Origin of the sequence: Falsiroseomonas tokyonensis, from assembly GCF_019024325.1 — a bacterium.
GTDB classification, from domain to species: Bacteria; Pseudomonadota; Alphaproteobacteria; order Acetobacterales; family Acetobacteraceae; genus Falsiroseomonas; species Falsiroseomonas tokyonensis.
The window spans coordinates 220,484-444,439 of sequence record NZ_JAFNJS010000001.1 but is presented as its reverse complement, the minus strand read 5'-3'; the positions used below and the strand labels follow the sequence as shown (position 1 = coordinate 444,439).

203 protein-coding genes, 2 tRNA genes, 1 other RNA gene, 1 pseudogene and 1 riboswitch (1 of these 208 running past the window's edge) are annotated in these 223,956 nt (G+C 71.0%); of the genes and pseudogenes, 122 read left to right on the top strand and 85 right to left on the bottom strand.

The window, feature by feature from the left end; translation table 11 throughout:
- Window positions 1-42 precede the first annotated feature (42 nt).
- Both J3S20_RS02105 and J3S20_RS02100 read right to left on the bottom strand, forming a co-directional pair.
- Window positions 43-450, bottom strand: a complete 408-nt coding sequence (locus tag J3S20_RS02105; protein WP_216834161.1) for a hypothetical protein — start codon at window positions 448-450, stop codon at window positions 43-45.
- A gap of 129 nt (window positions 451-579) precedes the next feature.
- Window positions 580-1,536 carry a PRC-barrel domain-containing protein gene (locus J3S20_RS02100; RefSeq protein WP_216834159.1) on the bottom strand — a complete coding sequence of 319 codons (957 nt, stop codon included), beginning with the start codon at window positions 1,534-1,536 and terminating at the stop codon, window positions 580-582.
- A 351-nt stretch (window positions 1,537-1,887) separates the two neighbouring features.
- Between J3S20_RS02100 and J3S20_RS31040 the strand changes: the two genes are divergently transcribed.
- The 11 genes from J3S20_RS31040 (at window position 1,888) to J3S20_RS02045 (ending at window position 11,670) form a co-directional block, all read left to right on the top strand.
- Window positions 1,888-4,080, top strand: coding sequence for a sensor histidine kinase (locus J3S20_RS31040; RefSeq protein ID WP_216834157.1), 2,193 nt, complete (start codon window positions 1,888-1,890; stop codon window positions 4,078-4,080).
- Window positions 4,059-4,685 carry a response regulator transcription factor gene (locus tag J3S20_RS02090; RefSeq protein WP_216834155.1) on the top strand — a complete coding sequence of 209 codons (627 nt, stop codon included), beginning with the start codon at window positions 4,059-4,061 and terminating at the stop codon, window positions 4,683-4,685. Before J3S20_RS31040 ends, J3S20_RS02090 begins: the two co-directional genes overlap by 22 nt.
- Before the next feature lie 96 nt (window positions 4,686-4,781).
- Entirely contained in the window at window positions 4,782-5,246 is a 465-nt protein-coding gene (locus tag J3S20_RS02085) for a hypothetical protein (RefSeq protein WP_216834153.1), read from the top strand.
- A gap of 103 nt (window positions 5,247-5,349) precedes the next feature.
- The gene (locus J3S20_RS02080; RefSeq protein ID WP_216834151.1) at window positions 5,350-6,036 is read left to right on the top strand and encodes a hypothetical protein; all 687 of its coding nucleotides are present in this window, start codon (window positions 5,350-5,352) and stop codon (window positions 6,034-6,036) included.
- A 110-nt stretch (window positions 6,037-6,146) separates the two neighbouring features.
- A complete protein-coding gene (locus tag J3S20_RS02075; RefSeq protein ID WP_216834149.1) occupies window positions 6,147-6,896 on the top strand; it encodes a hypothetical protein in 750 nt (249 codons plus the stop codon).
- 94 nt (window positions 6,897-6,990) lie between these two features.
- A complete protein-coding gene (locus tag J3S20_RS02070) occupies window positions 6,991-7,869 on the top strand; it encodes a hypothetical protein (protein WP_216834147.1) in 879 nt (292 codons plus the stop codon).
- 169 nt (window positions 7,870-8,038) lie between these two features.
- On the top strand, window positions 8,039-8,419 hold the full coding sequence (locus J3S20_RS02065; RefSeq protein WP_216834145.1) for a PRC-barrel domain-containing protein: 381 nt from the start codon (window positions 8,039-8,041) through the stop codon (window positions 8,417-8,419).
- Window positions 8,420-8,865: 446 nt separating this feature from the next.
- Complete coding sequence (locus tag J3S20_RS02060; protein ID WP_216834143.1) at window positions 8,866-9,468, top strand: cation:proton antiporter domain-containing protein; 603 nt, start codon at window positions 8,866-8,868, stop codon at window positions 9,466-9,468.
- A gap of 24 nt (window positions 9,469-9,492) precedes the next feature.
- Window positions 9,493-9,972, top strand: a complete 480-nt coding sequence (locus tag J3S20_RS02055; RefSeq protein WP_216835389.1) for a cation:proton antiporter domain-containing protein — start codon at window positions 9,493-9,495, stop codon at window positions 9,970-9,972.
- A gap of 124 nt (window positions 9,973-10,096) precedes the next feature.
- Window positions 10,097-10,618 carry a DUF421 domain-containing protein gene (locus tag J3S20_RS02050; protein ID WP_216834141.1) on the top strand — a complete coding sequence of 174 codons (522 nt, stop codon included), beginning with the start codon at window positions 10,097-10,099 and terminating at the stop codon, window positions 10,616-10,618.
- Between the two features lie 89 nt (window positions 10,619-10,707).
- Window positions 10,708-11,670 (top strand): mechanosensitive ion channel family protein, encoded by a 963-nt coding sequence (locus J3S20_RS02045; RefSeq protein ID WP_216834139.1) that lies wholly within the window; start codon window positions 10,708-10,710, stop codon window positions 11,668-11,670.
- A 111-nt stretch (window positions 11,671-11,781) separates the two neighbouring features.
- Here J3S20_RS02045 and J3S20_RS02040 read toward each other — a convergent pair whose 3' ends face one another.
- Together J3S20_RS02040 and J3S20_RS02035 are read right to left on the bottom strand one after the other, a co-directional pair.
- Window positions 11,782-12,861, bottom strand: coding sequence for a sensor histidine kinase (locus J3S20_RS02040; protein WP_216834138.1), 1,080 nt, complete (start codon window positions 12,859-12,861; stop codon window positions 11,782-11,784).
- Window positions 12,862-13,281: 420 nt separating this feature from the next.
- On the bottom strand, window positions 13,282-13,725 hold the full coding sequence (locus J3S20_RS02035) for a hypothetical protein (protein ID WP_216834135.1): 444 nt from the start codon (window positions 13,723-13,725) through the stop codon (window positions 13,282-13,284).
- Between the two features lie 252 nt (window positions 13,726-13,977).
- Here J3S20_RS02035 and J3S20_RS02030 point away from each other — a divergent pair, with 252 nt between their 5' ends.
- Window positions 13,978-14,133, top strand: a complete 156-nt coding sequence (locus J3S20_RS02030) for a hypothetical protein (protein ID WP_216834133.1) — start codon at window positions 13,978-13,980, stop codon at window positions 14,131-14,133.
- A gap of 1 nt (window position 14,134) precedes the next feature.
- Here the strand turns inward: J3S20_RS02030 and J3S20_RS02025 are convergent, their stop codons facing one another.
- Entirely contained in the window at window positions 14,135-14,851 is a 717-nt protein-coding gene (locus tag J3S20_RS02025; RefSeq protein ID WP_216834132.1) for a hypothetical protein, read from the bottom strand.
- 926 nt (window positions 14,852-15,777) lie between these two features.
- Window positions 15,778-16,788 (bottom strand): Bug family tripartite tricarboxylate transporter substrate binding protein, encoded by a 1,011-nt coding sequence (locus J3S20_RS02020; RefSeq protein WP_216834130.1) that lies wholly within the window; start codon window positions 16,786-16,788, stop codon window positions 15,778-15,780.
- A 950-nt stretch (window positions 16,789-17,738) separates the two neighbouring features.
- Here J3S20_RS02020 and J3S20_RS02015 point away from each other — a divergent pair.
- The 12 genes and pseudogenes from J3S20_RS02015 to J3S20_RS01960 form a co-directional block, all read left to right on the top strand.
- Window positions 17,739-18,767: a cytochrome c oxidase assembly protein gene (locus J3S20_RS02015; RefSeq protein WP_216834127.1), complete on the top strand. Its 1,029-nt coding sequence runs from the start codon at window positions 17,739-17,741 to the stop codon at window positions 18,765-18,767.
- Entirely contained in the window at window positions 18,764-19,498 is a 735-nt protein-coding gene (locus J3S20_RS02010) for a gluconate 2-dehydrogenase subunit 3 family protein (protein WP_216834124.1), read from the top strand. Before J3S20_RS02015 ends, J3S20_RS02010 begins: the two co-directional genes overlap by 4 nt.
- A gap of 12 nt (window positions 19,499-19,510) precedes the next feature.
- On the top strand, window positions 19,511-21,277 hold the full coding sequence (locus J3S20_RS02005; RefSeq protein WP_216834123.1) for a GMC family oxidoreductase: 1,767 nt from the start codon (window positions 19,511-19,513) through the stop codon (window positions 21,275-21,277).
- Window positions 21,274-21,981: a c-type cytochrome gene (locus J3S20_RS02000; RefSeq protein WP_216834121.1), complete on the top strand. Its 708-nt coding sequence runs from the start codon at window positions 21,274-21,276 to the stop codon at window positions 21,979-21,981. Before J3S20_RS02005 ends, J3S20_RS02000 begins: the two co-directional genes overlap by 4 nt.
- Window positions 21,978-22,703, top strand: coding sequence for a c-type cytochrome (locus J3S20_RS01995; RefSeq protein ID WP_216834119.1), 726 nt, complete (start codon window positions 21,978-21,980; stop codon window positions 22,701-22,703). Before J3S20_RS02000 ends, J3S20_RS01995 begins: the two co-directional genes overlap by 4 nt.
- Window positions 22,700-23,068, top strand: a complete 369-nt coding sequence (locus J3S20_RS01990; RefSeq protein ID WP_216834117.1) for a c-type cytochrome — start codon at window positions 22,700-22,702, stop codon at window positions 23,066-23,068. Before J3S20_RS01995 ends, J3S20_RS01990 begins: the two co-directional genes overlap by 4 nt.
- Entirely contained in the window at window positions 23,065-24,006 is a 942-nt protein-coding gene (locus J3S20_RS01985) for a cytochrome c oxidase subunit II (protein ID WP_216834115.1), read from the top strand. The genes J3S20_RS01990 and J3S20_RS01985 overlap by 4 nt, the downstream gene beginning before the upstream one ends.
- The gene (locus tag J3S20_RS01980; RefSeq protein WP_216834113.1) at window positions 24,003-26,570 is read left to right on the top strand and encodes a cbb3-type cytochrome c oxidase subunit I; all 2,568 of its coding nucleotides are present in this window, start codon (window positions 24,003-24,005) and stop codon (window positions 26,568-26,570) included. The genes J3S20_RS01985 and J3S20_RS01980 overlap by 4 nt, the downstream gene beginning before the upstream one ends.
- Window positions 26,570-26,932 carry a hypothetical protein gene (locus J3S20_RS01975; protein ID WP_216834111.1) on the top strand — a complete coding sequence of 121 codons (363 nt, stop codon included), beginning with the start codon at window positions 26,570-26,572 and terminating at the stop codon, window positions 26,930-26,932. The genes J3S20_RS01980 and J3S20_RS01975 overlap by 1 nt, the downstream gene beginning before the upstream one ends.
- Complete coding sequence (locus J3S20_RS01970; protein WP_216834109.1) at window positions 26,929-27,171, top strand: hypothetical protein; 243 nt, start codon at window positions 26,929-26,931, stop codon at window positions 27,169-27,171. Before J3S20_RS01975 ends, J3S20_RS01970 begins: the two co-directional genes overlap by 4 nt.
- A 97-nt stretch (window positions 27,172-27,268) precedes the next feature.
- The gene (locus J3S20_RS01965) at window positions 27,269-27,589 is read left to right on the top strand and encodes a hypothetical protein (RefSeq protein ID WP_216834107.1); all 321 of its coding nucleotides are present in this window, start codon (window positions 27,269-27,271) and stop codon (window positions 27,587-27,589) included.
- Between the two features lie 24 nt (window positions 27,590-27,613).
- Window positions 27,614-27,922: pseudogene (locus J3S20_RS01960) on the top strand (hypothetical protein); the annotation flags it as partial.
- A 258-nt stretch (window positions 27,923-28,180) separates the two neighbouring features.
- Here the strand turns inward: J3S20_RS01960 and J3S20_RS01955 are convergent.
- Together J3S20_RS01955 and J3S20_RS01950 are read right to left on the bottom strand one after the other, a co-directional pair.
- Complete coding sequence (locus tag J3S20_RS01955; RefSeq protein WP_216834105.1) at window positions 28,181-28,612, bottom strand: EF-hand domain-containing protein; 432 nt, start codon at window positions 28,610-28,612, stop codon at window positions 28,181-28,183.
- Window positions 28,593-28,835, bottom strand: a complete 243-nt coding sequence (locus tag J3S20_RS01950; protein WP_216834102.1) for a hypothetical protein — start codon at window positions 28,833-28,835, stop codon at window positions 28,593-28,595. The genes J3S20_RS01955 and J3S20_RS01950 overlap by 20 nt, the downstream gene beginning before the upstream one ends.
- A gap of 397 nt (window positions 28,836-29,232) precedes the next feature.
- Here J3S20_RS01950 and J3S20_RS01945 point away from each other — a divergent pair, with 397 nt between their 5' ends.
- Window positions 29,233-29,559 (top strand): hypothetical protein, encoded by a 327-nt coding sequence (locus J3S20_RS01945; RefSeq protein WP_216834101.1) that lies wholly within the window; start codon window positions 29,233-29,235, stop codon window positions 29,557-29,559.
- 195 nt (window positions 29,560-29,754) lie between these two features.
- Here J3S20_RS01945 and J3S20_RS01940 read toward each other — a convergent pair whose 3' ends face one another.
- From J3S20_RS01940 to J3S20_RS01910, 7 genes are all read right to left on the bottom strand, one after another.
- Window positions 29,755-30,165, bottom strand: a complete 411-nt coding sequence (locus tag J3S20_RS01940; RefSeq protein WP_216834099.1) for a hypothetical protein — start codon at window positions 30,163-30,165, stop codon at window positions 29,755-29,757.
- Window positions 30,166-30,240: 75 nt separating this feature from the next.
- Entirely contained in the window at window positions 30,241-30,810 is a 570-nt protein-coding gene (locus tag J3S20_RS01935; RefSeq protein WP_216834097.1) for a hypothetical protein, read from the bottom strand.
- 27 nt (window positions 30,811-30,837) lie between these two features.
- Complete coding sequence (locus tag J3S20_RS01930) at window positions 30,838-31,647, bottom strand: PRC-barrel domain containing protein (RefSeq protein WP_216834094.1); 810 nt, start codon at window positions 31,645-31,647, stop codon at window positions 30,838-30,840.
- Between the two features lie 50 nt (window positions 31,648-31,697).
- Window positions 31,698-32,024 carry a hypothetical protein gene (locus J3S20_RS01925; RefSeq protein WP_216834091.1) on the bottom strand — a complete coding sequence of 109 codons (327 nt, stop codon included), beginning with the start codon at window positions 32,022-32,024 and terminating at the stop codon, window positions 31,698-31,700.
- An 83-nt stretch (window positions 32,025-32,107) separates the two neighbouring features.
- The gene (locus J3S20_RS01920; protein ID WP_246602328.1) at window positions 32,108-33,040 is read right to left on the bottom strand and encodes a PRC-barrel domain-containing protein; all 933 of its coding nucleotides are present in this window, start codon (window positions 33,038-33,040) and stop codon (window positions 32,108-32,110) included.
- A gap of 65 nt (window positions 33,041-33,105) precedes the next feature.
- Window positions 33,106-33,444 (bottom strand): Rap1a/Tai family immunity protein, encoded by a 339-nt coding sequence (locus J3S20_RS01915; RefSeq protein ID WP_216834087.1) that lies wholly within the window; start codon window positions 33,442-33,444, stop codon window positions 33,106-33,108.
- A 403-nt stretch (window positions 33,445-33,847) separates the two neighbouring features.
- Window positions 33,848-34,645, bottom strand: a complete 798-nt coding sequence (locus tag J3S20_RS01910; protein WP_216835385.1) for an IS5 family transposase — start codon at window positions 34,643-34,645, stop codon at window positions 33,848-33,850.
- Window positions 34,646-34,666: 21 nt separating this feature from the next.
- Here J3S20_RS01910 and J3S20_RS30020 point away from each other — a divergent pair, with 21 nt between their 5' ends.
- From J3S20_RS30020 to J3S20_RS01870, 10 genes are all read left to right on the top strand, one after another.
- Window positions 34,667-34,837 (top strand): ATPase, T2SS/T4P/T4SS family, encoded by a 171-nt coding sequence (locus tag J3S20_RS30020; RefSeq protein ID WP_343215173.1) that lies wholly within the window; start codon window positions 34,667-34,669, stop codon window positions 34,835-34,837.
- Window positions 34,807-35,367 (top strand): hypothetical protein, encoded by a 561-nt coding sequence (locus J3S20_RS01900; protein ID WP_216834085.1) that lies wholly within the window; start codon window positions 34,807-34,809, stop codon window positions 35,365-35,367. The genes J3S20_RS30020 and J3S20_RS01900 overlap by 31 nt, the downstream gene beginning before the upstream one ends.
- Window positions 35,368-35,444: 77 nt before the next feature.
- The gene (locus J3S20_RS01895) at window positions 35,445-35,945 is read left to right on the top strand and encodes an HK97 family phage prohead protease (RefSeq protein WP_216834083.1); all 501 of its coding nucleotides are present in this window, start codon (window positions 35,445-35,447) and stop codon (window positions 35,943-35,945) included.
- A 245-nt stretch (window positions 35,946-36,190) separates the two neighbouring features.
- Complete coding sequence (locus tag J3S20_RS01890) at window positions 36,191-36,658, top strand: hypothetical protein (RefSeq protein ID WP_216834081.1); 468 nt, start codon at window positions 36,191-36,193, stop codon at window positions 36,656-36,658.
- A complete protein-coding gene (locus tag J3S20_RS30695; RefSeq protein ID WP_281419398.1) occupies window positions 36,616-36,741 on the top strand; it encodes a hypothetical protein in 126 nt (41 codons plus the stop codon). Before J3S20_RS01890 ends, J3S20_RS30695 begins: the two co-directional genes overlap by 43 nt.
- Window positions 36,742-36,855: 114 nt before the next feature.
- Window positions 36,856-37,545: a calcium-binding protein gene (locus J3S20_RS01885; RefSeq protein ID WP_216834078.1), complete on the top strand. Its 690-nt coding sequence runs from the start codon at window positions 36,856-36,858 to the stop codon at window positions 37,543-37,545.
- Window positions 37,546-37,817: 272 nt separating this feature from the next.
- Complete coding sequence (locus J3S20_RS30690; RefSeq protein ID WP_281419397.1) at window positions 37,818-37,949, top strand: hypothetical protein; 132 nt, start codon at window positions 37,818-37,820, stop codon at window positions 37,947-37,949.
- A 35-nt stretch (window positions 37,950-37,984) separates the two neighbouring features.
- Window positions 37,985-38,653 carry a calcium-binding protein gene (locus J3S20_RS01880; RefSeq protein ID WP_216834076.1) on the top strand — a complete coding sequence of 223 codons (669 nt, stop codon included), beginning with the start codon at window positions 37,985-37,987 and terminating at the stop codon, window positions 38,651-38,653.
- Window positions 38,654-38,721: 68 nt separating this feature from the next.
- Window positions 38,722-39,078, top strand: a complete 357-nt coding sequence (locus J3S20_RS01875) for a hypothetical protein (RefSeq protein ID WP_216834074.1) — start codon at window positions 38,722-38,724, stop codon at window positions 39,076-39,078.
- 21 nt (window positions 39,079-39,099) lie between these two features.
- A complete protein-coding gene (locus J3S20_RS01870; protein WP_216834072.1) occupies window positions 39,100-39,288 on the top strand; it encodes a DUF3489 domain-containing protein in 189 nt (62 codons plus the stop codon).
- A gap of 250 nt (window positions 39,289-39,538) precedes the next feature.
- Here J3S20_RS01870 and J3S20_RS01865 read toward each other — a convergent pair.
- From J3S20_RS01865 to J3S20_RS01855, 3 genes are all read right to left on the bottom strand, one after another.
- Window positions 39,539-39,615: transfer RNA gene (locus J3S20_RS01865), tRNA-Arg, on the bottom strand.
- Between the two features lie 13 nt (window positions 39,616-39,628).
- Window positions 39,629-41,059, bottom strand: coding sequence for a dihydroorotase (locus J3S20_RS31035; RefSeq protein ID WP_216834070.1), 1,431 nt, complete (start codon window positions 41,057-41,059; stop codon window positions 39,629-39,631).
- Window positions 41,056-41,733, bottom strand: a complete 678-nt coding sequence (locus tag J3S20_RS01855; protein WP_216834068.1) for an isochorismatase family protein — start codon at window positions 41,731-41,733, stop codon at window positions 41,056-41,058. Before J3S20_RS01855 ends, J3S20_RS31035 begins: the two co-directional genes overlap by 4 nt.
- 124 nt (window positions 41,734-41,857) lie before the next feature.
- On the opposite strand from J3S20_RS01855, the gene J3S20_RS01850 reads away from it, so the two are divergent.
- From J3S20_RS01850 to J3S20_RS01830, 5 genes are all read left to right on the top strand, one after another.
- Entirely contained in the window at window positions 41,858-43,042 is a 1,185-nt protein-coding gene (locus J3S20_RS01850) for an amidohydrolase (RefSeq protein WP_216834066.1), read from the top strand.
- Between the two features lie 80 nt (window positions 43,043-43,122).
- A complete protein-coding gene (locus tag J3S20_RS01845; protein WP_216834064.1) occupies window positions 43,123-44,169 on the top strand; it encodes a questin oxidase family protein in 1,047 nt (348 codons plus the stop codon).
- Window positions 44,170-44,284: 115 nt separating this feature from the next.
- Window positions 44,285-45,256 (top strand): Bug family tripartite tricarboxylate transporter substrate binding protein, encoded by a 972-nt coding sequence (locus J3S20_RS01840; protein WP_216834062.1) that lies wholly within the window; start codon window positions 44,285-44,287, stop codon window positions 45,254-45,256.
- Between the two features lie 14 nt (window positions 45,257-45,270).
- Window positions 45,271-46,065: a class II aldolase/adducin family protein gene (locus tag J3S20_RS01835; RefSeq protein ID WP_216834060.1), complete on the top strand. Its 795-nt coding sequence runs from the start codon at window positions 45,271-45,273 to the stop codon at window positions 46,063-46,065.
- Window positions 46,058-46,912 (top strand): substrate-binding domain-containing protein, encoded by an 855-nt coding sequence (locus tag J3S20_RS01830; RefSeq protein ID WP_216834058.1) that lies wholly within the window; start codon window positions 46,058-46,060, stop codon window positions 46,910-46,912. Before J3S20_RS01835 ends, J3S20_RS01830 begins: the two co-directional genes overlap by 8 nt.
- Before the next feature lie 55 nt (window positions 46,913-46,967).
- Here J3S20_RS01830 and J3S20_RS01825 read toward each other — a convergent pair whose 3' ends face one another.
- Window positions 46,968-47,348 carry a c-type cytochrome gene (locus J3S20_RS01825; RefSeq protein ID WP_216834056.1) on the bottom strand — a complete coding sequence of 127 codons (381 nt, stop codon included), beginning with the start codon at window positions 47,346-47,348 and terminating at the stop codon, window positions 46,968-46,970.
- A 184-nt stretch (window positions 47,349-47,532) separates the two neighbouring features.
- On the opposite strand from J3S20_RS01825, the gene J3S20_RS01820 reads away from it, so the two are divergent.
- On the top strand, window positions 47,533-47,799 hold the full coding sequence (locus tag J3S20_RS01820; protein ID WP_216834055.1) for a hypothetical protein: 267 nt from the start codon (window positions 47,533-47,535) through the stop codon (window positions 47,797-47,799).
- Between the two features lie 2 nt (window positions 47,800-47,801).
- Here J3S20_RS01820 and J3S20_RS01815 read toward each other — a convergent pair whose 3' ends face one another.
- Both J3S20_RS01815 and J3S20_RS01810 read right to left on the bottom strand, forming a co-directional pair.
- Window positions 47,802-48,740, bottom strand: a complete 939-nt coding sequence (locus J3S20_RS01815) for a carotenoid 1,2-hydratase (RefSeq protein ID WP_216834053.1) — start codon at window positions 48,738-48,740, stop codon at window positions 47,802-47,804.
- A complete protein-coding gene (locus tag J3S20_RS01810) occupies window positions 48,737-50,203 on the bottom strand; it encodes a phytoene desaturase family protein (RefSeq protein WP_216834050.1) in 1,467 nt (488 codons plus the stop codon). The genes J3S20_RS01815 and J3S20_RS01810 overlap by 4 nt, the downstream gene beginning before the upstream one ends.
- Window positions 50,204-50,451: 248 nt before the next feature.
- Between J3S20_RS01810 and ppsR the strand changes: the two genes are divergently transcribed.
- Genes ppsR through J3S20_RS01785 form a run of 5 tightly spaced genes read left to right on the top strand, consistent with a single transcriptional unit; the run spans window position 50,452 to window position 57,417 of the window.
- Window positions 50,452-51,810, top strand: a complete 1,359-nt coding sequence (ppsR, locus tag J3S20_RS01805; protein ID WP_216834048.1) for a transcriptional regulator PpsR — start codon at window positions 50,452-50,454, stop codon at window positions 51,808-51,810.
- Window positions 51,807-54,035: a GAF domain-containing protein gene (locus J3S20_RS01800; RefSeq protein WP_216834046.1), complete on the top strand. Its 2,229-nt coding sequence runs from the start codon at window positions 51,807-51,809 to the stop codon at window positions 54,033-54,035. The genes ppsR and J3S20_RS01800 overlap by 4 nt, the downstream gene beginning before the upstream one ends.
- Window positions 54,036-54,039: 4 nt before the next feature.
- Window positions 54,040-54,618 carry a biliverdin-producing heme oxygenase gene (locus J3S20_RS01795; RefSeq protein ID WP_216834044.1) on the top strand — a complete coding sequence of 193 codons (579 nt, stop codon included), beginning with the start codon at window positions 54,040-54,042 and terminating at the stop codon, window positions 54,616-54,618.
- Between the two features lie 52 nt (window positions 54,619-54,670).
- A complete protein-coding gene (locus J3S20_RS01790; RefSeq protein ID WP_216834042.1) occupies window positions 54,671-55,564 on the top strand; it encodes a substrate-binding domain-containing protein in 894 nt (297 codons plus the stop codon).
- Complete coding sequence (locus J3S20_RS01785; protein WP_216834040.1) at window positions 55,561-57,417, top strand: putative bifunctional diguanylate cyclase/phosphodiesterase; 1,857 nt, start codon at window positions 55,561-55,563, stop codon at window positions 57,415-57,417. Before J3S20_RS01790 ends, J3S20_RS01785 begins: the two co-directional genes overlap by 4 nt.
- 3 nt (window positions 57,418-57,420) lie before the next feature.
- On the opposite strand, the gene J3S20_RS01780 is transcribed toward J3S20_RS01785, so the two are convergent.
- From J3S20_RS01780 to J3S20_RS01755, 6 genes are all read right to left on the bottom strand, one after another.
- Complete coding sequence (locus J3S20_RS01780; protein ID WP_216834038.1) at window positions 57,421-58,143, bottom strand: class II aldolase/adducin family protein; 723 nt, start codon at window positions 58,141-58,143, stop codon at window positions 57,421-57,423.
- Entirely contained in the window at window positions 58,140-59,324 is a 1,185-nt protein-coding gene (locus J3S20_RS01775) for a 3-hydroxybenzoate 6-monooxygenase (protein ID WP_216834036.1), read from the bottom strand. Before J3S20_RS01775 ends, J3S20_RS01780 begins: the two co-directional genes overlap by 4 nt.
- Window positions 59,321-60,283, bottom strand: a complete 963-nt coding sequence (locus J3S20_RS01770; protein ID WP_216834034.1) for a Bug family tripartite tricarboxylate transporter substrate binding protein — start codon at window positions 60,281-60,283, stop codon at window positions 59,321-59,323. Before J3S20_RS01770 ends, J3S20_RS01775 begins: the two co-directional genes overlap by 4 nt.
- A 50-nt stretch (window positions 60,284-60,333) precedes the next feature.
- Complete coding sequence (locus J3S20_RS01765; protein WP_216834032.1) at window positions 60,334-60,630, bottom strand: hypothetical protein; 297 nt, start codon at window positions 60,628-60,630, stop codon at window positions 60,334-60,336.
- 33 nt (window positions 60,631-60,663) lie between these two features.
- Window positions 60,664-60,773: riboswitch (SAM-I-IV-variant riboswitch) on the bottom strand.
- A 117-nt stretch (window positions 60,774-60,890) separates the two neighbouring features.
- Window positions 60,891-61,223, bottom strand: a complete 333-nt coding sequence (locus tag J3S20_RS01760) for an FKBP-type peptidyl-prolyl cis-trans isomerase (protein ID WP_246602231.1) — start codon at window positions 61,221-61,223, stop codon at window positions 60,891-60,893.
- Between the two features lie 16 nt (window positions 61,224-61,239).
- Window positions 61,240-61,653 (bottom strand): DUF3830 family protein, encoded by a 414-nt coding sequence (locus J3S20_RS01755; RefSeq protein WP_216834028.1) that lies wholly within the window; start codon window positions 61,651-61,653, stop codon window positions 61,240-61,242.
- 125 nt (window positions 61,654-61,778) lie between these two features.
- Between J3S20_RS01755 and J3S20_RS01750 the strand changes: the two genes are divergently transcribed.
- Window positions 61,779-62,699, top strand: coding sequence for a YihY/virulence factor BrkB family protein (locus J3S20_RS01750; protein WP_246602230.1), 921 nt, complete (start codon window positions 61,779-61,781; stop codon window positions 62,697-62,699).
- 61 nt (window positions 62,700-62,760) lie between these two features.
- On the opposite strand, the gene recR is transcribed toward J3S20_RS01750, so the two are convergent.
- The 4 genes from recR to ffs all read right to left on the bottom strand — a co-directional run bounded on the left by recR (window position 62,761) and on the right by ffs (window position 65,951).
- The gene (recR, locus tag J3S20_RS01745) at window positions 62,761-63,357 is read right to left on the bottom strand and encodes a recombination mediator RecR (RefSeq protein ID WP_216834026.1); all 597 of its coding nucleotides are present in this window, start codon (window positions 63,355-63,357) and stop codon (window positions 62,761-62,763) included.
- A 176-nt stretch (window positions 63,358-63,533) separates the two neighbouring features.
- Window positions 63,534-63,875 (bottom strand): YbaB/EbfC family nucleoid-associated protein, encoded by a 342-nt coding sequence (locus J3S20_RS01740; RefSeq protein ID WP_216834024.1) that lies wholly within the window; start codon window positions 63,873-63,875, stop codon window positions 63,534-63,536.
- A gap of 6 nt (window positions 63,876-63,881) precedes the next feature.
- On the bottom strand, window positions 63,882-65,804 hold the full coding sequence (locus tag J3S20_RS01735; RefSeq protein ID WP_216834022.1) for a DNA polymerase III subunit gamma/tau: 1,923 nt from the start codon (window positions 65,802-65,804) through the stop codon (window positions 63,882-63,884).
- A 50-nt stretch (window positions 65,805-65,854) separates the two neighbouring features.
- An RNA gene (ffs, locus tag J3S20_RS01730) (signal recognition particle sRNA small type) lies at window positions 65,855-65,951 on the bottom strand.
- Between the two features lie 101 nt (window positions 65,952-66,052).
- On the opposite strand from ffs, the gene nudC reads away from it, so the two are divergent.
- From nudC to J3S20_RS01705, 5 genes are all read left to right on the top strand, one after another.
- Entirely contained in the window at window positions 66,053-66,982 is a 930-nt protein-coding gene (gene nudC, locus J3S20_RS01725) for an NAD(+) diphosphatase (RefSeq protein ID WP_216834020.1), read from the top strand.
- Window positions 66,979-67,281, top strand: a complete 303-nt coding sequence (locus J3S20_RS01720; protein WP_216834019.1) for a phosphoribosylamine--glycine ligase — start codon at window positions 66,979-66,981, stop codon at window positions 67,279-67,281. The genes nudC and J3S20_RS01720 overlap by 4 nt, the downstream gene beginning before the upstream one ends.
- Window positions 67,282-67,353: 72 nt before the next feature.
- Entirely contained in the window at window positions 67,354-68,703 is a 1,350-nt protein-coding gene (locus J3S20_RS01715; RefSeq protein ID WP_216834017.1) for a hypothetical protein, read from the top strand.
- A 479-nt stretch (window positions 68,704-69,182) separates the two neighbouring features.
- On the top strand, window positions 69,183-70,721 hold the full coding sequence (locus J3S20_RS01710) for an MBOAT family O-acyltransferase (RefSeq protein WP_246602229.1): 1,539 nt from the start codon (window positions 69,183-69,185) through the stop codon (window positions 70,719-70,721).
- 9 nt (window positions 70,722-70,730) lie between these two features.
- A complete protein-coding gene (locus tag J3S20_RS01705) occupies window positions 70,731-71,864 on the top strand; it encodes an alginate O-acetyltransferase AlgX-related protein (RefSeq protein WP_216834015.1) in 1,134 nt (377 codons plus the stop codon).
- 8 nt (window positions 71,865-71,872) lie between these two features.
- On the opposite strand, the gene J3S20_RS01700 is transcribed toward J3S20_RS01705, so the two are convergent.
- From J3S20_RS01700 to J3S20_RS01685, 4 genes are all read right to left on the bottom strand, one after another.
- Window positions 71,873-72,616, bottom strand: a complete 744-nt coding sequence (locus J3S20_RS01700) for a GDSL-type esterase/lipase family protein (protein WP_343215133.1) — start codon at window positions 72,614-72,616, stop codon at window positions 71,873-71,875.
- Window positions 72,613-73,287, bottom strand: coding sequence for an ABC transporter permease (locus J3S20_RS01695; protein ID WP_216834013.1), 675 nt, complete (start codon window positions 73,285-73,287; stop codon window positions 72,613-72,615). The genes J3S20_RS01700 and J3S20_RS01695 overlap by 4 nt, the downstream gene beginning before the upstream one ends.
- 4 nt (window positions 73,288-73,291) lie before the next feature.
- Window positions 73,292-73,948 (bottom strand): SGNH/GDSL hydrolase family protein, encoded by a 657-nt coding sequence (locus J3S20_RS01690; protein ID WP_216834011.1) that lies wholly within the window; start codon window positions 73,946-73,948, stop codon window positions 73,292-73,294.
- Window positions 73,949-74,108: 160 nt separating this feature from the next.
- A complete protein-coding gene (locus tag J3S20_RS01685; protein WP_216834009.1) occupies window positions 74,109-75,782 on the bottom strand; it encodes a stimulus-sensing domain-containing protein in 1,674 nt (557 codons plus the stop codon).
- 128 nt (window positions 75,783-75,910) lie between these two features.
- Here J3S20_RS01685 and J3S20_RS01680 point away from each other — a divergent pair, with 128 nt between their 5' ends.
- From J3S20_RS01680 to J3S20_RS01670, 3 genes are read left to right on the top strand one after another with little or no spacing between them, the layout of a single operon-like run.
- Window positions 75,911-77,527, top strand: coding sequence for a long-chain-fatty-acid--CoA ligase (locus J3S20_RS01680; RefSeq protein WP_216834007.1), 1,617 nt, complete (start codon window positions 75,911-75,913; stop codon window positions 77,525-77,527).
- A gap of 44 nt (window positions 77,528-77,571) precedes the next feature.
- Window positions 77,572-78,300: an SDR family oxidoreductase gene (locus tag J3S20_RS01675; RefSeq protein ID WP_216834006.1), complete on the top strand. Its 729-nt coding sequence runs from the start codon at window positions 77,572-77,574 to the stop codon at window positions 78,298-78,300.
- 1 nt (window position 78,301) lies between these two features.
- The gene (locus J3S20_RS01670) at window positions 78,302-79,207 is read left to right on the top strand and encodes a patatin-like phospholipase family protein (protein WP_216834004.1); all 906 of its coding nucleotides are present in this window, start codon (window positions 78,302-78,304) and stop codon (window positions 79,205-79,207) included.
- Window positions 79,208-79,210: 3 nt separating this feature from the next.
- Here the strand turns inward: J3S20_RS01670 and J3S20_RS01665 are convergent, their stop codons facing one another.
- Window positions 79,211-79,912: a response regulator transcription factor gene (locus J3S20_RS01665; protein WP_216834002.1), complete on the bottom strand. Its 702-nt coding sequence runs from the start codon at window positions 79,910-79,912 to the stop codon at window positions 79,211-79,213.
- 107 nt (window positions 79,913-80,019) lie between these two features.
- On the opposite strand from J3S20_RS01665, the gene J3S20_RS01660 reads away from it, so the two are divergent.
- The 4 genes from J3S20_RS01660 to J3S20_RS01645 all read left to right on the top strand — a co-directional run bounded on the left by J3S20_RS01660 (window position 80,020) and on the right by J3S20_RS01645 (window position 83,752).
- A complete protein-coding gene (locus J3S20_RS01660; protein ID WP_216834000.1) occupies window positions 80,020-80,745 on the top strand; it encodes a HugZ family pyridoxamine 5'-phosphate oxidase in 726 nt (241 codons plus the stop codon).
- A gap of 131 nt (window positions 80,746-80,876) precedes the next feature.
- On the top strand, window positions 80,877-82,472 hold the full coding sequence (locus J3S20_RS01655) for a phosphoenolpyruvate carboxykinase (protein WP_216833998.1): 1,596 nt from the start codon (window positions 80,877-80,879) through the stop codon (window positions 82,470-82,472).
- A gap of 55 nt (window positions 82,473-82,527) precedes the next feature.
- Entirely contained in the window at window positions 82,528-82,944 is a 417-nt protein-coding gene (locus J3S20_RS01650) for a DUF2237 family protein (protein WP_216833996.1), read from the top strand.
- Window positions 82,945-82,984: 40 nt separating this feature from the next.
- Window positions 82,985-83,752, top strand: coding sequence for an SDR family oxidoreductase (locus tag J3S20_RS01645; RefSeq protein ID WP_216833994.1), 768 nt, complete (start codon window positions 82,985-82,987; stop codon window positions 83,750-83,752).
- A 1-nt stretch (window position 83,753) separates the two neighbouring features.
- On the opposite strand, the gene J3S20_RS01640 is transcribed toward J3S20_RS01645, so the two are convergent.
- Window positions 83,754-84,185 carry an Rrf2 family transcriptional regulator gene (locus tag J3S20_RS01640; RefSeq protein ID WP_216833992.1) on the bottom strand — a complete coding sequence of 144 codons (432 nt, stop codon included), beginning with the start codon at window positions 84,183-84,185 and terminating at the stop codon, window positions 83,754-83,756.
- A gap of 82 nt (window positions 84,186-84,267) precedes the next feature.
- Here J3S20_RS01640 and J3S20_RS01635 point away from each other — a divergent pair, with 82 nt between their 5' ends.
- From J3S20_RS01635 to J3S20_RS01625, 3 genes are read left to right on the top strand one after another with little or no spacing between them, the layout of a single operon-like run.
- Window positions 84,268-84,420 (top strand): hypothetical protein, encoded by a 153-nt coding sequence (locus J3S20_RS01635; RefSeq protein ID WP_216833990.1) that lies wholly within the window; start codon window positions 84,268-84,270, stop codon window positions 84,418-84,420.
- Entirely contained in the window at window positions 84,420-84,797 is a 378-nt protein-coding gene (locus J3S20_RS01630; protein ID WP_216833987.1) for a group III truncated hemoglobin, read from the top strand. The genes J3S20_RS01635 and J3S20_RS01630 overlap by 1 nt, the downstream gene beginning before the upstream one ends.
- Window positions 84,798-84,850: 53 nt before the next feature.
- The gene (locus J3S20_RS01625) at window positions 84,851-85,213 is read left to right on the top strand and encodes a DUF3140 domain-containing protein (RefSeq protein WP_216833985.1); all 363 of its coding nucleotides are present in this window, start codon (window positions 84,851-84,853) and stop codon (window positions 85,211-85,213) included.
- A 6-nt stretch (window positions 85,214-85,219) separates the two neighbouring features.
- On the opposite strand, the gene J3S20_RS01620 is transcribed toward J3S20_RS01625, so the two are convergent.
- The 4 genes from J3S20_RS01620 to J3S20_RS01605 form a co-directional block, all read right to left on the bottom strand.
- Window positions 85,220-86,425: an MFS transporter gene (locus J3S20_RS01620; protein WP_216833983.1), complete on the bottom strand. Its 1,206-nt coding sequence runs from the start codon at window positions 86,423-86,425 to the stop codon at window positions 85,220-85,222.
- Window positions 86,426-86,559: 134 nt separating this feature from the next.
- Complete coding sequence (locus J3S20_RS01615) at window positions 86,560-87,744, bottom strand: SGNH/GDSL hydrolase family protein (RefSeq protein WP_216833982.1); 1,185 nt, start codon at window positions 87,742-87,744, stop codon at window positions 86,560-86,562.
- Window positions 87,741-90,575 (bottom strand): DNA polymerase I, encoded by a 2,835-nt coding sequence (gene polA / locus J3S20_RS01610; RefSeq protein WP_216833980.1) that lies wholly within the window; start codon window positions 90,573-90,575, stop codon window positions 87,741-87,743. The genes J3S20_RS01615 and polA overlap by 4 nt, the downstream gene beginning before the upstream one ends.
- A gap of 4 nt (window positions 90,576-90,579) precedes the next feature.
- Window positions 90,580-90,804, bottom strand: coding sequence for a zinc-finger domain-containing protein (locus J3S20_RS01605; RefSeq protein ID WP_216833978.1), 225 nt, complete (start codon window positions 90,802-90,804; stop codon window positions 90,580-90,582).
- Between the two features lie 90 nt (window positions 90,805-90,894).
- Between J3S20_RS01605 and J3S20_RS01600 the strand changes: the two genes are divergently transcribed.
- The gene (locus tag J3S20_RS01600) at window positions 90,895-91,893 is read left to right on the top strand and encodes an alpha/beta hydrolase (protein ID WP_246602228.1); all 999 of its coding nucleotides are present in this window, start codon (window positions 90,895-90,897) and stop codon (window positions 91,891-91,893) included.
- Window positions 91,894-92,060: 167 nt separating this feature from the next.
- On the opposite strand, the gene J3S20_RS01595 is transcribed toward J3S20_RS01600, so the two are convergent.
- Both J3S20_RS01595 and J3S20_RS01590 read right to left on the bottom strand, forming a co-directional pair.
- Window positions 92,061-93,200 carry a 2-methylaconitate cis-trans isomerase PrpF family protein gene (locus tag J3S20_RS01595; protein WP_216833974.1) on the bottom strand — a complete coding sequence of 380 codons (1,140 nt, stop codon included), beginning with the start codon at window positions 93,198-93,200 and terminating at the stop codon, window positions 92,061-92,063.
- Window positions 93,200-94,378, bottom strand: a complete 1,179-nt coding sequence (locus tag J3S20_RS01590) for an enolase C-terminal domain-like protein (RefSeq protein WP_216833972.1) — start codon at window positions 94,376-94,378, stop codon at window positions 93,200-93,202. The genes J3S20_RS01595 and J3S20_RS01590 overlap by 1 nt, the downstream gene beginning before the upstream one ends.
- 82 nt (window positions 94,379-94,460) lie before the next feature.
- Between J3S20_RS01590 and J3S20_RS01585 the strand changes: the two genes are divergently transcribed.
- Complete coding sequence (locus J3S20_RS01585; protein ID WP_216833971.1) at window positions 94,461-95,237, top strand: enoyl-CoA hydratase/isomerase family protein; 777 nt, start codon at window positions 94,461-94,463, stop codon at window positions 95,235-95,237.
- Between the two features lie 43 nt (window positions 95,238-95,280).
- Window positions 95,281-96,270 carry a Bug family tripartite tricarboxylate transporter substrate binding protein gene (locus tag J3S20_RS01580; protein WP_216833969.1) on the top strand — a complete coding sequence of 330 codons (990 nt, stop codon included), beginning with the start codon at window positions 95,281-95,283 and terminating at the stop codon, window positions 96,268-96,270.
- Between the two features lie 56 nt (window positions 96,271-96,326).
- On the opposite strand, the gene J3S20_RS01575 is transcribed toward J3S20_RS01580, so the two are convergent.
- The 4 genes from J3S20_RS01575 to J3S20_RS01560 form a co-directional block, all read right to left on the bottom strand.
- Window positions 96,327-98,000, bottom strand: coding sequence for a gamma-glutamyltransferase family protein (locus J3S20_RS01575; RefSeq protein ID WP_216833967.1), 1,674 nt, complete (start codon window positions 97,998-98,000; stop codon window positions 96,327-96,329).
- 126 nt (window positions 98,001-98,126) lie between these two features.
- Window positions 98,127-99,107 (bottom strand): NAD(P)-dependent oxidoreductase, encoded by a 981-nt coding sequence (locus J3S20_RS01570; RefSeq protein ID WP_216833965.1) that lies wholly within the window; start codon window positions 99,105-99,107, stop codon window positions 98,127-98,129.
- Window positions 99,108-99,117: 10 nt separating this feature from the next.
- Window positions 99,118-99,711: a thiamine pyrophosphate-dependent enzyme gene (locus J3S20_RS01565; protein ID WP_216833963.1), complete on the bottom strand. Its 594-nt coding sequence runs from the start codon at window positions 99,709-99,711 to the stop codon at window positions 99,118-99,120.
- Between the two features lie 3 nt (window positions 99,712-99,714).
- Window positions 99,715-100,266: a thiamine pyrophosphate-binding protein gene (locus J3S20_RS01560; RefSeq protein WP_246602227.1), complete on the bottom strand. Its 552-nt coding sequence runs from the start codon at window positions 100,264-100,266 to the stop codon at window positions 99,715-99,717.
- A 73-nt stretch (window positions 100,267-100,339) separates the two neighbouring features.
- Between J3S20_RS01560 and J3S20_RS01555 the strand changes: the two genes are divergently transcribed.
- Both J3S20_RS01555 and eutC read left to right on the top strand, forming a co-directional pair.
- Complete coding sequence (locus J3S20_RS01555; RefSeq protein WP_216833962.1) at window positions 100,340-101,695, top strand: ethanolamine ammonia-lyase subunit EutB; 1,356 nt, start codon at window positions 100,340-100,342, stop codon at window positions 101,693-101,695.
- On the top strand, window positions 101,692-102,429 hold the full coding sequence (gene eutC, locus J3S20_RS01550) for an ethanolamine ammonia-lyase subunit EutC (protein ID WP_343215132.1): 738 nt from the start codon (window positions 101,692-101,694) through the stop codon (window positions 102,427-102,429). Before J3S20_RS01555 ends, eutC begins: the two co-directional genes overlap by 4 nt.
- Here eutC and J3S20_RS01545 read toward each other — a convergent pair.
- The 3 genes from J3S20_RS01545 to J3S20_RS01535 all read right to left on the bottom strand — a co-directional run bounded on the left by J3S20_RS01545 (window position 102,411) and on the right by J3S20_RS01535 (window position 104,317).
- Window positions 102,411-102,740: a cupin domain-containing protein gene (locus tag J3S20_RS01545; protein ID WP_216833959.1), complete on the bottom strand. Its 330-nt coding sequence runs from the start codon at window positions 102,738-102,740 to the stop codon at window positions 102,411-102,413. The two genes, eutC and J3S20_RS01545, sit on opposite strands and share 19 nt — an antisense overlap.
- The gene (locus J3S20_RS01540; protein ID WP_216833957.1) at window positions 102,737-104,098 is read right to left on the bottom strand and encodes an amidase; all 1,362 of its coding nucleotides are present in this window, start codon (window positions 104,096-104,098) and stop codon (window positions 102,737-102,739) included. Before J3S20_RS01540 ends, J3S20_RS01545 begins: the two co-directional genes overlap by 4 nt.
- A 63-nt stretch (window positions 104,099-104,161) precedes the next feature.
- The gene (locus J3S20_RS01535; protein ID WP_216833956.1) at window positions 104,162-104,317 is read right to left on the bottom strand and encodes a hypothetical protein; all 156 of its coding nucleotides are present in this window, start codon (window positions 104,315-104,317) and stop codon (window positions 104,162-104,164) included.
- A gap of 159 nt (window positions 104,318-104,476) precedes the next feature.
- Here J3S20_RS01535 and J3S20_RS01530 point away from each other — a divergent pair, with 159 nt between their 5' ends.
- From J3S20_RS01530 to J3S20_RS01450, 17 genes are all read left to right on the top strand, one after another.
- A complete protein-coding gene (locus tag J3S20_RS01530; protein WP_246602226.1) occupies window positions 104,477-105,484 on the top strand; it encodes a TRAP transporter substrate-binding protein in 1,008 nt (335 codons plus the stop codon).
- A gap of 85 nt (window positions 105,485-105,569) precedes the next feature.
- Window positions 105,570-106,085, top strand: coding sequence for a TRAP transporter small permease (locus J3S20_RS01525; protein WP_216833954.1), 516 nt, complete (start codon window positions 105,570-105,572; stop codon window positions 106,083-106,085).
- Between the two features lie 6 nt (window positions 106,086-106,091).
- Window positions 106,092-107,390: a TRAP transporter large permease gene (locus J3S20_RS01520; RefSeq protein WP_216833952.1), complete on the top strand. Its 1,299-nt coding sequence runs from the start codon at window positions 106,092-106,094 to the stop codon at window positions 107,388-107,390.
- A gap of 5 nt (window positions 107,391-107,395) precedes the next feature.
- Complete coding sequence (locus tag J3S20_RS01515) at window positions 107,396-108,265, top strand: SMP-30/gluconolactonase/LRE family protein (RefSeq protein ID WP_216833951.1); 870 nt, start codon at window positions 107,396-107,398, stop codon at window positions 108,263-108,265.
- Window positions 108,266-108,276: 11 nt separating this feature from the next.
- Window positions 108,277-109,113: an NAD-dependent epimerase/dehydratase family protein gene (locus J3S20_RS01510; protein WP_216833949.1), complete on the top strand. Its 837-nt coding sequence runs from the start codon at window positions 108,277-108,279 to the stop codon at window positions 109,111-109,113.
- 65 nt (window positions 109,114-109,178) lie between these two features.
- Window positions 109,179-110,021 (top strand): aldose epimerase family protein, encoded by an 843-nt coding sequence (locus J3S20_RS01505; protein WP_216833947.1) that lies wholly within the window; start codon window positions 109,179-109,181, stop codon window positions 110,019-110,021.
- Window positions 110,022-110,069: 48 nt separating this feature from the next.
- Entirely contained in the window at window positions 110,070-111,221 is a 1,152-nt protein-coding gene (locus J3S20_RS01500; protein WP_216833945.1) for an FAD-dependent oxidoreductase, read from the top strand.
- The gene (locus J3S20_RS01495) at window positions 111,218-112,840 is read left to right on the top strand and encodes an acyl-CoA dehydrogenase (RefSeq protein ID WP_216833944.1); all 1,623 of its coding nucleotides are present in this window, start codon (window positions 111,218-111,220) and stop codon (window positions 112,838-112,840) included. Before J3S20_RS01500 ends, J3S20_RS01495 begins: the two co-directional genes overlap by 4 nt.
- A 57-nt stretch (window positions 112,841-112,897) precedes the next feature.
- Window positions 112,898-114,496 (top strand): phytoene desaturase family protein, encoded by a 1,599-nt coding sequence (gene crtI / locus J3S20_RS01490; protein WP_216833942.1) that lies wholly within the window; start codon window positions 112,898-112,900, stop codon window positions 114,494-114,496.
- Between the two features lie 287 nt (window positions 114,497-114,783).
- Window positions 114,784-116,370, top strand: a complete 1,587-nt coding sequence (locus J3S20_RS01485) for a phytoene desaturase family protein (protein ID WP_216833941.1) — start codon at window positions 114,784-114,786, stop codon at window positions 116,368-116,370.
- An 80-nt stretch (window positions 116,371-116,450) separates the two neighbouring features.
- Window positions 116,451-117,218: a lysophospholipid acyltransferase family protein gene (locus J3S20_RS01480; protein WP_246602225.1), complete on the top strand. Its 768-nt coding sequence runs from the start codon at window positions 116,451-116,453 to the stop codon at window positions 117,216-117,218.
- Window positions 117,219-117,220: 2 nt separating this feature from the next.
- Entirely contained in the window at window positions 117,221-118,321 is a 1,101-nt protein-coding gene (locus J3S20_RS01475) for a glycosyltransferase (RefSeq protein ID WP_216833937.1), read from the top strand.
- Between the two features lie 168 nt (window positions 118,322-118,489).
- Window positions 118,490-120,112: a squalene/phytoene synthase family protein gene (locus J3S20_RS01470; RefSeq protein ID WP_216833936.1), complete on the top strand. Its 1,623-nt coding sequence runs from the start codon at window positions 118,490-118,492 to the stop codon at window positions 120,110-120,112.
- Window positions 120,109-121,368 (top strand): hydroxysqualene dehydroxylase, encoded by a 1,260-nt coding sequence (locus J3S20_RS01465; RefSeq protein WP_216833934.1) that lies wholly within the window; start codon window positions 120,109-120,111, stop codon window positions 121,366-121,368. The genes J3S20_RS01470 and J3S20_RS01465 overlap by 4 nt, the downstream gene beginning before the upstream one ends.
- Window positions 121,365-122,711 carry an aldehyde dehydrogenase family protein gene (locus tag J3S20_RS01460; RefSeq protein ID WP_216833932.1) on the top strand — a complete coding sequence of 449 codons (1,347 nt, stop codon included), beginning with the start codon at window positions 121,365-121,367 and terminating at the stop codon, window positions 122,709-122,711. The genes J3S20_RS01465 and J3S20_RS01460 overlap by 4 nt, the downstream gene beginning before the upstream one ends.
- 18 nt (window positions 122,712-122,729) lie before the next feature.
- Window positions 122,730-123,329: a GNAT family N-acetyltransferase gene (locus J3S20_RS01455; protein WP_216833930.1), complete on the top strand. Its 600-nt coding sequence runs from the start codon at window positions 122,730-122,732 to the stop codon at window positions 123,327-123,329.
- 64 nt (window positions 123,330-123,393) lie between these two features.
- Window positions 123,394-123,475: transfer RNA gene (locus tag J3S20_RS01450), tRNA-Leu, on the top strand.
- 104 nt (window positions 123,476-123,579) lie between these two features.
- On the opposite strand, the gene J3S20_RS01445 is transcribed toward J3S20_RS01450, so the two are convergent.
- From J3S20_RS01445 to J3S20_RS01425, 5 genes are all read right to left on the bottom strand, one after another.
- Window positions 123,580-124,497, bottom strand: a complete 918-nt coding sequence (locus tag J3S20_RS01445) for an SAM-dependent methyltransferase (protein ID WP_216833928.1) — start codon at window positions 124,495-124,497, stop codon at window positions 123,580-123,582.
- Window positions 124,494-124,856, bottom strand: coding sequence for a DUF423 domain-containing protein (locus tag J3S20_RS01440; RefSeq protein WP_216833927.1), 363 nt, complete (start codon window positions 124,854-124,856; stop codon window positions 124,494-124,496). Before J3S20_RS01440 ends, J3S20_RS01445 begins: the two co-directional genes overlap by 4 nt.
- A 9-nt stretch (window positions 124,857-124,865) precedes the next feature.
- Window positions 124,866-125,546 (bottom strand): endonuclease V, encoded by a 681-nt coding sequence (locus tag J3S20_RS01435; RefSeq protein WP_216833926.1) that lies wholly within the window; start codon window positions 125,544-125,546, stop codon window positions 124,866-124,868.
- 169 nt (window positions 125,547-125,715) lie between these two features.
- Entirely contained in the window at window positions 125,716-126,897 is a 1,182-nt protein-coding gene (locus J3S20_RS01430; RefSeq protein ID WP_216833924.1) for a hypothetical protein, read from the bottom strand.
- A 35-nt stretch (window positions 126,898-126,932) separates the two neighbouring features.
- A complete protein-coding gene (locus tag J3S20_RS01425; protein WP_216833922.1) occupies window positions 126,933-127,883 on the bottom strand; it encodes a metal ABC transporter solute-binding protein, Zn/Mn family in 951 nt (316 codons plus the stop codon).
- 173 nt (window positions 127,884-128,056) lie between these two features.
- Here J3S20_RS01425 and J3S20_RS01420 point away from each other — a divergent pair, with 173 nt between their 5' ends.
- Window positions 128,057-128,521, top strand: a complete 465-nt coding sequence (locus tag J3S20_RS01420; RefSeq protein ID WP_216833921.1) for a hypothetical protein — start codon at window positions 128,057-128,059, stop codon at window positions 128,519-128,521.
- Between the two features lie 10 nt (window positions 128,522-128,531).
- Here J3S20_RS01420 and J3S20_RS01415 read toward each other — a convergent pair whose 3' ends face one another.
- Window positions 128,532-129,284, bottom strand: coding sequence for a hypothetical protein (locus J3S20_RS01415; RefSeq protein WP_216833919.1), 753 nt, complete (start codon window positions 129,282-129,284; stop codon window positions 128,532-128,534).
- A 117-nt stretch (window positions 129,285-129,401) separates the two neighbouring features.
- Here J3S20_RS01415 and pip point away from each other — a divergent pair, with 117 nt between their 5' ends.
- Window positions 129,402-130,352: a prolyl aminopeptidase gene (pip, locus tag J3S20_RS01410; protein WP_216833917.1), complete on the top strand. Its 951-nt coding sequence runs from the start codon at window positions 129,402-129,404 to the stop codon at window positions 130,350-130,352.
- Here pip and J3S20_RS01405 read toward each other — a convergent pair.
- The gene (locus J3S20_RS01405) at window positions 130,318-130,992 is read right to left on the bottom strand and encodes an HAD-IA family hydrolase (protein WP_216833915.1); all 675 of its coding nucleotides are present in this window, start codon (window positions 130,990-130,992) and stop codon (window positions 130,318-130,320) included. The genes pip and J3S20_RS01405 overlap by 35 nt on opposite strands.
- A complete protein-coding gene (locus J3S20_RS01400; RefSeq protein ID WP_216833913.1) occupies window positions 130,989-132,665 on the bottom strand; it encodes a glycosyltransferase in 1,677 nt (558 codons plus the stop codon). Before J3S20_RS01400 ends, J3S20_RS01405 begins: the two co-directional genes overlap by 4 nt.
- 119 nt (window positions 132,666-132,784) lie before the next feature.
- Here J3S20_RS01400 and zapE point away from each other — a divergent pair, with 119 nt between their 5' ends.
- The 9 genes from zapE (at window position 132,785) to J3S20_RS01355 (ending at window position 143,278) form a co-directional block, all read left to right on the top strand.
- Window positions 132,785-133,942 carry a cell division protein ZapE gene (gene zapE / locus J3S20_RS01395; protein ID WP_216833911.1) on the top strand — a complete coding sequence of 386 codons (1,158 nt, stop codon included), beginning with the start codon at window positions 132,785-132,787 and terminating at the stop codon, window positions 133,940-133,942.
- 127 nt (window positions 133,943-134,069) lie between these two features.
- The gene (locus J3S20_RS01390) at window positions 134,070-134,648 is read left to right on the top strand and encodes a hypothetical protein (RefSeq protein WP_216833909.1); all 579 of its coding nucleotides are present in this window, start codon (window positions 134,070-134,072) and stop codon (window positions 134,646-134,648) included.
- A 235-nt stretch (window positions 134,649-134,883) separates the two neighbouring features.
- Window positions 134,884-135,210, top strand: coding sequence for a hypothetical protein (locus J3S20_RS01385; RefSeq protein ID WP_216833907.1), 327 nt, complete (start codon window positions 134,884-134,886; stop codon window positions 135,208-135,210).
- A gap of 168 nt (window positions 135,211-135,378) precedes the next feature.
- Window positions 135,379-136,332, top strand: coding sequence for a malate dehydrogenase (gene mdh / locus J3S20_RS01380; RefSeq protein ID WP_216833906.1), 954 nt, complete (start codon window positions 135,379-135,381; stop codon window positions 136,330-136,332).
- A 49-nt stretch (window positions 136,333-136,381) separates the two neighbouring features.
- Window positions 136,382-137,605: an ADP-forming succinate--CoA ligase subunit beta gene (gene sucC / locus J3S20_RS01375; RefSeq protein ID WP_343215172.1), complete on the top strand. Its 1,224-nt coding sequence runs from the start codon at window positions 136,382-136,384 to the stop codon at window positions 137,603-137,605.
- 3 nt (window positions 137,606-137,608) lie between these two features.
- Window positions 137,609-138,505: a succinate--CoA ligase subunit alpha gene (sucD, locus tag J3S20_RS01370; RefSeq protein ID WP_216833903.1), complete on the top strand. Its 897-nt coding sequence runs from the start codon at window positions 137,609-137,611 to the stop codon at window positions 138,503-138,505.
- 120 nt (window positions 138,506-138,625) lie between these two features.
- Window positions 138,626-141,526: a 2-oxoglutarate dehydrogenase E1 component gene (locus tag J3S20_RS01365; protein WP_216833901.1), complete on the top strand. Its 2,901-nt coding sequence runs from the start codon at window positions 138,626-138,628 to the stop codon at window positions 141,524-141,526.
- Between the two features lie 30 nt (window positions 141,527-141,556).
- Complete coding sequence (odhB, locus tag J3S20_RS01360) at window positions 141,557-142,795, top strand: 2-oxoglutarate dehydrogenase complex dihydrolipoyllysine-residue succinyltransferase (RefSeq protein WP_216833900.1); 1,239 nt, start codon at window positions 141,557-141,559, stop codon at window positions 142,793-142,795.
- A 165-nt stretch (window positions 142,796-142,960) separates the two neighbouring features.
- Window positions 142,961-143,278: a hypothetical protein gene (locus J3S20_RS01355; RefSeq protein ID WP_216833898.1), complete on the top strand. Its 318-nt coding sequence runs from the start codon at window positions 142,961-142,963 to the stop codon at window positions 143,276-143,278.
- Between the two features lie 61 nt (window positions 143,279-143,339).
- On the opposite strand, the gene J3S20_RS01350 is transcribed toward J3S20_RS01355, so the two are convergent.
- Entirely contained in the window at window positions 143,340-144,320 is a 981-nt protein-coding gene (locus J3S20_RS01350) for a Bug family tripartite tricarboxylate transporter substrate binding protein (protein ID WP_216833897.1), read from the bottom strand.
- Window positions 144,321-144,379: 59 nt separating this feature from the next.
- On the opposite strand from J3S20_RS01350, the gene J3S20_RS01345 reads away from it, so the two are divergent.
- A complete protein-coding gene (locus J3S20_RS01345; protein WP_216833895.1) occupies window positions 144,380-144,841 on the top strand; it encodes a DUF3237 domain-containing protein in 462 nt (153 codons plus the stop codon).
- A gap of 3 nt (window positions 144,842-144,844) precedes the next feature.
- Here J3S20_RS01345 and J3S20_RS01340 read toward each other — a convergent pair whose 3' ends face one another.
- The 8 genes from J3S20_RS01340 to J3S20_RS01305 form a co-directional block, all read right to left on the bottom strand.
- On the bottom strand, window positions 144,845-145,162 hold the full coding sequence (locus tag J3S20_RS01340; RefSeq protein WP_281419426.1) for an ATP-binding protein: 318 nt from the start codon (window positions 145,160-145,162) through the stop codon (window positions 144,845-144,847).
- 21 nt (window positions 145,163-145,183) lie between these two features.
- Window positions 145,184-145,918, bottom strand: a complete 735-nt coding sequence (locus J3S20_RS01335) for a histidine kinase dimerization/phospho-acceptor domain-containing protein (protein WP_216833892.1) — start codon at window positions 145,916-145,918, stop codon at window positions 145,184-145,186.
- 49 nt (window positions 145,919-145,967) lie between these two features.
- A complete protein-coding gene (locus J3S20_RS01330) occupies window positions 145,968-147,533 on the bottom strand; it encodes a D-aminopeptidase (RefSeq protein ID WP_216833890.1) in 1,566 nt (521 codons plus the stop codon).
- Complete coding sequence (locus tag J3S20_RS01325) at window positions 147,533-148,444, bottom strand: EamA family transporter (protein ID WP_216833888.1); 912 nt, start codon at window positions 148,442-148,444, stop codon at window positions 147,533-147,535. The genes J3S20_RS01330 and J3S20_RS01325 overlap by 1 nt, the downstream gene beginning before the upstream one ends.
- A gap of 10 nt (window positions 148,445-148,454) precedes the next feature.
- A complete protein-coding gene (locus tag J3S20_RS01320) occupies window positions 148,455-149,600 on the bottom strand; it encodes a mandelate racemase/muconate lactonizing enzyme family protein (protein WP_216833886.1) in 1,146 nt (381 codons plus the stop codon).
- Window positions 149,597-150,574 carry a Bug family tripartite tricarboxylate transporter substrate binding protein gene (locus tag J3S20_RS01315; RefSeq protein ID WP_216833884.1) on the bottom strand — a complete coding sequence of 326 codons (978 nt, stop codon included), beginning with the start codon at window positions 150,572-150,574 and terminating at the stop codon, window positions 149,597-149,599. The genes J3S20_RS01320 and J3S20_RS01315 overlap by 4 nt, the downstream gene beginning before the upstream one ends.
- A gap of 215 nt (window positions 150,575-150,789) precedes the next feature.
- Entirely contained in the window at window positions 150,790-152,205 is a 1,416-nt protein-coding gene (locus tag J3S20_RS01310; RefSeq protein ID WP_216833882.1) for an amidohydrolase family protein, read from the bottom strand.
- Window positions 152,206-152,292: 87 nt separating this feature from the next.
- Window positions 152,293-153,861: an ABC transporter substrate-binding protein gene (locus J3S20_RS01305; protein ID WP_216833880.1), complete on the bottom strand. Its 1,569-nt coding sequence runs from the start codon at window positions 153,859-153,861 to the stop codon at window positions 152,293-152,295.
- A gap of 130 nt (window positions 153,862-153,991) precedes the next feature.
- Here J3S20_RS01305 and J3S20_RS01300 point away from each other — a divergent pair, with 130 nt between their 5' ends.
- The 3 genes from J3S20_RS01300 (at window position 153,992) to J3S20_RS01290 (ending at window position 156,172) form a co-directional block, all read left to right on the top strand.
- Window positions 153,992-154,687, top strand: coding sequence for an SIMPL domain-containing protein (locus tag J3S20_RS01300; protein WP_216833878.1), 696 nt, complete (start codon window positions 153,992-153,994; stop codon window positions 154,685-154,687).
- 196 nt (window positions 154,688-154,883) lie between these two features.
- A complete protein-coding gene (locus J3S20_RS01295) occupies window positions 154,884-155,279 on the top strand; it encodes a hypothetical protein (protein ID WP_216833876.1) in 396 nt (131 codons plus the stop codon).
- A 92-nt stretch (window positions 155,280-155,371) separates the two neighbouring features.
- Window positions 155,372-156,172 (top strand): GntR family transcriptional regulator, encoded by an 801-nt coding sequence (locus J3S20_RS01290; RefSeq protein ID WP_216833874.1) that lies wholly within the window; start codon window positions 155,372-155,374, stop codon window positions 156,170-156,172.
- Between the two features lie 249 nt (window positions 156,173-156,421).
- On the opposite strand, the gene J3S20_RS01285 is transcribed toward J3S20_RS01290, so the two are convergent.
- The 3 genes from J3S20_RS01285 to J3S20_RS01275 are packed head-to-tail and all read right to left on the bottom strand — an operon-like array spanning window position 156,422 to window position 158,972.
- A complete protein-coding gene (locus J3S20_RS01285) occupies window positions 156,422-157,408 on the bottom strand; it encodes an enoyl-CoA hydratase/isomerase family protein (RefSeq protein WP_343215131.1) in 987 nt (328 codons plus the stop codon).
- A gap of 32 nt (window positions 157,409-157,440) precedes the next feature.
- Entirely contained in the window at window positions 157,441-158,106 is a 666-nt protein-coding gene (locus J3S20_RS01280; protein ID WP_216833871.1) for an MlaC/ttg2D family ABC transporter substrate-binding protein, read from the bottom strand.
- 29 nt (window positions 158,107-158,135) lie between these two features.
- Window positions 158,136-158,972: an MlaA family lipoprotein gene (locus J3S20_RS01275; RefSeq protein ID WP_246602223.1), complete on the bottom strand. Its 837-nt coding sequence runs from the start codon at window positions 158,970-158,972 to the stop codon at window positions 158,136-158,138.
- Between the two features lie 206 nt (window positions 158,973-159,178).
- Here J3S20_RS01275 and metF point away from each other — a divergent pair, with 206 nt between their 5' ends.
- Window positions 159,179-160,114, top strand: coding sequence for a methylenetetrahydrofolate reductase [NAD(P)H] (metF, locus tag J3S20_RS01270; RefSeq protein ID WP_216833868.1), 936 nt, complete (start codon window positions 159,179-159,181; stop codon window positions 160,112-160,114).
- A 231-nt stretch (window positions 160,115-160,345) separates the two neighbouring features.
- Window positions 160,346-161,332 carry a tripartite tricarboxylate transporter substrate binding protein gene (locus J3S20_RS01265; RefSeq protein WP_216833867.1) on the top strand — a complete coding sequence of 329 codons (987 nt, stop codon included), beginning with the start codon at window positions 160,346-160,348 and terminating at the stop codon, window positions 161,330-161,332.
- A gap of 103 nt (window positions 161,333-161,435) precedes the next feature.
- Here the strand turns inward: J3S20_RS01265 and J3S20_RS01260 are convergent, their stop codons facing one another.
- Both J3S20_RS01260 and J3S20_RS01255 read right to left on the bottom strand, forming a co-directional pair.
- Window positions 161,436-161,858 (bottom strand): hypothetical protein, encoded by a 423-nt coding sequence (locus J3S20_RS01260; RefSeq protein ID WP_216833866.1) that lies wholly within the window; start codon window positions 161,856-161,858, stop codon window positions 161,436-161,438.
- A 67-nt stretch (window positions 161,859-161,925) separates the two neighbouring features.
- Entirely contained in the window at window positions 161,926-162,864 is a 939-nt protein-coding gene (locus J3S20_RS01255; protein WP_216833865.1) for a hypothetical protein, read from the bottom strand.
- An 82-nt stretch (window positions 162,865-162,946) separates the two neighbouring features.
- On the opposite strand from J3S20_RS01255, the gene J3S20_RS01250 reads away from it, so the two are divergent.
- The 3 genes from J3S20_RS01250 (at window position 162,947) to J3S20_RS01240 (ending at window position 166,957) form a co-directional block, all read left to right on the top strand.
- Window positions 162,947-163,480 (top strand): pentapeptide repeat-containing protein, encoded by a 534-nt coding sequence (locus J3S20_RS01250; RefSeq protein WP_343215130.1) that lies wholly within the window; start codon window positions 162,947-162,949, stop codon window positions 163,478-163,480.
- 10 nt (window positions 163,481-163,490) lie between these two features.
- Window positions 163,491-165,725: an ATP-dependent helicase gene (locus J3S20_RS01245; RefSeq protein ID WP_216833863.1), complete on the top strand. Its 2,235-nt coding sequence runs from the start codon at window positions 163,491-163,493 to the stop codon at window positions 165,723-165,725.
- Window positions 165,726-166,033: 308 nt separating this feature from the next.
- Window positions 166,034-166,957, top strand: coding sequence for a 50S ribosomal protein L11 methyltransferase (locus J3S20_RS01240; protein ID WP_216833862.1), 924 nt, complete (start codon window positions 166,034-166,036; stop codon window positions 166,955-166,957).
- A gap of 187 nt (window positions 166,958-167,144) precedes the next feature.
- Here J3S20_RS01240 and J3S20_RS01235 read toward each other — a convergent pair whose 3' ends face one another.
- Complete coding sequence (locus J3S20_RS01235) at window positions 167,145-167,555, bottom strand: DUF1127 domain-containing protein (protein ID WP_216833861.1); 411 nt, start codon at window positions 167,553-167,555, stop codon at window positions 167,145-167,147.
- Between the two features lie 186 nt (window positions 167,556-167,741).
- On the opposite strand from J3S20_RS01235, the gene J3S20_RS01230 reads away from it, so the two are divergent.
- The 7 genes from J3S20_RS01230 (at window position 167,742) to bcsD (ending at window position 182,364) form a co-directional block, all read left to right on the top strand.
- Window positions 167,742-169,544, top strand: a complete 1,803-nt coding sequence (locus J3S20_RS01230) for an aminopeptidase P family protein (RefSeq protein WP_216833860.1) — start codon at window positions 167,742-167,744, stop codon at window positions 169,542-169,544.
- 184 nt (window positions 169,545-169,728) lie between these two features.
- Window positions 169,729-170,832: a glycosyl hydrolase family 8 gene (locus J3S20_RS01225; RefSeq protein ID WP_216833859.1), complete on the top strand. Its 1,104-nt coding sequence runs from the start codon at window positions 169,729-169,731 to the stop codon at window positions 170,830-170,832.
- 81 nt (window positions 170,833-170,913) lie between these two features.
- On the top strand, window positions 170,914-172,098 hold the full coding sequence (locus tag J3S20_RS01220) for a hypothetical protein (RefSeq protein WP_216833858.1): 1,185 nt from the start codon (window positions 170,914-170,916) through the stop codon (window positions 172,096-172,098).
- Window positions 172,099-172,129: 31 nt separating this feature from the next.
- The gene (gene bcsQ, locus J3S20_RS01215) at window positions 172,130-172,930 is read left to right on the top strand and encodes a cellulose biosynthesis protein BcsQ (protein ID WP_216833857.1); all 801 of its coding nucleotides are present in this window, start codon (window positions 172,130-172,132) and stop codon (window positions 172,928-172,930) included.
- The gene (gene bcsA / locus J3S20_RS01210; RefSeq protein WP_343215129.1) at window positions 172,915-177,903 is read left to right on the top strand and encodes a UDP-forming cellulose synthase catalytic subunit; all 4,989 of its coding nucleotides are present in this window, start codon (window positions 172,915-172,917) and stop codon (window positions 177,901-177,903) included. The genes bcsQ and bcsA overlap by 16 nt, the downstream gene beginning before the upstream one ends.
- Window positions 177,900-181,853, top strand: a complete 3,954-nt coding sequence (locus J3S20_RS01205) for a cellulose biosynthesis protein BcsC (protein ID WP_216833855.1) — start codon at window positions 177,900-177,902, stop codon at window positions 181,851-181,853. Before bcsA ends, J3S20_RS01205 begins: the two co-directional genes overlap by 4 nt.
- A gap of 13 nt (window positions 181,854-181,866) precedes the next feature.
- Window positions 181,867-182,364 (top strand): cellulose biosynthesis protein BcsD, encoded by a 498-nt coding sequence (gene bcsD / locus J3S20_RS01200; RefSeq protein ID WP_216833854.1) that lies wholly within the window; start codon window positions 181,867-181,869, stop codon window positions 182,362-182,364.
- On the opposite strand, the gene J3S20_RS01195 is transcribed toward bcsD, so the two are convergent.
- Window positions 182,361-184,415, bottom strand: a complete 2,055-nt coding sequence (locus J3S20_RS01195; protein WP_216833853.1) for a hydantoinase/oxoprolinase family protein — start codon at window positions 184,413-184,415, stop codon at window positions 182,361-182,363. The two genes, bcsD and J3S20_RS01195, sit on opposite strands and share 4 nt — an antisense overlap.
- Window positions 184,415-186,211, bottom strand: coding sequence for a hydantoinase B/oxoprolinase family protein (locus J3S20_RS01190; RefSeq protein WP_246602222.1), 1,797 nt, complete (start codon window positions 186,209-186,211; stop codon window positions 184,415-184,417). The genes J3S20_RS01195 and J3S20_RS01190 overlap by 1 nt, the downstream gene beginning before the upstream one ends.
- Window positions 186,212-186,219: 8 nt before the next feature.
- On the opposite strand from J3S20_RS01190, the gene J3S20_RS01185 reads away from it, so the two are divergent.
- Together J3S20_RS01185 and J3S20_RS01180 are read left to right on the top strand one after the other, a co-directional pair.
- Complete coding sequence (locus J3S20_RS01185) at window positions 186,220-187,704, top strand: AMP-binding protein (RefSeq protein ID WP_216833852.1); 1,485 nt, start codon at window positions 186,220-186,222, stop codon at window positions 187,702-187,704.
- Window positions 187,705-187,721: 17 nt separating this feature from the next.
- On the top strand, window positions 187,722-189,107 hold the full coding sequence (locus tag J3S20_RS01180; RefSeq protein WP_281419394.1) for an MDR family MFS transporter: 1,386 nt from the start codon (window positions 187,722-187,724) through the stop codon (window positions 189,105-189,107).
- Window positions 189,108-189,134: 27 nt separating this feature from the next.
- Here J3S20_RS01180 and J3S20_RS01175 read toward each other — a convergent pair whose 3' ends face one another.
- Window positions 189,135-195,788, bottom strand: a complete 6,654-nt coding sequence (locus J3S20_RS01175; protein WP_216835506.1) for a beta strand repeat-containing protein — start codon at window positions 195,786-195,788, stop codon at window positions 189,135-189,137.
- 245 nt (window positions 195,789-196,033) lie between these two features.
- On the opposite strand from J3S20_RS01175, the gene J3S20_RS01170 reads away from it, so the two are divergent.
- Window positions 196,034-197,995 carry an O-linked N-acetylglucosamine transferase, SPINDLY family protein gene (locus J3S20_RS01170; RefSeq protein WP_246602221.1) on the top strand — a complete coding sequence of 654 codons (1,962 nt, stop codon included), beginning with the start codon at window positions 196,034-196,036 and terminating at the stop codon, window positions 197,993-197,995.
- Window positions 197,992-199,845: an O-linked N-acetylglucosamine transferase, SPINDLY family protein gene (locus tag J3S20_RS01165; RefSeq protein ID WP_216833851.1), complete on the top strand. Its 1,854-nt coding sequence runs from the start codon at window positions 197,992-197,994 to the stop codon at window positions 199,843-199,845. Before J3S20_RS01170 ends, J3S20_RS01165 begins: the two co-directional genes overlap by 4 nt.
- Before the next feature lie 19 nt (window positions 199,846-199,864).
- On the opposite strand, the gene J3S20_RS01160 is transcribed toward J3S20_RS01165, so the two are convergent.
- Entirely contained in the window at window positions 199,865-200,488 is a 624-nt protein-coding gene (locus J3S20_RS01160) for a class I SAM-dependent methyltransferase (protein ID WP_216833850.1), read from the bottom strand.
- Window positions 200,489-200,622: 134 nt separating this feature from the next.
- Between J3S20_RS01160 and J3S20_RS01155 the strand changes: the two genes are divergently transcribed.
- The 3 genes from J3S20_RS01155 (at window position 200,623) to J3S20_RS30685 (ending at window position 204,231) form a co-directional block, all read left to right on the top strand.
- Window positions 200,623-201,351, top strand: coding sequence for a class I SAM-dependent methyltransferase (locus J3S20_RS01155; RefSeq protein ID WP_216833849.1), 729 nt, complete (start codon window positions 200,623-200,625; stop codon window positions 201,349-201,351).
- A gap of 139 nt (window positions 201,352-201,490) precedes the next feature.
- Window positions 201,491-202,132: a glutathione S-transferase family protein gene (locus tag J3S20_RS01150; protein ID WP_216833848.1), complete on the top strand. Its 642-nt coding sequence runs from the start codon at window positions 201,491-201,493 to the stop codon at window positions 202,130-202,132.
- Window positions 202,132-204,231, top strand: a complete 2,100-nt coding sequence (locus tag J3S20_RS30685) for a putative bifunctional diguanylate cyclase/phosphodiesterase (RefSeq protein WP_216833847.1) — start codon at window positions 202,132-202,134, stop codon at window positions 204,229-204,231. Before J3S20_RS01150 ends, J3S20_RS30685 begins: the two co-directional genes overlap by 1 nt.
- Before the next feature lie 3 nt (window positions 204,232-204,234).
- On the opposite strand, the gene J3S20_RS01140 is transcribed toward J3S20_RS30685, so the two are convergent.
- From J3S20_RS01140 to J3S20_RS01130, 3 genes are read right to left on the bottom strand one after another with little or no spacing between them, the layout of a single operon-like run.
- The gene (locus J3S20_RS01140; RefSeq protein ID WP_216833846.1) at window positions 204,235-205,596 is read right to left on the bottom strand and encodes an HlyD family type I secretion periplasmic adaptor subunit; all 1,362 of its coding nucleotides are present in this window, start codon (window positions 205,594-205,596) and stop codon (window positions 204,235-204,237) included.
- Window positions 205,593-207,749 carry a peptidase domain-containing ABC transporter gene (locus J3S20_RS01135; protein ID WP_216833845.1) on the bottom strand — a complete coding sequence of 719 codons (2,157 nt, stop codon included), beginning with the start codon at window positions 207,747-207,749 and terminating at the stop codon, window positions 205,593-205,595. The genes J3S20_RS01140 and J3S20_RS01135 overlap by 4 nt, the downstream gene beginning before the upstream one ends.
- A gap of 41 nt (window positions 207,750-207,790) precedes the next feature.
- Window positions 207,791-208,783, bottom strand: a complete 993-nt coding sequence (locus J3S20_RS01130; protein ID WP_216833844.1) for a UDP-glucuronic acid decarboxylase family protein — start codon at window positions 208,781-208,783, stop codon at window positions 207,791-207,793.
- A 190-nt stretch (window positions 208,784-208,973) separates the two neighbouring features.
- Here J3S20_RS01130 and J3S20_RS01125 point away from each other — a divergent pair, with 190 nt between their 5' ends.
- Together J3S20_RS01125 and pbpC are read left to right on the top strand one after the other, a co-directional pair.
- On the top strand, window positions 208,974-214,082 hold the full coding sequence (locus tag J3S20_RS01125; RefSeq protein WP_216833843.1) for an alpha-2-macroglobulin family protein: 5,109 nt from the start codon (window positions 208,974-208,976) through the stop codon (window positions 214,080-214,082).
- A 131-nt stretch (window positions 214,083-214,213) separates the two neighbouring features.
- Window positions 214,214-216,190 (top strand): penicillin-binding protein 1C, encoded by a 1,977-nt coding sequence (gene pbpC / locus J3S20_RS01120; protein WP_343215128.1) that lies wholly within the window; start codon window positions 214,214-214,216, stop codon window positions 216,188-216,190.
- A 147-nt stretch (window positions 216,191-216,337) separates the two neighbouring features.
- On the opposite strand, the gene J3S20_RS01115 is transcribed toward pbpC, so the two are convergent.
- Window positions 216,338-217,057, bottom strand: coding sequence for an RluA family pseudouridine synthase (locus tag J3S20_RS01115; RefSeq protein WP_216833841.1), 720 nt, complete (start codon window positions 217,055-217,057; stop codon window positions 216,338-216,340).
- Here J3S20_RS01115 and J3S20_RS01110 point away from each other — a divergent pair.
- Window positions 217,056-217,961: a PfkB family carbohydrate kinase gene (locus tag J3S20_RS01110; RefSeq protein WP_216833840.1), complete on the top strand. Its 906-nt coding sequence runs from the start codon at window positions 217,056-217,058 to the stop codon at window positions 217,959-217,961. The two genes, J3S20_RS01115 and J3S20_RS01110, sit on opposite strands and share 2 nt — an antisense overlap.
- Before the next feature lie 204 nt (window positions 217,962-218,165).
- Here J3S20_RS01110 and J3S20_RS01105 read toward each other — a convergent pair whose 3' ends face one another.
- The 4 genes from J3S20_RS01105 to J3S20_RS01090 all read right to left on the bottom strand — a co-directional run bounded on the left by J3S20_RS01105 (window position 218,166) and on the right by J3S20_RS01090 (window position 223,242).
- Window positions 218,166-218,801: a hypothetical protein gene (locus J3S20_RS01105; protein ID WP_216833839.1), complete on the bottom strand. Its 636-nt coding sequence runs from the start codon at window positions 218,799-218,801 to the stop codon at window positions 218,166-218,168.
- 109 nt (window positions 218,802-218,910) lie between these two features.
- Window positions 218,911-219,849 (bottom strand): hypothetical protein, encoded by a 939-nt coding sequence (locus J3S20_RS01100; protein WP_216833838.1) that lies wholly within the window; start codon window positions 219,847-219,849, stop codon window positions 218,911-218,913.
- Between the two features lie 41 nt (window positions 219,850-219,890).
- On the bottom strand, window positions 219,891-222,146 hold the full coding sequence (locus tag J3S20_RS01095) for a glycosyltransferase (protein WP_216833837.1): 2,256 nt from the start codon (window positions 222,144-222,146) through the stop codon (window positions 219,891-219,893).
- A 49-nt stretch (window positions 222,147-222,195) separates the two neighbouring features.
- A complete protein-coding gene (locus tag J3S20_RS01090; RefSeq protein ID WP_216833836.1) occupies window positions 222,196-223,242 on the bottom strand; it encodes a hypothetical protein in 1,047 nt (348 codons plus the stop codon).
- Between the two features lie 330 nt (window positions 223,243-223,572).
- On the opposite strand from J3S20_RS01090, the gene J3S20_RS01085 reads away from it, so the two are divergent.
- Window positions 223,573-223,956 carry the beginning of a hypothetical protein gene (locus tag J3S20_RS01085; RefSeq protein WP_216833835.1) on the top strand. The gene runs 423 nt beyond the window's last position, so 384 of the gene's 807 nt are visible here — the first part of the coding sequence; it begins with the start codon at window positions 223,573-223,575; the stop codon falls past the right edge of the window.

Here is a 223,956-nt window from a genome sequence, read left to right as displayed (position 1 = left end):
AACAGGGGGCGGCTCGCGCCGCCCCCTTCCTGACCACCTGCTTCAGTTGCGGGAGCCGCTGCTGCTGCTTCCGCCGCTGGAAGACGGGCTGCTGCCGCCGCTGGAGCCGCTGCTGCTGGCGCCGCTGCCAGGCTGCGTGGCGCTGGCGGAGGGCATCGAGGCGGGCGGGTTGATCATCAGGAAAACCGAGTTGCCGTCCTGCGTCTTGGCCTCGACAAGGTAGGCGGCGTCGATGATCCGCACATCCTGGAATCCCGCCTGCGTCAGCTGCTGGCGAAGCCGCTGCTGGCTCACCGCCTGCTGCTGGCTCTGCGCCGAGCCGGAGGAACCCTGACTGGAGGAGGCCCCGCTGCCCGAACGGTTCTGCGGGTTCTGGCTCTGGCCCTGGGCAAAGGCGGGCGCGCTCAGCGCGAGGCCGATCAAGGCGGTGGCGAGGATCCTGGCGTTCATGAGGTCTCTCCTGATGTTGTCGCCGGCGCGGGCGCACCGGCGTGTTGCGTCCGCACGTCCTGGCCGCGCCGGCCGAGCCCGCGCGTGGTCGGGCAGCGGCGCCGTGCCGCCGCCCGCCGCATGGCCGGTTCAACGTGCCATGCGGATCCCCTCGCCCCAGCCGCGCTCGCGGCCATAGGCGGCGATATTGGCTTCGTCGTAGCGCGGCAGCGCCTCCAGCTCCTCGCGCGTCATGTTCAGGCGGGCCGGCTGGCTGCCCAGTTCGATGCGCTCCATCGGCACCATCGCACGGCGCGTGCCGATGCCGAGGAAGCCGCCCCATTCGACCAGCGCGGCGCGGACATTGCCCTGGCGGTCGAGCAGCAGGTTCTCCACCTCGCCGGACTCACGCCCGTTGGCGCCGACGACATTGGTGCCGATCAGGTTCGAGACCCGCTGCAACGGCACGCCGGCCGCTGGCGATACGGCGGCGCTCCGGGCACCACCCGACTGCGCTGGCGCGGGGGTGGCCGTGGTCGCGCCGGTCCGCTGGTCGCGCTGCGCCGTCTCGCTCCGCGCCTGGTCCGGGCGCTGCCCATTCACCTGCGGCTGCGCCTGCTGCACGGCGGTCTGCCTGCGGCCGGAGTTGGAGGTCCCCCCCTGCGACCCCGAACTCTCAGCGGAGGTCAGGCGGCCGTGCAGCGCGGCCATCGCATCGGCCGCCTCGCGCAGCTGCATCGCCGCACGCTGGCGATCGGGGCTGCTGCCCTGGAGCGCAACCCGTGCATCGGAAAGGCGGGTCCGCGCGGCGTCGAAGGCATCCTGCCCCTGCAGCTCCGACGGGGTGCGGCCGAGCGCTTCCTGGCCGGCGCTGACCGCACGACGCGCCTGTTCCCAGTTCGGCTGCGGCGCATCGGCGCCCTGCTGCGAAAGCTGCTGCTGGGACTGGCGCAGCGAACGCTCCACCGCCTGCAGCTGCGGCGCGAGGGGGTTCCCCGATGGCGTCTGGATATTGCCCTGCTGGGCCTGGTTTTGCTGCGCCTGCTGCTGCTGCGCCACGGCGGTGCCGGAGATGCCGAGCGCCACGACGGCAGCGGTGGTGAGCAAGGATGCACGAAGCGCCGGGTGCTGTGCTGTGTGCGTCGGATGCTCTTGCATGATGATGTGTCCTTCCTTCCTCGTGGAAGCGGCGCGGCAGGCTGGTTCGATGCACCATGGTGACATCAGGGTTGCGGCCTCGTATCCGGGCCAGGACCTGGCGTGCCAAACCAAGCGTGGCGGCCGGCGTCGCTCCTCGTTCGGCAATTTGGCCTTCGTTTGCGCGCCCGCATCTAAGGGCCGCTACCTAGGGGCTTCCCGCATGAAGCCCGGGAACCGCACTCCCGCTCGCCGGTTCTGTCCGCTGCGCGCTACAGGAAACGACAAGCAGCCATGGAACCTGCCGGAACGAACCGGGCCGTGGAAGCCGGTCCCGCCGGGCGACCGCTGGCCTGGCACCTCGGCCTGCTGTGCGCCGCGCTGCTGCTGCCAATGCTGGCGCTGGAGGTCTATCTGCTGGTCCGCGTCGCGGAAACGGAGCGGGCGCGCCATCGGGACGCGGCGCGCGACGCAGCGCACCACATCGCGGTCTCGCTGGACCGCGGCCTCACCACCTTGCAGGCGATGGTCGAGGTGCTGGCCACCTCGGACCACCTGATCTCCGGCGACGTCGAGGCCTTCCGGGAGCGCGTCCGGCAATTGCCGCGGGCGCGGGACGCCGTCCTGGTGCTGCAGGAAGGCGAGACGCATCAGTTGCTGACGCTCGGCTCGGCCGCCCTCGGCGCCCATGATGCGATTGCCGAGCGTGCGGCGCTGGAAACGCTGCGGCCCCAGGTCAGCGGCCTTCTCGGGCTGGACGCGGGGGCACCCGGATTCGCGGTGATGGCGCCGGTTCCGGGACCGCCGACCGACCGGCCCAGGCTGCTCAGCCTGCGCGTCCCGGTCAGCGAGCTCGACGCCATCCTGCGCGATGCGCGACTGCCGGCGGGCGTGATCGCCACCATCACCGATCGCGACGGGACCGTGTTGGCGCGGAGCGAAGGCGCGTCACGCCTCGTCGGCCTGCGCCGCGTCGGCGCGGAGGAGGGGCCGCCCATCGGCGAGGGCTGGCGGCGCGCGCAGGACGCCTTCGGCGTGCCCGTGGTGGTGGCGCATGCCGAGGCCCGGGTCTCCGGCTGGACCGCCTGGGTCTTCATGCCGGAGACGGCCTTCGCCGCACCGCTGCGGCGCCAGTTGTGGATCGCCGCCGGCAGTGCCCTGGTCTTTGCCGCGCTTGCCGCGGCCCTGGCGCTGGTCTTCACCCGGCGCATCGCCCGGCCGATCCAGGCGCTGGCCGCGGCCTCCCAGCTGCCGCCCTCGGATGCCGGCGCCACGCCGCATTCCGCGGTGCGCGAGGTGAATGAGGTGGGCCGCGCGCTGTTGCTGGCGCGGCACGAGGCAGCGGAAAGGCTGCGCGAGCGGGAGGAGGTTCTGGCCGCGCTCGACCTGGCGCAGGTAAAGGTGGTGGGACCGGATGGACGCATCCTGGTCTGGACGACGGGCATGCAGCGGCTGCTCGGCTGGAGCGCGGAGGAGGCCATTGGCCAGGTGGCGAACGACCTGCTGCGCAGCGAGTTCCCGGAGCCGCTGGCTGCGATCCGCGAGTGCCTGCGGCGGGACGGCGCCTGGCAGGGCGAGATCCGCCAATGGCGCCGCGACGGCACGCCCATCCTGGTTGCCAGCCACTGGTCGCCGCGCCTGGGCCCGGATGGCCGCCTGCTCGCGATGGTGAAGGCCTGCACCGATGTCACCGCGCTGCGCCAGGCGGAGGCACGGCTGCGTGATACCCAGGCCGAGCTTCGGCACATGGCGCGGCTGAACGACATGGGCGCCCTGGCCGCGGCGCTGGCACATGAGCTCAGCCAGCCGCTGACCGCCGTGGCCAACTTCACCGAGGCGGCGCTGAACATGCTGGAGCGGCGCGAGCCCGGTCCAAGCCGCTCCGCCATGGCGCGCGATGCGATGCGGGAGGCGGCGGACCAGGCCGTGCATGCCGGCACGATCGTGCGGCGGCTGCGCGACTTCATCGGTGGCGCCGATGGCGAGCGCGGAATCGTCGACCTGAACGGATTGGTGCAGGACGGGGTCGGCCTGGCGCTCAGTGGCGCACGGCAGCGCGGCGTGACCCTGAGCCTGGAGGTTTCGCCGCGGGCCCTTCCGGTACTGGCCGACCCCGTGCAGATCCGCCAGGTGGTGGTCAACCTGGTGCGCAACGCGATCGAGGCCATGGAGGACAGCCCGCGCCGGGATCTTCGGGTCGAGGTACGGCGCGAGGATGCGGGCTTCTGCGCCGTCGCCATCGCCGACACCGGCGGCGGTCTGCCGGAGGAGGTGGGGCGCCGCCTGTTCGAGCCCTTCGTCACCACCAAGCGCGAGGGCATGGGCGTCGGTCTGTCCATCTGCCGTGCCATCGTCGAGGAGCACGGAGGACGTCTCGCCTGGGCACCGAACCCGCAGGGCGGAGCCGTGTTCACCTTCTCCCTGCCCGCACTCTCCCTGCTCGAACCGGACGGTGCTGCCTCGGCAGCGCCTGCTCCGGAGGAGGCCAAGCCATGCCCCCCGATATCGCCATAGGCTATATTGTCGACGACGAGGCGGCAGTGCGGCGTTCGCTGGCGCTGCTGCTGGGATCCGCCGGATATGCGGTGGAGACCTTCGAGGGCGGCGAGGACTTCCTCCGCCAGGCGACGACAGACCTGCCCTTCGGCTGCGTGCTGCTCGATGTCCGCATGCCCGGCATCGACGGCGTGGCGGTGCAGCGGGAGATGCTGGCGCGCGGCCTGCCGCACCCGATCGTGGTCATCACCGCGCATGGCGACGTGCCGCTGGCAGTGCGGATGATGAAGGCGGGTGCCTGCGACATGCTGCAGAAGCCCTTCACCGGTGAAGCCGTGCTGGCCGCCGCCGCCGCCGCGCTGACGCGGCGCGATGAGGCGACGGCGGCATTGCATGCCCAGAAGCGTATCGCGGCGCTGACGCCGCGGGAGGCGGAGGTGCTGCAGGGCATGGTGGCGGGCCGGCAGAACAAGGTCATCGCGCTCGAACTCGGCATCAGCCCGCGCACCGTGGAAATCCACCGCGCCAACCTGATGGCCAAGCTGCAGGTGCGCAGCCTGCCGGAGGCGGTGCGCATGGCGCTGGCGGCCGGCAGCGGCGCCGAGGCCGCCGAACCTACGTAGCCACCCGGAGTCCCCTCAGGCGTTCCGCCGCCCCACCTCCTCCATGCCTGCTGCTTCGACGCCAGCAGGCACGGCGCAACAGGCGGGATGTGGGACATGAAGCTTCTCTATCCGACAAGAAAAGCCGCAGCCCTGGCACTCGCGGCCGGCGCCATGTTCGGCGCGGCGGGCGCTGTGGCCCAAGGTGGCCCAGCCAGTGGCCATGCCGGTGGTGATGCCGGCCGCGTTTCCGAAACGCCCTTCGTCGCGGGCTTCCGCGCGGGTGTGGCCGATGAGCGGCGCTTCGGTCCGCAGTGGAACGACGCCTCGCAGCGCGAATCCATGGAACGGCTGGATCGGGCCCGCATCCTCCTGCGGGAAGTCCTGGTGATGCTCCGGCAGTTGCCCGCCGGTGAGCGGCGCGACAGCGCGCTGGAGCAGGCACGCCAGGCGCTGATCCGCACCCAGAACGCCATGACCTGGTTGCCGCGTGGTGGCGAGGGCGAGGAGCGCCGGGCCCAGCGCGGCATCCCGCTCGAGCACGGATGGGGCGAGCGAGCCTCCGGCGGCCCCCGGGGCTGAGTTCCGGGGCTGAGTTCCGGGGCTGAAGCCCGGGCTGACCGGTTGCCCAACGCCCCTTCCGGACCCGGCTGGGGGCGAAATTCACAGTCAAAGGAAACCCAGGATGAAAAAGAACCTGATCTTCCCGGCCCTGCTCGCGATGGGTTTTGCCGGTGGCGCGCTACCGGCCTCCGCTCTCGCGCAGAGCCAGTCACAGAACGGGTCCGACGCCGGCCCCGGCAATGCGGGCAACCAGAACTCGGGCAGCGCCTATGACCGCTATCTCCGCCAACTGCACGATGCCTTGATGCGCGACCACGCCTCGCGCCAGGACGGCGGTGGCGGGAGCCAGTCTCAGTCTCAGTCTCATTCCCAGCAGTCGGATCGGGAGCAGTTCCTGCGGGGCTACCGCGCCGGGCGGGAGGAGGAGCGTCGTCGGCGCGAGGCCCGGTCCAGCCAGGGCGGCCAGGACCAGGGCAGCCAGAACCAGTCCAGCCAGAACCAGTCCCGGCGGTCCTCGCAGGGATCGGGCCAGGGATCGGGCCAGGCATCGGGCCAGGGTGGCGAACGCATGTACGTCATCCCGAACGTCTATCCGGACAGCGCCCCGTTCCAGCAGTTCGCCGTGGTGCCGGACTACTCCCGCTCCATGGATCATCTGCTGGTCGCCGCCCAAAGCCTGCGCGAGGCGATCCAGGACCTGGCCCGGCAGCCCGCCGGCGACCGCCGCGACCGGGCGATCTCGGAGATGCAGGACGCGCTGCTTGAGACGCAGCAGGCGATGATGCGCATCCCGCCCGCCATGCGCTGAGTCAGGACCAGACTCTCAGCCGAACCCCATGCACCGCAGGGCGCATGCCAACCGCGCATGCGCCGCAGGGGCGCATGCCGATCACACGCAAGACATTCAGGAGAAGACCCATGGGAAACACACGCAACGCGGCCATCAGCCTGACCTTCGCCGCAGCCCTGCTGGGCGGTGGCGCCTTGGCGCCCTCCCCCGCCTCGGCACAGGGCGTCAACCGGGACGAGCGCAGCCGTTGGGTGACCACGCCGGACGGCGAGGTCTTCTATCGTCGCGGCGAGGATGAGCGGCTGACGCAGCCCTGGGCTGGGCGCGGCCGCGACCCGATGTCGGGCAACGAGACCCGCCGCGGCTCTTCGGACTGGAACCTGTTCGGCAGCGACCAGTCCAGCCAGGACCGGACCATGCAGGGCGCGCGCGACGCCTATGACTACGGCTATCGCGCTGGGCGCGAGGATGAACGCAACGCCGGGCAGCTTTCCTCCGGCATGGCTTCCAACCGCGAACTGCGGGCCGCGATGGAGTTCCTCGACAATGCCCGCATGCAGATCAACCGCGGCAATCTGCGCGAGGCTTGGGTGGCGCTGGGCCAGGCGGAAACCCGGCTGCTGACGCGCAGCCTGCCCGAGGGAAGCTCCGGCGAGGCCGCCACCGGCGCCGCCATCGGCGCGATCCGGGAGGCGCGCCAGGCGCTGCGGGAGCGTGAGGTCGATCGCGCCCGGTCGCGCACCGCCCGGGCGATGGAACTGGCATCGAGCGGCCAGATCGTCGGTCGCAACACCGCGGGCTGGCGGCTTGAGGGCGCCGGCCAGCGCGGCGAGGGCCAGCCCCTGCGGCCGCGCGACTGGAACACCGGAAGCAACTGAGACCCGGAGCAACTGAGACCGGTAAGGGCCGGGGCCGACCCGATGATGGTCGGTCCCGGCCAGCGGCCAACGAGGCAGATGACGGGAGAGAGACATGCAACTGAAACGGACCTTGACGATGTCGGCCAGCATGGCGGCAGCCATGCCGGTGCTGGGGCTGGCGGTGGCGATGGGCGCCGCGGCACCGGCCGCCGCGCAGGGCAGCAACCAGTGGACGCAGGGCCGGGAGCGTTCGCCCGGCCCGATCCTCGACCGCTACGACCCTTATGAGGCCGGCTATCGCATGGGCCGGGAGGAGGAACGTCGGCGTGACCCGTCCTCAAGCCGGATGGGCGGCGACCGGATGGGCAGCGGCGCGCAGGCGTCCAGCCGCGGCACGGAGGGCGATACCCGCCTGCTGATCCTGCTGGTGGAGCGGGAGCGGATGCAGCAGGCGATGCGCGACGTGCGCGAGCCGCTGCGGGAGGCGCGGCGCGCCCTGCAGCAGGGCGATACCGCGGCGGCGCAGCAGGCGCTGGAGCAGGCCGACCAAGCGATGCGCCAGGACAACGCCATGCGCAGCCGCCAGCAGGTCGAGATGTCGATCGAGCAGGCCGAGGAGGCGCTGAACCAGGGCGATCGCCGCGGTGCACGGCAGGCCCTGCAGCAGGCCCGGCAGGCGCTTCGCGGCGACGGCAGCAGCGGGTCCTCGTCGGGCAGCCAGGGCTCGGGCGGCAACTCCGGGGGCAACTCGGGGAGCAATTCTGGCGGCACCGCCGGCGACGAGCGTGGCGGATCGGGCAACGCCTCGGCCGGCGGGTCGGCCAGCGGTTCGACCAGCGCCTCGACGAGCGGGTCCTCGACCGGATCGCCGAGCAGTAACACCTCGGGTTCCGGCGGTGGATCGGGCGCGGCCGGGAACACGCCCTCCGGCAATTCGTCGGGCACCTCCTCGGGCAGCGGCACCACCGGCTCCGGCGCCTCCACCCGTTAGGGGACAATCCGGTCGAAGGGACGTCGCTCCCGGATGGCGCGGGCGTCGATCGGCTCGGCACCCGCCGCACAGCTGGAGGCGCCCAGTGGCACCGGATCCTGCCCCGATACGCGCCGAAGGACTCCCGGCGCTCAGCTTCCGCAGGACAGACCAGGATCAGGAGGACAGAATGACGTCAGGACGATTCATTGCCGCCGCGCTGGTGGCGCTTCTGGCCGGTGCCGCCGCACCGCTGCCCGCGGCCGCGGTGGAGCTGGAATACGGGCAAGCCGAAGCAGGGCGGATGGTGCCGGACCTCGGCCTCCGGGCCGGACAGATTGCCGGCGCCATGCTGTACACCGACACGGGCGATGCGATCGGCGAGATCGAGGCGGTGCTGGTGACGCAGGATGGGCTGCTGGCCGGCCTCGGCGTGGAGGTTGGTGGATTCCTCGGCATCGGCGATCGCGACGTTCTGCTGCGCTTCAGCCAGGTGCATCGGGTGGGCGACCGGATCGTCACCCTACTGAGCCGGGCTCAGCTGGAAGCGCAGCCGGAATGGGATGACTGAGGCGCGCCCACTCAGCGCTTGGCTTCCGCTGTTACCCCCGCGCATTCTGCCAGCGTGGCCGCAATTGCCATGCGCGAGTACCGGACCTGGAACTGCGCTGCGCGTCGCGCGCTGCGACCCAGTGCCAGATCGTACGATAGATCCACCCGTTGAACTTCTGCGGGAGACTGAGACCGACAAGGACGTGAGTCCACTCGCGCGGCCGATCGCACCCGTCGCCAGACCCGCGATAAACGCGGCGCTGCTCGCGCGAGCAGGGATGCTGCCCCGCTTGACCGTTCCCTGGTGCGGCGACGGCGGCGGCCGCTTGGCATCTTGCCCGCACAACGCGACGCCGATGACCTATGAAAACACGGACGGCCGGCCTGCGGTCGTGGTCGTAGCGGGAGACCCGGCTCGTCGGACACCAAAGCTAATGACAGGGTCATCGCCTATGAGCTGCGGCGATGACGGCGGGCGTGCTATCGTTTCTCGACATCGTGGCGCTGCTGCTGGTGCTTTCGGCGGGCTTCGGCTGGCTGAACCAGCGCTTTCTTGGTCTGCCGGGCTCAATTGGGCTGCTGTCGATGGGTCTCGTCTCTTCGCTGCTGCTGGTTGTGGTCGACATGTTGGAGACGGATGAACCACTGAACCGCAGCCTGATCGCGGCTGTTGGCGCGATCGATTTCCAGAGTGCCGTGCTCGACGGGCTGCTCGCCTTCCTGCTCTTCGCCGGCGCGCTGCACCTCGATATCAGCCGGCTGCGCGGTCGCGCCTGGCCGGTTGCGCTGATGGCGACCGGCGGCACACTCCTGTCCACCTTCGTGATCGGCCTAGGGCTCGGGATGGCTTCGGCGCCGCTTGGCTATCCGTTGCCGCTGCCCTGGGCGCTGGTCTTCGGTGGGCTGATCAGCCGAACCGATCCCGTCGCGGTGCTCGGCACGCTGAAGGTGGTGCAGGTGCCGGCTTCCATTGAGACCGACATGTCTGGTGAGTCGCTCTTCAACGATGGCGTCGGGGTCGTGCTGTTTGCGCTCCTCGTCATTCTTGCCGCGGGCGGCGAGGCTTGACCCGCCGAGGCCGCCGAGCTCTTCCTGCGGGAAGCGGTCGTCGTCGCCGGCATTCTGCTCGGTAACCGCAGGGCGCGGCGCGGCATGAGCGAAAGAACGCGACGCTACGTCTTTGGCTTCTGGGACGTGGTGGACCAGGGGCTGAACGCGGTGCTGTTCCTTCTCATCGGCCTCGAGGTGCTGCTGCTACGTTTCGACTCAGCCTTCGCCGCTCTCGCCATGGCGGCAGTGCCGCTGGCGCTGGCGGGGCGCTTCGCCGCGGTCGGGGGCGCGGTTGCGCTGCTCAGCCGCTTCGTGCCCTTCGCGCCTGGCACCGTCGCCATCCTGACCTGGGGCGGGCTGCGCGGCGGGATCTCGGTGGCGCTCGCGCTCTCGCTGCCCGACATCCCGGAAAAGCCTGCGCTGCTGGCCGCGACCTACGCGGTGGCGGTGTTCAGCATTCTGGTACAGGGCTCGACGCTCGCCGGCGTCGTGCGGCGTATGAAGGCTGGCGCCGACGATTGAGCGCAAGCACGACATGCTGCTGGACATCTGCATGGTCATGGCCGGCGCGATCCTGGCGAGGCTACATGACGTCTAGGTTCACGAGGTCATCGGGCCCAACACAACTGCACGGAAAGCCTTGACGATGTTCTTCGACAGCTGGTTCGGCCTACTTCGAGTCTTGATGGTCGGCACAATTGCCTATGCCGCCCTAGTGCTGCTGCTGCGCGTCTCGGGCAAGCGGACGCTTGCGAAGCTGAACGCCTTCGACCTTATCGTCACGGTGGCGCTCGGCTCCACGCTGGCCACCGTGCTGCTGAGCAAGTCGGTGGCCCTAGTCGAGGGCCTGGCCGCTTTCGCCCTGCTGGCTGGGCTGCAATACGTCGTCGCCTGGCTATCCGTTCGATCGACCCGCTTCAGCGATCTCGTGAAGTCGGAGCCAACGCTCCTACTCCACCATGGCCGCTTCCTCGAAAGCGCCATGCGCGCGCAGCGCGTGACCCGCGCCGAGGTCCTCGCCGCGTTACGAAGTTCTGGCGCGGCGACGCCAGAGCAGGTTGCGGCCGTGGTGTTGGAGACCGACGGAAGCCTCAGCGTGATCCAGAACGCCAACCCGGTCGGGGCTGCCGGTACTTTGGATGACGTCGACGATGCCAAATGTCACTGATGACGCTAACATACTCCGACTGTTAAGATCGCCGGGGCAGTCGACGTTTTGGGCCCAGGCGCGTTTGACCTCGGCATGGACGAGGCCCGATGATGTTCGATGAAGCGCTGGACAGGCTGCAGGCTCTCGGCAGCTCAGCTGCCAACATTTTGCCTGGCCTGCTGCTGGGCGTCCTGGTCTTCGGGCTCGGGCTTATCCTCGTTCGTGGCGTCCGCGCCGCGGTGACGCGCGCGGCGTCGTTGCGCGAAGCCTCCGCCAGCTCGGCGATGGTGCTGGGGCGGATCGCAGGCGGCCTTGTAACGGTTGTTGTGTTCCTGGTTGCCGCTGCAGTCGCGTTTCCCTCCGTGTCCGCGGCAGACCTGTTTAACCTCCTTGGCATCGGCGGTGTCGCCATCGGCTTCGCATTTCGGGACGTGCTGCAGAATCTGCTTGCCGGCGTCCTGATCTTGCTCACACGCCCATTCCGCATCGGTGATCAAATCCGACACGGGGAACAGGAGGGCACGGTCGAGGACATCTGGGTGCGGGCCACCGTGCTGAGGACCTACGACAATCGCCGCATCCTGATCCCCAACGCCTCCCTCTTCACAGACAAGATCGAGGTGATCACCGCCTACCAGCAGCGCCGGCTGCAATTCGCGCTGACCATCGGCAACGGCGACGACATCTCCCTTGCGCGCGACGTCGTCGTGCGGGCCCTCCGCGCCAATCCCGGCGTACTGGCCGACCCGGCGCCGGAAGCGCTGGTGACGGGCCTGGGCACTGCCGGCGTGGACATGGTGGCCCGCTTCTGGATCAACCCGCCGCGTCGGCGCGATGCGGTGGATGCGCTCGACGGCGCTATCGAGGCAGTCAAGGATGCGCTGACCGCGGCCGGCCTCGACCTTCCCTTCCCGACCACGCAGGTGCTATTCCACGACCAGACCGAGGAGACGGATGGCGACCGGTCCCGGCAGCGCGAAGGATGGCCTGCTGCGGGCCGCGACGTGCCGCGGCCGCGCTGGCAGGTGACCCGGAAGGCGGAACGGGACCCGGCCGGGGACCGGCCATGAACAGCGTCGGGGGTCGGCCGTGACAAGCCGTCTGCGGGAGTGGCTGGAGGAGCTCAGGGACATCTTCTGGATCCGTCCGGCCCAGCTTGTGCTCGGCGGGATCCTGCCCGGTCAGCCGTCAGCTTTGTCCTGCAGGCGCGCTACTGGAAAGGCGAGAACTGCGACCGTGCCTCGCTCGCCTCCCGATCGGACGTCGAGCCGCCCCCCAAGCTGGCGCGCCAGGGCGCCGGCCAACATGCGCCCGCGGCCACTGCCTTGCTCCCCAGCGATTTTCTCCTGGGTGGCTGCGACGAGAGCGACCCCGTCGTCCGCGACCTCAAGCACGTACCGATCTGCATCGAGGCGGAAGCCGATCCGGATCTGGCCTTTGCCTGCCGGAAAAGCGTGCTTGAGCGCGTTCGTCACAAGCTCGTTCGCTATCAGGCCGACGCTGGCCGCGACAGGCAAGGGCAATGTGTGGCTTTCCGTCTCCGCAAGCAGCGTGACGCTGGCGAGCGCACCGCCGCAACTCGACCGGAGGTCGTCGGCCAGCGCACCCAGTAAGTTGCGCGTATCCACGCTACCCTCGCCGTCCCTGCGCGACAGGCGGTCATGGAGCCGACCAAGCACACGCACCCGAGCAGCCGCGGCGCGAAGCTCGCATGCGCTGGCGTGGTTTGGGGCAGTCGAAGCCTGGACCAGCAAGACCGCCGCGACGCGCTGCAGGTCATTCTTGATGCGATGGCCGAGCTCCACGAGCAGAATCTCCTTCTCGCGCTCGCCAGCCTCCGCACGGCTGCGCGCCTGGGCCAGCGCGCGAAAGACCTGGCGGGCCGTCTCAACCGCTGCGATGGCGGCAGCACAGATCGCGAGGAAGGCCACTGCAGCCAATGCGACTGTCGCTTCGGATCCGTCAGGCTCGGCAGTCTTGCGCCATGAAACGATCAGACAGCCGAGCACCGCGGCCAGCGCTGCAGGCCCGCGGCCGATCATCACTGCGCTCAGCAGCGTCGCGACGAAGAAGAGCAGGTAGGGGTGTGCCGGACCGCCCCCGAAGAGAACCTCCTGCAGCGCGGCCGCGACACCGATCGCGGCAAAGGCGCATGGGTAGCGCAGGGCTGCCGGCGCGGCCTCTGCGCGGAGCAGGGCTTCGACCAGTGGGGTCTTGCCAGTGCTTGTCGCAGCGGAGCGGGTTCGGTCGGTCGCAGACACGGCAGCTCCCCCCTGGCCGCGGCCGCGAGCGGCGGCTTTGTTCCGTCTGGACGGTCAGACCCCCGCTGGAAGGGGCCCAATTCGCGAGGTTGACGGGCATGACTGCTGCGGCTCCTTCCAGATGGGGGGAAGCCGCCAATCGATCTCACTCCGCACATGCGCGATCGCCCGGCTCCGCTTCATTTGCTGCCTGGCACTCCGCGATGTCGGCTCCAGGGCGGCGCAGCCGGCCCCATGCGACGCATGGAGCGCCGATAGTTCTAGCCTCGCTGGCAAGGCTTCAGAGTTGAATCCGCGACACGCCTTCCGAGCCGTATCAGCGAGGCAGCCGGGTTGTTCAAGTCAGTTGGCGAAGCGCGCCCGCCCCCACTGAGTGCGAAGGCAGGCACGATGGCGAGCCGCACGATTAACGGCGCATCGTCATGCAGGAACCGTGGCGATCCTGCCGTGATCCGCGTGGGTTCGGCGCTCGCGTGCCACATCGTCGTTCACCGTTTCCGAACCTCTCAGCGCCTCAGCCCGCAGGGGCCGCTCCGCGACCCAGATCAGGAGGGCACCGCAGATCATCGCGCAGAACGCCGCCAAGGCGCTGGCGGCCGGGAAGAGGGCGACGGGACGGGGCAGCACATCGGGATCGCCGCCGACGATTGGCTGGATGTCCGGGATCGTGGTCAGTGTCGAGCATGCGAGGAACACCACGCCGAGCGCCGCAGCAGCGGCCAGTGACCGCATGGGATTCTCGAATACGGTGCGCCAGAAGCCACGGAACACGCGCCAGGGGAGCAGTAGCTGATGCTGGATCTTCCGCACGATCTCGGCCCTTTCCTGATGACCTGGAGGACGGAAGCCGCCCTCCAGGTCCAAAAATGGCCAGTCCGCACATCCCGCACAGCTCCGTAGGGTTGCGTAGGCGCGTGGCCTGGCGCTCTGCGGGGTGTCTTACGCGCTCGCTCTCCGGCGGGGCCAACGCCTGGAGAAGGCGACGCGGACAGCCTTGATCAGGCTGCTTGAATGCGCTGGCAGTTCGCCATGGCAACGCCCGCCCGGCAGCCCGCTTCATGCGCCAGTTTTCGCACACCGCTAGGCGCGCTTCGGCGTGTCGGCACAGGAGCGGCTGTGGCGGCGGACGGCCGCCCATGCGTATCCCGCAACGATCCGGCGGTTGCCGACGAGGGGCAGGTGTCGATGGACAACCAGCGCGTACGGCTGGTCGTCCTGATCGAGCGCGAAGTGTTAGACCAAGAGGAGGACAGCGTTAAGCGCACGAGCTAAATCACCTGGCGACGAAGGGCAGGTTCACAGTGCCGAGGCGCGCGCCGGTCTCCGCATTGGTCAGGCTGACCACAAGGGTTGTCGGGCCCTGTGTCTCCACGTCCGGGAAATACAGGAAGCCGCTGGTTTCCCCGCCCGGGCGCACCACCCCCTCCGGAAGCGCCAGCCGCATCATGTCCAGCGTCGGCAGCTGGACCTGGGTGAAAGCGGGGAAGGTAGTGCCGTATAGCCCCGGCGTCATGCTGAAGCTGCCACCGAACGGCGTGAAGCCGGGATAGTAAGGCGAAAGGTAGGGGGCGACCTCGAAGCGGCGGAGCGGGTAGCCAGGGGTCGGCACCCGCTCCATCACCACCCGGTCGATCCGGTAGGGCGGAATCGGCAAGCGGGGTCCCCCGGGCCGGCCGTTCAGCCGGAAGGCTTCGTAGCGGATGGCCACGGGCACCGGGCTGCGGTTGTCGACGCGGATCAGAATCGGGGTCAGGACTTGGGCCAGCCGGTCCGGCGTGGCGATCCAGGCTTCGGTGAAGGCGGCGACCCGCACGCCACTCTCCATCGCCTCGACCCCTTGCCCGGGACCGGGCACCGTCATGGCGCGGGGCGCGGGCTCCAATTCGGGATCGAGCGCGCATCCGGCCAGGAGAAGGCCTGCGATACCGCCGAGAATGTGGCCATGGATGCAGCGTCGAAGCATGAGCGTTCCCTCCGTGAGGATCGGCACGGCGCCCGCACCGCATTGGGAGCGGTCGCGGTTAGCGCCGACCTTGCGGGCTTCATCGCGAGGCTTCCTGGCGAGTTGCGGGAGAAGAAGGGGGTTACGTAGTGGCCACAGGCGGCGGCACGGCGTTCAGACGCAGACGTCCGCCAGAAGGCAGGATCGTGATCCTGGACGCGTTCAGTGGACGCCGACGACGTTCGTGCCGACCAGGTTCGAGACACACAGGCAGGCTCGATGCAGCGGCGTGGTGGTCACCGGCGCGGGCAGCTCATCTCGACCGGGTGCCGAAGGCACTCATCCTCGAGGCGGTTCGGGAGGGAGCCGGCGAGACGGCGGCACGTGGGCTGGCGCAGGCGAGGAAGGACGCAGTCGTCGAGGCAGCGTTTGGGTTGCTGGACAGCTCCGCCTAGGGCGCACCTGCGGCGCGCTCTGGCAATTGGAGCAAGGCGCTCAGCGCTGTACCGGGTGGGCCGCCCGGGAGCCGGCGACCCTCTCCTTCGCCGACCACTATGACTTCACGTGTGCGGGCGGTGGTGAGCGGGCGTTGCGAGGCGAGATCGAGACGCCGGTCATCCCGCGCAGATAACGCGCGGCTCAACATCAAGCGGCAGCGAAGCCTAAGCGCCAAATCCCCGTCGATCGTCGCAGGTCTCGATCGCCCGCGCAGCCCGACGGCGCGCGTCACCTAGGCGTCCTGCGCCGGCAGCCTAGCGCCGCTCCCGCGCTGGGATAATACCGCCGGGCTCCTGCAGTACGACGGCGGCCGGCCGCTGAGGGCCTCCGGCCGCGCCCCTTGGCAGGAACAGCCATCCCTAGCCCGTGGTGGGGCGCCCCCGGCGGCCAAGGGCGTCCGACAGGTTCAAGGGAGACTGAAGCTGTGGAAGTGAGCTTCCCGCGCCGACAGTCAGGGCCGGCACTGAGCGTATAGCTCACTGCACGGTGATGTCGTTACGCTGGATGACGTCGCCCCACCGCGCAGTTTCGCGGTTGATGAAGGCCTGAAAAAGCGCCGGCGTCGTGTCGGATGGCACCGCGCCCAACTCCTCGATCCTGGCGCGCGCCGTAGGGTCCTGCAGCACGCCGCGGATCTCGGTGGCGAGACGGTTGATCACCGGCTGCGGTGTCCCGGCCGGTGCCTGGACGCCGAACCAAGCGGTGGGATCCACGGCAGGGAAGCCGGCCTCAGCGGTCGTCGGCACGTCCGGCAGCACACTGCTGCGATGGTCGCCGGTCACCGCCAGCGCCCGCAGTCGGCCGTCTCGGATGTGCGGCAGTGCCGATGGCAGGTTGTCAACGCCGGTGTCGACGCGGCCGGCCATGATCTCCGGCAGCATGGATGAGGAGCCACGGAAGGGCACGTGGATCAGCTCAATGTCGGCGGCCTCCTGTAGGATCTCTCCCGTCAGGTGCAGGCTGGTGCCGATGCCCGAACTGCCAATGGTAAGCCCTTGGCGCCGCCGCTTCGCCAGCTCGACCATCTCCCGCAGCGTCCGCGCAGGCAGATCCGGCGCAGCAACGATCACGTTCGGCACCCGCGCGACCTCGGCGACGGCGATCAGATCCTCTGGCTTGAAGGGCGCATCCTTGTACAGGCTCGGGTTGATGGCGGCGGTGCCGATCGTCGTCATCAGCAGGGTCAGCCCGTCCGGCTCCGCCTTCGCCACAGCATCCGCGCCGACGTTCCCGCCGGCGCCGGGCCTGTTGTCCACCACGACCGGCTGCCCGAGTCGGTCCGAAAGGCCCTGCGCCACGATGCGACCGAGCAGGTCCGTGGTGCCGCCCGCGGAGAACGGCACGACCAGCCGGATCGGCCGCTGCGGTTGCCATTGGGCGCCGGTCGAGGTGCCGGGTTGCGCGGTTGCGCAGCGGATACCAGAGACCGTCGCCAAGGCAAAGGTGGCGGTTCCGGTTAGAAGCCTGCGGCGTGCAATGGGGTCCATGTTTCCTCACTTGATTGCTCGGTGGTGGTTCGTGAGGGCCTTCCGGCTCGAACCGGAACATCCGGCGCTGCCTCAGCGCCCAAACGGATAGTTGCCCGCGGCGCCAGGGCCAGCGCCGATCTAGCGGCCCAGCTAAAGTCGCCGCTGACTTCGACCAGCTGTGCGGCCGTGCGGACCTCGGAGTGCCTACTTCAATACCGCGTAGTCGGATGCAGCGAAGACGGGCAATGCAATCGGTGAAAGTGCCAGCTTTTTCATCATGTCGGAGCCTCCCCGCTCTGCCCCGCACGCCGCTAGCCGCCCGAGTTGCTGCGCATAACACCCGACGTCCGCCGCCGTTTCGCCGGCTCGTCTGTGGATCGGCCACATGACCGTGTGCAGGCGGCGCACCTGGCCTAAAAAATCCTTTGCTGCTCTGGCGGTGCGCCTACCGTTCCGTGGGCATCGCCGCGAAAGAATCACCGCCCCGGTAGGCGCAAACCCATGCGCTTGGGCGGTCAAGAGGAGAAGCAAGGCGCGAAGGCCGCGGGTGAGCTGAAGCCGCCGTCTGCGGTAAGGCGGAAGCTCAGTGATGGTTGACCCAGTGAGCACGAAGCCTTGCCAGATGGCGGTTGGAGCGGTCACCCCTCGAGGTCGCGCGGTGCGATGCAAGGGCGAGCAGAAAGCACTCGCCGTGAAAGGCGACTTCGCGGCGATTTGGCTAAACCGCTTCACGATGCGGGCAGCCCAGGCGCTGTCCCGATCTGTTTGCCGGGAGAGTCGACGTCCCTGGTCGCCCTTTGTGCGCGCTGCTGAGGTTGTCGGTTCGCAAAGTGCGGCGTCCATTGAGAGCAGGGCCCGGCCCTAAGTAGAGCTACGGAGTGTGCTGCCCAGCCGATCGGTCCAAGCTCACCCGATGCTCGCACGCCGTTGGTTCTCCGGCGGGCAACTGTCCAAGCGGGATCGACAGCATGAAGCTGACACCCATCTGCGGCATGGCTCCGCTTCCCGGCATGGCGAGCTGGAACCTTGACGCGTCATTGCTCGTGGTCCTGCTTCTCGGCGCCGCAGCGACACTCCGGCTGACGTGGCACCAAGGCATGAGATCGGGACTGGCGCTGGTCGGCTGGGCGCTGCTCGCCCTCGCGCTCGTCTCGCCGCTGTGCAGTATCTCCGTGGCATTGTTCAGCATGCGGGTGACCCAGCACCTCGTCATCAGCCTGATTGCGGCGCCGCTGCTCGCCAGCGCGATCCAGCATCGGCCGGCCATCCGCCGTGGCGGCGTGGGCGCACCGACGATTGCCTTCGCGCTGCTGCTCTGGTTCTGGCACCTGCCCGCGCCCTATGTCGCGACCTTCGCGCCTGACGGCATCGCCTACTGGCTGATGCACGCCTCGCTCGCCGGCAGCGCCATCTGGTTCTGGGCGGCGCTGCTGCGGCACGGCGAGGCGCGGCCGGTCGCGGCGGCGTTGGGCGGGCTGGCCACCGCCATACAGATGGGCGTGCTGGGCGCGCTTCTGACCTTTGCGCCGCGGCCGCTGTACATCGTGCATGCTCCCGATGTGACCTTGCCCTGGGGCTTCACCCCGCTGGAGGACCAGCAGCTTGGCGGGCTGCTGATGTGGGTGCCAGGCGGGCTGCTGCTCGTGCTGGTGCTAGGCACGGGCCTCGCCCTGATGCTGCGCACGCCGCGTTCTGCCGCGCTGCCGCTGGCCCTGCTGCTGGCGCTGCCCGTGACGGCGCTGGCACAGGGCAATCAGTCGACCACTACCACCTCCGCCGCGAGCGGGGGTAGGCGCAGCGGCACCCCGGTGGGCGTGTTGACAACCAGCGCCGTCACCACCGGCGACAGTGGCCCGAGCGCGCCGACCCCTTCCGTACCGGAGGGTGCGGGCCGGCACACGCGCGTACTTGGACCGGTCTGCTTCGGCTTGGCCGGGCCGGTGCTCGAGGATTGCCGCGTGAAAAGCGGCATGGGGCCGCAGGAGAACGCACGATGACCCCGGACCTTTCGCGCCGCGGCCTGCTGCTCAGCAGTGGCAGCCTGGCCGCCGTACCGCTGACCGGCCCGACAGAGGCACAAAGCCACGATACGATGCCGGCGACGCCGATGGCAGCGCCGACGCTGTGGCGCTTCTTCACTGCGGACCAGGCCAGCTTGGTCGCGGCCATGGTCGACCGCTTGATCCCGCCGGATGCCGAATTCACCGGTGCCGTGGGCGCTGGCGTGCCGCAGTTCATCGACGGCCAGCTCGCCGGCGCCTGGGGCAGCGGCGCCCGGCTGTACCGCCTGGGGCCCTTCGCGGAGGGCACGCCGGAACAGGGCTACCAGCTTCCCTACACGCCGGCCGAGCTGTACCGAACCAGCCTGTCGCTGGTCGCCGACTGGGTCCGCGGCGGCTACGGCAGCCGCTTCGAGGAGCTCGACCCGCGCCTGCAGGACGAGGCCCTGCGCAGCCTGGAATCCGGCGAGGCCGGCTTCTCCGAGCTTCCATCCGATGCCTTCTTCGAGACGCTGCTGGCCAATACGGTCGAGGGCTTCCTGTCGGACCCGATGTACGGCGGCAACCGCGACATGGTGGGCTGGCGCATGGTGGGCTTTCCAGGACCCTATGCCGGCTACGTCAACCTGCTGGACCGCCACGGGCTGAACTTCAACCGGCCGCCGCGCGGCATCGCGGAGGCGCTGCGCGAACACGCGCAGCACCACGCTCCGACCCTGCAGCGCTGAGGAGACGGCATCATGGCGCAACGCCTTCCGGAAGTGGATGTCGTCCTCGTCGGTATGGGTTGGACGGGTGCCTTGCTGGCCAAGGAGTTGACCGATGCCGGGCTCAAGGTGGTCGGTCTGGAGCGAGGGCGGGCACGCCAGACCGTGCCCGATTTCCAGTCGCCCACCATGCATGACGAATTGCGCTACGCCGTGCGTCACGGGCTGATGCTGGACCCTTCGACGGAAACACTGACCTTCCGCAACTTCACCAGCCAGACGGCGCTGCCGATACGCCAGCTCGGCAGCTTCCTGCCCGGCGTCAATCTCGGCGGCGCCGGCGTGCACTGGAACGGCCAGACCTGGCGGTTCCAGGAAAGCGACTTCGTGCTGCGCAGCCATCTGCGGCAGCGCTACGGCGAGGACATCATCCAGGACGGGCTGACCATCCAGGACTGGGGCCTGACCTATGCCGAGCTGGAGCCGTTCTACGACAGGTTCGAGCGCATCTGCGGCATCGGCGGCATCGTCGGCAACCTGCGCGGCGAGATCCAGCCGGGTGGCGATCCGTTCGAGCCGCCGCGCAGCAATCCCTTTCCCAACCCGCCGATGCCGCAGCCCTATGCCGCGGCGCTGTTCGCGCGCGCCGCGGAACAGGCCGGCGCGCATCCCTTCCCGGTGCCGACGGCGAACCTCTCGCGCCCCTATACCAACCCCTATGGCTGCGCCATGCAGCCCTGCAACGCCTGCGGCTTCTGCGAGCGCTTCGGCTGCGAGCATTTCGCCAAGGCCAGCCCGCAGGTCTGCGTGCTGCCGAAGGTGCTGGGGCATGAGCGCTTCGAGCTCCGCACCGGCTCCACCGTGACGCGGGTGAACTACGACCGGCAGGGCAAGCGCGCCACCGGCGTCACCTACATCAATGGCCGTGGGCAGGAGGTGGAACAGCCGGCGGCGATCGTCGCGCTGTGCGCCTTCTCCTACCACAACGTCCGGCTGCTGCTGCTGTCCGGCATCGGCACGCCTTATGATCCGCGCAGCGGCGAGGGCACGCTCGGCAAGAACTACACCTACCAGACCATGAGCGGGGTTTCCGTGTTCATGGACCCGGACGTCAACCTCAACCCCTATATGGGCGCCGGGGCGCTGGGCACGGCGGTGAATGACTGGAACGGCGAGGCCTTCGACCACAGCGGGCTCGGCTTCGTCGGCGGCGCCTATATCGCAGCCTACCAGACCGGCGGCCGCCCGATCGAACGGCATCCGGTGCCGCAGGACACGCCACGTTGGGGCGCCGGATGGAAGCAGGCGGTGCGGCGGCACTACAACAGCACGCTGTCACTGACGGTGCATGGATCCTCGATGCCGCATCGCGGCAACTACCTGGATCTCGATCCGACTTACCGAGACAGCCTCGGCAATCCGCTGCTGCGCATGACCTTCGACTTCCCCGCGAATGACCGGCTGATGTCGGACTACGTGACGGACCGCGCGGTGGACATCGCCAACCGCATCGGTGGCAAGGTGGAGGCGGCCCGGCGGACCGGGCTGTACAGCGTGGTGCCCTACCAGACCACGCACAACACCGGCGGCGCCATTATGGGGCAGACGCCGCGCGACAGCGTGGTGAACCGCTACCTGCAGCATTGGGACGCGCACAACCTGTTCGTGATGGGCGCCTGCACCTATCCGCACAACCCCGGCTACAACCCCACCGACACGGTGGGCGCGCTGGCGCTGTGGGCGGCGCGGGCGATCCGGGACGACTATATCGGGAACCCTCGCCCGCTGGTGCCGGCATGAGGCCCGCCCTTCCGCTCGCCCTTCTGCTGCTGGCGGGCACCGCCGCCGCGGCGGTGGAGCTGCTGGGCAACCCCCCGTCGCCGCGCCAGGTGGCGTCCGGGCGCGCGGTCGCCGCGGGCGCCGGCGGCCAGGGCCAGCAAGGCGCCTGTTTTGCCTGCCACGGCTTCGACGGTGCCGGCCAGGCCGCTGCCGGCTTTCCCGCGCTGGCGGGGCAGAGCGCGGAATACCTGCATGAGCAACTTGAGCGCTACGCCTCCGGCGCCCGACCCAACCCGATCATGCAGCCGATTGCCGCGGCGATGACGCCGGACCAGCGGCGCGACGTCTCCGTGTACTACGCGGCGCAACCGCCGCAGGCCTCGGCGGGCGCGCGGCCGCAGGGCGATCCGGCGCTGCTGCAGCATGGCGGAAACCTGTCCGCCATTGGCTCCGCCGAGCGCGGCGTGCAGGCCTGCCAGAATTGCCACGGCCCTGGTGGGATCGGCCTCTGGCCGAACTACCCGCGTCTGGCCGGACAGCCGGCGGACTACCTTGCGGCGCAGCTCCGCGCCTGGAAGCAGGGCGAGCGGCCCGGTGACGAGCCCTACAACTTCATGGCCAACATCGCCGCGCGCCTGACCGAGGACGACATCCGCGCCGTCTCGCTGTATTTTGCCTCCGTGCGCACCGTACCGCGCCAGGCCGGCACGGGGGTGCTGCCGTGATCGCGCGTCTCATCGCCGTCGTCGCGCTGGGTGTCGCGCTGGCGGCGGCACCCGCATCGGCCCAACAGACCGCGCAGCGCTACGGGCTGCCGCCGCTATGGCCAGCGCCAAATGCCGGGCTGACGGAACCCAGGGGCAATCCGCAGGCAGGGCTGGAGGTGGTGCGCGGCATCGAGGGGCTGGTCGGCGGCGCCTGCGTCAACTGCCACGGCCTGCAGGGGGCGGCCGATGGCAGCGGTGCCTTCCCGCGGCTGGACGGTCAGCATGCCTGGTACCTCTACAAGCAGCTTCGGGACTATGCGAGCGGCGAGCGGGCGCATGCCGTCATGACCCCGATCGCCCGCGTGCTGACCGACCGCCAGATGCAGGACGTCGCCGCCTGGTACGCGGCGCAGGCGGAGATCGTCGAGGGGCCGTCGGGCGAGTTCGACCTGCGCGTCCGCCAGCTCGGCGGCAGCATCGCCGCCACCGGTGCGCCGGATCGAGGCGTCATCGCCTGCGCGCAGTGCCACGGCATGCAGGGTGAGGGCGCCGGCCCCGCCATCCCGACGCTGGTCGGGCAATATGCGCCCTATACGGCGCTGCAACTGCATCTCTGGAAGCGGGGCGAGCGCCGCAACGGCCCGCTTGGCGTCATGGCGCAGGTCGCCGCCGGCATGACGGATGAGGAGATCGAGGCGGTCGCCGCCTACTACGCGGCCTTGGCACCGGCGCCACGGTGACGGGCCGCGTGCAGATGGCGCTGGCGCTGCTGCTGCCGCTGGCGGGCTGTGGCGAGGAGGTGCCGCCGGCCAACCGCATCACCGGCGGCGACGCGGCCATGGGCCGCCGCTTGGTCGCCTCGCATGGCTGCGCGTCCTGCCATGTGGTGCCGGGCACGCGCTGGCCGCGCGGCCATGTCGGCCCCTCGCTGGTGGGCTTCGCGGGCCGCGGCTACATCGCCGGCATCCTGCCGAACACGCCGGACAACCTGGTGCGCTGGCTGCGCGACCCGCCCGGCATCGCGCCGCGCACCGCCATGCCGGACCTGGGGCTGGCACAGGACGAGGCGCGGCACATCGCCGCCTTCCTGGTGGATCCGCGATGAACCTGCAATCCGCGATGCACCCGGCGGGGCCGGATGGCGAACGCATCGCCGCGCTATCCTGGTTGCTGTTCGGCGGCGGCGGCGCCATCTTCGTGCTGGTGATGGTTCTCGTGCTGGTCGCCGTGGTGGGCGGGCGGTGGGAGCGCCGGCTGCTGGGCTCCCGCCGCGCCATTGTGGTCGGCGGCATCGCCTTCCCGGTGGTGGTGCTGACCGCGCTATTGCTGCACACGCTCGGCCTGGCGCGCGCCATCGGGCTGCCGCTGGCTGGCGGCGAACCGCCGCTGCGCATCGAGGTGGTGGGCCACCAGTTCTGGTGGGAGATGCGCTACCCCGGCACGCTGCCGGATGGCGGCATCGTTACCGCCAACGAGATCCGCATCCCCACCGGCCGCGACGTGATGCTGGAGGTGACCTCCGCCGACGTGATCCACAGCCTTTGGATCCCGGCGCTGCACGGCAAGATCGACATGATCCCCGGCCTGGTGAATCACCGCCGCATCCGCGCCGACGAACCCGGCGTGCTGCGCGGGCAATGCACCGAATTCTGCGGCGCCCAGCATGCGATGATGGCCTTCTACGTGATGGCGCAGACACCCGAGGATTTCGCCGCCTGGCTCGACCAGCAGCGGCTGCCGGCGGCGGAGCCGGACCGGCCGATCCTGGCGCTCGGCCGCCAGGTCTTCGGCGCTGCCGGCTGCGGCGGCTGCCACGCCGTGCGCGGCACCGAGTGGAATGCGCGGATCGGTCCTGACCTCACGCATGTCGGCAGCCGGCTTTCGCTCGGTGCCGGCGTGCTGGAGAACCACCGGGGCACGCTGGCGGGCTGGATTGCCGGCAGCCAGGACCTGAAGCCCGGCAACCGCATGCCGTCCTTTGCCGCGGCACTGGATGGCCAGGAACTGCGCGCCGTGGCCGCCTGGCTGGAGAGCCTGAAGTGACGCCGCCCGATACCGCCGGCGACGCGCTGCGCCACGACGCGCCGCTGCCAAACCCGCTGCCGCGCCCACCCGACGAACTGCCGCGGCTGGAGCGCATCTGGCGTTCGCCGCGCGGCTGGGCGTTTCCCTGGACCGAGGTGAACAACAACTGGATCGGCGTGCTCTACCTCGGCACAGCAGGGTTGTTCTGCGTGCTGGCGGTGATCCTCAGCCTGCTGATGCGCGCGCAGCTTGCCGTGCCGGGCAACGACCTGCTGGACCAGGAGACCTACAACCAGGTCTTCACCACGCACGGCACGATGATGATGTTCCTGTTTGCCGTGCCGGCGGTGGAGGCGCTGGGCGTCTATCTGTTGCCGGCGATGCTGGCGGCGCGCGACCTGCCCTTCCCGCGCCTGTCCGCCTATGCGTACTGGGCCTATGCCGTCGGCGGGCTCGGCTTCTTCACCTCGCTGTTCTTCGGCCTGGCGCCGAATGGCGGGTGGTTCATGTATCCGCCGCTGACCAGCCACGAATACTCCCCCGGCATCAACGCGGATTTCTGGCTGCTCGGCATCGGCTTCATCGAGATCTCGGCCATCGCCGGCGCCGTCGAGATCGTCGTCGGCATCCTGCGCAACCGCGCACCGGGCATGACGCTGGCGCGCATGCCGCTGTTCGCCTGGGCCATGCTGGTCTTCGCCGTGATGATCATCTTCGCCTTCCCCGCGGTGATCTGGGCCACCGTGCTGCTGGAACTGGAGCGCGCCTTCGACTGGCCCTTCTTCCTGCCGGACCGCGGCGGCGACCCGCTGCTGCGGCAGCACCTGTTCTGGTTCTTCGGCCACCCGGAGGTCTACATCATCTTCCTGCCGGCGGCGGGCGCGGTGTCCATGATCGTGCCGGCGATGGTGCAGACGCGGATGGTCGGCTACGGTCTGGTCGCGATGGCGCTGGTGGCGACGGGCTTCCTCAGCTTCGGTTTGTGGGTGCACCACATGTACGCGACGGGGATTCCCTCGCTCAGCCTGGCCTTCTTCAGCGGCGCCTCCTTCGCCGTCTCCGTCCCCACCGGCATCCAGGTCTTCGCCTGGATCGCCACCATCGCCAGCGGCAAGCCAAAGCTGCACGTGCCGATGCTGTTCGTCTTCGGCTTTCTCTTCATCTTCGTCCTCGGTGGGCTGACCGGCGTGATGGTGGCCATCGTGCCGTTCGACTGGCAGGCGCACGACACCTACTTCATCGTGGCGCACCTGCACTACGTGCTGATCGGCGGCATGGTCTTCCCGCTGCTCGCGGGCCTGTACTACTGGGCGCCCTCCGCGGCCGGCTGGCGGCTGTCCGTGCGGCTCGGCAAGTGGGTGTTCTGGCTGCTGTTCCTCGGCGTGAACCTGACCTTCTTCCCGATGCATATCAGCGGCCTGATCGGCATGCCGCGCCGGGTCTGGACCTACCCCGAGGGGATGGGGCTGGAAGTGTGGAACATGCTCTCCACGGCCAGCGCCGCCGTCTCCGCGCTCGGCGTGCTGCTGCTGCTGGTCGACCTCGCCCGCAACTTCCGCATGTCGCCGGGCGGTCCGGCTGACAACCCGTTCAACGCCGCTACGCTGGAATGGCTGCCGCAGGGCAACTACGCCGCGCGCAGCATCCCGCGCATCACCAGCCGCGAGCCGCTGTGGGACCAGCCGGACCTGGCGGAGCAGGTGCGCCAGGGCCGTCACTTCCTGCCCGGCACGGTAACCGGACTGCGGGAGACACTGGTGACCAGCCCGGTGGAGGCGCGTCCGCAATACGTCGCCATCATCCCCGGCCCGGCCTGGGCGCATTTCATCGCGGCGCTCTGCACCGCCGGCTTCTTCCTGTCGCTGACGGTGAAGTTGCTGTGGCTGGCCGGCATCTTCGGCACCGTCGCCGTCTCCGCCATCCTCTACTGGCTGTGGACGGGCACCGATCTCGGGCCCGTCGTCGACCGCGCGGATATCGGTGGCGGCCTGTGCCTGCCGGTCTATGTCAGCGGGCCCGACAGCGTGTCCTGGTGGGCCATGGTCGTGCTGCTGCTGGTCGATGGCACGGTGTTCGCCTGCCTCGGCTTCACCCACGCCTTCCTGTGGCTCTCGAACGGCGACGCGCAATGGCCGCCGCCCGGCATGGGCGTGCCGGAGGTGGCCTTCCCGCTCGGCTCGCTGGCGCTGCTGGCTGGCTGCGCCGGCCTGCTGTGGCTGGCCGGGCGGCTGCTGCGGCAGGGCCGGGCGCGGGCGATGGGCGGCGTGGTGCTGCTGGCGCTGCCGCTGTTCCTGCTGGCGCTCGGCCTGGACCTGCACGCGGTCTGGCAGGCCGGCATTCGCCCCACGCTGCACGCTTTCGGCGCCGCCACCTTCGCCAACCAGTTCTGGCAGGGGCTGCACGGCCTCATGGTGGCGACGATGGCGCTGTACCTGGCGGCGCGCGCCTTCGCCGGGCTGATCGACCCGGTGCGTCGCATCACCTTCGACAACGTCCGCATCTTCTGGCTCTACGCCCTGGCGCAGGCCGCGGCCGGGCTGTGCCTGACGCATCTGCTGCCCCGCGCGCTGGGGACGGGCTGATGCAGGTCGTCGGCTTCTCACCCATGCTGAATGCGATCGCGGGCCTGATCGTCTGGGCCGCGCATTTCCTGCTGGTCTATGGCGCGCAGGCGACAGTGTGCTGGCGCGGGCTGGCCGGTGCGACGCTGTGGGGCCAGCCCCTCGTGCCGGCCATCGTGCTCGGCCTCACCGCGCTTGGCCTGGTGGCGGTGGCGCTGATCGGCGGGCGCGCGTGGCGCCGGCTGCATTCCGGCCTGGCGAGCCAGGAGGGCGAGGAGCAGTCGCAATTCACCCTCTGGATGAGCCTGGCGGTCACCCTGATGGCGGCGCTGGCGATGGTGTGGGAGGCCGTACCGGTCCTCATCCTGCCGCCCTGCGGGTGAGGCTTCGCCGGCCGGATTTCACCGACTGGCCGCTCCGGGACAATGCTCTGGTCTTCCTGGCGGTCGCCGCCATCGTCTGGATGGCCGGGTCGCGCCTCGCCGCCCAGGTCGATGCGCTGTCGGCACGCACCGGCATGGGCCAGGGCGTCGCCGGCCTCGTGCTGCTGGGCGTCATCACCTCGCTGTCCGAACTCCCCGTTTCGGGCTCCGTCAGCGCCGCGCTGGGCAGGAGGCGCTGATGGCGGTCAACACGCTGCTCGGCTCCGGTTCGCGCTGCAGGCGACGCTGCTGGCCATCGCCGACGGGCTGATCGATCGGGACGCGCTCACCTCCTTCGTGGCGCAGCCAGTGGTGCTGTTGCAGGGCGCCTTCGGCATCCTGATCCTGGCGTTGATCGCCGTGGCGATCATCACGGGAGACTTCGCGCTTGGCCCGGTCGGGCTGTGGAGCGTCCTCGTCGTCCCGGCCTTTCCCGGCAGCGTGGTGCTGCTGGCGCGCTACGAGGCGCAGCCGCCGCGCTGGACCGCGCGCCGCTTTCCGGACCGCGAGCGGCGCCGGGCGAGGATGCGGAGGACAAGGATGGCGGTTCCACCCGGCGCCTGGCGCTTCGCATCGGCGCGGCCGCCGCCTACATGCTGCTGGCCGGCCGGACGTTGAGCGAGACCGGCGGTAGCGGAGCAGACCGGACTCGGCAGCGCCCTCTTCGGCGCGACACTGCTCACCATCGCCACCTCGCTGCCGGAGGTCAGCACGGTGACGGCGGCGATGCGGCTGCGGTGCTATGAAGTGGCCATCGGCGACATCTTCGGCACCAACCTCTTCAACGCCGCCATGGTCTTCGTCATTGACCTGACGGCGTCCGATGCGCCGGTGCTCGGGCGCGTCGGGGCCTTCACTGTCGTCGGCGCCCTGCTCGACCTGGTCATCACGACCATCTTCTTGGTCGGTGTGATCGAGCGTCGGGATCGGACCGTGCTGCGCGTGGGCTAGGATTCGGCGGCGGCGCTAGCCTGCTACGCCTTTGGCGTGCTGTTGCTGTTGCTGCTCTTGCTGCGCGACCAGACCGGAGTCTGACTCGACGTTCCTGCACTCTGGCGGTTCGGCGATGTCCGTCCCAGGCCGTTAGGGGAAAACAATGCGATACCCGCCAGTTCCATGCGTCCATCGTGTTGCCGCGCCTAGCCCTCGAGTTCCGGCTCAACCGACGGGGCATCCCCCGTCGGCTCGTGGGCAAGGGCCGGTCTGTTACTAGACGTCAAAAAGACCGCCGTCGCCGACATCGTCACCGACGTCGCCGAATTCAGGCTCTTCGATATATCCGCTGCGATTGTCGTCGTAGATGCCGAACATGCCGGTATTCAGCTCCGCCTCATTGAGGCCGGCGACCCCATCGGTGTTCCAGGTGTTCCACGCGGTCGCGCCGAACCGGCTGTTCCAACCACTCATGTGATCGCCAAGACCGGTGCGCCACTCGCTTTCGGTCAGGATGCCGTTGTTGTTTGCATCCCATTTCTTGAAGGTGCCGATCTTGCCGAAGCCGCTGGTGAACTCGTTCCGGTCAATCCCAGCATCGTTGGTCGTGTTCCAGGCAGAGTAGTTGCTCTGAGCTAAAGACGGCGTGGATGCCACGCAGACAGCGAGGAGCGTGGCGGCGCAGGTCTTAATCAGGCGATTTTTCATGTTGAGCCTCCGGTTGCTTTGGTTGTTGCTGCCGGCGCAGACATGCGCGGCGACGACTGAACACGAAATTCTCGAGCAGGTTTTCTAAGTGGAAACACTGAACCTTGTCGATCTTCAGCGGCATCGACACAATAATTGTCGCGTCCTCGACCCAGGAGGGAACTGGCAAAGCGAGGAACATCAGCCGCAGGCTCTCCACGATCCGTCTTGCTGGAAGGTCCATGAATTCGTCGGCCTCTACGTCGATCCACCAGCCTAGGCCGTAGTCCTATCGATCGACGGATAGGGCTAAATTGAGACCCTCGATGGCACCCAACGCAGCCTGCTGCTCAAGCACGGCCGTTGCGGCACCATGACCCGCGGCACATCCGCAACGGCACCACCACCTTGGATGTGGCTGCGCACAAGCCCGTCGCACGCAACATGGCGGCAGCGAGGATCATTTCCTTCGCTTGCGGGACTCCGCAGCGGCAATAACGCGATACGGTCCGGCTGATCAGAGTTGGGACCACGTGGCGATCAGCGACATCCGTGCCATCACCTATGATGCGCGCCTGAACGCCTCTTCTGTCGACCGGCTGCGTTATCGCCCGTGACACATCATGAGAGGAGAGGGTTCAATGCCGACATCGTCAGCGCAAGCGGTGCTGCGTCGCCTGGTCCTAGCGCTGGGCGTCGGCAGCCTGCTGACCGCCCCAAGCTTTGCGCAGCCCGGAAATGCGGAGGCCACGGAGTCGTGGCAGCGTCAGCAGCCCACCGTCGAACGTACGCGGCGCCTGGCACGCGAAGAGGGCGTCGCCGCGAGCCCACAGGAGCGCCGCGAGCAGTTGCGCGACCTGAATGCGATAGCGCGGGAATTGCTCCCACCGGATCCCGTTCTGCCCGCACCCGGCCTGCGCAGCCCAGGCTCTGGCGGCCGCCCCGCCATCGACACGCCGGTGCGGTGAGGCCGTGCATTCCGCATAAAGACTCAGTTATGACTGTCGAACAATGCGTCTGCGCGGCGGCGGCTTCCGGCCGATCCCGCCTGCACGCCACCATGGTGGCGCTGCCGGAATAGGGCACGCGGGACCCGCAGCCCGGCGCCGTGCTGCCGCAGCAGCAGGCGCTGGTGGACGAGGCGCAGAGGGCCTGGATGGTTGTCAAGGAAGCACCGGCGAGCTTCGATGGCCGCAACGTCTACACCGCAGCCCCGCTCTGAACGCCCTGGCGAAGCCCGAGATGGACACCCGGCGCGACATACCGCCCGGCTTCGGTGGTCGGCCCGGCGCCCGTCCCCTCCACGGCACCATCGCCGGCGCCGTGGGCGCGCTGCGTAGCGCGCCTTCCAGCCCCTCCACGCGCAGGGCCGGGATCAGCGCTTCGCGACGCCGCTCCAGCAAGGAAGGATCGCACGACGCATCCTCCTGCGCCGTCACCGACAAGAAGGCGCGCAGGCCCAGGATGCGCCGCCGGGCTTCCACCAGCCACGCCGGGCTGTGGGTTTCGCCGTCGACCTGGTTGGCGGCGAAGCGCCCGAGGAAATCGGGGTTGATCCGCTCCGTCCCCGCCATGCGCGGCCGCTGGCTGTGCGTGGCTGGGCCATGATGCCGCAGGACGCGCGGTGCGCCTGCCATGGAAATTGTCGCTCAGCCCGCCGGGTCGACGCCGCGGAAGGCCCACTCCGCCTGCTCCAGCGCGCGCCGGACCGCGGGCCGGTCGCCGCGGTCCAGCGCGGCCTTGGCCACGTTCAGCCATTCATCCACCACCTCCCGCTCCAGCGGGTTCAGGGCGGCCATGGATAGGGCATGCTCGGCGCGGTCGATGGCATAGGCGATGCCTTCGCGGTCGCCGCCGGTGGCTGCGTCCCGGGCCTGCGACACCGCCTGAAGCACGGCACGCGCCATGCGCTGTGACTCATGATCCTGAAGGCTGGTTGGATCCGCGGTGCCTATAATCGTGCCGCGCGCCGCCTGCGTGCGCACCAGCGCCTGCCTCGCCCGGTCGAGCGCCGCATCGCGCCGAGGTCCATCCGGTTGCCTGCGCAGTTCGTGCAGCGCGGCGAGCAGATGCCGTTCCGCCCGGTCCAGCTGCCGGGCCGACGTCGTCGCAGGGTCGGCGAAGCCTTCGGCTGCCACCTTGACCCCAGCCTGGCCGAAGGCGGTGCCGCAGGGTGCCAGCAGGCTTGCAGCGAATAGCAAGGGGAGGATGCGGTTCATGGCGTTTCCCTGTCCTGTGCCGGGGATTCAGATCCAGTACGGGATCTGACCGTAATGCGCGTAGAGCCGCTGCTCATAGGCGCGGTCAGTGGCGGCGGTGGGCGTGTAGTCGGGGCCGGCCTCGACCTGCTCCCGGGTGATGTCGACACGCAGCTTCCGTTCGCCCCAATCGACCTCCCGGATCCACTTCGGCGCGAGCAGCACCTGCTTGCCCGGCCACCAGTTCCGCGTGTCGACCACGATGTAGCGGATGGCCCAGCCAGCCTCATCGAGCAGGAACTCCTCGACATGGCCGATGTCGTCGTCGTTCGCGCGAATGTAGTAGCCGGTCACCTCCTTCATGCTGCGCAGATGCGGGTCGCCCGCCTGCCTCTGCGCCGCGCCGGCGCCAGGAGGCGTCTCGCCGGCATTCATCGTGCCCTGGCCAGGGGTGGGGGCGGCCGCGGCCTCTCCAGGCACCGGCAGCAAAGTCCCCGAGAAGGCCGCCGTACCCGCATGCCAGTACGGAGACCAGCCGTAATAGCCGTAGACTTCGGTCTCCATCTGGCGCGAGACGGGTTCGTCCTCGCTCCTGCCCGGGCTGTCCTTCACCTGCTCCCGCACCGCCGTGACCGAGACTGCGCCCGTCGCCGTATCCGGCCTGCCGAGGACGGATGTCGGTAGCAGCACCTTGCGGCCCGGCAGCCAGGACCCGGTATCCACGACAAGCCAGCGCACCGCCCAATCCTGATCGTCGAACAGGATGTCGTGGACGCTGCCGATCGAATCATCCGTGGCCTTCACGCTCGCGCCGATGAGGGTGGAGGAGCGCCAAAGGCTCTTTTCCGGTGCCGCCATGATTGCCTCCCATGCGTCGTGTCGCCGCGTGTGGATCACGCGAAGGGTGGTCAGTCGAACAGCCCGTCGCCACCGAACCAGCCATCGTCGCGCTCACCGTCCCGATAGGCTTCGCGGCGCATGCGGTCGCGGCGTTCGTCCATGCGACCCTGCTGGTAGCCGCGCTCGAACCGCGCGCGATCCTCGCGCTCGCGCTCCTCGAACCAGCCGCGACGGCCTTCGCCGAAGACCTCCGGCCGTCCCTCGAACCAGCCGCGCTCGCCGCGACCGAACATTTCGAAACCCTCGCGTTCCTCGGGTTGCGCCATGGCCGGTGCCGCGGCCAGGCCGCCACCCAGCATGAACCCAAGGGCGAGAAGCGGCTTGCTGATCTTCATGGCTCTTCTTCCTTGTCCAGGGTTTGGGCTTGTCCCGGGTTGAGTGCGGAGCTGCGCGCGTGGCGCAGCCCCGCGTCGGGTGCCTAGAGGATCCCGTCGTCGAACAGCCCGTAGTCGATGCGCGGCGCGGTGGCCGCCGCGTCCGTCGTGGCGTAGGGAAGGCCGTAATAGTCGTTGCCCGGCTCGAAGCCGTAGTCGTAGCCGTAATAGGGGAAGCCGTAGGCACCGCCGCCCCAGCCGATGCCGCGCGTCACGAGAACGCCGGAGATGCGGCCGTCAGGGCCGATCACGACATCGGAGACGCGGCCATAGCCGGCGCCGTTGCTGAGCCGCGCATAGTCGCCGATGACCTCGGACAGCCGGTACTCGCGCGGACCCGTGACCAGCGTCTCCGGACCATCGAAAAGGTCATAGGCCTGCGCCCGCTGCTCCGTCATCTCGACCCGGATGCCGCTGGTGCCCGGCGTCAGGCCGACCTCGTTCCACGGCACACGGAAGGCAGCGTCGCCGATCTCGAGGAAGCCGCCGCCTTCGACGACGATGGCGCGGATGCGGCCATCCGGGCCAGCGATGATGTCCTGCACGTCGCCGAGGTCGTTGCCGTTCCCGCCAAACACCTCCTGGTCCATGATCCGGGAGGCGCGGACGCCGCGGTACAGTTCCTCGGACGTCACACGGGGCAGGCTCCGGTCGGTGTCACGCAGGAAGAAGACGAGCGCGTTGGTGGAGCGACCTTCGGAGGTGCTGCCCTGGCCCGCCTGCTGGCCCTGGCCCTGTGCGTTTTGCTGGCCCTGCGCGCCCTGCTGGCCCTGCGCGCCCTGCTGGCCCTGCGCGCCCTGCTGGCCCTGCGCGCCCTGCTGGCCTTGAGCGCCTCGCTGGCCCTGGTTCTGCTGGGCCGCGACCGGCGCTGCGATCAGCGCGGGAATGGCAATGAGGGCCAGCGCCGCCAGCCGGATCGCGGCTGGCTGCCGGTCCGCCCTGTGTGCGACGGCCAGTTCGGTTCCCATGGTCTTCATCGTCACTCTCCCAATGTGGTTCGAAGGCGCGGCCCACGCGGGCCGTGCAGATCAAGCAAGCCGATTCAGCCTGAACAGCGGCCGTGCAGGTCGAGGAACTCCACCACGCTGCGCGCCGGATCGTCGTCCAGGTGGATCGGGTTGGCGTGGGCCCAGGCGGCGTATCCGGCCAGGGTCTGCCGCCAGTCCGGCGACAGCGTGCAACGGCTCCCGTCATCGCGCTGTCGCGCCAGAACCCCGAGCACGAAGCCACGGCAGAACTGCATCGCCTCGCCATGCGAGGGATCGCCGGAGGGCGCCGTGCAGGCCTCCAGAAGCTGGCCTGTCGTGCCAGCCCCGAAGCTCCTGGCCGGTACGGCCGTCTGCCCACAGGCCACTACAGTGGCCAGAAGCGCGCCGGCCATGATCAGGTTTTTACCATGCAACGTTGCCGCTCCCCTTCACCTGACGCTTTCAGGCCTGCCGGTCACACCGCTCATGCGCTTTGGGTGCATCCGACGGCGATTATCTGGGGCGGCCCTGCAAAGATGGACATCCGTGCCAACACCTAGCGTCACGGCTCATTGCTGAAACATGGCTTGACGCTGTGGATCAGTGCCTGACCCTCCCGAACATACTTTCGATGCAGTGGCGCTCGCGGCAGAGCGGGGCGGCCTGCGAATGAGGGCCCTTGCGCTGCGCCGGTGCGGAAGCGCCCGCTTTCATGGCCGCGGTCGCCCGCAATTTCAGGACGTGCCCAACCCGCACTATTCACGACACCCACGGCGACTACATTCCGCTGGTGAAGCGTTAGAGTCCGTTTGAGAATCACCGATGGGCGACGCGTCGGAGCAGCACGGCGCCCATGGCGACGTGGATCATGGCCTCGGATACGTCGAGGCGCTTCTCGTAGTCGCGCACCAGGCGGCGCCAGCGGATCATCCAGCCGAACGTGCGCTCGATAACCCATCGACGCGGGATGACCTTGAAGCCCGCCGCCTTGTCAGAGCGGCGGACGATCTCGACCACAAAGTCGAGGAAGGCAGCCTGGTCCATGAGCTGCGTGCGGTCGTAGCCCGCGTCAGCGAACAGGTTCTTCAGCCACGGCCAGCGCTTGCGGATGGCGCCGAGGATGGTCTGCGCGCCTGCGCTGTCCGACACGTCGGCGGAGCTGAGGTTCACCATCAGCAGCCGCCCGTCCGTGCCCACGGCGACATGGCGCTTGCGGCCTACGATACGCTTTCCGCCATCATTGCCACGCGCCTCGGCGAACAGCGCCTTCATCGTCTGGCTGTCGAGCACACCGCCTGTGGGGCTGGCCTCCCGGCCTGCCGCCTCTCGGTCCAGCATAAGCGCCATGTCGTGAATGGTGCGAAACAGCAGGCGCTGGACGAAGCGCCGGAACCACCAGTAGACGGTCTGCCAGGGGCCAAAGTGCACGGGCAACATCCGCCACCCGCCCGCGCTGCGCGCCATGTAGCGGATTGCGTTCAGCACCTCGCGCAGATCGACCACTGGTTTGCGTCCCCGCCGTGAGGGCTTCGGCAGCAGCGGTTCGATCCGCTTCCATTCCTCGTCCGTCAGGTCGGACGGGTAGCGCTTCGTCTTTCGGCCAGGCTCGGTCATCCGGCCTCGGAGCGACGCAACATCCTCGTCGCCGGTGGCACCTCCACCGGCAAGGCCACGCTGACCAACGCCCTGCTCGCCGAGGTGGCGCGGGATGGCGGCCGTGTCGTGCTGATCGAGGACACGCGCGAGCTCCAATGCGGTGCGCCGATCCTGGGGTCGTGGCCGGACTCGGGATCAGGGGGGCGCTGATCGTCGCGCTCCAGGGCCGGAGCGGCGGCGAGGGGCCGCGCGAGCTCTACAACACGGACCGCAACCCGCAGGCCGATGGCTTGGCCATCCTGCCGCGTGATTATGCTGGCATCCCGCAGCTTGGGCCGCCGCTGCCGGGCGATCTGGGCCGCCCGATCCTGCGGGCGCAGGAGCGTGGTCTGCCGGTCGTGCCGCCGGCCACGCCCACGACCGCCGATCCTGCCGAGCGGCGGCGGCTGCAGGAGATCGAGTCTGCGCGCACCAGCCGGCTCTTCGTGCAGGTCGAGGCGCGCAGTGCGCCGCGCGGCGCCGAGCCGGCCGGGCCGCAAGCTATGGAACCCGGCGCATTTCCCATACGCCAGGATGCGACCGATCGCCGCACCGCCTCCCTCGGAGGCCAGGCGGATCGGCGCACGACCTCAGCGGACCGCCTCCAGGCACCGGCAAGCCCCTTCGTCATCCAGGCCGGCAGCGTCATCCCCGCCGCGCTGCTCACCGGCCTCCGCTCCGACCTGCCCGGGCAGATCTGACTGACTACAGCGACGATCGCGTGCTGTTTGACCCAGCAAAGGCGGACCTCTCTCTCTTGGCCTCCGGACGTGCGCCGGTGCTGGCCGACCACGAGCGCCACCTGGGTGCGGTGCTCGGACGGGTGGTCACAGCGTGGATCGAAGGCGACTGTTTGGCCTTGCTGATGCGCTTTGCCTCGACCGGCCGTGGAGCCGAGGTAGCCGCCCTGGTGGCCGACGGCACCCTGTCCGGGGTGTCGCTCGGCTCCATGGTCGACAATGCTGCGCCGCCCTTGTGGCGCCCCTACGAGGTCTCGGTAGTTACGGTCCCGCGGGTTTGGCATGCGCGGACTTTCTCTGGCCCGGCGCCTGCCGAGATGCTGGAACGCCAGGCTCGGCTCCAGGCTAGCATCGCCGCAGGCTCGCGGGACACGTGGCAGAGCTGGCCGGATCGTGCAGCACCGGCGCTGGCATCGAAGCTCGGCGTGCCGGAGGCGGTCGCCGCGGACTCGCTCCGGCAAGTGGTCATGGCAGAGTTGGCTCGGTGTGAGCAGGAGGCGCTCACCACGAAACGCGCTGCGCTGGGGCTTGCAGCCTAAGGACGGGAGCTGGCGACTGTGCGGGGGTAGCTCCCCGAGCTGTCCCACATCGGGAATCTAGGGAGGGCAATAGGGTGGCCGACGCCACCGCGAAACTGAAGGAAGTCGCCGACGCGCATTTCCGCCGCGGCGAATACGCGGCGTAGCCGGCGCCGCCCGACACCGCGCCCGCCCCGGCAGGCCAGGCCTGCGGGGGCTCGGGGTCGTAGCACCCGGATGGTCGGGTGCTGGACCCGGAGAACCCAATGACCCCCATGCCGAAGCTTTCCGACACGCAGCGCGTGATCCTGAGCGCCGCCGCGCAACACGAGATGGGCCTCGCCCGCGCGCCGAAGATCCTGCCCGCTGCCGCGCGCAACGCGGTGTTCCGCAGCCTGATCAAGAACAACCTGCTCACCGAGATCAACGCCCCGCAGGATTACGTGGGCCTGGGCTGGCGTCAGGACGAGGATGGCACCTGGATCGTAGCGCGCATCACCGACGAGGGGCTGCGCGCCATCGGCATAGACCCGAATGAGGGCGACGCGGTGGCCGACACGGCGCCGACGGTGGCCCCGCCGAGCGCGGCGCGGTGTTGGCGGCCGTGGCGCGCGGGCATCGGCGCTTCACCGCCATCGCGATCGCCGGCCCGCCGGGCGTGGCGCTGGCACCCTGCGGGATGTGCCGGCAGGTGCTGTCGGAATTCTCGCCCGATGGCGCGCTGCGCGCGCTGAGCCACGCCGCCGATGGCACGCCGCGCGCCACCACCATTGCGGCCCTGCTGCCTGACGCCTTCGGGCCGACCGATCTGCGCTGAGCCGAGCCCGCCCATCGGCAGCGCCTATGGCGATGACTGGAAAAAGTCACGTTCCAGTGTGCCGGATCCCCGGATAGGGTTCGCTCATCGGAACGCATGCAGAAGGACGCTCCGATGACCAGCACGAATCCCGAGGCAATCGAGAGCAGCGCCCTGAGCAAGGTGAGCGGCGGCCAGCAGGCGCAGGGCACCCCGGGTCATGACACCATCACCACCGGTCACGAGAACGACCTGGTGTTCGGCCAGGGCGGCAGCGACCTCATCAGCACCGGCCAGGGCGACGACCAGGTTCAGGCTGGCGACGGCGACGACAACGTGCAAGGCGGCGACGGGCAGAATCTGCTGTTCGGCGAAGCCGGCAACGACTTCATGCATAGCGGCGAAGGCAACGACCAGCTCCAGGGCGGGCAGGGCAACGACATCCTGCTCGGCGGCGGCGGTACCGACCAGATATTCGGCGGCGATGGCAATGACATCATGGATGGCGGCGCGAATGACGGCTCGGCGGATTATGTCAAGGGCGGCATGGGCGATGACTCCTTCGTCTGGGCGCCGGGCAGCGGCAACGACAGCTTCCAGGGCGGCCCGGGCCAGGACACGATCACCCTGCCCAGCGTGACGCTGCAGCAGCTTCAATCCGGCCTCAACATGTGGACCGGCGGGCTGACCATGCAGGTCAACTCGGAGGGCTACGTCACCTTCACCAACGCCCAGGGGCAGCCCGTGAGCTTCGCCGGCCAGCTGACCATCAACGGCGAGACGCTGACCTTCCAGGATGTGGAGAAGCTGCGGATCAGCGTCTGATCCCGGCGTGGCCGGCAGGAGCCGGCCTGCCCCGGCATCCATGCCCGCACGACCCTGACAGGAGTCGCGATGACCAACACGAACCTCCCGTCGATCCCGCTGGAGCAGCTTGCGCGCGTCAGCGGCGGGCAGAGGATCGATGGCACAGCGGGGCCGGCGAGATCGGCACCGGCAGCTCGAACGACATCGTCCTGGGCGGCGCCGGGGACGACAACTTCATCTGGGCGTCGGGCGACGGCAATAACCGCTTCGAGGGCGGCGAAGGCCAGGACGTGCTGCTGCTGGACAAGCTGACGGCGGAGCATGTGCTGGCCGGAATCACCTTGCCCTGGGGTGGCACGCTGACCATCGGCGGCCAGACCTTGACCTTCAGCGGCGCTGAGCGGATCGCCTGTCCGAGTTGAAACGACTGCAGATCAGAAACCGGAGGGAGACACCCATGAGCACGAAACACAGCGGCCCCATCAGCCTCGACAAGGCAGCGCTCGACAAGGTCACGGGCGGCTTCGGCAGCTTCGTGGAGGGCACGGGCGGCAATGACGAGATCGTCACCGGCAGTGGCAACGACGTCATCTTCGGCGAAGGCGGCGACGACACGATCACGACCGGAAGCGGCGTGGACCTGCTCATGGGCGGAGATGGCAATGATCACCTGCTCGGCGGGGGGGACAGCGACTACCTGGCCGGCTCGGCCGGCAGCGATGTGCTGTCCGGCGATGCGGGCGACGACCTCCTCGAAGGCGGCCAGGGCAGCGACCTGCTGAACGGCGGGGACGGCAATGATTTCATCGATGGCGGCGCAGGCGACGGTGCCTCCGACTTCGCCCTGGGCGGTGCGGGTAACGACCTCTTCATCTGGGGCCCCGGCGATGGCAGCGACCGTTTCGCAGGCAGTTTTGGCCAGGACCAGATTGTGCTGCTCGGCCTGACACCGGCGCAGGTGCTGGCCGGCATCTCCCTGTCCGAAGGCGGCACGCTGGTCTTCGATGCGGAGGGTGTGGGCACCGTGATCGGCCCCGATGGCCGCCCGGCCAGCTTCAGCGGCACCCTATCTATCGGGGGCGAGACGCTCACCTTCAACCGCATGGAGAGCATCCGCGTGACGTAGCTCCTCCATCGCCCGACACCTCGGCCCCGCGCGGTCCACGCCGCGCGGGGCTTTGCATGTTTGCAGTCATGCCAGAGAAACTCCGTGCCATCGGCCGCGCCCCGAAGCGGCTGCTGGTCTACCGCGCCGCCGCGCCCTGCGCCGGTGGCAAGCGTCATCCCCTCGAGCTGTTGGCCCGCGGCCAGCCGTTCGTCGCTTATGCCGTGCACCCTGAAACCGACCGCCCCTGCGAATGGCCGGAGGACAGCCTGGTCGAGCTGCCGCTGTCCCGGCTGCCGGTGGTGGACGAGGCCTGTTGCGCGGCCTTCCTGGACGCGGCCTGGCAGCTCGTGCCGGATGAGGTTCGGGTCAACTCGATCCTGGCGGACGCACCGACCAGCACCTGGCGCGGCCCCAGCGACCCGAATCCTCGCCGCCTGGGATGACGAAGCAAGCGCGAGGGCGACATGATCGGCGCGCTGGCTGCGCCGATGGAGGCCCTGCGCGACGCCCTGGCCCGAAAGCCCGGCCGCCCCATGCGCGAGCCGGGTTCACCGCCCCGCCCTCGCGAGGGCACCAAGCTGATGGCGGTGCTGGCCATGCTGCGCCGTCCCGAGGGCGCCACGGTCGCGCAGGTGGGCGAAGCCACCGGCTGAGGCAAGGACACGGTGCGCGGCTTCTTCGCCGGCCTGAAAAAGAAGGGGATCACGGTCGAGGTGGCCGAGCGAATTCGCCAAGTCGGCCCGAATCGCGCGGGGAGCCGCGGGTCCTACACGGTCTACCGTGTGGCCGGGGCTTAAGACCGAACCAGGGACAGGCGGGGTGCCAACAGCGCCCCGCCATGACCCCGGTGTGACCCCGGCCTATTTTGTTCCGGGTCAGCCGCCGGCTAACCCTTTGAATAATTGGCGGACCCGAAAGGATTCGAACCTTCGACCTCTGCCTTCGGAGGGCAGCGCTCTATCCAGCTGAGCTACGGGTCCAGCGGCAGCGTCTTTAGCCCGGCAGGGCGGAAGGGGGAAGTCCCGATCGGGCGGCGTGGTCCAGGCGCCGGCGGACATAGCGGCCGGTGCCCTCTGCGCCCGCGACCAGCGTCCCGTCGCGCAGCACGGCGCGGCCGCGCACCAGGCTGTGGACCACGCGGCCCTGCATCTCCCAGCCTTCATAGATCGAATAGCCGGCGGCCGAATGCAGGTGCTGGCGCGTCACCGTCCAGCGGGCGGCGGGGTCGATGATGGCGAAATCGGCATCCATCCCCGGCGCAATGGCGCCTTTCCGGCCCAGACCCATGATGCGCGCGGGGTTGGAGGAGACCAGCTCCGCGATCCGGGCCAGCGGCAGGCCGCGCCTCGCATGGCCTTCCGTCAGTAGCACCGGCAGCAAGGTCTCCAGCCCCGGGCAGCCGGGGGAGGCCTTCCAGATGCCGCCCGCCTTGCCAGCTAGGTCCCGGTGCACATGGTCCGTCGCGACCGTGTCGATGCTGCCATCGGCGAGCCCCGCCCAGAGCGCCGCCCGGTCCGCGGCCTCGCGCAGGGGCGGGTTGATCTTGCCGGTCACGCCGCCCTCCCAGCCGATGTCATGGGTCAGGTAGTGCGGGCAGGTCTCGATGAAGACCCGCCGGCCCAGCGCCCGCTGCTGCCGCGCCGCGTCCAGCGCGGCGGCGGAGGAGGTGTGCACGACATAGAGCGGCGCGCCGGCATGGCGGGTCACCAGCCCGGCGCGCTGCACCGCATCGGCCTCGACGAAGGGTGGGCGGGAGGCGTTCCAGCTGGCCAGCCCGCCAGTCCCCTTGGGGTCAGCCGCCATCAGCCGGGCGCGCAGCACCCAGGCCAGTTCGATGGTCTCGGGATGCGGGCAGACCATGCCGCCCGCCGCCGCCGCGGCCTCCGCCAGGCGCAGCAGGAAGCCGTCGTCGATATCGGGCAGGCCGAGGCGCTTTCCCTCGCCGCCGCGGTTGTTCATGAAGATCTTGAAGCTCGGCGCGCCATGGTCGCGGGCCAGGATCGGCACCTCGGCCAGCTGCGCCTCGGTCGAGATGATCGGGTGGAAGCCGAAGTCGATGCGCGACCCCGCCTCGGTCACCGCCACCACCTCCTGCCACAGGGTGGCGAAGGGCTCGGTCGCCATCAGGTAGGGCAGGAAGCAGGTGATGCCGCCGGCGGCCGCCGCGGCGCTCTCCCGGGCCGCATCCGCCGGCACGCGCGGGCGGGAAATATCGGCGCCATGGCCGAGATGCAGATGCGCATCGATGGCGCCCGGCATCACCACCAGGCCGCGCAGGTCCCAGCTTTCCGCCGCCTCCGCCGCCGCGCCCGGCGCCAGCAGGGCGGCGATCCGGCCCTCCGCCACCGCGATGTCGCATGCCGTCAGCCCGGTTCCCGGCAGCACCACCCGGGCGCCGCGCAGCAGCAGGTCGTGCCGCGTCACGGCAGCGCGCCCAGCGCAGCCAGCGCTTCCTCCGTCGGCATCACATCGGCATACTTCGCCGCCATGTCGAAGAGGTTCACGGCATGGGAGGTGGCGCTGCGGTCATAGACCGCGTCCTGCGGCACAAGCACCCGCCAGTTATAGGCGAAGGCATCGACGACGGAGCCGCGCACGCAGCCGCTGGTGGTGCAGCCGGTGACCACCAGCGTGTCGACGCCGAGATCCACCAGGTAGCTGGCCAGCGGCGTGCCGAAGAAGGCGCTGGGGTGCTTCTTGGGCAGCAGGATGTCGCCCGGCTGCGGCGCCACCTCGGCCACGAAGGCGTAGCTCTCGGCCGGCACGGTCATTAGCGCCGGCACCTTGGCCGCCAGCCGCCCGCCATCGAAGCTCTCCTTGGGCGAGACATGGGGAAACAGCACCGGCCAGCCGCGGCTGCGGAACAGCGACATCAGCCTCCGGATCTGCGCCACGGAATCCCAGGCCACCTGCCCGCAACTGGTCGGGTATTCGGCCACCGCCTCCCAGAACGGCATGGGGCGGGTGCCGGTGGTGCGGTACTGCACGTCGATCACCAGCAGCGCGGGCTTGCGGCCGAGGCCGGCGCGGCGGCCGAAGCCGGCGGCGGCATAGGCGCGCTGCTCCTCCTCCGAGATCAGGCCGTCCCATGGCTTCATCTGGCATGTCCTCGCGCCGGATCGAAAACGGACACAAGATGTATCCTAGGCCACGTGCCGACCGCAAACCTTCCGCGGCCATCGCCCGCATGCGACAGCTTCCGCCAGACGCAGGAAGCCCCGCATGCCGGATGCCGATTTCGACCTGATCCTGTCCGAGCTGCGCCTGGATGAGGCGGCCTGTGACCTCGGCCTGCGCGGCGGCCGCATCGCCCGCATCGCGCCGGCCGGTAGCCTGTCGGGCGGCCCAGTGGAGCCCTGCGGCGGCCTGCTGGCCCTGCCCGGCCTGGTCGATGGCCATATCCACCTCGACAAGACCTTTCTCGGCCTGCCCTGGGCGCCGCACCGGCCGGATGGCAGCGTGGCCGGGCGGATCGCGGCGGAAAAGGCGCAGCTGCGCGCCATCGACGAACCCATGTCCCTGCGCGCCCGCCGCCTGGTGGAGGCGATCGCCGCCCGCGGCACCACCGCCATCCGCACCCATCTCGATGTGGATTCGGAGACCGGCCTGGCGGGGCTGGAGACGCTGCTGCGGCTACGCGGGGAGGTGGCGCATCTTCTGTCCCTGCAGATCGTCGCCTTCCCGCAATCCGGCGTGCTGCGGCATGCCGAGGTGCTCGAGGCCGCCGTCGCCGCCGGCGCCGATCTGGTGGGCGGCCTCGACCCCGCCGGCATCGACGAGGATATCGAGGCGCAGCTCGCCATCGTCTTCGGCATCGCCGAACGCCATGGGGTGCCCGTCGACATCCACCTGCACGACCCCGGCGAGCTCGGCGCATTCGAGCTGCGCCGCATCGCCGCCCGCACACTGGCTGCCGGGCTGCAGGGTCGAGTTGCGGTCAGCCATGCCTATGCGCTGGGCGAGGTGGCGGAGGGCACGCTGGCCCGTACCGCCGCGGCGCTCGCCCGGGCCGGCGTCGCCATCATGACCAATGGCCCCGGGCCGGATTCCATGCCGCCGGTGAAGCGGCTGCTGGCAGAAGGCGTCACGGTCTTCGTCGGCTCCGACAATATCCGCGATGCCTGGTCCCCCTATGGCAATGGCGACATGCTGGAGCGCGCCCGGCTGGTCGGCTATCGCGCCGGGCTGCTGACGGATGCCGAGCTGCGCACGGGCTTCGACCTGGTGACCAGGGCGCCGGCCCGGGTGATCGGCCTGCCCGATCCGGCGCTGGCGGAGGGCGCGGCGGCCGATCTGGTGCTGGTGGCGGCGGCGCATGTGCCCGAAGCGGTGGCGGCCGCGCCGCCGCGGGCGCTGGTGGTGAAGGCGGGGCGGATCGTCGCCCGCGAAGGTGTGCTGGTGGCCTGACTGGACCTGCGCCCGTCCTGGCGTGAGGATTGCACGGACCGGCCGGACAGAAGGGGCACTCGCGGCCCCGCGGAGACGCCATGCCAGAGACTGCCGATGCCCCCGCCGACGCCCTGACCCGGGCGCGCGGCCTCAGCGCGGAATTCGGGGAGACGCTCGCCAATCACGCCGCCATGGTGCTCTGGGCGCAGCGCCAGCTGGGCGGGACGGAGGCCGAGGCGCGGCGCTTCCTCTCCGCCTATATCCGCGACAACCACCTGGCCCCCATGCTGCCGCTGGATGAACCGATCGCGCGCAACGACTGGACCGCGCGCCTTGGCGACCGCCGGGCGGAGGCCGCCTACCGAAAATTCTTCCGGGACGAGCTGGCCCGCCTCGGCAGCGCCGCCACGCTGCAGCGCCACTACCTGCCGCGGCTGCTGCCAGGCATCGCCGCCAGCGCGCTGCATGCCCTGATGCGCCTGGCCTATGCCCAGGATTCGAACAGCCCGGCCGAGGTGGCGGAGGCGCTGGGCTATTGGGCCGCCACCTACCTGCCGCTGGGGCAGGGGGTCGGCGCCGCGCCGATCACGGATCGCCCGGCCGGCGTGCTGCTGCGCGTGGCGGAGGAACCCACGCTGCGCGCCATGGAATTCGACGATGGCCTGCTCTGGCACGCCATGCGCCGGGTGGCCGCCATGCCCGCCTTCGCGCCGGTGCATGACTGGCTAGAGGTGAAGCCGGACACCATTCGGAAGATGGCGCAGGATTCGCTGATGGTCTTCGCCGCCACCGGGGAATTCTGCGCGCTGCACGCCGTCTCCGGCACGCATTGGCTGCGACTGATCCTGCCGGTGCTGGACCCGGCGGACCAGGAACGTGCCATCCGTTTCTTCTGGCAGGCCATCGCCTCGGTCTATCCCAAGATGCGCTTTCCCCTGCCGCTGACGCCGGAGGAAGCGGAGCGCCAGCGCAGCCTCCCCGCCCCGGGCTGGGAGGAGATCGCCGCCCGCGCCCGCGCCTCGGATGAGGAGCACGACGTCTCCATCGTCTATTCCGCCCGTTGCGAGGAGGCCGTCTGGGGCGACCCCCTATATCGCGTGGTGGCGGCGCGGCGCGTCGGCCTGCTGCCGGGCTGGGAGAATTGATGCACGAAAGGAAACGCGCCCCTCATTCTTCCCATTTGTCGCATGGGCCGCCGCGGCGCATCCTGCGCGGCTGAAGCGGGCGGCGGGACGATCGCCCGGCGGGAGAAGACGACCCATGACCATCGGACGCCGCGGCGCGCTCGCCCTACCTTTCCTGGCCCTGGCGGCACCATGCGCCAGGGCGCAGGAGGCCTGGCCCAACCGGCCCGTGCGCCTCGTGGTCTCCTTCACCCCCGGCGGCACCACCGACATCATCGCCCGTCTGATCGGCGCGACGCTCAGCGAGACCTGGGGCCAGTCGGTGGTGATCGAGAACCGCCCGGGTGCCGGCGGCAATATCGGCAGCGAATACGTCGCCCGCTCCGCCCCCGATGGCTATACGCTGCTGGTGGGCTCGGTCGGGCCGCTGGCGGTGAACCAGTCGCTGGTCAAGAACATGCCCTACGACACGCTGCGCGACTTCGTCCCGGTCACGCTGCTGGCGGGCGTGCCGAATATCCTGGTGGTGCCGGCGGCCTCGCCGATCCGCGACGTGCCGGGGCTGGTGGCGGAGGCGAAGCGCCGGCCCGGCGCGCTCAGCTACGGCTCCACCGGCGTCGGCACCTCCGCCCATCTCTCGGGCGTGATGCTGGACCAGATGGCGGGCATCCAGACGCTGCACGTGCCCTATCGCGGCGCCGTCGCGCTGAACGACCTGCTGGCCGGGCGCGTCGACTTCATGTTCGCCACCATCCCCTCCGTCATGGGCCATATCCGCGACGGGCGTCTGCGGCCGCTGGCGGTATCCTCCACCGAAAGGTCGCGCTCCAACCCGACCGTGCCGACCATGGTGGAACTCGGCTATCGGGACTTCGACGCCTCCTCCTGGTTCGGCATGGTGGCGCCGGCGGGGACGCCGCAGCCCATCATCGACAAGATCGTGACCGATGTGCATGCGGCCCTCGCCTTGCCGCGCAACGCGCAGACCATGATCGAGCAGGGCGCCGACCCGGTGGGCAATGGCCCCGAGGCCTTCCGTGCCTTCCTGGCGCATGAGATCAACCGCTGGCGCGAAATCGTCCGCATCGCCGGCGCCCTTCCCGAGTAACGGAGATCACACCGATGCCCGACAGCCCCGACCGCTTCCGCATTCCCTCCCTGCGCGACCGCGTGACGCCGGAGGAATGGCAGGCCCGCGTGGACCTCGCAGCCTGCTACCGGCTGATCGATCTCTACGGCATGTCCGACATGGCCGCGAACCACATCTCGGTTCGTGTGCCCGGCGAGGACAACGCCTTCCTCATCAATGCCTATGGCATGCTCTATGAGGAGATCACCGCCTCCTCGCTCGTGAAGATTGACGTGAAGGGGAATATCCTGGCCAAGCCGGAATTCCCGGGCGAGCTGGGCTATGGCGTGAACCGCGCCGGCTTCGTCATCCACGGCGCGATCCATGAGGCGAGCCACGAGATCGCCTGCGTCATCCACACGCATACCTGGCCGGGCATGGCGGTCTCCTCGCTGGAATGCGGCCTGCTGCCGATGAACCAGACCTCCATGCGCTTCGCCAGGATCGGCTACCACGACTACGAAGGCGTGGTGCTGGACCTGGAGATGCAGGAACGCCTGGTGCGCGACCTCGGCGACAACAATGCGCTGATCCTGCGCAACCACGGGCTGCTGACGGTGGGCAAGACGGTGGGCGAGGCCTTCAACGCCATGCACCGGCTGGAACTCTCCTGCCGCGCCCAGCTCGCCGCCCAGGCCACCGGACAGAAGCTGGTGGAGGTGCCGCAGGCCGTCATCGACGCCACCTGGAACAACTACCAGCCCGGCACGCGCCGCCCCTATGGCGTGATGGAATGGCCGGCGCTGCTGCGCAAGCTGGACCGGCTGGACCCTTCCTATCGTGAGTGAGCCGCGTGTGCTGAAGGCGGCACTCGGCCGCTACGCGGGCACCGCGAAGCTGCTGGATGGGGCGATCCCGTCCAGCCGGCTCCGGCTGGATGTCGAAAAGGTCTCGCCGATCTCCAAGGCCTTCGCGCCGATGGTGCGCGAGGGGCGTTTTGCGGTCAGCGAGATGGCGATCGCCACCTTCCTGATGGCCCGCGCCTATGACAAGCCGCTGGTGCTGCTGCCGGTGGTGCTGGTGGAGCGGGCGCAGGAGGCCGCGCTGCTATGCCGCAAGGATGGCCCGGTGCAGGGCCCGGCGGATCTCGCCGGGGCGCGCATCGCGGTGCGGGCCTATAGCCAGACCACCGGCATGTGGCTGCGCGGCAGCCTGGCCGAGTCCTACGGCGTGAAGGCGGAGCAGCAGCGCTGGACCAGTTTCGAAGACGCCCATGTCAGCGAATTCCGCGACCCGCCCTGGGTGACGCGGGCGGAGACGGGTCAGGACCTGCTCGGCCTGCTGAAGTCCGGGGAGGCTGACGCCGCGATCTTCGGCAATGACATGCCGGACGACCCGGCGCTGCGCCCGGTTTTTGCGGACGCCCAGGCCGCCGGCGCCGCCTTCCGGGCGCGGCACGGCTTCGTTCCCGTGAACCACCTGGTGGTGATGCGGCGCGATGTGGTGGACAGCGACCCGGCGCTGGTGCCGGAACTGCTGCGGATGCTGAAGGATTCGGGCGCCGCCGTGCGGACGCGGGACGCACTTCGCCCGGCCCTGGCGCTGGCCATCGACTATTGCGCCGAACAGGGCCTGCTGCCGCACCGCTTCACCCCGGAGGAGGCTTTTGCTGGCCTGCCCGATTCGGTGCCATGACCAGGTGCCGTGACCCTGGCCGGCCGAGGTCACGCGACCTCGGCCGGGACGCGTCTCAGGGGTTGGTCTTGAGATAGGCGATCAGGTCGTTCAGCTGCTGCGGGTTGCGCAGGCCGGCGAAGGACATGCTGCCGCGGGGCAGGAGATCCTTGGGATTGGCAAGGTAGGTGCGGAGATTCGCCTCGGTCCAGGTCTGCCCCTGGCGCCACTCCTGCATGTTCTGCGAGTAGCGGAAGCCCTCGATGGAGCCGGCGGCGCGGCCGACGATGCCGTGCAGGTTCGGCCCGACGCCGTTGCGCCCACCCTCATTGATGGTGTGGCACGCGCGGCACTGGTTGAAGACGCGCTGGCCTGCGGCGGCATCGCCGTCCTGCGCCTTGGCAGCGAAGGGGGCGAGGGCAAGGGCCGTCGCTAGGGTCAGTGTCAGACGTCGCATCCGAAGCATCCTCCTGGTTCAGTCTCCCGCCTTCTTCAACGCGGCGGCCGCCTTGCGGGTTCTTGGCGAAAAGTTGCAACGGGGCAAGGGTCATGGCGGTGTCACCCCGCAACTGGCAAAGTGGCGGCCTGTGCGATCCGCGCAAGGCGGCGATGGAATGAAACCTCGGTCATGAGGAGGCAGTTTGGCTGAGTTCTTCGCCTCCGGCCGCGTCGCGGACCTGGTGCTGGCGGTGCTGCTGGCCGAGGCGGCGCTGCTTTTCGCCTGGCACCGGCGCAGCGGCCGGGGGTTGCGGCCAACCGCCCTTGCCGGGCTGGTGCTGCCCGGTGTGGCCTTCGCCCTGGCGCTGCGCGCGGCCCTGACCGGCGCCGGCTGGGGCTTTGTCGCTGCGGCGCTGGTGGCGGCCCTGGCAGCCCATCTGTTCGACCTGGCCATCCGCCTGCGCCGCTGAATTCAGCTGAAGGGCCGGGGCACCCGGAAGGGCAGCATGGCGTACATGGCATTGGAGGCGAAGCGGTCGAGCGACAGGCTCTCATGGATCGCCGTCGCCTCGCGGCCCAGCAGCCGGGTCTGGATTTCCGAACGGGAATAGAAAGGTGCATCCACCAGGGTGTGCACCACCCGCGCCGCGCCGCCCTCCGCCCGGGTCGGCCGGGCGATGCGCCACAGGGTCTTGGGCAGCGCGACCGGCGGCGGCGGTTCGAAATCCGTCACGCTGCCGTCGCGCGCCACCCGCAGCGCCAGGGACTGCTCCGTGCCGTCCCGGCGCTGCGCATTGTAGAGGATGGCCGTGGCATCGGGCATCGGCGCGCGGCACCAGTCCCAGCCCACGAAATCCTCCTCCAGCGGGGCGCTGCCCCAATTGGTGTCGAAATAGGCCGGGCCGGACCAGCGCAGCGCCGGCTCCTCCAGCGTCACCTCCACCGAGGACCGGGCGGCGATCGGGTGCCAATGGTGCCGGCCGTTCGAATCCAGCTGGAAGGCGCGGGTGGAGAGGGCCTCCGGCCGCAGCACCACCGTGCCGCGCAGCTTGCGGGGCAGGGGGGCCGTCACCTCCTCGATCCGCACGGTCAGCGCCTGGCCGTCCCATTCCAGCGCGCTGGGCCCGATCTGCAGGAAATCCGCGCCGCGCCGCAGCGCGCCCTTGCGGCGGTCGGTCATCGCCCAGCGCTTCGGCGCGCCATACAGCGCCACATGCAGGCAGCAGTGGTTTTCCGGATCCGCCGGCGCGCCGCCGCGCCGGGCCAGGCTGTACCAGGGGGAAAAGACGGTGCCGATGAAGGCGATGATGGTCAGCCCGTGCCGCCCATCCGCGCTCAGCGCATCCAGGTACCACCAGCCATAGCCGCGCGGCGCCGCCGGCCGGTCGAATTCCCAACCGCGTTCCGTCATGCCCTCTCCCCGATCACCGCCGATGCCGCCAATTGGCCGGAGAGCGCGGCCATGGCCATGCCCGCCCCCGGATGGGTGGTGCCGCCCGCCAGCACCAGGCCGGGCAGGGGCGTGCGCGCCGCCGGTCGGCTGAAGATGGACTGCCAGCCCTGCACCGCCTGGCCATAGATCGCCCCGCCGCTGCCCGGCGCCTGTCTTTCGCGGTCGCGCGGCGTGATGACCTGGACCGCATCCCGCCGCAGCCGCACGCCGGCACCTTCCATCGCCGCCAGCGCCGCGGCCTCGGCGGGGCCGGCGGGCAGGTCGCGCGAATCCGCCCGGGCCGGGGCCTGCACCAGGGCCATCAGCGGTTCCGTCCCTTCGGGCGGCGGCGCCGGGTCCCGACGGGCCTGCGCCAGCAGCGTCACGCTGGGGTCTGCGGGCATCTGGCCGCGGGCCAGGGCCACGTATTCGGCGGTGGGATCGGCCGGGTGGAAGACGGTCTGCATCGGCAGGTCCGGCCCCTCCGCCCGACCGGCCATGGCCCAGCCGAAGGCGGAATAGGAGCGGCGGGAGGCCGGCCAAGCCGGTACCGCCCGCGCCGCCGCCGCCCCGGCCTGGCCGGCGGCCAGCGTCGCCGCATCCCCCGCCCAGATCACCTGCCGGGCCACGATCCTCTCCCCATCCGCCAGGCGCAGCCCGGCCACCCGGCCGCCCTGCACCAGGATCTCCGCCACCGTCGCGCCATGGCGGAACTGCACGCCGCGCGCCGCCGCCAGCCCGGCCAGGGCCTGCGGCAGCCGGTCCATGCCGCCCTCGATGGCGAAAAGGCCGGACATCTCGATATGCGCCACCAGCATCAGCGTGGCCGGCGCCTGCAGCGGAGAGGATCCGACATAGCCCGCCATCCGCCCGAAAAGCTGGCGCAGGCGGGGGTCGGTGAAATGCTCGCCCAGCGCCTCCCACAGCGTGGCGAAGGGCGAGATGCCGCGCAGGCCGAGCCCGACCTGCGCCCCCAGCGCCAGCATCCCCGGCCGCTGCACCGTTAGGAAGGGCTTTTCGAGGGCCTGCCAGCACCGGGCCGCCCGGTCGCGGAAGGCCAGGAAGCCGCGCGCGGCCTCCGCCCCGGCGAAATCCCCGATGGCCTCGGCCGCTTCATGGGCGTCGGCCAGCAGGTCCAGGCGGCTGCCATCGGGCCAAAGATGGCGGCCGAGCACCCGCAGGGGCTGCAACGACAGGTGATCCTCCAGCCGGGCGCCGGCCGCGGCGAACAGCGCCTGGAAGACGGGCCGCAGGGCGAGCACCGGGGGGCCGGCGTCCACCTGCACGCCGCCGAGCCCCAGGCGTTGCAGCTTGCCGCCCGGCATGGCCTCCCGCTCCAGCACCAGCACGGGGCGGCCGGAGGCGGCCAGGTGCAGCGCGGCCGCCAGCCCGCCGATGCCGGCGCCGACGACGACGATGCTGAATGTGCCCCCCTGACTCATGGCGCGATTGGGCTGGGCCGGGCCTTGAGTGTCAAGCGGCCTGGACAAGCGGCCGGGCGCGGCTGCAAGCTCGTCTCAAATTTTTGCAATAGTCAGTCTGGATTGACATGCGCAGTTGACAACTGCGCGCAAATCCCCACCTAGACCATCTGTCTCGTGACTACCTCTTGCCGCGCTTTCGTGGCATCGGTCCCGGGCCAGCCGCACCGAATCGCCGCTGCGGGCTGGCAGATCAGTCGGACACCTGCATGACCCGCGTCGCCGTGATTCAGCCCGATATCACCCTGAGCCTCGACTGGGAGGGGGTGATCCGCGATGCCAGCCTCTCCGACGCCATTCCGGCGGAGCGGGTGCAGGAATGGCTCGGCCGCCCCTGGATGGAGACGGTGGGGGAGATCGCAGGACTGCAGGTGCGCCGCATGGTGGAGGATGCCCGTGCCAGCGGCGTCTCCGCCTACCTCCAGGTCACCCAGCGCTTCCCCTCCGGCCTCGAACTGCCGATCGAATACACCACCGTCCGCCTCGGCGGTCAGGCCGGGCTGATCGCGGTCGGCAAGAACCTGCAGGCGGTGGCGGAGCTGCAGTCGCGCCTGGTCGCCGCCCAGCAGGCGCGGGAGCAGGACTACTGGAAGCTGCGCGAGATCGAAACCCGCTCGCGCCTGCTCTTCGATGCCTCCTCCGAGGCCGTGCTGGTGATTGCCGCCTCCACGCTGCGCATCGTCGAGGCCAATCCGGCCGCGATCCGCGAACTGGGCATGGCGCCCGGCTGGAATTTTGCGGACGAGGTGGCGCCGCGCGACCGCGCCGCGCTGCGCGACGTGCTGATGCGCGCCCGCGAACAGGGACGCGCGCCGGGCATCATGGTGCATCTGGGCGCGGAGGCGACGCCCTGGCTGCTGCGCGCCTCGCTGATGGCGCGCACCCCCGGCCCGGTCTTCCTGATCCAGCTGAGCCCCGCCGCCGCCGCCGCCCAGCCGCGCACCACGACGCGCCGGCCGGGGGAGGGCGCGGAACGGCTGCTTGAGGATATGCCGGACGGCTTCGTCGCGATCGACGCCGCCGGCGCCATCCGCCGCGCCAACCGTGCCTTCCTGGACCTGGCCCAGGCCGGCACCGAGGCCTCCATCATCGGGGAGAAGCTGGACCGCTGGCTGGCCCAGCCGGGCATGGATCTCGGCGTGCTGCTGGCGACCATCGCCCAGCATGGCGAGGTGCGGCTGTTCCCTACCCAGCTCACCGGCAATCTCGGCTCCGAGACCGAGGTGGAAATCTCCGGCTGCGCCGTGACCCGCGACGGGGTGCGCATGGTCGGGCTGATCATCCGCGATATCGGCCGCCGCGTGCTGCCCTCGGGCGAGGCGGCGGCGCTCCGCACGGCGCTCGGCATGCTGGCCAATGATGTGGGCCGGGTGCCGCTGCCCATCATGGTGCGCAATACCGCCGCCCTGGTGGAACGCGCCTGCATCGAACAGGCGCTGCGCCTGGCCAATGGCAACCGGACGGCGGCGGCCGATGCGCTCGGCCTCAGCCGGCAGAGCCTCTATGCCAAGCTCGAACGCTATGAACTGGGCGAAGACCGCGAGGCCACCGAGGACCGCGCGCGGTGACCATCGACCTTCCCGGCAATTCCGCCGGTTCTCCCGCTTTCGGCACTGCCGACCTGTCGAATTGCGAGCGCGAGCAGATCCACCTCGCCGCCTCCATCCAGCCGCATGGCGCCCTGCTGGCGCTGCACGAGCCGGAACTGACGGTGCTGCAGGTCAGCGCCAATGCCACGGCCTTCCTCGGCCTGGACCGGCCGGCGCTGGGCCGGCGCCTTGGTGACTTCGCCCCCGACATCGCCCGCGCCATCGCGCCCCTGCTGAACGATCCGCTGGATGTGGTGCCGGCCGCGGTGCGGGTGCCGGCGGGGGTGGCCGGCGGCCCGGCGCTGGACGTGCAGCTGCACCGCCCGATCGGCGGCGGCGTGATCCTGGAACTGGAACGCGCGGCGCCCGAGGATGTGGCGCCGCGGCAGCTGGAGCCGGCGCTGCAGGCGATCCTCGGCAGCTATGCGCTGCGGCCGCTCTGCGAGGAGGTGTGCCGCACCTTCCGCGGGCTGACCGGCTACGACCGGGTCATGCTCTATCGCTTCGACGATGACGGCCATGGCGAGGTCTTCGCGGAAGAACACGCGGCCGGGCTGGAGCCCTATCTCGGCAATCGCTACCCGGCCTCGGACATCCCGGCCATCGCGCGGCGGCTGTATATCCGCAACCGGGTGCGGGTGGTGACCGATGTGCATTACGCGCCGGTGCCGCTGGAGCCGCGGCTTTCGCCGCTGACCGGGCAGGACCTGGACATGTCGCTGTGCATCCTGCGCAGCACATCGCCGATGCATGTGCAGTACCTGAAGAACATGGGCGTGGGCGCCACGCTGGTGGCCTCCATCCTGGTGGGCGGGCGGCTCTGGGGGCTGATCTCCTGCCACCACCAGACGCCGCGCCGCACCCCCTTCGCGCTGCGCGCCATCACCGAATTGCTGGCGGAAGCCGTGGGCACGCGCATCGCCGCGCTGGAATCCTTCGTCCAGTCGCAGGCGGAACTCGCCGTGCGCCGGCTGGAACAGCGGATGATCGAGGCGATCACCCGCGACGGGGACTGGCGCACCGCGCTGTTCGACCATGCCCAGACGCTGCTGGTGCCGCTGGGCGCCAGCGGCGCCGCCCTGCTGTTCGAGGGCCAGGCCCAGACGGCGGGCGAGGTGCCGGGCACCGCGGGGCTGCGCGACATCGGCAAGTGGCTGGATGGCCAGCCGCGAGGGCCGGGGGGCGCGCCCGTCATCGCCACCGCCTCACTGGCCGCTGATGCGCCGCACCTGGCCGGGCTGACAAGGGTGGCCAGCGGCGTGCTGGCGGCGCCGATCTCCACCGCGCCCGGGGAATACCTGGTCTGGTTCCGGCCGGAACAGGTTTCCACCGTCACCTGGGGCGGCGATCCCAACAAGCCGGTGCTGGTGGGCGACGACCCGCGCGACCTGTCCCCGCGCCGGTCCTTCGCGAAATGGAACCAGGTGGTGGAGGGGCGGTCGGAGCCCTGGTCGCCCAAGGACCTGGCCACCGCCCGGCTGATCGGCGACACGGTCACCGACGTGGTGCTGCAGTTCCGCTCCGTCCGCATGCTGATCGCGGAGGACCAGCTGGCCCAGGTGCGGCGCCAGGTGGGGCTTTCCGCCCAGCCAGTGGTGATCTGCGACCCGGCCGGCAATATCGACCTGCGCAACGAGGCCTTCGACCGCCTGCTGCCCGGGCTGCGCGGCGCGGCGCCGCGGCGCATCGACCATCTGCTGCCCTATTTCGCCGATCCGACCGAGGTCGGCCGGCGGCTGCGTGACGTGCTGGAGAACCGCCGGTCCTGGCGCGGCGAGGTGCGGCTGGCCGATGGCCAGGGCCCCGGCGGCGGCCGGCCGGTGCTGGTGCGCGCCGATCCGGTCTTCTCGGCGCCCGACCGCGTGCTCGGCTTCGTCTTCCTGTTCAACGACCTGGTCGAGCGCAAGGCGGCGGACGCCGCGCGGCGCCGCTTCCAGGCCGGGATCGAGGAGGGCAGCCGGCGCCCCGCCGGGCGGCTGGACAGCCAGGCGGATCTCGACTTCCAGGCGATCCTCGCCTCGGTGGTGGAGAATGCGCAGCTCGCGGCGCTGGAAATCGCCGAGGGCGTGGATGTGGCGCGGATGCCGGACCTGCTGGAATCGGTCCGTGCCTCCGTCAGCCGCACCGCCGTGGTGCTCGAAACGCTGATCCGCCATGGCAGCGTGGTGCCGCCACGCGGCGGCACGGATCGGGACGCTGGCTGAAGCCATGCCCATGGATGCCGCGCGGATCGCGCTGCGGCAGGCCACGGGGGCCGTGCATGAGCGGCTGCATCGCGTCCCGGTCTTCGCCCGCCTCGCTTCCGGGCGCATCGCGCAGGGCGAATACGTGCTTCTGCTGCGCCGGCTGCTGGGCTTTCACCTCGGCGTGGAGGCGGTGCTGCGCGCCGCGCCCTCGCTCGCCCCCTATGGAATCGCGGTGGAGGAGCGCCGGCGTTCGCCACTGCTGATGGCGGATCTGGTGGCCCTCGGCGCGCCGCCCCTGGCCGCGGTGGCCGCGCTGCCGCCGGCCGAAAGCGCAGCCTGGGCAATGGGCTGCCTCTATGTCACGGAAGGCTCGACGCTGGGCGGGCAGCAGCTGGCGCGGGCGCTGGATGCGGTGCTGCCGGATGAGGCCGGGCGCAGCTTCCTGCGCGGCTATGGCGCGCGGCATGGCGCCATGTGGCGCGAATGCTGCGTCGCCATCGAGGCCTGCGGCGCCGAGGCCGGGAGGCTGGCCGCGATGATCGACGGCGCCGAGGCCACCTTCGGCCGCTTCGAGACCTGGTTCGCCCCGCACCCCGCCTGAAGCGGCGGCTTCGTTTAACGCCTGTTCAGCACTGCCGGTCCATGCTGCGCGGATGGAACATGCCCGCGCGCGCTTCCCGCAGACCCGCCCGCAGACCGGACCGATGGAACCGGCCCGGCTGGCGCGACGGCGCCTCGCGCAGGGGCTGCTGGCGGCCCTGGCCCTGCCCGGACTGGCGCGCGCGGCGGCGGGGCCGCTGCGTGTCGGCGGCACCGGCATGGGGCTGGCGATCACGAATATCATGCTGGACCTGCATGCCGGGACGGAGGATCTGACGGAGAGCACCGTGCTGCCCAGCCTGGGCACGGCCGGCGGCCTGGCCGCGTTGCGCAGCGGGCGGGTCGAGATCGCCCTCTCCGCCCGGGCATTGCGGCCGGAGGAGGCGGCGCAGGGGCTGGAGGCCTTCGCCTTCGGTCGCACGCCGCTGGCCTTCGCCACGCGCTATGATACGCCGTCGCGGGGCATCAGCCTCGCCCAGGCCGCGGCCATGCTGGGCGGGGAGGAACCGTCCTGGCCGGGCGGCGGTGCCGTGCGGGTGGTGCTGCGCGACCGCAGCGAGACCGACTGGATCATGCTGGCCGCGGCTTCGGAGGGCATGGCGGCGGCGATGCAGCGCGCCCATGCGCGCAGCGGGCTCGCCTTGGCCTCCACGGACCAGGAGAATGCCGACCTGCTGGAGAGCCTGCCGGGCTCGCTCGGCCTGACCACGCTGGGCCTGACCCTGTCCGAGCAGCGCCGGCTGCGGCTGCTGGCGCTGGATGGCGCGGTGCCGGACCTGGCCTCCATGGCGGCGGGCGACTACCGCTTCAGCCGCATCCTGTACGCCGTGGTCCGCAACGATGCGCCGGTGGAGGTGCGGCGCTTCGTGCAGTTCCTCGGCTCGCCCCGGGCACGGCAGGGGCTGCGGTCCTTCGGCTTCGCCCCGCTTCTGGGGGGCGAGACGTGACCGGGGCCGGGGCCACCGCGCCGCAGCCCCCACCGGCGGATGGCATGGGCGGGGAGGCGGCGCTGGCGCGGCTGGTCAGCGGCTTCGCCGCGGCGATCGCGCTGCTGCTGGCGCTGACCGTGCCGGCCATGCATGGCTGGTCGCAATGGCGGGAGGAGCGCGCCGCGATGCGGGCGGAGGCCCGTGTCCTCGCCCATTCCGTCACCCAGCTCGCCACCCGCGGGCCCGACCTCTGGATGTTCCAGGAAGTGCGGATGCGCGGGCTGCTTTCGGCCGGGCAGGAGACAGGAACCAGCCTGCGCGTGGTGAACCTGCAGGGCCAGGTGCTGGCCGAGGTGCCGCAGCCGGTGCAATGGCCGCGCTTCATCATCGCCGAGCCGATCTTCGACAGCGGTCGCGCGGTGGGGCTGCTGGAGATCGAGCGGTCCCTGCGCCCGACGCTGATGGGGACCGGTGTGGTGGCGCTGCTGGCGGCGCTGCTGGCGGCCGCGGCCTATGTGGCGCTGCGGCTACTGCCGCTGAAGCTGCTGCGCCGCGCCATCGGGCGCGCCACCTACCTGGCCACGCATGACCAGCTGACCGGCCTGCCGAACCGCCGGCTGTTCCACGACCGGCTGGAGCAGATCGGCCTGCGCACCGGCCGCTACGGCGGCGGCTTCGCGGTGCTGGCGCTGGACCTCGACCGGTTCAAGGAGGTGAACGATACGCTGGGCCATGCGGCCGGGGATGCGCTGCTGCGCCAGGTGGCGCGCGCCATGACCGACACCCTGCGCGAAAGTGATACGCTGGCGCGGCTCGGCGGCGACGAATTTGCCATCATCCAGGTGGATGCACAGCAGCCGCGCTCGGCCGAGGCGCTGGCGGCGCGGCTGGTGGAGCGCCTGTCGCTGCCCTTCGATGTGGACGGGCACCAGGTGACGATCGGCACCAGCATCGGCGTCGCCCTGTCCGGCCGCGTGCCGCCGGACAGCCAGTTGCGCGCCGGGCAGATACTGCAGGATGCCGATACCGCGCTGTATCGGGCCAAGGCGGAAGGCCGCAACGGCTTCCGCTTCTTCGCCGCCGAGATGAACGAGGCGCTGCAGGCGCGGCGCGCCATGGAGCGCGACCTGCGCGCGGCGCTGGCCGAAGGCCAGCTGCGGCTGCACTACCAGCCGCAGGTGCATCTGGAGACGCAGCAGGTGATCGGGCTGGAAGCGCTGCTGCGCTGGCAGCATCCGAGCCGCGGCCAGGTGATGCCCGACCAGTTCATCGGCCTGGCGGAGGAGATCGGCCTGCTGAGCCGGATCGGCGAATGGGTGCTGCTGGAGGCCTGCGCCACGGCCACCCGCTGGCCGGGCCAGCGCATGGCGGTGAACATCTCCGCCAACCAGTTCCAGGGCAGCGACTTCCTGCGCGCGGTGCGCCATGCGCTGGATACGACAGGGCTGGATCCGCAGCGGCTGGAGATCGAGATCACCGAAGGCGTGCTGATGACCGATACGGAGCGCACCCTGGCAACGCTGGGCGCGCTGCGGCAGATGGGCGTGTCGGTCGCCATGGACGACTTCGGCACCGGCTATTCCTCGCTCGGCTACCTGCAGAAATTCCGCTTCGACAAGATCAAGATCGACCGCAGCTTCGTCTCCAAGCTGGCGGAAGACGCGCAATCCGTCGCCATCATCCGCGCCGTCATCGGCATCACCCAGTCGCTCGGCCTGCGCTGCAATGCGGAGGGCGTGGAGAATTCTGAACAGGCGGCGCTGCTGAAGGCCGAAGGCTGCACGGAAGCGCAGGGCTATCTTTATGGCCGGGCGGTGCCGGAACAGGAACTGGCCGCGCTGATCGGCGCGGCGCGGGAGGCCGCGGCCTGAGGATCACACGCCGCCAAAGCCCGCGCGGGTGATCCAGTAGTCCCAGGCGCGTGCCAGCGGCATGTCGGACAGCAGCATGGCGGCGGTCTTCTCCACCTCGCCCGGCGTCAGGTATTCGGGCGCACCGTGCGGCAGGCTGGCGAGCACCATCTCGGCATTGTGCTTCATGTAGACGGCGGTGAAGACGGCGGCGCGCAGGCTGGCGCCGACATTGCAGGCGCCGTGGCCGCGCAGCATGACGCTGCGGTTGCCGCCCAGCGCGCGCGCCAGGGAATGGCCGCGCGGCAGGTCGTCGATCAGCATGTTCGTGTCGCCGAATTCCGGCTGGCTGTCCCAGAGCGGCACCTCCGCCCCCATCACGCTGCCCATGTGGAAGATCGGCTTCAGCTGCAGCGAACGGACCACGGTGAAGGGGATGACGCTGCGCGCATGGTGGTGGATGACCGACATCACATCCGGCCGCGCCATGAAGATGGCGGAATGCAGCGCGCGTTCGGAATACATCCGCCGCCCGTTCTGCGCGACCGGCGTGCCGTCCAGCTCGAATTCCATGATGTCGTCGGCGGTCACGGCGACGGGGCTGCGGCTGCGCGACAGGAAGTAGCGGTCCGGGCGCTCCGGATGGCGAAGGGAAACATGGCCGAAATCGTCGATCACATCCTCCCGCGCCAGGATGCGGTTGGCCAGCACCAGCTCACGGATCGCATGCGCCACGGCATCGCTCATCTCGTTTCCTCCTGCGGCCCGCCATAGAGCCAGGCGAGCGTGTCCTGCCATTCAACCTGCGTCTTCGCGGCCATGATGCTGTTGCGCAGCGCCGCATGCGGGCCGGCGGGGTGGTAGATGTGGTCGCCCACGGCGCGTGACTGCAGCTGAACGCGCGCCGTGCGCAGCAGCCGCGCATCGCGATAGGCGGTGAGCGCCGGCGCCACATCGCCGCCATGGGCCGCCACCTGCCGGGCGAGGCAGACCGCATCCTCCATCGCCATGCAGGCGCCCTGCGCCAGGTATTGCAGCGTGGGATGCGCGGCATCGCCGAGCAGCGCCACGCGCCCCTCCACCCAGTTCGAGACGGGGTCGCGGTCACACAGCACCCAGAGCTTCCAGTCCCGCCCCTGATGGATGATGGACCGGGCCAGCGGATGCACATGGCCGAAGCCGGCCAGGACTTCCTCGGCGGAGACCGGCTTGCCGGCGACGGGTTCCGGCGCGTCGTTGTGGTAGGTGACGACCAGGTTGAAGGCCTTCCAGCCCTGCAGCGGGTAGTGGACGATATGGCATTTCGGCCCCGCCCAGAGCGTGGCCGCGTTCCAGCGCAGCGCCTCCGGCATCTGTTCCGTCGGGATCACGCTGCGATAGGTGCTGTGGCCGGAGATGCGCGGCGCGCCGTCGCCCACCAATTGCCGCCGCACCTTGGACCACAGCCCATCCGCGCCGATCAGCGCCCGCCCGCGCAGCCTTGTGCCATCCGCAAGATGCGCGGTGACGCCGGAGGAATCCTGCTCATACCCCACCACCTCCGCCGAGGTACGCAGCGTGATGGACTCGCTGCCGCGGCAGCCCTGCAAAAAGACCCCGTGCAGGTCGCCGCGGTGGATCACCGCATAGGGCGCGCCGAAGCGGCTGCGGAAGGGCGCGCCCAGGTCGATATGGCAGATCTCCTCGGCCGTCAGCGCATCCATCAGCCGCAGCCGGTCGATCTGGATCGCCATGGCGCGCGCGGTTTCGCCGATGCCCAGCTCGTCGAAGGCGTGGAAGGCATTGGGGCCGAGCTGGATGCCGGCCCCCACCTCCCCCATCGTCGCCGCCTTCTCCAGCACAGTCACCGCAAAACCCTGGCGCGACAGGGCGAGGGCCGTGGCCAGGCCGCCGATGCCGCCGCCGGCGACCAGGATGGGCTCCGTCATTCAGGCTTGATCCCCGCGGCTTCGGCGATCCGCGCGTTTTTCGCATCCTCCTCCGCGATGAAGGCGGCAAAGCTTTGGGGCGTGTCGCCGGTGAAGGCCTCCGCCCCCATGGCCGCCAGGCGCTGCGCGATCTCCGCCTCGCGGCCGATGGCGTTCAGCTGCTGCGCCAGCGTCGCCGCCGCATCGGGCGAAAAGCCGCGCGGGGCCCAGACCGCGTACCACAGCAGGAAATGCAGGCCGGACAGGCCGGCCTCCTCGACGCTCGGCACATCCGGCATGGCACTGCTGCGGGTGGGGGAGACCACGGCGAAGGCGCGCAGCCGGCCGGCCTGGATCAGCGGCTGGGCCGAGAGCAGCGGCGCCACCATCAGGGCCACATTGCCGGCGACCACGTCGTTGATGGCGGGCGCGGTGCCGCGATAGTGCACCACCTCCGCCTCCGCCGCGCCGATGCGGCGCTTCAGCCCCTCCGCCGCCAGATGCGCCATGGACCCGGCGCCGGAGGTGGAGAGGGTATAGCGCCGCGGCTCCGCCTTCATCCGCTCCGCCAGCTCCGCCAGGGTGGCGGCGCGGCTGGCCTCGGGATGGCCGACGATGACCAGCGGCGCGGTGGCCAGGCGGGCGATCGGGGTGAAGTCCGCGATGGGGTCGTAGGTGAGGCCGGGCACCACGCGCCGGCCCATCAGGTGGATATCGGCATTCACCAGGAAGGTGGCGCCATCCGGCGCGCTGCGCGCCACTTCCGCCGCGCCGATGGTGTTGTTGCCGCCGGCGCGGTTCTCCACCAGCCAGCCCGGCCCGCCGCGCGCGGCCAGGCGCTGGGCGTAGAGCCGGCCGATCAGGTCGATGGCGCCGCCCGGCGGCGCCGGCACCACGAGCCGCACGGGACGGCCCTGGGCCCTGGCCACAGGGACGATCCCGGCCGTGACGGCCGCGGCCAGCAGATTTCTGCGTTTCATTGAGGAAGTTCCTGCCCTGTGCCGGCAGGATCGCGCGCTGGCCGGCGCTGTCAATCGCGCCGCATCGCCTCGGCCGCCGCACGAAGCCAGGCAGCGAGCTCGGCGCGGCGGTCGCCGGGCAGGGCGCGTTCCAGATGCAGGGTCAGGTGCCCGGTGCGGCGGTCCGGCGGCACGCGGCAGGCATGGGTCCAGGTCTCCGCGCCACGCCGGTGCAGCAGCACATAGAGCAGGACCGGGCGCACGCGCCCCGCACGGTCTCGCCAATGACAGGCTCCGACGAAGTCCGCCGTGTCATCCGGCCCGAGAAACAGGGAGAAATCCGGGCCCGTGCCCGCGCTGTCCAGCATGCCGTCCTCCAGAACCAACGGACCGACGGCGGCGCTTTCCCGAATAATTGCCGGAACGGCCGCATCCCCCCGGTGAAGGAGGCGCCACCTTGCCCGGGCGGGCAGGTTGGCGTTGGGCGTCGGCCCAACTCTTGATGCGGAGGCGCAGATAGCAAGGCGCGGCCGCGGCCTGCAAGAGGGAAGCTGGCTGCGCGACCAGCGCCAATTCCCGAAAATAGATGAGGGGTCCGGGGAGAATACCTTCTCCCCGGCCTTCCTCCTCAGCCGACTTCCAGCAGCTCCACGTCGAACACCAGCGTCGCATTCGGCGGAATCACCCCGCCCGCGCCGCGCGCGCCGTAGCCGAATTCCGGCGGGATGGTCAGGGTGCGGTGGCCGCCCACCTTCATGCCCTGCACGCCGCGGTCCCAGCCCGCGATCACCTGGCCGACGCCGAGCTGGAAGCGGAAGGCATCGCCCCGGTCGCGGGAGCTGTCGAATTTCTTCCCCTTGTTGTCCGCCGCCTTCGGGTCGAAGAGCCAGCCCGTGTAATGCACCGCGACCGGCTTGCCGGAGACGGCGAGCGCGCCCTCGCCGACGGTGTGGTCAACCATTGCAACGCCCATGATCTCAGCCCTTCCGGAAGGTGATGTTCTTGGCCCCGTCCCACAGGACGGAGCGCCCGATCTTCGCCAGCCGGTCCAGCCCGCTGGTGATGGTCAGGAAGTGGTTGCCCGCCAGCTGCCCGGCCTTGGAGGAGAAGCAGCAGGGGCCGTAGGCGATCAGGATCTCGGTCTCGCTCACCCCGCCCGGATAGACGATGACGTGGCCCGGGGCCGGGTGGCTGGTGGCATTCTCATGCCCGATGCCCAGGTCGCGGTCCCCCATCGGGATCCAGCAGGCCTCGCCGGACCAGCGGACATGGATGATGCGGTCGCTGAAGGGCAGCAGCTCGCGGAAGCGGGCGACGGTCTTAGGCGCGTCCTGGCCCTCGAAGCGGGCCGGGAAGACCTCTCCGGCGATCTCGATCTCGATATCCGTCACGTCCTGCTGCCTCCGTGCTGATGGCCCCGCCTACGCGAGCGGCCGGGCTTTGCCAAGACGCCGCGGTGTCGGCGCAACCGTGGCGGGTGCCGACCGTTCTGGCCGGTGAGTGACAGGAGACGCCCATGCTGCTGGCGAGGACCCGGGCCCTGCTGGCCGATACGATCCGCGGCTATATCGCCGACGAGGCGATGACGCGCGGCGCCGCGATCGCCTGCTACACCATGTTCTCCCTGGTGCCGCTGCTGGTGGTGGCGGTGGGCATCGCCAGCGTCTTCTTCGGCGAGGCGATGGTGCGCGGCGCGGTGGATGACCAGCTGGTGGCCCTGGTCGGCCAGCAGGGGGCGGCGGCCGTGCAATCCATGGTGCGCGACGCCGGGGGGATCGAGGGCACGGGCATCCCGGCCCTGGTCGGGCTGGTGGTGCTGCTGATCACCGCGAGCGGCGTCTTCGCCGAGCTGCAGGGCGCGCTGAACGCGATCTGGAAGACGGACGAGCCCTCCATGACCGTCTCCTACCTGCTGCGCGCCCGGCTGCTGAGCATGGGGCTGGTGGGCGCGACGGGCTTCCTGCTGCTGGTCTCGCTGATCGCCAGCGCGCTGCTGGCGGCGCTGGGGCAATGGGCCGATGCGGCCTTTCCCGAATTCGCGCCGGTGCTGCGGGCGCTGCATTTCGGCGTGTCCTTTCTGCTGACCGCGCTGCTGTTCGCGGCCATCTACAAGGTGCTGCCGGACCGCCGGCTGCGCTGGCGCGACGTGGCGGTGGGCGCGCTGGTCACGGCCTTCCTGTTCACCATCGGGCGCGTGCTGATCGGCTGGTACCTCGGCGGCAGCGGCGTGGCGGCGCGCTATGGCGCGGCGGGGGCGCTGATCGTGGTGCTGCTGTGGGTGTACTACTCGGCCCAGGTCTTCCTGCTGGGCGCGGAATTCACCCGGGCCTGGACCGGTCGCATCGGCAGCCGGCGCAAGGCGCCGGTGGGCGGGGTGGTGGAGCCGCCGCCCTCGATCGGCGATGGGCGCGACGAGGTGCCGGTGGCGCAGCGGTAGGGCCCAAGCATTTTCAAGCCTTGCGGCTTCGCAAGGCGACTCGGAAAATGCGTCTGGAAATTCAAGCCGGCCGGCGGGACCGCAGGGCGGCGGCCAGCGTCCCCTCGTCCAGCACATCCAGCGCGCCGCCCATCGGCACGCCCTGGGCCAGGCGCGTCACAGCCACGCCGGCGGGCTTCAGCCGGTCCGTCACGTAATGCGCCGTGGCGGCGCCATCCACCGTGGCGGGCAAGGCGAGGATCACCTCCTCCACCCCCCCCTGCTCCACGCGGACGAGCAGGGGGGCGATGGAGAGGTCCTCCGGCCCTATGCCGGCGAGCGGCGAGAGGGTGCCGCCCAGCACATGGTACAGGCCCTGATGCGCATGGGCGCGCTCCAGCGCCCAGAGCTCGGCCACGCCTTCCACCACGCAGACCAGGTGCCGGTCGCGCCGCGGGTCGCGGCAGATGCCGCAGGGCGACTGCGCATCGAGATTGCCGCAGGTTTCGCAGGGCCGGACGGCCTGCGCCGCCGCCTGCAGCGCCTGGGCCAGCGGCAGCATCGCCTCCTGCGGCCGCATCAGCATCCGCAGCGCCGCCCGCCGCGCGCTGCGCCGGCCGAGGCCGGGGATGCGCGAGAGCAGCGAGATCAGATGCTCGATCGGGTCGCGGTCAGACATCTTGCGTCCGATTCCTCACACCGAAGTCCAGGACGCCCCCGCCCCCGAAGGCCGCCGAAATCCTGCCGTGGCTTAGCCACGGCAGGGCGCGCAACCCACCGGGACCAGCACCCATTCCGGGGCCCCCGACGCGTCGCGCAGCGACGTGTTGGGGAAAAAAGCCAGTGGTGGGGAAATCAGAAGGGCAGCTTGAGGCCGCCGAGGCCGCCCAGCCCGCCGGGGATATTCATGCCGGCGGTGGCCTTCTGCATTTCCTCGGCCATGGTTGCCTCCACCTTCTGCTTGGCATCGGCATGGGCGGCGACCAGCAGATCCTCCAGCACCTCCCGGTCATCCGCCACCATCAGGGACGGGTCGATGGTGACGCGGCGCAGGTCGCCCTTGCCGGAGAGCAGCACCTTCACCATGCCGCCGCCGGCGGCGCCCTCCACTTCCGTCTGCTCCAGCTTCGCCTGCATTTCCTGCATACGGGTCTGCATCTGCTGGGCCTGCTTCAGCATATTGCCGAGGTTCTTCATGGGGTCTCAGTCCTCCTGCGAAAGGTCGTCATCCAGCCCGGCCGATTCGGCGTCGGGCGGGGCGAAGTCGCGGCCGTCTTCGGCGGCGGCCAGGTCGGCCGCCATGGCCGGGGCCAGGCCATAGGCATCGAGGGAGGCATCGCGCACCGCCTCGATCTTCGCGCCGGGGAAGGCGGCCAGCACGGCCTGCACCAGCGGGTGGGTCTGGGCCAGGGCCAGGCGATCGGCCTCCGCCGTGCGGCCCTGCTCGGCCAGCGTCGGCTCGCCGCCCTCATTCACCAGGGTCACGGTCCAGCGGCTGCCGGTCGCTTCCTGCATCAGGGCGGTCAGCTGCTGCGCCAGGTCGCGCGGCGCCTCCGGGCGGGGGCGGATCTCGATGCGGCCGGGGCTGATCCGCACGGGGTGCACGTTCAGCCGCAGATGCGCATGCAGGCTGGGCTTCCGGCCGGAGGCCAGGGCCACGATCTCCCGGAAGCTGGCGGGCATGGCCGGTGCCGGCGCGACCGCCTCGACCGGGGCGGGCGCCGCCATGGCCAGCGCCGCGCCGCCGCCGCCACCACCGGCGATCGCGCGCAGCCCGCCGCCGCCGCCGCCGGGCGCGGGGTTCGGCGTGGCGGCGGCGGGGCCGGCCTCGGTCAGGCGGCGCACCAGATCGCCGGGGGTGGGCAGGTCCGCGACATGGGCCAGGCGGATCAGCACCATCTCGGCGGCGGCGCGGCGGTTCACGCCGTCCTGCGCCACTTCCGCCAGGCCCTTCAGCAGCATCTGCCAGGCCCGGGCCAGGACGGGGATGGGCAGCTTCTCGGCCAGGGCCGCGCCGCGGGTGCGCTCGGCCTCGGGCAGGGAGGGATCGTCCTTCAGCGCCGGCACGGTCTTCATGCGCGACAGCAGATGGACCAGCTCCATCAGGTCCGAGAGCACCACGGCCGGGTCCGTGCCGCGGGCATGCGCGCCCTCGGACAAAGCCAGCGCCGCGGCGGTGTCGCCCGCCATCAGCGCGTCCATCAGGTCCAGCGCCAGGCCGCGATCGGCGAGGCCCAGCATTTCCGTCACCAGCCCGGCGGTCACCGCCTCGCCCCCCGCCAGCGCCATCGCCTGGTCGAGGATGGACAGGCCATCGCGGACGGAGCCATCCGCCGCGCGCGCCACCATGGCCAGCGCCTCGCCCTCCGCCGGCACGGACTCAAGGTCGCAGATCCGGGCGAAGTGGCTGCGCAGCACCTCCTGCGGCACCCGGGCCAGCCGAAAAGTCTGGCAGCGGGAGAGGATGGTGGTGGGCACCTTCCGCAGTTCGGTCGTCGCCAGCATGAACTTCACGTCCGGCGGCGGTTCCTCCAGCGTCTTCAGCAGCGCGTTGAAGGCCGCGTTGGACATCATATGGACCTCGTCCAGGATGATGACCTTGAAGCGGCCCTGGGCGGGGCGGAAGCGCAGGCGCTCGCGCAGTTCCCGCACATCGTCGATGCCGTTGTTGCTGGCGGCGTCCAGCTCCTGCACGTCCGGGTGGCGATCGGCGAGGATGGCGCGGCATTCGGCGCAGACGCCGCAGGGCTCCGGCGTGGGTCCGCCGGTGCCGTCGGGGCCGATGCAGTTCAGCGCGCGGGCGATGATGCGGGCGGTGGTGGTCTTGCCCACGCCGCGGACGCCGGTGAGCATGAAGGCGTGGTGGACCCGCCCCTGGGCGAAGGCGTTTTTCAGCGTGCGGACCAGCGCTTCCTGGCCGATCAGGTCGGCGAAGGTGGCTGGGCGGTATTTGCGGGCGAGGACGCGATAGGGCGTGCCGGCCAAAGCGGGCGCGGGGGCCGGCGCGGCGGGCGGCGGTGCCGGCGGCGCGGCGGCAGGCACCGGATCGCCGAACAGGCCCGGCCCGTCCTGCGGCGGCTCGGGAAACTCCTCGTCGACCGGATCGCCAAAAATGTCGCTGGTCATCGGGGCGCTGTCCGGGGATCGGGGGCCCGGATGCCAGGGCCGCGGGAAAGGTGGAAGATCGGCGGGCGACCCGCGCGAGAACTCGTTACGGCTGCTTCCTTCCGGACCTGACCGGGTTGGCGAGGGGCACGTCCGTCGCCGACCTTCCGCCGCCAATATCGGGCTTCCGGCCCTTGGGGGCAATGCCCCAGGGGGCGAATCCGGCGCTCGGTTGCCCCGATCACGCCCGCGTGGCAGGGTCCGCGGCCATGCTCTCCGTCCCCGCCAGCCGCCCCAATGCCTATACAGGCAGCCCGATCGACCGCGCGGGCAGCCGCCGGGACGATGCCGACTGGATCGCCCAGGCGATCGCCGACCCCGAGACGCTGTTCGCGCCGGTCTGGCGCAGCCGCAGCCTGATGAAGGGGGTCGAGGACGGCCACCCCGAAGCCGTGCTGCTGACCGGCGCCGCGGCGGAGGCCGTGCGCATGGCCGGCGGTCCCTGGGCCTTTTTGGGCATGTGGGAGCAGCGCCCGGTCTTCGCCGTGGATTGCTCCGCCGCCGAGGACCCGCTGCCGCTGCTGCCGGACGGCATGGGCGGCTTCATCGACCTGCGCCAGGTGGCCGGGCTGCTGCCGGCGGGGGAGGCCTCGGTCCTGGCGCATGCCCGGGGCCTGATGCATTGGCGCACCCGGCACCGGTTCTGCGGCGTCTGCGGCCATGAATGTGTGCCGCGCAGCGCCGGCAATGCCATGCAATGCACCAACTGCAACGCGCAGCATTTCCCGCGCACCGACCCGGCCGTGATCATGCTGGTGGTGCGCGAGGGTCGCTGCCTGCTCGGCCATTCGCACCGTTTCCCGAACGTGGCCATGTATTCCACCCTCGCCGGCTTCGTGGAGCCGGGCGAGAGCCTGGAGGAGGCGGTGCGGCGGGAGGTGATGGAGGAGGCGGCGATCGAGGTGGGGGACGTGCTCTACCACTCCTCCCAGCCCTGGCCTTTCCCCTCCTCCATCATGCTCGGCTTCCATGCGGAGGGGCTTTCGGATGAGATCCGCATCGACCCGGAGGAGCTGAAGGACGCCCGCTGGTTCACGCGCGACCAGTTGCGCGACCCGGCGGCGCATGGCTTTTCCCTGCCGCGCGTGGATTCGATCGCCCGGCGGCTGATCGAGGATTGGCTGGAGCAGGACGCATGAAACCCTTTCTTTCGTCCCTGGCCGCGATCCTGCTGCTGGCCGGCTGCGGTGGGCGCGCCGCGCCGGGTCCCGCCGCCAGCGCAAATTCGCCGGCCCATGCCGAATGCCGGGCGGAGGCGCAGCGCGCGCCGGCGGTGGCCGACCTGTCGCGCCGCGTGGTGATCGGCCTGCCTTATAGCGAGGACCAGTTGAACCAGGCGCGGCAGGAGGCCGAGGGCCGCGCCTTCACCGACTGCCTGCGCCGCCGCGGCCTGGTGCGGGGCGGCGGGGTCGAGCCGCTGCGCCGCTCGGCCCTCTGACCATGCCGCACCGCGCCCGCCTTGCCCGTATCCCGGGGCGATCCTCCGGCCCGGCGCGCTGAGGGGGCGGCGGTGTCGGACAGCGGCAATCAATCCCCGCCGCGCGGCCTGGTCGGCTTCCTCGACGCGTTGCGGGACGGGCAGGTGGTGGTGGGCTGGGCGGCGGACCCGCAGGACCGAACGGCGCGGCCCCTGATCCGGCTGATGCGCGGGCTGGAGGTGCTGGCGGAGGGCGTGGCGGATGTCGCGCGCGACGATGGCAATCCGGGCTTCCGGCTGCCCGCCCCCATGCCGCTGACGCCGGCCGATTTCCTGGAGGGCCGGCTGCGCGTGCGCGCCGTGCTGCCCGGCCGCCAGGCGGCCACCACCCTGGCCATGACCCGGCGCATGCGGGAGCAGCTGGAGGCGCTGGCAGGCTTGGAGCCGACGATGGAGCCCATGCCCGAGCTCCCGCGGGAGCCTGTTGCGCCCCCGCCGCCAGCGCCGATGCCGGAACCGGCACCCGTGCCGCCCCCGCCGCCCGCCCCCATGCCGGAGCCGGCGCCCGCCGCCCCGCCGCCGCCCGCTGCCCCGCCGGAGCCGGTGCGCGCCTCGCCGCCCCCCGCCGCGCCACCCGCGCCGCCCCCCACCGTGCCCGCTCCGGAACCCGACCTGCCCTTCCCGCTCGGCACGCTGCATCGCCTGGCCGGAATAGCCGCGGCGGCGCAGGTGCCGGTGTTGCATCTGCTGCTGCCCTCCCGCGCAGCCGTCCTGGGCGCCGGCCCCGCCCCTGGTTCCCCCCCTCCTGGGCCCACCGCCGGCCTGGCACCGCTGGAGGCCATGGCCGCGGCGCGGCCGCTGCTGGCGCAGGACTGGGTGCCGCTGCGGCACGCCTTTGCCCTTCAGCCCAATCCCGGCGTGCTCTGGCGGCAGGATGGCCAGCGCCTGACCGTGGAAGGCGGGCTCACGGTGCTTTCCACCCTGCTGCGCGTGCTGCAGCTGCGCCAGCCCGAAGCGGCGGCTGGCCTGGCGCGCGCCGCCGGCCTGGTGGCCCGCGCCGACCTGGCCGCGCTGCCCCGGCGCGAGGTCGCGCAGGAGCCCGGCGAGGCCCCCGCCGTCTCCTTCCTCGGCGTCGCGGTGGCGGAGACGGAGCCGGCGCTGACCGCGGAGATTTTTGCGGACCAGCCGCCGCCACGGGCCTTGGGAGAGGTTCTGCCGGGCCTCGAGGCCTGGTCCGCCGCCGGCGCGCCGCTGCCCTGGCGGGTGGTGCTGCTGGCCGAACCCGGCCTTGGCGGCAGTGCCAGCCCGGCGCAGCTCGGCTGGTGGCTGCGCTGGCTGGTGGCGGAATGCGTGATCAGCGAGGCGCTGCACATCGCCCGGCCGCAGGCGGTGCTCGACGCCCAGCCCGACCTGCTGCTGACCCTCTCGGCGGAGCCGAAATAGGGCATCGGCTGCTCCAGCATCATGACTGCCAGAGCGCGATCCGTCCGCTTGGCCAGCTCGCAGGGTGGCGCCAAGGAAGGTGGTAGCGCATCGATCGTGGCCGGTTGCGATGCGGCCGCAGTGTTCGAGGCGATCGCGCGGCGGCGCGGCAGAGCGCCTTGTCGCAGGGGGTCCGCCGCTTCCGGTTCTTCCTTGTCGTTCGGCACCCTTCTGGTCGTTCATCTGCCCCGCCAGCCAGTGCCGCGAAGCTGCGGCTGAACAGGCCCATGCGGCCCCGGCGGACAAAGCGGTTGCACAGGGTCTTGCGAAGATCCTGCGCGGGCGCTGCATCGCGCCAGCCCAGCCAACCGCGCCGCCGCCAGAAAATATGGATCCTCGGGCCAGAAAACCGGGACGAATATCCAAATTTCGGCGCACCCACCCTGGAATAGGGCGGAATGATCGGCCAAACTGCTCCAGGCCTGGCTGAAGGGGCTGGCATGATCTTCGCGTCTTTCGAGTTTCTTTTTCTGTTCCTGCCGGTCTTCCTTGCCGTCTACATGGCGGCACCGGGAAGCTGGCGGAACCCGCTGATCCTCGTCTTCTCCTGGGCCTTCTACGCCTGGTGGCGGGTGGACTTCCTGGCGCTGCTGGTCGGTGTCACGGTCTTCACCTTCTACGTGGCACTCGCCATCGAACGCGCCGGGCCGGGATCGGCCCGCGGCCGGCGGCTGATGGCGCTCGGCATCGTCGGCGATATCGGCGTGCTGGCCTATTTCAAATACGCCAATTTCGGCGTGCAGACCTTCAACGACCTGATGCGGGTGATCGGCCATGCGCCGGTCGGCTGGGCCGAAATCGTGCTGCCCGTGGGCCTGTCCTTCTACGTGCTGCAGGCGGTCAGCTACCTGGTCGACGTGCAGCGCGGCACGGTGAAGCCGACGCACAGCCTGCTCGACTACGCGGCCTACAAGGCGCTGTTCAGCCAGCTGATCGCCGGCCCCATCGTGCGCTATTCGGATGTCTCCTCCGATCTGCGCGGCCGCAAGCACAGCCTCGCGCAGTTCGGCGCCGGGTCGCGGGAATTCATGGTCGGCTTCGCCATGAAGGTGGTGCTGGCGGATACGCTGAGCCCGGTGGTGGATGCCGCCTTCGCGCTGCCCGCACCCTCCGCCGCCGATGCCTGGCTGGCCGCCGTCACCTATACGCTGCAGCTCTTCTTCGACTTCGCCGGCTATTCGCTGATGGCCATCGGCCTCGGCCGGATGATCGGCTTCCACTTCCCGCGCAACTTCGACGATCCCTACCTGGCCGGCTCGATCCAGGCCTTCTGGCAGCGCTGGCACATGACACTGTCCAGCTTCCTGCGCGACTATCTCTACATCCCGCTGGGCGGCAACCGCCACGGCGTGGCGCGCACCTATGTGAACCTGCTGCTGACCATGGCGATCGGCGGCTTCTGGCACGGCGCCAGCTGGAATTTTCTTCTGTGGGGCATCTGGCATGGGGCGCTGCTGGCGCTGCACCGGGCCTGGAGCACGCGGGGGCAGGAAGCCGCCCGGGCGGAGCGGCCGAACCGCCGGGCCGAAGACCGGCGCGATGCCTTCCCGCAGCCGCTGCCGGGGGAGGATCGGCGCAGCGGCGTCGACCGTCGCGCGCCCCGGCGGCCCATGCCCTGGCTGGTCGGCCATCTGCTGACGCTGCTCTGCGTGATGATCGGCTGGGTCATCTTCCGGGCCACGGACCTCGCCGGCGCCTTCGCCATCTATGCCGGGATGCTGGGCCTGAACGGCGGCGGCCTGTCCGATGCGCTGGCCTGGCAGCTGACGCCGGACCGAATCGGCACCCTCTGGCTCGCCATCTTCTTCGTCTACCTGCCGCTGCTGCTGGCGGGGCTGCGCCGGCGCGGGTTCTGGCCCCAGGCGGGCGGCGCCGTGGCCAGCTTCGTCTGGGCCACCTGGCCGCTGGCCGCCTTCCTGATCGCCATGGTGCTGCTCTACAGCCGCGCCGCGGTGCCCTTCCTCTACTTCCAGTTCTGAGGCGCCTCGATGTCCCAGGCAGAAGTCCCGAACCCCCGCCGCCGCCTGGCCGAGGCGGGACTCGGTGCCGCCATGGCCGTGGTCCTCGGCCTCGGCCTCTGGCAAGGGGTGGCGGCCATGGCGACGCCGCAGGCGGCGCGAAGACTGGCCCCGACCCTGAACACCGAGTCCTTCCTGGCCGGGCGCACCGCCGCGGCGGTGAACCAGGTGATGGCGCAGGACCTGCCGGTGGATGGGCTGCTGCGCGCCGCCGGCGGCGTGCTGCGCTGGAAGATTTTCGGGTCCGGCGGGCCGACCGTGGCGCCGGGCTGCGGGGACTGGCTGTTCCTGACCGAGGAGCTGCGGCCCTGGGGGCCGGAAGGCCAGGCCGCCATGGCGCGTCGCGCCGAACTGCTGGCGCGGGTGGCGAAGCTGCTGGCCGCGCGCGACATTGCCCTGCAGGTGGTGCTGGTGCCGGACAAGGCGCGCGCCGCGGCGGCGATGCGCTGTGGCATCCCGTACAGCGCCGAATCCGAGGCCCGCGGCGCCGCCTTCCGCCAGATGCTGCAAGGCCAGCTGCCGCTGCTGGACCTCGCCCCCGTCCTGGCGCCGGAGGGCCCGGCCCTGTTCTACCGCACCGACACGCATTGGAACCAGGACGGCGCCCGCCGCGCCGCGGAGGCCATCGCCGCCGCCCTGCCCGCGGGCATCGCGCGCGACACCGCCTTCCGCACCAGCCGCGCGGCGGAGGAAACGCCGCTGGTCGGCGACCTGCTGCGGCTGATGAGCCTGGACCAGGTGCCCGATGCGCTGCGCCCGCGCCCCGACCGCCAGTTCGTCGAGACGACCGAGCCGGCCGAGGCGGAGGAGGCCTCGATCCTGGACGAGGCGCCGGTGCCGGAGGTGGTGCTGATCGGCAGCTCCTTCTCCCGGAATGCGAATTTCGACGGCGCGCTGCAGCAGGCGCTCTCGGCCCCGGTCGGCAATCTCAGCCGCGCCGGCGGCGGCTTCGCCGGCGCCGCGCGGGACTTCTTCGGCAGCCCCGCCTGGCGCGAGACGCCGCCGCGCCTGCTGGTCTGGGAGATTCCGGAGCGGGTGCTGAACCAGCCGCTGAACGCCGACGATGCGGCGCTGCTGGCCTGGCTCGACGGACAGCCGGAGTAGGCGGAGGCCTACTGCGCCAGCATCCGGTTGATCTGCGGCGTGATGGCCGCGCCCAGGATGGCATAGCCCACCATGGTCAGGTGCAGCCGGTCGAAGGCGACGTGTTCCGTCAGCTGGCCATCCGGCATCAGCAGCAGCGGGCCGGGTTCGATGTAGACCGTGCTCTGGCCATCGGCGCAGCGCGCCACCAGGGCGTTCAGCCGCGCATTCACCGGGCGCACCGGGTCGCTGCGATCCGCCCCGCGCGGCAGGGTGCCGACCAGCAGGATGCGCGTGCGCGGCGACCGGCCATGGATGAAGCGGATGATCTCGGCGATGCCGAGCGCGGTATCCTCGGGGCGGGATCCGGCGGCGGAGTTGTTGGTGCCGATCAGCAGCACCACCAGCTTCGGCCGCATATTGCCCCACTGCCCGGCGCGCAGCCGGTGCAGCAGCCCCTGGGTGAAGTCGCCGGAGACGCCCAGGTTCAGCGCCCGGCGGGCGCCGAAGAACTGGGCGTACATGGTCGGCTCCCAGGACTGCGTCAGGGAATCGCCCAGGAAGACCAGCTCCGCCTGGCTGCGGTCGATTCGCGCCAGGCCCTGGTCGATTTCCGCCACGCGCGCGCGCCAGGCGGGGAAGTCCATCGCCTCCGGCACCGCCTCCCGCGGCAGGGTCGCGGGGGCCGGCAGGGCCGGGCAGCCGGGCGCGGCCATCGCCGGGGCGCCGGCCAGCGCGGCCAGCAGCCCCAGCGCCAGCGAAAGGCGCCTCACTGGCCGGGCGGCGCGATGAGGTCGCGCGAGGTGAAGAAGACCGGCCGCCCCCCCGGCGCCATCAGCCAGAGGGAGGCGAGCTGCCCCGCCTCCAGCCGGCCGAGATCCAGCGGGCCGACGCGATCCGCGCCGCATTGCACGCGCAGCTTCGCCGCGGCGGGGGTGATGGTGCGGGCCTGCATGCCGGGGAAGGCGAGGTCCGGGATCACCGGCCGGCCGCTGGGGTCCAGCGCCAGGGTCGCCGCCGCGCAGCCAGGTGCTGCGTTGTAGAAGGTGAGGCGCGCGCGCAGCCGGTTGTATTCGGTGCTGTCCTCGATATGGCGCGCGACGATCCGCCCGCCCTCCCGCAGCAGCAGCACCGTGTTGAAGGTGTTCGGGTTCACCCGGAAGCTGGCGCTGGCGGTGGCGCCGCCGCTGGCGATGCGCAGCTCCAGCTCCCGCCCGGCCGCATTCTCCACCACGAAGTAGCGCGAGACCCGCGCCGCATCCTCGGTGCCCAGTTCACGCGGCAGGTCGAATTCGGAGCGCAGAGAGGTCGCGGCCTCCAGCCCATTGGCGTAGCGGATCAGCGCGAAGCCGTCCGGCAGGCGCAGCTCGTAGAGCATCGGCGCCTGGGCCCGGGCCGGGCTCGTCAGCGCCAGCGCGGCGAGCAGCAGCAGGATGCGGCGCATCGGCTCAGCGCCGCCGCGCGCTGTTGATGGTGGCGACGATCTGCGTGTTCAGCGCCCGAGCCCAATTGGCATAGCCGTCCGCCGTATGGTGCTGGCCGTCATAGGTCGGCCAGGCGCCGGGGCGGGCGAAGGTGGTGCTGTCGATATAGGCGCAGGGCGCCACCTGGGTGGAGAGATAGTCGGACAGTTCCTTCGCCCGGGCGAAGGTCTTGAAGAAGGGCCCGCCTTCCGTCCCCCAGGTGGGGCCGAACCAGATGCAGGGCATGTTCGTAGCCTGGAAGCGGGCGGTCAGGGTGCGCACCTGTTCCGTGATCCAGTTGCGCGGCATCTCCCGCTGCGAATAGCCGCCCATGGTATCGCCGATGCCGACGATGACGACATTGGGCCGGTGGCGCTGGATCAGCTCATCGATCGCGAAGCTGCGCGCCGTATTGGTGCGGTTGGTCTGGATCTGGCCACTGCCGGCGCGCGTCGCGGTGCCGCAGGGCACGTCGCGCGGCACCACCCAGGCCCCGGCGCCGACGCCGCAGGCGCTGTAGGTGGCGACGGTGGCGCCATCGCGCCGCAGCTGGTCGTGCAGGTGCGTGATCAGCGAGCCCGGATAAACGAAGTGGCTGTCGCCGATGATGAGCAGGGACAGACCCGCAAGAGCACCCGACATGGCGCGTCTCCACTGTTCCAAAAAGGTGTTTTAAAAAGGCCAACCAATTTTATTTCTGCGAAGATGGATAGCTCTTGCGGTCAAGCTGCGTCAATCACGTTAAGGTCTTGGATCTGCTGCAATCTTGTTTCATTAATGAAACCCGCGGGAAGCCCGAGCCCTAGGCCGCTGGCAGGCGCACGATGAAGCGCGCGCCCAGGATCGCCCCCTGCGCATCGCGCCGATTCTCCGCCGCGATGCGGCCGCGCAGCCCTTCCACGATCTGCTTCGAGATCGACAGGCCCAGCCCGCTATGCTGGCCGAACAGCTCCCCGGTCGGGCGTTCGCTGTAGAAGCGGTCGAAGATCGATTCCAGCTTCGCCTCCGGGATGCCGGGCCCCTCATCCTCGACGATGAATTCCACCATCTGCCCGGTCGGCCGCGCCCGCACCACGACATGCCCGCCCTTCGGGCTGAAGGAGATGGCATTGCCGATCAGGTTGCGAAAGACCTGCACCAGCCGGCCTTCCACGCCGCGGACGATCAGCCCCTCCGCCGGCGCCTCGATCTCCAGCCGCGGGTCGTCCTCCTCTCGCGTCGCAGCCTGCAACTCGCCCAGCGCGCCGAGGATGGGCGCGACATCGACCGGCGTCGCAATGGTGCGGGACAGCTCGGCATCGACCCGTGAACTGTCGGCGATATCGTTGATGAGACGGTCCATGCGCACGGCATCGTCGGAGATGATGGCCAGCAGCCGGCGCTGCTTGGTGGGATCCTCGATGCGGCGCAGCGTCTCGATGGCGCTGCGCACGCTGGTCAGCGGGTTGCGGAGTTCGTGGGCCACATCCGCGGCAAAGCGTTCATTGGCGTCGATCCGGGCCCAGAGCGCGCGGGCGGCCGTCTGCAGGTCCCGTGCCAGCACGCCGATCTCATCCTCCCGCCGCAGCAGGGGGGCGGGCACGCTGCCGCCGCGGCCCTCGCCTTCGCGCATCGCCGCCGCGGCGCGGGCGAGCTGCAGGATCGGGGTGGCGATGGTTCGCGACAGATAGAGCGACAGCAGCACCGTCAGCACCAGCGCCAGGGAGAACAGCGCGAGGACCGAGACGCGGATATCCAGCAGCCGCGCATCCACCTCCCGCGCCTCCCGCGTCAGCAGCACGATGCCGACGGAGGCGGAGCCGCGCCGTGCGGGCTCGGCCACCGAGACCAGCAGCCGGCCTTCCGCGGTGCGGCGGATGTAGGGGCGCACGCCGCCTTCCAGCGCCAGGCGCAGCTCCTCCCGCCGATCGGTGGTGCTGCCGCCGAATTCCGGCTGCCAGTCGAAGGAGGGCGCATTGGGATTCACATCCACCCGCACCTGGTCCTGCGTGCCGCGCGGCAGCAGGGCCAGCACCCGCTCATACAGGCCGGCCACCGTGCCGGCGAAGGCGCCGCGCGGCTCCGGCGGCGGCAGGGGCTCCGTCACGATGGCCCCGCCCGGCCCCTCCCGCACCCGGCTATCGGCGACCAGCAGGCCGGTATTGTCGAACAGCCGAGCCTGGGTATTGGGGGAGGGTTCGACCAGCCGGCGCAGCAGCGGGCGCGCGGCTTCGGGCACCAGGATGGTGCGATCGTCGCGCGGGGTGACCGCGGCCTCGCTGATCGCGGCGGCATAGATGCGCGCCTGGGTGCGCAGCGACTCGACCTCCGCCGCCAGCAGCCCGTTCTGGTACTGGTCGAGATAGAGCAGCGTGGCCGCCAGCAGGGCCGGCGGCAGGGCGTTCATCAGCAGGATGCGGCGCAGCAGTGGCGAGAGCCAGCGCCGGCGCCGTGTCTCGGTGACGGGGGAGGAGGGGGCGCCGCCCGCATCGGGCATGGGTCGGGGAATTCCTGCTGCTGCTGGGAAGAAGGTAGCGCCGGAGGCTGCGGCAAGGCCATGGCGGTTGCGTGGCAGCCGCGGAAGGCCAAGACTTCCCCCCAACCAAACGGGGGGAACGACCAAAAATGCTCGGGCTGATGCAGGACTGGCCGCTGCGGATCCACCGGCTGATCGACCATGCCGCCCGCCACCATGGCGGCCGCGCGGTGGTCAGCCGCAGCGTGGAGGGGCCGATCCACCGCACGGATTTTTCCGAGTTGCGCCGCCGGTCGCTGGCGCTCGCCCAGCGCCTGGTGCGGGAGGGGGTTCGGCCTGGGGATCGGGTGGCGACGCTGGCCTGGAATACCTGGCGGCATATCGAGGCCTGGTACGGCATCACCGGCGCCGGGGCGGTCTACCATACGCTGAACCCGCGGCTGTTCCCGGACCAGATCGCCTGGATCCTGAACCACGCCGAAAGCCGGCTGCTGTTTCTCGACCTGTCCTTCGTCGCCCTGGCGGAGGGCTTGGCGGAGAAGCTTCCGCACATCACCCGCTATGTCGTGCTGACCGATGCGGCGCATATGCCGGAGACGAAGCTGCCCGGAGCCGTGGACTACGAATCCTGGCTGGCCGAGGCGGATGGCGATTTCGACTGGCTGCCGGGCGAGGAAAACGCCGCCGCCGGCCTCTGCTACACCTCCGGCACCACCGGGGAGCCGAAGGGGGTGATGTACTCCCATCGCTCCAATGTCCTGCATGCCCTGGCCGTGGCGGCGCCGGACATGATGGGGCTGTCCGCCATGGACCGGGTGATGCCGGTGGTGCCGATGTTCCACGCCAATGGCTGGTGCCTGCCCTTCGTGGCACCCCTGACCGGCGCGGGCCTCGTCCTGCCCGGACCGAAGCTGGACGGGCCTTCCCTGCACGCGCTGATGGAGGCGGAGGGCGTCACCTTCACCGCCGCCGTGCCCACCGTCTGGCTCGGCCTGTTGCAGCACATGGAGGCGGCAGGGGCGGAGCTTTCCACACTGAAGCGCGTGGTGATCGGCGGCTCCGCCTGCCCGCGCGCGCTCACCGCGGCCTTCGAGCGGCGCGGCATCCATGTGGTGCATGCCTGGGGCATGACCGAGACCAGCCCCATCGGCACCATCTGCGGCGTGAAGCCGGAAGTGGCCGGCCGCGATGCGGAGGGCGTGCTGGACCTGCAGGAGACCCAGGGCTTTCCCCCCTTCACCGTGGACATGCGCATCGTCGGCGATGACGGCGTGGAGAAGCCGTGGGACGGGAGCACCTTCGGCAATCTCCAGGTGCGCGGCCCCACCGTGACGCGCGGCTACTTTCGGACCGGCGAGGCGCTGACGCCGGATGGCTGGTTCGAGACGGGCGATGTCGCGACCATCGACGCCGCCGGCTACATGCACATCACCGACCGCACCAAGGATGTGATCAAGTCCGGCGGCGAATGGATTTCCTCCATCGCGCTGGAGAATCTGGCGATGGGCCACCCCGACGTGGCCGAAGCCGCCGTCGTCGCCGCGCGCCACCCGAAGTGGGACGAGCGGCCGCTGCTGGTGGTGGTGCCGAAGCCGGGGCGGGCGGTGACGAAGGAGGCGATGGTGGCGCATCTGGCGCCGAACGTCGCGAAATGGTGGCTGCCCGACGATGTCGTGGTGGTGGAGGAAATCCCGCACACCGCCACGGGCAAGATCCTGAAGACGAAGCTGCGGGAGCAGTTCGCGGGGTACTTTGGGGTGCCGTGACGCCGGGCTAGGCTCGGGACCGAACCAGATGAGGTCCCGAAAACATGACAGGCACGGCTCTGGTCACCGGCGGCAGCCGCGGCATCGGCGCGGCCATCGCGCTGCGGCTCGGCGCCGCCGGGCATGACGTGGCGATCACCTACCAGTCCAATGCCGCGGCGGCGGAGCGCGTGGTGGCGGCGCTGGTGGCAAAAGGCCGCCGCGGCCTCGCCATCCAGGCCGACAGCGCCGACCCCTCCGCGATCCGCGCCGCGGTGGATCGCGCGGCCGGCGAGCTCGGCGGGCTGCGTGTGCTGGTGAACAATGCCGGCCTGTTCCCCTATGGCGCGCCCGAGACGGTGACGGAGGCGGAGCTGGAGCGGGTGCTGGCCGTCAACGTCAAGGCCGCCTTCTTGGCCGCGCAGCAGGCGCTGCGGCACATGGGCGAAGGCGGGCGGATCGTCAGCATCGGATCGACGCTGTCGCGCCAGGTCGGCCAGCCGGGGCTGACCCTCTACGCCATGAGCAAGGCGGCGCTGGTGGGAATGACCCAGGGCCTGGCGCGCGACCTCGGCGCGCGGAGCATCACCGTGAACCTGGTCGAGCCCGGCTCCACCGACACCGACCTCAACCCGGCCAGCGGCCCGCAGGCGGAGGCGCAGCGCGCCGGCATCGCGCTCGGCCGCTACGGGCGGCCGGAGGAGGTGGCGGCGATGGTGGCCTGGCTGGCGTCCCCGGAGGCCAGCTTCGCCACCGGCGCCACCTATATCGTCGATGGCGGCGCGACCGCCTGACATGGCCAAGCCCCGTATCGGTATCGCGCTCGGCAGTGGCTCCGCCCGCGGCTGGGCGCATATCGGCGTGCTGGAGGCGCTGGCCGAGGCGGGGATCGAGCCCGAGATCGTCTGCGGCACCTCGATCGGCGCCCTGGTCGGCGCCGCCCAGGTGGCCGGCCGCCTGCCGCAGCTGCGGGATTGGGTTGAGGCCGCGGGCTGGCGGGAGATCGTGGGCCTGCTGGATGTGCGGCTGACCGGCGGCGGGCTGATCGACGGCAAGGAACTGCTGGCCTTCCTCAACGGCCTCGGCCTCGCTGGCGCGATCGAGGATCTGCCGCGGCGCTACGCGGCGGTGGCAACGGACCTCGCCTCCGGACGCGAGATGTGGTTGCAGACCGGCGCGCTGCATGAGGCGGTGCGCGCCTCGGCCGCCCTGCCCGGCCTGTTCAGCCCGGCATTGCGCGAAGGCCGCTGGCTGGTGGATGGCGGGCTCTGCAACCCCGTGCCGGTTTCCGTCTGCCGGGCGCTGGGGGCGGAGGTGATCATCGCCGTCAACCTGAACGGCGACCTGGTGGGCCGGCGCTTCGAGACGCCGCCCGCCACGCCCGCGCCGAGCGCGGAAGGCATGGGTCGCGCCCTGCGCGACCTGCCGCTGGCGCTGCGCGACCAGGCGGCGGCGCTGGCCGCGCGGCTGTTTCCGCCGGGGCCGGCGACACCCGGCTATTTCGACGTGCTGGCGAATTCCATCAATATCATGCAGGACCAGATCACCCGCACGCGCCTGGCCGGCGACCCGCCGCATGTGCTGCTGCTGCCCCGGCTGCGCGACCTGGCGCTGATGGATTTCCATCGCGGCCAGGAAGCGATCGCCGAGGGCCGCGCCTGCGTCGAACAGGCGCTGCCGGCCCTGCGGCGGTATCTTTAGGGCTCAGGCTTCCTTGTAGCGGTAGCCGAGCCCATACAGCGTCTCGATCTGCGCGAAGTCCTCGTCCACCTGGCGGAACTTCTTGCGCACGCGCTTCACATGGCTGTCGATGGTGCGGTCATCGACATAGATGTTCTCGCCATAGGCGCCATCGATCAGCTGGTCGCGGTTCTTCACCATGCCGGGGCGCACCGCCAGGGCCTTCACCAGAAGGAATTCGGTGACGGTCAGCTGCACCTGCTTTCCCTTCCACATGCAGGTGTGCTTCGTCTCATCCAGCACCAGGTCGCCGCGGGCGATGATGCCGCCGGCGGGGGTGCCGCTGCCCTCGGCGCGGCCGGCCTCGTTCCGGCGCAGCAAGGCGCGGATGCGCTCCAGCAGCAGGCGCTGGCTGAAGGGTTTCGTGATGTAGTCGTCGGCGCCAAGGCGGAGCCCCATCAGCTCGTCCAGCTCGTCATCCTTGCTGGTCAGGAAGATCACCGGCATGGCGCTGCGCTGGCGCAGCCGCTGCAGCAGCTCCATCCCATCCATGCGCGGCATCTTGATATCCAGCACCGCCAGATCCGCCGGCCGCGCCATCAGCCCCTGCAGGGCGCTTTCGCCATCCGTATAGGTGCGCACGGTGAAGCCCTCCTGCTCCAGGGTCATGGAGACGCTGGTCAGGATGTTGCGGTCGTCATCCACCAGGGCAATGGTGTGCGGCACAGGGTCAACTCCCAAACTGGCAGGCGGCAGGCACGATCAGGGCGTGAGGCAGCCTCTGTAACGTCAGATTGTGGCAAAGACGGGTCACGCAAAGGGTAAGGGGTCAGATGGAAGAGGATCATGGCTTCGTGGCGCGCAGCCTGCTGCGCGGCGCCGGCTCCGCCAGCCTCGCCACCGCGACGGAGGGCCAGCCCTTCGCCAGCCTGGTCACGCCCGCGGTGCTGCCGGACCTGACCGTGCTGCTGCTGCTGTCGGACCTGTCCGAACACACCCGCCACCTGAAGACGGAGCCGCGCTGCGCCCTGCTGGTGCAGGGCCAGCCGGAAACCGTCAATCCGCAGACCGCCCCGCGCGTGACGGTGACGGGCCTGGCCGAGCCGGCGCCGCCGGAGCTGAAGTCCCGCTGGCTGGCGCGCCATCCCTATGCCGCCTTCTATGCGGATTTCGGCGATTTTCGGCTATGGCAGATCCGGCCCATGGCGGCCCTGCTGGTCGGCGGGTTCGCCCGTGCCACGCGCCTGCGCCAGGCCGAATTGCTGCCGGACCCCGCCGCCGTCGCGGCCCTGGCGGCGGCAGAGGCCGGCATCATCGGCCATGTAAACGAGGACCATGCCGACGCCCTGGCCGCCATCGCCACCGGCCTGCTCGGCCAGGCGCCCGGCGACTGGCGCATGACGGGCGTCGACCCCGATGGTTGCGACCTTGCTTCTCCTGGGGCGGCCGGGGAGGCGGTGGCCCGCCTGGCCTGGCCGGCGCCGGTCGCGGATGCCAATGGCGTGCGCCTGGCCCTGGTGGCGGCGACGCGGGAAGCCAGGTCCCGGCTGAGCTTGTAAAGTAACCAACCGGTTCGCGTTGATTGTGACAGCTTACCCGCCCTAATTTCGCCCCCACGAGCGCCCAATAGGGGACGCATGGTGCGACCGGCGCGTTTCGCGAAGCTGACGCACCCATTTGGAGGCTAGCGATGACATCCGACATTTCCGCCCTGTCCGGGACCGGTGTTTCCGGCTCGGCGACCATCCACGCCAATCTGACGGCGCCGGGCCTCTATGCCCATGCGCTGCGGCGGGGTGAGGGGCGGCTTTCCGCGGATGGCGCCTTCATGGCCGTGACCGGCCAGCACACGGGCCGCTCCGTCCAGGACAAGTTCGTGGTGGACGATGCCGGCGTCCGCGACGCGGTCTGGTGGGGCAAGGTCAACCGCCCGCTGCCGGTCGACAAGTTCCAGGCCTTCACCGCCAAGGTCCGCACTTGGCTGGGCGCGAAGCCGGAGCTTTTCACCCAGGACCTCTATGCCGGCGCCGATCCCGCGCATCGCATCAAGGTGCGGCTGGTCACCACCAATGCCTGGCATGCGCTGTTCGCGCGCAACATGTTCATCCGCCCGCCGCGGGAGGAGCTCGCCAGCTTCAAGCCGGACTACACCATCCTGCACGCGCCGGAATACGAGGCCGACCCCGCCGTCGACGGCTGCCGCACCAGCACGCTGATCGCGCTGTCCTTCGCCGCGCGCACCATCTGCATCGCCGGCACCAGCTATGCGGGCGAGATCAAGAAGTCGATCTTCACCGTGATGAACTGGATCCTGCCGGATCGCGGCGTGCTTCCGATGCATTGCTCCGCGAACCTGGGCAAGGATGGCGACACGGCGCTGTTCTTCGGCCTGTCCGGCACCGGCAAGACCACGCTGTCCTCCGACCCGGAGCGCCAGCTGATCGGCGATGACGAGCATGGATGGTCCGATACGGGCGTCTTCAACTTCGAGGGCGGCTGCTACGCCAAGGTCATCAAGCTGAGCCGCGAGGCCGAGCCGCAGATCTGGGATGCGTCGCATCGCTTCGGCGCGGTGCTCGAGAACGTGGTCGGCGACGACTACGGCAGCCTCGACCTGGACGACAACGGCCTGACCGAGAACACCCGGTCCTGCTACCCGATCGAGTTCATCCCGAACACGGTCGAAGGCGGCCAGGCGGGCAAGCCGAAGAACGTGGTGATGCTGACGGCGGATGCCTTCGGCGTGCTGCCGCCGATCGCCAAGCTGACGCCTGCGCAGGCCATGTACCACTTCCTGTCCGGCTATACCGCGCGCGTGGCCGGCACCGAAAAGGGCCTGGGCAAGGAGCCGCAGGCCACCTTCTCCACCTGCTTCGGCGCCCCCTTCCTGCCGCGCCACCCCGAGGTCTACGGCAAGATGCTCGCCGAGCGGATCGCCAGGGACGGCGCCGAGGTGTGGCTGGTGAACACCGGCTGGACCGGCGGCGCCTATGGCACCGGCAAGCGCATGTCCATCCAGCACACCCGCGCCCTGCTGCGCGCGGCGCTGGACGGGTCGCTCGCCAAGGTGGAGTTCGAGACGGATCCCTTCTTCGGCCTGTCCATCCCGAAGGCCGTGCCGGGCATCCCGACCGATGTGCTGAACCCGCGCAACAGCTGGGCCGACAAGGCCGCCTATGACAAGCAGGCGAAGCACCTGGTCTCGCTCTTCGAGCAGAACTTCGAGACCTTTGCAGGCGCCGTGAGCGACGACGTGAAGGCCGCCGCGATCCGCGCCGCGGCCTGATCACGCCCCATATGCAGGGCGGCGCAGCTGCGCCGTCCTGCCCGGGAGCCTGACCATGCCGCTCGATGATTCCAGCCGCCGCGACGGTCGCGGCGAGACCCCGCCGCCGGCACGCAACGTGCTCGGCGGCTTGCTTCTGCCCTGCTCCGTGGCGCCGCTGACCGGCTTCTTCCGCGATGGCTGCTGCAAGACCGGGCCCGAGGATCGCGGCCTGCACGTGGTCTGCGCCGAGATGACGGCGGCGTTCCTGGCCTTTAGCCAGGCGCGCGGCAACGACCTCTCCACCCCCCGCCCCGAATACGGTTTTGTGGGCCTGAAGCCCGGCGATCGCTGGTGCCTCTGCGCCGCGCGGTGGGAGGAGGCGCGGCTGGCCGGACAGGCGCCGCCGGTGCTGCTGGAGGCGACGCATGTGGCGGCGCTGGCGGTGGTCAGCCTGGCGGATTTGCGCGCCCACGCCCTGGACCAGGGCTGAGGCCCGGCGCCAGACTGCCCCCACAACCGGGGGAAACAGCATGAACGACGCGCATCGCCGCCAATTCGACCTGACCGGGCGTACGGCCCTCATCACCGGGGCGTCACGCGGCCTCGGCGCCGCCATGGCGCGCGGCCTGGCGCAGGCGGGGGCGGAGGTGATCCTCAACGGGCGCGATGCGGCGACGCTGGAAGCCCAGGCGGCGGCGCTGCGCGCCGAGGGCCTCGCCTGCCGCATCAGCGCCTTCGACGTGACGGACGGCAAGGCGGTGGAGGCCGCGGTGGCCGGCCTCGGCCCCATCGACATTTTGGTGCACAACGCCGGCAACCAGCACCGCGCGCCGATTGAGGAAACCACCGAAGCCGGCTGGTACAGCGTGATGGACACGCATCTGACCGCGCTGTGGCGCCTGTCCCGCCTGGTGGTGCCGGGGATGAAGGCGCGGCGGCGCGGCAAGGTGATTGCCACCGGCAGCCTGGCCAGCGACCTCGGCCGCGCGACCATCACGCCCTACGCCTCGGCCAAGGGGGGGCTGAAGATGTTCATCCGGGCGCTGGCGGTGGAACTCGGCCCCTGGAACATCCAGTGCAATGCCATCGGGCCCGGCTGGTTCGACACGGAGCTGAACAAGCCGCTGCTGACCAATCCGGAGTGGCTGGCGATGGTGCAGCGCCGCTGCCCCGCCGGGCGCTATGCGCAGCCGGAGGAGATCGCGGGGACGGCGGTATTCCTGGCCTCTCCGGCCTCGGATTTCGTCTCGGGGCAGCTGCTGTTCGTTGATGGCGGCGTCACGGCCAGCATGACCTGAGTCAGGCGGGCAGGCCGAGCAGGTCGCGCAGCGCCGCCCGGGGCTGCGCGATATCGGCCAGGCTGGTGTCGTCCAGCACCGCGAGGAAGGCCGCGCGCGCCTGCTGCAGCGCCTGCTTCAGGCGGCAGGCGGGCAGGATGGCGCAGGCGCCGCCGCCCAGGCAGGGCACCAGCGCCAGGTCCGGCTCCATCAACCGCACCACCTCCCCCACCGTGATCGTCTCCGCCGGGCGGGCCAGGGTCAGGCCGCCGCCGCGGCCGCGCAGCGTCCGCACATGGCCCGACTGCCCGAGCTGATGCGCCACCTTCATCAGGTGGTTCTCCGAGATGCCATAGGCCTGCGCGACGGCCGCGATGGTCGGCCGCCCCTCCGGCGTGATCGCCAGGTGGATCAGCATGCGCAGCGCATAGTCGGTGAGGGTGGTGAGACGCATGGGCAGAAGATGCATCATCGGTATTGCTTTGCAAGCAGCGCCCAGCATAAGATGCATCGACGGTACATCTTAGGAGGCTGTGATGAGCCCGATCGGCCTGTTCCTGCTGCCCGGCAACCTTGCCAGCGACGCGCTGCATATCGAGGACCATGACAGCCGGGTGATGCTGCGCACGCTGGTTAACATGCTGGTCTGGAACCTGGTGGCGGTGCTCGCTTTGTTGCCCTTCCTCTGATGCCGGCGCTGACGGAGGCGGAGATCGCGCGGCTGGTGGCGCATTTCTATGCCGCCATCCGCCGCGACCCGGCCCTTGGCCCGATCTTCGAGGCGGCGATCGGCGGTGAATGGGACGCGCATCTGGAGAAGCTGCGCCGCTTCTGGTCGGCGGTGATGCTGCGCAGCGGCGCCTATCAGGGCGACCCCTTCACCGCGCATCTGCACCTGCCCGGCCTGACGCAAGCGCATTTCGACACCTGGCTGGCGCTGTTCGAGCGGAGCTGCCGCGACCTGTTCCCGGACGAGACGGCGGAGGCGTTCCTGGACCGGGCGCGGCGCATCGCGCGCAGCCTGCGGATGGGGATCTTCGAAAGACTGCCCGCCACTGCCGCCTGAGCCGCCGGAACCTGCCCCCGCCGCCGCCGTTCCGCAGGGCAGGAGGATGCGGCATGGCGCAATCGGATTCAGAGGATGAGGCGGCGATCCGCCGGGATTTCCAGCAGGCGGTGAACATGGCGCCCGCCGAGCTGGAACGCTGGCTGGCGACGGAGGACAGCGCCTCCGTCGGCTTCCATGCGGAGGGCGAGGCGGAATCCGTCGGCCATCATTCCGGCCGCCGGATCGTGGAGATCCGGCGGAAGAAGCAGGCGGATCTGACGGCGGCGGACTACGCGCATATGCGCAAGGTCATCGGCTACGTGCATCGCCACCTCGCCCAGGGCGGGCCGGCGGAAAACGCCGAATCCTCCCGCTGGCGCTACAGCCTGATGAACTGGGGCCACGACCCGCTCAAACAGGCGCACCCAAAGTAGGCGCTCTCAGGCAGGCCTGCGCCGCATCTCCTGCGCCAGCGCCATGGCGGCCGTCGCCAGCATGAAGCTGCCGCCGACCAGGAACACTGCCTCCGGCCGACCGCTATCGACCAGCCAACCGAACATCGGCGGCGCGACCATGCCGCCGATGTTGAAGCCGGTGGAGACGATGCCGAACACCGCGCCGGCTTGGCCGGGCGGCGCAGCGGCACGCACCATCATGTCGCGGGACGGCATGCACAGCCCGGTCAGCGTGCCGGCTGCGCCCAGCACCAGCACCACCAGCCAGCCCGGCATGGCCAGCAGCCCGACACCAATGGTCAGCACGCCGGCCATGCCGAAGCCGCCCATCGCCACCAGCCCGTGCCGCTTCGCCCGGTCCGCCAGCGCGCCGCCGATCAGCACCCCGGCGGCCGACCCCGCCAGCAGCGCCGTCAGCGCGACGGAGGCCATGCCGAGGCTCATGCCGCCGGAGGCCACCAGGGCTGCGATGGCGAAGGCGTTCATGCCGCCGACGGAAAGCGAGATCAGCACGAAGAAGCCGGTCAGCGAGATCACCGCCGGGTTCAGCACCCGCGTCTGCTGCCCCGCCACTGGCTTCGGCGCCACGCCCTTCACCGGGTCCGGCGGGCAGGTCGCCAGCACCCAGGCGGCCACGAGCCAGGCGATGCCGCCCGCGACCAGCAGCGCGCCGGACAGCCCCAGCCAGGCAGCCAGGCCGAGCATCATGAAGGGCGCCACCGCGCCGCCGGCGAAGCCCGCGAAGGTGTGCAGCGAAAAGGCCCGGCCCATGCGCGGCCCGGCCATCACGGTGTTCAGGATGGCGTAGTCCGAGGGGTGGTAGACCGCATTCGCCAGCCCAGCGAGCGCGCCGGCCACCAGCACCATCGTGTAGGTCGGCACCAGCCCGACCAGCCCGAAGGCCGCGCCCCCCACCACCAGCCCCGCCGCCAGCACCCGCCGCGGCCCGATCCGGTCGACAAGAAAACCCATCGGCGCCTGGGTGAGGGCCGAGACGATGCTGAACAGGGTGATCGCCAGGCCCAGCTCGATGAAGCTGACGCCCAGGCGCGCCTGCAGCAGCGGAAACAGCGGCGGCAGCACCAGGATATGCAGGTGGCTCACCGCATGGGCGGCGCCGATGGCCCCCAGCGTGCGCCGCTCCGGCACGGTCCAGCGCAGCGGCACGGCATCCTGCACGACGGCGGACATCAGAATTGCACGCCCCGAAAGCCTGGCATGGCGCATCCTCATGGATTTTGAGCGGAGGATATGGTCGGCCCGGGCCATCCGACCAGCCGCGCCGGGCCGGGGTCAGACCGGCGGCGGCCGCATCACGCTCGCCGTCAGTCGTAGCCGATCTTGCCGCTGACGACGAATTCGGTGGTGGGCGGGAAGGTGGCCCGCCCTTCCGCCAGGCGCGAATCCGGGATCAGCGCGCCAAGCTCCAGCGCCTCCGGCAGCATGTGGCGCACCGGCAGCGGGGCCTGCGGGCCGCGCGCGACCAGGCCCGCGATCATCAGTCTGGGGCTGTCGGCGGCGGAGGCCGGGACGCTCATCGAGATATCGGCGGGGCCGGCGGCGGTCAGCGCCAGCTCGAAGGCCCCGCTGGCCGATCCCACCGTGGCGGGCAGGGGATAGATGCCCAGCGTCATCTTGGCCGCCGGATCCTCCGTATAGGTCTTGCCGGTGATGCCGAGCCGCGCGGTGCGGTCCCCGCTGAGGGACAGCACGCCGCGGCAGCGCGCGAAATCCGCGACCAGGGAGGTGATCTCGCTGCCCGGCGGCAGCGCCAGGCGTAGCCGCGCCTCGCCCGCCAGATGCACCAGCCTGGTCTCCACCATCGCCGTCCGGCTGTGCAGGCTGGGCAGGCCCTCGAACAGGGTCTCGGCGGGCAGGAAGCGGTGTTCCTGCGCCTGGGTCATGACGGGCGGCGCGTCGAAGGCGATCGGCCGGGCCCAGAGCTGGCGCAGCGCCTCGCCCAGGCATGCGCCGATGAAGTGCGCCACCGGCAGGGTGTAGTGCATCCGGTCCTTGAACAGGCCCGGCTGGGGCGCGTCCGGATCCAGCGCCAGAAGGCGGTTCAGGAAGGCATAGCCGTCGAAGAAGGGCAGGGCGAAGCGTTCCGCCAGCTTCGTGAGGAGCCGCCGGATGCCGCGGCCATCCGGCATTAGGTTGACGATCGGCAGGATATTGAGCACGGGCAGGCAGCCGGCGCGCGTGATCTCGGAGATCGCCCAGGTCATGGCCTGCTGGATGCGGTCCGCATCCAGCCGCTGCCCGGCCAGCAGCGCCCCGTCATTCGGTGCGAAATCCAGGATGCAGAGGTCGAAGTCGGCGAAGTCGAGGCCCGGCCGGCGGAAGGCGAAAAGGTCGCTGGTGCAGAAGCCCAGCGCGCGGTTTTCCACCAGCTGGAACCAGGGATCCCGCGCCAGCGCCCCGGCATAGCTGCCGGCGCCGGCGCTGTTCGAGGTGCCGATGACGCAGACGCGTGGCCTCGGCCGAGCCTCCATGGCGGAGGCGTGGCTCAATGCGCCTCGGCCCAGGACGCGCCGTGGCCGATCTCGACGGACAGCGGCACGGAAAGCTGCGCCACGCCTTCCATGATGCCCTTCACCAGGGCGGAGGTCTGCTCCACCTCCGCCGCCGGCACTTCGAAGACCAGCTCGTCATGCACCTGCAGCAGCATGCGGGCGCCGAGACCGGCCTGCTTCAGCGCCAGGGGCAGCCGCACCATGGCGCGCTTGATCACCTCCGCCGCGCCGCCCTGGAAGGGGGCGTTGATTGCGGCCCGCTCCGCGCCGCCGCGCCGCACGGGGTCCTTGCTGGCGATATCGGCGATCCAGATCCGGCGGCCGAAGGGCGTCTGCACATAGCCGGTGGTGCGCGCATCCTCCTTCAGCTTTTCCATGCTGGCGCGGATGCCCGGGTATTGGGCGAAGTAGGCGTCGATGATGGCGCGGGCCTCGCCCGGCGAGATGCCGAGGCGGGCCGCCAGGCCAAAGGCGGACATGCCGTAGATGATGCCGAAGTTGATCGTCTTGGCCCGCCGCCGCGCTTCCTTGTCCACCGCATCCGGCGCCAGATGGAAGATATCGGCGGCCGTGCGCGAATGGATGTCCTGGCCGGTGGCGAAGGCTTCCTTCAGCGCGGGGACGTCGGCCAGGTGCGCCAGGATGCGCAGCTCGATCTGGCTATAGTCGGCGGCGAGCAGCACATTGCCGGGCTCCGCCACGAAGGCGCGGCGGATGCGCGCGCCTTCCTCGGTGCGGACGGGAATGTTCTGCAGGTTCGGATCGGTGGAGGACAGCCGCCCGGTGGAGGTCACCGCCATGGCGAAATCGGTATGCACCCGCCCCTGCGCATCCGCCGCCTGGGCCAGCGCATCGACATAGGTGGATTTCAGCTTGGCGATCTGCCGCCAGTCCAGCACGCGGCGCGGCAGGGCATGGCCTTGCGCGGCCAGCTCCTCCAGCACGCTGGCATCCGTGCCCCAGGCGCCGGTCAGCTTGCTGCGCTTGCCGCCCGGCAGTTTCTGCTCGTCGAACAGGATTTCGCCGAGCTGCTTGGGCGAGCCCACATTGAAGGGCTTGCCGGCCAGCTCATGGATCTCCCGCTCGTAGCGGGCCAGCTTTTCGGCGAAATCGACGCCGATCCGGGACAGTTCCGCGGCGTCGATCTTGATGCCGGCGAGTTCCATGTCGCGCAGCACCGGCACCATCCGGCGCTCCACCTGCTCGTACAGCGACAGGGCCTTCGCGCTGCGCAGTTCCGGCCGCAGCGCATGCCACAGCCGCAGCGTCACATCGGCATCCTCCGCCGCATAGGCGGTGGCCTTGTCCAGCGCCACCTTGCCGAAGGGGATGCGGTTGCGGCCGGTGCCGGTCACGCTGTCATAGCTGATGCAGTCATGCCCCAGATGGAGCTTGGCCAGCTCATCCATGCCATGGCCGTGCTTGCCGGCGCGCAGCGCATAGGACATCAGCATGGTGTCATCGACGGGCGCCACCGCGACGCCGATGCGGCACAGCACCTCCAGGTCATACTTCGCGTTGTGCAGCACCTTGAGGACCGCCGGGTTCTCCAGCAGCCCGCGCAACTCCTCCAGCGCGGACTCCGCGGCGATCTGTTCCGGCGTGCCGCTGCCCATCAGGTCGCCGCTGCCCTCGTGCCGCAGCGGCACATAGCAGGCGCGGCCCGGCGCGGTGGCCAGCGAGAAGCCGACCAGCTCGGCCTTCATGGCGTTCAGATTGTCGGTCTCGGTATCGAAGCCGATGACGCCGGCGGCCTCGGCCTCCGCCACCCAGGCCTTCAGCTCGGCCAGCGTCGTGACGGTCTCGTAGCCGCCGAAGGGCGGGGCCTCGGCCGGCGGGGCGGGCGTCTCGCTCGGCGGGGGCGGGCGGTAGCCGTTGCGGGCATAGACGCCGGAATCGCTGCGGGTGACGGCGCTGGCATCGCCCAGGCCGAGCCGGGCCAGCAGGCTGCGAAAGCCGTTTTCGCGCAGGAATTTCTCCAGCGTCACCGGGTTCGGCGCGCGGGCTTCCATCTTGCTGATCGGGCAGGGCAGCGGCGCGTTCGCATCCAGTTGCACCAGGCGCTTGCTGATGCGCGCCTTCTCGGCGTTCTGCTCCAGCGCCTCCCGCCGCTTCGGCTGCTTGATCTTGGCGGTATTGGCCAGCAGCGTCTCGAGGTCGCCGTATTCGTTGATCAGCTGGGCGGCGGTCTTGATGCCTATGCCGGGCACGCCGGGGACATTGTCCGTGCTGTCGCCGGCCAGCGCCTGCACCTCCACCACCTTGTCCGGGGTCACGCCGAACTTTTCGAGCACTTCCGGTTCGCGGATCGGCTTCTGCTTGATCGGGTCCAGCATCTGCACACCGGGGCCGACCAGCTGCATCAGGTCCTTGTCGGAGGAGACGATGGAAACGCTGCCGCCCTCCGCCACGAAGGCCTTGGCATAGGCGGCGATCAGGTCATCCGCCTCGAATCCGGGCTGCTCCGCCTGGCAGACGCCCAGGGCCTCCGTCGCTTCCCGGATCAGCGCGAATTGCGGGATCAGCTCCGGCGGGGGTTCGGGGCGGTGCGCCTTGTAGTCGGGGTAGAAGTCGTTGCGAAACGTCAGCCGGGCGCTGTCGAAGACCACGGCGATATGGCTGGCGGCGTGGCGCGACAGGAACTGGGACAGCATCTGGGTGAAGCCGAAGACGGCGTTCACATGCGTGCCATCCGGCCGCGTCATCGGCGGCAGGGCGTGGAAGGCGCGAAAAATATAGCCGGAGCCGTCGACCAGGATCAGCCGCTTCTCCCCCGGCGCCACCGGCGGGACGGCTTCCTCGGCGGTGGGGGGGGTGGCGTCGCTCATCGGATCAATGCCCGTGGTCGTCGCCCGCCCCCTCGGCCAGCACATAGGTGCGGGAGCAATAGGGGCAGGTCACCTGCCGGTCCTCGATGCGCAGATAGACCAGCGGATGGCCCAGCGCGCCGCCGCCGCCATCGCAGCCCACGGTGCGGGAGGTGGCGGGCAGGGTGTCCACCGGCGTCACGCCGGGCAGGGCGACCGGGGTATAGCCGGTCTGGCGGGGGTCGCGCATGGCGGTCCTTAGGGTGGCTGTGTGGCGGAGCGGAACATAGGGGGGACGAGGGCGATGGACCAGCCCGGATGGCCGCGCTACCGCTTGGGCATGCGTTCCCTCGTCATCCTGCTGGCCCTGCTGCTGGGGGCGGCCTGCACCCCGGTGGTGCTGCCGATGGGCCCCGCCATCGCCCCGCCCAGCCTGGCCGCCGATGCGGTGGTCGCCGCCGATGGCGCCCGGCTGCCGATGCGCGCCTTCCCGCCGGAGGGTCCGCCGCGGGCCGTGCTGCTGGCGCTGCACGGCTTCAACGACCATTCGGGCAACTTCCTGGCCGATAGCATCGGCCCGCTCAATGCGGGTGGGGTTCTGGTCTACGCCTATGACCAGCGCGGCTTCGGCCGGTCCCCGAACCGCGGCTACTGGCCCGGGGAGGCGACGCTGGCCAGCGACGCCGCGACGGCCGCCCGCCTGCTGCGCGCCCGCCACCCCGGCCTGCCGCTGTTCCTGATGGGGGAGAGCATGGGCGGGGCGGTCGCGGTGGTGGCCGGAACCAGCGCGGAGCCCCCGCCGGTCGATGGCTATATCCTGCTCGCGCCCGCGCTCTGGGGCCGGGCCAGCATGAATGCGGTGATGCGCGGCGGGCTCTGGGTGGCGGCGCGGACCATGCCGGTGCTGGGTTTCCAGGGCGGGGTGGGGGGCATCGTCGCCAGCGACAATATGGCCGCGCTGCGCCGCCTGGGGCGGGACCCGCTGGTGCTGCGCAGCACCCGCGTCGATGCCGCCGTGGGGCTGGTGGACCTGATGGATGCGGCCACAGCCGCTTTGCCCACCTGCTGCCGCGACGCCACCCAGCGGCCCGTGCCGGTGCTGCTGCTCTATGGCGACAAGGACACGCTGATCCCCGCCCGCCCGGTCCGCGCCGCACTCCGCCGCCTGCCGCCGGACAGCCCAGTGCGCATCGGCATCCATGAGGAGGGGTTTCATCTGTTGCTGACGGACAGCAACCGCGCGGAAGTGGTCAGCGACATCCTGGCCTTCACCGCCGACCCCGCGACGCCGCTGCCCTCCGGCGCCGATCGCTTCGCACCGGAATGGCTGGCGCGATAGGGCCTGTGGACAGTTGGGGCCGGGATGTGGCCGGCGAGGGATTTTTCGGGCTGGGAAGGAAGACAGCGGAGCCGATGGCTACCCATCGGCGAGCATGGTGGACAGCACCCAGCGCGGAAAAGCACCGCCGGACGCGCCCGCAGCCCAACTGTCCACAGGTCCTAGGCTCAGCCCGGAATCCAGACCCGCCCATCGAAGAGCCGCCGCGCGGTGCGGTAGAAGGACCCGGCGCGGGCGACCCACTGCCCCGCCTCCTGCACCACATCGGCGCCCACGGTCAGCACGCCGGAGGGCATGCCGATGCGGATCGGCCCCGGCCCCACCGGCCCGAGGCACTCCGCCACCAGCGTTCCCGCGATGCGCGCCGCGACCGCGGTGCAGAGCGAGCCTGTCAGCGGCAGCGCCCGGTGCGGCTGGCCGTTGGAGATGATGCGCGCGGCCAGGTCGATCTGATCCGCCGCGATGGTCTCGCCGGATAGGGTCGGCGCCTCCGCCGGCGGGCTGACGAAGCCGATATAGGGGACGGAGCTGATCGCCCTGGCCGCCGCCAGGTCCGCGCCGATGCCCATGCGGAGGGAGGCCTGCAGGCGGATGGCGTCGAGCAGCGCCAGGATGTCCGGCCGCGCCTCCAGCTCCTCCGGCAATTCGCGGCCCGTGAGCCCGATATCCCGCGCCCGCACGAAGGCCGAGGCATTGGCCGCATCGACCAGGGACGCCTCCAGGCGCCCGAACCCCGGCACATCGAGCACGTCCAGCACCCGGCCGGAGGGCAGCAGCCGCCCCGTGGTGGCGCCGCCCGGCTGCACGAAATCCAGCCGCACCGGCGCGCCCGTGCCGCCGACGCCGGGGATGGCGAGGTCGCCCAGAACCTTCGCGCGGCCATCCTCCAGCGCAAAGGTGTTGTGGATGATCTTCTTCGTGTTCGTGTTGTAGATGCGGACCGTGGCCTGCGTGCCATTCGGCCGCACCAGCCCCTCATCCACCGCGAAGGGGCCGACGGCGGAGCTCATATTGCCGCAATTGCCCTTCCAATCCACGCGCGCCTCGCGGATCAGCACTTGCGCAAAAGTGTAGTCGATATCGGCATCCTCGCGCTCCGACGGCGCCAGCACGCAGATCTTGGACAGGGAGGAGACGCCGCCGCCCATGCCGTTCAGCTGCCGGCCATAGGGATCGGGCGTGCCCAGCGCCGCCATGAAGATCGCATCCCATTCCGCGCGATCTGCCGGCAGGTCGCGGGCGTGGAACATGATGGCCTTGCTGGTCCCGCCGCGCATGAAGACGGCGGGAATGGCGCGCTGCGGCATCAGGCGAGGCCCTTGAACACGTCATGCAGCTTGTTCTTGGCCTCGAAGCCGATGCCGGGGATATCGGGCATCGCAACGCGGCCTTCGACGACGGGCACGTCATCCGCAAAACCGCCGAAGGGCGCAAACACTTCCGGGTAGCTCTCATTGCCCCCCAGCCCCAGGCCCACCGCGATATTGAGGGCAAACTGGTGCCCGCCATGCGGCACGCAGCGGCGGCGGGACCAGCCATGGGAGGCCAGCATGTCGAGCGTGCGCAGATATTCGCAAAGCCCATAGGACAGCGCCGGATCCATCTGCAGGATGTCCCGATCCGGCCGCAGCCCGCCATGGCGGATCAGGTTGCGCGCATCCAGCATGGAGAACAGATTCTCCCCAGTTGCGATCGGCGGCCCGTAGTGTTCCGCCAGCGTCGCATGCGTGGCGTAGTCCAGCGGGTCGAGCGGTTCCTCGTACCAGCGCAGCTTCATCGGCGCCAAGGCCTCGGCATAGGCCAGCGCCGCGGGCAGGTCGAAGCGGCCATTCACATCCACCGCCAGCCGGCTGCCATCGCCGCCGAGCAGCGCGACCACCGCCTCGATCCGCTCCAGATCCTCGGACAGCGCATCGGCCAGCGCGGTGCCGGGGGCGCCGCCGATCTTCATCTTCACGGTGGCATAGCCCATGCCGAGGTAGCGCTTCATCTCCTCGACCAGCGCATCCACGCCCTTGCCGGGGTAGTAGTAGCCGCCGGCGGCATAGACCCAGGCCGCCTCATCCGCCTGGCCGCCATTGTAGCGATCGGCGAGCAGGCGCCAGAGCGGCAGGCCCTCCAGCTTGGCCGCCGCATCCCACAGCGCCATGTCCAGCACGCCGACGGCGACGCTGCGCTCGCCATGGCCACCCGGCTTCTCGTTCTTCATCATGGCGGCCCAGGCGCCCTGCGGGTTCAGCCTTCCATCCGCGCTGGTGATCTGGGCCTCCGTCGCCTCCAGCAGCCGCGGCACGAAGCGTTCGGCCAGCAGGCCGGGCTGGGCATAGCGGCCGTTCGAGTTGAAGCCATAGCCGGTGGCGCGCCCCCCATCCCCCTCGACCGTGACGGCGACGATGGAGGCGGTCATTTTCGAAAAATCGATATAGGCATTGGCGATCTCGCTCGCGATCGGGGCGATGCCCTGCTTGACGCTGACGATACGCATCCGTGTCGGCCTCCTTGCGGTTGGTGACTTGTCGCCCCCCGCGCCCTGGCCGCACAAGAGGGGACCAAGGAGGAAACAGCCCATGCCCGATATCCTGCACGAGACCCGCGGCCCGGTGGCCTGGACCACGCTGAACCGCCCGGACCAGCGCAATGCCATGACCTTCCCGATGTATGAGGGGCTGTTCGAACAGGCGGCGGCGGTGGCGGCGGACCCGGACATCCGCTGCTGGGTCATCACCGGCGCCGGTGGCAAGGCCTTCGCGGCCGGCACCGACATCAGCCAGTTCCAGCACTTCTCCACCGGCCAGGACGCGCTGGACTACGAGACGCGGATCGACCGCGTGCTCTCCGCCATCGAGGACTGCCCGAAGCCGGTGGTGGCCGCCATCGCCGGCGCCTGCGTCGGCGGCGGCCTCGGCATTGCCGGCGTCTGCGACCTGCGCATCGCCAGCGCCAATGCGCGCTTCGGCGTGCCGGTGGCGCGCACGCTGGGCAATACGCTGTCCACCATGAACATCTCCCGCTTCGCCGCGCTGATCGGGCCGGCCAAGCTCAAGGATTTGATCTTCACCGCGCGGCTGATGGACGCGCCGGAGGCGCTGGCCGCCGGCTTCATCTCCGAGATGCTGGAGACGCCGGAGGCCCTGGCGGAACGGGCGGAAAAGCTGGCGGTGGAGATCGCCGGCATGGCGCCGCTGACACTGCGCGCCACCAAGGTCGCGCTGAAGCGCCTGCGGCTCGCCGGCGGCACCATCGAGGGCGACGACCTGGTGACCATGTGCTTCGGCAGCCATGACTTCCGGGAGGGGGTGGAAGCCTTCCTCGCCAAGCGCAAGCCGGTCTGGACGGGAAAATAACCGCGGGCCATCCTCCGGTCCAAGAAAGACCGGAGGAAACACCATGATCTCGCGACGCAGCCTGTGGGCCGCGACGGGCGGCCTTGCCCTGCCGATGCCCGCCTGGGCCCAGGCAACTGGGGCGCAGCCCGCCGCCTATCCCACCCGACCCATCACCCTGCTGATGGGTTTTGCGCCAGGCGGCGGCACGGACATTATCTCTCGCCTGCTGCAGCCGGCGCTGCAGGAGGATTTCGGCCAGCCCGTCGCCATCGAGAGCCGCCCCGGCGGGTCCGGGACCATCGCCGCCGCGGCCAATGCGCGGGGACGGCCGGATGGCTACCAGATGCTGATGACCACCGTCAGCGCCTCCGCCGTCGTGCCACCAACGATGAAGCCGCCGCCCTTCGACATCATCAATGACCAGACCGCCGTGGTGCTGGCGGGCACGGTGCCGCTGGTGGCGGTGGTGCCGCTGGATTCGCCCGCACAGGATTTTCCCGGCTTCATCGCCCATGCGCGGGCCAATCGCGGCAAGCTGAACTACTCCTCCTCCGGCGTCGCGACGCAGCAGCACCTGGCGGCGGCCGCGCTGAGCTTCGCGGCCGGGCTGGACATGACCCACATTCCCTTCCGCGGCACGGGCCAGGCGGTGAACGAGATCCTGGCCGGGCGCATCGACATCGCCATCGACACGCTGCCCACCTACCTGCCGCATATTCGCGCCGGCCGGGTGCGCGCGCTGGCGACGACCCTGCCTGCCCGCGTGCCGACGCTGCCGGATGTGCCGACGATCGCCGAAAGCGGCTTTCCGGATTTCGACGCCGCCGTCTGGTATATGGTGATGGGCCCGCCGGGCCTGCCTTCCGCCATCAGCGAGCGCTGGGTGCGGGCGGTGAACAAGGCGCTGGCCGACCCCGGCCTGCGCCAGCGCGTAATGGATGCCGGCTACCTGCCCGGCGGCGGCACCAGCGCCGATGCCGCGGCCCTGCTGCGGCGGGATGCGGCGAAATACGCCGAGGTGATTCGTAGGGCGAATATCACCTTCGACTGACGGGCGCGCTACCCCCACCCCGACCCTCCCCCGCCATGCGGGGGAGGGAGAGGGGCTCAATCCCCCGCCGCCACCCCGTCCCGCCGCGGATCCGCTGCGCCCTCCAGCCGGCCATCCGGCAGCCGGCGGATCACCTGCAGCCCGGTGTTCATCACGACCACCCTCGGCGCATGGCCCAGCGCCTGCAAGGCGGGCGCCAGCTCCGCCAGCGGCGTGCCCTGTTCCAGCTCCTCCACGCCATTCTGCGCGCCGATCCGCGGCCGCGCCGTGGCGCGTTCGGCATCGCCGCCGAAGACCAGCACCTCGATCACCGCGGCGGCCACCGCATCGGGAATGCGCGCGCCGCCGCCGGCGCCCAGCACCAGCTCCGGCCGCCCATCCGCGCCGAAGACCATGGTGGGCGCCATGGTGGTCACGGGCCGCTTGCCCGGCGCCAGGCGGTTCTGCGCGGGGGCCTCCGCCGTGCCCGGGTTCACGGCGAAATTGGTCATGCCGTTGTTCAGCGTGACGCCCATGGCCAGCAGCTCGGCGCCGAAATTCAGGTTGTTGGTGGTGGTAAAGGCCACCGCATTGCCGGCGGCGTCGAGGATGGAGAGCTGCGTCGTCGCCGTCTCCGCCATCGGGTCGCTGGGCGTCGGCAGGGCGCCATGGCGTTCCGCCGGCGTGCCGGGCGCCACGGTTTCCATTGCGCGCGCTGGCCCGGCGAGCGCCGCGCGGGCATCGAGGTAGTCGCGCGCCAGCAGCCCGGCCTGGGGCACCGCCACCTGGTCCGGGTCGCCCATCCAGCGGCGCCGGTCGGCGGTGGCGAGCCGGCTGGCCTCGAGGAAGATATGCGCGGCCTCGGCGCTGTCGCGCGTGGCCCGCGCGATGCCCAGCCGCTCCGCCAGCCCCAGCGTCTGCAGCACCGCGACACCGCCGGAGGAGGGCGCCGCGGCGGTGCAGATGCGCCGTGCCAGAACCTCGGCGCAGATCGGCGCGCGTTCGACGGCGCGATAGCCGGCAAGGTCGGCGAGTGTCATCCAGCCCGGCACCGCATGGTCCTGCACCGCCTGGACCACGGCGCGGCCGAGCGTGCCGCCATAGAGCGTGGCCGGACCTTCCGTGGCCAGCAGTCGCAGCGCCGCCGCCTGCTCCGGATTGCGGAAGGGCGCGCCGGCGGCCAGCGGCTGGCCGCCCGCGTCGAAATACAGCGCGCGGATCGCCGGCACGCGGGCGAGTTCCGCCGCGCGGTTTCGGATCACCTGGTGCAGATAGGGCGGCAGCGGAAAGCCCTGCTCCGCCAGGGCAATGGCCGGGGCGAAGAGATCCGCCCAGGGCAGCCTTCCATGCGCCGCATGCGCCAGCGCCAGCGCGGCGATGGTGCCCGGCACCGCGACGGCGCGGCCGGATCGCGCGACGGTGGCGGGCCCGACGCCGCCCGCCGTCAGCCGGTCCGCGCTCGCCGCCGGCGCGCTGGCGATGCCCTCATAGTAGCGCAGCCGTCCGGCGGCCTGGTCCCAGACCAGGATAAAGGCGCCGCCGAGCACGCCGCTGGCATGCGGCTCCGCCACCGAGAGCGCCGCCTGCGCCGCGATCGCCGCATCCACCGCGGACCCGCCGGCGCGCAGCATGGCCAGCGCCGCCTCCGTCGCATGCGGGCTGGCGGTGGCCGCCATTTGGCGCGTGGCCCGCGCCGGCTCCGACGCGGCGGGTCCGGCGAGGATCAGGAAGGCGAGCAACAGGCGGCGCATGGCGTGACCTCTTAACCAGAACATCCGGCGGCCCGCCGCACTTCAGGCGGGCCGAGGCCGCGAATGCGGCCCGCGGCTTATGCCGCGCAGGGCAGACATGCCTTGGCATGTCTGCGAGGCAAAGCCTCAGTTCCTTCGGGGCAGGACCTCGGGATTGACGATGACATCGGGGTCGATCGTGCCGGCGAAGCAGGCCAGGGCGGCGGCCGCGCTGTCCAGCGCCATGCGGCGCAGCCCCTCCGCCGTGCTGGCGGCGACATGCGGCGTCATGATCAGGTTGGGGGCGGAGAGCAGGCTGATCGGCGCTTCCACCGGCTCCTCCTCGAAGACATCGATACCGGCGGCGGAGAGGTGGCCAGAGCGCAGCGAAGCCTCCAGTGCGACCTGATCCACGATGGTGCCGCGCGCGGTATTGACCAGCACGGCGCCCTTCTTCATGCGGGCCATGAAGGCGCCGTCGATGATGTTGCGCGTGGCCGGGCCGCTCGGCACATGGACGGTGACGATATCCGCCTCCGCCGCCGCGGTCGCCGCATCATCCACCGGTTCGAAGCCGAGGCCGCGGATGCTGCCCTTGCCGATATTGGGATCGCGCACCAGCACGCGCATGCCGAAGGCGGCGCAGAGCTTCGCCACGCGCGTGCCGATGCGGCCGAAGCCCACCACCAGCACGGTCTTGCCCTGCAGGTCGAAGGTCGGAAGGTTGGTCTGCGCGCCCCAGACGGGCGTCTCCGCGCGCAGATTCGCGTTGAAGCTGGTCAGCTTGCGGGCGCAGGCCAGCATCATCATCAGCGCGTGTTCCGCGACCGAGACCGCATTGGCCTCCGGCGTGATGGCGAGCGGAATGCCGCGTTCCGTCAGCGCCGGCACGTCGACGATGTCGTAGCCGACGCCGTGCCGCACCAGGATCTTCAGATTGGTGCAATGCGCCAGAAAGGCGCGGTCGATGCGGATGGTACGCACGATCAGCGCATCCGCCTTGGGCAGGTTGGCGGCAAGGCTCTCGGGCGAGAGGTCCATCAGCACGTCCACGGTGACGCCCGGCGTCGCCCGCATCTTGGCGATGGCTTCCTCGTGGATCGGGCGGACGCAGATCACATGCGGCATGGTCTTGCCTTCACAGCTGGTGATGGGCGGCGGGGCCGAGCAGGGCCTCGCGGAAACGCGCCTGCAGGATGGCGCCATCGCGCGGCGGCAGCACCAGCGGCAGGTTGCCCGGCGCGATTTTTGTCACGGCAAAGACCGTGCCCGTGCCGGCATGGATTTCGGCCCGCAGCGCCGGAACCTGTTCCAGCGTCGTCAGGGTGCGCGCGCCCGCAAGGCCGGCGCCGCGCGCCATGGCGGCCAGGTCCACGCCATGCCGCGTCGCCGTCTCCTGGTTGCCCGTCTCGCTGTAATGCTCGTTGTCCAGCACGACGATGGAGAGATTTTGGGGCTTCTGGACCGCGATGGTGGCCATTGCGCCCAGCGCCATCAGCATCTCGCCATCGCCGGTGATGACCAGCACCTTGGCCGAAGGCTGCGCCAGGGCAAGACCCAGGCCCATCATCGCGGCACCGCCCATGCCGCCCCACAGCGGCAGATTGCGCGGGGTGTCGCCGATGGCGGTGATGTCCCAGGCGGAGGCGCCGAGGCCGGCGATCACCAGCAGCTCGCCGCGGTCTTCCAGCAAAGCGCGCACCACGTCGCGCCGGTTCGGATACTCGGCCATGGCTCAGTCCTTCCCGAAGGTCTTGGCGCCGATCAGGCGCTGGCCGAGCAGCGTCGCCGCCGGCCGGAAGGTATTGAAGGCCAGCCGCAGCGTCGCATCGACGGTGGCCGCCACATCCTCCGGCCGATCGGCGCGATGCACGATGGTGCCCATCGCCTCCAGCACCGCCGGCGTCGCCTGGCCCATCGGGATCTGCGCCGGATTGAATTCGGCGAAATCGCCGCGCATGGTCACGATCATCGGCAGCGGCGTGCGATGAATGTGTGAGAGCGACAGCATGTTGACGCAGTTGCCGACGCCGGAGGACTGCATCAGCAGCACGCCCTTCACGCCCCCGAGCCAGGCGCCGCAGAGCAGGGCGACACCCTCCTCCTCCGTCGTCAGGGTCACCACCGTCATTTCATTGTCGGCGAGGCACCGCTTGATCAGCCGGCTGTGCCCGGCATCCGGCACCAGGGCGACCTGGGTGATGCCATTGGCCTTCAGCGCCTCATAGATGGCGTCGGGCCATTCCGCCGCCGCATCCGGGCGCATTTCCAGTTTCTGGCGATCCATGCCGGCGCTCTCTCCCAAGCCTGATTTGTGGCATCCTCCCCCCGGTGGCGGCGGCTGGCAAGGAGAGGGCGGCATGGGTTTTTCCGCGGTGGTGGGCGGTACGCGCCACATCTTCGCCGATCTGCGGCAGCTCCTGGCCTGCGCCACGCCCTTCCGGTCCGGCGATGCCCTGGCCGGGCTCGCGGCCGAAAGCGCGGCGCAGCGCGTGGCGGCGCAGCGGGCGCTGGCCGACCTGCCGCTGCGGCACTTTCTGCAGGAGGCGGTGGTGCCCTATGAGGCGGATGAGGTCACGCGGCTGATCCTGGACAGTCACGACGCCGCCGCCTTCGCGCCTGTCGCGCACCTCACCGTCGGCGGCTTTCGCGACTGGCTCCTGGCAGCGGACCCCGCCGCCGTCACCGCCCTGGCCCCCGGCCTGACGCCGGAGATGGTGGCGGCACTGTCAAAAATCTGCCGGCTGCAGGACCTGGTAGCGATTGGGGCGAAGTGCCGGGTGGTGACGAGGTTCCGCAACACGCTGGGCCTGCCCGGCACGCTCTCCATCCGCCTGCAGCCGAACGACCCGGTGGATGATCCGAAGGGCATCGCGGCGCAGGTGCTGGACGGGCTGCTGCTGGGCGCCGGGGATGCCGTGATCGGCGTGAACCCGGCCACCGACAATGTCGAGAATCTGTGCCGCGTGCTCGGCCTGCTGGATGCGGTGCGGGACCGCTATGCGATCCCGACCCAGTCCTGCGTGCTGGCCCATGTCACCACCACGCTGCTGGCGATGCAGCGCGGCGCGCCGGTGGATCTGGTGTTCCAGTCCATCGGCGGCACCCAGGGCGTGAATGAGAGTTTTGGCGTCTCCCTGGCCTTGCTGGCGGAGGCGCATGAGGCCGCGCTGTCCCTCAAGCGCGGCACCCTGGGCGACAACTGCATGTATTTCGAGACCGGCCAGGGCAGCGCGCTGTCCGCCGAGGCGCATCACGGCGTGGACCAGCAGACGCTGGAGGCCCGCGCCTATGCCGTCGCACGCCGCTTTCGCCCGCTGCTGGTGAACAGCGTCGTCGGCTTCATCGGCCCCGAATACCTGTTCGACGGCAAGCAGATCACCCGCGCGGGGCTGGAGGACCATATGTGCGGCAAGCTGCTTGGCCTGCCGATGGGTGTGGATGTCTGCTACACCAACCATGCCGAGGCGGACCAGGACGACATGGACGCGCTGCTGACGCTGCTCGGCGTGGCGGGCGTGACCTATGTGATGGGCGTGCCGGGCGCGGACGACACCATGCTCGCCTACCAGTCCACCTCCTTCCATGACGGGCTTTTCGTGCGCGCCGCGCTGGGCAAGTCGCCGGCGCCGGAATTCGCCGCATGGCTGCAACGGATGGGGCTGGCCGGGCGCACGCCGGACCGCCTGCCCATGGCGGTGGCGGGGCTGCTGTGAGCGCGCCGACCCTCTGGCGCGACCTGCGCCGCTTCACCGCGGCGCGCGTGGCGCTGGGCCGCGTCGGCAATGGCCTGCCAACCGCGGCGCATCTCGATTTCCAGGAGGCGCATGCCCAGGCGCGCGATGCCGTCTGGTCCACGCTGGATGTGCCGGCGCTGCAGGCGGCGCTCGGCGCGCAGGTGGTGGCGAGCGCCGCGCCGGATCGCCGCACCTATCTGCTGCGCCCCGATCTCGGCCGGCGCCTGGCGGAGGGCGCCAGCTTCACGCCGCGCCCCGGCTGTTTCGCCATCGTGGTGGCCGATGGGCTCTGCGCCACCGGCGTGCAGGCCCAGGCGCCGGCGCTGGTCGCTTCGCTGACCACCGGCCTGCAGAGGGCGGGGTGGGACGTCGCGCCGCCGGTCATCGCCACCCAGGCGCGCGTCGCCATCGGTGACGCCATCGGCCAGGCGCTGGGGGCCGCCATGGTCGCGGTGCTGATCGGCGAAAGGCCGGGCCTCTCCGCGCTCGACAGCATGGGCATCTACCTGACTCACGCCCCGCGCCCCGGCCGCACCGATGCCGAGCGCAATTGCATCAGCAATATCCGTCCCGGCGGGCTCAGCCTGGCGGAGGCGGTGGCAAAACTGCTGTGGCTTGTCGCCGCTGCCCGCGGCCTGGGCGCCACCGGCGTGGCGCTGAAGGATGAGCAGCCGGCGCTGCCGCTGATCGAGGATCAGCCAGGCGGCAGGTGAACCGCCAGCCACAGCGCATCCGCGCTGGTCGCCACCACGCGATGCCGGCAGCGCGCCGGCAGCACCGCCCAATCCCCCGCCGCCATCGCCCGCGTTGTGCTGTCGGCAAAGCCCAGCGTGGCGCTGCCGCGCGCCAGCAGAACGAATTCCGTGCCGGGCTGGTCGTACCAGAAGCCCGCCGGGCTGGCGGCGCGGTGGGAGGCGATGCGCTCGATCACCACCTCGCCTTCCGTCAGCAGCGACGCGAAGCTCTCGCCGCCTTCCGCCGGGGCCTCACCGTCCCCCAGTGCTCCGAAGCGCGGGGCCGTCACGCGGCCAACGCCGCCTCCACCGCCTGCGCCACCGCGAACAGCCGCGCATCGCCGCCATGCTCGCCCATCAGCTGGAAGCCGACCGGCGCCTCCCCCTTCTTGTGGCAGGGCAGGCTGATGGCGCAGCGGTCGAGGAAATTGCCGACCGCCGTGTTGCGCAGCAGCATCAGGTTGATGCGGCCGTATTCCGCCTCGTCCTCGATCTCGCGGATCGCCGGCGGTACTAGCGGGCAAGTGGGGGAGACGACCGCATCGAAGGCCGCGGTGCGCGCCGCGAAGGCGGCGATGATCCGCGCGCGGTCCTGACCGAGCTGGATATAGTCCGCCGCTGACATCTGCCCGCCGCGCAGGATGCGCGAAAGAATGCGCTGGTCATAGGCCTCGCGCTGCCGCTCGATCAGCCCGCGATGCCAGGCGAAGGCCTCGGAGGCCGCGAAGCCGCCCGTCGCATTGGCCTTCGGGATTTCTGCCAATTCCGGCACCACCAGTTTTTCGATGCGCGCGCCGGCGGCCGAAAGCCTTGATAAAGCCGCCTCGAAGGCGGTGGTCACCGGCGGGTCCCAGTTCTCCGTGACATAGCCCTGCAGCACGCCGAGGCGCAGCCCGGCCACCGGCATGGAAGGGGCCGGGGTCCAGCCCTCCCCACCGGCCATCAGACTGTCGATCACGGCGCAGCAGGCCACGGAATTGGCGATCGGCCCCAGGCTGTCCAGCGTGAAGGACAGCGGCAGCGTGCCAGTCAGCGGCACCCGCTTCGCGGTCGGCTTCCAGCCGACGATGCCGCACAGCGCCGCCGGGATGCGGCAGGATCCGCCGGTGTCCGACCCGAGCCCCGCCAACCCCATCCCATCCGCCACGGCGACGGCGGCGCCGGAAGAGGAGCCGCCCGGCAGCCGCCCGGTCGCTCGGTCCCAGGGGCTGCGCGGCGTGCCGTAATGCGGATTGTGGCCGAGGCCGGAGAAGGCGAATTCCACCATGTTGGTGCGGCCCAGCACCACGAAGCCGGCGCGCTGCAGCCGGGCGACGCTGGGCGCCGTGGCGGTGGCGGGCGCGACATCGTCCAGGGCGCGGGACCCGCCCCGCGTCTGCTGCCCGGCCTCGTCATACAGGTCCTTGATGCTGATCGGGATGCCGGCCCAGGGGCTGGGCGCTCGGCCGGCGGCCCGCAGCGAATCCATCGCCCGCGCCGCGGCGCGCGCGGCCTCCGCCTGCACCACCAGGAAGGCGCGCGATCCCTCGCCGGCCGGATCGGCGATGCGCGCCAGCGCGGCTTCCGTCAACGCGACGGCGGTGCTGCGCCCGGCGGCGAGGTCGGCGGCGGCTTCGGCGATGGTGGCAGGGGGCATGGCGCAGGGCATCCGGCAGAGTTCGGCCGGATGCTGCGCAGGAAGCCGGCGCGCCGCAAGCCGCGCGCAGCGGTCTCAGCCGTGCGGGGCGCGGGGGATGGCGTCGTTGGCCGGCGGGATGGCGACGATCAGCTCCAGCACCGCCGGATAGACCAGGTAGCCGACCAGCCCGGCCGGCAGCAGCCGCACGCCACCGGCTTCGGCTTCCTCAATGGTGCTGTCCCGGTCCATGCTGCTCTCCGCGCCGACGGAAGGCGAGCGCGGCAGGGGCCACCGGCGTTCCTGTCCGCGGCCTTCCTGGCGGCGAATTGACAAAGCCATCCGCGCCAGTTGTATGATGTCGTATAACCCTGCGTCACAAGGCGCCGGGAGGGGAAGGAGAGGACCACCATGAAAGCGATGCGCGCGATTCGCGCCCAGGCCCTGACCGTCATGCGCGCAGGCGCCCTGGCCGCCGCCGCCCTGCTGCCCTGGGCAGCGACCCCCGCCACCGCGCAGGAATGGCGCGGCTGGAACATCCATGCGGCGGATTATCCCAATGGCCAGGGCCTGGACCGCTTCGGCCAGCTGGTCATGCAGCGCACCAACAACCGCATCCGCATGCGCACCTACCACTCCGCGCAGCTCGGCCAGCAGGACGAGGCGATCCAGCAGATGCGGCTGGGCTCCATCGACTTCGGCAATTTCAACCTCTCGCCCTTCAACAACCTGGCGCCGTCCACCAATGTGGTGACGCTGCCCTTCCTGTTCCGCAACGTGGCGCATCTGCATGCCGCGATCGATGGCGCGACGGGGGAAGAGATCGCCAAGGACCTGGAGGCGATCGGCATCATCGCACTCGCCTGGTACGATGGCGGCGCGCGCAGCGTCTATGCGACGCGTCCGATCCGCACGCCGGCCGATATGCGCGGCCTGAAGATCCGCGTGCAGACCAGCGACCTGTGGATCGACCTGATGCGCGCGCTGAACGCGAACCCCACGCCGCTGCCCTTCGGCGAGGTCTTCACAAGCCTGCAGTCCGGTGTGATCGATGCGGCGGAGAACAACTTCCCCTCCTATGAAAGCACGCGGCATTTCGAGGTGGCGCGCTTCTACTCCACCACGGAACACTCCAACGTGCCGGAGGTGCTGGCCGTCTCGCGCCAGCGCTGGCAGCGGCTGAATGAGCAGGAGCGCACGATCCTGCGCGACGCCGCGCGCGAAAGCGCCGCCCTGCAGCGCCAGCTCTGGGCGGAGCGGGAGCGCGTCTCGCGCCAGCGCGTGGAGGCCGCGGGCGTCACGGTGATCGAGATCGCCGACCGCACGCCCTGGTCGTCGCTGATGGAGCCGGTCTACGCGAAATACGCGGCGACGCCGCGGTTGGCCGGCATGGTGCAGGCGATCCGCGCGCTGCCCTGATCGGGTCCTGGACAGGGGGGGGCGGCCAAGGCCGCCCCCTTTTTCGTCTCCGCCGTTCCTCACCGCTGGCTGGGTGCCCGATGCCATGGCGATGTTTTCCCGCATTCTCGATATTTTCTGCCACATCGTCGTCGTGGTCGCCGGCATCGCGCTGGTCGGGCTGGTGGTGATGATGGGCTGGATGGTCTTCGGCCGCTACGTGCTGAACGACACGCCGACCTGGATCGAACGCGCCGCCACGCTCTCCATCCTCTGCATCGCGTTGCCCGTCGCCGCCGTGGGGGTGCGGGAGCGTTTCCACCTGTCCGTCCTCGGCTTCCGCGAGACCCTGCCGATGCAGGCGCAGCGCTGGATCGCGGTGGGCTGCGATACTGCCGTCGGTGTCTTCGGCTTCGCCATGATGGTCTATTCGCAGGAACTCGTGGACATGGTCTGGAACTTCAAGATTCCGCTGCTCGGCATCAGCCAGGGCTGGACCTATGTGCCGCTGCAGGTCTGCGGCGGGCTGGTGACCCTCTTCGCCATCGAGCAGGTGCTGCGCGACATCCTGAACAAGGACGGTCCCGAACAGCGCGGCGTGGCCGCGGCCTTCCTGGAGTAACCGCGCGTGGAATTCGGCCTTCTCCTGATCTTCGGCATCTTCTTCCTGGGCGTCATCGCCGGCGTGCCGGTGGCCTTCGTGCTCGGCATCTCCGCGCTGGCCGGCTTCCTGTATGAGGGCATCAACCCCGCCGTCGCCTTCCAGCAGATGGCCAGCGGCATGAGCATCTTCGCGCTGCTGGCGATTCCCTTCTTCATCTTCGCGGGCGAGCTGATGCTGCATGGCGGCATCGCGCGCCGGCTGGTGGCGCTGGCCTCCGCCGCCGTGGGCTGGATGCGCGGCGGGCTCGGCATGGTCGATGTCTCCACCTCCATGCTGTTCGGCGGCATCTCGGGCTCAGCGGTCGCGGATACCTCCGCCACCGGCGTCATCCTGATCCCGGCGATGAAGGCCAAGGGCTATGGCGTGGACTATGCGGTCTCGCTGACCGTCACCTCCTCCATCGCCGGCATCCTGATTCCGCCCAGCCACAACATGATCCTCTACAGCCTGGCGGCGGGCGGCGGCATTTCCGTCACCGCGTTGTTCATCGCCGGCATCGTGCCGGGGCTGATGATGTGCGGCTTCCTCGCCATCGCCGCCTATGTCATGGCGGTGCGCCGCGGCTATCCGGCGGAACCCTGGGCCGGCTTCCGCCACCTGCTCTGGAAATTCGTGGACGCGCTGCCCGGCCTGTTCACCGCCTTCATCATCCTGGGCGGCGTGCTGTCCGGCGTCTTCACCGTGACGGAAAGCGCCGCCTTCGGCACGCTCTGGGCGCTGCTGGTCACGGTGCTGGTCTATCGCAGCCTCAGCTGGGCGGATTTCAAGGTGGCGGTCGCGGCCAGCGTGCGCACCTCCGCCGTCGTTTTCCTGCTGGTCGGCACCGCCACCGCCTTCGCCTATCTGCTGGCGCTGTATCGCCTGCCCGACCTGCTGACGGAGGGGATGCTGGCGATCAGCTCCAACCCCGTCGTCATCATGCTGATGATCAATGTCTGCCTGCTGCTGCTGGGCTGCGTGATGGATATGGCGGCGCTGATCCTGATCACCACGCCGATCTTCCTGCCCGTGGTGGTGGCGATCGGCATCGATCCGGTGCAGTTCGGCATGATCATGATGATGAATCTCGGCCTGGGCCTGACCACGCCGCCGGTCGGCGCCGTGCTTTTCGTCGGCTGCGCCATCGGCCGTATCCGGATCGAGGATGTGATGCGCACCATCTGGCCCTTCTATGGCGCGATCGCCTTGGCGCTGCTGCTGACCACCTATTGGCCCGCCGTGTCGCTGACCCTGCCGCGGCTGCTGCTCGGCTACGAGGGCTGAGCCGCATGTTCCGTCTTGCCGCCGACCTGCGCGCGCAGGTCGGCGAAAGCCCGGTCTGGGACGCGGCGCGCGGCCTGCTCTGGATGGTCGACATCCTGGCCCCCTGCGTCATCCGCTTCGACCCCGCCACCGGCGTCACCCGCCGCATCCCGGTGCCGGAGGTGTGTGGCAGCCTCGCGCTGTGCCGGTCCGGCGCGCTGCTGGTGGCGCAGCGCGCCAGCGTGGTGCGACTGGACCCCGTGACCGGCGCCATCACGCCCTTCGCCGACATGCCCGGGGAGCCCGCGCATAACCGGCTGAACGACGGCAAGGTGGGGCCGGATGGCTGCTTTTGGGTCGGCAGCATGGACAACCGGCCGGAAAAGCACCCCACCGGCATCCTGTGGCGCGTCCGGCCTGATGGCGGCGTGGAGCGCAGGCGGGACGGGCTGGTCGTCTCCAACGGCCTCGCCTGGTCGCCGGATGGCCGCACCATCTGGCATTCCGATAGCCGCCGCGCGGTGCTCGATGCCGCCGATTTTGACCCTGCCACCGGCGCCATTGGCCCCTGGCGGCGGGTGCGCGAGCTGGACGAGGCGACGGGCCGCCCGGATGGCGGGGCCTGCGATGCCGAGGGCAACTACTGGTCCGCCGGCGTCTCCGCCGGGCGGATCAACGTGATCGCGCCCGATGGCGCGATCCTGCGCCAGTTCGACTTTCCCGTGCCGGCGCCCACCATGCCCTGCTTCGCCGGGCCGGACCTTTCCACCCTGTTCGTCACCAGCCTGCGCGCCGGCAAGGATTCGGCGACGCTGGCCGCGCACCCCACCCTCGGCGGGCTGTTCCGCGCCGAAGGCCTGGGCCAGGGTGCGCCCATCACGCTTTTCGCCGACTGAGGATCCCTTCCATGTCCAAACCCATCCTGCTGACCGGCGCCTCCGGCAATCTCGGCCGCATGCTGACGAAGGAATTGTCGGCGGCCGGCTATAGGCTGCGCCTGACCGACATCATGCCCTTCCCGGACGAGCTGCCGAAGGGTGCGACCTTCGTGAAGGCGAACCTGACCGAATCGCTGGCCATCGTCCGCCAGGCGGAAGGCTGCGGCACCATCCTGCATTTCGGCGGCGTCTCGGTGGAAAAGCCCTTCGAGGAAGTGGCCGGGCCCAACCTGCATGGCCTCTACCACATCTACGAGGCGGCCCGGATGTTCGGCGCCCGCGTGGTCTTCGCCAGTTCCAACCACTCCATCGGCTTCCACACCCGCCCGCAGGGCAACCAGGAAAAGCTCGACGCCGACTGCGCCTTCCGGCCCGACGGCTACTACGGCCTGTCGAAAGTGTACGGCGAGCTGATGGGCCGCATGTACTGGGACAAGCACGGGGTGGAGAACGTCAATATCCGCATCGGCTCCTGCTTCCCGAAGCCGATCAACAAGCGGATGCTGGCTACCTGGCTGTCCTATCCCGACCTGGCCCGCCTGATCACCCGCACGATCGAGGCCGAGCGCGTGGGCCATTGCGTGGTCTGGGGCGCCTCCAAGAACCCCGACACTTTCTGGGGCGAGGACCATCGCGACCGGCTGGGCTGGCAGCCGCAGGACACCGCCGAGGATTATCGGGCCGAGGTCGGCGCGATCGTCTCCGACGATCCGGTGGAGGAGCGCTACCAGGGCGGCGGCTATTGCTCGATCGAGTATTCCCGCAAAGGCGGCTTTTCGCCGCGCGACCAGTTCGACCTGGACTGAGGATTTTCGGGCCCGCGCCCGGCCTTTAGTCTGGGCGGCGGGCGTGCGGCTTTCGGGGACAAGGGATGATCAGGATTGCCTCGGGCGACTGGGACGCCACCATCCTGGTCAGTCATGGTGCGGCCCTCGGCGCGCTGTCCTGGCGCGGGGTGCCGGTGGTGGAGCCGGTGCCAGACGGGGAAAACCCGAACCGCGGGCTGCACAGCGCCTTCCTGATGGCGCCCTGGACCAACCGCCTGGCCGATGGGCGGATTTCCGTCGGCGGGCATGACTACACCATGCCGATCAACCGCCTGCTGGAAGGCCATGCGCTGCACGGCTTCGTCCGCGACCGCGCCTGGGCGGTGGAGAGCCAGGCGCCCGAGCGTGCGGTGATGAGCTGTGTCGTCGACCACGCGCCCTTCCGCTGCGCCGCGCGGCTGGAGGTGGCGCTGGCCCCGGAAGGCCTGACTCTGGAGCTAGAGCTGACCAATACCGGGGATGCCGAGACGCCCATGGGCATCGGCTGGCACCCCTTCTTCACCCGCCCGCCCGGCACCCGCCTTCGCTTCGCAGCCAGCACCGTCTTCGGCCGCGACGCCCGCAACCTGGCCATCGCGCCCCGCCCCTGCGCCGGGCTGAACGGCGGGGAGGAGGTGCTGGCGGGCCTCGACACCCATTTCACCGGCTGGGATGGCACGGCGGTGATGACCCGCCCCGGCGGTCCGGACCTGGCGCTGACCGCCACCGGCGACTGGGCCCGCAACCTGCAGGTCTATGCCCCGCGCGGCGTGCCGGTGCTCTGCGTGGAACCGGTCAGCCATGTGCCGGATGTGGTGAACCGGCCGCAGCTGGCGGCCCATGGCCCGATGCACCTGCTGGCGCCAGGCGCGGCGCTGCGGGGCGGCGCAACCTTGCTGCTGCTGTAGGCGTCGCCCCCCTTTCACAACTGGCGCGCGACAGGCCAAACTGCGCGCATGCGAAGCGCTCTTGTTCTTGGTGCCGGCGTCATGGGCCTCTCGGCCGCCTGGGCGCTGTCCCGCGCCGGCTGGGCGGTGCGGGTGGTGGACCAGGATCCCGTGCCCAATCCCCGCGGCAGCTCCGTGGACGACCACCGTCTGATCCGCCACGCCTATGGCGCGGCGCTCGGCTATATGCGGATGATCGACCCCGCCCATGCCGCCTGGGACCTGCTTTTCGCCGAGGCCGGGGAGCGGCCCTATGTGCCGACCGGCGTCCTCGCCTTGGCCAATGCCCCCGGCGGCTGGCTGGCGGAAAGCCAGGCGGCCCTGCGCGCCGATGGCCATGCGGTGCAGGCGCTGGGGGCCGAGACGGTGGCTGCGCGCTATCCCTGGCTCTCGCCGGATGGCATCGCGAGCGCCTTCCACCTGCCGTCGGGCGGCGTGCTGCTGGCGCGGCGCATCGTGGAACTGCTGGCCCGCCAGCTGGCCGGCCGCGGCATCGATATCCGCCGCGGCCACGCCCTTTCGGTCGACCCCGCCCGTGGGGCGGTGACGCTCGCCGATGGCACGCGGCTGCAGGCGGACCTGCTGGTGGTGGCCGCCGGCCCCTGGGCGCCGCGGCTGCTGCCCGCGCTGGCCGCACGGGTGCGCCCGACGCGGCAGATCATCGTCCGCCTGGTCCCGCCGCCCGCCCATTCGGAAGGCTGGCGGACCGCGCCCATGCTGCTGGACCTGGCCGAGGATGGCGGCTTCTACGCCGTGCCGCCGGTGGCCGGCACGCCGCTGAAGATCGGCGACCACCGCTTCGCCCCGACCTCCGACCCCGATGCCCCGCGCGAGGCCAGCCCCGCCGAGGCGGAGGCGATCCTGCACCTGGCGCGGCACCGGATCCGGGACCTCGAGAGCTATCGCGTGCTTTCCGCCGCCGCCTGCTATTACGACGTGGAACCGGGGGAGCGATTCGTGGTGGAGCGGCTGGGGGAACGCGCCTTCGTCATGTCCGGATTCTCGGGCCACGGCTTCAAGTTCGGTGCGCTGCTCGGTCTGGCTTTGGCGCGGGCCGCGGGCGACGCCACCCTGGCGATGGGCCTGCCCGGCTGGGCCGCCGGCGCCACCCCACCCCCGCCCGGCCTGCTGGCCGATCTCGAACAAGGCTCCCTCGCATGAGCGTGACGGACGACCTGGTGCTCGGCCTGACCCGGGTGATCGACCTGCCTTCCCTGACGGAAGCCGCCGGCGCGCGGCTCGACGCCGCCGATATCGCCGCCCTGGTCGAGGAAGCCGCCCGCTTCACCGGCGAAAAAATGGCGCCCGGCTGGCAGCAGGCGGACCGCCACGGCGCCCGCTACGCCAATGGCACGGTCACCGTGCCGCCGCACTACAGCCAGCTGATGCGCGACTGGATCGAGAGCGGCTGGCAGGGTATCGCCGCGCCGGCCGAGCATGGCGGCCAGGCCCTGCCGCATGCGCTGTGGATCGCCGTGACCGAACTGGCCTCCGCCGCCGACATGGCCTTCTTCCTCGGCCCGGTGCTGACGGCCGGCGCCATCGACCTGCTGGTGGGCCATGCGACGCCCGACCAGGCGGCGCGCTGGCTGCCCAACCTCGTCTCCGGGACCTGGACCGGCACCATGTGCCTGACCGAGCCACAGGCCGGCTCCGACCTGTCCGCCCTGCGTTGCCGCGCGGAGCCGGTGGGTGAGGGCCGCTACGCCCTGCATGGGCAAAAAATCTACATCACCTGGGGCGAGCACGACCTCACCGAAAACATTCTCCACCTGGTGCTGGCCCGGCTGCCCGGCGCGCCCGAAGGCTCCCGCGGCATCTCGCTGTTCGCCGCGCCCAGGGTCCTGCCCAATGGCCAGCGCAACGGGCTGCGTTGCGGCGGCATCGAGCACAAGCTCGGCATCCACGCCTCGCCCACCTGCATCATGCTGTTCGACGGCGCCGAGGCCGAGCTGGTGGGCGAGCCCGGCCGCGGCCTGAACGCCATGTTCGCCATGATGAACGCCGCCCGCCTGGCCGTCGGCGTGCAGGGCGTCGGCCAGGGCGCCCGCGCCCTGGCGCTGGCCGAAGCCTATGCCGCGCAGCGCAGCCAGAACGGCCGCATGATCGCGCAGCACCCCGATGTCGCCCGCATGCTGGCCGAGATGCGCGCCACCACCCTGGCCGGTCGGCTGCTGGCGCTGGAAGCCGCCGCGGCGCTGGACCGCCACCACCTGCTGGGCGAGGAATCCGGCGCCACCCGCCTCGCCTTGCTCACCCCTATCGTGAAGGCCTGGTGCACCGACCGGGGCGTGGAGAATGCCAGCCTCGGCATCCAGGTGCATGGCGGCATGGGCTTCGTCGAGGATAGCGGCGCCGCCCAGGTGCTGCGCGACGCCCGCATCGCCCCGATCTATGAGGGCACCAACGGCATCCAGGCCATCGACCTGCTGGTGCGCAAGCTGGCCCGCGACGAGGGCGCCGCGATGCGCGGCCTGCTGGCGGAGGTCGCCGCCAGCGACCCCCGCCTGGCCGAGCCCACCGCCCGCCTCAGCCAGGCGACGGACCACATGCTCGCCCTGCAGGCGCAGGACCCCGATACGGCGCAATCCCTGGCGGCCGCCTATCTCGATGCCTGTGGCTGGCTGCTGGGCGGCTGGATGCTGGCGCGCGCCGCCGCAGCCTCCCCCACCCATGCGCCCCTGGCCGGCTTCTACCTGGCCCGCCTGCTGCCGCGGGCCGAGGCGCGGTGCCGCGAAATCCAAGGGGGCGCAGCCGTTCCTGCGCCAATGGTGCATTAACCCCATGTCCGGACCTCTTGCAGGCTGGGGCGGCGCACGCATTTGCACCCCACTCACATGACCGCACCCCTGTCCTCCCCCGCCCTTCACCGCTCCCGCCCCAAGGTCGCTATCGTCGGCGCCGGGCCCGGGGGCCTCGCCGCCGCCATGCTGCTGGCCGCCTCCGGCGCCAGGGTCACGGTCTATGAAAAAGATGAGGTGGTTGGCGGGCGCACCCGCACCCTGACCTCCCCCGAAGGCTACAGCTTCGACCTGGGGCCCACCTTCTTCCTGTATCCGCGCATCCTGAAGGAGATCTTCTCCCGCTGCGGCGCGGACCTGGAACAGGAAGTCGATATGCGGCGGCTGGAGCCGCAATACCGGCTGCTCTTCGAACAGGGCGGCGACGTCACGAAGCTGGACGCCAGCGCCGACCTCGACCGCATGGAAGCCGAGATCGCCCGCATCTCGCCCGAGGACGCCAAGGGCCTGCGCCCCTTCATGCGGGAAAACCGCGCCAAGCTGGAAGCCTTCCGGCCGGTGCTGGAACGCGCCTTCTCCACCGCCGCCGACATGATCCGCCCGGACATGATCAAGGCGCTGCCGCTGATGAAGCCCTGGTCCACCGTGGACCGCGACCTGGCGCGCCACTTCAAGGACCCCCGCGTCCGCCTGGCCTTCTCCTTCCAGACCAAATACCTGGGCATGTCGCCGTTCAAGTGCCCGGCGCTGTTCACCATCCTGTCCTTCCTGGAATACGAACACGGCGTCTTCCACCCGATCGGCGGCTGCGGTGCCGTCTCCAACGCCATGGCCCGCGTGGCCGAACGCCTCGGCGCTGATATCCGCCTGAACAGCCCGATCGACCGCATCGCCTTCGAAGGCCGCCGCGCCAAGGGCGTCGAGATCGGTGGCACCCGCCACGATGCCGACGCCGTGGTGGTGAACGCGGACTTCGCCGGCGCCATCCCAAAGCTGATCCCGGACCACCTCCGCCGCAAAGGCTGGACCGACAAGAAGATCAGCAAGGCCCGCTACTCCTGCTCCACCTTCATGCTCTACCTCGGCCTCGACCGGACCCTGCCCGGCGTCGCCCACCACAACGTCATCCTCTCCGAGCAATACCGGCAGAACATCGGCCAGATCGAATCCGGCGAAATCCCGGAAATCCCCTCGCTCTACGTCCAGCACGCCGGCGCCACCGACCCGACACTGGCCCCCGAAGGCCACTCCGCCCTCTACGTGCTGGTTCCCGTGCCGAACCTGATCGTGCAACCGGACTGGCAGAACCAGGCCGCCCGCTTCCGCGACATCGCACTCGACCGCCTGAAAGTCCTCGGCCTCGGCGACCTGCGGCCGCACATCAAGTACGAACGCATCGTCGCTCCGCATGACTGGGAACAGGACTACGCGGTCGGCTACGGCGCCACCTTCAACCTGGCCCACGACCTGCCGCAAATGCTGCTATTCCGCCCCGGCAACCGCTTCCGCGAAGTGGACGGCGTCTACCTGGTCGGCGGCGGCACCCACCCCGGCAGCGGACTGCCCGTCATCTACGAAGGCGCCCGCATCACCACCGGCCTGCTCGCCCAGGACCTCGGCCTGTCCGGCGCCCCCAGCCGGCCTACCGCCGACAGCGGCTTCCGCGCGGCAACCCCGGTGACGGCGGAGCCTTAAGCTCTGGTTCCTGCGCGGGTGGTCCGCAGGGGGCGCTGCCCCCTGCACCCCCGCCAAAGGGACAGTGGTCCCTTTGGAATCCCGTTCAGGGGTGGAAGGGAGGAGGGGCATGGAGCGACCGCCGGGCCGGCGGTGCCGCGGTGCCCCTCCTCCCTTCCACCCCTCATCCCTGGGTTCGAAGGGGCCAACTGCCCCTTCGCGGGAGGGTGCAGGGAGGGCAGCGCCCTCCCTGCGAGCCATCCGCACGAAACTTGGCTAAGACTTCGGACGACACGGAGGACGCACGCATGGCAGACCGGGTGGTGGTGGTGGGGGGTGGCCTGGGTGGCCTGGCGGCGGCGTGTGTGGCGGCGGCGCGCGGGCATCGGGTGACCTTGCTGGACAAGAATCCCTGGTTGGGGGGGAAGGCGGCGGTTCTGACGCTGGATGCGCCGGATGGGTCGGGGTCTTTCCGCTTCGACATGGGACCGACGATTCTGACGGTGCCGCGGGTGTTGCGGCGGATTTTTGCGGAGGCGGGGCGCGACCAGGCGCGGGAGTTGCCGCTGATCCGGCTGGATCCGCAGTGGCGGTGTTTCTTCGAGGATGGCACGCGCATCGACCTGATGGCGGATGTCGCCACGATGCAGGCGGAGATCGAGAAGTTCGCGCCGGGCAGGGGGCTCGGTGAGGGCTATCGCAAGTTCCAGGAGGAGAGCCGTCACCTGCATGGGGTTTCGGAAAAATTCTTCTTCTGGCGGCCGGTCGAGGGGGTGACGGACACCATCGACATGAAGGCGAACATGAACCCGGGCACGATCCGGGATGTCTTGTCGCTGAAGATGGGCCAGACGGCGGCCAAGGTGATTCGCGGGCATGTGCCGGATGAGCGGCTGGCGCAGATGCTCGATCACTACTGCCAGTATATCGGCTCCTCCCCCTATCTGGCGCCGGCGGTGGTGTGTTCGATCGGCGACATGCAGGCCAGCGAGGGCGTCTGGTATCCGGTGGGTGGCACGCGTGCGGTGGCGGAGGGGCTGGCGAAGCTGGCGGGCGAGCTGGGCGCGGAGCTGCGCACCAATGCCGAGGTGACGGGCTTCGACATCGAGAATGGCGCCATCAAGGGCGTGCGTGTGGGCAGCGAGACGATCGCCTGCGATGCGGTGATCTCCAACATGGATGCGATCCGCACCTACAAGGAACTGGTCGGCGGCGAGCCCGGTCGGAAATACGCCAAGAAGAATTTCGAGCCGGCCTGTTCGGGCGTGGTGCTCTATCTCGGCCTCAACAAGCGCTACGACCACCTGGCGCATCATGACTTCGTCTTCTCCCGCGATGCGGAGGAGGAGTTCGATGCGATCTACAAGAAGGGCGAGCCGGCGCCGGACCCCACCGCCTATCTCGCGGCCACGTCGTGCAGTGACGACACCACGGCGCCGGAGGGCGGCGAGGCGCTCTATGTGCTGGTGCACACGCCCTATCTGCGCCCGCATCACGACTGGTCGAAGATGTTTCCTCAGTATCGGCAGACCATCCTGGACAAGCTGAAGCGCACCGCGGGGCTCGAGGATATCGAGGAGCGGATCGTGGTGGAGGGCAAGCTCACGCCGGTCGATATCCACAACCGCTACAAGGTGCTGGATGGCGCGATCTATGGCCTGGCCAGCCATGGCAGCTTCACCGGCGCCTTCAAGCCGGGCAACCGGTCCAAGATGGTGAAGGGCCTGTATCTCTGCGGCGGCGCGGCGCATCCGGGGCCGGGCATGCCGATGGTGATGATGTCCGGCTGGATCGCAGCCGACGCGCTGGACCGCGACCGCGGCGGCCGCGGCATGTCGGATGCGGCGCGCGAGGCCGGGCGGCGGGAGGCGGAGCTGGCCGCCGCGGCCGAATAGCCCTTGCGATGAACGCCATGCCGGAAAGGGCCCGGGGTGAGGCGGGCGGGAGCCCGATCGCGCTCTATGACCCGCGCCGCATGGCGTTCTTCCATTACATGTTCACCCGCTTCTTCCGCACCCATATGCGGGCGGCGCGGGTGGCCAGCTGGGGCCTGCCGCAGCGCTATGGCGCGCGGCCGCTGGTGGTGTTTGCCAACCATCCCGGCTGGTGGGACGGCGTCGCCTTCATGCTGCTGTCGCAGCGGCTGTTCCCGGACCGCCGGATGTTCATCCCGATGGATGCGGCGGCGCTGACGCGCTACCGCTTCATGACCCGCATCGGCGTCTTCGGCGTGGAGGGTGGCACGCCGCGCGGCGCGGTCGCCTTCCTGCGCACGGCGCGGGAGGTGCTGGCCGCGCCGGACCGCATGCTGTGGATGAACGCGCCGGGCCGCTTCAGCGATGTGCGGGAACGCCCCGTGCCGATCGCCCCCGGCATGTCCCGCCTGGCGGAGATGACGCCGGATGCGCTGTTCGTCCCCCTGGCGCTGGACTATCCCTTCTGGACCGAGCGCAAGGCGGAGATGCTCTGCGCCTTCGGCGAGCCGATCACCGCCGCGACACTGGCCGCCCTGCCGCGGGAGGATCGGCTTTCGGTGCTGTCCGATGCCCTGGCCGCCACCATGGACCGCCTGGCGCAGGATGCCATCGCCCGCGATCCCGCGCGCTTCGAGACGCTGCTGCGGGGGCCGGAGGGCATGGGCGGCATCTATCAGCTCTGGAGGCGCTTGCTTTCGGCCGCGAAGGGACAATCATTCGATCCAAGACACGATCCCGAAGGGGATCGCAGGGGAGGGGCGGGCTAGCGATGGATCTCGAATTCACCTGGGCCTGGATCGCCCTGGCCCTGGCCATGTTCCCTGCCAGCATGGGCGTGGTGAACCTGTTCCTGGTGCGCCCGCCGCGCGGCACGCCGCCCGAGGGCAGCCTGGTTTCCATCCTCGTCCCGGCGCGGAACGAGGCGGCGAATATCGCCGCCTGCCTCGATGCCGCGCTCGCTTCCCGCGGCGTGGCGGTGGAGGTGGTGGTGATGGATGACGGCTCCACCGATGCCACGGCGCGGATCGTGCAGGATTACGCTGCCAAGGATGCGCGGGTGCGGCTGGAGGTGGCACCGGCTTTGCCGCCGGGCTGGACCGGCAAGGTGCATGCCTGCGCGCGCCTGGCCGCGGCGGCGCGCGGCACGCATTTCCTGTTCATCGATGCCGATGTGCGCCTGGCGCCGGAGGCTGCGGCCAGCATGACGGGCCATGCGGCGCGCACCGGCACGGCGATGGTCACCGGCGTGCCGCGCCAGGCGATCGGCTCGCTGGGCGAGGCGCTGACCGTGCCGATGATCAACTTTCTTCTGTTCTGCTACCTGCCGGGCGGCGGCCGCGCCTTCACCCGCAGGCCCGGCATGGCCGCGGCCTGCGGCCAGCTGCTGCTGGTGGAGCGCGAGGGGTATTTTGCGGCTGGCGGGCATGAGGCTGTGCGCGGCGTGCTGCATGACGGGCTGGCGCTGGCGCGGCGGATGCGGGAGCACGGGCTGGCCACCGAGATCGTCGAGGGCCATGGCCTGGCCACCTGCCGCATGTACACGAACTTCCGCGACAGCTGGGCCGGCTTCATCAAGAATGCACGGGAAGGCATGGCCACCCCCGTGGGCCTGCCGATCTGGACCGTGATGCTGGCCGGCGCGCATCTGTGGCCCTTCGTCTTCCTGCCGCGCAGCGCGGCGCTGCTGGCGCTGGCCCTCGGCTTCGCCCTGCGCGCCGCGGTGACGCTGCGGGTGCGAGAGCCCTGGTGGACCATTCCGCTGCATCCGCTGACGGTGGCGATGGCGCTGGCGATCCAATGGGTGGCGCTGGTGCGCGGGCTGATGGGCAAGCCGGCCGGCTGGAAGGGGCGCGCCTATGGCACGGTTTGATGCCAGACGCGCGAAGCTTTCACCTTCGCGCCCTCAAACGCCGGCGCCGCGCATCCGCGCGGCTCGGCTTCGCGGCATAAGCCGCGGCGCGCATTCGCGCGCTCGACCCTTCGGGTCGCAGGTCGGATTTCGCTGCGCTCCGCCCGGCCTCCGCGGACCCGCCTGAGCATGGACCGGCCCGAATTCGCGGACGGGCTCGCCGTCCCCCCCGCGGACCGGGCGCCGAACCGCACCGAAACGACGGAAAACTTCCCCGTCGCCTCCCGCCTGCTGCCGCCGGCGCTGCGGCCGAAGGTGCTCGCCTTCTACCGCTTCGCCCGCATGGCCGATGACATCGCCGATGCGCCGGAATTGTCGCCCGCGGCGAAGCTGATGCGGCTGGCCGCCTTGGAACGCCGGCTGGACGATCCCGCCGGCCCGCTCGCCGCCGTGGGTACGGAGGAGGCGCGCCAGCTGCTGACTGCCTTCCGCCAGGATGCGGTGCAGAAGCGCTACGCGGATTGGCCGGCGCTGGAGGACTATTGCGCCCGGTCGGCTGAGCCGGTGGGCCGCATGCTGCTGCGCCTGCATGGGGAGGATCATCCCGAGGCGCCGCGCGCCGCCGATGCGCTCTGCACCGCGCTGCAGATCCTGAACCACCTGCAGGACCTGGTGGAGGATCGCGCGCGGCTGGACCGCATCTACCTGCCCGGGCCCTGGATGGCCCTGGCCGGCGGGGAGGCCGAATTCTTCGATCCCGCCAATCCCCAGCGCCGCGCCGTGCTGGATGCCGCGCTGGACCGGGTGGAGGCGAAGCTGGAGGTTGCGGCCCCGCTTCCCCGCCTGCTCCGCTCCCGCCTCCGCCGCCAAGCCGCCGTCACCCTGGCCCTGGGCTGGCGTCTGCTGGCAAGACTGCGGGCGGCGGATCCGGTGCGGGGGCGGGTGGCGCTGGGCCGCGCCGATTTCGCCGCCGCCTTCGCCAGCCTGCTGCGCGACCCACCCTCCGATGCCGCGGTGGTGCGGGCGCGCGTCGACCGCGCCGGCAGCAGCTTCGGACGCGGCATGGCGGTGCTGAAGGGCGGGCGCCGCCGTGCGCTCTATGCCGTCTATGGCTTCTGCCGCGCCGTGGACGATATCGCCGATGGCGCCATGCCGGAGGCGGAGAAGCGCCGCCTGCTGGCCGGCTGGCGGGCCAAGCTGGCGGCGCCGGATTGCGCGCTTTCGGCCGAGCTTGCCTGGGCGCGGCAGGAATTCGACCTGCCCCGCGCGGAATGCGAGGCGATGATCGCGGGCATGGAGACGGATGCGACGCCCGGGCTGCGCATTGCGGATGAGGCGGCGCTGGACGCCTATTGCCGCCGCGTCGCCGGCAGCGTCGGCGCCATGGCGGTGCGCATCTTCGGCGCGCCGGCGGCGGAGGATTTCGGCCTGGCGCTCGGCCGCACCCTGCAACTGGTGAACATCGTCCGCGACGTGGAGGAGGATGCGGCGATCGACCGCCTCTATGTCCCCGCCACGCTGCTGACCAGGCACGGCGTGCCGGCGGGGCCGCCCGACCTGGTGCTGCAGCATCCGGGCTTCGCGCTCTGCTGCGCGGAGCTGGCGGCGCGGGCCGAGGCCGGCTTCGCGCAAGCGGCGCTGGAATTGCAGGACCATGATGCGGCGGCGATGAAGCCGGCACGGATCATGATGTGGGGCTATCGCCGCCTGCTGCAGCGCATGCTGGCGCGCGGCTTCGCCCATCCCCGGACACGACCCCGGCTGACGCGGGTGGAGAAGCTGCGCATGGCCTGGCTGGCCTTGCGGCCATGACGGTGCATGTGATCGGCGCCGGCATCGCCGGTCTCGCCGCCGCGCTGGCCCTGGTGCGGGCCGGCCAGCGGGTGGCGTTGCATGAGGCCGCGCCCGTCGCCGGCGGCCGCGCCCGGGCGCTGCCGGATGGCACGGACAATGGCACCCATGCGCTGCTCGGCGCCAATCGCGCGGCGCTGCGCTTCCTGGCCCAGATCGGCGCGCAGGAGGGCTGGGTGGAGCCCGAGCCGGCCGGGCTGCCGGTGCTGGACCTCGAAACCGGCAGCGCCAGGCGCGTATCCCTCTCACCGCTCGGCTGGGCCGATGCGGCCAGGCGGCCGGAGGGGATGACGCTGGGCGCCCTGTTCGCCCTGCTGCGGCTGGCCCTGCCCGGCGCGGACCGCAGCGTCGCCGCCGCCTTCGCCGGCCATCCCAGGCTGCTGCGCGCGCTGGTGGAACCGCTGACCGTCGCGGCGCTGAACACGCCGGTGCAGGAAGCCTCCGCCCGGCTGCTGGGGGCGGTGCTGCGGCGGCTGGGCGGGCGTGGCGCGGCGCGGCTGCTGGTGGCGCGCCAGGGGCTCGGGCCGGACCTGGTGGCGCCGGCCCTGGCGACGCTGGCCTGCCACGGCGCCAATCTCCGCACCGGCAGCCGGCTGCGGGAGGTGGTGCAGGCGGGCGGCCGCGTCGCCGCGCTGGAATTCGCGGGCACCAGCCTGCCGGTGGGTCCCGCCGATGGCGTGGTGCTGGCCCTGCCGCCCTGGGAGGCGGCGCGGCTGCTGCCCGGGCTTTCCGTGCCGCAGCGCCATGCGCCGATCCTGAACCTGCATTTCAGCCGCCCGGACTCGGGTGCGGTGGGGGACCATCCGGTGCGTTTCCTGGGTCTGCTGGGCGGGCTTTCGCAATGGGTGCTGGTGCGGCCGGGCGGCATTTCCGTCACCGTCAGCGCGGCCGATGGCAGCATCGGCCTGACCGATGCCGAAGCCGCGGCACGGATCTGGCCGGAGGTGCGCCAGGCCGGGCTGCGCTTCGGCCTGCCCGGCGAATGGCCCGCCGCCCCGCCGCCCGCGCGCGCCGTGCGCGAGCGCCGCGCCACGCCGCGCCACGGGCTGAATCCGCCCGCCCTGCCGCCGCGCCGGCCGCTGGCCAACCTGGCGCTGGCCGGCGACTGGACCGTGGCGGAGCTGCCGGCGACGATCGAGGCGGCGGTCCGCTCGGGGGAGGCCGCGGCGGCCGCCATCCTCTATGCCCTGGCGCGCCGGCAGGCGGTGCCGGCGTGACGCCAGGGGAAGCCCTGGCCCGGCTTCGCGCGGCCGAGGCGCGGGATGGCCGCCTGCCGCTCGAGCGCCGGCGCGCGCTGCTGGACAGCCTGGTGCGGACGCTGCTGCTGCGGGCGGAGGATCTGGCCGCCGCGCTGGATGCCGATTACGGCGGCCGATCCCGCCTGGAAACGCTGCTGGCAGATGTGCTGTGTACTGTCGATGCGGCGCGCTATTCCCGCCGCCACCTGAAGGCCTGGGCCCGGCCGCGCCGGGTCGCCGTGCCCTATCCCTTCTGGCCCGCCCGCGCCTGGGAGGAGCCGGTGCCCAAGGGCATCGTCGGCATCATGGCGCCCTGGAACTACCCGGTGCAGCTGGCCCTGGTGCCGCTGGTGGATGCCATTGCCGCCGGCAACCGCGTGGCGGTGAAGCCGAGCGAGGCGGTGCCGCGCACCGCCGCCCTGATGGCGGAGGTGCTGGAGCAGGCGCTGGGCCCGGACATCGCCGCCACCGTGCTGGGCGGGCCCGATGTGGCCGCGGATTTCGCCGCCCAGGCCTGGGACCACCTGATCTTCACCGGCGGCACCGCGACCGGCCGCAAGGTGGCCGAGGCCGCGGCCCGCAACCTGGTGCCGGTGACGCTGGAACTCGGCGGCAAATGCCCGGCCTTGGTGCTGCCGGGCGCCGATCTCACCGTGGCGGCGCGGGACATTCTGGCGGGCAAGGCGGTGAATGCGGGCCAGACCTGCATCGCGCCGGACACCGTGCTGCTGGTCGGCCACCGTCCCGAGGACTTTCTCAATGCCTGCCGGGCGAGTGGCATCGCCACGCCGGAATCGGGCATCGCCAGCCAGGCCCAGGCCGCGCGGCTGGACCGGCTTGTGGGGGCCGTGCCGCTGGAGAAGCTGGGCGCGGATGGCCCCGGCCGGCAGCGCGCCCTGGCGCTGGCCTTCCCCCCGCCGGGCCAGCCGCTGGGGGAGGAGGAGATCTTCGGCCCGGTGCTGGCGGTGCTGGCCCAGCCCGACCTGGACGCCGCCATCGCCTGGATCACCGCCCGGCCGGTTCCGCTGGCGATCTACCTGTTTGGCGCGACGCGGGCGGAGCAGGCGACGGTCGCGTCCCGCACCCGCTCGGGCGCGCTGGTGGCCGGCCGGGCGGTGGAATTCGCTGCCTTTCCCGCCCTGGGCTTCGGCGGGGCAGGTGCCTCGGGGCAGGGGAGGTATCACGGAAAAGCGGGATTTTTTACCTTCTCTGATACGCGATCACATGTTCGTCATGGGCGCTGGAGTCTCTCGCGCCTCTTTGATCTTCCAAGAAAAAGACTCGCGCTTCGGTTGATCGATACGCTAGTAAGGGTCCGTTAACAGTGGCAGACTCGATGCATGAACGCATCAGGCGAAGTCTTTCGTGAGATTTACACGCAAAGGCTGTGCTTGCGTCTGCCGCACCCCGAAGATGCGCTTGCCCTTTCGGAGATGATGGGGCCCGAAATCAGTGCGCGCCTGGCCTCCTGGCCGGTTCGGCTGGCGCCCGAGGCCGCTGCCGCCAAGCTTGGGGAGGCGCGGGCCGCCGCCATGGCGGGGCTGGCCCTGCCCCTGATCATCACCCTGCGGAACAGCGGCGACGTGGCGGGCTGGATCAGCGCCTCCCGCGCCGAGGCCGATCGGAACCGCGCCGTGATGTCCTATTGGCTGGGCGATCGCTTCCATGGCGCGGGGCTGATGCGAGAGGCTGCGCCGGCGGCATTGGCCGGTGCCTTCCGTCATCTCGGCGTCAACGAGGCGCGGGCGGCGGTGCAGACGGACAACCTGGCTTCCCGCGCCGTGCTGCGCGGGCTGGGCATGCGGCCGCTCGGCATCGGCCATATCTGGTGCGCCGCGCGGGGGCGGGAGGAGCAATGCGAATGGTGGAGCGTGCTGCGCCCGCTGGAGGCAGAGCTGGCCCTGCCGGAACACGCCATCGCGGACCATCCCCCCGCCTGACGGTCTGAACCCGCCTCGGCCGCCCCTGGCGAGGCCGGCTGCGCGCCGGCATAGTGGCGGGCAGGCGGGCGTGCCGGAACGGTAGACGGAAGGGTCTTAAAAACCCTCGGCCTTGTGCCATGCGGGTTCGATCCCCGCCGCCCGCATAAATGCGATGCCCTCAACCGCCGGGCGCGGCCTCCGGCCGCTTGGCTCGCCGGACGTCCGGCGGCGGCCGCTCGGCGCGCCAGCGCGCCGCGATGCTGGGCCCTCAGACGCCGGACGCCAGCCGCGCGAAAGTCAGCTCGTGCTTGTTGTGCGCGCCGTGGAACAGCACCGCGCCGGGGATGGCGGCAAAAGCCTCGGCCGTCGCGTGGTCGGTCTCGCCCTGGAATTTCAGGGTACAGACGAAATTGCGCGCCGCATCCGCCGCGATCCAGCGCTGCACCAGGGCCAGCAGCCGCGACGGGTAGCAGATCACGTCGCTGAACAGCCAATCCACCCTGGGCTCCGTCCGGGGATCCAGGCCGAAGGCGCTTTCGGCGCGCATGGTCACGCCCGGCATCGCCGCCACCGCGGGGTCCAGCGGCGCCTTGTCCACCGCCACCACGGTCGCCCCCAGCTTGGCCAGCACCCAGGTCCAGCCGCCCGGCGCGGCGCCGAGATCGAGGCAGGTCTCGCCGGGGCCAGGATGGCGGCCGAGGCGGGTCAGCGCCTCCCACAATTTCAGATAGGCGCGGGAAGGGGGGCCTTCGCGATCCTCGAGGAAGGCGACCTCGCCATTCACGAAAGGGCTGGTCTTGGTCGGGCTGGCCAGCAGCCGGTCCGGCGCCAGCAGCGTCCAGGCGCCGAGATGGCCGGTGGGCGCCGGTTCCGGAAAGGCCAGCGGCCGCGCCTTCACCGGCGGCAGCTTTTCGGTGATCAGCGCGCTGCGGCGGTGATGCGCGGCGGCATAGCCGGCCCAGTTGCGCTGGATGGCGCGCAGCGCATCGGCGGCCTGCTTCACCGAGGGCACGGGGATCTCCTGCGGCGCGGTCCAGACCTCCAGCGCCCAGGCGGCGGGGCCGGGTGGGTCGGGCGAGAGGGCCAGGCGCCCGTGCCAGGCGGAAACGCGGCGGCCGGCGCGGGACAGTTCCTCGGCCAGGTCGTGTTCGAACCCCTCGGCGGCGAGATAGGCGCTGGCGATCATCGCTCGGGGGCGAGCGCGGCGCCGGCGGCCAGCAGGCCCCAGCCCACCAGCAGCAGCATGCCGCCCGCCGGCGTGACCGGGCCGAGCGAGGTCTCGGTCAGCACCCGCACATAGACGCCGCCGGCAAAACCCAGCGTGCCGAGCAGGAAGCAGCCGGCCGCCAGATGCACCAGCGGCCCGCGCCGGCGCTCCGCCAGCAGCCCGCAGCCCAGCAGCGCCAGCGCGTGCCAGGCCTGCAGGGATGCGCCGGTATTGGCGAGGCTGGCGGTCTCGGGGGGCAGGCCATGGCTCGCATAGGCGGCCATGCCCACCGCCACCAGCCCCGACAGGGCGCCCAAGACCATCCACAAGCGTGCCATGCCCCGCATCTACCCCGCGGCCGGGCGGGCCGCCAGCCGGACGCGCGTCGCGGCCTCATGCGCCAGCCGCGTCGGCTCCGGCAGCCGCCGCCCGCGGCCCAGCGCGCGCACCCAGGCGAGCGCCGTGCGCAGCGAGATGCGGTGGCCGATCGAGACATAGATCGGGTTGGCGCCGCGCCGGGTGCGCATCGCCGCGCCGATCACCTGGTCCTTCCAGACCAGCGGCGCCTCCGCCCCCGCCGTGTCGGCAAGGGCGCCTTCCACGCTGCCGACCAGCAGGGATTTCGCGACGCCGATGGTCGGCACATCCAGCGTGACGCCGAGCAGGCAGGCGACGCCGAGACCGCGCGGATGCGCCAGGCCGTGGCCATCCACCAGGATCAGGTCCGGGCGTGCGGGGAGTCTTGCGAAGGCCTCGGCGAGGGGCGGGACTTCCCGGAAACCGAGCAGGCCGGGGATATAGGGCAGGCCGCCGGCGCGGGTGGCGCCGGCCTCACCGAGCGGCGTGAGGGTCTCGGCATCGAGGGCGACCATGGCGGCGTGGACGGTGCGGGTGGGGTCGAAGCGCAGCGTGCTGGCATCGGCGCCGGCGACCACGCGGATGGGGGGGAGCGCGTCCTGGGTGATGACGCGGGCGGCGAGCTCGGGCTGGAGAAGGCGAGCCGCGGCGGCGGTAGTGGGGAAGTCCATGCGGGGCAGGGTGGCAGGGGGCGGGGGGCAGCGCAGCCCCCACCCCGACCCTCCCCCGCTTCGCAGGGGAGGGAGAAGCAAACCCTCCCCTGCGGAGCGGGGGAGGGAGGGGCCCGCGGAGCGGGAGGGTGGGGGCTGTGCCCTCCAGAACCCTGGCAGCTCTACCCCCTCAAAACCCCCGCCACCCCAGCCGCAGCAGCAGCGCGTGGCTGGTCCCCAGCCCGCCCGTCTCCTCCCGCGCATAGCGCGCATACTGGTAGCCGGCATCGATGCTGAAATTGTACGGCAGGTCGGTGCCGATGGAGGCCTCCACGTAATTCTCCGTCGGCAGCGCCTCGACGCTGCGCTTCCGCTGGTCGCGCTGCCAGGCCAGCGTCCCGCGCCACTCCCCGATGCGGTGCTGGACGCCCAGCGTGGTGAAGGTGCGGCGCTCGCGGATGCTGGTGTCCAGCATGGTCTCGATCTCCTCGCCCGTATCGGGGTCGAGGCCGAGCAGCGTGATCTCGGTGCGCGGGCGGGCGGCGGCGTTGCGGAACTGCACGCCCTCGGCGAAGAACAGCGTGCGCTGGGTGGCGGACCAGCGCTGCTCGTAGCGCAGGCCGATGGTGTAGCCCCATTCGCGCGCCGTGCCGTCATCCCCGGCGCCGCGGGTCAGCAGGCCCACGTGGTAGGACAGGCCGGGGGCGAAGGCGAAGCCGTCGCCATCCAGCGCCAGCACGGCATTGTCGAACTGCCCGGTATTGCCCGGCCCGCCCTGGGCGCGGGTGTTGCGGTTGAAGCGCTCGTAGCGCTCGTCGCAGCAGGACCGGCGGGTCAGCAGGGTGGAGGAGAGGAAGGTCCGGTCCAGCGTGAAGACCGCCGCCGAGATGTCGTGCTCGCCCCAGGTCAGGTCGGAATACAGGGTGTGGGTCGCGGCGACGCCCAGGCTGTCCGTGATGGCGTTCACCTCATGCGCGCGGATGCGCGTGAGGATGCCCGGGAAGTCGTGGTGGCCGCGGCCGAAGGGCGCGACGAAGCGGCCGGCCTGCAGGGTGGTGTCCGCATCCGGCTTCCATTCCAGGAACAGCGCTTCCAGGAAGGCGGATTGCCGGCGGAAGAAGGTGGTGCCGCCATCCGGCGTGCCGCCCAGGGCATCGCCCTCCCCGATCGGCTCGAAGGCCAGCACGCCCTGCAGCGAGAAGTTCGGCGTCAGGTGCAGGCCCGCGGCCAGTTCGCCATAAAGATAGGTGCTGGTGCCGCGGCGGGCGGCGTCGGAAGCGCTGGTGGTGCCGACGGTGTAGAGGCCGAGATCGACCTCCGTCGCCAGATGCGGGCGGAAGCCGCTGGCCGTATCCTGGGCGGCGGCGGCCATGGGCAAAAACGCAGCGAGCGCGGCGAGCAACGGCCTCATGCGGCACCGCGCATGGCCGGGACCAGCAGGCCGAGATTGTGCCGGAACATCGCCTCATAGCTCGGCGCGGGGCCGGCGGGCTCGGACAGGGCGTCGGCATAGAGCCGGCCCTGCACGGTCACGCCGGCCTCGCGCGCCAGGCGCTCCAGCGTGGACGGATTGGCCATGTTCTCCAGGAAGACGGCCGAAATGCCCTCCGCGCGGATCTGGCGGATCAGCCGCGCCACATCCGCCGCGCTGGGCTCGGCCTCGGTCGAGATGCCCTGGGGCGCCAGGAAGGTCACGCCATAGGCGGCGCCGAAATAGCCGAAGGCGTCGTGGCTGGTGACCACCTTGCGGCGGGCCTCCGGCACCTTGGCGATCTCGGCCCGCACCCAGGCGTCCAGCGCCTCCAGCCGCGCGACATAGGCGGCCGCGCCGGCCTCGATGGCCGCGGCCTGCGCCGGCACGGCGGCGGCCAGTGCGGTGGCGATGCCGCGGGCATAGCGGATGCCGAAGCGCAGGTCCTGCCAGGCATGCGGGTCCGGCACCTGGCGCGGGCCCACCGAATGGCTGTGGCGGCGGCCGGCGCCGCCATGGTCGTGGTTGTGCGCGTGGCCGTCCATCTGCCGCGGTGTGATGCCATCCGTCGCCGTGGCCACCGCGCCGCGATAGCCGGCGGCGCGCAGCATGCGGTCCATCCAGCCATCGAAGCCAAGCCCGTTGCGCACCACCAGCGCCGCCTCGCGCAGTGCCTGGGCGTCGGAGGGGCGGGGCGCGAAGCTGTGCGCATCCACATTCGGCCCGGCGATGGTGCGCAGCCGCACCCGGTCGCCGGCGATCTGCGCCACCATGTCGCCGAGGATGGAGAAGGAGGCGACGACCAGCGGCTGCGTGGCCGGCGCCTGCGCCCGGGCGGGGACCGCCAGCAGGAGGGCTGGCAGGGAGAGAAGGCTGCGCCGGAACATGGCGAGTCTGATCCTTCGAATGTTATAACATAACTATATCCAGCCGATTTCCGCAGGGCAAGTCGCCCGCCGGTGGCCTTAGGCTGCACCTATTGCGCCATGAGGCCCTGCCGACTGGCATCCGCGACCGGCCTCGCGGTATCGCTTGGCCAAATTCCGGGGGAGTCCAGGCGATGGCGAGGATCACCGAGGCGAGGCGCACGGCGGGCGGCGGTTGGATCCGCGCCGGCCGGTTCGCGCCGGTCCCCTTCGCACCGGTCCTGATCGCAGGCCTGGCGCTGCCGGCGGCGGCGCAAAGCTTCCCCCCGGGCCAGCAGGACCCCAGCCTGCCGCGCTATCAGATCTGCGTCGAGAATCGCGGCCGCTTCTTCGCCTCCTTCACGCTGGAGGCCTTGGCCACGCCGGGCGCGCCGGCCCCGCAGGGCTGGCAGAGGCTGCAGGGCGGACCGGGCAGCCTGCCGCTTGGCCAGTCCGCCTGCTGGACCTTCATTGCCCCGCATACCAGTGCCGTCCGGCTGCGCGCCCGGGCTTCCAGCAATATGCAGGAGAATATGAGCTGCGAGTTGACGCTGCAGCCGGCCCGTCCGGCGCGGCTCTATATCCAGACGGGCACCTTCCGGATGGCCTGCACGGAATAAGTCGCGCGCCTCAGCCCCGCCCGAGCCAGCGACGCAGTCGCGCCCAGAGGCCCTCGCCCCGCGCCTCGATCCGCTGATGCGTCACATGCGGCCGGCGGGAGGGCGGGGGCAGGGCGGAGGCCACGGTATGCCGCCCGGCATCCTGCGCCTGGATCAGCCGCCGCTCCAGCGCCACCACCTGGGCCACCGCCTCCGGCGGTTCGCGCAGCGCCAGCGCCTCCGCCGTCGCGCTGGCATCGCCCCAGGCCTCTGCCCGGCGCAGCGCGTCGATCACGCGCACGGTCTGCTCGGCATCCAGCATCGGGCCGCTGCGCCACAGCGCTACGGCATCCAGCCGCCAGGCGCGGGCGAGCTCCGGCCGGCCGAGGTCGTCCGCCACCCAGGCGGCGTGCAGCGTGGCCTCGGCGGCCGCATGCAGCGCGCCGGTCTCCTCCAGCACCAGGCCCCAGGCCAGGAAGCGGCGCGCCAGCGGCGGCGTGCCGGTCTCGGCCAGCAGGGCCCGGAACGGCGCGGCGCGCACGGCTTCCGCCGCCGCCGGATGGGCGCGGGTGATATCGGGGGCGGCATAGCCGCAGCCCGGGCATTGCTGCAGCCAGCGCGCCATGGTGGAGCGCACCGGCTCCCCCGGCCGCAGATCGAGATCCGGCGCCTGTTCGGGCGGTGCCGGGCGGAAAGCGGGGTGCCGGCTTTCGGTTCCGCAGACCCCGCAGCGCAGGGCGCCGGCGGTGGCGGAACGGGAGCCGGCCGAGGGGGTCTCGGCCATCCACCCAAACTAGGGATGATCGCGCCCGGGGCGAAGGGTGCCTTTGCGGGATTTCGCGTGCCGCCGCGCAACAAGCCTTATGGACTCCGGGCGGCCTGCCCCCGTAAAGGGGCAATCATGCCCCGCGGCGACCTCTATCCCGATATCGCCCCCTATGAGACCGGCCTGCTGCCGCTTTCGGCCGGGCACGTCATGTATTGGGAGCAGGTCGGCAATCCGCGCGGCCAGCCCGCGCTGTTCCTGCATGGCGGGCCGGGCGCCGGCGCCGGCGCCATCCATCGCCGCTTCTTCGACCCCAACCACTGGCGCGTGGTGATCTTCGACCAGCGCGGCGCCGGAAGGTCCCGCCCGCTCGGCGACCTGCGGGAGAATACGACCCCGCATCTGGTGGCGGATATCGAGGTGCTGCGCCGCTTCCTCAATATCGAGAAATGGCTGCTCTTCGGCGGGTCCTGGGGCAGCACCCTGGCGCTGGCCTATGCCCAGGCGCATCCGGAGCGGGTGACGGGCTGCGTGCTGCGCGGCGTCTTTCTCGGCCGGAAGGCGGAGGTCGACTGGTTCCTCTATGGCCTGCGCCGCGTCTTCCCGGATGCCTGGGCGGCCTTCGCCGAGCACGTGGCGCCGGAGGAGCGCGGCGACCTGCTGAGCGCCTATCTGAAGCGCCTCTGCGACCCGGACCCGGTGGTGCACGGCCCGGCGGCACGCGCCTGGAGCCTGTATGAGGGTTCCTGTTCCACCCTGTTGCCGAGCCCGGAGACGGTGGCGAGCTTCGCCCAGGACCGCACCGCGCTCGGCCTCGCGCGGATCGAGGCGCATTACTTCCGCCACGACCTGTTCCTGCCGCCCGAGGGGCTGCTGGGGAACATGGAGAAAATCGCCCATATCCCGGCGGAGATCGTGCAGGGCCGCTACGACATGGTCTGTCCCTGCGACACCGCCTTCGAACTCGCCGCCGCCTGGGCGCGGGCGCGGCTGACGGTGATCCCGGATGCCGGGCATTCGGCGCTGGAGCCGGGGGTGCGGACGGCGCTGGTCAGCGCGGTGGAGCGGTTCCGGCGACGGGGTTAAAGCCAGGGGGGGTGAGGTGGCGCGCCACTTCATGCAGCCCCGCCACATGGCGCACGCCCTCCGGCAGCCAGGGCGCCGGGCCTTCCGGCAGCAGCGCCAGCACCTGCATGCCCGCGGCCAGCGCCGCCTGCACGCCGGGTTCTGAATCCTCCACCACCAGGCAGCGTGCCGGGGCCGCGCCCATCGTCGCCGCGGCATGCACGAACAGGCCGGGATCGGGCTTCCAGGACCCCACCTCATAGGCGCTGAAGATGCGGCCCACAAAGTGCGGCAGCAGGCCGGTGACGGTCAGGTTCAGCTCGGTCTTGGCGCGCGGCGCGTTGGAGGCGACGCAGAAGGGCAGGGACAGCGCCCGCACCAGCGCCGTGGCGCCGGCGATCTCGCGCAGGCCCTGGCGCAGCGCCAGCGCGGTGCGGTCGCGCAGCCGCGGCTCGAAATCCGGCGCCAGCGGCCGGCCGAGCCGCGTCGAGACCGCCGCCATGCAGCTGGCCAGGCGGGCGCCGCGGAAGGCGTGCAGCACCTCCGCCTCGGTCATCGCCAGGCCTTCCTCGGCCAGCGCCTCGGCCAGCACCGCGGCGCCGATCGTCTCGCTGTCCACCAGCGTGCCGTCGCAATCGAAGATGATGGCCTCGATCGTCACCCTTCCTCCTCGAGCCGCAGCACGTCGATCTTCAGCAGCCAGCCCAGCGCGCGGAACACCGCCCAGGCCTGGCCCGGCGGCAGGCCCGCCACCAGCGTGCCCGCCGTGGCCGGGCCGGCATCCAGCGGGGCGAGGGCGGCCTGGAACAGCTCGGCCGCGGGCAGCAATTCGCGCCGCGCCGCGCCGCCGCTGAGGCCGGCCATCGCCGTGATGCGCGCCACCGCCGCCTGCGCATCGGCCAGGCCGGGCGCCAGGCGCAGCCGCGTCTCCGGTGTCAGGCGGCGGGTCGGGTAGTCGGCGAACAGCGCGGAGGGATCGGGCCGGCGCGGCACCGGATCCTCCCCGCGCAGCCGCGCCGCGCGCTCGCCCCTTCCATCGGCGCGCAGCCTGGCCAGCTCGGCCCAGAGTTCCTGGTACTGGCCGATCACCTTCTGCCAGTCGTAATGCGCCACCGCGCGGGCGCGGGCGGCGGCGGACATGCGGGCGCGCAGCGCGGCATCGCCGATCAGCGCGGCGAAGGCGGCCTCCGCCGCGCCGACATCGACGGCGGTGAATTGCGCGACGCCGCCGATGAATTCGTCATAGCTGTCGAGGCCGATATCGTGCCGCGCCGCCAGGTCGCCCATCGGCCCGGCCAGCAGCGTGGGCACGCGGAAGCCGGTGACGCCGTGCGCCACCGTATCCTTCAGACCGTCCCAGTCCGTGCCAACCACCGGCAGGCCGGCGGCCAGCGCCTCCACCGGCGCCAGGCCGTAGCTCTCCTGGATATTGTCGGACAGCAGGGTGAAGAGATCCGCCGCGCTGCGCAGCTTGGTATCGGTCTCGGGCCGCTCCACCAGCCGGATCTCGAGGTCCGGCGCCAGCGCCTTGGCCATGGCGGAAAAGGCGCGGCGCTGCACCGTATCGGCGAACCAGCCGGACAGGATCAGCACCACCTTCGCCCCCGCCGGCGCCGCGGCGGCCGCGCGGGCGATTCCCAGAAACATCGGCAGGGGATGCGCCTTGGCGTGGAAGGACAGGCGGCCATGGTGCAGCACCGCGATGTCCTGCGGCCTTATGCCCAGCCGTGCGCGCCATTCCGCCCGCGCCGCCGGATCGGGCGCCAGCGCCGTGGCATCGACGCCAAGCGGGATGATCGGCAGGGCCGGGCCCTCGATCCGCGTGGCGCCGGTGCGGCGGGCGAGCCAGGCGCCCTCCGCCTGCCACAGCCGCCGCACCGCCGCCTGCACGGCGGAGGAGGTGCAGACCAGCGCATCCCAGGGCTGCACCGGCGCGACCAGCATCTCCGCCATCGAGTCCATGGCGGCGGCGGAGGCGATGGTGTGGGTGATGCCAACCAGGGAGAAGGCCTGGGCCGCTCCGCCGCGCCGGCGCCGCCAGGCGAAGCTGGACAGGTCCGGCCCCGGCAGCATCAGGCAGCCGGTTTCCGCCAGCCGGTGGAAGTCCGCATCGCCCAGCGTCTCCGCCGGCACTGTGGCGCCGAGGTCCTTGAGCTGCGCACGGAAGGCGGCGGCATCGTCGGCGCTGCGGGTCAGCGCCACCAGCCGGTCGAAGCCCGCATGCCGCACCAGCCCCCCGAGGAAGCCGGCGCCTGCCGCATGCCGCCCCATCAGCCTGGGCCGGGAGGTGTCATAGCCATCAGGCGCATAAAGCAGGGCAGCGGCAGCCTTCATTCCGGCACCTTGCCCCAATTGCCGAAAATAGATGAGGGGGACGGGGAGAATTCCTTCTCCCCGTCCTTGCTGTCCGCCCGAGATTGCCGCGCCCGCAACATCGCGGTATCGCGCGCCGCATGAATGATCGCCCGTCCCCCGGGGGTCCGCTCGTGACCTACCGTGCCCGCCTCGCGGAAGGCGTATTGGCCGCCGACCCGGCCCAGGCGCGAGCGGTGGAGGTGCTGCAGGATCTCTGGCGCCGCACCCGGGGCTACGACCCGCATCCGGAGGAGCCGGAGAAGGGCGGCTTCTTCGCCCGCTTCACCCGCCGCAAGCCGGTGGCCGCCGAGGAAGCCCCCGCGGGCACGCCGATGGGCCTGTACCTGGTGGGCGAGGTCGGCCGCGGCAAATCCATGCTGATGGACCTGTTCTTCGAAACGGCGGAGGTGACCCGCAAGCGGCGCATCCACTTCCACCAATTCATGCAGGACGCGCACCGGCGCATCCATGCCTGGAAGAAGCAGCACGGCGATACGGCGGACCCGATCCCGCCGCTGGCCGATGCCATCACGTCGGAGGCCGCGCTGCTCTGCTTCGACGAATTCCAGGTGCATGACATCGCCGATGCGATGATCCTCGGCCGGCTGTTCCAGGCGCTGTTCGCCCGCGGCACGGTGGTGGTCGCCACCTCCAACACCGCGCCGGCGGATCTGTTCAAGGGCCGCCCCGGCCGCGATGCCTTCCTGCCCTTCATCGGCCTGATCTCCCGCCGGCTGGAGGTGCTGACGCTGGAGGCGGCGCGGGATTATCGCCGCGACCGGATCCGGGCGCTGCCCACCTGGCATGTGCCGGCGGATGAGCGGGCGACGCGGGCGCTGGATGCGGCCTTCGAGGAGTTGACCGGCCAGCGGCACGGCAAGCCCATGCGCCTGACCCTGCTCGGCCGGTCGCTGGAAGTGCCGCAGGCGGTGGAGGGGGTGGCGCGCTTCGATTTCGAGTCGCTCTGCGGCCGGCCGCTGGGCCCGGCCGACTACCTGGCGATCGCGACGCATTTCCACACACTGATCCTGGACGGCATCCCGCGTCTCAATCCGGAGAATTTCGACCGCGCCCGGCGCTTCATCACGCTGGTCGATACGCTCTACGAACATCGCGTGAAGCTGCTGGCCAGCGCGGAGGCGATCCCCGATCGGCTGCATGAAGAAGGCCATAATGCTGCCATGTTCGCGCGTACTGCGAGCCGGCTGAACGAGATGCAAAGCCAGGATTGGCTTGGACTTCAGCACCTCACGTAACATCCTGAAATGCGCGTTGACAGGTCACGGGGCCGTCAGTCTAGTAGGCCTCGGGGAACCCTTGGGGGTTCGGGGGAACCACGCCGGGCCATCAGGCCGGTGTGGTGAATTGGGGGACTTTCTTCGCATGCGGCTAATCCTGCTCGCCCTGTTGTCCGTGCTCGTCCTTGCACCCCAGTCGGCTGATGCCGCTAGGCGGGATGAACGAAGCGGCACATCGGTCAGCAGAACGAATCTCGCCGCCAGCCCGGCCAGCCGGGCCTCCACCCGCGCCACGCCGCGGGCCGCCAGCCGCGCCACCCCGGCCACGGCCAGCCGCAGCACGCCGCGCAGCGCCAGCCGTGCCACGCCGCGCAGCGCCGCACGCACCGCCGCCCGCAGCAGCACCCGCAGCGCGGCCCGCAGCACGCCGCGTACCGCCGCCCGGGCGACCGCCCGCGCCAGCAGCCGCAGTGCCGCACGCAGCAGCACGCGCCAGGCGGCGGCGTCCCGCCAGCAGGTCGTGCGCCGCGGCGATGTGCGCACCCAGCGCGGTGGCGTGGTGGTGCGCGGTGCGGCCGCGGCCACCATCTCTCGCCGCAGCAGCATCGCCGGCTGGCAGGCCGGCCTGCCGGCCGTGACCATGTCGCAGCGCGATTGCCCGGTGGGCACCTTCGCCACCCTCGCCCGCGGGCATGACGACATCGTCCGCTGCATGCCGCTCTGACAGCGCCGCAGCTTCCGGAATAGACCAAGCGAAGGGGGCGCCATCCGGCGCCCTTTTCTTTGTCCGGTTGCGAATTGTCCGGACGAATGCCTTTCCCCCGCGCCGCCGCCGGCACGAGACTGCGCGGCGGAGGAAGGCCAGGACTGAGCCAGGCCGGGGTGGGCGCCGAAGGTGGCGAGCGCCCCCAGCGACGCGCTTCGATAATCCCGGCGATGCCGCCCGGGTGGTGCAGGCGGTGCAGGCAGGCGGGGTGGCGCTGATCCCGATGGATGTCGGCTATGCCGGCATCGGCAGCTGCCAGGACGCGCTGATGCGCTTCTTCCACGCCAAGGGGCGCGGCGCGCACAAGCGCAATGCCATGCTCGGCAACCTCGACCTGCATGACGAGCTGCACCTGCTGGATGACGACTTCCGCAGCATGGAGGTGGTCCGCATCGGATCCTGCTACGAGGTCATCGCCGATGTGCTGCAGCGCAATTTCGGGGTGGAGCTGCCGGCCGATCCGGGGCTGGAGGCGCTGCCCTCCGGCCATCCGCGGGAGGCCCAGCGGCGCTACGCCTGAAGCGGCGCCGGATCCGGTCCGGACTCGGTCTGGACCCAGTTCGGCTTAGGCGCCGCAAGCCACCGCCTTGCCCGGCTTGCGGGGCGGGAGTAGGAAGCCCCGCAGGGCGCGACCTTCGGGGCGCGGCCCCTAAATCCCTGCGAACTCCACCCAGGCAAGGACCGCTGCATGGCCCGCAAGAAGATCGCGCTCATTGGCGCCGGCAACATCGGCGGCACGCTCGCCCATCTGATCGGCCTGAAGGAACTGGGCGACGTCGTCATGTTCGACGTCTTCCCGGGCGTCGCCGCCGGCAAGGCGCTGGACATCATGCAGTCCGGCCCGGTCGATGGTTTTGACAGCGCCATGTCCGGCACCGGCGACTACAGCGCCATCGAGGGTGCGGACGTCGTCATCGTCACCGCCGGCTTCCCCCGCATGCCCGGCATGAGCCGTGACGACCTGCTGACCAAGAATGCCGGCGTCATCGGCCAGGTGGCCGAGGGCATCAAGCAGTACGCCCCGAACGCCTTCGTCATCTGCATCACCAACCCGCTCGATGTCATGGTCTGGGTGCTGCAGCAGCGCTCCGGCCTGCCGGCGGAGAAGGTGGTGGGCATGGCCGGCGTGCTGGACTCCAGCCGTTTTCGGCTGTTCCTGGCCCAGGAGTTCGGTGTCAGCGTTGAGGACGTGACCGCCTTCGTCCTCGGCGGCCATGGCGATACCATGGTGCCGCTGACGCGCTATTCGACTGTCGCCGGCGTCCCCGTGCCCGACCTGATCAAGATGGGCTGGACCACGCAGGAGAAGATCGACGCCATCGTCGCCCGCACGGCGAACGGCGGTGGTGAAATCGTAAAACTGCTGGAGAAGGGCTCGGCCTTCTATGCGCCGGCGGCCTCCGCCATCGCCATGGCGGAAAGCTACCTGCTGGACAAGAAGCGCGTGCTGCCCTGCGCCGTGCTGCTGAACGGCGAATATGGCCAGAACGACTTCTATGTGGGCGTGCCCGTGGTGATCGGCGCCGGCGGCGTCGAGAAGATCATGGAGGTGCAGTTCACGGCCGAGGAGAAGGCCGCCTTCGACAAGTCCTGCGACGCGGTGAAGAAGCTGATCGCGGACTTCAAGGCGCTCGGCGTCTGACACCGCCCGCCGGCGGCGCCGATGCCTTCAAGGTGTTGGCCGCCGGCCCATTTGGCGCCCTGCTTGCCGGAGACATCGGATGAACATCCACGAATACCAGGCCAAGGAATTGCTGCGCCGCTACGGCGTGGCGGTGCTCGAGGGCCATGTGGCCTGGACGGCGGATGAGGCCGTGGAAGCGGCGAAGAAGCTGCCTGGCCCCGTCTATGTCGTGAAGTCGCAGATCCATGCCGGCGGCCGCGGCGCCGGCCGCTTCGCCAATGACCCGAACGGCAAGGGCGGCGTCCGCGTCGTGAAGTCGATCGAGGCGGTGCGCGAAGCGGCCGAGGCGATGATCGGCAAGGTGCTGGTCACCAAGCAGACCGGCGAGCAGGGCAAGCTCGTCTCCCGCGTCTTCGTGGAAGACGGCTGCGACATCAAGCGCGAGCTCTATCTCGGCCTGCTGGTGGACCGCGAGACCAGCCGCGTGACCATCATGGCCTCCACCGAGGGCGGCATGGAGATCGAGGAGGTGGCCCACAACCACCCCGAGAAGATCCTGAAGGTCGCCATCGACCCCGCCTCCGGCATTTTCCCCTACCATGCCCGCAAGCTGGCCTTCGGCCTCGGCCTCGAGGGCAAGCAGGTCGGCGCCTTCCAGAAGTTCGTCCTCGCGCTGTACGGGGCCTTCCTGGAGCTCGACTGCGCCATCGTCGAGATCAACCCGCTGGTCGTGACCGGCAAGGGCGACATCGTGGCGCTGGACGCCAAGGTGTCCTTCGACGAGAGCGCGCTGTTCCGCCACAAGGACCTCGAGGCCCTGCGCGATGACAGCGAGATGGACCCGAAGGAGCTCGACGCGGTCAAGAACGACCTGAACTATGTGGCGCTCGACGGTGAGATCGGCTGCATGGTGAATGGCGCGGGCCTGGCCATGGCGACCATGGACATCATCAAGCTGTACGGTTCCTCCCCGGCCAACTTCCTCGACGTCGGCGGCACGGCGAATGCGGCGCGAGTGACGGAGGCGTTTCGCATCATCACCTCCGACGTCAACGTCAAGGCGATCCTGGTCAATATCTTCGGTGGCATCGCCAAGTGCGACATGATCGCCAATGGCATCGTCGAGGCGTCCAAGAACCTGTCCCTGAGCGTGCCGCTGGTGGTGCGGCTCGAGGGCACGAATGTCGACCTCGGCAAGAAAATCCTGGCTGAATCCGGCCTCGCTATCATCCCCGCCGACAACCTGGCCGACGCGGCCCAGAAGGTCGTCGCTGCTGTGAAGGGCGCCTGAACCATGGCCGTTCTGATCGACGCCAAGACCCGCGTCATGACCCAGGGTTTCACGGGGGCCCAGGGCACCTTCCATGCCTCGCAGGGCATTGCCTATGGCAGCACCTATGTCGGCGGCACGACCCCCGGCAAGGGCGGCACCATGCACCCGGAGCTGAACCTGCCGGTCTTCAACACCGTGGTGGAATGCCGGGACGCGACGGGCGCGAATGCGACCGTGATCTACGTGCCCGCCCCCTTCGCCGCGGATGCCATCCTGGAAGCCATCGATGCCGAGATGCCGCTGATCATCTGCATCACGGAGGGCATTCCGGTGCTCGACATGGTGAAGGTGAAGCGCGCGCTGTCCGGCTCCAAGTCCATCCTGGTCGGGCCGAACTGCCCGGGCGTGATCACGCCGGATGCCTGCAAGATCGGCATCATGCCGGGGCACATCCACCGTCGCGGCTCGGTCGGTATCGTGTCCCGCTCCGGCACCCTGACCTATGAGGCGGTGGCGCAGACCACGGCGGCCGGCCTCGGCCAGTCCACCTGCGTCGGCATCGGCGGCGACCCGGTGAAGGGCATGGACTTCATCGATGTCCTGAAGCTGTTCCTGGCCGATGACGAGACCCAGTCCATCATCATGATCGGCGAGATCGGCGGACAGTCCGAGGTGATCGGCGCGCAGTACCTGGCCGAGCACAATTTCGGACCCGGCAAGCCGAACAAGCCGGTGGTCGGCTTCATCGCCGGCGCCACGGCCCCCCCGGGCCGCCGCATGGGCCATGCCGGCGCGGTGATCTCGGGCGGCAACGACACGGCCGCGGCGAAGATGGAAGCCATGGCCAAGGCCGGCATCCATGTCGCCGACAGCCCCTCCGCGCTCGGCTCCACCATGGTGAAGGCGCTCAGGAAGTAACCGAACGGTCATCAGGGTCGCGCCAGGCTCCTGGCTCAGGGGCTCACTCTCGCGGTCCTGGTGACCTATCTATAGCCGCGGCGCGCCGCCAGAACCGCGGCGCGCGCAACGGAGACGGAAATGGCCGGAGTGGATGTCCTCGCGAGTGCGATGTCGGGCGCGAATGCCGCCTACCTCGCCGACCTCTATGCCCGATGGGCGGAGAAGCCGGACAGCGTCGATCCCTCCTTCGCCGAACTCTTCGGGGCGCTGAACGACGAGGCGCGTGCGGTGCTGACCGATGCGACGGGCGCCAGCTGGGCGCCCCGCATCCGCGGCGCCTTCGGCCCGGACCCCGAGGCGCCGCCGGCGCCGAAGAAGGGCGACAAGACCGCCCCGGCCGCGGCCGCCGCCGGCAATACCGTGGACAAGGCGGCCGCGCAGCGCGCGGTCCTGGATTCCATCCGCGCCCTGATGCTGATCCGCAGCTACCGCGTGCGCGGCCATCTGGAAGCGCAGCTGGACCCGCTGGGCCTGCAGGTGCCGAAGCCGCATCCGGAGCTGGACCCCAAGACCTACGGCTTCACCGAGGCCGACCTGGACCGGCCGATCTTCCTGGATTTCGTGCTGGGCCGGGAATACGCGACACTCCGGGAAATCCTGGCGATCTGCCGCGCCAGCTATTGCGGCTCGATCGGCGTCGAGTTCATGCATATCCAGGATCCGGAGCAGAAAAGCTGGATCCAGCGGCGGATCGAGGGCGCGCCCTGGGTCAAGGCCTTCGATACCGAAGCGAAGCGCCAGATCCTGCGCCAGCTGACCGAGGCCGAGGGCTTCGAAGCCTTCTGCGCCAAGAAATACGCCACCACCAAGCGCTTCGGCCTGGAGGGCGGTGAGAGCACCATCCCCGCCATCCAGTCCGTCATCGAGGTCGCGGCCGGCCAGGGCGTGAACGAAATCTCGATCGGCATGGCCCATCGTGGCCGGCTGAACGTGCTGGTGAATGTGGTGAAGAAGCCCTTCCAGGCCGTCTTCTCCGAGTTCAAGGGCAATGCCGCGACGCCCGAGGATGTGCAGGGCTCCGGCGACGTGAAGTACCACCTGGGCACCTCGACCGATATCGAGGTGGCGGGGCGGATGGTGCACCTGTCGCTGCAGCCGAACCCCTCCCACCTCGAAGCCGTGGATCCGGTGGTGGTGGGCAAGGTGCGCGCGCGGCAGGACATGGCCGGCGACACCAAGGGCCGCAAATCCGTCATGGGCATCCTGCTGCATGGCGACGCCGCCTTCGCCGGCCAGGGCCTGGTGTACGAGACGCTGGCGATGAGCCAGCTGATCGGCTACCGCACCGGCGGCACCATCCATATCGTCACCAACAACCAGATCGGCTTCACCACCGTCCCGGCGCATGCCTATTCGGGCCTGTACTGCACCGACGTGGCGAAGAGCATTCAGGTGCCGATCCTGCATGTGAACGGCGATGATGCGGAGGCCGTGGTCTTCTGCGCCCGCATGGCGGCCGAGTTCCGCATGCAGTTCGGCGCCGACTTCGTGCTCGACATCGTCTGCTATCGCCGCCACGGCCATAACGAGACGGACGAGCCGGCCTTCACCCAGCCGATCATGTACGGCCGCATCCGCGAGATGAAGACCACCCGCACCCTCTACGCCGAGCGCCTGGCGAAGGAGGGCAGCGTGCCGGCCGAGGAATCCAAGGCGGTGCTGGACGCCTTCAACGCCCAGCTGGAGGAAGCCTTCCAGGCGGCGGCCAGCTTCAAGCCGAACAAGGCGGATTGGCTGGAAGGCCATTGGTCCGGCCTGAAGGCCGTGACGGTGGGCGAGGACGTCGAGCGGCTGCACGAGACCGCGGTCGGCCTGGACGAGCTGCGCGAGGTTGGCGCCGCACTCGCCCGCGTCCCCTCCGATTTCGGCGCGAACCCCAAGATCCTGCGCCAGCTGGAAGCCAAGAAGACCGCCATCGAGACCGGCGAGGGCATCGACTGGGCGACCGGCGAGGCGCTGGCCTTCGGCACCCTGCTGCTGGAAGGCCACCGGGTTCGCCTGTCCGGCGAGGACGTTCAGCGCGGCACCTTCAGCCAGCGCCATGTCCACCTGGTGGACCAGAAGACCCAGGCCGAATACGTCCCGCTGAACAATATCCGCGCCGGCCAGCCGAAGTTCGAGGCCTTCAACAGCCTGCTCTCCGAGATGGGCGTGCTCGGCTTCGAATACGGCTATACCCTGGCGGACCCGCGCACCCTGGTGCTGTGGGAAGCGCAGTTCGGCGATTTCGCGAACGGCGCCCAGGTGATCATCGACCAGTTCATCGCCAGCGCGGAGACCAAGTGGCTGCGCATGTCGGGCCTGGTGATGCTGCTGCCGCATGGCTACGAAGGCCAGGGGCCGGAGCATTCCTCCGCGCGGCTGGAGCGCTACCTGCAGCTCTGCGCCGAGCGCAACATGCGCGTCGGCAACCTGACCACGCCGGCCAACTACTTCCACGCGCTGCGCCGCCAGCTGAAGGCGAACTACCGCAAGCCGCTGGTGCTGATGACGCCGAAGTCGCTGCTGCGGCACAAGCTGGCGGTCTCCACCCTGGCCGATTTCGGCCCGGGCAGCAGCTTCCAGTACATCATCCCGGAAACCGACGACCTGGTGGCGCCGGACCAGATCAAGCGCGTCGTGCTCTGCACCGGCAAGGTCTATTACGACCTGCTGGCGGAGCGGCGGGAGAAGGGCGTGAAGGACGTGGCGATCCTGCGCGTCGAGCAGCTCTATCCCTTCGCCAAGACGACGCTGGCCAAGCTGCTCGCGCCCTATCGCAATGCCGATGTGGTCTGGTGCCAGGAGGAGCCCGAGAACATGGGCGCCTGGACCTATATCGACCGCAAGATCGAAGGCGTGCTGAACAGCATCGAGATCAAGGCGAAGCGCCCGACCTATGTCGGCCGCATCGAGGCGGCGAGCCCGGCCACCGGCCTCGCCAAGGTTCACCAGCAGCAGCAGGAAACCCTGGTGCGCGAGGCGCTCGGCCTTTCGTGAGCGCCGCGTCCTAGGCAGAAGGCAGGACAGATGACCGATATCGTGGTGCCCCCCCTCGGGGAAAGCGTCTCCTCCGCGACCATCGCGCGGTGGCTCAAGAAGGCCGGGGAAGCCGTGGCGCTGGATGAGCCGCTGGTGGAGCTGGAGACCGACAAGGTCACGGTCGAGGTCAATGCCGCCGTCGCCGGCGTGATCGAGAGCATCGCCGCCGAGGAAGGCGCCGAGGTCGGCCCCGGCGCCGTGCTCGGCGTCATCAAGGAAGGCGCCGCCGCCGCCGCCAAGCCGGCCGCCGGCACGCCGAGCAAGCCGACCCCGGCCCCCGCCGCCCCGGCCCAGCCCAAGGCGGAAGCGCCAACCCCGGCCCCCGGCCCGGTCTCCCGCCCGGCGGAAGGCGCCTCGCACGGCCCGGCCGCGAACAAGGCGATGGCCGATGCCGGCATCACGGCCGAGCAGGTCGGCGCCCGCTCCGGCAAGGATGGCCGGGTGACCAAGGGCGATGTGCTCGCCTTCCTGTCCAAGCCGGCCGCCGCCCCCGCACCCGCCGCCGCCAAGGCGCCGCGCGCCCTGGAAGCGGGCGAGGAGCGGGTGAAGATGACCCGCCTGCGCCAGACCATCGCGCGCCGGCTGAAGGAAGCGCAGAACACCGCCGCCATGCTGACCACCTTCAACGAGGTGGATATGGGCGCGGCGATGGCGCTGCGCGCCGAATACAAGGACGCTTTCGAGAAGAAGCACGGCGTGAAGCTCGGCTTCATGTCCTTCTTCGTGAAGGCCTGCGTCGCGGCGCTGAAGGAATTCCCGGCGGTCAACGCCGAGATCGACGGCGACGAGATCGTCTACAAGCACGCCGTCCATATGGGCATCGCCGTCGGCGGCCCCTCCGGCCTGGTGGTGCCGGTGGTGCGCAATGCGGACCAGATGGGCTTTGCCGAGATCGAGAAGACCATCGGCAGCTACGGCAAGAAGGCGCGCGACGGCGCGCTGAAGCTGGAGGAGCTGACCGGCGGCAGCTTCACCATCACCAATGGCGGCATCTACGGCAGCCTGATGTCCACGCCGATCCTGAACCCGCCGCAGTCCGGCATTTTGGGGATGCACAAGATCCAGGAGCGGCCGATGGCCGTGGGCGGCAAGGTCGAGATCCGGCCGATGATGTACATCGCGCTGAGCTACGACCACCGGATCGTCGACGGGAAGGAGGCGGTGAGCTTCCTGGTCCGCGTGAAGGAAAGCATCGAGGATCCGCGCCGGCTGATGCTGGACCTCTAAGGGTCCGAGAGCCAAGGCCCCCACCCCAACCCTCCCCCGTAAGCACGGGGGAGGGAGCGGTCCTTCTCCCTCACCTGCGGAGCGGGGGGTTGCGGCACTGCCGCAACGCCGAAGGCTGGCCGGGGTGGGGGCAAGCGCCGACCTCCCCCCGCCGAGGCGCCCCCCATGCTGATCCTCGCCTTCGGCTTCCTCGCCCTCTGCGCCGCCCTCGAATACCGCGCCCGCGGCGAACCGGCGCTCCGCCCCGAACCCCGCACGGACCGCATCTGGCGCGGCCTCGGCACCCTGGCCGGGTTGCTCGCCACCATCGGGCCGCTGGTGGTCATGGCCCGGCTGGATGTGGCGCTGGGCGCCGCCGCCTATCTGCTCGGCGCTGCCTTCGCCTTCGCCGGGGGATTTACGCCCGAGCGCTGGTGGGGCCTGACCTCCATGGCTGCCGGCGTCTTCGGCCTCGGCCTGCTGGCGGGCGCGCTGCTGGCCTGAAGCATTTTCAATGCCTTGCGGCTTCGCAAGGCGACTCGGAAAATGCGCCAGGACAACGCCTCTACTCGATGGCGCGGAAGCCGGTGGCGCGCACCACCTCCGCCCAGCGCGCCGTCTCCGCCTGCATCATCCGCGCGAAATCCACCCGGCCATTGCCGGCGGGCCGGAAGCCGGTTTCCGCCAGGCGGGCGCGCAGCGGCGGCGCGGCCAGCACCCGCAGCACGCCTTCCTCCAGCGAGGCCAGCACCGGCGCGGGCGTCGCGGCGGGCGCCACCAGGCCGAACCAGGCATGGAAGCCGAGGCTCGGCCGGCCGAGCTCCGCCATGGTCGGCACCTGCGGCAGCAGCGGCGCGCGGGCCGGGCCGGTGACGGCCAGCGCCTTCAGCCGGCCCGCCTGCACATGCGGCGCGACCAGGGCGATGGTGCCGAACATGCCCTGCACATCGCCGCCGAGGATCGCCGTCATCGCATCGCCGGTGGCGCGGAAATGCACCGCCTCCGCCCGCAGCCCGGCCTCGGCGGCCAGCATCGCCGCACCGAAATGGCCGGGCGTGCCGGCGCCAAAAGTGCCCATGAAGACCTGCGGTCGAGCCTTGCCCCAGGTGACGTAGCTGTCGAGGTCCGCCACCGGCAGGCTGGCCGGCAGCACGAAGGCGAAGTCGATGGCCGCGACCTCCGCGACGGCGGAAAAATCCCGGGCGGGGTCGTAGGGCAGGCGGGCATAGGTGCTGGGGGCCATGGCGAGCTGGCCGACCTCGCCGAAGAGCAGCGTCGTGCCATCCGGCGCCGCGCGCGCCACCTCCTGCGCCGCGATGGCGCCGGCCGCGCCGGGCTTGTTGTCCACCACCACGCCCGCGGGCCAGCTTTCGCGCAGCGCCTCCGCCAGCAGCCGGCCCACCACATCCGGCCCGCTGCCGGGCGGGAAGCCCAGCACCAGGCGGATCGGTCGGTCCGGCAGGGCCGCGCGGGCGCCCGGGGCGGCGAAGGGCAGCAGGGCGGCGCCGGCCAGCAGGGCACGGCGGCCAGGATGCGATTGGCGCATGGACGGAACTCCCTTGATTGTTATGCTACATAATAAGCAAGGGCGAGGGCGGGCGGGCAATGGAAAGCGTGGCGCTGGCTTCCGAATTCGTGGCGCTGGTGGAGGTGGCGGTGGGCCCGCCCCTCTCGCTCGGCGCCGGGCCACTGGGAGAGCGGCGGATCGTGCCGATCCTCGGCGGCACCGTGACCGGCCCGCGGATGCAGGGTGAGGTTCTGGCCGGCGGCGCCGATTTCCAGCTGATCCGTCCCGACCGCGTGGCCGAGATCGAGGCGCGCTACACGCTGCGCCTGGCCGATGGCGCCCTGGTGCAGGTCACCAATCGCGGCCTGCGCCATGCTTCGCCCGAGGATATGGCCCGCCTGCTGCGCGGCCGCCCGGTGCCGCCGGAGCGCGTCTATTTCCGCACCGCCCCGGTCTTCGAGACGCCGGCGCCCGCGCACGCCTGGCTGACCCGCAGCCTGTTCGTCGGAATCGGCGAAAGGCACCCCGACACGGTGCTGATCCGCATCTTTGCCGTCTGAAGGTCAGCGGCGCAGGCTGGCCCGTACGGTGAGGCCCGGCGGCACCGCGCCCGGCCGCGCATCGGCAAGCGTCACCGCGCCCCCATGCAGCCGCGCCACCGCCGCGACCAGCGCCAGGCCGAGGCCGGTGCCCGGGCTGCGGCGGCTGCGGTCCAGTCGGTAGAAGCGGTCCAGCACGCGGCCGCGCTCGGCCGCCGGCACGCCCGGCCCGTCATCCGCCACCTCCAGCCGGCCAGGCCGCAGCGTGATCCGGATGGCGCCGCCGGGGCGGCCAGGGGTCAGCGCATTCTCGATCAGATTGGCCAGCATCTGCCGCAGCAGCGCCGCATCGCCAGAAAGGGTTTACGCAGGCGCGATATCGGCTGTGAGGGTGGCGCCGGCCTCCTCCGCCACGGGCGCATAGGTCTCGGCCAGGTTGGCGACCAGCGCCGAGAGGTCCAGCTCCCGAAAGCCGGCGGGGGGCCCGCCGCCCTCGGCCTGGGCGATGCGCAGCAGGGCGGCGAAGGTGGACAGCACCGCATCCAGCTCCGCCAGCGCGTCCTCCAGCGCCGCCTCGTCCTCCGCCGTGTCACGCGGCGCCGCCAGCCGCGCTTCCAGCCGCATCCGCAGGCGTGAAAGGGGGCTGCGCAGGTCATGCGCCACGTCGCTGCTCACCTGGCGCAGCGCGGCCATCAACTGCGCGATCCGTGCCAGCATGGCGTTCATGGTGGCCGCCAGCCGGTCCAGCGCGTCGCCGCCGCCGGTCAGCGGCAGGCGCTGCGCCAGGTCGCCCTGCATCACCGCCTGCGCCGCGCTGGACCGCCGCACGAGCCGGCGCTCCACGCCGCGCGCCAGCAGCAGCCCGGCCAGGATCACCGCCGCGGCCGTCAGCGTGCCGCCCATCAGCAGCCAGCCGGCTAGGCCGCGCGCGGCGGCCTGCCGATTGGCGAGGTCGGCCGCCACCACCACCAGCCCATTGCCGCCGCCCGCGCCCAGATCGCCATGAACAACCGCGGCGCGGCGCAGCGGGAGGTGATGCAGCTGCTGCGAACGCTGGGCCAGGTCAGCTGAGGCGATCGCCCGGATCCTGTCGTCCAACCCTTTCCCCCCGTCCGGGGGGAGTGGGTTTTTTGGGTTTTCGGGGCCTCTAATCCGCCGCCAGGCGGGCGTATTCCAGCCCGCGTGCCAGCCAGCAGCCCACCGTCACGCCCGTCACACTTCCATCCGCCCCGCGCCGGAAGGCCAGCGTCCAGTCCCCCGGCGGCGTATGGTCCAGTGCGCGCCAGCAGGGCAGGGCCCAGAGGTCCGGCCCGATTGGCTCCAGCAGCTCCATCCGCCCCTGGCCGAGGAAACCGGAAAAGCCGCCATAGGCGACGCCGCCCGCCTCGGTGACCAGCAATTCGGCGTCCAGCTCCGCGCAGCGGTAGCGGCCGGCGAGGCCGGGGGCGGCTTCGCCCGGGCAGGGCCGCAGCAGGCTCGACTGGTTTTCCTGCGGCCGGTCCATCCACAGCCCCTCCGGCGTCGGGCGCAGCCGGGTTCGGCCCGTGCCGGCGCTGCCATCGGGGCGCAACTCCAGCCGTTCCGCGCCATGGCCGAAGCGCAGCCGCACCACGCCGGGCGCCGCGCTGTCCAGCCGCACGGCAAGGCCCGTCTCCGGCTCCACATAGGCACCGAGCCAGTCCGGCGGGGGCAGGCTGGCATCGGGCTGCGGCGCCTCCGCCCCCAGCAGGGCGGCCAGCGCCTCCATCGCCGCGGCATTGGCATCCGAGAGGTGATTGAACATCACGACCACGGAAATGCGCGCCGCCGGCGCATAGAGCCGATGGCTGCGCCAGCCGCGCAGCGCGCCGCCATGGCCCAGGATGGGCGTGCCAAAAGCCTCGGCCCGGCCGAGGCCGAAGCCATAGGGCGCCGGGCTGCCATCGGTGAAGGCGACGGGCGCGGCCAGGCGGGCATGCAGGCTGTCCGGGTCGTCGCGCGTTGCGTCGATATGACGTTCCCAGGCGATCATGTCGTCCAGGCTGGCGCCGAGCCCGGCATCGCCGGTCCAGATCACATTGTTCACCGCGGGTCGGAAGCCGCCGGCCTGGCTGCCTTCATAGCCTTCGGTGCCGTCCGGCATGGCGCGGGTCTCGGCCGCCAGGAAGGCGCTTTCCATCCCGACGGGGCTGAAGATGTGGCGCCGGAGCAATTCGGAAAAACTGCGGCCGGTGACGTCCTGCAGCGCGTCGGAGATCAGCCGGAAATTCTGGTTCACATAGGAATAGCGGGTGCCAGGAACAAAATGCAGGCTGGTGGTGCCGGCAATGACGCGCGCGGCCTCCACATCGCCGAAGGCGGATTCGGCCGGCGCGCCATGCAGCATGGCCACCGCCCAGTAGTCGCGCAGGCCGGACTGGTTATGCGCCAGCAGCCGCGTCGGCGGCGCGGCATCGCCGAGGCGTGGCAGGCGCGCGCGGATCGCGGCATCCAGCGCCTCCAGCTGGCCGACCGCGCGCAGCATGGCGCCGCAGGTGAATTGCTTGGTGATGGAGCACATGCGGAACAGCGTGCGCGGCGTGAAGGGAATGCGGCGCTCCGCATTCGCGAAACCCCAGGCTTGGCGGGCGATGACCTCGCCCTGCCGCAGCACCGCAATGGCGCCGCCCGGGCCGGGGTAGCGGCGCGGCAATTCGCGCAGGACGCGGTCGAGGCGGGCAGAGAGATCGGACATCAGCGGCTTCCCCAGAGCACGAGCACGACGCCGGCCACCACCACCAGCGAACCGATGACATCGGCGCGCGTCGCCTTCTCCCGCAGGTAGAAGCGGCTGAAGGCCAGGGTGAAGAGGATCTCCACCTGGCCCAGCGCGCGCACCAGCGCGACCGGGGCCAGGGCGAAGGCGGAGAACCAGCAGGCGGAGCCGAGCGCGGACAGCGCGCCGACCTGGCCGCTGTCGCGCCAGGTGGCGAAGACGGCGCGGAACTGCGCCGGCTCCTTCCAGGCCAGCCAGGCGCCCTGCATCAGCGTCTGCATGGTATTGATGATGACCAGCAGCAGCAGCGCCTTGAAGACCACATCGCTGCCCGGCATGGCCTGGTTCGCCGCCTTGATCAGCACGCCGGTGAAGCCGAAGCAGAATCCGGCGCCGATGCCGCACAGCGCCGCCGGCTGCGTCAGCCCGCGCAGCAGATCACCCGGGCTGGTGCCGCGCCCGGCCAGCGAGAGGTACAGCACGCCGCCGACGCCGATGGCGATGCCGAGCCAGGAGAGCAGCGACAGATGCTCGCCCAGCAGCAGCGTGGCGACGAAGGCCGCCTGCATCGCCTCGGTCTTCGCATAGGCTGTGCCGACGGCGAAATTGCGATGGCCGAAGGCCATGATCAGCAGGTTGGTGCCGAGGATCTGCCCGAAGCCGCCGGCGGCACACAGCGCCAACACGGTGAGGGACAGCGCCGGCAGCGTGCCCCCGAAGGCCGCCGCATAGAGGCCAAAGATCGCCAGCCCCACCGGCACGCCATAGAGGTAGCGCACCACCCCCGCGGCATTCACCGAAAGCTGCCCGCGCAGCCGCTGCTGCATGGCGGTCCGCCAGCACTGGAACAGCGCGGCGGAGAGGGTGAAGCCGATCCATCCGGAGATCATCCGGCGTTTATCAGCCCAGCCGCGGGTCCAGCCAAGGCCGGTCCATGCGTTTCCATTCGGGAAAAGCGCCGGGGTTCAGCGTGATGCCGAGGCCGGGGGCCTGGGACAGGCGCGCCGCGCCGTTGACGAAGCGCAGGCTCTCGCCCGCAACGATGTCGAAGAAGGCCTCGGTCTCCCCGTACTGCACTTCCAGCACGAGGAAATTCGGGATGGCGGCGCAGAGATGCACGGAATGGGCGTGGCAGACGGGGCCGGTGGGGTTGTGCGGCGCGATCTCCACCCCCGCGGTCTGCGCCAGCGCGGCGATGCGCTGGATCTCGCCGAGCCCGCCGGCATGCTTCGCATCGGGCATCAGCACGTCGTAGCAGCCGGCCTCCACCAGCGGGCGATAGGCGGCCAGGCCCGACAGGCTCTCGGCGCCCGCCAGCCGCATGCCTCGCGCATTGGCCAGGCCGCGCAGCCGGACGATCTCGGCGTGATTCGCCTCCGCCACCGGACATTCCAGCCAGAACAGGTTTTCGGAGGAGACATCGCGGATCAGTTGCGCGGCGCCGCCGGGGGAGAAGCGCCAATGCGCGTCGACCATCAGGTCGATGTCCGGCCCGATCGCGGCGCGCACGGCGGCGATGCGGGCCAGGCCCTCCGCATAGGCGGCGCGGTTGGCGGCGGTGCGGCCATCCTCCCAGACCATGGGCTCGAAGGGCGCGAGTTTCACACCCGAGAAACCCTCGGCCACGGCGCGGGTCGCGGCCGCCGCGAAACCCGCCGGCGTGCGCGGATTGGCGCCGCGGTTGATGTTCGCATAGAGCCGTACGCTGTCCGAAAAAGCGCCGCCGAGCAGCCGGTGCATAGGCTCGCCGTGGCGCTGCGCCGCCAGGTCGCACAGCGCCTGATCGAGCGCCGAGATGGCGGTGGCCGTCACCAGCCCGCCCGGCGCATGCGGAAGGTAGCGGGCGATGCGGTTGCGGTCGCGCGCATCCTCGCCCCGCAGGTTCGCCGCGATGCGGGCAAGCTCGGCCGCCATCAGCGGCTCGTGATTCGCCAGCGTGCATTCGCCAAGGCCGGTCCGTCCGTCCTCGGTGGTGACCTCGACGAAACTCCAGTTCGTCTTGGGCGTGACGTTGAAGCCGCGGAAGCGGATGTCGGTGATCTTCATGTGACGCGGATATTCGCGCGGGTGGCCAGGTCCTTCCATTTGGCGATGTCGCTGCGGACCCGCGCGGCCAGCACATCCGGCGTGCTGGTCACCACTTGGCCGCCGATCAGCTTCACCCGGTCCTTCACCTCCGGCAGCTGGCCGATGCGCTGCAGCTCGGGCACCAGCCGCTCCACCACGGCGGAGGGCAGGCCCGGCGGGCCGAAGAGCGCGTTCCAGGCGATGGTCTCGAAGCCGGCGAGGCCGGATTCATCCAGGGTCGGCACCTGCGGCGTATCCGGCCAGCGTTCCAGGCTGGTCACCGCCAGCAGCTTCACCTCGCCACGCGTGACGAAGGGCATGATGTTCACCATGTTCGCGATCAGGAAGGGCGCGTCGCCGGTGATCACCGCCTGGCCCATCTGCGCCGCGCCGCGATAGGGGATGTGCTCCATCCGCACGCCGGCCATCATGCAGAAGAGCTCGGCCGAAAGATGGGCGGAGGATCCGACGCCGCCGCTGCCGTAGTTGTAGTGGTTCTGGGGCTTTTCCTTGATGGCGGCGATCAGCCCGGCGACGTTGTCCACCGGGAAGACGCGCGGATTCACCACCAGCGCATTGGGCCCGGTGACCAGCAGCGAGATCGGCGTGAAGTCTTTCTCCAGGTCATAGGGAAGGTCCGGGTAGATCGCGGCATTGATGCCGTTGGAGCCGGCATTGCCGACCAGCAGCGTGGAGCCGTCGGGCGGCGCGCGGAAGGCGTTCTCCACGCCCACGCGCCCGCCGGCGCCCGGACGATTGTCCACCACGAAGGACTGGCCGAAGGCGCGTTCCAGATGTGGGGCAAACAGGCGGATGGTGGTGTCGTTGCCGCCGCCCGGCGCGCCGGGTTCGACGATGCGGACGGGGCGGCTGGGCCAGGCTTGCGCGCGGGCCAGGCGAGGCGCGGCCAGGGCCGCCAGGGCCGTGGCCAGCAGGGTGCGACGTTGCGGCATTTTGGGGCCGTGCTCCGGGACGTTTCTCCGGCGGCCATCATGGCGCGGGGGAAGGGGCGGGGCCAGAGTGGGGGAGGTGGCGCCTTGCCCCCACCCCAACCCTCCCCCGTGAGAACGGGGGAGGGAGTCAGGGCGCCTCCCTCCCCCGCTTTACGGGGGGTCGCGGCGCTGCCGCGACGCCGAAGGCTGGTCGGGGTGGGGGCTTCGCGCCCCCCTTAGCGCCGCACCTGCCCCCAGCCCGGATTCTCCACCACCATGTGCCGCAGCTTCGCGCGGTCCAGCATCGCATCCGTCTCCCGCCACGCCGCAGTACCGATCTCGGTGCCGTCCAGATGCGGGCAGACGCGGTCGCGCATCAGCACCTGGCCGTCCACCACCACGTCCAGCACGTCCTGCCCATTGGCGAAGTAGACAACGCGCGCCACCGGCATATTCGCCGGCACCATATGCGGCGCCGAGAGATCGACGGTGATGACATCCGCCTTCTTGCCGACCTCCAGGCTGCCCAGCTCATGCCCCATGCCGAGGCCGCGCGCGGCGTCGATCGTCACCATCTCCAGCGCCTTGCCGGGCGGCATCATCGTCTCGTCGCGGAAATGGCGCTGGTGGTAGCGGATGCACTGGAACATGTGGCGGAACATGTCGCCGGAGCGGTCGGGCGCCGTGGCGTCCGAGCCGATCATCACGGTCACACCCGCCTCGATCATCTTCGGCGCCGGGCAATAGCCGCGGACCGCGGCGATGGCGGAGGGGTTGTGCACCACGCTCGTGCCGGTGCGCACCAGCGTGTCGATATCCGCATCCGTCAGCTCGGTGCAGTGGCTGAGCCAGGCATCGGGACCGAGCAGGCCGAACATGCGGTCCGCCAGCTCGATGCTGCCCTGGCGATGGCCGTCCTGGTGGAAGGGCGCGCCGCGCGACCGGCCCGCTTCGCGCACCAGATGCCCCTGGCGCTCGATCTCCTTCACTTTTGCGGCGTCGTGCTTGGCTTCACGATAGACGGGCATCAACGTCGCCACCTTCACGCGGCCCTTGTTGTGCCACTTCTCGACACCGGCGGTGATGACATCGAGCTGCTGCTCGAAGCTGACGGGCCGCTCCACGCCATCCGGCCCGACATAGGGGCGCGGGAAGGGCGGGCGGGTCGGGCCGAGCACCAGCAGGCTGCGGATGCCGACTTCCTCCGTCGCCTCCGCATGCGCATCGGTGAAGGCCGTGTCGTCCACGCGACCGATGCTGTCGCCGCCGCCGAGCAGCGAGACGCCGGTGGTGACGCCGAAGCGCAGCCGCTCATAGGCCGCGAGCTTCGCCTCCGCGCGCCAGAAGCTGGGCGGGGAGGCGAGGGTGTAGATGACGCGGCAGGCTTCCATCCAGCCGGCGCTGTCATTGTTGCCCATGGTCTTCACCAGCCCGTGGCCGGCATGGGCATGGCCGTCGATCAGGCCGGGCAGGATGGCGCGGCCGCGCGCCTCGATCACCTGCTTCGCCTGGCCGTGCGCGGCCTCCACCTCCTCGGTCGGGCCGACGGCCTGGATGCGGCCATCCTTGATGGCAACGGCGCCATCCGGCAGCACACGGCGCGCCGGGTCCATGGTGATGACGACGCCGCCGCGGATGAGAAGATCGGTCATGCTAGTCCTCGATGAGGTCAAGAAAAGTCAGCGCTGCCCCGTTTGGCAGGGGGGGCAGCGCGGGTCGGCAGTGCGCGGACGGCAGGCTCAATCCACCTTCACAAGCCAAAGCCGCAGCCGGTTGTCCGGTGCCTGGCGCAGGTCGATGCCGCGGCGGGACGCCCAGGCGATGGGCTGCTGGAACAGCGGGATATGCGCGATCTCGCGGCGCTCGATCTGCAACGCCTCGCGGATCAGGGCGCGGCGGCTGGTCTCGTCCGGCGCTTCCGCAGCGCGGGAGACCAGCGCATCGAATTCCGCATTCGACCAGCGGCCGTAGTTCAGCCCGCCCGTCGTCGGCGTATTGGTGCGCAGCACCTCGTTCAGCGTCGAATAGGCATCCGCCAGCGGCAGGCCCGCATGGCCCAGCATGTACATCGAGAAATCGCGCGTCGCCGTGCGGCGGGACCAGATATTGGTGGGTTCCGACTGCAGCTGCAGCCGGATGCCGACGCGGGACAGCATCGCCGCCACCGCCTGGCAGGTGCGCTCGTCATTCACATAGCGGTCGTTCGGGCAGACGATGCCCACCGAGAAGCCGTTCGGGAACCCCGCCTCCGCCAGCAGGCGCTTCGACGCCTCCGGGTCATAGGGCAGGCGGTCGTTCAGGTCGGCGGGCGCGCCGGTCAGGAAGGGGCTCACCATCATGCCGGCGATCCAGGCCTTCTCCCGCATCACCGTCCGGCGCAGGGCGTTCACGTCGATGGCGCGGTAGATCGCCTCCCGCACCCGGCGGTCGCGGAAGGGGTTTTGGCCGCGCACGTCGGAGTACAGCAGCTCGTCCCGCTCATAATCGAAGCCGAGATAGATGGTGCGCAGCTCCGGCCCCTCGACCATCTGCACCCGCTGGTCCTGCAGCAGGCGCGGAATGTCCTGCAGCGGCACCTCCACATTCGCGTCGATGGCGCCCGAGAGCAGGCTCGCCGTGCGCGTCGCCGCGCTGCGGATCGGCTGGAAGTTTACCCGAGTCAGGTTGTGCAAGGGGGTGTCCCACCAGCGCGCATGCGGCTCGAGGACAGTCCGCTCATCCGGCCGGCGCTCCGTGATCCGGAAGGGCCCGGTGCCATTGGCCACGCGGGTCGCGCCCGATTCGGTCTGCGCCGAGAGATTGGCCGCCTGCACCGCATTGTTCGCCCGCGACCAGCCCTCATCCATCATGAAGAACTGCGTGATGGAGGCGAGCAGGATGGGGAAGGGGCGGTGCGTCTCGATCTCGATGGTGTGGCTGTCGACCTTCCGCACTTCCTTGATCGCGCCCAGCAGCCCGCGCGCCAGCGACCCCGGCCCGTTCACCCGCGACCAGGTGAACAGCACGTCGTCTGCGTCAAAACTCTCGCCATTGTGGAAGACCACGTTGCGGCGAAGGTTGAAGCGCCACACGGTCGGGCTGGTGCGCTCCCAGCTCTCGGCCAGGGCAGGCTCGATCTCGATGCGGTCGTTGTGCCGCACCAGGGCCTCATAGACATTGCCCAGGAAGGTATTGGTGAAGGTGTTGTTGGAGGAGTGCGGATCCAGCGTCAGCACATCGGCGTTGTACGCCCAGGTGAAATTTTTCGCGGCCAGCGGCGTTGTCACGGCGAAGGCGCCTGCGAGCAGGGTGGCGAGGGCAAGGCGCATGGCGTGGATCTCCGGCTGGGATACCGCCAGGGTCTGTCCGCATCGCGAAGCCGTCAATCGCCTTCCGAACGGCTGCCGCCATTCCGCCGCATGAATCTGCTGGCCTGTCACCGCATCGAGGAAAGACCGTATGCTGCATCCGATCCGCGCCCTGACCATGGCCACGCTGCTGTTGGCGCCGCCCGCGTTGGCACCCCCCGCCCTGGCGCAGCCCGCCGGCCTGACGGAGACGCTGCTGCATCTCGGTGAGACGGCGGAGGTCACCCGCGCGCCGGATGAGGTGGTGGCCACGCTGCGCGCCGAAGCGCGCGCCGGGACCGCCGCGGCGGCGCAGCAGGCGGTGAACCGCGCCATCGCCGCCGCCGTCACCCGCGCCCAAGCCACCCCCGGCATCCAGGTTTCGACCGGCGGCTACTGGACCGGACGGGTGGAGGAGCAGCGCAACTGGCAGGCCAGCCAGGCCGTGACACTGCGCGGCGGCGACGGCCCCGCGCTGCTGGAACTGGCCGGCACGCTGCAGGGCCAGGGCCTCGCCATGGTCTCCCTGGACTGGACCTTGCGGCGGGAGACGGAGCGCGCGGCGCGGGAGGAAGCCGCCCGCCTGGCGCTGGAGGCGCTGCAACGCCGCGCCGCCGCCGTCGCCCAGCAGCTCAACCTGCAACTCGTCGGCCTGCGGGAAGTGCGGATCGACGCGCCGGAGCGTGGCCCGCGGCCGATGGCCATGGCCGCCCGATCCTCCGTCTCCTCCTCCGCCGCCCCGGTGGCGGTGGCCGAGGATGCGGTGGTGCGCGCGACGGTGGAGGCGGTGGCGGTGCTGCGCCCGTGACCGATCCGGCACCTGGCAGAGGGGGCAGAGGTTCAGAACTGACCCAAAACCCCATTCTGCCGCAACTAGTATACTCTTCCTCAAGTTCTGCCGTCCAAAAAACGCAGGGCGGCCCTGCCTATTGAATGGCTGCGCAGGGGCGGCTTATGCGCTAGACCCCCTGAATGGTGGCAACTCCATGACGGAAACTATTCGAATGGGTGTCGTAATCGGGGAGGTAGCACGCAAGCTCGGCTATCGCCCGGGCATGGCCTGTGCTGTTCTGGGCAACCCCCCGGGGATGACCTTCGGCCTGCCGAACGGGGCCACCGCGGCCGCCGACCTGATCCTCGCCTTCGCCGCGGACAAGGTGGCGCTTCGCGCCATCGCCCCGCGTGCGCTCAACCTCTACGGCATCGGCGCGCGCCTCTGGTTCGCCTATCCGAAGAAGACCGGCCCGGTCCGCTCCGACCTCGACCGCGACCATGGCTGGGACCCGCTGACCACCGAAGGCCTGTTGCCGGTCACGCAGGTGGCGCTGGACGATACCTGGTCCGCGCTGCGCTTCCGCTTCCGCGAGGAAATCCCGAAGGTCATGCGCGCCGGGGCCTGATCCGGCCACACGGATCGGACAATTCCATCGCCCGGCATCCTCCTGTAGCTTCCGGCGGTGAACCCAACCGGGTCCACCCCACCGGAAACCGCATGACCCAAAGCCGCAGCCCGGCTGGCGAACCCCTGCCCCCGCCGCCTGGTCCATCCCTCCGCAAGCCCGCCGGGCTGGCGCCGGACCTCAACCGCAGCGCCGTCGCCCGCTACCTCCAGCTCGCCACCCTGTTCCGCCACCGCGTCGAACAGGGCGTCTGGCTGCCGGGCAGCCAGATCCCCACCGTGGACGAACTCGCCGCTGAATGCGGCGTGGCGCGCGCCACCATCCGCCAGGCCCTCGACCAGCTCGCCGAGGAAGGCCTCATCGAGCGCTTCCGCGCCAAGGGCACCTTCGTCAGCACCACCCCACCCCAACGCCTGTGGTGCGACGTCGAAACCGACTGGACCGGCTTGCTGCGCTCCCGCGAAGGCGCGCATATCGAAATCCTGTCCGACACACCCGGCCAACCCGGCCAAGCCCTGCCGCCCGCCATCGGCCACCCCGCGCCCCTCTACCGCCACCTCCGCCGCCGTCACTGGCGCGACAACCAACCCTTTCTGCTGGCCGACGTCTGGCTGGACGAAAGCCTCTCCCCCAAAATTACCCCCGACGACCTGACCACCAAGACCGCCCTGCGCCTGGTCGCCAGCATCCCCGGCATCCGCATCGCCAACGCCCGCCAAACCCTCACCATCGGCAGCGCCGACGTCGAAACCGCCAGCGCCCTCCACCTGCCCCTCAACGCCCCCATCGCCCACGTCCACCGCGTCGCCCTCGACCCCCGCGGCACCCTGCTCCTCGTGGCCAACGGCCGCTACCGGGGCGACACCGTGCGGATCGACGTGAAACTTCGGTAGGCGGGGTGATGCGCGGGTGATTGCCAGGGGGCTTTGCCCCCCGGCACCCCCCACCAGGAGGCAGTGGCCTCCTGGACCTCAGGACCTTTGAGCAGAAATGGAGAGGGGGCCAGCGGTACCGCAGATCATGCGGCCGCTCCGGCCCCCTCTCCATTTCTGCTCATGATTCAAGGGTTCCAAGGGGCCACTGCCCCTTGGCGGGAGGGTGCAGGGAGGGCGGAGCCCTCCTTGCAAACCACCAGCGCCCACTCAGCCCACGAAGAATCCGTCGAGCCGCGCCGGGGCCGGCGCCCAGGTGGGGCTGTTGTCCTTGTCGACCAGCACGGCGCGGACGCCTTCGGCGAAGTCGGGGTGTTGGGTGACGGGGCCGGTCAGGGCGAGTTCGGTGGCGAGGCAGCGGGCCAGGTCCTGGGTGGCGCCGCGGTGGAGGAGTTCCAGGGTCACGGCCAGGCTGGTGGGCGACATCTTCGCCAATATGGCGGATTGGGTCTGGGCCCAGTCGGTGTTTTCGGTGGCGAGGGCGGCCTGGATGGCGGGCAGGGTGGTGGGGCCGAAGCAGCGGTCGATGGCGGGGCGTTGGGCGGCGAGGGCGCCGGGCGGGACGGGCTCGGCGAAGTCCGCGACCACGCCGGGGTCGCCGGCGAGCAGCGCGCTGCGCAGCGGGGGCAGGCGGTCGCGCGGGACGAAGTGGGTGGCGAGGCCGGCTTCCACGGCTTCGGCGCCGCGCAGCCGGGCGCCGGTCAGGGCCAGGAAGCGGCCCATCGCGCCCGGCGTTGCGGAGGGCAGGCGCGGCAGGGTGAAGGAGGTGCCGACATCCGGGAAGAGCGCGATGGCGGTCTCCGGCATGGCGAGCAGTGCGTGCTCGGTGACGATGCGGTGGCTGCCATGGACGGAAACGCCGATGCCGCCGCCCATGCAGACCCCGTCGATCAGGCTGATCCAGGGCTTCTCGAATGTCGCGATGGCGGCGTTCACCGCGTATTCGCCGGCGAAGAAGGCGTGGATGGCGGCGCTGTCACCCGCCAGGGCCAGTTCCCGGATGCGGCGGACATCGCCGCCGGCGCAGAAGGCGCGGCCGCCGGCGCCTTCCAGGATCACCAGTTTCACAGCCGGGTCGTCCCGCAGCTGGCGGATGGCCGCGTCCAGCCGGGCGATCATCTCGCCGTCCAGCGCATTCAGCGCGCGGGGGCGGTTCAGCAGCAGGGTGCCGGCCGCGCCCTCCTGCCGGAGGAGCACGGTCGGTTCCACTGCGTCACCCATGGAAAGCGTCAGGCCCCTTCGCGGGCGGCAAGCTGGCCGATCTGCTGGCGCATGGCGCCGAGCAGGGCCTGCACGTTGTTGCCGTTGCGGGTGATCACGCTGCTGTATTCGCTGCGCGTGGTCAGGCGCAGGCTGGTGCCTTCCGCGATCACGTCGACGATCTTCGGCTGGCCGTCGATCTCCGCCACCCGCCAGTCCAGGCCAAAGGCTGGGGTGCCGGCACGCTCGACGATGGTGGAGACCAGCACGTCCTCCTCCGTCCGCGCCTGGCTGCGGCCGAGGGAGAAGGTCAGGCCCTGGTATTCGCCGAAGCGGGAGGAGAGGTTGCGGATCAGAACCTCCTCGAACAGCCGCAGGTATTCCTGCTGCTGCTGCGCATTGGCAGTGCGCCACCAGCGGCCGAGGATGAAGCGGCCCACGCCTTCCACATCCACCGCCCGGCGCAGGATGGCGCCGACGCGGTCACGCCGGGCCGGCACCGGGCCATCCATGTTGATGGCGGCGACCAGTTCCTGCCCGGTGGACTGGATGAAGGCGGAGGCGCGGTTGATGTCCATCTGCTGCGCCTGCGCGCCGCGCGTCAGTCCGAGCAGGCCGATCGCGCCGAGGATGAGCGGGCGGCGCGCCAGGGATTGTGCCGTGGATCGTGCCGGGGATCGGTCAATCGCTGTCATGGGCTAATCCTGTTCTTTTCGGGCCGCGCTCAGCGCCGCAGGCCCTGGATGCCGGAGCCGAGGCCGGAATCGGAGGTCGCCGCGGCCCCGGTCGGTGCATTGCGGATCTCCACCAGCCGCCGCTGCCGATAGGCGCTGCGGATGGTGGCATAGGGGTCGAGGGAGGTAGCGCGCACCTGGTCGAGTGGTTCAATCAGGCCTTCCCGCGCATCGAGCGCGGTGGTGGTGGTGCGGGTGATATTGATCGCCTCCCAGGTCTCGGCATTGCCGGTATAGGTCAGCGGGTTCATCGCCACGTCGCCGGCGAAGCCCACCACGTCCCGCGGGCTGGAGGGGCCGAGCACCGGGATGAACAGGTAGGGACCTTCCGGCGCGCCCCAGACGGCCAGCGTCTGGCCGAAATCCTCGGTATGGCCGATCAGGCCGAAATCCTTGGCGCGGTCGAAGATGCCGCCGATGCCGATGGTGGTATTCACCAGGAAGCGGCCCGTGGTGGTGGCGGCGCGCTGGGTCTCGCCCTGCAGCAGGTCGTTGGCCAGGATCACCGGGGTGCGGAGATTGGCCAGGACATTGCGGATGGCGGTGCGGACCTCGGGCGGCAGGAAGATGCGATACATCTCCGCCGCCGGGCGCAGCACCAGCGTGTCCAGGCCCTCGTTCACGAAGAAGGCGCCGCGGTTCAGTGGCTCCAGCGGGTCGTTGTTGGCGCGGAATTCGGCCACCGCCTCGGCATCCCTGGGATCCGGGCGGGTGGCGCAGGCGCCGAGGCCGAGGGCGAGCGACAGGGCCAGGAAGGGAAGGGCGCTGCGGGTCCGGTCGCGGCCCCGAAGGGTGCCCGGGGCGTTGGAGAGGCGGGAGCGGATCAACGGGTGACCTCCGGAAGCAGGCAGCCGGCCAGGGGACGGCCATCGCCACCCAGGACTTCCTGGGCCGCGTTGTCACCCTTATATGCATAGCCCGGCACCAGCGAAACGGCGGTGCCGATGAAGTTACGGTACGAGACATCCCACCGCGGCCAGGCGGGCTTCCGCCACCGCGCCTCGCCCTGCCTATCCGCAAGAGAACCCGCCCGATGGACATGGCCCTTCCCGGAACCCTGCAGCGTTGGTTGACCGGCCCGCGCGTCGCAAGCCTGCCCGTGCCGACCGAAATGCCGCCGCCGAAGCTGTCCTTCGAATTCTTCCCGCCGAAGAACGAGGCGCTGGAGGCCGCGCTCTGGGCCGCGATCCGGCGGCTGGAGCCGCTGGGGCCGCGCTTCGTCTCCGTCACCTATGGCGCCGGCGGCACCACCCGCAGCCGGACGCATGAGACGGTGGCGCGGCTGGCCAAGGAAACCTCCCTGACGCCCGCGGCGCACCTGACCTGCGTCGGCGCCACCCAGGACGAGGTGGATGAGGTGGCGCGGGACTACATGGCCGCCGGCGTCCGCCACATCGTGGCGCTGCGCGGCGACCCGCCGGCGGGCGCCAGCGAATACACGCCCCATCCCGGCGGCTATGCCCAGGCCGAGGACCTGGTGCGGGGGCTGCGCCGGATCGGCGATTTCGACATCTCGGTGGGCGCCTATCCGGAGACTCATCCGGCTGCCGCCTCGGCCGCGGCGGACCTCGATTTCCTCAAGCGCAAGATCGATGCCGGCGCGACCCGGGCCATCACCCAGTACTTCTTCGACACCGATGTCTATCTCCGCTTCATCGATCGCTGCGCGGCGGCCGGCATCACCGTGCCGATCGTCCCGGGCATCCTGCCGGTTTCCAATTTCGGACAGGTGAAGAAGTTCAGCGCCATGTGCGGCGCCTCCGTCCCCGCCTGGATGGGCAAGCTGTTCGAGGGGCTGGAGGAGGATGCCGACAGCCGCCGGATGGTGGCGGCCGTGGTGGCGGCGGAGCAGGTGCGGCTGCTGCAGGCCAATGGGGTGGACGAGTTCCACTTCTACACCCTGAACCGCGCCGACCTGACCTATGCCATCGCCCATCTTCTGGGCGCCCGGCCGCAGAAGGCCGGGTAGCCGGCCGTCCTGAAAAGCCCTCTCCACCCGATGGGGGGGTTGAACGCATGCGTTCAACGGTTGGGTGAGGGGGGCGTGACGCGCCCGAGCGCCGCCCGCCCAGCCATCGGCCCGCATGCCGACACCCCCGGCCCCGAGACCCGACCCCGCGGGCCCGAAACGAGCTTCCCCTCCACCCCAAGCCGGGTCCAGCATGCCGGTGCCGGCGTCAGACCGGATGTGGAGGAACCCATGACGACCACCCGCCGCGCGGCCCTGCTGGCCGCGCCCACCCTTCTGCTCGGCAGCCGCCTGGCGCGCAGCCAGGGATCAGGCACCGGGGCCTGGCCCACCCGCCCCGTGCGCATCGTGGTGCCCTATACGCCGGGCGGCGTCTCCGACATCACCGCGCGGCTGATCGCGGAGCCGATGGCCGCCGCCATGGGCGTCGCCGTGCCGGTGGAGAACCGCGCCGGCGCGGATGGCGTGATCGGGACGGAGGTGGTGGCCCGCGCCCCGGCCGACGGGCATACGCTCGCCCTGGTCTCGGTCGGCCATCCGGTGAATGCCGCCTTCTACCGGCTGCCCTATGACACGATGCGGGACTTCACCTTCATCAGCCTGACCACGAAGACGCCGCTGGTGCTGTGTGCCGCACGCGGCTTCGGCCCCTCCACCCCGGCGGAGCTGGTGGCGCATGCCAAGGCCCGCCCGGCCGGGCAGGTGACCTTCGCCGGGACGGGCGGCGTGGTGCGGCTGGCGCCCGTGCTGTTCGGCCAGCGGACCGGCATCGAGATGACCTATGTGCCCTATCGCGGCTCGACCCAGGCGCATCCGGACCTGATCGCCGGCCGCGTCGACATCATGTTCGACACGGTCCCGGCCGCCCTGCCGCATATCCAGGCCGGCACGCTGAAGGCGCTGGCCACCACCGGCGCGGTGCGGGCGCCGCAGCTGCCGGATGTGCCGACCCTGGGCGAGACGGTGGCGGGGTTCGAGGCCTCCACCTGGGGCATGGTGATGGGCCCGGCCAACCTGCCCCGCCCGGTGCTGGACCGGCTGCACCGGGAGATCACGGCGGCGGTGACGCGGCCCGAGATCGTGGCGCGCCACCGGGCGCTGGGGGCGGAGGTGGTGACCTCCAACCCCGACGAGACGCGCGGCTTCGTCCAGGCCGAGATGGAGAAATGGGGCGCCGCCGCCCGCGCCGCGGGGGTGCAGCCGCAGAATGCGGGGTAGCTATAGCATTTTCAAGCCTTGCGGCTTCGCAAGGCGACTCGGAAAATGCGATAAAACAAAGAGCTAGAGCCGTTTCACCGTCTTCGCTTTCGGTGAAACGGCTCTAGCGCACCCCCAGGATCCACTCCGCCAGGAACAGCGTGCCGAACAGCGTGCCGGCGAAGATCAGCAGGTGGTTCCTGACCGCGTCGCGCCGGAACACCATGGCAGGCGGCGGCGGCGGGGTGGCGGAGGCGGCGAGTGCCGCCAGCCCGCGTGGTTCCTCCGGCACGGCCGGGCTGGCCTGGGCCTGAAGCTGGGCCTGGGCCGTCTCGGCCGGGGTCAGGCAGGGGCCGAGATAGGTGAAGCGGCGGGCCGCCTCCTCCGCCGTCACGGCGCTGCCGTCCCAGACCATCCATTGCCGCAGCGCGCCATTCCAGCCGATGGGCAGTGGCGCCTGGGCGCGATCCTCCACCCGCGCCACCCAGTGCCAGGGGCGGGTTGCGTCGGCGGGCTCGCCGGGGCGGGCGGGGTCGGGCCAGGCCATGCAGCCATTCCTTCTTGGGACGTGCCGCCATAGCAGGGCGTGAAACGGGCGCTGGCAAGAGGCTCCGTCAGGTCAAAAGCCGCGCCCGCAGCCGGTCATAGACCGGGCGCAGCAGCACCGGCGACAGGAACAGCGGGAACTGGCACAGCGCGAAGAACATCAGGATGCGCGCATCGGTGGCCGCCGGCAGCACCGCCAGGTACAGCGCCATGTTCCGGTTGCCCGAGAGCAGCCCGGCGGACAGCGCGACGCGCGCCCCCGCCGGCTTCAGGAAGGCCAGCGCCGTCAGCAGGTTCAGCCCGAAATTGCCCAGGAAGGCCAGCGCCACGCCGCCCAGCACCCAGAGCGGCTCGGCCAGCAGCATGGCCTGCACGCCATCCATCACGCCGAAGCCGTAGAAGACCACCAGCAGCACCATCGCGCCATCGACGCTGCGGCCATAGGTCGCCAGGCGCTGCGGCCCGGCCAGCCGGCGGATCACCAGCGAGACCGCCAGCGGCAGCCCCACCACCAGCGCCAGCCGCGCCATCAGCCCGCCGAGCGAGATCGCGAGATCAATGCCCATCAGCCCCAGCGCCAGCGGCGGCGCGGTGAAGGGGATCAGCAGCGTCGACAGCACCGCGACAACCAGGGAGATCTCGCCATCCAGCCCTACCATCCGCGCGAAGGCCGGGGAGGAGGTGGCGGCGCAGCCGGTCGCCATGATGACCACGGCCGCGGCCAGGGGCCCTTCCATCCCCAGCAGCCGCACCAGGGCGAAGACGATCAGCGGGCAGGCCAGCAGCACCCAGGCCAGCAGCGCGGCCACCAGCAGCGGCCGGCGCAGATAACCCAGCACCTGGACGAAATCGACCCGCAGCAACACCAATGTCATCAGGCAGGCGACAACAGGCGTCACCACATCCCGTGTCGCGGCGGCCAGCGGCGGCAGCAGCACGCCGAGGAAGACGCCAAAGCCCAGCAGGGCACCGCCATGCCGGGCGGACCATTCGAGAAGACGGACCAAGGGGAACCCAATGGCTCAGGGACGGGAAGCGGGACAGGCGGGTGAGGTTGGCGTTGTTCGACCTGTGTTCTATATCCAAGCGGTGCGCGGACGTCATCACACCACCGATCGGGCCCGGCGCCTGCCCCTGCTGGCACTGCTGGCTTTCCTGGCCCTGGTCCTCGGTGGCGGCCCCGCGCTGGCCGCCTGCACGGAACCGCCCGGCACGGGGGTGGACTGGCGACGCTGCAACCTGGATGGCCGGGACCTGGCCGGCGCCGACCTGTCCGGCATGCAGTTGCGCGATGCCTCCCTCCAGCGCACCAACCTGGAGCAGGCGCGGCTGGTGGGGGTGGAAGGCACCTATGTGCGCTTCGTCTCCTCCAACCTGAACGGCGCCGACCTGACGGGAGCCACGTTGCGGGAGGCCGATTTCACCCGCGCCACCCTGCGCGGCGCCAAGCTGGCGCGCACCGATCTGCGCCGCGCCCGGCTGTACCGCGCCGACCTGACGGAGGCTGACCTGACCGGCGCCATGCTGGGCGGCACCGATTTCACCGGCGTCAACCTGGCCGGCGCCACCTGGACCGACGGCACCCGCATCTGTGCCGCCGGCTCCGTGGGATCCTGCCAGTGAGTGCTCCCCAATGAATGCTCCGGCACCCCAGCAGGACTACCTGGCCCGGCTGAACCCGGAACAGCGCCTGGCGGTGGAAACGCTGGACGGCCCGCTGCTGGTGCTGGCCGGCGCCGGCACCGGCAAGACCAGCGTGCTGACCACCCGCTTCGCCCATCTGCTGATGACCGGCCGCGCCCGCCCCTGGCAGGTGCTGGCCGTGACCTTCACCAACAAGGCGGCGCGGGAGATGCGGGAACGCGTCGCCACCATCCTCGGCCAACCGGCGGAGGGCCTCTGGCTCGGCACCTTCCACGCGCTCTGTGCCCGGATGCTGCGGCGGCATGCCGAGATCGTCGGGCTGAAGTCCAACTTCACCATCCTCGACACCGACGACCAGATGCGCCTCCTGAAGCAGATCATGGAGGCCGCCGGCGGCATCGATTCCAAGCGCTGGCCGGCGCAGGGGCTGATGGCGGTGATCCAGCGCTGGAAGGATCGCGGCCTGACCCCGGCGCGCATCACGCCGGCCGAGGATTCCGACTACGCCAACAACCGCGCCCGCGCGCTGTACGACGCCTATCAGCGCCGCCTGATCGAACTCAACGCCGCGGACTTCGGCGACCTGCTGCTGCACGTCACCGAAATCCTGCGCACCCGCGCCGATATCCTGGCCGACTACCACCGGACCTTCCGCTACATCCTGGTGGACGAGTACCAGGACACCAACCTGGTCCAATATCTGTGGCTGAGGCTTCTGGCGCAGAACGAGGACCCGACTCGCAGAAACATCTGCTGCGTCGGCGACGACGACCAGTCGATCTATTCCTGGCGTGGCGCCGAGATCGAAAACATCCTGCGCTTCGAAAAGGACTTTCCGGGCGCGCGCATCGTGCGGCTGGAGTCGAACTATCGTTCCACCAAGCCGATTCTTGCCGCCGCCGCCGGGCTGATCGCGCGCAACGAAGGCCGCCTCGGCAAGACACTGCGCGCTGGCCGCCAGGACGCCGAGGGCGACAAGGTGCGCGTCGTCTCGCTCTGGGACTCCGAGGAAGAGGCCCGCATGGTGGGCGAGCGCATCGAACAGGCACAACGCAAGGGCCACCCGCTTTCCGAATTCGCCATTTTGGTCCGCGCCGGCTTCCAGACCCGCAGCTTCGAGGAACGCCTCATCACCCTCGGCCTGCCCTACCGCGTGGTCGGCGGGCTGAAATTCTACGAGCGCGCGGAAATCCGCGACGCCATGGCCTATCTCCGCTTCCTGCACCAACCCGCGGACGACCTGGCCTTTGAACGCATCGTCAACACGCCGAAACGCGGCCTCGGCGACAGCGGGATGCGCGCCCTGCACCAGGCCGCCCGCGCCGAGAACATCCCCCTCGCCCTCGCCGCCGAACGCATCGCCGAGACCGACACCCTCAAGCCGAAACCCCGCACCGCACTCCGCGAACTCATGCGCGGCTTCGTCCGCTGGCGCGGCATCAACGAGAAGGAAGGCCACGTCGTCGCCGCCGCGACCCTGCTCGACGAATCTGGCTACACCGAAATGTGGAAGCAGGACCGCAGCCCCGAAGCGCCCGGCCGCCTCGAAAACCTCAAGGAGCTGCTGCGCGCCCTCGGCGACTACCAGACCCTCGCCGGCTTCCTCGACCACGTCGCCCTGGTGATGGAAACCGACGAGAACGCCGAAGCCGAACGCGTCCAGCTCATGACCCTCCACGCCGCCAAGGGCCTGGAATTCGACACCGTCTTCCTGCCCGGCTGGGAAGAAGGCCTGTTTCCCTCGCAACGCTCCCTCGACGAAGGCGGCGACAAATCGCTCGAGGAAGAACGCCGCCTCGCCTATGTCGGCATCACCCGCGCCCGCCGCACCGCCACCATCAGCCACGCCGCCAACCGCCGCATCTACGGCAACTGGACCTCCTCACTGCCCTCCCGCTTCCTCGACGAACTGCCCGAAGACGCCATCATCCGCGAAGGCCAATCGACCATCCGCGCCAACCGCATGGCCGACACCCCCTCCGTCTTCCTCGGCCAGTCCGGCCTGATGGCCCGCCGCCCCCGCATCACCGACGCCAACCCCTGGGACACCCGCGAACGCCCCCCACGCGAATCCTCCCTGACCAAGGGCGAACGCGTCTTCCACCAGAAATTCGGCTACGGCACGATCACCGACATCGACGAAGACCGCCTCGACATCACCTTCGACCACACCGGCCCGAAACGCGTGCTGGACCGCTTCGTCCAGAAGGCGAGCGAGGTGTAGGGGGGGCTTGGAGGTTGTCGCGGGTGGTTCGCGGGGGGCTTTGCCCCCCGCACCCCCCACCAGGAGGCAGTGGCCTCCTGGACCACAGGACTTTGTGCAGGAAGGGAGAGGGGCCCAGAGGTACCGCCGAACATGCGGTCGCTCCGGCCCCTCTCCCTTCCTGCACATGATTCAAGGGTTCCAAGGGGCCACTGCCCCTTGGCGGGAGGGTGCAGGGAGGGCGGAGCCCTCCTTGCAATCACCCCGCGCCACCCTCCAAAGCCCCCACAACCCTCGCCCCCCCTTCCGGATGAAAAGGTTCAGCCTGCATGTCGCGTGATGTTTATGCCCAGCGTCAGGCGCGGCGGGCGGAGCCGTTGGAGACGGTTTGGTTCGATGATTTGCCCGAGGCGGCGGTGCCGATGTTTGAGGCGGCGTTGTTGCGGGTGTGTCCCTCCGTCGCGATTTTCCGGGATGAGGCGACGGACACCTGGCGGGTGGAGGGGGTGCGGGCGCGCGGGGCGGGGGATGAGGAGTTGGCGGGGGCTTTGGCCTTGGCGGCGCTCGTCACCGGGGTGACGGCGGAGTTGCGGGCGGAGCCGGTCGAGGCGGAGGGGTGGCTGGCCCGGACGGTGGCGAGCTTCGGGGAACAGGAGATTGGCGCCGGGGTGCTGGTGCGGCCGACGCATGTGCCGGAGCGGCGGATCTATGGGCGCATGGTGTTGAAGCTGGATGCGGGGATCGCCTTCGGCTCGGGCGAGCATGGGTCCACGCGCGGCTGTCTGGTGGCGTTTGAGCGGGTGGCGCGGGATGGCCGGGCGCGGCGGTTGCGGCGGTTGCTGGATCTGGGGACGGGGTCCGGGATCCTGGCGATGGCGGCGGCGAAGCGGTTGCGGCGGAAGGTTCTGGCCACGGATATCGAGCCATGGAGTGTCCGGGTGGCGGAGGAGAATGCCCGGATGAATGGGGTGGGCCGGCTGGTGCGGGCGCGGCTGGCGGATGGCTGGCGGGACCGGCATGTGCGGGCCGGGCGGCCTTATGACCTGGTGTTTGCCAATATTTTGGCGCGGCCGCTGTGTTCGATGGCGAAGGATCTGAGTGTGGGTTTGGCGCCGGGGGGCACGGCGATCCTGGCGGGTTTGCTCGGGACGCAGGTGCGGATGGTGCTGGCGGCGCATCGGCGGCGCGGGATGGTGCTGGAGCGGCGTTTGCCGCAGGGCGCCTGGGCCACGCTGGTCTTGCGTCGGCGGTAGGGGCCCGGACATGCGACGGGGCCGGCACTTTGGGTGCCGGCCCCGCGCTTCCGCCACGGTCCCCGCGAGTGCGGGACTAGTCTGCAGCGGGTAACTGGGGCGCGCCCTTGGTTTGGGGGGCTTGGGGGCGCGCCATGCGCGCCGTCACCTTGGGGGGGAGTTCGGTGACGGTGCGGATGGGGAAACGTCAGGCCGCGGCGGCGGTTCCCTTGTTCGGCAGATTCGCGTTCGCCGGGGCCAGGGTCTTGATCTGGACCTTGGTGGTGGCGAGCTTCGGCGCCGGGGCCGGCACGCGGAACTCCGGCTCGAAGACGCGGGCGATTTCGCCGCGGGTCAGGCCGATATCGGCCAGTTCGCGGTCGGTCAGGCTGCGCAGGTTCTCGTAGGTGCGGCGCCGCTCGGGCCAGCTGGCGATGGTGCGGCCGAGGAAGGCCAGGCCGCGGCCGAGGCTGGAGAAGAAGCGCACGACGCCATCGGCGATCGCCTGGTCGCGGGCGCGGATGGCTGCGTGGCGCAGCACTTCGATCTCGCGGGCCGTGCGGTCCGGGTTGGCGATGGCGAACAGGGTGGCCTGTTCCAGGCTGTGGCGGGGGTTCATGATGACCTCTGATGGGGTTGCGAGGTGGCCTGACCGTCCTTGGCCTGGGCCACCGCGCTTCGCAGCTGCAACATAGGCGTATCGGCGCCACAGGTGATGCGTCGAAGCCACAGCCAAGCCATGCGCTCCACGCATGAAACACTGTGGACACATGTTTCATTATTAGGGCTCGGGTAACACATCGCCATGACAGCAGCCGCCCAGCGTATCGCCTCCAAGCGTATCGCATCCACGCGTCTGGCCGACCTGCGGGCCGAACTGGCCCGCCGCGACCTCGATGGCCTGCTGGTGCCGCGGGCTGATGCCTTCCTCGGCGAATACGTGCCGCCCTCGGCCGAGCGCCTGGCCTGGCTCAGCGGTTTCACCGGTAGTGCCGGGCTCGCTCTGGTTCTGCGGGACCGCGCGATCCTTTTCGTCGATGGCCGCTACACCACCCAGGCGGCGGCGGAGGTGGCGCCCGGGCTTTGGGAGCTGCGGCACCTGCTGGAACAGCCGCCGGCGGAGTTCCTGCGCACAGACTGCGCCGGGGCGCGCATCGGCTACGACCCCTGGCTGCATCCGGCCGCGGCGGTGGAGCGCCTCGAGGCCTCCGGCGCCCGGCTGGTGCCGCAGCCCTCCAACCCCGTCGATGCCGTCTGGACCGATCGCCCCGCCCCGCCCTCCGCCCCCGCCCAGCCGCATCCGATCGACTTCGCCGGGGTGGAAGGGGCTGCGAAGCGGGAGGAAGCGGCCGCCAGGCTGCGGGCGGACGGGGCGCAGGCCGCGGTGCTGGCGGATCCGCATTCGGTGGCCTGGCTGCTGAACATCCGCGGCCAGGATCTGGGCCATACGCCCTTGGTGCTGGCCATGGCGCTGCTGCGCGCCGATGCGCGGCTGGACCTGTTCCTGGACCCGGCCCGCGCCGATGCGGCGCTGCGGGCGCATCTCGGCAATGCCGTCGCGCTGCACCCGCCCGAGGCGCTGCCGGCGGTATTGGAAGGGCTGGCCGGGCAGCGGGTGCGGCTGGATCCGGATGTGACGCCAGCCTGGTTCGGCCAGCATCTGCGCGCTGCGGGGGCGGAGGTGGTGGCGGGCGAGGATCCCTGCCGCCTGCCGCGCGCCTGCAAGAATCCGGTGGAGCAGGAAGGCGCCCGCGCCGCGCATCTGCGCGATGCGGTGGCGCTGTGCCGCTTCCTGGCCTGGTTCGCGGAAGCCGCGCCCGCGGGCGCGGAGACGGAGCTCTCCGCCGCAGCAAAACTGCTGGCATTGCGGGCGGAGGGCGCGCATTTCGTGGCGGAAAGCTTCCCCGCCATCAGCGGCGCCGGCGAACATGGCGCGATCATCCACTACCGTGCGACGCCGTCCAGCGACCGGCCGATCCGCCCCGGCGAGTGCTACCTGATCGACAGCGGCGCGCAGTACCGGGACGGCACCACGGATGTCACCCGCACCCTCTGGACCGGCCCGGGCGATCCGCCGGCGGAGCTGGCCGAGCGCTACACCATGGTGCTGCAGGGCCATCTGGCGCTCTCCGCCCTGCGCTTTCCGGAAGGCGTGGCCGGGCCGCATCTCGATTCGCTGGCGCGGCGCAGCCTCTGGGCGGCGGGGCTCGATTACGACCATGGCACCGGCCACGGGGTCGGCAGCTTCCTCTCGGTGCATGAGGGGCCGGCCGGCATCAGCCGCTCTGCGAAGCCGGTGCCGCTGCGGCCGGGCATGATCCTGTCCAACGAGCCTGGCTTCTATCTGCCCGGCGCCTATGGCATCCGCATCGAGAACCTGCTGCTGGTCCGCCAGGCCGCCGGCCTCCCGGGACAGTCGAAACCCTTCCTGGACTTCGAGACGCTGACCTGGGCGCCCTATGAGCGGCGGCTGATCGCGCTGCCGCTGCTGGCGCCGGCGGAGCGGGCGCAGATCGACGCCTACCATGCCGCCTGCCTGGCGCGGATCGGCCCGCTGCTGCCCAAGGCGGCCGAATCCTGGCTGCGGGCCGCCTGCGCGCCGCTCTGATCCGAACGCCAACGGTTCTGGTGTCGCAATCAAAAACGCGTGAGATTTGCCTGCTTCGCGCCGAAGGGTGCGGAACGATCCAAGGCGCAACCTATGCGCGTAGTTTGCTGGACTTGTTCAGAAGAAGGTTGTTGAGTGTAAACGTAAACGCCCGCTTCACCCGCCTCTGCGACCCTAGGCCCCCATGTCCTTCCCCCTTCGTCGCCGCACCTTTCTCGCGCTGGCCGCCGCCACCCCATCCTTGGCGGCGCCCTCGCTTGGGCTTGGCGCAACGGGTGATCGTGCCGGGCCCGGCGAGCCAGCGCTGGACCCGGAAGAATGGCGGGCCTTCGCCAGCCGCTTCCTGCGTCCCGATGGGCGGGTGGTGGACACGGCCAACCAGGGCATCTCGCATAGCGAGGGCCAGGGCTGGGCGCTGCTCTGCGCCGAGCAGGCGCTGGACCGGGAGGCCTTCGACAGCATCCTGGGCTGGACCCGGCGGGTGCTCGGCCGGCCGCATGATGCGCTGCTCTCCTGGCGTTTCCGGCCGGATGCCTCGGGCCATGGCGGGCAGGTGGACGATCCGAACAATGCGACCGATGGCGACCTGATGTATGCCTGGGCGCTGCTGCGCGCCGGGCGGCGCTGGCGGTCCGCCGACTATACGGCGGAGGGTGTGGCGGTGGCGCGCGACGTGCTGCGCCTGCTGGTCCGCCAGGTGGGGGACGAGATGGTGCTGCTGCCGGGCGCCGCGGGCTTCGAGCAGCGCGACCATGTGGTGATCAATCCCTCCTACTACGCCTTCCCGGCCTTCCGGGCGCTGGCCCAGGCGGTACCGGACCCGATCTGGCTGCGGCTCGCCTCGGATGGGCTTTCGCTGCTGCGCCGGGCGCGATTCGGCCGCTGGGGTCTGCCGGCCGATTGGGTGGCGCTGCCGCGCACGGGGGGGCGACCCTCGCCCGCCCCGGGATGGCCCGCCCGATTCTCCTACGACGCGGTCCGCGTACCGCTCTACCTGGCCTGGGCCGGGCTGGGGCGGGAGCCGGCTGCGGCGGGCGCCGCGCGCTTCTGGTCCGATCCGAATCATCGTCGGATGCCCGCCTGGACCGATTTCGGTTCCGACGCGATCTCACCCTATGCGGCGCCGTCCGGAATTGTAGCCGTTGCTCAATTGGCGATTGCGAAGCACGCGGAAGTATCGCCGATGCCGTCCTGGCCCTTCTCTGGTGAAGCCAAGGATTACTATTCTGCCGTGCTGACGCTGCTCGCTCGTCTCGCCTGGAGAGATTCGCTGCAAGCTTCGATATAAGTGTGCCTCCGGGACAGAGATTAGGTATTCCCTAACGGGCGCGGTCACGGCATGTTGCGCCGCGATTGGGGGTTAATTCGCATGCGCCAAGATACGGATGTGGCCCGGGTCGCCGCCGCGTTGCGGACCCCCGCTATCCGTTACCGTAGTTTTGGGAACGAGCCGGTCCGGAATCCTGCACCGGGTCCGGAGGCGGATCCCTATGCGCTGCTCGGCGCCGCCATGACGGCGGCGGCCGAGGCCGGGCAGCAGCAGGGCCAGCCGCCGGCCGAGCCCTGGCAGGCGCCCCCGCCTGAGGCCCCCGCGGCCGTGCCGCCCGAATTCTATGCGGCGTCCCCGCCCCAAGCCTATGCGCCACCGCGGGAGACTTACGCGCCGCCGCCCGAGGTTCATGTGGCTCCGCTGCCCGAGGCCTATGTGGCCCCCGCGCCACAGTTCGCCGCGCCGCCGCCGGAGCCGCAGCCTTGGCAGTCGCCGCCAAGGCCGCCCGAAGCCGCGCCCGCCCCCGTGGCCTGGTCCGATCCGCCGGCGCCCCCCGCCTGGGCGGAACCTGCCGCCCGCGCGCCGCTGCCCGAACCCACCCCGCCACCCGCGCCGATCCCGCCGCCCCCCGTGCAGGCCTGGCATGAGCCGGAGCGGACCGAGCCGGTTCCCGTGCCCGCGCCGGCACCCGTCGCCAGCGGCTGGACGCCCGCGGCCCCCGCGCCTGCCGCGGCGCCGGCCCCGGTCGCACCGCCGGCCGCCTCGGCGATGGTCGCGCCGCCCGCGGCCCCGGCGCCTCAGCCGGAAGCTGCGCCGGCCCCGGCCCCGACCCCGGCCGCGCCACCGGCGCGCTTCGGCGTGGCCGACATGACGCTGCTGCACGCCGCCGATGTCGCCGTGGCCGCGCCGCCGCCGCCGCGCCCCCCGCTATCCACCTTGGCGGAGCTCTCCTCCGCCCCGCCGGCGCCGCGGGCGGGCCGCCCGGACCTGGCGCCGCTCGCGCTTTTCCCGCTGATCGAGGCGTTGGACCTGCCGGGCGGCCTCGGCGCCCGCCGCGCCGCGATGCGGGAGCCGGATGAGCGCGCCCACGCGCCCGCCCCCTCCTCGGCGCCCGAGCCCGCCGCGCCGCCGCCGCCCCGGCTTCTCGCCGCCGCCGAGATCGATCTGCCGCTGGCCGAATTGCTGCGGCTGCTCGCTGCCGACCCGGCCGATTCGGCCGATGGCTTCCTCGCCCTGCGCCGCCCCCTTGGGTCACACCCAGGCGCAGACCGCCTCGACACCTGATGTTCCTTAAGCCGGGAGGTTTCCCCCGACCATGCCGCTAATCTGTTTCGCCTCCCCCAAGGGCGGTGTCGGCAAGACGACGCTCACCGCCAACCTCGCCGACGCGCTGCAGCGCGAGGGTCGCCGCGTGCTGGTGATCGATTTCGACCCGCAGAACACCCTGCGCCTGCATTTCGGCGTGCCGCTGACGGATATGGGCGGCTTCACGGCGGACCTGCCGCGCCGCCCCGACTGGCGCGCCTGCGTGCGGGAGACCGCCTCCGGCGTGATGGTCCTGCCGCATGGCGCCATGGAGCTGCGCGGCGCCCTCGGCCTGGCCGCGGCGCTGGAGCGGGATCCGGAGCTGCTGGCGGCGCCGATGCGCTCCATCCTGTCCGACCCCGGCCTGACGGTGATCGCCGATACCTCCCCCGGCCCGTCGCATGCGCTGGCGGTGCTGGTGCCGATGGCCTCGATGGTGATCGCGGTGCTGCAGGCGGAAGCCATCAGCGCGGCGCTGATCCCGGATATCGACAGCGGCCGCTTCCTCGGCTCGGGCACCATGGCGGCGCTGTTCGCCGGGCGGCTGCGCGTGGTGCTGAATGAGGTCGACCTGAATTCCCGCCTGTCCCGCGCCGCGGCGGATGCGGTGGCGCGCCACCTCGGCCCGCGCCTGCTGGGCGCCGTCAGCCGCGACGAGACCATGGCCGAGGCGCTGGCCATGCAGAAGCTGGTGCAGGAAATCGCGCCGGACAGCCGTGCCGCCGAGGATATCCGCGGCATCGCGCGGGCGGTCGAGGCCGCGCTGCCGGCGGCGCCGGAAGGCTTTGCCATGGGATGGGGCGCGCGATGAGCTTTGCCCAGTCGCTGCGCCACCGCCGCGCGTTCAGGGGCGGACCCTGGGCGCGGCGCTGGGTTGCCTGGCCCTTGATGGCGCTGAGCCTGGTCATCGGCCTGACCTTCATGGTTGCGCCGCTGCAGGCGGAACAGCAGGCCTGGCTGGCGGTGGCCGGCTTCCTGCTGTTCCTGGTGGCCAATCGCATCCCGGGCCGGGCGATGACGATCTTCATCGTCTTCATGTCCTGCCTGGTCTCCATGCGCTACATCTACTGGCGGATGGTCGATACGCTGGAATTCACCAGCTTCATGCAGACCTTCCTCGGCACTGGCCTGCTGCTGGCCGAGATCTACGCCGTCTCCACCATGCTGCTGGCCTATTTCCAGGCGATCTGGCCGCTGGACCGCAAGCCGGTGCCGCTGCCCGAGGATCCGGACCAGTGGCCGACCATCGACGTCTTCATCCCGAGCTACAACGAGCCGCTGGAGATCGTGAAGCCCGCCATCTACGGCGCGCTGGCCATCGACTGGCCGCGCGACAAGATGAACGTCTACCTGCTGGATGACGGCAGGCGCGACGAATTCCGCCGCTTCTGCGAACAGGTGGGCTGCAACTACCTGATCCGCGCCGACAACAAGGGCGCCAAGGCCGGCAACATCAACGCCGCGCTGAAGGTCACCAACGGCGAGTTCATCTGCATCTTCGACTGCGACCACGTGGCGACGCGCGCCTTCCTGCAGCTGACGGTGGGCTGGCTGCTGCGCGACCGCGACCTCGCCATGGTGCAGACGCCGCACCACTTCTATTCGCCCGACCCCTTCGAGCGGAACCTCGCTTCCGGCCAGCGCGTGCCGAACGAAGGCCTGCTGTTCTACGGCCTGGTGCAGCAGGGCAACGACCTGTGGAACGCGGCCTTCTTCTGCGGCAGCTGCGCGGTGATCCGGCGCGAGGCGCTGCTGGAAGTCGGCGGCGTGCCGACCGAGACGGTGACCGAGGATTGCCACTGCTCGCTGAAGATGCAGCGGCGCGGCTGGCGCACCGCTTATCTGCGCGTGCCGCTGGCCGCCGGCCTGGCGACGGAACGCCTGATGCTGCACATCGGCCAGCGCATGCGCTGGGGCCGCGGCATGATCCAGATTCTCCGCATCGAGAATCCGATGCTTGGCGCGGGGCTCAAGCTCTACCAGCGCTGCTGCTACTTCATGTCGCAGTTCCACTTCCTGTTCCCGCTGCCGCGCTTCGTCTTCCTGACCGCGCCGCTGGCCTTCCTGCTGTTCGGCGAAAGCATCATCGCAGCCAGCCCGCTGGCCATCGTCGCCTATGCGGGGCCGCATATCCTGCATTCCGTCGGCGCCACCAGCCGCCTGTCCGGCCATGTCCGGCACAGCTTCTGGTCCGAGATCTATGAGACGGTGCTGGCGCTGTATCTCATCCCCGTCATGCTCGCGACGCTGCTCGATCCCAAGAAGGGAAAGTTCAACGTCACGGACAAGGGCGGCACGCTGCAGGAAGGCTTCTTCGACCTGCGCGCCGTGGGGCCGAACATGGTGCTGGCGCTCGCCCTCATCGCGGGGCTGCTGTCCGGCATCTACGGCATGACGACGAACAACTACGACAGCCTGGACTTCCAGGCCTATGCCTTGAACTTCCTGTGGGCCGCCCTGTCGTTCGTGGTGGTGCTCGCAGGCCTGGCCGTGGGCCGCGAACGACGCCAGGTGCGCGAACGCGCCCGCGTGGGCGCGGTGATCGCGGCGAATGTGGTGCTGGCCGATGGCCGGGTGATCGAAGGCGAGACCATGGACCTGTCGCTGGGCGGCGCTGCCGTCGCGATCGAACGACCGGGCGATGTCCCGGACAATGCGGCCATCACGCTGGAGCTGGATGTCGGCCCCGAATGGGTGGCGATCCCGGCCGAGGTGCTGCGCTGGCAGGACAGCCGCATGCAGGTGCGCTTCGCCGCGCAGACCCTGCATGACGAGGGCAATATCGTGCGCGCCGTGCTCGGCCGCGCCGATGCCTGGGTGGACTGGGACGATGTGCGCGAGGACAAGCCGCTGCGCTCCCTGGGCGAGGTCGCGCGCTCGATCGGCGGCCTGTTCCGCGGCGACAGCCAGTTCTCCTTCTTCACGCGCCGCCAGCGCCGCAACAAGGTGGTGATGCGCACGGAGCCGGCGGCGGTGGACGCCGTGGCAGCGGAGGCCCAGGCCGATACCGCGACCGATGCCCCGGCCGAGCCCACCCCCGCCGCGCCCGGCGGGCGCCGCCCGCGCGGCGAGACCACCGTGCGCCGCGCCGCGGCCATCGCGCTCGCGCTCGCCCTCGGTGCCCCTGGCCTGGCGCAGGCGCAGGTGAACCTGCGCGGCGCGCCGCCGCCGCCCACCGCGCTGCAGCCGGGGCCGCAGGGCCTGCCGCTGACGCTGACGCCGCAATCCCCGGGCATCGGCACCTTCGGCGCGCCGGCGACGCAATCCGGCGCGGTGCCGCTGCAGGTGCAGAACTCGGCCCCGCTCAACCCGATCATGCCCTTCAACCAGGTGCCGTCGGCGCAGCCGCCGCAGGGCGTCACGCCGGGTGCACCCCAGGGCGCCTTCCCGGGGTCTCCCCAGGGTGCCTTCCAGGGCGCTCCCCAGGGCGTGCCCCTGACGCCCTTCGGCCAGCCGGCGCAGCCCGGCCAGGCGCCGGCGCAATCCGGTGCCTCGCCCTTCGGCCAGCCGGGCCAGTTCCCGGGCCAGCAGGGCCCGATCGGCACCGCCAATCCGCCGCCCACAGGCCTGCCGCCGCTGCCCGTCGCGCAGCCCGGCTTCCAGGGTGGGCCGGTGATCGGCAGCTTCGGCGCGCCGACCGGCGATATCGGCTCCACCCGCACCGAAACCCGCACGCTGCGCCAGCTCGGCCTGCGCGCGCCGATGCAGATGCGCGGCACCTCGGACCTGCAGGGCGTGCTGTTCGGCGTCCGCGGCGACGAGGTGGTGACCGGCGCGCGGCTGGTGCTGCAGGGCGCCACCAGCCCGGCGCTGATCCCGGAATACAGCCAGATCTCCATGGCGCTGAACGAGCAGTTCGTCGGCGTGATCAACCCCGATCGCAACCGCCCCGCCTTCGGCCCGCTGGAATTCCCGATCAACCCGGTCTTCTTCGCCGACCTGAACCGGATGAACTTCCGCTTCACCGGCCGCTACACGCTGGAGTGCAACGACCCGCTCTCCGGCCTGCTCTGGGCCAATATCTCGGACCTCTCGACCCTGCAGCTGACGCTGGAGCGCCTGCCGCTGCAGCGCGACCTGGCCCGCCTGCCGGAGCCCTTCTTCGACCCGCGCCTGCTGCGCGAGCCGCTGCTGCTGCCGGTGGTGGTGCCGGAGGCGGTGAGCAACGAGAGCCTGCAGGCGGCGGCCACCGTCGCCTCCTGGTTCGCGGTGCAGGCGGACTACCGCGGCGCCAGCTTCCCGGTCTCCTTCACCCTGCCCCAGCGCGGCAATGCCGTGGTGATCGCGGGCGGGGCGGAGACCATCCCCGGCCTGGCCCTGCCGCGCTTCGACGGCCCGACGCTCGCCCTGGTGCCGAACCCGACCGACCGCTTCGGCCTGATCCTGGTGGTCGGCGGCCGGAATGGGGAGGAAGCGGCGCAGGCCGCCGTGGTGCTGGCCGGCAGCAAGGAAGCGCTGGCCGGCGAGATCGCGGTGGTGCAGCCCGTCAGCGTGCCGCCGCGCCAGCCCTATGACGCGCCGCGCTGGGTGCGCAGCGACCGCCCGGTGCGCCTGGGCGAGCTGGTCGACCCCTCCGAGCTGCAGGCCTTCGGCTATGCGCCCGGCCCGATCTCCGTGCCCTTCCGCACGGCGCCGGACCTCTATACCTGGCGCGGCCGGCCGCTGCCGGTGGAGCTGAACTACCGCTCCCCGCCCGGGCCGATCATGGATGTCGCGGTCTCCCGCCTCGATATCGCGCTGAACGACATCTACCTGCGCAGCCTGCCGCTGCGGGATCCGGAGGCGCCCTGGCCGCTGTCGATCCTCAGCCGGCAGTTCGGCCAGTCGGAACGGATGACCGGCCGCTTCGGCCTGCCGCCCTACCTGATCTTCGGCATGAACGAGCTGCAGATGCGCTTCGACATGCGGCCGCTGCATCGCGGCGACTGCATCGCGGTGCCGGCCGATGTGCGCGCGGGCATCGACCCGGACAGCACCATCGACCTGTCCGATGCGCATCGCTTCACCACCCTGCCGAACCTCGCCTTCTTCTCCGGCTCCGGCTTCCCCTTCACCCGCATGGCGGATTTCTCCGACACCGCGGCGGTGCTGCCGGATCGGCCGAATGAGGTCGAACTGACCTCCTTCCTGACGCTGATGGGCCGCCTTGCGGCGCATGTCGGCCATGCCAGCACGGGCATCCGCGTGGTGCGCGCCGCGGCGCTGGACAGCGTGGCCGGGCGCGACCTGCTGGTGATCGGCACGCTCGGCCGCCAGCCGGCGCTGGAGCGGCTGCTGCGCGACGGGCCGGTGACGCTGGAGGGCAATCGCCTGTCCGTCGCGCTGCCGGATGCGCTGGAAGGCTTCCGCAACCTGTTCCTGGGCGACGAGCCGCGCGTGGCGCGTGAACAGGCGCAGGCGCTGCTCGCCTCCCCGGGTGAGGGCCTGGGCATCCTGATGGGCTTCGAAAGCCCGCTGCGCTCGGGCAAGTCCGTGGTGGCGCTGACCGGCACAACGCCGCAGGGGCTGGAGCAGATGTTGGCCGCGCTGCGCGATCCGGAACAGGCGCCGCGCGTGCAGGGCGACCTGGCCATCCTTTCCGCCGGGCGAATCACCGGCTTCTCGCTGGGCAACCAGTACACGGTCGGCACGCTGCCGCCCTACATCTGGCCGCAATACTTCCTGCAGACGCGGCCGGACCTGCTGCTGCTGCTGCTGGCCATCGCCTGCGCCATCGTTGCCGTTCCCGCCTATTGGGCGCTGCGCCGTCGCGCGGCCATCCGTCTCCGGACGAGGACCACATGACGAACTTTCGCTTGCCACGCCTCTCCGGCAGCGCCTTCCGGGCCAGCCTGCTCTGCACGGCGCTGATCGCCGCGCCCGCTTTGTTTCCAGCGGCCCTTGCGCAGGACCGCGGCGTGGCCGCGCTGCTGGACCAGGCGAACTACTGGAAGCTGCAGAACCGGCCGGACCAGGTGGTGCGTACCCTGGAACGCGTGCTGCAGGTGGATCCGCGCAATGCCGATGCCCTGGCCGGGCTGGCGGAAGCGCAGGCCCAGCTGGGCAATGTCGCGCAGGCGCAGCAGGCACTCGGCCAGCTGCGTGCCACGGCCCCGGCGGATCCGCGCACCGTGCAGGCGGATGTCGCCGTGCGCACCTCCACCGTCGATGCCGGCCAGCTGGCCCAGGCGCGGCAGCTGGCCCAGGCCGGCCGCAATGCCGAAGCCGTGGAACGCTACCGCGCCCTGTTCGGCGGCGCCCCGGTGCCCGACAGTTTCGCACTGGAGTATTATCAGGCCCTTGCCGGCACCGAGGCCGGCTGGCGGGAGGCGCGTGACGGGCTCGGCCGCCTGGCCCAGCGCAACCCGACCAATACCGCCGTGCAGCTGGCCAATGCCCAGGTGCTGACCTACCGCGAGGAAACCCGCGCCCAGGGCATCGAGGCGCTGCGCCGCCTCTCCGGCCAGCCCGGCAGCCAGCAGAGCGCCAGCGCCGCCTGGCGCCAGGCGCTGACCTGGCTGGGCCAGGGGCCGGAGGCGGTGCAGCCGCTGGAAGGCTATCTGCAGCAATTCCCGAACGACGCCGAGATCCAGCGGCGGCTGGAGGAAGCCCGCGCCCAGGTGCAGCCGGTCGATCCCACCGGCAATCTGCGCATGGATGGCTGGGAAGCCTTCGGCCAGGGCCAGATCCGCGCCGCGGAGGAACGCTTCAACGCGGTGCTCGCCATCAATCCGAACGATGCCGATGGCCTGGGCGGCCTCGGCCTGGTGCGGCTGCGGCAGGGCCGGCGCGCGGAAGCGGCGCGGCTGCTGCAGGCGGCGATCGATGCCGATCCCTCCCGCCGTGCGAATTGGGAGGAGGCGCTGCGCGGCGCCACCACGGTCGCGCGCGGCCCCGCCGGTGGCGGACGCGGCGCGGCGACGGGTGGTGGCGGCGGGGGCGGCGGCGCGCCGGGCCCGGATATCCAGGCGGCGCGCAACCTCTTCGCAGCCGGCAACTACAGCCAGGCGGAGCCGATCCTGGCACGCATCGTGGCGCGCGGCGGCGGCGACCGGCCGGATGCCGAGGCGCTGCAGGGCGATATCGCGCTGCGCCAGGGCAATCCGGCGCTGGCCGAGGAACGCTATCGCGCGGCGCTGGCGCGGCGCAGCAATTTCGGCGCGGCCATGTCGGGCCTGGCCAATGCGCTGCAGGAACAGGGCAAGTTCGCCGAGGCCGAGGAGGTGTATCGCCGCATCGGCGGCACCAATGCGCCCCAGGTGCGGGCCGAGGCGCTGCGCGCCGAGGCGCAGCGCACGGATGACCCGCAGGCCGCCGCCGCGCTGCTGCGCGCCGCCATCCAGAACGATCCATCGACCCCCTGGCCGCGGCTGGAACTGGCGCGGCTGATGGCGCGGTCGGGCGAAGGCGCCGCCGCGAACCAGATGGTCGCGGCCATGGTCGCCAGCCCGGCAACGCCGGATACGCTGCACGCCGCCGCCATCTTCAACTTCGAGCAGGGCCGGCCGGATGAGGCGCTGCGCCTGCTGGAACGCGTCCCGGCGCGGGCGCGCAGCGCGCCGCAGAACCAGCTGCTGGCCTCCGCCCGGGTGCAGGCGGAAGTGCAGTCCGCCGCCGCGCTGGCCCGCATCGGCCGGCGCCAGGAAGCCCGCACGCGGCTGGTGGCCATCGCCTCCCGCCGCGATCCGACCGGGGAGGCGGGGCCGGCGGCGGTGCGCGCGCTGAATGCCATCAACGACCCGCGCGGCGCGCAGGAGGCGGCGCGGGCCTATGCCATCGCGGCGCGCGGGCAGCCGCCGGCGGCGCAGCTGGCCGCGGCCGCCGCCCTGGCGGAGGCCGGGCTGAACGCCGATGCGGCGCAGGCCGCCGTGGCGATCGATCCGCGGCGGCTGACCTCGGAACAGCGGCGGCAGGCCAATGACCTCTCGGCCGGCCTGTCGATCCGCGCGGCGGACCAGCTGAACCAGCGTGGCCAGCAGGCGGCGGCCTTCGACGTGCTGGCCCCGACGCTGCGGCAGAATCCGGAAAACCCGGCCGCCAACCTGGCGCTGGCCCGCCTGTACCAGGGCGCGCGGGACCCGGAGCAGGCCGGGCGGATCGCGGAAGCCGTGCTGTCGCGCAATCCGCGCGACACGGATGCGCGGCAGGCCGCCATGGACGCCGCCATCGCCAATCGCGACTGGGGCAAGGCGGAGGCGCTGCTCTCCGAAGGCCGCGCGCTGATGCCGAACGATCCGCGCATCCCGCTGCTGGAAGCGCGGCTGGCGCGGGCCTGGGGCGACCAGCGCCGCGCCCGCAATGCGCTGGAAGCGGCGGCGGAGATGCGCCGCCAGCAGATCGGCCTGACCGACCAGCCGGGCCTGCTCGGCGGCAGCATGGTGCCGCAGGCCACCCTGCCGGGCCAGCCGGCGCCGCAGCCGGGCTACGAGAACCCCTTCCGCCGCGTCCCGCTCTCCGGCCAGGATTTCGGGCAGGCGCCAGCGCAGGGCCGGATGCAGGGCCAGCAATTCGCCCAGGCGCAGGGCTTTGGCGGGCAGGGCTATGCGCCGCAGGGGCTGGCCGTCGCGGCGCCCCCGGCCGATCCGCTGCTCAGCGAGATCAACCGGCAACTCGGCGAGGTGCGGCGCGAAGCCGCGCCGCGCATCACGCCGGCCATCGGCATGCGGGTGCGCTCGGGCGATGACGGCATCGATTCGCTGACCGAGACCCATGCGGGGGCGGAAGGCAGCATCGCCGTGCCCGGAATCGGCGGCCGCCTGACGGCGCGCGCCAGCGCGGTCAGCCTGGATTCGGGCGACCTGGCGCAGACCCTGTCCTCGATGCGGCGCTTCGGCGGCTATCCGGCCGTGCTCGCCGGCAACAACGGCACGCTGACCCAGGCCCAGGCCGCCACCACCCGCAATGCCGAGACCAGTCAGAGCGGCGTGGCCCTGGGCGCCGCCTACAGCCTCGGCAATTTCTCGGTGGATATCGGCACCACCCCGCTGGGCTTCCTGCGGGAGAACATGGTCGGCGGCATCGAGATCGCGCCCGAGATCGGCGATGGCGTGCGCCTGCGCCTGACGGCGGAACGTCGCGCCATGACGGACAGCCTGCTGGCCTGGGGCGGGGCACGCGACCCGGCGCTGGGCAGCACCTGGGGCGGCGTGGTGCGCACCGGCGGCCGGGCGCAGATCGAATTCTCCAGCGGCGAGACCAATTTCTACATCGCTGGCGGCTACTACAGCATGAGCGGCGAGGGCGTGGCCGAGAACAGCCGCATCGAGGCGGGCGCAGGCTTCCAGACGCCGATCTGGCGCTCGGCCACCGAGGAGCTGGTGACGGGCCTGGACCTGGTCTACTTCGCCTATGACAAGAACCTGCGCTTCTTCACGCTGGGCCATGGCGGCTACTACAGCCCGCAGAGCTTCATCGCGGCGAATGTCCCGATCGACTATCGCGGCCGGTCGAACAACCTGTTCTACCGCGTCGGCGCCAGCATCGGCGTGGCCAGCTTCACCGAGGACCGCACCGCCGTCTTCCCGAACGACACCGGGCTGCAAAGCGCGCTGGAGGCCCGGGCGGCCAGCGAATCCGGCGTCGATGCCTTCTATGCCGGCCAGTCCAAGACCGGGCTGACAGGCGGGCTGCGCGGCGACATCGAATACATGATCACGCCGCAGCTGCGCATCGGCGGCGCGCTGCGCTTCGACCAGGCAGCGGATTGGAGCGAGACGCGCGGCCTCGTCTATGCCCGCTACCGCTTCGATCGCTGACGGGGGCAAGGGCATGACGGAAGCTCACGCGGCGGAACCCCATCAGGCGGAACCGCTGACCGCCGCCTACCTCGCCCGGCGCGGCGTGGCGCCGCAATGGCGGCTGTTCGTGCGCGGCCTGGTGGAGACACTGGACGAGCACCTGGACAGCGCCGGCCGCGCCGCGTTGCTGCGCGCCATCGGGCGGCGCATGGCGGATGCGATGCCGCTGCCGCATTGCGACACGCTGAAGGCGCTGGAGTCCCACATCAACGACGCGCTGGGCGCCGCCGAATGGGGCTATTGCCAGCTGGCCGTCGATGTCGAGGCGCGCCGGCTGCTGGTGACGCATGCGGCGGCGCCGGCGATCGGCGCGGGCGAGGATGCCGATGGCGGCTGGATCGGCGCGGTGCTGGAAGGGCTTTATGGCGGCTGGCTGTCGCAGCAGCCGGGCGCCGATGCCGATCTCGCGCCCAGCGTTTTTGTCTATGCGCCCGGCGAGGCGAAGCTGGGCTACGGGCGCGCGGCCTAACCCGCGCCCACCGCCACCTCCAGCCAGCCGCGCGCATCCAGCCAGGCTGTGTCGCCGGGCAGTAGCAGCACGGTGGTGGTGTCGCTCTCCACGATCGCGGGGCCGGCCAGCTTTTGGGCCGGGGCGAGGGCAGTGAAGCTGTAGACCGGCAGGTCCTGCACCGTGCCGGCCACATAGGCGCGGCGCTGGGCCACCGGGGCAGCCGGCGGCCGGGGCGGCAGTTCGCGCACGGGCAAGGCGGGCAGGCGGCCGATGGCGGCGACGCGGGCGGTGACCAGCACCACCTCCTCCCCGCGCAGGGCATAGGTGAACAGCGCCTCGTGCCGCCTGTGAAAACTTTCCGCGATTTGCGCGGGCAGGCCGGGGGCGTTCCAGTCCACGGCATCGAGCGGGACGCCAACTTCAAAAACCTGCTCGCCGTAGCGCATGTCGGCGCTGCGGCGGATGGCAGGCGTGCCGTCCATCCATTCGGCCATGCGGGCGCGGGCCGCGGTCTCCAGCTCGGCGAACAGGGCGCGGATGGCGGGCTCGTCGGGCAGGCCGGTGGCGCCGATCAGGCTGCGCGAGACCTCGTAGCGCAAATCGGTCTGCAGCATGCCCCAGGCCGAAAGCCCGGCCGCCAGCAGCGGCACCGCCACGCGGGCCATGCCGAGATCCCGCGCCACCGCGGAGGCATGCAGCCCCGCCGCGCCGCCGAAGGCCAGCAGGCAAAAACCGCGCGGATCGACGCCGCGGCGCACGGTGGCGACGCGGATGCCATCCGCCATGGCGATGTTTGCCAGCGCATGGATGCCCGCCGCGCAGTCCATCATGCCAAGGCCCAGCTTGGTCCCCAGCCGCTCCACCGCGCCCTGCGCTGCCGTCAGGTCCAGCGAGCGCCTGCCGCCAAGGAAGCGCGCGCCGTCCAGATAGCCGAGCACCAGGTTGGCATCGGTCACCGCCGGCTCCGTGCCGCCGGCGCCGTAGCAGGCGGGGCCGGGCACCGCGCCGGCGCTGCGGGGCCCGACGCGCATCATGCCGCCGGCGCCGACATGGGCGATGGAGCCGCCGCCGGCGCCGAGCGTGACGATATCCAGGCTTTCGAGCGCAATTCGCTCCCCGCCCACCACCCGGCCACGGCCCAAGGCGGCCTCGCCGCCCTCGATCAGCGCGACATCGGTGGAGGTGCCGCCGACATCGAAGGTCACCAGATCCTGCCCCAGCCCGGCCCGCGCCAGGGCCAGCCCCGCCGCGACGCCGCCGGCCGGGCCGGACAGCGCGGTGCCGGCGGCGATGCGCGCGGCCTCCGCCACCGGCGCCACGCCGCCATGAGAGAGAATGACAAACAGCGGCGCGCGCAGCCCGGCCTCGGCCAGGCGGCGCTCCAGTCGGCCGAGATAGGTGGCGACGATGGGGCCGACCGCGGCATTCACCACGGTGGTGGAGAAGCGCTCGAATTCCTTGATCTGCGGCAGCACGTCGGAGGAGAGCGTCACATAGGCGCCGGGCAAAGCGGCGGCCACGGCGGCGCCGGCGGCCTGTTCGTGGGAGGGGTCGCGCCAGGAATGGAACAGGCAGATGGCGACGGCCTCCACCTGCTCGGCGCGGAGCGTCTCGATGGCGGTGGCGAGCGAGGCCTCGTCCAGGGCCTGCTCCACCTGGCCATCGGCGCGGATGCGCTCCCGCACCGGCAGGCGCAGGCGGCGCGGGACAAGCGGGGCGGGGGGCGAGAGGCGCAGGTCGTAGCGCTCGGGCTTCAGGCCTTCGCGCATCTCGATGACGTCGCGATGGCCCTCCGTGGTCAGCAGGCCGATGCGGGCGGTGCGGCGTTCCAGCAGGGCATTGGTGGCGACGGTGGTGCCGTGCACCAGGCGCTCGGTCTGGGCGAGCAGGTCCGGCAGGGCCAGGCCGAGCATGCCGGCGAGCACGCCGAGGCCATCGAGCACGCCGCGGGACTGGTCATCCGGCGTGGTCGCGGCCTTGGCGAGCAGGGTGGTGCCATCGGCACCGATGCAGACGACATCGGTGAAGGTGCCGCCGACGTCGCAGCCGATGCGGTAGGGGGCTTGCATCAGATCAGCCCTTCCGCCGCATCCGCCGCCCGCGCCGCGGGATCGCGCTTCGCCGGATCGCCCCAGCCGCCGCCGCCGCCGGAGCGCACATGCAGCACATCGCCGGGGGCGAGCGGCACGCCGGTTTCTTTGGTGCGCAGGTCGCGCGGCGTGCCCTGGGCGGGCATCAGCCGGTAGTGGTGCGGCGCGCCGTCCTGGCCGCCGAGCATGCCTGCCGCGCCATGGCGCGCGCCGTCGCCGGCGGTATTCGCCCGCGCCGGGCCGGCGGTCTCCACCACCAGCTCCAGCTCCCCGCCCAGCCCGCCGCGATACTGGCCGTCGCCCGCCGAGCCCGGCAAAAATTCATGGCGGCGGAAGAAGAGGGGGAAGCGGGCCTCGGCCATCTCGACGCTGCCGAATTTCAGCCCGCCGGCGGAGTGCCATTCGCCGGCCCCGGACCAGCCGTCGCCGGTCGCATGGCCGCCGCCGCCGGGGCGGGCATGGAACAGGTGCCAGACGAATTTCTTGCCCGCTCGCCGCGGGTCGGTGCCCTGGATGGCAATGCGAAAACGGCGGCCCCAGCCGCCCATGGCGCGGGTGGGGCAGGCGTTGGCCAGCGCCTTCACCACGGCCTCCACGATCTCGTTCGAGCAGTGGCTGGTGCAGAGGGTCACCGCCGCGCCCTCCGCCGCGCGCACCACCGTGCCCTCCTTCGCCAGCACCGTCAGCGGCCGGAAGGCGCCGTCATTCTTCGCCACCTCGGGGTCCAGCAGATAGGCCAGCGCCATCCGCACGGCGGAGACGGTATTGGGCCAGGAGGAATTGACGAAGCCGAGCGTCTGCGGGTCGCTGGCCGTCAGATCCACGGTCAGCGCGCCGCCCTGCTTGGTGACGGTGGCGCGGATGGTGACGTCCTGGGCGCCGTGCCCGTCATCATCCAGCACCGCCTCGCCCTGCCAGGTGCCGTCGGCCCAGGCCGCGATGATGCGGCGGGCATGCGCCTCGGCCAGGTCCAGGATGGCATCCGTGGCGGCATTCAGTTTCGCGGCGCCATGGCCGGCCAGCAGCGCCTCCAGCCGCTTCGCGCCGAGCCGGGCGGAGCCCCACATGGCCATCAGGTCGCCCCGAAAGTCCCGGGCGATGCGGGTGTTGAGCGCCAGCATCTGCACGAGGTCCTCGCGCAGGGTGTCGTTCTCGCCGAGGCGGATCGGCGGGATGCGGATGCCTTCCTGCCAGATCTCGGTGGCGGAGGGGTTGTAGCCGCCATGGGTCGCGCCGCCGATATCGGACTGGTGGGCGCGGACGACGCAGAGGAAGACGAGCGAGCGCCCGTCCCGATGATCCGAGGCCGCAGGCCGAGGATCTGAATCGGGCCGGGGCCTGTCGAAGACAGGCAGAACAATCGTCAGGTCGGGCAGGTGGCTGCCGCCATGCCAGGGATCGTTCAGCAGAAAGCAGTCTCCGGGGCGCATCTGGCCGGGAAAGGCCTGCAGCACCGCCTCCGCCGCGAAGGGCATGGCGCCGACATGCACCGGGATGTGATCCGCCTGGGCCACCAGCCGGCCCTGCGCGTCACACAGCGCAATGGAGAAGTCGCGCGAGGAATTCAGGATCTGCGAGGTGGCGGTGCGCAGCAGTGCCTCGCCCATCTCCTCCACCACGGCGCGGAAGCGGTTTTCCAGGACGGCGAGGGTCACGGGATCGAGCGTTGGCATGCTGCGACCGTCCCGCCGGTGGTGCGGCGCGTCAAGCCGGGGGCAGACCTGCGCAAGGCGGGCGGCGGCGGTCTGGCGGCGCGCGGCGGGCAGTCGCATCATGCGGGACAATGCAACGCCCCAGCACACTCACCGCCCTCCTGGCGCGCACCGCCGCCGCCCACCCCGCCGCGCCAGCCTTTGGCGGGCTGAGCTGGCGCGAGGTGGCGGCGCAGGTGGGCCGCCTGGCCGGGGGGCTGGCGGCGGCGGGGATCGGCCCGGGCGACCGCGTGGCGGTCTTCCTGCCGAACCGCCCGGATTTTCTGCTGCTGCTTTTCGCCCTGGCCCGGCGCGGCGCCTGCGCGGTGCTGTTGAACACCCGCTTCCGGACGCTCGAGATCGGCAACCTGCTGGCCCGCGCCCAGCCCAAGGCGATCGCCGTCGCCCGGGATTTCACGGCCGTCGATGCCGCCACCGTGCTGCCGGACCCGCCGGGATCGCTGCGGCTGGTGCTGGGGATGGACGGGCTGGGGGAGGGCACCCTCGCGGGCCTTCCGGTGCTGACCCGCGCGACGCTGCTGGCGGCCGAGGAGTCGCCCGATTCCGCCACCCCCGGGGCCGAGTGCCTCACCTTCACCACCAGCGGCACCACGGCCGGTCCAAAACTGGTGCTGCACCACCAGGCCTCGATCGCCGGCCATGCGGCGGATGTGGCGGTCGCCATCGGCACCGATGCGCCGGGCGCCGCGCTGCTCGCCGCCGTGCCGCTCTGCGGCACCTTCGGGCTCAGCGCGGCGCTGGCGGCGGTGGCGGGTGGCGCGCGCATCGTCTGCCTGGAGAAGCTGGACGCGAAGGCGGCGGATGCGCTGATCCGCGCCGAGTCCATCACCCATATGGTCGGCGGCGATGAATGGCTGCTGATGCTGGCCGAGGCCGCCGGCGGCCGACCCTACCCCGGCTTCCGCTTCACCGGCTTCGCCAGTTTTCATGGCCAGGCGGAGCGGGTGCTGGCGGAATCCGACGCGCTCGGCCTCGCGGTGCGCGGCGTCTATGGCAGTTCGGAAGTGCAGGCGCTGTTTGCCGGCCAGGATCCTGGCGGCCCGCATCGCGCGGTGGGCGGCGGCGCCCCGGTCAGCGCCGCGGCCGGTTGGCGGATCGCGGAGGATGGCGAATTGCTGCTGCGCGGCCCCTCCCTGTTCGACCGTTACCTCGGCAACCCGGAGGCCACCGCCGCCGCGCGCACCGAGGATGGCTGGTTCCGCAGCGGCGACCTGGCGGAGCCGCAGCCCGATGGCGGCTTCGGCTTCCGCACCCGCCGCGGGGATGCGCTGCGGATCGGCGGCTTCCTGGTCTCGCCGGAGGAGATCGAGGGTTTTCTGCAATCCCAGCCGGGCGTCGCGGCCGCGCAGGTGGTGGAGGCGGGCGGCAAGCCGGTCGCCTTCATCATCCCCGGCCCCAGTTATGACGAGGCGGCGCTGATGGCCGCCTGCCGGAACAGCCTCGCGCGCTTCAAGGTGCCGGCGCGGATCGTGGCGCTGGCGGCCTTCCCCGTGGTGGACGGCCCGAACGGCCCAAAGATCCAGCGGGCGAAGCTGCGGGAGATGGCGTCCGCGTGAGTGGCACTTCCTCCAAATTGCGTGACCCGAGAATCGTCGCGGCGATCGTCGCCAGCGCCTTGTTCATGCAGAACCTGGACAGCAGCGTGGTGGCCACCGCGCTGCCCTCCATGGCGCGGGACCTGGGGCAGGACCCGGTGCATCTCTCGGTCGCCATCACCTCCTACCTGGTGGCGCTCTGCGTCTTCATCCCGGTCTCCGGCTGGATCGCGGACCGCTTCGGCCCGCGGCGGGTCTTCATGTGGGCGATCCTGGTTTTCACGGGCGCCTCCGCCCTGGTGGGGCTGGCCCAGGGGCTGGGCACGCTGGTCGGCGCCCGGGTGCTGCAGGGACTCGGCGGGGCCATGATGGTGCCGGTCGGCCGCCTGCTGCTGCTGCGCCGCGTCAGCAAGGAAGAACTGCTGACGGCGATGACCTGGCTGACCATGCCGGCGCTGCTCGGCCCGGTCCTCGGCCCGCCGATCGGCGGCTTGCTCACCGATGCCGTGTCCTGGCGCGCGGTCTTCTGGATCAATATCCCCGTCGGCGCGCTCGGCCTGCTGCTGGTCTGGCGCTTCATCCCGGAGATGGAGAAGCAGGATCCCGGGCCGCTGGACACGCGCGGGCTGATCCTCTGGGGCCTGGCGCTGGCGCTGCTGGTCTCGGGGCTGGAGACGATCGGCCGCAGCCTGCTGCCGGGCTGGGTAACGGTGGTGGCGCTGGGCCTCGGCCTGCTGGCGACCGTCGCGGCGGTGCTGCATTCGCGCCAGGTGGTGCGGCCGGCGGTGGACCTCTCGCTGCTGGCGATTCCCACCTTCGGCATGCCGATGCTGAGCGGCACGCTGTTCCGCGTCGGCGCCGGGGCACTGCCCTTCCTGCTGCCGCTGACGCTGCAGCTGGTCTTCGGGCTCTCGGCCTCGGGCAGCGGGCTGGTAACCTTCGCCACGGCGTTGGGCGCGCTGGTGATGAAGCCGCTGATCCGCCCGCTGCTGCAGCGCTTCGGCTTCCGGCGCGTGCTGGTGGTGAATTCGGTGCTGGCGGCGGCCGGCGTCGCCGTCTGCGCCCTGTTCAACCCGGCCTGGCCACCGATCGCCATCTTCGCGGTGCTGGCGGCGGGCGGGCTGTCGCGCTCGCTGCAATTCACCTCGATGGCGACCATGGCCTTTGCCGATGTGCCGCAGAACAAGCTGGCCGCCGCCACGGCGATGACCGGCACCATCCAGCAATTCTCGGTGGCGCTGGGGGTGGTGCTGGGGTCGCTGACGCTGGCGGCGGGGATGGAATGGCGGGGCACGGCGGCGCCCGGCCTCGCGGAGTTCCAGGCCGGCTTCGTGGTGGCCGGCCTGGTGATGCTGGCGATGCTGCCCGGCGCGCTGCGGCTGAAGCGGGACGCCGCTGCGCGGGTTTCCGGGCACCAGGGGTAGGAGGGGGCGGACCCCCTCCGTACCGGGTCAGGCGAAGAGCGCGTTCACCTGGTTCGAGGTCATCGCGCCGATCTGCGTGCTGGTGAAGCCCGCCACCTGCGTATCGGTCAGCGCGGTGATGTCCGCCACCTCCAGCGCCGTGATCTGCGTGGTGCTGAGCGAGGCGAGCTGCGTCGTGGTCAGCCCTTCCATCTGCCGCGTCGTCAGCGCGGTGATGGAGGTGCTGGTCAGCGCCGCGACCTGGGTCGTGGTCAGCGTGCCGATCTGGGTCACGGTCAGGCCGGTGAGCTGGGTGGTGGTGATAGCCGCCAGCCCCGTGGTGGTCAGGCCCGTGACCTGGGTGGTGGTCAGCGCGCCGAGCTGGGTGGAGGTCAGCCCGCCGAACTGCGTGGTGGTCAGCACCGCGATATCCGTCGTCTCCAGCCCGCGGATCTGCGCGCTGCTGATGCTGCCGATCTGGGTGGAGGTCAGCACCCCCACCTGGGTGGTGGTCAGCGAGGCCAGCTGGGCGCTGTCCAGGCCGCCGATCTGGGTGGTGCCCAGGCCGCCGATCTGGGTGGTGGTCAGCGCCGCCACCTGGGTGGTGGTCAGCTCCACCGTCTGGGCGGTGGTCAGCGAGGCGAGCTGCGTCGTGGTCAGCGCCGTGGCCTGGGTGGTGGTCAGCGCCGCGATCTGGGTGCTGGCCAGGCCGCGCAGCTGGGTGGTGGTGAGCGCCACCAGGTCCGTGGTCTCCAGCGCCGCCGCCTGGGTGGAGGTCAAAGCGGTGATCTGCGCCGTGGTCAGGCCGGCGATCTGCGTCGTGGTCAGGGCGGCCAGGTCCGTCGTCTCCATGCCGCGGATGGCGGTGGTGACGATGGCGCCGATCTGCGTCGAGCTCAGCGCGCCGATCTGCGTGGTGGTCAGCGCGGCCAGCTGGCCGCTGTTCAGGCCGGCGATCTGGCTGGTGGCCAGGGCGCCGAGCTGCGTCGTGGTCAGCGCCACCGCCTGGGTGGTGGTCAGCGCCGCCAGCTGGCTGGAGGTGAGGCCGCCGAGCTGGGTGGTGGTCAGCACCGCGAGGTCCGTCGTCTCCAGCGCCGCCGCCTGGGTGGTGGTCAGCGCGGTGACCTGCGCCGTGGTCAGGCCGCCGATCTGCGTGGTGGTGAGCGCGGCCAGGTCCGTCGTCTCCATGCCGCGCAGGGCGGTGGTGACGAGGGCGGCGATCTGGGTCGAGGTCAGCACGCCGATCTGCGTCGTGGTCAGCGCCGCCAGCTGGCCGGAGGTGATGCCGGCCACCTGGGTGGTGCCGAGGCCCGCCACCTGGGTGGTGGTCAGCGCCGCCATCTGCGTCGTGGTCAGCGCGGCCACCTGGGTGGTGGTCATCGCCGCCAGCTGGGTGGTGGTCAGCGCGGCCGCCTGGGTGGTGGTCAGCGCCGCCAGCTGGGTGCTGGCCAGGCCACGTAGCTGCGTGGTGGTCAGCGCCACCAGGTCCGTGGTCTCCATCGCCGCGGCCTGGGTCGAGGTCAGGGCCGTGAGCTGCGCCGTGGTCAGGCCGGCCACCTGGGTGGTGGTCAGCGCGGCGAGGTCCGTCGTCTCCATGCCGCGGATGGCGGTGGTGACGAGGGCGCCGATCTGGGTGGAGGTCAGCACGCCGATCTGCGTCGTGGTCAGCGCGGCGAGTTGCGCACTGGTCAGGCCCGCCACCTGGGTGGTGCCGAAGGCGCCGATCTGGGTGGTGGTGAGGATGCCGGCCTGGGTGGTGGTGAGCGCCGCCACCTGGGTGGTGGTGAGCGCGGCAACCTGCGTGGTGGTCAGCGCCGCCGCCTGCGTCGTGGTCAGCGCCGCAACCTGGGCGGTGGTCAGGCCGCGCAGCTGGGTGGTGGTGAGCACGGCCAGGTCGGTGGTTTCCAGCGCCGAGGCCTGGGTGGTGGTCAGCGCCGCGATCTGCGCCGAGGTCAGGCCGCCGATCTGGGTGGTGGTCAGCGCGGCGAGGTCGGTGGTCTCCATGCCGCGCAGCGCGGTGGAGCTGATGCTGGCGATCTGGGTGGAGCTGAGCGCGCCGATCTGCGTCGTGCTCAGCGCCGCCAACTGGCCGGAGGCGAGCCCCGCCACCTGGCTGGTCACCAGGGCGCCGAGCTGGGTCGTGGTCAGCGCGGCCGCCTGGGTCGTGGTCAGCGCGCCAAGCTGGGTGGAGGTGAGGCCACCGAGCTGGGTGGTGGTCAGCACCGCCAGGTCGGTGGTTTCCAGCGCCGCCACCTGGGTGGTGGTCAGCCCGTTCACCTGGTCGGAGGTGAGGCCGCCGACCTGCGTCGTGGTCAGGGCCGCAAGGTCGGTGGTCTCCATGCCCCGGATCCAGTTGCGGCGGATGGCGCCGATCTGGGTGGAGGTGAGGACGCCGATCTGGGTGGTGGTCAGCGCGGCCAGCTGGCCGGTGGTGATGCCCTGGATCTGGGTGGTGCCGAAGGCGCCGATCTGGGTGGTGGTAAGCGCGGCGACCTGGGTGGTGGTGAAGCCGCCCACCTGGGTCGTGGTCAGGTTGCTGATCTGCGTGGTGGTCAGCGCGGCCGCCTGGGTGGTGGTCAGCGCGCCGAGCTGGGTGGAGCTGAGACCGCCGAGCTGGGTGGTGGTCAGCGCCACCAGGTCGGTGGTCTCCATCGCCGCGGCCTGGGTGGTGGTCAGCGCGCCGATCTGCGCGGTGGTCAGGCCGGCCACCTGGGTGGTGGTCAGTGCGGCGAGATCCGTCGTCTCCATCCCGCGCAGGGCGGTGCTGGTGATGGCGGCGATCTGGGTGGAGGTGAGCACGCCCACCTGCGTCGTGGTCAGCGCCGCCAGCTGGGCGGAGGTGAGGCCCGCGACCTGGGTGGTGCCGAAGGCGCCGAGCTGGGTGGTGGTGAGGATGCCGGCCTGGGTGGTGGTGAGCGCCGCCACCTGGGTGGTGGTGAGCGCGGCCACCTGGGTGGTGGTCAGCACCGCCGCCTGCGTCGTGGTCAGCGCCGCCACCTGGGTGGAGCTGAGGCCGCGCAGCTGCGTGGTGGTCAGCGCCACCAGGTCCGTCGTCTCCATCGCCGAGGCCTGGGTGGTGGTCAGCGCCGCGATCTGGGCGGTGGTGAGGCCACCGATCTGCGTGGTGGTGAGTGCGGCGAGGTCGGTGGTCTCCATGCCGCGCAGCGCGGTGGAGCTGATGCTGGCGATCTGGGTGGAGGTCAGCACGCCGATCTGGGTGGTGGAGAGCGCCGCCAGCTGGCTGCTGTTCAGGCCGCCAAGCTGGGTGGTGGCGAGCGCGCCGAGCTGCGTCGTGGTGAGCGCTGCGGCCTGCGTCGTGGTCAGCGCGCCGAGCTGGGTGGAGCTGAGGCCCACCAGCTGCGTCGTGGTCAGCACGGCGAGGTCGGTGGTCTCCAGCGCCGCCACTTGCGTCGTGGTCAGCGCGTTGATCTGGGTGGAGATCAGCCCGCCGATCTGCGTGGTGGTGAGGGCCGCGAGGTCGGTCGTCTCCATCCCGGTGATCCAGTTGCGGCGGATGGCGCCGATCTGGGTGGAGGTGAGGACGCCGATCTGGGTGGTGGTCAGCGCGGCCAGCTGGCCGGTGGTGATGCCCTGGATCTGGGTGGTGCCGAAGGCGCCGATCTGGGTGGTGGTGAGTGCGCCCACCTGGGTGGTGGTGAAGCCGCCGACCTGGGTGGTGGTGAGCGCGCCGATCTGCGTGGTGGTCAGCGCCGCGGCCTGCGTCGTGGTCAGCGCCGCCATCTGGGTGGAGGTGAGGCCGCCGAGCTGGGTGGTCGTCAGCGCCACCAGGTCGGTCGTCTCCATCGCCGCGGCCTGCGTCGTGGTCAGCGAGGCGATCTGCGCGGTGGTCAACCCGCCGATCTGCGTCGTGGTCAGCGCCGCGAGGTCGGTGGTCTCCATGCCACGCAGCTGGGTGGAGCCGATCGCCGCGATCTGCGTCGTGGTCAGCACGCCGATCTGCGTGGTGGTCAGCGCCGCGACCTGGGCGGAGGTGAGCCCGGCCACCTGGGTGGTGCCCAGCGCGCCGATCTGGGTGGTGGTCAGCACGCCCACCTGGGTGGAGGTCAGCGCGGCGAACTGGCTGGAAGCCAGCGCGGCCATCTGCGTGGAGGTCAGCGAGACCGCCTGGGTGGTGCTGAGCGCCGCGATCTGCGTGGTGGTCAGGCCGCGCAGCTGGGTGGTGGTGAAGGCGGCGAGGTCGGTGGTTTCCAGCGCCGCGGCCTGGGTGGTGGTCAGCGCGCCGATCTGCGCCGCCGTCAGGCCCGCCACCTGCGTGGTGGTCAGCGCGGCGAGGTCCGTCGTCTCCATGCCGCGCAGCGCGGTGGAGCTGATGCTGGCGATCTGGGTCGAAGTTAGCACGCCGATCTGCGTGGTGCTCAGCGCCGCCAGCTGGCTGCTGTTCAGGCCGCCGAGCTGGGTGGTGGCGAGTGCGCCGAGCTGGGTCGTGGTCAGCGCCGCGGCCTGGGTGGTGGTGAGCGCGCCGAGCTGGGTGGAGCTGAGGCCGGTGAGCTGCGTCGTGGTGAGCACGGCGAGGTCGGTGGTCTCCAGCGCGGCCACCTGCGTCGTGGTCAGCGCATTGATCTGGGTGGAGATCAGCCCGCCGATCTGCGTCGTGGTGAGCGCCGCAAGATCAGTGGTCTCCATCCCCGTGATCCAGTTGCGGCGGATGGCGCCGATCTGGGTGGAGGTGAGAACGCCGATCTGGGTGGTGGTGAGTGCGGCCAGCTGGCCGGTGGTGATGCCCTGGATCTGGGTGGTGCCGAAGGCGCCGATCTGGGTGGTGGTGAGTGCGCCCACCTGCGTGGTGGTGAAGCCGCCCACCTGGGTGGTGGTGAGCGCGCCGATCTGGGTGGTGGTCAGCGCCGCGGCCTGGGTGGTGGTCAGCGCCGCCATCTGGGTGGAGGTCAGGCCGCCGAGCTGGGTGGTGGTCAGCGCCACCAGATCCGTGGTCTCCAGCGCTGCCGCCTGGGTGGTGGTCAGGGCCGCCACCTGCGCCGTCGTCAGGCCCCCGATCTGCGTCGTGGTCAGCGCCGCGAGATCCGTCGTCTCCAGCCCGCGCAGCGCCGTGCTGCTGATGGCGCCGATCTGGGTGGAGGTGAGCACGCCGATCTGCGTGGTGGTCAGCGCGGCCAGCTGCGCGCTGGTCAGCCCGGCCACCTGGGTGGTGCCGAGGGCGCCGATCTGGGTGGTGGTCAGCGCGGCCGCCTGGGTGGAGTTCAGCGCGGCGAATTGCGTCCCCGTCAGCGCCGCCATCTGCGTCGAGGTCAGCGCCACCGCCTGCGTCGTGGTCAGCACGGCCAGCTGCGTCGAGGTCAGGCCGCGCAGCTGCGTCGTGGTGAGGGAGGCGAGGTCCGTCGTCTCCAGCGCCACCGCCTGGGTGGTGGTGAGCGCGCCGATCTGCGTCGCCGTCAGGCCCGCCACCTGGGTGGTGGTCAGCGCGGCGAGATCCGTCGTCTCCATGCCGCGCAGCGCGATGCTGCTGATGCTGCCGATCTGGGTCGAGGTCAGGGCGCCGATCTGCGTCGTGGTCAGCACCGGCAGCTGCAGCGAGCTCAGCCCCGCCACCTGCGTATTGGCCAGCGCGCCGATCTGCGTGGTGGTCAGCGCCGCGGCCTGCGTCGTGGTCAGCGCCGCCATCTGCGTGGTGGTCAGGCCGCGCAGCTGCGTCGTGGTCAGCGCGGCCAGGTCCGTGGTCTCCAGCGCCACGATCTGCGTCGCGCTCAGCGCGCCGAGCTGCGTCGCCGTCAGGCCCGCGACCTGGGTGGTGGTCAGCGCGGCCAGGTCCGTCGTCTCGATGCCGCGGATCTGGCCGGTGGCGATGGCGCCGATCTGGGTGGAGGTCAGCACGCCCACCTGCGTCGTGCTCAGCGCGCCGATCTGGGCCGAGGTCAGCCCGCCCACCTGCGTGGTGCCGAGTGCCGCGACCTGCGTGGTGGTCAGCGCCGCCATCTGCGTCGTGGTCAGCGACGCCATCTGGGTGGTGGTCAGCGAGGTGAGCTGCGTGGTGGTGAGCGCCGCCGCCTGGGTGGTGGTCAGCGCGGCGAGCTGGGTGCTGGCCAGGCCGCGCAGCTGCGTGGTGGTGAGCGCCACCAGGTCCGTGGTCTCCAGCGCCGCCGCCTGGGTGGCGGTGAGGCCCGCCAGCTGCGCCGTCGTCAGGCCCGCGATCTGCGTCGTGGTCAGCGCGGCGAGGTCCGTCGTCTCCAGCCCGCGGATCTTGGTGACGCCGATAGCGCCCAGCTGGGTCGAGGTCAGCGCGCCCACCTGGGTGGTGGTCAGCGCCGCCAGCTGCTGCGAACTCAGGCCCGTCACCTGGGTGGTGCCGAGCCCGCCGATCTGCGTGGTGGTCAGCGCCGCCACCTGGGTGGTGGTCAGCACGCTGGCCTGGGTGGAGGTGAGGGCGCCGATCTGCGTCGTGGTGATGGCGCCCAGCTGCGTCGTGCTCAGCGCGGTCAGCTGCGTGGAGACCAGGCCGCGGATTTGCGCCGTGCCGAGCACCGCGAGATCCGTCGTCTCCAGCGCCGCCGCCTGCGTGCTGTGCAGCGCGCCGAGATGGGTGGAGGCCAGGGCGGTGACCTGTGTCGTGGTCAGGGCGGCAATCTGAGTCGTCGCCAGCGAGCGGACCTCGGTGGTGGTCAGCGCGGCGATGGTCGTCGTCGTCAGCTGGCCGATCTGGGTCGTCGTCAGGGCATCGAACAGCGCCATCGCCATGTCTCCCGGCTGGGCATGATGAACCGCGCCAGGAACCAGCGATCCCGAGTCAGGCGGCGCAGTAGGGGCGGGGTGGACATTCTGTCGTCCCGGCGTGCGGCGAGACTAGGGAGGAACCCTTGACGCCCGATGAATCGCAGCCATGCGGCCAGCCGAAATCCTGCGCCCGGGGCGTTCACCGCTTCTTCACCAAGCGCCGCCATGCTGCGCGCCCGCGGCACGCGCGCCAGGATGGAAGCATGCAGATCGAGAACGTTGCCGACCTCTTCGGCACGGCGCAGCAGATGGCCAGCGCGGGCCAGGCGCCGCAGGCCGCGGCGCTGTACCGGGACTGGCTGGCCCGCCACCCTTCGGACCCGCTGGGCCATGCGGTCTATTTCAACTACGGCGTGCTGCTCTCGGGCCTCGACGATCTCGCCGGCGCCGCGGCGGCCTTTGGCGAAGCGATCAAGCGCAACGCCACCTTCCTGCCGCCCTTCATCAATCTCGGCGTGGTCTATGAAAGGCTGGGCGCGACGGAGCCCGCGATCAGCCATTGGGCGCATGCGACGGCGACGCTGGCCGCGGTGTCCGGCGACAGCCTGGCCTACAAGACCACCGCGCTGAAGCACATCGCCCGCGTGCTGGAATCCGTGCAGCGCCATGCGCAGGCCGAGGAGCATCTGCGCCAGATCATCGAGATCGCGCCGACCCAGCGTGACGTGGTGCAGCACTGGATCAGCCTGCGCCAGCGGCAATGCGCCTGGCCGCTGCTGGAACCGGTCGGCGCGCTGGACCGCCCGGCGCTGCTGCGCGGCATGGCGCCGCTCAGCCTGGTGACCCATACCGACGACCCGATGCTGGCGCTCGCTTTGGCCGCATCCTACAGCCGCGCCGAGTTCGGCGTGCCGGCGGATTTCCGGACCGATGCGGACTTCGCCGCACGGCCGCCCTCGCCCCGGCTGCGCATCGGCTACCTCTCCTCCGATCTGCGCTCCCATGCCATCGGGCACCTGACGGCCGACATGTACCGGCTGCACGATCGCGACCGCTACGAGGTCTTCGTCTACTACTGCGGCATCCCGCAGGAGGATGCGGTGAAGGCGCGCATCCGCGGCAGCGTGGAGCATTGGTGCGACATCACGCCGATGGACGACGACGCGGCGCTGGCGCGCATGCTGGCGGATGGCATCGACATCCTGGTGGACATCAACGGCCATACCCGTGGCGCGCGCACCAGGCTGCTCTCCCGCCGGCCAGCGCCCGTCATCGTCAACTGGCTCGGCTATGCCGGCACCATGGGCACGCCCTATCACCATTATATTTTGGGCGACGAGGTCATCATCCCCGCGGGCAGCGAGCGCTACTACTCCGAGGCAGTGCGGCGGCTGCCCTGCTACCAGCCGAATGACAGGCATCGCACCGTTGGCGCGGTGCCTACGCGCGCCGCGCTCGGCCTGCCGGAAGACGCGGTGGTCTTCTGCAGCTTCAATGGTACCCAGAAAATCACGCCCTTCGGCTTCGATCGCTGGATGCAGGTGCTGCGCGGCGTGCCGGGCAGCGTGCTCTGGCTGCTGAAATCCAGCGACGCCGTGGATGTGAAGCTGCGCGAGCGCGCGCAGGCGGCGGGCATCGATCCCGCGCGGCTGATCTTTGCGCCGATGGCCGGCAATGCCGATCATGTCGCGCGCTATGCCGCCGCCGACCTGTTCCTGGATACGGCGCCCTACGGCGCGCATACCACCGCCTCCGACGCGCTGTGGATGGGCACGCCGGTGCTGACCCTGCCGGGCCGCGGTTTTGCGAGTCGCGTCTGTGCCAGCCTGGTGCGCGCCGCCGGCGTGCCGGAACTGGTCTGCGACACGCCAGCCGATTACGTCGCCCAGGCCATCGCGCTGGGCCAGGACCCGGCGCGGCTGCGCGCCTATCGCCCGCGCCTGCTGGCCTTCCGGGAAACCTCCCTGCTCTACGACACGCAGAACTTCGTGCGGCACATCGAGCAGGCCTTCGACGGCATGTGGCAGGATTTTCGCGAAGGGCGCCTGCCGCGGCCCGACCTCTCGAATCTCGACACCTACCTGGATCTCGGCGCCGCCGAGGATCATGAGGCGCAGGAGACCGGCACCCTGCCGGATTACGAGGCCCGCTGGCAGCAAAGGCTCGCGCGCCGCCACGCCTTCCAGAAGCTGCCGCCCGATGGGCGCCTGTGGAGCCCGCCATGAACGCGCTGGTGCCCTCCGACACGCTGGATATCGGCTGGCTCGCCGGGCTGATCGCCGGCCCCAGCTGGCCCGCCTTGCTGCCGCCGGCGGAGGAGGCGCGGCGCCAGCGGGGCCTGCGCGCCATCCGGCTGGAAGGGCTGCTGCCGCTGCTGGAACAGGCCAGCCGCGAGGGGCGCCGCGGCGTCACCATCGCCGTCTACCAGGCCTGGCTCGCCGCCAATCCGGGCCATCCGCAGGCCATGGCGGCCTGGTTCAACCTGGGCGTTGAGCTGGTGCAGACCGGCGACCCGGCGCACGCCGTGACCTGCTACCGCAATGCCCTGGCGCTGAAGCCGGATTTCCACGAGGCGGCGATCAACCTGGGCCTGGCGCTGGAATCGGCCGGCCAGGTGGAGGCCGCGCTGGCCACCTGGCAGCAGGCGCTGCAGCCCGAGCCGGTGCGCCGGAACCTGCTGAACCAGCGCGGCCGCCTGCTGGAACAGGCGGGCCGCTTCGCGGAGGCCGAGCAGGCGCTGCGCGCCAGCCTGACCAGCGACCCGGCGCAGCCCGATGTGCTGCAGCACTGGACGCATCTGCGGCAGAAGCTGTGCCTGTGGCCGATTCATGCGGGCGATATACCGGGCCTTTCGGCAGAACAGGCGCAGCTGCATGCGGGGCCGCTCGGCGCGCTCGCGCTGTTCGACGATGTTGACCTGCAGCGCCGCATCGTCGCCACCTGGCTGGAGCGCAAGGTGCCCGCCGCGCCGCAGCGCCTGGCGCCGGCCCAGTTCTATCGCCACGACCGCATCCGCATCGGCTACCTCTCCTCCGACTTCTGCCGCCATGCGATGAGCTTCCTGATCGCAGAGGTGCTGGAGCGCCACGACCGCACGCGCTTCGAGATCTTCGGCTATTGCTCCTCGCCGGAGGATGGCAGCGAGATCCGCGCGCGCGTCATCGCGGCGCTGGATCATCACGTGCGCATTGGCGCGATGGATGACGAGGCGGCGGCACGGCGCATCCGCGCCGATGAGATCGACATCCTGATCGACCTGAACGGCCTGACGCGCGGTGCGCGGATGGGCACGCTGCGCTGGAAGCCGGCGCCGCTGCAGGGCACCTATCTCGGCTATATCGGCAGCGTGCCGCTGCCCGAGCTGGATTTTCTTCTGTGCGACGCCATCGCCGTGCCACCGGATCGCGCGCATCTCTATGCGCCGAAGCCGCTGGCGATCGAGGGGCTCTACCAGGCGAATGACAGCCGCATGCCGGACCTGCCCAGCCTGACGCGGGCGGAGGAGGGGCTGCCGGAAGACGCCTTCGTCTTCTGCTGCTTCGCCAATTTCTACAAGATCACGCAGGAGGTCTTCGCGGACTGGACGCGCATCCTCCACGCCGTGCCGGGCTCCGTGCTCTGGCTGCCGGAGGATGGGCATGGCGGCAGCGTGCAGCTGCGCGCGCGCTTCGCCGAGGCGGGCCTGGCGCCGGAACGGCTGGTGCTCGGCCCGCGGGTGGAGCCGGCGCGGTATCTCGCGCGGATGCGGCTGGCCGACCTGTTCCTCGACACCACGCCCTACAACTCCGGCACGGTGGCGAGCGACGCGCTGCGCATGGGCCTGCCGCTGCTGACGCTGGCCGGCACCGCCTTCGCCGCGCGCATGGCCTGCAGCCTGCTGACCGCGATCGGCCTGACGGATGGCATCACGGAGACGCGGGAGGATTACGTCGCCCGTGCCATCGCCCTGGCCACCGATCCGGCCCGGCTGGCCGCGGCGCGGCAGGTGCTGGCGGGCGATGCCTGGATGCGCACGCTGGGCGATTCCGCCGGCTTCACGCGGCGGCTGGAAGCGGCGCTCGAAAGCCTGCTGTAGCGGCGTCGCCGCGACGGGCTCAGCCCGTCGCGCCGCCCATATAGGCCGTGGCCCAAAGGGCAAAACTGTCGTCGCGCACCACGCGCACGATGGGAAAGCCGGCCCCGATCAACGCCATCTCCAGCGACCGCGCGGTGAAGCCGCCGCGATGGCCCATGAAGACATTGCCCCGCGCCAGCGACCCGCCATGGCCATAGAGCATGTCGAGCGGCGTGATCGGACCCATGGGCGAGAGATAGGCGGCATCCGTCAGCCGGTCCTCCGCCACCAGGCGAGCGATCTGCTGCAGGTCCGGCATGGTCATCAGCGCGAAGCCGCCGGGCTTCAGCACACGGCGGAATTCGGCCAGCGCCAGCGGCACCTCATGCGGAAACAGGTGCTCCAGATTGTGCGAGGACCAGATGGCATCGACGCTGGCATCCGGCACCACGGCCATGTCGGTGATGGAGGCGAGCACATCGGGCGCCACATCCGGGTCGATATCCAGCCGGATCTCCTGCCACTGTCCGGCGGGAAAGAAATGCGCCGGCAGCTTGTCCGGCGCGGCGGCGCCGCAGCCGACATGCAGCACATGCCGCAGGGGCTGGACCCCGAGGGGCGCCTCAACCGTGAGTCCGATCTCGCTTTGGGAATGGCTGTCCATGCTGCGGCTTTTCCGGGCGGTGCGGGCGCAGTCTGGCGAGAAAGGATGAATCAAGTCTGGAGATGCCGGCCTTCATGCTCCGTTCAGGCAAAGCGGGTCAGATGGCGGACGCACCGCATCCGGAGAAAAGCCCGATGACCCATCTCAGCGAAATCCTCATCGAGCCGGAGGCCCGCCATGTGGCGCCGCTGCGCCTGGCCCTGTCGGAGGCCCTGGCGGCCCCGATCGACCGCGCCCAGGGCATCTACGCGATCGACGGCATGTCCGGCGCGCGCTACCGCCACTTCATCAACGGGCTGCTGCGCCGGCTGGGCCGCACCGGCTACCTCGAGGTCGGCAGCTGGATGGGATCGACGCTGTGCAGCGCCATCCACGGCAATGCGGTGCAGGCGGTGGCGATCGACAATTGGAGCCAGTTCGGCGGCCCGCGCGACGCCTTCCTTGGCAATCTCGCGCAGTTCCGGACGGAGGCCGCGGCGGTGGAGGTGATCGAGGCGGACTTTCGGGCCGTGCCCTTCGCCGATCTCGCCACGCGTCATGCGCCCTTCGAGGTCTATCTCTTCGACGGGCCGCATGAGGAACAGGACCAGCATGACGGGCTGATCGCCGCGCTGCCGGCGCTGGCCGAGGAATTCGTCTTCATCTGCGACGACTGGAACTGGTGGCCCGTGCGCGCCGGCACGCATCGCGCCATCGTCCAGGGCGGGCTGCAGCTGCTCTATGGCGCGGAGATCCGCACCACGCTGGACAATACCCATCCGGAAATCGCCTTCAAGGACAGCGACTGGCACAACGGCTATTTCGTCAGCGTGCTGCGCAAGCCGCGGCGTCAGGCGCAGCCTTCCCTGCCACTGGCCGCCTGATCTGCAGCGCCGGCCTACGGCCATTCCCGGGCCTGGGCTCGCCGGCTGCGGCGGAATCACGAAATCCTTCGCAAGGAAGGCTAAAGTTTTGCCATATAGACGCAGGCAAGAACGATAAGAGACGTCCGTCTTGTATACCTTGTACGCAACCCCAGGCCCCGGCAATTGCTTCAAGCCCTTCCTGGCGCTGCGCCAACTCGGCCTCGGCATGCGGATGATCTCGGTGGATGTGCTGGCGGGGGAGGCGCGGGCGCCGCGCTTCCTGGCGCTGAAACCGGTGGGCGGCGTGCCCCTCCTGGTGACGGCGGATGGCACGGGCCTCAGTGGGTCGAATGCCATGCTCTGGCCGGTCGGCGAGGGTTCGGGCCTGATGCCGCAGGATGCGCTGGCCCGCGCGCAGAGCCTGCAATGGATGTTCTTCGAACAGATGAAGCTGGAGCCGCATATCTCGCCAGCCCGCTTCTTCGGACGCCTGGTCCCGGAACGCGGGCGGGGGCGGGAGGCGGAGATGGCCGCCTGGCGCGCGCGCGGCGCTGCCGGCCTCGCGCTGCTGGAGGCGCATCTGCGCGGGCGGGACGTCATGCTCGGCGATTGCTACGGCATCACCGACATCGCCATCTTCGGCTATGTCCATGTGGCGGAGGAGGCCGAGATCGACATGCGGCCCTTTCCCGCCATCCGGTCCTGGATCCACCGGGTGCAGCAGACGCCGGGCTTCGTGCCGCTGTCCGCCATGGGCGAAGCGGCCATCCCCTTCGCCTGCAAGGCGGGAGCCGATTGATGGAGGGGCCGGACAGTGGCGGGGATCCGGCACCGCCGGCGCCCTCCCATGCGGGCGCCGACCGGGACTGGATCCTGGACCGGCTGACCACGGCGGTCTGGATCTACGACGTCGACCATAGCCGCGTGGTCTGGGCCAATGCCGCGGCGCTGGAGGTCTGGAATGCCGGATCGCTCGCGGAACTGGCGGCCCGCAACCTGAAGGCGGACATGTCCCCGGCGGTGGCCCGACGGCTGCGCCAGTACCAAACGGATTTCCTCGGCTACGATGCCAGCTTCACCGAGAGGTGGACGCTCTATCCCCGCGGCGTGCCGCGGCGGCTGGAGGTGCGGCTCAGCGGCGTGAAGCTGCAGGACGGCCGCATGGCCATGTTCTGCGAGGCCCGCGACGAGGCGCGGATGCAGCCGGAGGCGATCCGCAGCGCCGATGCGCTGCTGCACACCAAGCTGATGATCTCGCTGCACGACCTGGACGGCCGCACGCTGTATTGCAACCCGGCGGCGCGGGCCAGCTTCGATTCGCCGCAGCAGGACCTGCCCGCTCGCTTCCTGCACCGGCGCGACTACCTGCGGATGATGGAGCAGATCCACAGCCTGGCGGAGGTGAGCCTGATCGCGGAGGTGGTGACCGCCACCGGCCTGCGCTGGCATGAGCTGACCGTGCGGTCCTGCCACGACCCCGTCTCCGGCCGTCCCTCCATCCTGGTCAGCGAAACCGATGTGACGGAGCTGAAGGAGGCCGAGGCGCTGGCGCAGAGCCGCGCGCATCACGACCCGCTGACCGGCCTGCCGAACCGCCTGGCCATGCCCGCGCGCTTCAACGCCATGGTGCGCCGCGCGGAACAGCGCGGCGCGCGCATCGGCGTGCTGTTCATCGACCTCGACCAGTTCAAGGCCATCAACGACACGCTGGGGCATCTGCATGGCGACGGCGTGCTGATGGAGGTGGCGCGGCGGCTGCAGGAGCTGCGCCTGGGCGAGGATACGGTGATCCGCCTCGGCGGCGACGAATTCCTGTTCCTGGCGATGGAGGGCGCGGAGGAGGCCGGGCGCATCGAGATACTGGCCAGGCGCATCCTGGAGCGGCTGGCCATGCCGGTGCATGGGGAGCGCCGCAAGCTGATGGTGACGCCGAGCGTGGGCATCGCCTGCTTCCCGCATCACGGCACCAATGCCCAGCTGCTGATGCAGCGCGCCGACCTCGCGATGTACGAGGCCAAGGCCGGCGGCCGGAACCAGTACCGCATGTTCGACGAAAGCATGCGCAACCAGCGGGAGGAGGAGTTGCAGCTGCTGTCCGACCTGCGGGAGGCGCTGCGCTGCGGCCATATCCTGCCCCACTACCAGCCGCGCTATTCGCCCACCGCCCAGCGCGCCATCGCGGTGGAGGCGCTGGCGCGCTGGAACCACCCGGAGCGCGGCCTGATCCTGCCTTCCGAATTCATCCCGATCTCGGAGAAGTCCGGCCTGATCAACCAGATCGGCGCGACCATCCTGGAACAGGCCGTGCGGCAGCGCTGCGAATGGGCGCGCCAGGGGCTCGATGTCTCCGTCTCCATCAACGTGTCGCAGCGCCAGCTCTGCGACCTGGACTTCGCCGGCATGGTGCAGCGCGTGCTGGAAGACCATGGCTGCGACCCGAAGCGCCTCGAGCTCGAGATCACGGAGACGCTGCTGATCGAGAGCAACCCGGTGGTGAGCGCCAACCTGGCCAAGATCCGGGAGCTTGGCATCCGCCTTGCGATCGACGATTTCGGCACTGGCTATTCGAACATCGCACGGCTGAACGAGATGTCCGTCGATTGCATCAAGATCGACCGCGGCCTGATGCAGGGGCTGCCGCGCAACGAGGAGATCGTCCGCCTGGTGATCGCCATGTGCAACTTCATGCAGGTCACCATCGTGGCGGAGGGGATCGAGACGCTGGAGATGGCCGAATGGGCCCAGCGCAATGGCTGCCATGAGCTGCAGGGCTATTTCTACAGCGCCCCCGTCAGCGCCGAGGAGGTGGAGTGCCTGATTCAGGGCCAGGTTGCCGCGGCAGGATCCGGCCGCCGCCGGCATCCGGCCACCAGCGGCAGGGCCGTCGTCCACGGCTGAGCACTACGGCTCCCGTAGGCTTTCCTGCACGCCGCGCAGCAGGGGCGCCAGGAAGTAGCCCAGCACGCTGCGATCGCCCACCTTGATTTCCGCCGTCAGCGTCATGCCGGGGATCGGCGCCAGGCCCGGCTCCAGCCGCAGCGCGGCATCGGGCGCGATGGCCACCTGGCCGCGATGCACGGCGGGCGCGCCGGGCAGGGGCTCGCTGCCCGCGGGCTGGTTGGCGCCAAAGCTGTCGCGGCTGACGGCGCGCAGCGTGCCGTGCAGCGGGCCGTGGCGCTGGAAGGGGAAGGCATCCACCTTCAGCACCACCGGATCGCCGATGCGCAGATGGCCGATATCGGCGGAGCGCAGGCTGATCTCCGCGATCAGCGGCGCATCGGCCGGCACCAGGATCACCAGCGGTTCCGCCTCCCGCAGCACGGAGCCGGCGGAGCGGCGCGCGACGTCGAGCACCACGCCATCGGCCGGCGCGCGCAGCGTGGTCAGCGCTTCCATCCGTTCGGCCTTGGCCAGGGATTCCGTGGCGCGCACCAGCTCGCCGCGCAACCGCACGGCATCCTCCAGCAGCAGGCGCGTCCATTCCTCCTGGAAGGCCGCATGTTCGGCGCGGCGGGCTGCCAGGCTGTGGAGCAATTCCTGCTGGCGGCTGCGCGCCGTCTCCAGCGCCTGCTCCGCCTCCAGCCGCTGCACGCGCGCGGCCAGCAGGTTCAGGCGGGAGCCGATCTGGCCTTCCAGCAGCCGGGCGCGCAGGGTCTCCACGTCGCGAGCGATGGCGGCGCGCTCGGCGAGGCCCTCCTGCTGCGCCACGGTGGCGCGCAACCCTTCTTCCAGCGCGCGGATATCGGCCCCCAACGCCTGCAGCCGTGTGGCGCGCAGCGCCTGCCGCTGGGCCTGCAGCACGGATTGCAGCGCGGACTCGGCATTGTCGCCCGCCACCGGCGCCACGCCGGCGAGCTCGGCCTCGACGCGGAACAACTGGGCGCGGAGGGATTGCGCCTGGGCGGCCAGCGCCTGCTGGTCTGCGGCGGTGAAGGTGGGATCGAGCAGTGCCAGCACATCGCCGCGCCGCACCGCCTGGCCGGGCCGCACCAGCACCTCGCGCAGCACCGCGCGTTCCAGCGGCTGCAGCACGAGCGGTGGCGCATCCGGCACCAGCCGGCCATGGCCGGTCACCACCACATCGATCCGCGCCAGCGCCGCGCCGACCAGCAGCGCCAGCGCCAGCAGTGCCAGCCACCAATGCGCGCCGCCCAGGAAGCGGGACGGCGGCTCGGCAATCAGCGCCTCCAGCTCGTCCTGGAAGGGCACGGCTTCCGCCGCCAGCCGGGGCTTCGCCGGCCTGATGCGTCGCAGATGGCTCATCGCAGGTGCTGCGTCTGGGTCTGCCACAGGTGGCGATAGATCTCGCAACGCTCCAGCAGCACGCCATGCGGCGCGCAATCCAGCAGCCTTCCCTGTTCCAGCACCAGGATCGCATCCGCCTTCACGAGGGAGGACAGGCGGTGGGAGACGATGACCATGGTGCGGCCGCGGGCGATCTCCGCCAGGTTCTGCTGGATGATCGCCTCGCTATCCGGGTCCAGCGCGCTGGTCGCCTCGTCGAAGATCAGCAGGCGCGGCCGTGTCAGCAGGGCGCGGGCGATGGCGATGCGCTGGCGCTGGCCGCCCGAGAAATTGCTGGCGCCTTCCTCCACCATCGTGTCGTAGGACAGCGGCAGCCGGTCGATGAATTCCTGCGCGCCGGCCAGCCGCGCGACCTCGATGATCTCATCCAGCCCCGCATCCGGCCGCGTCGCCGCGATATTCTCCCGGATCGTGCCGCGGAACAGCAGATTGTCCTGCAGCACCACGCCGATGCCGCGGCGCAGGTGGTTCAGCTCGATATGCCGCAGGTCGACGCCGTCCAGATGGATCAGCCCGGATTGCGGCGCATGGATCGCCTGGATCAGCCGCGTGATGGTGGTCTTGCCGGAGCCGGAGCGGCCGACCACGCCGATCACCTGGCCCGGCTGTACCTCGAAGGAGACGCGGTCCAGCGCCGGCACGGCGGCGCCGGGGTAGCGGAAGGTGACCTCCTCGAAGGCCAGGCGGCCGGTGATGGGGGGGCGGGCGCTGCGGGTGGCGCCGCCGCGCTCGGGCGGCGTGTTCATCACCGTGCCCAACATGCGGACGGACAGCGCGGCTTCCTGGTATTCGTTGATCAGTGCCACGATCTGCACCAGGGGCCCGCTGACGCGGCCGGACAGCATGGTGAAGGCCACCAGCGCGCCCATGGTCAGCGCGCCGTCGAAGACCAGCGTGGCGCCCACTGCGAGCACCGCGATCTGCATCAGCTTCTCCAGCGCGCCGGTCGCCACGCTGCCCAGCGCGCCGATGCGGCCGACGCTGGCATGCTGGCGCACCGCGGCGGCCAGCTTCTGGTTCCAGGCCTGCTGCCGTGCCGGCTCCAGCACCAGGGACTTCACCGCGCGCATATTGTGCAGGGTTTCCACCAGATGCGCCTGGCGCGCGCCCTCCGTCGCATAGAGCCGGTTCAGCCGGCCGCGGAAGGTGGGCACCATGGCGCCGATCACCAGCGCGATGGCCAGCGAGAAGCCCAGCACCACCGCCGTCAGCGTGGCGGAATACAGCAGCAGGAAGACCAGCAGCACGGGCAGCAGCGCGGCATCCAGCAGGGTCTGGAACAGCCGCCCGGTCAGGAAGTGGCGCAGTTTTTCCGTCTGTTGCATGTGCCGCACCAGCACGCCGGCGGCATGGCTTTCGAAGAAGGCCAGCGGCAGAGACAGCAGATGCGCGAAGGTGCGGGCGCCCAGCCTGGCGTCGATCTTGTTGCTGGCCATCAGCATCAGTTGCTGGCGGACATAGCCGAAGACCGCGTCGAAGACCGTCAGCAGCACGAAGGCGCCCACCACCACATACAGCGTCTGCCAGGCCTGGTGCGTGATGACCTTGTCGATCAGCACCTGGAACAGCAGCGGGATGGCGAAGCCAATGAGGTTGGCGACCAGCGCTGCGATGGCGACGCCGGCGAAAAGCCGGCGATGGCGGATGATCTCGGGCAGGAACCAGCGCAGGCCGAAGGGCTGGTCCTCATCGCCCAGCGCATGCACGCGCTTCACCAGCAGCAGCGTGCCGGACCATTGCGCCAGGAATTCGTCGCGGGCGAGCAGCTGCACGCCCTCCGCCTCCCGCGCCGGATCCAGCACGGCGGCCACCGGCGCGCCATCCGCGCCGTCCAGCGTGTGGATCAGGATGATCCAGCTGCCATCCTTGCGCACCACCATGGCCGGATAGGCGGTGCCGAGCCCGGCCGCCTTGTCCCAGCCCGCGCGGCGCAGCGCCTGGCCCCGCAACCCCGCCTGCTGCAGCGCCCGCAGCACCGCCGGCACCATGTCCCCATGGCCGGGCTGTGGCAGCTCATCCGGCGCCAGCTGCAGGCCGTGATGCAGGGCCACCAGGAACACGCAGCGCAGCGCCGTGAGCTCCGGTGCCAACCTTCTGTCGGCCATCGTCATGCGCGCAGCCTATCGCGGCCGGTATGGACAGCTGGTAAATCTCAGCGCGCGGCGACCACGCGCGGCAGCGCCGGTTCCGGCATGCGCAGGCCCAGCGTCTCCGCGAAATAGCCGATGGTGCGGCGCAGCCCGGCCTCCAGCGGCACCTGCGGCTGCCAGCCCAGCAGGGCGCGCGCCAGGGAGATATCGGGGCAGCGTTGCATCGGGTCGTCCTGCGGCAGCGGGCGGATCACGAAGCCGGCGCGGGACGCGGTCTGCCGCGTCACCTCCTCCGCCAGTTCGCGGATGGTGAATTCGCTGGGATTGCCGATATTCACCGGGCCAGTGACGCCGCCCGGCGCGCGCATCAGCAGGATGATACCCTCGATCAGGTCGTCGACATAGCAGAAGGACCGCGTCTGGCGGCCATCGCCATACAGCGTGATCGGCTCATTCTGCAGCGCCTGCACGATGAAGTTGGAGACCACGCGCCCGTCATTCGGATGCATGCGCGGACCGTAGGTGTTGAAGATGCGCGCGACGCGGATATCGACGCCGTCCTGCCGGTGGTAGTCGAAGAACAGCGTCTCCGCGCAGCGCTTGCCCTCGTCGTAGCAGGCGCGGACGCCGATGGGATTGACGTTGCCGCGGTAGCTTTCGGGCTGCGGATGCACCGCGGGGTCGCCATAGACTTCCGAGGTGGAGGCCTGGAAGATCCGCGCGCCGAGCCGCTTCGCCAGCTCCAGCACGTTGATCGCACCGTGCACGGAAGTCCGCACCGTCTGCACCGGATTGTGCTGGTAATGCACCGGGGAGGCCGGGCAGGCCAGGTTGTAGATCTCGTCCACCTCCAGCTGGATCGGCTGGGTCACGTCGTGGCGGATCACCTCGAAATGCGGATGCGGCAGCAGGTGGCGGATATTGTCGCGCGAGCCGGTGAAGAAGTTGTCGAGGCAGATCACCTCCTCGCCTTCCGCCAGCAGCCGCTCGCACAGGTGGGAGCCGAGGAACCCGGCGCCGCCGGTGACCAGGACGCGTTTGCGCGCGCGCTTCATGCGACGGCTTCCTTTTCTGCCGGCCCGACGGGGCGGACCCGTGGCCGCACCCTGCCTCGCCACGGCTTGCGAAAGCGTGAACGTCGCCGCGCAAGCGCCGCGGCATTTTTCGCGGGGCTGGCCGCGGATACGCTGCACGCCGCGCGGGCGGCATGGCATGCTGCCGAAAACGCCGCGCACGGGAGCCACCATGACGCTTCGCCTTTTGCTGCCCCTGCTGCTGGTGCTGGCCTGGCTGCTGCCGGCCGCGGCCCAGAACTTCGATCCGCCCGGGCTGGCCAACGATTCCTCCAGCTACGAGAATGCGCTGAACCGCCGCTTCCCCGCCGGCGGCACGCCGCAGCAGCGCAGCCAGGCCGAGACCCGCGCCCGCGCGGCGGAGGCACGGCGCGACTGGGCCGCCGCCGCCGCGGCCTGGGAGGAGCGGATCGGCGCCGGCCAGGCCACCGCCGACCATTGGATGGCGCTGGCCAATGCCCAGCTGTCCCGCACCCCGCCCGAGGCGCTGCGCGCCCTGCAGGCCGGCTGGCGCGCCTATATGCTGGTGCCCGGCGGCGCGGCCGAGATCCCCTCCCTGCTGGTGATGGCGGAGGCGATGCGCCGGCTGGACCAGCCGATGTGGCAGATCGAGGCGCTGGAAGCGGTGGTGGAACGCGCGCCCGCCGATGCGCGGCAGCGCGAAGCCCTGGCCGCCGCCCGCCGCGCCGCCGGCCTGCTGGTGCGCCGCATCACGACGGAGCCGGATGCCGAACCCGCCCGCGCCTGCCTTGCCTTCACCACCCCGCCGGCGCGGCGCACGGATTGGCAGCCGCGCGACTGGCTGCGCGCGGAGCCCGCGCTGCCCGATCTGGCGGTGACGCGGGAAGGGGATTCGCTCTGCGTCGCCGGCCTGCCCTGGGGGCAGGTGACGCAACTGGTTGTCCGCGCCGGCCTGCCTGGGGAGGACGGGCTGCGCGCGCTGCGCGACACCTCCTACCGCATCGCCATGCCGAACCGCCCGGCCCGCATCGCCTTCGACAATCGCGCCTTCCTGCTGCCCCAGGGGCAGGAGCCGCGGGTGACGGTGGCCACCGTGAATGTCGCAGCGCTCAGCCTCAAGCTGGTGCGGGTGACGGAGCGCAACCTGGTGCCGCTGATGCGCGACTGGCGCCCCGGCACCGCCATGGATGACTGGATGGCCGAAAACCTCTCCGAGGATCTCGGCCGCGTGGTCTGGGAAGGCCGCGCCGAATTGCCGCGGTCCGAGCCCAATCGCCTGGCCCGCAGCGCGCTGCCGCTGCCGGAGGCGCTGCGCAGCGCCGGGCCCGGCATGTATGTGCTGGTGGCGCAGCCGGGCGATGGCACGCGGCGCGGCCAGTCCGCCTCGCTCGCCGTGCTGGCGACCGATCTCGGCCTCACCGCCTGGCGCGGAGCGCAGGGCCTGGCGGTGCAGGTGCGCGGCTTCTCGGATGCCCGGGTGCGGGACGGCGTCCGCACCGTGCTGCTGGCCCGCAACAACGACATCCTGGCCGAGGCCATGACCGGCCCGGATGGCCTGGCGCGCTTCAACGCCGCGGCGTTGCGCGGCACCGGGCAATTGGCGCCGGTCGCGGTGCAGGCCTTCTCGGGCGAGGATTTTGCCACCCTCAACCTGGAAAGCGCCGCCTTCGACCTGACCGATCGGGGTGCGGAGGGCAGGCCGCATCCGGGGCCGCTGGATGCCTTCCTCTGGCTCGACCGCGGCATCTATCGGCCCGGGGAGGTGGTGCAGGTGGGCGCGCTGCTGCGCGATGGCGGCGGCCAGCCGGTGGACCTGCCGGTGCGCCTGCGGGTGAAGCGCCCGAATGGCCAGGTGTTTTTCGAAAGCGTGCCGGAGCGGGTGCAGGGCGCCGCCTTCGTCGCGCCCGTGACGCTCTCCGCCAGTGCGCCGGCCGGCGCCTGGTCGGTGGAGGTGCTGGCCGACCCGAACGCGCCGCCCATCGGCAGCGCCAGCTTCCGCGTCGAGGCCTTCGTGCCGGAGCGGCTGGAGGTGACGGCCGGCCCCGCCCCCGGCGCGCTGGTGCCGGGGCAGGAGATGGAGATCCCCGTCACCGCCCGTTTCCTCTACGGCGCGCCCGGCGCCGGCCTGACCGGCACCGCCGAATTGCGCCTGGCCGTGGACCCCGAGCCCTTCGAAGCCTGGCGCGGCTGGCGCTTCGGCCTGCAGGACGAAACCTTCACGCCGGACCTGCAGGCCTTCGACGTGCCGGAGACGGATGCGGAAGGGAAGGCGACGCTCACTCTCTCCCTGCCGCAGGCGCCCGACACCACCCGGCCGCTGCGCGCCGATGTCTCGATCCTGATGTCGGAGCCGGGCGGGCGGGCCAGCGGCACGCGCCTCTCCCTGCCGGTGCGCGCCCGCGGCACGCTGCTGGCCCTCCGCCCGGCCTTCGAGGGCGGCGCGGTGAATGACGGCGCCGAGGCCGCCTTCGACATCGCCGCGGTGAACCCGGCGGGCGAGGCCATCGCTGGCACGCTGCGCGTCCGGCTGGTGCGGGAACGCCCCGACTGGCGGATCGTGATGCGCGAACGCCTGGCCCGCTACGAGACGGTCTGGCGCGACGAGCCGGTGGATTCGGCGGAGGTGCAGGTCGCCCCCGGCCAGCCGGCGCGCTTCGCCCGCACCCTGGCCTTCGGCCGCTACCGGCTGGAAGTGACGGAGCCCAATGGCCTGGGTATCGCCAGCTACCGCTTCCGCGCCGGCTGGGCCCAGGCGGAAGCCGCCGAGGTGCCGGATCGCGTCGATGTCGCCGCCGACCGCCGCGCCTATGGCGCCGGCGATACGGCCCGGCTGCGCATCACGCCCCCCTTCGCCGGCCGCGCCAGCATCGCCGTGCTGACGGATCGCGTGGTCTCGCTGCGCGAGGTCGAGGTGCCGGAGGCCGGGACGGAGGTGGAGGTGCCCATCGACGCCGCCTGGGGCCCGGGCGCGCATGTCGCAGTCACCGTCTTCCGGCCGGGCGCTGGGGCGGGGCGGCCCGGCCGGGCGCTGGGCCTCGCCTGGCTCGGGCTGGATCCGGCGGCGCGGCGGCTGGAGGTGGCGATCGACAGCCCAGCTCTGGCCCGCCCGCGGACCCGCATCGAGGTGCCGCTGCGCATCGCCGGCGCCGGCACCACCGCCATGGTGACTTTGGCGGCGGTGGATGAGGGCATTCTGCGGATTACCAGCTTCGCCTCGCCCGATCCGGTGGCCCATTTCCTGGCGCGCCGGCGGCTGGGCCTCGATATCCGTGACGACTACGGCCGGCTGATCGCGCCCGCCGAGGGCGAGGCCGCGCTGCTGCGCCAGGGTGGCGACGGCATGGATGGCGGGGCGGGGCTGCAGGTGCCGCAGCGCGTGGTGGCGCTGTTCCAGGGGCCGGTGGCGGTGGCCGCGGACGGCACCGCGACCATCCCGCTGGACCTGCCGGATTTCGCCGGCGAGGTGCGGCTGATGGTGGTGGCCTGGGACGGCGCCCGCATCGGCAGCGCGGCGAAACCCATGACCATCCGCGAACAGGCGGTGGCGGAGGCGCTGCTGCCGCGCTTCCTGGCGCCAGGCGACGAGGTGCGGCTGCCGCTGCTGCTGCACAATGTCGAACTGCCGCCGGGCGAATTCCGCGCCACGCTGACCGCCACGGGCGCCATTGCCCTGGCGGGGCCGGCGACGCTGGAGGCGAATCTGGCCACCGGCGCCCGCGCCGCGCCCGCCACCAGCCTGCGCGGCGTCGCCGTGGGGCAGGGGATGCTGCGCCTGGCGGTCACCGGCCCGGGCGGCTTCCGGACGGAGCGGGAGGCGGCGATCGCCGTCCGCTCCTCCCGCCCCGCAGTGGCGGAGGTGGCGATCACCACCCTGGCGCCGGGCGCGACCGCACCGGTGGCGCTGCCTTCCTCCCGCTTCCTGGACGGCACCTGGCGCGCCTCGGCGAGCTGGGGCGCGCCAGTGCGCTACGACCCGCAGGCGCTGCTGGCGGGGCTGCGCCGCTTCCCGCTGGATTGCGTGGAACAGGCCAGCTCCCGCGTCCTGGCGCTGTCCTACGCGCCCTCCAATCCGGATACGGCGCAGGAGGATTTGGCCCAGCTCGGCCGGGCGATTTCCTCCGTGCTCGACCGTCAGCGCTATGACGGCCGCTTCGGCTATTGGAGCGCCGAGGGCAATGTGCAGGACTGGGCCAGCCTGTTCGCCACCGAGGCCCTTTTGCGCGCGCGCACCAATGGCGCGGCGGTGCCGGAGGCGGCGCTGAACACGGCGCTGCAGGCGGTGGAGGACGACCTGGAGGGGAGCGGCAATTCGCCCGAATTCTTCGCCCTGCAGGCCTATCGCGTGCATGTCCTGGCCCTGGCCGGGCGCAACCGGCTGGGCGCGGCGCGGCGGCTGGCGGAGCAGCTGGACCGGCTGCCGACGCCGCTCGCCAAGGCGCAGCTGGCCGCCGCCTTCGCCCGCGCCGGGGACCGGGACCGGGCGGAGGCGATCTTCGCCGAGGCCCTGGCCAATCCGGCGCGGCAGGTCTGGTACGAGGATTTCGGCAGCGCGGCGCGGGATGCGCTGGCCACCGCCTTGCTGCTGCGCGAATCCGGCGTGGCCCAGGACCGGCTGCCGGCGCTGCTCGGCCGGCTGCCGGGGGCGGAATTCACACCCGCCGTCAGCAATACCCAGGAACAGGCCTGGGCCGTGGCGGCGGCCTTCGTGCTCGGGCGTGACGGCCGCCCGGCGCGCATCACGCTGGATGGGCGGGACCTGCCGGTGGCCGGCGTGGTGACGGCGCCGCTGACGGCGCCGGGCGAGGCGCGCAACCGCGGCGACGCGCCGGTGGTGCAGGCGGTCTCGATCGCCGGCGTGCCGACCTCGCCTTTGCCGGCCGCCAGCCAGGGCATGCGGGTGGCGCGGCGCTTCTTCGCGCTGGACGGCCAGCCGCTGAACCTCGACACGCTGCGCGCCGGCACCGGCTTCGTGCTGCTGATGGAGGCCCGCGCGCTGAGCAATGAGCGCCACATCGCCATGGTGATCCAGGGCCTGCCGGCGGGCTGGGAGATCGCCGGGCGGCTCGGGCCGGGCGAGGTGCAGGGCATGCCCTGGCTCGGCACGCTGACCGAGCCGGCGGCGCAGCCGGCGCGCGACGACCGCTACGCCGCGGCGCTGGAACTGACGCCGGCCAATCCGCTGGCGCGCTTCGCCGTGCGGGTGCGCGCGGTGACGGCCGGGACTTTCGAACTGCCGGGGATGGAGGCGCAGGACATGTACCGGCCGGGGGTGTTTGCGCGCCAGAACGTCGCGCGAGTCACGGTGCTGCCGGGCGAGTGATGGGGAAGGAGCCGAAAAGCCCTCTCCCCCCAACGGGGGGGGAGGGTTGGGTGGGGGGGGCTCTGGGCGGCGAGGGCGACCTTGCCATCCCGCAGCCCCCCCCACCCCGACCAGCCTGCGGCGTTGCGGCAGTGCCGCAACCCCCCCCCTCCGGGTGGAGAGGGAGGCGCCTGGTTTTCGCGGCCGCTGCACTGGCCGCCACCCTCTTCACCCTCGACCGCGCCTTCCCCCCCAATCTCGCCCGCCTCCACCCCGGCATCGAGGTCCTGGACCGCCACGGCCGCACCCTCTCCACCCTGCCCGCCCCCGGCGGCATCTGGCGCCTGCCCACCGCCCCCGCCGACCTGCCGCAGCATCTCATCGCCATGCTGCTGGCCGCGGAGGATGCGCGCTTCCGCTGGCATCCCGGCGTCGACCCGCTGGCCCTGTCCCGCGCCGCCTTCCAATGGATCCGCGCGGGGCGGGTCGTCTCCGGCGGTTCGACGCTCACCATGCAGGCCGCCCGGCTGCTGGAGCCGCGCCCGCGCACGCTGCGCAGCAAATTCGTCGAAATCCTGCGCGCGCTGCAACTGGAGGCGCGCTTCTCCAAGGACGAAATCCTCGCCATCTGGCTGACCCTGGCCCCGCAGGGCGGCAACCTGGAGGGGCTTCGGGCCGGCGCCTTCGCCTGGTTCGGCCGGTCGCCGAGCCAGCTGGATGCCGCCGAAGCCGCGCTGCTGGTGGCGCTTGCGAGGCGGCCGGAGGCGTTGCGGCCGGACCGCCATCCCATGGCCGCCCGCGCCGCGCGCGATGCCCTGCTGCGCCAGCGCGCCCCAGGTGCCGGCCAGGTCAGCGCGGCGGAGCGCGACCTGGCCTTCGCGACGCCGGTGCCGACCGCGCGCCAGCCCATGCCCCGCCTGGCGCCGCACCTGGCCCGCCAGCTCGCCCAGGGCGCCGCGCCGGGCGCGCGCATCGCCACCACGCTGGACCGCGACCTGCAGGCGGCGGCGGAGGCGCTCACCGAGGACCGGCTGCTGGCGCTGTCGGACCACGCCGCCATGGCCATGGTGGTGGCGGAGACCCAGTCGCGGGAGATCCGCGCTTTGGTCGGTGGCAGCTTTGGCGTCGAGACCCGCGCCGGCATGCTGGACCTGACCCGGGCCATCCGCTCCCCCGGCTCGGCCCAGAAGCCCTTTTTGTATGCCCTGGCCTTCGAGGCCGGGGTGGCGCGGCCCGAGACGCTGGTGGCGGACCTGCCTTTCCGTTTCGGCAGCTATGCGCCCGAGAATTTCTCGCGCGACTTCGTGGGCCGCATCACCGCGGCGGATGCGCTGCGGCAATCGCTGAACCTGCCGGCGGTCGCGCTGCTGAGCGAGTTCGGCGCGCTGCGCTATGCGACCGCGCTGAAGCTGGCCGGCAGCCCGCCGCGCCTGGCACCGGGGGCCGAGCCCTCGCTGCCGCTGGCGCTGGGTGGCGCGGGGACCACGTTGCGGGAGCTGGTGGCGCTGTACGCGCTGCTCGGCGATGGCGGCCGCGCAGCGCCGCTGGTGACGCTGCCGACGCCGCCCACTGAGAGGCCGGAGGTGGTGCTGCCGCGCGCGGCGGCCGAGGTGGCGGGCATATTGGTGAACCCTTTTCCGGGCGGCGGGCCGGCCGGCGTCGCCTGGAAGACCGGCACCTCCTGGGGCGGGCGGGATGGCTGGGCTGTGGGGCTGGATGCGCGGCATGTGGCGGGGGTCTGGGTCGGCCGGCCGGATGGCACGCCGATCCCCGGCCTGACCGGCCGCGGCGCGGCCCTGCCGGCGCTGGCCGCGATCTTCGCCCGGCTGCCGGCCGCGCCCCGCGCGCCGCTGACCGTCCGCGCCACGCCGCGCCCCTTTGGGGAAGCCGCGGACCGGTTGCGGTTGCTGTTTCCCATGCCGGGCGCGGTGCTGGCGGAGGGTGGGCCGGTGACGCTGCGCGCCGCCGGCGGGCGCCGGCCGCTGGTCTTCCTTGTGGATGGCGCGCCGATCGAGCACCAGCGGGCCCGGCGCGAAGCCGCCTGGGTGCCGCCGGGGCCCGGCTTCTATCGGGTGACGGTGCTGGATGCGGATGGGGTGGCGGCGGGGGCGGAGTTGCGGGTGCGGTAGGGGTGGCTTTGGTCGTGCGGGCCGCGGCCCCCACCCTCCCGCTTCGCGGGCCCCTCCCTCCCCCGCTCCGCAGGGGAGGGTTGATGCGGCTCCCTCCCCTGCGGAGCGGGGGAGGGTTGGGGTGGGGGCCCGGCGCGCTCCTCACGCCTAACCCCCGCAGCCCGCCATCGCCGCCCGCATATGCGCCGGCACCGGCGCCTCGAAATGCAGCGCCGGCTCCAGCGGCAGCGTCAGCCCCCGCGCCAGCAGATGCAGCCCGCCGGCCTCCCCGCCCCCATACAGCGAGTCCCCAACGATCGGGCAGCCGAGATGCGCGCAATGCACCCGCAGCTGGTGCGTCCGCCCGGTCTCCGGCGCCAGCTCCAGCCAGCTCAGCCCCCCGCCGCGCCCCAGCACCCGCCAGGCGCTGCGGGCCGGGTCGCCCTTCGCATCCACCTGCATCCGCCAGCCGCGCGCCGCGCTGCTGACCTTGGCCAGCGGCGCCTCCACCAGGCCGGACTCGGCGCCCGGATCGCCGCGCACCACCGCCCAATAGGTCTTGCCCACCTGCCGCGCGGCAAACAGCGCGTTCAGCCGCGCCAGCATCGGCGCGGTGCGGCCCAGCGCCAGGCAGCCGGCGGTATCCGTATCCAGCCGATGCGCCGGCTGCGGCAGGCGCTTCTTGCCCAGGCGCAGCGCCGGCAACCAACCCTCCAGCGTCTCCCCCTGCCGGGCCGAAAGGGGCAGGCCGGCCGGCTTGTCCAGCACCAGAAGCTCCGCATCCAGGTGCAGGATGCGGTCCCGCAGCCAGCCGGGCAGGGGCGTATTCGGCGGTGCAGCAATCTTCGCTTGGCGAAACCTGCCCGGCGGTGGAACCCTGGGGGCCATGAACGAGCCTGATCTCCGCCCAATCGTTGTCTGCCTCGGCAGCGTGGTCATGGACCACACTTTCCTGGTCCAGGATATCGTCCAGCCGCCGTCCAAGAACCGGGCCAGCGGCTATAGCCTCGGTGCCGGGGGGCTGGCGGCCAATGCGGCGGTCGGCGTGGCGCGCCTCGGCGGCCACTGCATCTTCTGGGGACGGGTCGGGGACGACCTGAACGGCCCGCCGCTGCTGGAGGCGCTGGCCGCCCAGGGCGTCGATGTGGCGCATTGCCACCTCGCCGCCAACGCCCGCACCCCCGTCTCCGCCGTGCTGGTGGACCCGGTGGGCGAGCGCAGCATCTATTCCTATCGCGGTGACAACCTCGGCACGGACCCGGACTGGCTGCCGCTGCACCTGCTGGAGACGGCGCAGTCCTTCCTCTGCGATCCGCGCTGGGCGGAGGGCAGCGCCCGCGCGCTGGACCATGCCCGCCTGCACGGCATCCCCAGCGTGATCGATGGCGAAAAGAGCGAGACGCGCCTGCTGCTGGACCTGATCCCGCGCGCCGACCATGCGATTTTCTCGGAGCCCGGCCTCACCAACTACGCCCCCGGCGCCCGCCCGGTGGAGGGGCTGCGCAAGGCGATCGCCGCCGGCTGCCGCACCGCCGCCGTGACCCGCGGCGAGAAGGGCACGCTCTGGCTGACGGCCGAGGATCCGGAGCCGCGCATCACCCCCGCCTTCCGCGTCCAGGCCACCAATACCACCGGCGCCGGCGATGTCTTCCACGGCGCCTATGCCTTGGCCATGGCGGAGCGGCAGAGCGTGGCGGAGGCGATGCGCTTCGCCTCCGCCGCCGGCGGGTTGCGGGCGCGCGACGGCGCCACGCCGAGCCGCGCCATGGTGGAGGAATTGCTGCGGGGCTGAAGCACGATCCGAGGGCACTGAAGCAGTGCCAGCGGATTTCGTGCTTTGGAAAAAGTGACGTCTAGAGCACGAGATCCGTCCAGCTGGACCGGGATCGTTCTCTACAGCACGATCTGTCCGAATGGACAGATCTCGTGCTGTAGAAGCTATTGTTTCTAAAGCACGAAATCAGTTCACACTGATTCAGTGTGAACCGATAGTGCTTTAGCTGCCGAGCACCGGCAGCTCTGCGAAGCGGTGGCTCAGCACCCAGGGGCTGTGCGCCAGGGCGATGTTGGTGCCCTGGACGCGCACGGTCACCTCCGAGGCCTGGCCCGGCGGCAGCTGCAGCGGGCGTGGGAACTTGAACAGGAAGCCGGTGCCGGCGAGCTCCTTGCCGATGCGCTCCAGGTCGGATCGCCGCCGTTGCGCGGGCGCGGTGCCCACTGGGCTGCCATCCAGCCAGATCTCCACCGTCAGGGGAAGGTCCGGGCAGGCGAGATTGGCGGCCCAGCCGCGTACCAGGGATTCACTGCAGCGATCGATGGCGCCGGCCAAGCGGGTGGCGATGCGGCGCCGGGCCAGCACCTGAAGCCCGCCCTCGGCCTCCACTGCCAGGGCGAGCTCCGTCCCTTCCGCCGGCGCGGGCTCTGCCAGGGGAATGCGGAAGCGCAGCGGGGCGGGCTGCGGCGTGGCCCCTGGAAGCACCGCCTGGCCCAGGCTGCGCCCCTCATGCACCGCATGCAGCCTGGCCCCGGCCCAGCTTGCGGCCGTCGCCTCGCCGCCCAGGTGGAAGCGATCCGCCGTCAGCAGCGCCACGCCTGGCGCGCCCCGATCCTCCGTCACCATTGACCCGCCCACCGCACACACTCCGAGTCCAAGAGAGGAATGGCGCCTGCCTTATGGACGTTTCCCCGCCTTGCGGCTGATGCGGTGCCCGGGTCTGCAGCCCGGGCTGCCGATGCGGTCCCTAATCCTGGACCGGCGCCCCTTCGAACCAGGGGCGGATGCTTTCGAGACAGCTGCGGATCTTGTCGAACCCCACGGGATTATGGAGAGCCTTGGCGTCGGAATACAACTCCAGAATGAATCGCTGCGAGAGGTCGATCTCCTGACGCTCCTCGGCACGCAACTTCAGCGTGCCTAGCAGCGGCAGCAGCTGGTCGGTGTAGTGGTCGTCGTCCAGGATGTTCTGCAGGTAGTAGATGCGCGGCACCTGCGCGCCGGCGGCGATGCTGGCGACGAAGGAGAACCGGTCGGGGAATTCCGCCTTGGCGCGGTCCAGCGGAATGCCGCCGAAGCCCACCTCCAGCAGCCGGCGCACGCCGCCGCGGCGGAACTTCAGCACATCGGTCTGCGGGTTGTTCACCAGGGCGGAGCTTCCCGGCATGCGGCTGGCCATCATCAGGGAGGTGAAGCCGCCGGCCGAGGAGCCGTAGAAGAGAATGTTCTCGTTGCGGATGCCGAGCGCATCCCGCACCTGGCCCACGATCTCGCAATGCGTCGGCAGTACCGGCGCTTCCGCCGTGCCGGCGCACCAGCCGAGGCTGACATCCTCCCGCAGGAACAGCGTGGGATCGTTGAAGATCAACGCGTTGTAGGGAAGCTCCTCCGCCCAGTCCATGCGCTGGAAGCGCGGCAACTGCACCTGGGAACGCGCCTGGAAGCCCTGGCCGAAGACCAGCAGCGGCTGACCCGGATCGGTGAACTTCAGATAGAAGGCGTAGTGCAGCGGCTGGCCCTGGTGCTCGTAGATGTAGTTGCCGGGACGCAGCTCCAGCGCCGCCAGGTCCGCCACCTGCAGCGTCTCGGTCCGGGCACGGGCCGCCATCTCGCCGCGCGACACGAAGCGGCGGGTGATGCTGCCCGGCGCTTGGGAGGTTGCGGCCGGCTCCGGGGAGTCCACCATGTTCTACTCAGATCCTCAACCGTGCAGGCAGGCGTGATTGCTTATCCGAACTTGCGGGCCAGGCGCCGCGCATGTTCCAGGCCCCGCCGCAGTTCGGGCGAGGCGCCGGCCGAGGGTTCTACCGTTTGCAGCACGAAATGCGACAGGCCCGCGTAAGCATCCTGTAACATATCCGCGCGCGCTTCCGCTGCCTGGGCCTGGGCGGTCAGCCGCGCCACCTCCCGCCGCAGGTCGGCCGCCTCCCGGCTCGCCTCGCGCCGGGCGCCTTCGGCGGAGGAAGCCTTCCAGAACAGGCCCTGGGAGAGCAGCAGGAAGGGGCGCACCGCCTCCGGCGCCGTCTCCAGGTAGATCTCCGCCGCCCGCATCAGCGCGCCGTTGCGGTCCCGCTTGCGCCAGCCGCTGCCCCAGCTGGCCAGGGTGGTCCGGTACCAGAGCAGCGATTCCGGCACGACGTCCACGCGCAGCCCCTTCGACCAGGCCTTGGCGAAGAAGCGCCAATCCTCGGCATGGTTGAAGCGGCCATCCACGGTGAAGCCGCCGATCTCCAGGAAGCGGTCGCGGCGGACGAAGGAGTTCAGGTCGCCATAGCTGTTGCAGATCAGCCCGAGCGGCCCGAAGTCGCCCATCACCACGAAGCGCTTCAGCGCCTCCCGCTCCGATTCCGGGGGGGCCTCGGTGGCGAAATGGTCGTTGAAGCAGGTCAGCACATCGGCGCCGCCGGTCTCCGCCGCGCGGCAGAAGACCTCCACCTCCTGCGGCTTCGGCACATTGTCGTCGTCCATGAACAGCACGTATTTGCCGCGCGCCGCATAGGCGCCGGCATTGCGCGCGGCGGGCTCGTACAGGTTTTCCGCAAGCCGGACGATGTGCAGGTTGCCGCGGCGGCTGGCTTCCAGCTGCGCTAGATAGGCCACCGCCTCCGGCGTGCGGCTGCCATTGTCGACGATGATGATCTCGAGATTCGGGTAGGTCTGCGCCTCCAGCGCCGCGATCGCCTGGGCCAGGCCCTCCGGTCGCTCGTAATGCAGGATATTCACGCTCACCAGCGGCAGGCGCGGCGGCGGGGGGGCGGGCGGGCGGGCGCGGTCGGCCGCGATCTCCTCGGCCAGTTCCGCGTGAAAGCGCAGCATCCGCGTGCGGTGCTCGGCGAAGTCGAAGGCGCTTTCCGCCGCGCCGAAGCCGGGATCGGCCAGGGTGCGCAGGATATGCTCGGCAAGCCCGGCGGGTGTCGGCGGAAACAGCACCGCCGCGCGGCTGGCCGGCGCGATCAGCTCCGCCACCCCGCCGACATCGGAGGAGATGAAGGGAATGCGGTGATAGACGCATTCCATGACCGTATAGGGCGAGTTGTCGTGCAGCGCCGCCAGCACGGCTAGCCGGCCCGCACCGCGCAGATAGTCCACCGCCTGGAAGGTATCGAGGCCCGAGACCACGGAAACCGGCCGGCCCCATTTGGTGGCCCGCGCCTCCAGCACCTCCTGCGGATAGTCGCGGCCGGCCTTGCCGAGGAAGGTGATCTTCACCTCCGGCGGCAGCTCCGCATTGATGCGGTCGATCGCGTCGCAGAAGACCAGCAGGCCCTTGCGCGGCTCGATCCGGCCGAAGAAGACCAGTTCCTTGATGGGCCCGGGCTCCGTCGCCGCGGGCGGCGGTGCGCCGTGCAGGCGCCCCAAATCCAAATGGGCCGGCATCAGGTTCGGCAGCATCACCTGGCGCGCGGGCAGCCGGAAGCCGGCATCGCGCAGCCATTTCAGCATATAGTGGCTGGGGCTGATGACGATATCGGCCAGCTCCACCAGTCGGCGCTCCAGCCGGTCCCGCACCATGTAGGAGATGTCGTCCACCGGCGCCGCATTGGTCAGGCGGGACCAGAGCGTGGGCGAATGGGTGGTCACCGCGATGCGGGTATTGGCCAGGCAGAGGCCCTGGGACTTGGCCAAAGCCGTGAAATAGCCCAGGCCGATATAGTCGACGAAATGGATCAGGTCGTAGTCGCTGTGCTTCAGCACCTCATGCACCTGGTAGGCGCGGGCGATATTGTCCTGGTCATAGACCGTGGGGGTGCGGTGCACCGGCGGCAGCGTGTCCTCCGGCAGGCCGATCAGCCGGACGCCGGATTTCTGGTAGGCCTCCTGCCAATAGGCCAGGTCCTGGTTCTCGAAATAGGTCGAGGTATAGAACAGCGTCACCTCATGCCCCGCCGAGGCCAGCGCCTGGGCCAGGGCGGTGCAGGCGGTGCCGACGCCGCCATTCTTGATCGGCCCCACGATATCGGGGGAGGCGACGCAGATCTTCATGGCGGCGGGTCCCGTGGCGCGAGGGGTGGCGGGGTCATGCGGCGAAGCGTCAGGACAGGGCCGGCTGCGCCGCGGCGTCGCGCGCGGGCGGCTGCGGCGCCTCCAGCTGCAGCAGGCTGTCGCGCGTCACCGCGCGGCAGACCCACCAGGGGCTATTGGCCAGGTCGAGATCCGTATCCCGCACCCGCACCGAAACAAAGGCATCGGCGCTGACCGGCAGGTGGATCGGCCGGGCGAAGGTGAATTCGAAGCCGGAATGCGCGTAGTCGGCGCCGAATTCCGCCAGGTCCGGCCGCGGCCGGTCGGCGCGGGTGGAGCCCTGGTAGGTGCCGTTGATGAAGACATCCACCATCACCGGCTGGCCGGGCAGGGCCGGGTTGGCGGCGAAGCCGCGCACCATGGCCTCGTTGCAGCGATCGAGCCCGCCGGTGAAGCGGGAGCGCAGCGGGGCGGTGGCCAGCGTCCAGCGCTGCCCCTGCCGTTCCAGCACCAGCTCCGCCACCATGCCGTCGCAGACGAAGGCGCCGCGGCCGAAGGTCATGCGCAGCGGCAGCGTGCCGCCCTCCGCCGGGCGCAGCGCGGCCAGGGGGGTGCGCCCGGCGGGCCGGCCATCGATCGAAAGCAGGAAGGCGGCGCCATCCTGCACGGCTTCCTTGGCCCAGTCGCCGCCCGGCAGCGTCACCTCCGCCGCCAGGTGCATGATGTCGGCCGCGAGGATGCGGATGGCGATCTGCTCCTCCGCCGCCGGCAGGATGGGCGCGATGCTGGTGCCATGCCTGACCCGGGCGGCGGCGAGGCGGGCGAGGTCCAGCGGATAGTCCAGCTCTGGCCGGTCATTGACGCGCAGCACCAGACCGCCCGGGCCGAGTGCCAGGCCGAGGCGGATGGGCGCGGCGAAATCGGCGGGGTCCAGCGGCAGGCGCGCTTCCGGCTGCCAGGCGCCGCCCAGGAAGCTGTTGAAGACGATCCAGCCGTGCTCCTGCAGCGGCTTCGCATGGAACAGGATGTCGTTGCCGTCGATGAAGTCCAGATGGGCCTTGTCGCGGATCGCGCGCACGGAAAACAGGTAGGAGTCGGAGGCACCCGGCAAGGCCATGCGAAGTTTCTCCTGCTCGCCTTGGAACAACGACCTGCCCTGCCGCCTGGATAACGCGGGCAGCAGGACGCCAGCCGCGGGGTGCCGGCTGGGCAAAGCTGTACAAGGTTTCGGGACCGGCGGGTTACAGGAGAAGGTGGCTTGGGGTCAACGCCGTGCCGGCCGGGCGCCATGGTCCCCCAAACGACGTCCGGATGACCCTCCGATGGACTTTGCCGGCGGACCTGCTCTAGACCAGGGCGCAGCCGCAGCCTGCGCCCGCCAGCGGCCCCGCCGCGCGGCCGAGCCCGGGCGCGATGCGGCGGCGACCCAGCTTTCGGACCGACCAAGATGAAGATCTCCCTGGCGAAGCCGATTGAGGTCGGGGAGCGCCACAGCTTCCGTTTTTCCCGCAGCGGCGGCCATCCCTCGCCCACCATCGACTATGTCTGGCGCGGCACCGCCCTGCTGCATCTGCGGGTCGACAAGGCGCGGCAGCGGCTGGTGCTGAACGACAAGGTGCTGGGGCACTGGCGGTCGGAGACGGTGCTGCCTTTCCCCGAGGCAGGGGCGGAGAGCCTGGCGCTGACGCTCCGCTTCCCGGAATTCGGCGCGCGGGTCAGCCTGGACGAGACCAGCCACGTCGCGTTCGACCGCGACATCGAGCTGAAGGATGCCGACCACATCCTGTGCGACGACAGCTTTTCCTTCAGCCGCGTCGATGCACCCGCCGGC

What these genes read in the sequence shown, in the direction of transcription:
- J3S20_RS02105 (WP_216834161.1), bottom strand. Translation starts at nt 450, where the DNA reads ATGAACGCCAGGATCCTCGCCACCGCCTTGATCGGCCTCGCGCTGAGC.
- J3S20_RS02090 (WP_216834155.1), top strand. Translation starts at nt 4,059, where the DNA reads ATGCCCCCCGATATCGCCATAGGCTATATTGTCGACGACGAGGCGGCA.
- J3S20_RS02085 (WP_216834153.1), top strand. Translation starts at nt 4,782, where the DNA reads ATGAAGCTTCTCTATCCGACAAGAAAAGCCGCAGCCCTGGCACTCGCG.
- J3S20_RS02080 (WP_216834151.1), top strand. Translation starts at nt 5,350, where the DNA reads ATGAAAAAGAACCTGATCTTCCCGGCCCTGCTCGCGATGGGTTTTGCC.
- J3S20_RS02075 (WP_216834149.1), top strand. Translation starts at nt 6,147, where the DNA reads ATGGGAAACACACGCAACGCGGCCATCAGCCTGACCTTCGCCGCAGCC.
- J3S20_RS02070 (WP_216834147.1), top strand. Translation starts at nt 6,991, where the DNA reads ATGCAACTGAAACGGACCTTGACGATGTCGGCCAGCATGGCGGCAGCC.
- J3S20_RS02065 (WP_216834145.1), top strand. Translation starts at nt 8,039, where the DNA reads ATGACGTCAGGACGATTCATTGCCGCCGCGCTGGTGGCGCTTCTGGCC.
- J3S20_RS02060 (WP_216834143.1), top strand. Translation starts at nt 8,866, where the DNA reads ATGACGGCGGGCGTGCTATCGTTTCTCGACATCGTGGCGCTGCTGCTG.
- J3S20_RS02050 (WP_216834141.1), top strand. Translation starts at nt 10,097, where the DNA reads ATGTTCTTCGACAGCTGGTTCGGCCTACTTCGAGTCTTGATGGTCGGC.
- J3S20_RS02045 (WP_216834139.1), top strand. Translation starts at nt 10,708, where the DNA reads ATGATGTTCGATGAAGCGCTGGACAGGCTGCAGGCTCTCGGCAGCTCA.
- J3S20_RS02020 (WP_216834130.1), bottom strand. Translation starts at nt 16,788, where the DNA reads ATGGACCCCATTGCACGCCGCAGGCTTCTAACCGGAACCGCCACCTTT.
- J3S20_RS02015 (WP_216834127.1), top strand. Translation starts at nt 17,739, where the DNA reads ATGAAGCTGACACCCATCTGCGGCATGGCTCCGCTTCCCGGCATGGCG.
- J3S20_RS02010 (WP_216834124.1), top strand. Translation starts at nt 18,764, where the DNA reads ATGACCCCGGACCTTTCGCGCCGCGGCCTGCTGCTCAGCAGTGGCAGC.
- J3S20_RS02005 (WP_216834123.1), top strand. Translation starts at nt 19,511, where the DNA reads ATGGCGCAACGCCTTCCGGAAGTGGATGTCGTCCTCGTCGGTATGGGT.
- J3S20_RS02000 (WP_216834121.1), top strand. Translation starts at nt 21,274, where the DNA reads ATGAGGCCCGCCCTTCCGCTCGCCCTTCTGCTGCTGGCGGGCACCGCC.
- J3S20_RS01985 (WP_216834115.1), top strand. Translation starts at nt 23,065, where the DNA reads ATGAACCTGCAATCCGCGATGCACCCGGCGGGGCCGGATGGCGAACGC.
- J3S20_RS01975 (WP_216834111.1), top strand. Translation starts at nt 26,570, where the DNA reads ATGCAGGTCGTCGGCTTCTCACCCATGCTGAATGCGATCGCGGGCCTG.
- J3S20_RS01955 (WP_216834105.1), bottom strand. Translation starts at nt 28,612, where the DNA reads ATGAAAAATCGCCTGATTAAGACCTGCGCCGCCACGCTCCTCGCTGTC.
- J3S20_RS01950 (WP_216834102.1), bottom strand. Translation starts at nt 28,835, where the DNA reads ATGGACCTTCCAGCAAGACGGATCGTGGAGAGCCTGCGGCTGATGTTC.
- J3S20_RS01945 (WP_216834101.1), top strand. Translation starts at nt 29,233, where the DNA reads ATGCCGACATCGTCAGCGCAAGCGGTGCTGCGTCGCCTGGTCCTAGCG.
- J3S20_RS01940 (WP_216834099.1), bottom strand. Translation starts at nt 30,165, where the DNA reads ATGGCGGGGACGGAGCGGATCAACCCCGATTTCCTCGGGCGCTTCGCC.
- J3S20_RS01935 (WP_216834097.1), bottom strand. Translation starts at nt 30,810, where the DNA reads ATGAACCGCATCCTCCCCTTGCTATTCGCTGCAAGCCTGCTGGCACCC.
- J3S20_RS01930 (WP_216834094.1), bottom strand. Translation starts at nt 31,647, where the DNA reads ATGGCGGCACCGGAAAAGAGCCTTTGGCGCTCCTCCACCCTCATCGGC.
- J3S20_RS01925 (WP_216834091.1), bottom strand. Translation starts at nt 32,024, where the DNA reads ATGAAGATCAGCAAGCCGCTTCTCGCCCTTGGGTTCATGCTGGGTGGC.
- J3S20_RS01920 (WP_246602328.1), bottom strand. Translation starts at nt 33,040, where the DNA reads ATGAAGACCATGGGAACCGAACTGGCCGTCGCACACAGGGCGGACCGG.
- J3S20_RS01915 (WP_216834087.1), bottom strand. Translation starts at nt 33,444, where the DNA reads ATGGCCGGCGCGCTTCTGGCCACTGTAGTGGCCTGTGGGCAGACGGCC.
- J3S20_RS01910 (WP_216835385.1), bottom strand. Translation starts at nt 34,645, where the DNA reads ATGACCGAGCCTGGCCGAAAGACGAAGCGCTACCCGTCCGACCTGACG.
- J3S20_RS01890 (WP_216834081.1), top strand. Translation starts at nt 36,191, where the DNA reads ATGACCCCCATGCCGAAGCTTTCCGACACGCAGCGCGTGATCCTGAGC.
- J3S20_RS01885 (WP_216834078.1), top strand. Translation starts at nt 36,856, where the DNA reads ATGACCAGCACGAATCCCGAGGCAATCGAGAGCAGCGCCCTGAGCAAG.
- J3S20_RS01880 (WP_216834076.1), top strand. Translation starts at nt 37,985, where the DNA reads ATGAGCACGAAACACAGCGGCCCCATCAGCCTCGACAAGGCAGCGCTC.
- J3S20_RS01875 (WP_216834074.1), top strand. Translation starts at nt 38,722, where the DNA reads ATGCCAGAGAAACTCCGTGCCATCGGCCGCGCCCCGAAGCGGCTGCTG.
- J3S20_RS01870 (WP_216834072.1), top strand. Translation starts at nt 39,100, where the DNA reads ATGATCGGCGCGCTGGCTGCGCCGATGGAGGCCCTGCGCGACGCCCTG.
- J3S20_RS01855 (WP_216834068.1), bottom strand. Translation starts at nt 41,733, where the DNA reads ATGAAGCCATGGGACGGCCTGATCTCGGAGGAGGAGCAGCGCGCCTAT.
- J3S20_RS01850 (WP_216834066.1), top strand. Translation starts at nt 41,858, where the DNA reads ATGCCGGATGCCGATTTCGACCTGATCCTGTCCGAGCTGCGCCTGGAT.
- J3S20_RS01845 (WP_216834064.1), top strand. Translation starts at nt 43,123, where the DNA reads ATGCCAGAGACTGCCGATGCCCCCGCCGACGCCCTGACCCGGGCGCGC.
- J3S20_RS01840 (WP_216834062.1), top strand. Translation starts at nt 44,285, where the DNA reads ATGACCATCGGACGCCGCGGCGCGCTCGCCCTACCTTTCCTGGCCCTG.
- J3S20_RS01835 (WP_216834060.1), top strand. Translation starts at nt 45,271, where the DNA reads ATGCCCGACAGCCCCGACCGCTTCCGCATTCCCTCCCTGCGCGACCGC.
- J3S20_RS01825 (WP_216834056.1), bottom strand. Translation starts at nt 47,348, where the DNA reads ATGCGACGTCTGACACTGACCCTAGCGACGGCCCTTGCCCTCGCCCCC.
- J3S20_RS01815 (WP_216834053.1), bottom strand. Translation starts at nt 48,740, where the DNA reads ATGACGGAACGCGGTTGGGAATTCGACCGGCCGGCGGCGCCGCGCGGC.
- J3S20_RS01810 (WP_216834050.1), bottom strand. Translation starts at nt 50,203, where the DNA reads ATGAGTCAGGGGGGCACATTCAGCATCGTCGTCGTCGGCGCCGGCATC.
- ppsR (WP_216834048.1), top strand. Translation starts at nt 50,452, where the DNA reads ATGACCCGCGTCGCCGTGATTCAGCCCGATATCACCCTGAGCCTCGAC.
- J3S20_RS01795 (WP_216834044.1), top strand. Translation starts at nt 54,040, where the DNA reads ATGCCCATGGATGCCGCGCGGATCGCGCTGCGGCAGGCCACGGGGGCC.
- J3S20_RS01790 (WP_216834042.1), top strand. Translation starts at nt 54,671, where the DNA reads ATGGAACATGCCCGCGCGCGCTTCCCGCAGACCCGCCCGCAGACCGGA.
- J3S20_RS01780 (WP_216834038.1), bottom strand. Translation starts at nt 58,143, where the DNA reads ATGAGCGATGCCGTGGCGCATGCGATCCGTGAGCTGGTGCTGGCCAAC.
- J3S20_RS01775 (WP_216834036.1), bottom strand. Translation starts at nt 59,324, where the DNA reads ATGACGGAGCCCATCCTGGTCGCCGGCGGCGGCATCGGCGGCCTGGCC.
- J3S20_RS01770 (WP_216834034.1), bottom strand. Translation starts at nt 60,283, where the DNA reads ATGAAACGCAGAAATCTGCTGGCCGCGGCCGTCACGGCCGGGATCGTC.
- J3S20_RS01765 (WP_216834032.1), bottom strand. Translation starts at nt 60,630, where the DNA reads ATGCTGGACAGCGCGGGCACGGGCCCGGATTTCTCCCTGTTTCTCGGG.
- J3S20_RS01760 (WP_246602231.1), bottom strand. Translation starts at nt 61,223, where the DNA reads ATGGTTGACCACACCGTCGGCGAGGGCGCGCTCGCCGTCTCCGGCAAG.
- J3S20_RS01750 (WP_246602230.1), top strand. Translation starts at nt 61,779, where the DNA reads ATGCTGCTGGCGAGGACCCGGGCCCTGCTGGCCGATACGATCCGCGGC.
- recR (WP_216834026.1), bottom strand. Translation starts at nt 63,357, where the DNA reads ATGTCTGACCGCGACCCGATCGAGCATCTGATCTCGCTGCTCTCGCGC.
- J3S20_RS01740 (WP_216834024.1), bottom strand. Translation starts at nt 63,875, where the DNA reads ATGAAGAACCTCGGCAATATGCTGAAGCAGGCCCAGCAGATGCAGACC.
- J3S20_RS01735 (WP_216834022.1), bottom strand. Translation starts at nt 65,804, where the DNA reads ATGACCAGCGACATTTTTGGCGATCCGGTCGACGAGGAGTTTCCCGAG.
- nudC (WP_216834020.1), top strand. Translation starts at nt 66,053, where the DNA reads ATGCTCTCCGTCCCCGCCAGCCGCCCCAATGCCTATACAGGCAGCCCG.
- J3S20_RS01720 (WP_216834019.1), top strand. Translation starts at nt 66,979, where the DNA reads ATGAAACCCTTTCTTTCGTCCCTGGCCGCGATCCTGCTGCTGGCCGGC.
- J3S20_RS01710 (WP_246602229.1), top strand. Translation starts at nt 69,183, where the DNA reads ATGATCTTCGCGTCTTTCGAGTTTCTTTTTCTGTTCCTGCCGGTCTTC.
- J3S20_RS01705 (WP_216834015.1), top strand. Translation starts at nt 70,731, where the DNA reads ATGTCCCAGGCAGAAGTCCCGAACCCCCGCCGCCGCCTGGCCGAGGCG.
- J3S20_RS01695 (WP_216834013.1), bottom strand. Translation starts at nt 73,287, where the DNA reads ATGCGCCGCATCCTGCTGCTGCTCGCCGCGCTGGCGCTGACGAGCCCG.
- J3S20_RS01690 (WP_216834011.1), bottom strand. Translation starts at nt 73,948, where the DNA reads ATGTCGGGTGCTCTTGCGGGTCTGTCCCTGCTCATCATCGGCGACAGC.
- J3S20_RS01685 (WP_216834009.1), bottom strand. Translation starts at nt 75,782, where the DNA reads ATGCCCGATGCGGGCGGCGCCCCCTCCTCCCCCGTCACCGAGACACGG.
- J3S20_RS01680 (WP_216834007.1), top strand. Translation starts at nt 75,911, where the DNA reads ATGCTCGGGCTGATGCAGGACTGGCCGCTGCGGATCCACCGGCTGATC.
- J3S20_RS01675 (WP_216834006.1), top strand. Translation starts at nt 77,572, where the DNA reads ATGACAGGCACGGCTCTGGTCACCGGCGGCAGCCGCGGCATCGGCGCG.
- J3S20_RS01670 (WP_216834004.1), top strand. Translation starts at nt 78,302, where the DNA reads ATGGCCAAGCCCCGTATCGGTATCGCGCTCGGCAGTGGCTCCGCCCGC.
- J3S20_RS01660 (WP_216834000.1), top strand. Translation starts at nt 80,020, where the DNA reads ATGGAAGAGGATCATGGCTTCGTGGCGCGCAGCCTGCTGCGCGGCGCC.
- J3S20_RS01655 (WP_216833998.1), top strand. Translation starts at nt 80,877, where the DNA reads ATGACATCCGACATTTCCGCCCTGTCCGGGACCGGTGTTTCCGGCTCG.
- J3S20_RS01650 (WP_216833996.1), top strand. Translation starts at nt 82,528, where the DNA reads ATGCCGCTCGATGATTCCAGCCGCCGCGACGGTCGCGGCGAGACCCCG.
- J3S20_RS01645 (WP_216833994.1), top strand. Translation starts at nt 82,985, where the DNA reads ATGAACGACGCGCATCGCCGCCAATTCGACCTGACCGGGCGTACGGCC.
- J3S20_RS01640 (WP_216833992.1), bottom strand. Translation starts at nt 84,185, where the DNA reads ATGCGTCTCACCACCCTCACCGACTATGCGCTGCGCATGCTGATCCAC.
- J3S20_RS01635 (WP_216833990.1), top strand. Translation starts at nt 84,268, where the DNA reads ATGAGCCCGATCGGCCTGTTCCTGCTGCCCGGCAACCTTGCCAGCGAC.
- J3S20_RS01630 (WP_216833987.1), top strand. Translation starts at nt 84,420, where the DNA reads ATGCCGGCGCTGACGGAGGCGGAGATCGCGCGGCTGGTGGCGCATTTC.
- J3S20_RS01625 (WP_216833985.1), top strand. Translation starts at nt 84,851, where the DNA reads ATGGCGCAATCGGATTCAGAGGATGAGGCGGCGATCCGCCGGGATTTC.
- J3S20_RS01620 (WP_216833983.1), bottom strand. Translation starts at nt 86,425, where the DNA reads ATGTCCGCCGTCGTGCAGGATGCCGTGCCGCTGCGCTGGACCGTGCCG.
- polA (WP_216833980.1), bottom strand. Translation starts at nt 90,575, where the DNA reads ATGAGCGACGCCACCCCCCCCACCGCCGAGGAAGCCGTCCCGCCGGTG.
- J3S20_RS01605 (WP_216833978.1), bottom strand. Translation starts at nt 90,804, where the DNA reads ATGCGCGACCCCCGCCAGACCGGCTATACCCCGGTCGCCCTGCCCGGC.
- J3S20_RS01600 (WP_246602228.1), top strand. Translation starts at nt 90,895, where the DNA reads ATGCGTTCCCTCGTCATCCTGCTGGCCCTGCTGCTGGGGGCGGCCTGC.
- J3S20_RS01595 (WP_216833974.1), bottom strand. Translation starts at nt 93,200, where the DNA reads ATGCCGCAGCGCGCCATTCCCGCCGTCTTCATGCGCGGCGGGACCAGC.
- J3S20_RS01590 (WP_216833972.1), bottom strand. Translation starts at nt 94,378, where the DNA reads ATGCGTATCGTCAGCGTCAAGCAGGGCATCGCCCCGATCGCGAGCGAG.
- J3S20_RS01585 (WP_216833971.1), top strand. Translation starts at nt 94,461, where the DNA reads ATGCCCGATATCCTGCACGAGACCCGCGGCCCGGTGGCCTGGACCACG.
- J3S20_RS01580 (WP_216833969.1), top strand. Translation starts at nt 95,281, where the DNA reads ATGATCTCGCGACGCAGCCTGTGGGCCGCGACGGGCGGCCTTGCCCTG.
- J3S20_RS01575 (WP_216833967.1), bottom strand. Translation starts at nt 98,000, where the DNA reads ATGCGCCGCCTGTTGCTCGCCTTCCTGATCCTCGCCGGACCCGCCGCG.
- J3S20_RS01570 (WP_216833965.1), bottom strand. Translation starts at nt 99,107, where the DNA reads ATGCCGCATGTGATCTGCGTCCGCCCGATCCACGAGGAAGCCATCGCC.
- J3S20_RS01565 (WP_216833963.1), bottom strand. Translation starts at nt 99,711, where the DNA reads ATGGCCGAGTATCCGAACCGGCGCGACGTGGTGCGCGCTTTGCTGGAA.
- J3S20_RS01560 (WP_246602227.1), bottom strand. Translation starts at nt 100,266, where the DNA reads ATGGATCGCCAGAAACTGGAAATGCGCCCGGATGCGGCGGCGGAATGG.
- J3S20_RS01555 (WP_216833962.1), top strand. Translation starts at nt 100,340, where the DNA reads ATGGGTTTTTCCGCGGTGGTGGGCGGTACGCGCCACATCTTCGCCGAT.
- J3S20_RS01540 (WP_216833957.1), bottom strand. Translation starts at nt 104,098, where the DNA reads ATGCCCTGCGCCATGCCCCCTGCCACCATCGCCGAAGCCGCCGCCGAC.
- J3S20_RS01535 (WP_216833956.1), bottom strand. Translation starts at nt 104,317, where the DNA reads ATGGACCGGGACAGCACCATTGAGGAAGCCGAAGCCGGTGGCGTGCGG.
- J3S20_RS01530 (WP_246602226.1), top strand. Translation starts at nt 104,477, where the DNA reads ATGAAAGCGATGCGCGCGATTCGCGCCCAGGCCCTGACCGTCATGCGC.
- J3S20_RS01525 (WP_216833954.1), top strand. Translation starts at nt 105,570, where the DNA reads ATGGCGATGTTTTCCCGCATTCTCGATATTTTCTGCCACATCGTCGTC.
- J3S20_RS01515 (WP_216833951.1), top strand. Translation starts at nt 107,396, where the DNA reads ATGTTCCGTCTTGCCGCCGACCTGCGCGCGCAGGTCGGCGAAAGCCCG.
- J3S20_RS01510 (WP_216833949.1), top strand. Translation starts at nt 108,277, where the DNA reads ATGTCCAAACCCATCCTGCTGACCGGCGCCTCCGGCAATCTCGGCCGC.
- J3S20_RS01505 (WP_216833947.1), top strand. Translation starts at nt 109,179, where the DNA reads ATGATCAGGATTGCCTCGGGCGACTGGGACGCCACCATCCTGGTCAGT.
- J3S20_RS01500 (WP_216833945.1), top strand. Translation starts at nt 110,070, where the DNA reads ATGCGAAGCGCTCTTGTTCTTGGTGCCGGCGTCATGGGCCTCTCGGCC.
- J3S20_RS01495 (WP_216833944.1), top strand. Translation starts at nt 111,218, where the DNA reads ATGAGCGTGACGGACGACCTGGTGCTCGGCCTGACCCGGGTGATCGAC.
- crtI (WP_216833942.1), top strand. Translation starts at nt 112,898, where the DNA reads ATGACCGCACCCCTGTCCTCCCCCGCCCTTCACCGCTCCCGCCCCAAG.
- J3S20_RS01485 (WP_216833941.1), top strand. Translation starts at nt 114,784, where the DNA reads ATGGCAGACCGGGTGGTGGTGGTGGGGGGTGGCCTGGGTGGCCTGGCG.
- J3S20_RS01480 (WP_246602225.1), top strand. Translation starts at nt 116,451, where the DNA reads ATGGCGTTCTTCCATTACATGTTCACCCGCTTCTTCCGCACCCATATG.
- J3S20_RS01475 (WP_216833937.1), top strand. Translation starts at nt 117,221, where the DNA reads ATGGATCTCGAATTCACCTGGGCCTGGATCGCCCTGGCCCTGGCCATG.
- J3S20_RS01470 (WP_216833936.1), top strand. Translation starts at nt 118,490, where the DNA reads ATGGACCGGCCCGAATTCGCGGACGGGCTCGCCGTCCCCCCCGCGGAC.
- J3S20_RS01465 (WP_216833934.1), top strand. Translation starts at nt 120,109, where the DNA reads ATGACGGTGCATGTGATCGGCGCCGGCATCGCCGGTCTCGCCGCCGCG.
- J3S20_RS01455 (WP_216833930.1), top strand. Translation starts at nt 122,730, where the DNA reads ATGAACGCATCAGGCGAAGTCTTTCGTGAGATTTACACGCAAAGGCTG.
- J3S20_RS01445 (WP_216833928.1), bottom strand. Translation starts at nt 124,497, where the DNA reads ATGATCGCCAGCGCCTATCTCGCCGCCGAGGGGTTCGAACACGACCTG.
- J3S20_RS01440 (WP_216833927.1), bottom strand. Translation starts at nt 124,856, where the DNA reads ATGGCACGCTTGTGGATGGTCTTGGGCGCCCTGTCGGGGCTGGTGGCG.
- J3S20_RS01435 (WP_216833926.1), bottom strand. Translation starts at nt 125,546, where the DNA reads ATGGACTTCCCCACTACCGCCGCCGCGGCTCGCCTTCTCCAGCCCGAG.
- J3S20_RS01430 (WP_216833924.1), bottom strand. Translation starts at nt 126,897, where the DNA reads ATGGCCGCCGCCGCCCAGGATACGGCCAGCGGCTTCCGCCCGCATCTG.
- J3S20_RS01425 (WP_216833922.1), bottom strand. Translation starts at nt 127,883, where the DNA reads ATGTTCCGGCGCAGCCTTCTCTCCCTGCCAGCCCTCCTGCTGGCGGTC.
- J3S20_RS01420 (WP_216833921.1), top strand. Translation starts at nt 128,057, where the DNA reads ATGGCGAGGATCACCGAGGCGAGGCGCACGGCGGGCGGCGGTTGGATC.
- J3S20_RS01415 (WP_216833919.1), bottom strand. Translation starts at nt 129,284, where the DNA reads ATGGCCGAGACCCCCTCGGCCGGCTCCCGTTCCGCCACCGCCGGCGCC.
- pip (WP_216833917.1), top strand. Translation starts at nt 129,402, where the DNA reads ATGCCCCGCGGCGACCTCTATCCCGATATCGCCCCCTATGAGACCGGC.
- J3S20_RS01400 (WP_216833913.1), bottom strand. Translation starts at nt 132,665, where the DNA reads ATGAAGGCTGCCGCTGCCCTGCTTTATGCGCCTGATGGCTATGACACC.
- zapE (WP_216833911.1), top strand. Translation starts at nt 132,785, where the DNA reads ATGAATGATCGCCCGTCCCCCGGGGGTCCGCTCGTGACCTACCGTGCC.
- J3S20_RS01390 (WP_216833909.1), top strand. Translation starts at nt 134,070, where the DNA reads ATGCGGCTAATCCTGCTCGCCCTGTTGTCCGTGCTCGTCCTTGCACCC.
- mdh (WP_216833906.1), top strand. Translation starts at nt 135,379, where the DNA reads ATGGCCCGCAAGAAGATCGCGCTCATTGGCGCCGGCAACATCGGCGGC.
- sucD (WP_216833903.1), top strand. Translation starts at nt 137,609, where the DNA reads ATGGCCGTTCTGATCGACGCCAAGACCCGCGTCATGACCCAGGGTTTC.
- J3S20_RS01365 (WP_216833901.1), top strand. Translation starts at nt 138,626, where the DNA reads ATGGCCGGAGTGGATGTCCTCGCGAGTGCGATGTCGGGCGCGAATGCC.
- odhB (WP_216833900.1), top strand. Translation starts at nt 141,557, where the DNA reads ATGACCGATATCGTGGTGCCCCCCCTCGGGGAAAGCGTCTCCTCCGCG.
- J3S20_RS01355 (WP_216833898.1), top strand. Translation starts at nt 142,961, where the DNA reads ATGCTGATCCTCGCCTTCGGCTTCCTCGCCCTCTGCGCCGCCCTCGAA.
- J3S20_RS01350 (WP_216833897.1), bottom strand. Translation starts at nt 144,320, where the DNA reads ATGCGCCAATCGCATCCTGGCCGCCGTGCCCTGCTGGCCGGCGCCGCC.
- J3S20_RS01345 (WP_216833895.1), top strand. Translation starts at nt 144,380, where the DNA reads ATGGAAAGCGTGGCGCTGGCTTCCGAATTCGTGGCGCTGGTGGAGGTG.
- J3S20_RS01330 (WP_216833890.1), bottom strand. Translation starts at nt 147,533, where the DNA reads ATGTCCGATCTCTCTGCCCGCCTCGACCGCGTCCTGCGCGAATTGCCG.
- J3S20_RS01325 (WP_216833888.1), bottom strand. Translation starts at nt 148,444, where the DNA reads ATGATCTCCGGATGGATCGGCTTCACCCTCTCCGCCGCGCTGTTCCAG.
- J3S20_RS01320 (WP_216833886.1), bottom strand. Translation starts at nt 149,600, where the DNA reads ATGAAGATCACCGACATCCGCTTCCGCGGCTTCAACGTCACGCCCAAG.
- J3S20_RS01315 (WP_216833884.1), bottom strand. Translation starts at nt 150,574, where the DNA reads ATGCCGCAACGTCGCACCCTGCTGGCCACGGCCCTGGCGGCCCTGGCC.
- J3S20_RS01310 (WP_216833882.1), bottom strand. Translation starts at nt 152,205, where the DNA reads ATGACCGATCTTCTCATCCGCGGCGGCGTCGTCATCACCATGGACCCG.
- J3S20_RS01305 (WP_216833880.1), bottom strand. Translation starts at nt 153,861, where the DNA reads ATGCGCCTTGCCCTCGCCACCCTGCTCGCAGGCGCCTTCGCCGTGACA.
- J3S20_RS01300 (WP_216833878.1), top strand. Translation starts at nt 153,992, where the DNA reads ATGCTGCATCCGATCCGCGCCCTGACCATGGCCACGCTGCTGTTGGCG.
- J3S20_RS01295 (WP_216833876.1), top strand. Translation starts at nt 154,884, where the DNA reads ATGGGTGTCGTAATCGGGGAGGTAGCACGCAAGCTCGGCTATCGCCCG.
- J3S20_RS01290 (WP_216833874.1), top strand. Translation starts at nt 155,372, where the DNA reads ATGACCCAAAGCCGCAGCCCGGCTGGCGAACCCCTGCCCCCGCCGCCT.
- J3S20_RS01280 (WP_216833871.1), bottom strand. Translation starts at nt 158,106, where the DNA reads ATGACAGCGATTGACCGATCCCCGGCACGATCCACGGCACAATCCCTG.
- metF (WP_216833868.1), top strand. Translation starts at nt 159,179, where the DNA reads ATGGACATGGCCCTTCCCGGAACCCTGCAGCGTTGGTTGACCGGCCCG.
- J3S20_RS01265 (WP_216833867.1), top strand. Translation starts at nt 160,346, where the DNA reads ATGACGACCACCCGCCGCGCGGCCCTGCTGGCCGCGCCCACCCTTCTG.
- J3S20_RS01260 (WP_216833866.1), bottom strand. Translation starts at nt 161,858, where the DNA reads ATGGCCTGGCCCGACCCCGCCCGCCCCGGCGAGCCCGCCGACGCAACC.
- J3S20_RS01245 (WP_216833863.1), top strand. Translation starts at nt 163,491, where the DNA reads ATGAATGCTCCGGCACCCCAGCAGGACTACCTGGCCCGGCTGAACCCG.
- J3S20_RS01240 (WP_216833862.1), top strand. Translation starts at nt 166,034, where the DNA reads ATGTCGCGTGATGTTTATGCCCAGCGTCAGGCGCGGCGGGCGGAGCCG.
- J3S20_RS01235 (WP_216833861.1), bottom strand. Translation starts at nt 167,555, where the DNA reads ATGAACCCCCGCCACAGCCTGGAACAGGCCACCCTGTTCGCCATCGCC.
- J3S20_RS01230 (WP_216833860.1), top strand. Translation starts at nt 167,742, where the DNA reads ATGACAGCAGCCGCCCAGCGTATCGCCTCCAAGCGTATCGCATCCACG.
- J3S20_RS01225 (WP_216833859.1), top strand. Translation starts at nt 169,729, where the DNA reads ATGTCCTTCCCCCTTCGTCGCCGCACCTTTCTCGCGCTGGCCGCCGCC.
- J3S20_RS01220 (WP_216833858.1), top strand. Translation starts at nt 170,914, where the DNA reads ATGCGCCAAGATACGGATGTGGCCCGGGTCGCCGCCGCGTTGCGGACC.
- bcsQ (WP_216833857.1), top strand. Translation starts at nt 172,130, where the DNA reads ATGCCGCTAATCTGTTTCGCCTCCCCCAAGGGCGGTGTCGGCAAGACG.
- bcsA (WP_343215129.1), top strand. Translation starts at nt 172,915, where the DNA reads ATGGGGCGCGCGATGAGCTTTGCCCAGTCGCTGCGCCACCGCCGCGCG.
- J3S20_RS01205 (WP_216833855.1), top strand. Translation starts at nt 177,900, where the DNA reads ATGACGAACTTTCGCTTGCCACGCCTCTCCGGCAGCGCCTTCCGGGCC.
- bcsD (WP_216833854.1), top strand. Translation starts at nt 181,867, where the DNA reads ATGACGGAAGCTCACGCGGCGGAACCCCATCAGGCGGAACCGCTGACC.
- J3S20_RS01195 (WP_216833853.1), bottom strand. Translation starts at nt 184,415, where the DNA reads ATGCAAGCCCCCTACCGCATCGGCTGCGACGTCGGCGGCACCTTCACC.
- J3S20_RS01190 (WP_246602222.1), bottom strand. Translation starts at nt 186,211, where the DNA reads ATGATGCGACTGCCCGCCGCGCGCCGCCAGACCGCCGCCGCCCGCCTT.
- J3S20_RS01185 (WP_216833852.1), top strand. Translation starts at nt 186,220, where the DNA reads ATGCAACGCCCCAGCACACTCACCGCCCTCCTGGCGCGCACCGCCGCC.
- J3S20_RS01175 (WP_216835506.1), bottom strand. Translation starts at nt 195,788, where the DNA reads ATGGCGCTGTTCGATGCCCTGACGACGACCCAGATCGGCCAGCTGACG.
- J3S20_RS01170 (WP_246602221.1), top strand. Translation starts at nt 196,034, where the DNA reads ATGCAGATCGAGAACGTTGCCGACCTCTTCGGCACGGCGCAGCAGATG.
- J3S20_RS01165 (WP_216833851.1), top strand. Translation starts at nt 197,992, where the DNA reads ATGAACGCGCTGGTGCCCTCCGACACGCTGGATATCGGCTGGCTCGCC.
- J3S20_RS01160 (WP_216833850.1), bottom strand. Translation starts at nt 200,488, where the DNA reads ATGGACAGCCATTCCCAAAGCGAGATCGGACTCACGGTTGAGGCGCCC.
- J3S20_RS01155 (WP_216833849.1), top strand. Translation starts at nt 200,623, where the DNA reads ATGACCCATCTCAGCGAAATCCTCATCGAGCCGGAGGCCCGCCATGTG.
- J3S20_RS30685 (WP_216833847.1), top strand. Translation starts at nt 202,132, where the DNA reads ATGGAGGGGCCGGACAGTGGCGGGGATCCGGCACCGCCGGCGCCCTCC.
- J3S20_RS01140 (WP_216833846.1), bottom strand. Translation starts at nt 205,596, where the DNA reads ATGAGCCATCTGCGACGCATCAGGCCGGCGAAGCCCCGGCTGGCGGCG.
- J3S20_RS01135 (WP_216833845.1), bottom strand. Translation starts at nt 207,749, where the DNA reads ATGACGATGGCCGACAGAAGGTTGGCACCGGAGCTCACGGCGCTGCGC.
- J3S20_RS01130 (WP_216833844.1), bottom strand. Translation starts at nt 208,783, where the DNA reads ATGAAGCGCGCGCGCAAACGCGTCCTGGTCACCGGCGGCGCCGGGTTC.
- J3S20_RS01125 (WP_216833843.1), top strand. Translation starts at nt 208,974, where the DNA reads ATGACGCTTCGCCTTTTGCTGCCCCTGCTGCTGGTGCTGGCCTGGCTG.
- J3S20_RS01110 (WP_216833840.1), top strand. Translation starts at nt 217,056, where the DNA reads ATGAACGAGCCTGATCTCCGCCCAATCGTTGTCTGCCTCGGCAGCGTG.
- J3S20_RS01115 (WP_216833841.1), bottom strand. Translation starts at nt 217,057, where the DNA reads ATGGCCCCCAGGGTTCCACCGCCGGGCAGGTTTCGCCAAGCGAAGATT.
- J3S20_RS01100 (WP_216833838.1), bottom strand. Translation starts at nt 219,849, where the DNA reads ATGGTGGACTCCCCGGAGCCGGCCGCAACCTCCCAAGCGCCGGGCAGC.
- J3S20_RS01095 (WP_216833837.1), bottom strand. Translation starts at nt 222,146, where the DNA reads ATGAAGATCTGCGTCGCCTCCCCCGATATCGTGGGGCCGATCAAGAAT.
- J3S20_RS01090 (WP_216833836.1), bottom strand. Translation starts at nt 223,242, where the DNA reads ATGGCCTTGCCGGGTGCCTCCGACTCCTACCTGTTTTCCGTGCGCGCG.